This is a genomic window from Streptosporangium saharense, assembly GCF_014203715.1.
Classification (GTDB): domain Bacteria; phylum Actinomycetota; class Actinomycetes; order Streptosporangiales; family Streptosporangiaceae; genus Streptosporangium; species Streptosporangium saharense.
The window spans coordinates 624,060-854,745 of record NZ_JACHJP010000002.1; the positions used below are offsets into that span (position 1 = coordinate 624,060).

A 230,686-nucleotide genomic window follows, 5' to 3' on the forward strand; every position below is an offset into this window, starting at 1 on the left:
CGCCGCGCGACGCCGAAGCCCCGCCCGCCCGCCGCCTTCCCTCCGCCGAGCGGCGGCCCGATCCGGCCGTCGTCGCCGACCCGGTCCCGGTACTGCTGCCACTCCCGCCAGGTGAACACGTCGTAGGTCGCCCCCGCCCGCGCCAGGTCGAGGACCGCCGAGCCACCGGGGACGACCTGTGTGCCGTCGGTCGCCAGGCGTTCCGGGTCGGCCAGCAGCACCAGCGACCTGACCGTGTGGGAGGTCTCCTCCTCGACCATCCGGAACAGCGCGGTCAGCGACCCCGTGTCCCGCACCCCGGCCTGGACGCCGCCGAGGCCGGGACGCAGCATCCGGTCGAGCGCGCGCAGCGCCGTCAGCAGGTCGGTGGCGACCGGCACGACCGCCTCGTGCTTGAGGAACACGCCGTAGGTCCGCACGTGCCGGTCCAGCATGTCCCGCAGCCCCCCGACACCCCCGTCCCGCCCGAACCCGCCGAGCGCCGCGGTGTAGGGGTGGCCCGGATCGGTCAGGACCAGGTCCGCGGCGATCCGCTTCCACCGCTCCGCCTGCGCCCCGGCCGCGCCCAGCGACGCGGTGATCTTCTCCCCCTCCTCACCCCCGGTCTCGTACGGCAGGCCCCGGGTGGTGATCGCGACGAGCGAGGAGGTGAAGGCCACCCGGTCCTCCCTGCGCCCGTTGAGCGTGGTGGCCATCCTGTGCAGGGAGGACAGGTCGCGGGAGGAGGCCACCAGGTCGGCCACACCCGCGAACGGGACGTCCGGCGGCTGCAGCAGGTCGAAGCAGTTGGCCGCGACGAGGATCGACTCGCTGAGCGCGCCCTTGCCTCTGCGGTTGCGTTCGAGCAGCGAGTAGAACTGCCGGGCGTCGTCACGCTCGGCCCGGTGCGAGGGCAGCACGATCACGATGGCGTCGATCTCGTCGAGTTCCCTGACGCTGAGGTACTCGTCGCGGACCGCGGTCGCGCCGAGCCCGGGAAGGTCGCACAGCTCCGCCGCGGTGCCGTCGCCGGGCAGCGGCCCCGCCCAGTCGCCCTGGGCCACCCAGACCTGGCAGACGACCCTGCGGATCAGGGTGAAGGTGACCCGCAGCGTCTGGGCGGTCAGCGGGTCGCGGGGCGAGACGGGAAAGCCCTGCGCGGTCCTGGGGAAGACGCGCGGCAGGTCCCTGATGTCCTCGATGTCGAGCGCCTGCCGGAGCATGTCCGGCTCGACCGGCAGGGACAGCCCCGTGTGGCCGTCGAGCACGAACTCCCCGGCGAGCTTGAGCGCGTCGCGGATCCTGGTCAGTTCGAGGGTGATCCCCAGCAGCCTGGAGTTCTCCATCGCCGCCCAGTCCAGCGTGGTCTCCGCCCACCGGTTCAGGACGTCCCAGCCGTCCCTGACGGGGTTGTAGTCCTCAAGCGCGGAGACGTCCCTGCCGCCCCCGGCGCGCCGTACGGTCCTGACCAGCTCGTCCATGATGTAGCCGACCGTCTCGGCCAGCTCCGCACGGGTGAGGTACTCGATCCTGGCCGCGCGCACCCGGGTCGGCTCCCCCGGCGGGGCGGGCTCGACGCGCAGCACCGTCACGTTCCCCGTGGTGGGCGAGCCGGAGACCGGCAGCAGCCCGGGGGCGCCGAGCAACGTGCCGAGCAGCATGGACTTGCCCGCGCTGTACTCTCCGACGATCCCCACCGAGACGGGTTTCGCGCAGCGTTCCCTCAGTTTCACGGCCAGGCCGACGGCCCGGTCATACGCCTGCCGTACGGCCGCGGCCTCCGGCACGTCCTCCTGCCCGAGAGCGGTCATCGCCCGGTCGGCCAGCTCGCGGTAGCGGGCGATCGCCGTGCGGTGGCCGGTGGCGGATGAGGAGGCCGATCCGCCCTGCCCGGCGTGGAAATCGGTCAACGAGACTCCTCGGGTCCTCAGGGAGATGGATTGCGATCGATACGGGTCCCCCGGACGCTCCGGCCCGGACCGCGGATGTCCTCGCGGCCCCGGTCGTAGCTGTCCCGTGTGTTCAGCCGGTCGAGGTCGTACCTCATGTCGATCTTGGCGATGTGCGACTCGCGCAGGCGCTGCGTCTCGTAGGCCTGGCTGTAGGCCAGCTCGCGCAGCCGCCGTTCGTAGACGGTCGGGCCACCGAAGAGCTTGACGCTGAGCGGCAGCAGGTCGAGCAGCAGGATCGTGATCCGCAGCACCCACGGCAGGGCGACGACGACGGCGCTGCCACTGTTGTCGATGAAGTCGTGCAGGGCCTGCTCCTGGGCGACCCAGCCGACGTTCCTGCGCACGTCGGCGAGCTTTTCTGCCCTGGCCGCGCTCTCCTGGCCCTCGAAGACCTTGAACTCCCTGCTGACCGACTCACGGGCCAGGTCACACCTGCCCTGGGCCGTGACGTACTCCCGCTGGGCCTTGTTGTAGTCGGCCTCAAGCTTGGTGGCGATCGGGCCGAACCCGACGGTGCCGCTGAGCCCCTGGCCCTGCCTGCCCAGCGACTCGTCCTGCTTCTTCTTCAGCGCGGCGTTGCGCACCCGCTCCTTGGCCTTGGCGGTCGCGCACAGCTCGACCCGGTCGTACTTGGCGTCGAGCTGCTTGCGCCTGTCCGCGTCGGCCGTCTTGAACGTGGCCTCAAGCTGGGTGGCGCGGGCGTTCTGGTTGAAGGCCAGCTGGTCGCGGACCTCCGAGTGGAAGATCAGCAGCGTCACGGCCTCGGCGATGACGAAGGAGACACCGAGGGCGAGGATCCCGCGCATCGCGTAGGTCAGCCAGCCGGGCTTCCTGACCTTGACGACCGGGTCGAGCAGGCCGGTCGAGTCGGTGCCCGACAGCACGGTGCCGTAGCTCGGCTCGGCGACGATCGACCGGTCGACCCAGAAGATGAGGATGCCCCAGATGGCCGCGAACGGCAGGATCGCCGGGGAGAAGCCGCCGCTGATGACCGAGGCGAAGACCGCGAACATCGTGGCGGCGACGGCGGAGACCAGGCAGACGAAGACGCCGATCGTCGAGTAGCGGTACAGCTCGCTGCGGTTCGGGATGAGGGCGGGGTCCGCGCCCGCGCACCACAGGAAGGGGCGAGACAGGCGCGGGACCCGGTAGGCGGTGATGCCGGTGAAGTCGGTGTCGAGCCGGGGCGGGGCGTGCACCGGCGCCGGGCGCGGCGGCGCGGGAGACGGCGGCGGCGTCCCCCCGCGCCGACGCCATCTCGGGAGCACCCAGGAGAACGCCTCCGACAGGCGTTCGTAGGCGCCCCGGGAGCGCGCGTCGTTCTCGTCGTCGTGGTCATCGTGGTCGTCGTAGGCGGGGGGCTGGGGTTCGCGCTCACGGCGGCCTGGCTGGTCGCGGACCGTCGAGAACACGTCCGTCGGGTCGTTGGCGGTCCACTCGCTGTAGTAGGAGCCGGGACTCGCCGACGCCGTACCGCCCGGCTCGTCAACCGTGGGAGACCCCGCGGAAGGCACGGTCGGCGGCGGCGTCGCGGGGGGCCGGTTGTCCGTGAAGCTCCGGTAGGAGCGTGTCCCGTTGGGGCCGCCGGGCAGGTCCGAGCCGTTCCCGTTCGGGTGCCCGTTGGTGTGTTCGTCGGTGTGTTCGTCGTCCTGGGAAGCTTGGGAGCTCTGGGAGCCCTGGCCGTTGCGTGAGGGCGGCGACCAGGTGAAGTCGCCTCCCGGCGCGGCGTAGTCGCGGAACCGGTTGTCTTCCGTCATCGGCTCAGCAGCACCTCGGGTCCGTCATCGGATTCAGCGTCTCGGGTACGGCGGGCTCGGTGTCACCGCGCGTCTCGTCCAGGCTCGTGCTTTCCGGCATCCAGTCCCCCGACCCTCTCCACCGGACCCCGTTCCCTCGTATACCCTCGTCCCGCCTGGGAGCCCCCGCCCTCATGCCGGAACAATGCAATATGCCCGCCGATCCAATGCATATATATGAGGGTTTGTCGTACGGCCCACATTTACCCCAAACGAGGGATCCCCGCGAAGAGTTCCGGGACACGATCCAGAAACCTTTTCGCCAAAAGCCGCAAACCATCACTTCCACGGACTCTACCCGCCGGTGGTCCGGGACGCGCGCAGGCGTCCCACGAGGCCGTCCACCCCCACGGCGTACCCGCGTGACCGTCTCCCACGCCCCTCCGCCCGCCGTACGCCCCATGTCCTATCTGTCATTCAAAAAGACATAATTTCCGAAAGGGGCCTTACAGGATACCCGGCCCTCGTGTCGTGGGCGTGGGCTCGACGGCCTTTCCCTAATTGACAACAGCCCCTCTCCTTTACAATGTAGATTCTGTGAAACGCCCCGTGGCCTCGGTCATCCCGGTTAGGGATGGCAGCCGGGGGGAGGCAGGCAGAGAGACACCCTCACCTGCCATTGGAGACTGTGATGACCGAACGTGCGGCGGCACCCGGCGACCTGGGCCGACGGGTGACCGGCAGACGCGAGGAGCTCGGCATGACCCGCGAGCGGCTGGCCACCCTCGCCGGGATCGACACCGGATACCTCGGATACCTGGAGGAGACGCCCGCCTCCCCGACCACGGAGACCGTCAGGCGGCTGGCCGCCGCCCTGGACACGGCCCCGGAGGAGCTTCTCGGCGGCTCCGTCGATCTGCCGCCCGGCCGTGGCGCGCCCGCGCCCCACCCGCGCCTCGAACCGCTGGGGACCGAGGAGTGCCTGCGGCTCATCTCCCCCGGCGGCGTCGGCAGGGTGGCCTTCGCGGAGGCCGGGGGCCCGGCGATCCTGCCGGTCAACTACGTGCTGCGCGAGGGCGCGGTGATCTTCCGTACCTCCCTGGGCGGCACCCTGGACGAGAACCTCCGCACCGGGGTCGAGGGCGTCGACTTCAAGATCGCGTTCGAGGTCGACCGGATCGACGACGTCAACCGCGAGGGCTGGAGCGTGCTCGCGCGTGGCGGCGCCCACCGCGTCAGCGGCGAGGAACGGGAGGCGGCGGCCAGGTCCGGGGTCACCCCGTGGGCGGGCGGCGACCGCGACCTGTACATCAAGATCGTCCCGGTGGAGATCACGGGACGGCGGATCAGGAGCGCCCCGTGACGATGGACGCCTGGGTCGTCGCCCGCCCCGGGCCGATGGCCTCGCACCCGCTTGAGCGGGTCAGGCTGCCCGTCCCCGAACCCGGTCCCGGCGAGGTGCTGGTCGAGGTGGAGGCGTGCGCCGTCTGCCGTACGGACCTGCACCTGGCGGAGGGCGACCTGCCGCCGAGGAAGCCGAGGACCGTGCCCGGTCACGAGGTCGTCGGCCGGGTGGCCGGGCACGGCCCCGGGACCTCGCTGCCCCTCGGCACCCGGGTCGGGGTGGCCTGGCTCCGCTCGACCTGCGGTCGCTGCCGGTACTGCCTCGGGGGCGCGGAGAACCTCTGCCCGCTGTCCACCTACACCGGCTGGGACGCCGACGGCGGCTACGCCGGATATCTCACGGCCCCCGAGGACTACGTCCACCCGCTGCCGCAGGGGCCGTCCGCGGAGAAGCTCGCCCCGCTGCTGTGCGCGGGAATCATCGGATACCGGGCCCTGCTCCGCAGTGACCTGCCGCCCGGTGGCAGGCTCGGCGTCTACGGCTTCGGCGCCTCGGCGCACCTGACCGCGCAACTGGCCGTCGCCCAGGGCGCGACCGTGCACGTCATGACCCGCTCGGCGCGGGCGCGCGAGCTGGCGCTGCGCCTGGGGGCCACCTCCGCGACCGGGGCGGCCGAGCCCCCGCCCGAGCCGCTGGACGCGGCGATCCTGTTCGCGCCCGTCGGGGAGCTGGTGCCGGTCGCGCTTGAGGCCCTCGACCGGGGCGGCACCCTCGCCGTCGCGGGCATCCACCTCAGTGACATCCCGGCGCTGAACTACCGGCGCCACCTGTTCCAGGAGCGGACGCTGCGCAGCGTCACCGCCAACACCCGCGCCGACGCCCGGGCCTATCTGGAGCTCGCCGCCGAGCATCCGCCCGAGGTGACGACCGTCGCCTATCCCTTCGAGGCGGCTGACGTGGCGCTCGCCGACCTGACCGCCGACCGCGTCGAGGGCGCCGCCGTCCTGCTGCCCTGACCCGCACGCGCGGGGCCGGGCCGTACAGAAACGAAAAACCGGCCGTGCGGCCGGTCTGTGAAAAAGGTACGGCGGGCGGCCATGCCCGCCCGCCGTACCCGGTCTTCAGTTGTCGTGCCGCTGATCAGTCAGTGATCAGATCCGCTGCCACAGCGCCGGGACGTTGGGCGGGTCCCAGCCGGGCAGGGAGGTGTGGCTCTGGAGGCAGCGGTAGCTGACACCGTTGTAGGTGACGACGTCACCGGCGGTGTACTGCTTCCACTCCTGCCAGGTGGTGCCACCCTGGCCGCCGCCGACGGTCAGCGTGAAGCTGGTGCCGTGGGTGGCGGAGGCACCGGTACCCGTGAGGGTGATGGTGTAGGTGCCCGCGGGGGTGCTGGCGGAGGTCGCGATGTTGACCGTGGACGACTGACCGGCGGTGACGCTGGACGGGCTGAAGCTGACGGTGGTCCCGGAGGGGGCACCGCTGGCGCTCAGCGCGACGTTCTGCGCGCTACCGGAGGTGACCGCGGTGGCCAGGGTGGCGCTCGTCGACCCACCGGCGGAGACCGTCGCGGAGGACGGGTTCACCGAGACGGAGAAGTCGTTCTGGCCGGGCTGACCGGTGACGGACAGGGAGAAGGTGGTGGAGCGGGTGACGCTGCCCGCACCGTTGATGGTGATGGTGTAGTTGCCCGACGGGGTGCTCGCCGAGGTGGCGATGTTGACCGTGGACGACTGACCGGCGGTGACGCTGGACGGGCTGAAGCTCACGGTGGTCCCGGAGGGAGCACCGGTCGCGCTCAGCGCGACGTTCTGGGCGCTACCGGCGGTGACCGCGGTGTTGACGGTCGCCGAGGTGGACGCACCGGCCTGGACGCTCGCCGAAGACGGGTTCACCGCGATCGAGAAGTCGTCCTGGTTCTGGATGGTGCAGGTGGGCTCGTTGGAGACGGCCGGAACGCTGACGGCGGTCCAGGCGGCCTTGACCGCGTTGAACTCGGTGCAGCTGTTCGGGTAGAGCTGCTTGGCGGCGGTCAGCGTCTGGGAGCGGGCCTGGGCGTGGGTGCGGTTGCCCGCGCCACGCAGCTGCAGCGAGGCCAGGTAGATCTTGCCGGCCTTCTGGATGCCGATGCCGGTCAGGCTGGACGGGCCGGCGCAGACCGGGCTGGCCGGCTTGCCGCCACCGGGGTTGGTGCCCTCGGCGACCAGGTAGAACCAGTGGTTCTGCGGGCCGGCCGCGGCGTGGACCTCGGTGCTGGGAATCCGCGAGCTGTAGCAGTCCGGGTCACCGTTGGTGCTCGGCTTGTACATGTAGCGGATCGGGCCGCTGCCAACCAGGTTGACCTCTTCACCGACGGTGTAGTCCGGCGGGTCGTTCGGGTTGTTGGCGTAGCTCTCCAGCAGCGCGCCGAAGATGTCACCGGTGGACTCGTTGAGGCCGCCGTCCTCGTTGCTGCTGCCGCCGCCACCGGCACCGGCGAACTGGTAGATGGCGTGGCCGTACTCGTGGCCCACGACGTCCATCGGGGTCGCCTGCTGGGTGTTGGCCTGGTTGTGGCCGAAGTTGGTGTAGGAGCCGTTCCAGAAGGCGTTGACCTGGTTCAGGCCGACACGCGCCGGGTAGCCGGTACCACGGCCGTTGAAGCCGTTGTAGCCGAACCAGTCCTTGAGCATGTCCCATTCCTTCTGCGCGGCCCAGTAGGCGTCCACGCAGGCGGTCTCAAGGTTGGTTCCCTGGCCGTTGCCCCAGGAGTCGGTGCTCTTGGTGTAGGCCGAACCGTTCTGGCCACCACAGGCCAGGCCGCTGCGGGTGTTGTCCCGCATCGTGTACCCGGAGGTGGTGGTGATGGTGACCTGGCCGTTGTAGAAACCGTTGCCGGTTCCCATCCTGACCGCGTCCCACTTGCTGATGATCGAGCCGGTGACGGCGTCGACGTAGGTGTGCAGAACGCTCGGCGCGGTCTTGGAGCTGCCGGTGACGACGACTTCCCACGCCAGGCGCGGCGCGCCCGTCTCGGCCAGGGCATGCACGACCAGCTTGGGCGTGCTGACGCTCTCGACCTTGGCCAGCTGGGCGCGGGCCGTGTTGGCGGCCTTGCTCGCCGAGACCCTGGCCTTGGTGTCCACGTTCAGCTCGGTCTTCTGGGCCGTCTCCAGGGAGGCGACCTTCAGACCCGCGGCGTCGGTGGAGACGATGACCTCGCCGCCGTAGACCGGCAGGCCCTTGTAGGTGCGGTCGTAGGTGAGGAACTGCACGTCGCCGACCGAGGTCGCCTTCTCCAGGGCGAAGGAGTCGTCCTCGCTCTTGGCGATGGTCTTCTCCTGGGCGGCGATGGCCTTCCCAGCGAGGGCGATGGCGCGCTTCTGCCCCTCGGGCGTCGGCTTGCTGAAGCCGACCGCGTCCGTGGTTATAGTACGGACCCCGGTATTCGCCGGTGCCGCGGTGGCGCTCGTGGCGCTCACGATCGACGTAGTGGTCATGGCTGCGGCCGCCAGCATGGCCACCGCGCCCAGTTTGACCTTGGGATTCACGCGGGGTGACTCCTCTCGGTGTCCCTTGGGGGGTTAGAGGGATGCAAGGAGCCCTGACAGTTGGGCTGGACCAAAGCTGACACCGAGGGGGCACAACCGAGTACCCCACGAATTTCCATAACTTCGCGATATAGAACGACAGGTCGCTGAAACGTGGCTGATGGGGTTGGACGCCCTCTGAGATTCCGGTCGTCACCCGCGGGCCATCCCATTACGCCATACCTTCTTGAGCGTCATGCCGTGCCGTACGCCCTCACACGCCTCTCCCTGGGGGAACACGACGGAGGGGGTGCCTGCGCACCCACGTTTCACCACTAAAGTAGCAGGAAATACAATTTATCCCACTTCATGGGATCAAATCACGTCAAACCGGTCAATAAGGCCAGTTCCTAACCCGGCGACATGCTGAGATTTCCTATATTGTGGGAATATGGAGAAGAGCGGCAGCCCGTCCGGTACGCAGGCCGTACAGCGGGCCATGAGCGTGCTGGCCTGCTTCAGGGACGGAGGGCCCACGCTGAGCGCCTCCGACCTCGCCCGCAGGACGAGACTGTCCACCTCGACCGCGCACCGGCTGGCCCGCGCGCTGGTGTCCACCGGCTTCCTGGAGCAGGACGCGCGGACCGCGAGATACCGGCTCGGCCCCTCGATGACGGAGCTGGGCCAGCTCTCCTTCCACCAGCGCGGCCTGCACCGGGTAGCCCCCGAGCTCGGCCAGCTCGCCCGCGCCACCTCGGCGACCGTCGACCTGGCGATCCGCAACGGCCCGCACGCCGTGATCCTGATCGGCGGCTCGGTCGATCCGGAGAGCGGGACGGGCCTGCGCAGACCGCTGCACTCGACCGCGCTCGGGAAGGTCCTGCTCGCCTGGGCCCCGCCCGGTGAGGACGACGTCGCCGCGCTCGGCCCGCTGCGGCCGCAGACGGAACGCACGATCGTCGATCCCGAGGACCTGCGCGCGGAGATAGAACGGGTGCGCAAGGCGGGATACGCCCTCAACGACGGCGAGTCCTCCCACGGGGTCAGGACCCTCGCGGTCCCGGTCCTGGACCGGGCGGAGCAGGTCAGGTACGCGCTGGCCGTGCGTTCGACGCCCGAGGTCATCACCGACACGCGGATCGGCTGGTTCGCCATGCACGCGCGGGCCTGCGCCAGAGCGCTGGAGGTGCTCCTGCTCTCGCCGGAGGAACGCAGGATCACCGACTTCTAACCCTTCCCCGGGACGGGGCCGGGAGCGCCCTCGCCGACGAGCGTGACCTCGCCCGCCGCCTCCCCCGCGGTGATCCGCAGGGCCGCGTCGGCCTCCCGCCCGCCCGCGGGGGTGAAACGCACCGATATCAGGCACGTCTGCCCGGGGAGCAGCGGACGCCCGGCGCACGTGTCCGCGACGACGGCGAACCGGGGGTCGGAGGAAGCCGCGGTGACGACCGTTCTACAGGTGCCGGTGACCCGCAGCCCCTTCACGGTCCCGCTCCCCCGCCGAGGGAAGGCGAGCCTGCCGGGCGCGACGGTCACACACCCGAAGGTCCTCGGGCGCTCCTCGACCAGCCGGACGAGAGAGGGCACGACGTGGACGGCGCCCGCGACCGCCACCGCGGTTCCCAGCACCACCAGGCCCGTCCTGACCGCGGTCACCCTCGTCAGGGTTCCTCTGGGGGCTCCCGGTGCCGGGTCCTCCGTCATGGCGCCCTGGCCGTCCCCGGCGAGCGCGCGCACCTTCCTCTCACGGGTGAAGTACGTGACGGCCTCCCCGTCGCCCGCCCGCTCCGCCGCGGCGAGCCCGGCGTCGAGCAGGGCACGCCAGGCTCCCCAGCGCAGCGACCCGGCCAGTCCCGGCGACGCGGCGCGGGCGAGCCGCACGGCAAGGCCGGGGTCGTCATCCGTCATGGCCGTGACCAGACCGGTGACCAGCGCGGCGTGCGCGGCCAGTTCCTCGGCGCCGGTGTCCGAGGCCCACCCGGCCGTCCGTACGGCGAGTTCCGCCACGCCCTCCTCACAGGGCGCCGGGCTCCCGGTGCCGGGTGCGAGGCGGTAGTAGACGCCTCCCGGGGAGGCCTCCTCGGTGAGCAGCCCGAGCCGTGCCAGCCGTACCGCCGTCCGGGCCGCGTCCGCGACGCCGGTGATCCGGGCGAGCACGTCCCCCGCGACCAGCGCGGACGGCAGGGCCGCGAAGGGGGCGAGCGCCGCGCGCTCCCCCGGCCCGAGCTCGCCGTACGGCACGCGGGCGGCGGCGCGGATGAGTTCGAGGGGGTTTCCTCCCGTCGTCTCCCACAGCGCGGTCGCGGCGGGGACCTCCTCCTGGCGCAGCGGCCTGCCCAGAGTCCTGGACACCAGGGCCAGAGCCGCGGGTTCGCCGAGGCCGCCCAGCTCGAACGTCCTGTCGGGCGCGCACCGCCTGACCCGGGAGGTGAAGACCAGGGCGATGCCGGGCCCGGTCCGCAGGAAGGCGTGCAGCCCGCCCGGCGGGAACTCCAGGTCGTCGATCATCAGCACCGCGGCGATCCCGCCGAGCAGAGCGCGGAGGCGGGCCCGGCCCGGGGCGTACCCGGCCTCGTCGTACCACGCGGTGAACAGGTCCTGGAGCACGTCGTCCAGCTCCCTGCCCGCCCCGTGCACGTGGACCACGGGCCTGCGCCCGGCGACGTCGTGGGCGAGGCGGCGCAGCAGGACGCTCTTGCCGATCCCCTCCGGCCCGTGGATCTGCACGGGCTCGCCGGGACGGATCATCGCCGCGAGCGCGGCCCGTTCCGCCTCGCGGCCGAGCGGCTCCTCCCCCTGAGGGGGAAGCGTGGGCGGGACGAGCCGCCGCACGGGCACCGGGGACTCACCCCCGGGAAGAACGGTCGAGCCCCGCGCGGTGACGACGACGCGGTGGTCCCCGACGACGAGCCGGGCCTCGGGAGGTGACGCGGGATGTGACATGGATCCTCGCCTCTCGTCGGGCCCCCGAGATCAGCGAACAGCCGTCCGGCGCGCGGGCCCCGGCCCGTACGCGCCACCATGGCAGACGTTACCCAACCATTCGTCCCGGTCACAGGGAGTTGGCCCGATCGGGCCAACTCCTCCGTTTCTCCGTGGAGTACGGCTCACCGCCCGGCGGGCTCCAGCGGGGCGGTGGCCAGCACGGCGTTGACCGCGGAGAGCACGGCCAGCACGGACGCGGTGAGCACCGAGGCGTCGAGCCCGACCCCCCAGCGCGTCACCCCGCCGACCCGGCACTCGGCGTAGGCGGCGGCGTGACTGTCACGCCCCTGTCCCAGCGCGTGCTCGGCGAAGTCGAGGACGTCCACCTCCATCCCCGCCTCCGCCAGCGCCCTCGTGAAGGCCGACAGCGGTCCCTGGCCCGTCCCCGTGTGCTCGCTCCGCCGCCCGCCGACGTGGAACTCCCCGGTGAAGCTGTGCGTGCCCGGCTCGGGCTCGTCCACCCGCCAGGCGCCCAGGGTCACCGGGCCGCGCCGGTCGAGGTACTCGGCCCCGAAGAGCTTCCACAGTTCCTCGGCGCCGATCTCCCCGCCGTCGTGCTCGGCCGCGCGCTGCACCGCCCCGGAGAACTCGATCCGCAGGCGGCGCGGCAGGTCGAGGCCGTGGGCCGTCTGGAGCACGTAGGCGACGCCGCCCTTGCCCGACTGGCTGTTGACCCGGATGACCGCCTCGTAGTCGCGGCCCACGTCCGCGGGGTCGATCGGCAGGTACGGCACGTCCCAGGGCGCGCGCTCCACGGGGACGCCCAGTTCGGCGGCCCGCCGGACGTGGTGGGCCATGCCCTTGCCGATGGCGTCCTGGTGGGTGCCGGAGAAGGCCGTGTAGACGAGGTCGCCGCCGTAGGGGTGGCGCTCGTGGACCCGGATGCGGTTGCAGTGCTCGACCGTACGGCGGACACCGTCGATGTCGGACAGGTCGATCATCGGGTCGATCCCCTGGGCGTGGAGGTTGAGCGCCAGGGTGACCAGGTCCACGTTGCCGGTGCGCTCGCCGTTGCCGAACAGGCATCCCTCGACGCGCTGCGCCCCGGCGAGCAAGGCCAGCTCCGCGCACGCGACGCCGGTGCCCCGGTCGTTGTGGGGGTGGACCGACAGGATGACGCCGTCCCGGCGCTCCAGGTTGCGGTCCATGTACTCGATCTGGTCGGCGTAGACGTTGGGGGTCGCGATCTCGACGGTCGCCGGGAGGTTGTGGATCACCGGCCGGTCGGGGCAGGCGTCCCACAGCTCCGACACGGCGTTGCAGACCTCAAGGGCGTAGTCGGGCTCGGTGAGGTTGAAGACCTCCGGGGAGAACTCGAAGCGGACCGCCCCGTCCGGCATCGTGTCCGCGCCCCTGGCGACGTCCCGGCCCGCGGCCAGGATCAGTTCGCGCAGCTCGTCGCGTTCCCTGCCGAGGACGACCCGGCGCCAGGTCGGCGCGGTCGCGGTGTACATGTGCACGACCACCCGGCGCAGGCCCGCTACGGACTCGTAGGTCCGCCTGATCAGGTCGGCGCGGGCTGCCGTGAAGACGACGACGGTGACGTCGTCGGGCACCAGGTCCTCCTCGACCAGGTGGCGGACGAAGTCGAAGTCGGTCTGGCTCGCCGAGGGGTAGCCGACCTCGATCTCCTTGAACCCCATGGAGAGGAAGAGGTCGAACATGCGGCGCTTGCGGGCGGGGTCCATCGGCTCGGCGAGGGCCTGGTTGCCGTCGCGCAGGTCCACCGGCACCCACAGCGGGGCGTGTTCGATCCGGCGCCGGGGCCAGGTGCGCTCGGTGAGCGGCAGATCGACGCGCTCGTGCGCGGGGCGGTAGCGGAAGGAGGGCATCGCGCTCGGGCGTTGCGGGTTCCAGATCATGGGCTGTCTGTCCTTTGGGGCCGTCGTGGTGACCGGCGGCACAGCGGCACTCCGCGACGGGGTGCCGGTCAGGTCAGGCCCCGCCGCGGCGGCCGAGAAGAAGACCACGCGGTGTCATGCCGGGTAGACTAACCCCGAAACAACTCCTCAGACAACCTGAGAGGTTTGACAGGTGACGTTGAACCCGCTGACCCGCAGCCCGCTGGCCGACCAGGCCGCACGGACGCTGCGTGAGCAGGTCGCCTCGGGGCACTGGCCGGTCGGCACCAGGCTCCCCGGCGAGAACGAGCTGGCCAGACAGCTCGGCGTCGGCCGTTCGACCGTGCGCGAGGCCATCCGCGCGCTGGCCGGGGCCGGGATGCTCCAGACCAGGCAGGGGTCGGGGGTGTTCGTCGTCGCCACCCGGCCGGTCGAGGACCTGCGCACCACGCTGCGCCGCGCCTCGGCCGTCCACCTCTTCGAGGTCCGCGCGCTCCTTGAGGTCGAGGCGGCGGGGCTGGCGGCGCTGCGCAGGGACGACGAGGACCTCGCCGCCCTCGACCGCGCGCTGGCCGCCCGGCACGCCGCGGCCCACGGCGACGACGAGGAGTTCGTCGCCGCCGACGTCGCGCTGCACACCGCGGTCGTGGCCGCCGCGCACAACCCGGTGCTGACCGAGCTGTTCTCCGCCTTCGAGCCCGCGCTGCGCGACGGCCTGCTCGACCTGGTCAGGCTGCTCCCCCTGCGCCACGACCGCCCCGACCCCGGTGCCGACAGCCACACCGCCCTGGTCGACGCCGTACGGCGAGGCGACGCGGAGCGGGCGAGCGGCATCATGCGCGAGGAGGTCAAGCACAACCTGACCCTGCTGAGAGGCGCGGAGAACTGAACGACGTTCGAGCACTCCAGGAGAGAGCGGCCCGCGCCCTGCCCGTGGAGCACGTGACGCCCCTCGGGGAGTGGTCGCTGCGGCACACGCGCGGCCCCTCCTGGTGGGCGGGATCGGTGCTGGCCCACGGTGATCCCGGCCCCGGTGGCCTGGTCCGTGGGATCGCCGAGGCTGAGGCGTTCTACGCCGGTCACCGCGCCAGGGCGCGCTTCCAGATCAGTCCGGCGTGCCCCGAAGGTCTCGACCCCCTGTTGGCCGGGCGCGGTTACCTCCGGGTCAGCCCGGTCTCGCTGCGGACCGCGCCGGTCGCGCGGGTGCTTGAGCGCCTCGGGGAGACTCCTCTCCGGGTACGGCTGGACGGACGGCCGACGGCGGAGTGGTTCAGGGCCTGGCAGGCCGTGAACGGCAGGGGCGGCTCCCGCGCCGAGTGGGACATGCTCGCCCGGCTGGACCCGCCGTGCGCCTACGCCCTGGTGACGGTCGGCGGGAGGGTCGTCGCGGTCGGCAGGGCGGTCGCCGACACCGGCTGGACGGGGGTGTTCGGAATGGCCACCCTCCCCGGAGCCCGGGGAAGAGGTACGGCCCGTGGGGTGCTCGCCGCGCTGGCCCGCTGGGCCGGGGAGCGCGGGACGGCCCACATGTATCTCCAGGTCGAGTCGGGCAACGTTCCCGCCCTCCGGCTGTACGAAAGGGCGGGCTTCGGGGAGGTGTGCGCTTACCACTACCGTGTCGCGACGGGCGGGACAGTAGCGGAAAAGCCTTAACGGCGGCATCTGTGGCACAGGTTTTCTGGCTTCTCGAATCAACGCGGATCATGCAGTCTTTGGCCTTGGTGCCTCCTTCGGCCTTTGGCGAGGGAATTCGCACCGGCCCGGCCAAAACACCGTGGCAATCCGCCCCAAAAAGAGAAGAGACCGCCGTGAAACATGGAAAAGAACCGGGAAAACAACGCCTCGCGAAAACGGCCGCCGCTTTCGCCCTCTCCCTGGCGGCCGCGCTGGCGATTCCCTTACCCGCCTCGGCGACCGACGACGAGGTCGGCTGCGGTGCCGTACTGACCTCGAACGTGACGTTGACCCAGGACCTGAGCTGCGCCGGTGACGGGTTGACGATCGGCGCGGACAACGTGACCGTCGATCTCGCGGGCCACACCGTCAGCGGTGACGGCACCGGCAGGGGCGTCGCCGTCGGCGACAGGAAAGGCGTCGCCGTACGCGACGGCGTGATCAGCGGGTTCGGACTGGGGGCGGAGACCGTCGGAGGCGGGGTCACCTTCTCCCGGGTGAGGTTCGTCGGCAACGCGCTGAGCGCGGACCACGCCGCCTCCCTGACCCTCGTCGGCCCCCGTTCGGCCTGCCTGGCCGAGGGGATCGACGTGACCGGCTCCTCCGTCCTGACGATCGACAGGTGCACCGTGCACGGCCGACTGTACGGATCGGGCGGGCACGGCTGGACGGTCAGGGGCAGCGTGCTGAGCAACGGTCATCTGGAACTCGCCGAGAGCGGTTCCAACGTCTTCGGCGGCAATCTCTTCGACGGCTTTCCGGTGAACCTGACCGAGGGGAGCAACGACAACCTCTACACCGACAACGTCTTCACCAACGCCCAGGTCGGCTTCCGCGCCGAGCACTCGACCGGCGCCCCGAACAGGGTCGAGGGCAACGTCTTCAAGGACAACCGCTACGGCATGACCTTCTGGGTCAGCTTCTCCAACGTGTCGGTGAAGGGCAACAGGTTCGAGGGCAACCGGATCGCCGGAATCCTCATCGACCCCATCCGCTTCACCGGGGTCACCCCCTACCCGGTCAGCGGGAACACCTTCGTGCACAACGGCCTGGCGGCGGGCGGCGCCGTCGACAGGGACGGCGACCTCATCCGGGACGGCGTCCACGTCTCTGGCACCGAGCGGGCGCCGGTCGAGCTGGCGCGCAACGGCGGCACCGGCAACGGCGGGTTCGTCATCTGGGGACCGGCCGGACAGGTGATCGACGGCGGGGGCAACCACGGCCCGTGCGGCCCCGTGGCCAACCCCGGCCTGAACTGCTCCTGACCGGTTCTCAGACCCGTTTCCAGGAGTTGCGCATCCACCGCACCTGGTCGTCCGTACGGTCGAGGAACGTCTGGAGGAATCCGCAGGAAACACAGGCGTAGAGATCCACCTTCTCGGTGTGCAGCATCCCGAACAAAGCGGTAGGAGTCTCCATGCGGGTTGACGCGGTGTAGATTTCCCCGCCTCCGCAGACCGCACAGGCGCCGTTTCTCATGTCCACCATTGCCGCATGATAATCCGCGCGTGTGAGAGAGAGGGCGCGTTCTCCCACTTCGAAAGGGAGCGCGACCATAACCTTTGGGTATTCGATGGGGAAGTGCCTTCCGTGAAACGGCCTCCGTGGAATTCCACGGAGGCCGCCACACGGGGACCCGGCCATGTGCGTGGCGGCCGCCGTACAGGAAGCCGGTTGTGCGGGCCGGACAAGTGGGGGCGCGCAGATGGTGGGGCCCGCACGATGACCCGTGGGCGGGGCGTGGCGGAGCATCTCAGCAACCCCCACGCAAGAAGAACGAGGAGGCGCAGTGTCGCCACCGGACAACCAGAGCAACCTGAAGCGGACGATCACCCTTCCCCAGGCCCTCGGCATCGCCTTCCACCAGATCGTCGGCGGCGGCGTGATCGCCCTCACCGGGGTCGCGATCGGCAAGACCGGGGGCGGCACGCCGGTCGCCTTCCTCATCGCGGCCGGGATCGTGCTGCTCAGCGGGTTCTCCTTCGCCGTGCTCGGCGCCGCGGCGCCGGTGACGGGCGGCACCTACGCCTACGTGACGCGGCTGGTCCATCCGATCGCCGGGTTCGCCAACATGTGGCTGTTCACGCTGTCGGTGATCTCGCTGAGCGTCTACGCGCTGAGCGCGGGCACCTACCTGCACGCGATGAACCCCTCCATCCCGGCGCAGGCGGTCTCGGTGGGCATGGTGACGTTCTTCTTCGTCTGCAACCTGTTCGGCGCCTCGCTGTCGGCCAGGGTTGGCGTCGCGCTGGCCGTCGTCATGGTCGCCGCCTACGTGAGCTACGGCGTGATCAGCATGCCGCAGGTGGACTGGGCGGTCTTCTCCGACCTGACGCCGAACGGCCTCAACGAGCTGGTCGCGGCCTCCTCGATCCTGGTGTTCGCCACCGGCGGCGGCCACGTCATCGCCGAACTCGGCGGGGAGATGCGCAACCCCGGGCGGAACATCCCCATCGCGTTCTTCGGCGCGACCCTCGCCGCGACCGCCCTCTACGTGCTGATGGCCATCCCCTCGACCGGGGTCCTGCCGCTCGACCAGGTCGCGTTCAAACCGCTCTCCGTGGTGGCCGAGCACACGCTGTCGAGAGGGATGTTCGTCTTCTTCATCCTCGGCGGCGCCGTGGCGGCGGTCATCGGCACGATCAACGGTCAGTTGCTGTGGGGCAGCAAGAGTTTCCTGGCCGCGATCGACGACGGCTGGTTCCCCAGGGCGCTGGGCAGGGTGAGCCGCCGCTTCGGCACCCCGCACTGGCTGCTGACGATCCTGTTCGTCGTGGGCGTCACCCCCGCGGTGACCGGCCTCTCCGTCAGTGAGATCGCCCACGTGGCGTCCTCGGTCTTCGGCCTGACGACCATGCTGGTGATCGTCGCCTCCTACCGGATGCGTCAGCTCCATCCCGAGCTGCTGGCGGCCTCGCCGTTCAGGCTGGGCGCCCGCACCCACCTGGTGATCACCGTGGCCGCGATGGCGCTCAACGCCTACCAGAACGTCCTGCTGCTGGTCGAGATCGTGCACACCCCCGTCATGGGGATCTCCTACGCCGTCTGGGTCGTCGTCGGCGGCGTGATCGTGGCCACCCGCTGGAGCACGGTCAGGCGGCTGATCGCGGCGGGCGAGGTGCCGAGCGGCAGGCCGATGACCCGCAAGGACGGCCGCGACCTGGTCGAGCAGTCCGGCTGATCCCCTCTCAAAACCTCAAGGAAGGACGGCACCGCCGTGACCATCACCCGCGCCGACGCCGTACGGCTCGACGCCGCCGACCCGCTGGCCGGTCTGCGCGACCGGTTCGACATCCCGGAGGGGGTCGTCTACCTGGACGGCAACTCCCTGGGCGCGCCCCCACGGGCGGTCGCGGGCGCGCTGGCCGCGTTCGCCGACGACTGGCGGCGTGACCTCATCGGCGCCTGGGGCAGCGCGGGCTGGGGCGGCCTCGCGGCCAGGCTGGGCACGCGGGTCGCCCGCCTGGTCGGCGCGGCCGAGGACGAGGTGATCGTCACCGACACCACCTCGGGCAACCTGTTCAAGCTGCTCGTGGCCGCCTGCCGGATGCGTCCTGGACGGTCCAGGGTGCTGATCGAGGCCGCGAACTTCCCCAGCGACCTCTACGTCGCCCAGGGCGTGTGCGAGCTGCTCGGCCTGGAGCTCGGCTATCTCGACGAGGGCGCGCCGCTCGACGAGACGGTGGCCGTGGTGGTCCACAGCCACGTGGACTTCAGGACCGGTGAGATCGCCGACATGGCGGGGCTGACCGCGAGGGCGCACGACGTGGGCGCGCTCATGCTGTGGGACCTGTGCCACTCGGCGGGCGCGATCCCGGTCGATCTGACCGGGGCGGGCGCCGACCTCGCGGTGGGATGCACCTACAAGTACCTCAACGGCGGCCCCGGCTCACCCGCCTACGCCTACGTGGCCGGGCGGCTGCAGGACCGGGTCAGGCAGCCGATCACCGGCTGGGGCGGGCACGCCAGGCGGTTCGCGATGGCACGCGAGTTCGAGCCCGCGCCCGGTACGGCCAGGCTCCAGGTGAGCCAGGCGCCGGTGATCGGCATGGTGGCCCTGGACGCGGCGCTGGACGCCTTCGAGGGCGTCACGGTCGAGGCGCTGCGTGACAAGGCGGCCAGCCTGGGCGAGCTGTTCGTCGCCCTGGCCGCCGAGCGGCTGCCCGCGCTGCGCCTGGTCTCCCCCCGCGACCCGGCGGCCAGGGGCAGCCAGGTCAGCTTCGCCCATCCGGCCGCCGAGCGGATCCTGGCCGAGGCGGCCGAGCGCGGCGTGGTCGGCGACTTCAGGCCGCCGGAGACGATGCGCTTCGGGTTCGCCCCGCTGTACGTGCGGCACGTGGACGTCTACGAGGCGGTCGAGCGGATCGCCGCCGTCGTGCCCGCGTGACCTGGCCCGCATAGTCTGGAGGGCATGCGCGTGATCACGGTGTCGGGCCTGGTGGAGACGCTGGGCCCGGCACTGCTGCGTCCCGTGCTCGACGGCGCGGACCTCGACGTGCGTGACGTGGTGATCGCCGAACCCGGCGTCGCCCCCTCCCCCGGCGACCTGCTGCTCGGGGTCGGGGTCACGGCTCAGGACCAGCAGGAGCTGCTCGACCGTACGGCCGCGCCGGTGGCGGGGGTGGTGTTCAGGGGGCCGCTCGCGGCCTCGCTCACCGCGCCGCCCGGGGTCGCGGTCGCCGAGGTTCCGGCCGGGGTCTCCTGGACCCGGCTGCTGTGGCTGCTGCGCGACCTGGCCGGGCCGGGCGAGGGCCACGGTGACACGCTGGCCTCCCTCGCCGACGACGTGGCCGAGCTGCTCGACGGCCCGGTGACCGTGGAGGACGCGGCCGGGCAGGTGCTCGCCTACTCGGCCAGGCAGGAGCCCTCCGACGCGGGCCGCATCTCCAGCATCGTCGGCAGGCGCATCCCGAGTGACGCGCTGGCCAGGCTGCGCACCAAGGGCGTCTACCGCCGCCTGACCCGTGGGCGGGAGCCGATCTACGTCCCGTCGGGTCCCGACGGCAGGCTGCCGCGCCTGGTCGTCCCGGTCAGGCACGGCACGGAGCTGCTCGGCGCGATCTGGGCCATCGTCCCCGGCCCCGTCCCGCCGTCCAGGATCTCGGCGCTGGGTCCCACGCTCACCGCGGTCGCCCTGCACCTGCTCAGGCTGCGCACCCAGGGCGACGCCGCCCGCAGGCTGCTGGCCGACCGGCTGCGGGCGCTGCTGAGCGGGGACACCTGCGACCTGGTGCCACCGAGCCCGTTCCGGGTGGTTGCGGTACGGCCCGGCGACGGGCTGGGTGAGCTGCTGCGGCGGCACGGCTGGCGCGCGCCGTACCTCACCTCGATCGACGGGGTCTCCTACGTGCTGGTCGCGGAGCAGGGCGACGCGCTGGTGCCGGGGTCGTGGGCGTGGCTGCGGCTGACGGCGGGCGAGACGGGGCTGACCGTCGCGGCGGGGGCCGTGACCGGGGACGCGCCCATGGTCAGCCGTACCCAGGCCCGTGAGCTGCTCGACCTGCTCTCTGACCGACAAATCACGACATATGAGGATGCGTGGCCTCGGCTTGTCGTCAGGAGGGCCGGGGCGGTCCCCACAGACCTGCTGCTAGGCGGTCCCCTTCCGGCCCTCATCGCCCACGACGCCGCGCACGGCACCGCCTACGTGGAGACGCTGCGCGCCTGGCTGTGGGAGCAGGGCAACCCCACGGCGGCCAGCGCCAGGCTGCACGTGCATCCCAACACCTTCCGCTACCGGATGCGCCGCCTGCTGGAGACGGCCCCGTGCGACCTGGCCTCCGCCGAGGTACGGCTGGCGCTGACCCTGCAGCTGGTCACCCTCTGAGAAACGAGGTCGGCCAGCGGCTTCCCGGCACCGGTTGACGGTGTCCGGCTGAAGCTGATCTTCTTCGGCTACCGCAGCATGACCGGTATCAACGGCTCTCGCCTGGAAGGTGCGTCATCACCATCATCACGCACGACAGTCCGATCGGTCGTGACCGCAGCGACTACATGATTCACGCGGATCTCTCCGAACGCGTGGACGGCTGGCGCGAACAACTGTGGACGCGTCGGCTGACCCCGGACAGGTTCGAGATCACGTGTCTGCCGTTCTTCACCTACGGCATCTGCCATCGCGACATCGTGACCATCGACGACCGGCACCTGGTGTCGGCCGTGGTCGAGAAGTCGGCCCACCGCACCTTGCGGGCCGCCCTGGTCCGGGAGCACCCTCACCGTGACCGGTTCCACGAGCTGCTCCATGGCGAAGTGGCGACCTCCGGCCTGGCCCATGAGTGGTTGCGGGGCACCTACCTCTCCGTCGATCTCCCTCCAGGTGCCGACCCGGATCCCCTGGTGAAGGTCCTCACCGGCCTGGAGGAGACAGGCGCGCTCTTCTGGGAGATCGACTCCTGAGATCGCGAACCATCCTGTCAGGAGTTCCAGAGGTCAGAGTCTCGCGGCGAGCCAGCCCGTGGGGGCCATGAGGGCGGCCGCGACGAGGAGGAAGGTCAGTGACGCCGTCCATGTGCCGGTCGCGTCCCGCAGCAGTCCCGCGGCCAGTGGGCCCGCCGCCGCCAGGAGGTAGCCGCAGCTCTGCACCACGCTCGACAGCCGGTCGGCGTGTGAGGGGCCACCGGCCCTCGCCGTGACCATGGCCAGGGCCAGCGGGAACGCCGCGACGCCGAGTCCCAGCAGGAACGCCCACGCGTACGGCGCCACCCCCGGCGCGGCCAGCAGCCCCGCGAACCCCGCGGCGCCCGCGGCCCCGCAGGCCGTGGCATACCACGCCTGGCTGCGGGAGGTCCGCGCCAGGATCGGCACCATCAGGCCCGTGGGCAGGCTGACGAGCTGGACGAGCGACAGCGGCAGCCCGGCGTGGGCGGGGTCGGTCCCCGCCTCGGTGAGGATCCGGGGCAGCCAGGCCAGCGTGACGTAGAAGACGATCGACTGCAGCCCGAAGAAGGCGGCGAGGGCCGCCGCCGTCAGCCGCCCGGCGGGCCGCCCCGTGGCCTGGTCGCCGGTGACCCGCGCCGGTACGGCGTCGCGCGGAGTGGCGCGGGCCAGGAGCACCAGGGGCAGCGTCGCGGCCAGGGCGGGCAGCGCCCACACCGCCAGGGCCGGGCGCCAGCCGTGCGTCAGCCCGTCCAGCGGTTTGGCCAGGGCGGCGGCGAGCATCGCGCCACCGCCGATCGCGGAGGCGTACAGGCCGGTCATCGCCCCCGCCTTCGCGGGGAAGCGCCGTTTGATCACGCCGGGGAGCAGCACGTTGCCGATGGCGATGGCGATCCCGACCAGGACGGTCCCGCAGAGCAGGGCCGTGGTCGCGCCCGCGCCGCGCAGCAGGATGCCCACGGCGAGCAGCGGCATCGTCGCCACCAGGGCCCGCTCGGCGCCGAACCTGCGGCTGAGGGCGGGGGCGAACAGGGCGAAGATTCCGAAGCACACCAGCGGCAGCGTGGTCACCAGGGAGATCGCGCCCGCGCCGAGTCCCAGCTCGGTCCCGGCCTCCCCGGCGAGCGGGGAGAACCCGGCCAGGGCGGGGCGCAGGTTCAGGGACAGCGCGACGACGGCGGTCACCGCGACCGCCGTCGTCACGGCCTGTGCCGAGCCTGTCTCCCCTGCCGCCCTCCGCGCCACCTCGGCACCGCCCGTCATGGTCCCCCTCCCGCCGGTTCGCCCGGATCGTCCGGTGCCACGATGCCAGATCCACCGTGCCTCACCTCCCGGCGCCCCTGGTGGCGCGGTACAGCTCGGCAGCCTCGTCCCTGAGTACCCCGGTGATCCACGGGATCGGCGGGAAGGGAGAGGCCCTCAGGGGGAAGGCACATCCCCTTCCAGCCGAGTTCGGCCAGCAGGGCGGCGTCGCAGGCGGCCACGACCCCCCGCACCCTGGCCCAGATCGCCGCCCCCGCGCACATGACGCAGGGCGCTGCCGTACTGACCAGGATGGTCCTGGTCAGGTCGATCCCGAGCGGGGCGGCGGCGCGGATGGCGTTGACCTCGGCGTGCGCGGTCGGGTCGCCGTCCGCGGCGGTGTTGCGCGCGCGGACCAGGACGTGTCCCTCCTCGGCGTCCATGAGGACGGCGCCGAACGGCCTGGCCGCCCTGCGGGCCTCGTCGATCGCCACGGCCATCGCCTCGTCGAGCCGCGCGGTGACGGCGGGTGTGAACGTCATCGCTCTCCTCACGGTCGTCAGCCGGTCTTGATCCGCATGTCGGTGCGGGGCGGTCTGACGAACGGCTCGCCGAGATAGGTGTCGAGCAGCCAGTCGAAGGCGTCGGTCGGCAGGAAGGTCTCCAGCGGGGTCAGGCCGGGCAGCGGTTCGACGCCGGTCAGCATGTCGGCCAGGCCGAGTCCCTCGGGGACGACCTCCTCGCCCCGGTTGTTGCGGATGGGTCCGCGCCACAGGTCGAGCGCGCCACGGCGGATGAGCTCGGCCGCCTCGGCGGCGGGCCGCGCGACGTGCTCGGGGACGAAGGCCGCGGCCTCGGTGTTGAACACCACGCCGTCGCCCGCGTGGTAGTAGCGCCAGCCCGGCTCCCAGGTTCCGTCGGCGACGGCGCGCACGCTCCGCACCAGGTGCGGGGTCCAGTCCACGAGGTTGCCGACGAGCACGTGGTCGGGGGCCAGGTGGCGGCGGTCGCTGTTGCGCACGGTGGTGTGGCAGCCGCGCTCGGCCGCGGTCAGCACGACCGGGTCGTTCTCGGTGAGCGCGCCGCCGATGACGTCGCACCCCAGGTCCGCGAGCTCGTGCACGGCCGCCATCTCGCGCTCTGGCGCCATCCAGCTTCCGACGGTCCTGGTGTGGATCCTGGCCTCCGGGTTGACCGCGCGGATGCCCAGGGCGAAGGCGTTGAGGTAGACCACCTCGTGTCCGGTGGCGATCGGCACCCCGACGAGCCCGGTCCTCGTCATGCCCCCGGCCAGCATGCCGGAGACGTAGGCGACCTCCTCGACGGCCTCGCGGAAGCTGCTCACGTTGGGCGCGAGCCGCATGCCCTGGCAGATGTCGAACCGGGTGCCCGGATAACTGTCGGCGATCTCCAGCACGAACGGCTGGTAGCCCTTGCTGCCCAGAAACACCAGGTCGGCGCCGTCCTCGGCGAGCCCGGCGATGAGCCGTTGCCCCTCGGCGTCCTCGCCGACGTTCTCGTGCGCGGAGGTCTCCACGGCGTCGCCGAGCGTCGCGGCCAGCCGGAGACGGCCCTCCTCCAGGGTCTCGGCCCAGCAGTGCGGGCTGTGGATGTCGGTGCGGTAGACGAACGCGGCGCGCACGGTCACGCGGCGGCCCCCTTCACGAGTATTCCGGCCAGTTCGTGGCCCGGTTCGGTGCCCAGTCCAGGGATGATCAACTGGTCGAGCCGTACGGCCGCCGCCAGTTCGGTGAGCCGTTCCGCGCACTCCCCGGGGGTGCCGACGAGGGAGAAGGCGGCGACCAGGTCGGCCGGGACGAGGTCGGCGGCCGCCTCGGGACCCGCCTGTCTGAGCCGTTCCGCGTAGCCGGGGCCGAGGCCGAGGCGGTCGAGCAGCGCGGGTGGGGAGTCGGGCAGCGCGTAGGCCAGCTCGACCCGCTGGCGCCGGTAGGACCGCTCGTCCATGGCCAGCTGCGGCCGGTAGCCGATCCGCACATCTGGCCGTACGGCCCTGAGCCCGGCGGCGACGTCCGCGAGGTCGGCGGTGGGGAACCCGGCGAGCATCACCCCGTCGGCCTCCCTCGCGGCCAGGTCCAGCATGCGCGGTCCCTTGGCCGCCATCCAGATCTCCGTGCCGGGGGCCACGGCGCGGATCGCCGTGATCGTCTCGTGGATTCTGGCGAGCGGCCGGTCGGCGGTGATGCCGAGCGGTCCGAGGGCGAGCGTGCCACCGGCCGCCAGGCAGATCCTGGCCCGGCCCCCGGTGTGCTCGGCCGCCCCGCGCAGCGCGTTCGCGGTGATCAGGGGGTGGCGGGAGTAGGGGTTGGTCGGTCCGAGGCCGAGCGCGATGCCCCCGGTGGCGGCGGCGACGGCCCCGAACAGTACCCAGGGGTCGTGGGCGTGCGTGCCCTCGTCGGGGATCCACACGCAGCCGAGCCCGAGCCGGTCGGCGCGCGTCGCGATCTCCACGACCTGCGCGAACGGTGCCCCGGGGACGAAAACAGAGGTGGCGAGTTCCACGCCCCTCCCTCCAGCGAGCCGAAAAGTTGCTTAATTTTCAGCAACTCGGCGAGGGGAGGTCAATGTCCGGTTCCACCACGAGGAACAGAACCCTCAGAGGCGGCACTCCGGCAGGTCACGCAGGTGCAGCAGGGCGGCGTCCATGCCGGGGCCGAGCGCGGCGACCGTCTCGGGAGGCAGGAAGGCGAACAGGTGCTCGTGGAGGATCCCGCTGACCTCGGCCCTGGCCAGCGCGACGACCCGCTCCCCCTCCGGGGTGAGCAGGGCGTAGGTGGTCTTGCCCCGGACGGGGTCCTCCTCGCGGGCGACGAGGCCGAGCCGTACCAGACGGTCGATCTGGTGGGCCAGGCGGCTGCGGGAGAACCAGACCCGCTGGGCCAGCTCCGTCATGCGCACCCGCCCCGAGTCGGCGATCTGACGCAGCACGCCGTACTCGGCGTGGGTGAGCCCGAAGCCGTCCTTCAGGCGCCGGTCGAGCAGCGCGCCGACCAGCCGCCCGCCCTCGACGAAGTTGCGCCATCCGTGAAGCTCGCCGGGACCGAGCCGCGAACCGTCGTCCACCATCCCGGAAGGGTAACCCGCGGGTCACCCTCCCCAGAGGGTTCGGACCTCCTCGAAGACGCGTTGGTTGTGGGAGATCTCCACGACGTTGCCGTCCGGGTCGAGCAGCGCGCAGACGTAGCCGACCGGCGGGGGCAGGTCCATGGGCTCCCAGTGCAGGCAGCCCCGCTCTCTCGCCTCCGCGGCGACGCGGTCCACGTCCTCGCGCTCCGGCATCTCCATGCCGAGGTGCGCGAACGGGAACAGCTGCGGCTGCCGTCTCCCACTGTCCGCGGCGAACTCGACCAGCACGAGCACGAACGGCGTCTCGACCTGCCCCTCGTTGGACAGCCAGGCGTTGCGTCCCTGGTCGTCCTCGTGCCGGGAGACGACGACCAGCGGGGTCATCGTGGTGTAGAACTCGATCGCCGCGTCCAGGTCACCGCTGGGCAGCGCGACGTGCGTCCAGCGTGCCCCGGTGAGTCTCTTCTCCAGCACCTGCCGCCTCCTCGGGCCCGCCCGCGTGCCGTACGGCTGACGCAGATGGTTCTCCCCCCGCACGGGCGGAGCGAACACGGGGCCGGAGGGAGGGCGGCCGGGGGCCGTCCTCCCGTGCGGACCGGGTGAGCCGGGCGGGCCCCGTCTCACGCCGCCTGCAGGCTGGGGTCTCCCTCGGTCCCCGCGGGGTCGATCACGATGCCGCTGACGCCGAGGTCCTCAAGCATGCCCCGCAGCGCGCGCTCGGTGAGCCACATCCAGGCGTGGCCGTCGCCGAGAGCCCGGACGAGCCGGTCCCGCGAGGTGAAGGCGACCGCCGTCCTCTCACCGGTCGCCGTCCGGAACAGGCGCAGGGCCAGGCTCCCCCTGCCAGGGCGTACGGGCACCAGCAGTGGGGGGTCGTTCCGGCGTGAGTTCTCCATGGACTCCTTCTCCTTCAGGTAGCGAGGCGCGGTGGCCGCGCGGAAAGCACGCTATGGCGGCCGTCGATCGGAAAAAGTGATCCAAACGGGATTCTTACGCACACAGGGCCCTCTCTGACAGCCCTTTGACAGTGGAGTGCCCGAGATGGCCACGGACACCTGGCGCCGCCGTGCCGTACGGCCCGCACCCCAGGAGGCGGCGGGAGCCCTCCCACCTGTGAGTTTCCTGCCAAGTTCCCCTTCTCCCTTAACGACCCCTTAACCGGCGCTCAACGAGCGTTCAACACCCCTTGCATATGCGCTGGAAAGTCGGAGGCTTCTCCCAGGTGGGACTCCGTCCTCGTGACACTCCCCCGGCCCGGGGCGAGCACCCCCCACGTGACACCCCCCGTCACGGCCTCGTCCCGGGCCTTCACACGAGGATTTACTGTTAGGAAACTTTCCTTTATATTCGGAGACACCCCCCAGCAAAGGAGCACTACATGCGGAGAACGACAACACTTGTGTCGGCGTCGATACTCGCCATGGTGACCACCGTCTTCATGGCGACGCCTGCCGAGGCGCATGGGTACATCTCCTCGCCTCCGAGCCGTCAGGCGTTCTGCGCCCAGGGCAAGATCTCCTGTGGGCAGGTCAAGTACGAGCCTCAGAGCGTCGAGGCTCCCAAGGGCTCCAAGCAGTGCAGCGGCGGATCCCGCTTCACCGAGCTCGACGACGACAGCAGGCCGTGGCCGACCACCAGCGTCGGGAACACGGTGAACTTCACCTGGACGCTGACCGCGCGTCACGCGACCAGCACGTGGGAGTACTACATCGGCGGCTCCAAGATCGCCTCGTTCAACGACGGCGGCAGGCAGCCGGGCGCGACCGTCTCCCACAGCGTGAGCATGGGTGGCAGGACCGGACGTCAGAAGGTTCTGGCCATCTGGAACATCGCCGACACGGGCAACGCCTTCTACGCGTGCGTTGACCTCCAGGTGGGTGGCGGCGGCCCCGAGCCCACCCCCACGGCCACGCCGACCGTGACGCCTACGGTGACCCCGACCGTCACGCCGACCGTGACCCCCACCTCCAACCCCGGCGGCACCTGGTCCGCGGGCACCGCCTACACGGCGGGCTCGACCGTGACCTACGGTGGCTCGACCTACCGGTGCGTGCAGTCGCACACCGCGCTGCCCGGCTGGGAGCCGCCGAACGTGCCGAGCCTCTGGCAGAGGGTGTGACCTCCTTCTGACGGATCCCTCCGGTTTTCGGGACCCCTCCCGGCGGACCCGCGTCCCACGAGGACGCGGGTCCGTTGTTTTCCCCCAAACCCCCTAAAAACCGAAATATCAATATAAAAGGGCTCTTTCTCACCCAGCGGGGGCCGGGGAGAACGGCGAGGTGGGGCCACCCGCAACGACCCGGTCACGAATTCCCATCCGCCCACGGGAACACGTTTCCCCGGCATATTTTGCTGCTGTGCATCCCGAGCGGGTCCGGGCCAGGCTGGACCGGTCTGCGACCACGGCCCAGCGTCTCGGCCACGAGATCTCCGACTGGATGCGGCGCGGCCACGCCGACCGGTGTCTCCACCGTTTCACCGTCCACCTCAATGTGCTCGACGCCGTCCTGTCGCGGATGCTCGGCGCCGTCACCGCCGAGATCGAGGCGATCGACCCACGCTCCCCCTCCGGTGAGGCCTACCGGCGCTGCGGCGAGCTCGACAGGGCCGTGTTCACGATCCGGCGCCTGTTCGACTGGTACGCCACCAAGTACGACCAGCGTCGCGACCCCGCCCTGGCCGGGATCCTGGCCTGCGCCGACGAGGTCGTGCTCAGCTGCTGGCGGCAGCCGTTCGAGAACCTCGGACGTACGGCGCCGACCGGGCCACTCGCCTACGTCGAGCCACGTTTCGACGCCTTCGCCACCCCGCGTGTCTCCGTCCCGCCCGACCTGCGCCTGCCCGCCGACTCCCTGGTGGCCGAGTTCGTGGGGCGGCTGCCCGTCCCGGTGGTGTGCCTGCCCGAGTGGACGGCCACGCAGGCGTGGTGGCTGACGCTGGCCGCCCACGAGGTCGGCCACCACGTGCACAAGGACCTGGACCCCGCCCTTGAGGACGCGACCAGGGACGCCCTCGCCGAGGCGACCGGCGACGAGACGTGGCGCCGCTGGGCGCTTGAGTCCTTCGCCGACGCCTACTCGGTCCTGATGCTCGGTCCCGCCGCCGCGTGGATCGTCGAGGAGCTGGGCCACGGCCCTCCCGGCTCCCTGACGCGGGCCCGTGGCGGCTACCCGCCCCTTCCCGTACGGCTGGCGCTGATGGCCGAGGTCGCCAGGCAGGCCGGTCTCGGTGGTGAGGGAGCCCCGGAGCTGGCCGGGGTCGCCGGGGCGCTTCTCGGCCTGCGGGCCGGTGGCCGTACGATCGCCGAACTCGGCGGCCCGTCCCCCGGGTGGTTCGCCGAGCGGGGGCCGGTGCGGGCGCAGGCGCTCGCCCTGGCCGAGCCGGACCCGTTCCTGCCCCGCCTCGCGGAGCCGTACTCCGCGCGGCTGCTCCTCGCGGCGGCGGCGACCACCGTGGACGCAGGCCCGGCCGCTCCCCCGGCGCTCCACGCCAACCTGCTCGAACACCTGCCCCGGTGCGGCCCACCGGGCAAGCTCGGCGACACCCCCTCCGGGCCGCCGGTCGAGCCGCTGGCCGAGGAACTGACGGGACGACTGCTCGGGAGCGTGCGATGAGCACGCGGCTGCTCGTCAGCGTGACCGGACCGGAGAACACGGTGACGGTCCTGCACGAGGGCAGGCCGCTGCCGTGCGAGGGGGGAGGCGCCTCCTACCCGCTGGAGCGCGAGGCCGGTCCGCCGCTGGCCGCCAGGGTCGCCGCCTGCCCCGACGCCCGCTCGTACGGCACCGCGCTGTTCGAGGCCCTGCTGCGGCCCGTCTGGAAGACCGTCACCGGCCTGGTCCCCGCAGGAGGGGGGATCGAGCTGGCGCTGCGGCTGCCGAAGGAACTGCAGCCCCTGATCTGGGAGGCGATGTACACCGAGGAGGGGCCGCTGGCCGCCCATCCCCGCCTGCTCGTGGCCGTCACCCGGCTCATCCCCTCCCCCGGCCACGACGGGCACCGCACGGTGCGCGGGACGCCCAGGATCCTGTTCGCCTCAGGCGCGAAGCTGACCGACCCGGTGATCCGGCCGGGGGCGATGTTCCTCGGCCTGGTCAGGGAGTGCGAGTCGCAGGGGCTCGCGATGACCAGGATCTCCGAGGAGACGACCGCGGAGCGGCTGCGGCGGCGCCGCGCGACCTTCCGGCCCGACCTGGTGCACCTGGTCGCCCACGGCAGGCCGGACCCGGCCGACGGGGAGACCTGGGTCGAACTGGCGGGCGAGTGGACCAGGGGCGCCAACCTGGCCTCGACGCTGGTCGCCGGGGACGCTCCCCCTCCGCTGGCCGTCGTCCTCAGCGTCTGCCACAGCGGCATGCACGGCGGCCTCGAACGCACCTCCGGGCTCGTGGAGACCCTGGTCCGTGGCGGGGTGCCCATCGTGGTCGCCGTCGCCGGGGAGGTCACCGAGTACGCGTGCCGGCTGTTCTCCCGGCGTTTCGTGCGGGCGCTGCTGCGCGGGGACGCGGTCGCCGAGGCCGCCGCGCACGGGCGCAGGGCCGCCCTCCTCGGTGAGCCGGACCCCGACGACCGGTTCGACTGGGCGATGCCGACGCTGTTCCTCGCCGACACGCTGCCCGCGGACTTCAGGGCCGTCGATCCCGGGGAGGTCAACCGGACCAGGAGCATGGCGGGCAGGCTCGAACTCCTCGAAGGACCCGCCTACGTCGGCAGGGGACCCATCTTCGACACCCTCGACGGCCTGATCGCGCCGGGGAGCGAGCGGACCTTCCTCGGCATCACCAGCGGCGGCGCCTTCGGCGGCATGGGCGGCACCCGGCTGCTCAGGGAGATCGGCTTCCGGCTGCTGCAGGCCGGTCACCTCCCCCTGCTGCTGGCGCCGTTCAACGACGTCCAGTCCGCGCCGCACACCCTGCGCCAGGTCGTCGGGGAGGTTCTCGCGCAGGTGGTCAGGACGGGCGAGCGCCTCTCGCTCCCCGTGCCACGGCTGCGCTCCCTGGGGGCCAGACCACCGGGGAGACGGAAGGGCCGGGTGGACGAGGCGGTGGCGCGGCAGGAGGTGAAGGCGGCGGTCGCCCGGTTCGTCTCGGCGGCGGCACCGCTCGAACCCAGCGCGGTCGACACGCTGCTCGCCGCCGACCTGGCCGACCTGGCCGGGGCCGCGCAGACTCTCGGACCGCCGTTCGGCGCCCACACCCGCGTGGTCGTCCTGGCGGAGGCGCTGCACCTGTGGATCGGCGCGCTGGGCTGGACGGAGCCCGTGAGAGGGCTGCTCGACCTGCTGACCCCCGACGGGCTCGGCACCGCGGCCAGTCCCGTCCCGGTGGTCGTGACGGCGGCCCTCGGCGAGTGCTCGCCGCTGCGCAGCTTCCGCGAGGAGAAGGCCGGGATGCCCTGGTGCGTCTTCCACGACCTCGAACCGCTGTCCGACGAGGAGGCCTCACTCGGCTTCCAGTGGGTGCTGCTGCAGCCGTGGCACCCGAGGGAACGGTTCCGGCTGACCTACTACGCGGCGCCGGGCAGCGATCCCGCGGTGCTCAGGGAGAGCTTCAGGATCCACCTTGAGGGGCGTCCCGGCCTGATCAAGACCGAGCTGTACCGGATGGCACAGCTCCTGGCCCTGCACAAGGTGTTCCTCACCCACGACGACACCGAGGGCTGGAGCGTCTACGCCCGCACCCACGGCCTGGGACACGAACCGTGAACCCGGCCGAGCTGGGCGCCGAGCTGGAACGGCACGCCGCCGCCTGGCGGGCCGAGCAGTTCGGCCGCTTCGACCCGGCCGGGCTCGCCAAGCTCGCGCTGCTGCCCGAGTGGACCACCGAGCTGGCCGTACGGCTCTCGCTGGCCCCCGAGGAGGAGCTGACCGGTTTCCTCGACGCCCTCGACGACCTGGGGCTGGTCGAGTCACGGACCCTGCCGACCGGACAGGAGGCGTTCTGGGTGCGCGCGAGCAGGCGGGCGGAGCTCGGCGCCCACCTGCGCCAGACGCACGGGCGGCTGCTCGACGAGGTCGCCGGGGAGCTGCTCTCGTTGACGTGGGGAGTCGCCGAGCTGCGCGACTGGTGGCGCGCCGCGACCGTCCACCGCGAGGGCCACTCCGGCGCCACGCTCATGGCGGACGTCTCGGCCCTCGTCGAGGAGGGAAAGGTGAGCGAGGCCGCCCAACTGGTCGCGACCACCCGGATGCTCGGCGAGGTCCTCGGTGAGCCGCTCGTCGGCGCCGCGCGACGGGCCAGGCGCCGGGTGGACCGCGCGGCCCGCGAGGCGGAGGACGCCCGTTTCCTGCGCCACTACCTGCCCCGCGCGGACATCGAGGCAGCCCTCGCCGAGCTGCTCGGCGCCGACCCTCCGAGGTGGGCGCTGCACCTGCTGGGCGCGGGCGGGGCGGGCAAGACGATGGTCGTACGGCACCTGGCCTCCGGCCGTTACGCCAGGGACCGGGGGCTGAATCCCGTCCCGGTGGCCAGGGTCGACTTCGACCACCTCGACCCCCGCTACCCGCAGGACCGCCCCGGGGAGATCCTGCTCGCCCTCGGCGAGGAGCTGCTGGGCTTCGGCACCGGCAGGGACGCCGAGCACGCGCACCGCAGGTTCGCCGACTCCGTCGTCGGCCTGCACGAGGAGCTGTCACGCGGCCGGCTCCTGTCCGGCAGGGCGACTCCGCTGCTCGACCACGTGGTGGAGAGCTTCGCCAGGTTCGTCAGGCTGCTCCCCGGCCCGGTGGTGCTGGTGCTGGACACCTGCGAGGAACTGGCCAAGCTGTATCCACCGGGGGCACCCGCCCCGGCCATCGACATGACCTTCGGCCTGCTGGAACGGCTGCGCGAGCGGGCACCCTCGATCCGGGTCCTGCTGGCCGGAAGACGCTGGCTGGCCAGGCCGTACGGCACGGCGGAGGAGTCCGAGGTGTCGGCGGGGCCGTTGCTGCTGCCCAGGCCGTACCTTCGGGTGCTCAGGACGCACGGGTTCACCGCCGCCGAGGCGGACGGCTATCTGGCGGCCCGCGCGGTGCCGCGGCGCCTCAGGGCCGCCGTGCTCACCCGGTCGGCGAACGGGGACGTCTTCAACCCCTTCGACCTGGCCGCCTACGCCGAGTGGGCGCTGAGCGAACCCGGTCTCGATCCGGTACGGCTGCTGCGCGCCGAGGGCGATCCCTACGTCGAGCACCGCATCATCGGCCGCCTCGCCGACCAGGGCGTGACCCGCGCGCTCGCGGTCGCCGCCGAGCTGGGACGGTTCGACCGGGCGCAGATCAGCCCCGCCCTGCTGCGGCTCGGGCTCGACCCCGACGCGGTCTTCGACGGCCTGGCCGCCCAGGAGTGGACACGCGTCACCGAGACGGGACAGGACGGCCGTCCATGGGTGGTCGAACTTGAGGAACAGGTCAGGGTCCGCCTGCGCCGGGTGACGGCGGCCGACCCCGGCAGGTTCCCGCTCAGGGCGGACCTGCTCGGCAGGGACGCCGCCGCCGTCGCCGACGCGACCCCCGTGCTGTCCGAGGTCTCGGCGGCGACCGTGGTGGCCGCGGTCCGCCTGCTGCCCGTCGAGGAGGCCGCGGAGTTCTGGCGCGGGATCGAGAGCAGGGCCGCGGCGCAGGACGCCTGGCCGTGGGCGGAGCAGGTCGCGGTGCGCGCCGCCGCCGAGGAGGCACTGCGGGCCGGGGAGTCGGGGCCGTCGATCCTGGCCGCGATCCTCGCCACCCAGGCCGCGGCCAGGACGCACACCGGGACCGGGGGCGTCGAGGAGCTGTGGCGGCGGGTCGCCGTACACGCGCCCAGGCACCCCGGCCCCGCCCAGGCCGTCGCGCTCGCCGACCGCGCCCTCCTGGGACAGGCCGCGGCCGGAAGCGTCCCACTCGATGATCTCCTGCCGGGCGTGGTGGCCAGGGGCGCCGCGCCCGAGGGCTCCGTCGTCGCCGCGATCGACGGGTGGATGCGGCACGGCGACTGGTCCCGGCTACGCGACGAGGACCTGCGCCGGGTCGGCGGGGACCTCGATCTCACCGGGGAGGAGCATCCGACGATCAAGGAAAGCCTCGTCCTCCCGTCGATCACGGGACAGGGCCCTGTTCCCGCCGACGTCGCCCCCTCCCCCGACGGGTCCTGGCTCGCGGTCCTGTACGGCGACGGCGCCGTCCGGCTGACGCACGACGGCACCACGACCACCCTCGACGGACACGGCGCGACCGGGGTCACGGTCTCCCCGGACGGCGCCTGGGTCGTCACCACGGCACGGGACGGCATGCTCAGGGCCTTCCGCCCGGACGGGACGCTGTGCGCCATCGCCCCCTCCGGCACCTCCGCTCCCCGGGGTGTCACCTACGCCGGGGACGGCCGCAGCCTGGCCTGCGTCGGGTGGGAAGGAAAGGCCGTGGTCTGGGAGACGGACGGGGAGCGGCCGTTCGTCCGGCTGCGCGCGGTCGTGTGGGTGTCCACCCCCGTGGCCGGGGTGGCGCTGAGCGAGGACGGTTCCCGCCTCTTCACCCGTGGCTCGGACGGCTCCACCCGGATGTGGAACACCGACCGCCGGATCGCCACCGCAGTCACCGCCCAGCGCGCCCTGCTGGCCCTGCACCGCAGGGAACACGGCGACCACGGCGCCTACGAGATCGCCGAGCGGCTGGCGGCCGACGCGTTCGTCTCCGCCCTGCCGGTCTCCGCACGGCCCGCCGTACGGGACACCGAATGGGAGGACGCCACCGGCCTGCACCTGGAGCTGGTGGCGACCGTCTCTCCCGACGACGTGCCCGCGACCGCCTGGGCCGACTGGCGTGCCCCTCGGCGCCTGGACGCGCGCTGCCTGCTCGTGTGGCAGCTTGTCACGACGGGATGGCGGGAGCGGGACGACTTCCAGACACCGTGGCAGTCCTTCTCAGCCCCGTTCGACGACATCGACGTGGAACGGCTGCTCGCCTGGCGGGTGCGCGTCCACAACGGGAGACGACCGCTCGAACCACACGTCCTTGAGCTGCTGGCCGACCGGGACACCTACTCCCCGGCCAGACGGGCCTCGGTGTGGCAGCACCACCGGATACGGCCGCTGGTGGTCGAGGTGGCCGAGGCGTGGCTGACGCGCGGCGAGGTCATGAGGGCCGTGGAGCTGCTGCGTGGACGCATCGAGGCGGCGGTCGCCTCGGGGGACGACCCCGACACCGTCGAGCAGTGCCAGCTCGCCCTGATCCGGATCTGCCGACGCGTCAGGTCGCTCGTCCCCTATCCCGAGCTGACCTCGCTCACGACCTCGGGGACGCCCCTGGTGCGCGCGGAGGCCTGGATCACCCTGACCCTGGTGACCGGGGCCCGGCCCTCCTCCCCCGAGGAGGCGGGAAGCTGGTACGGCTGGTGGCAGTGCCAGGACCGGCGTTCCCTCGCTGGCGGACAACCTGGCTGGGAGCCGCCGTCCGCTCCGGAGCCCGGCATCCCCCGGGGGCTGACGCTGGCCGCCCGGGGTGAGCACACCGGGCATCCCGAGGACTCGATCGCTCTCCCCCGTTTCCCGATGCTGTTCCCGGGCCCGGGAGGCGAGGGTAGGCAACTGCTGGAAAGGGCCGAGACGATCGCCCTGCGCTCACCGGCCTTCGCCTGGGCGGTATTCGACGTGGCGGCGGGACTGCTGGAGGAGGCACACGACCCGCGCGACGCGCTCCAGGCCCGGATCCTGGCCCTGCTGGCCCGGGTCCGCGTCGGTCCCCCACCGAGGCGTCCTTCGATCAAGAAGTTCGACGCGCTCCCTCTCGACCAGGTGGACTTCCCACCCGGCTCCGGCTGGCCCGAGCGGATCGCCTATCTGCGCGGCCTGCTTGAGGACGCCGAAGCGACTGGCTCCGACCTGCCGGAACTGGCCCTGGACTCCGCCGTCCCGTCTCCCCCTCCCCCCGAGGCGTCCCCGCCCACCTTCGCCTTCGGAAGGTTCGGCGGCGCCGTACGCGGGGTGACCGTCGCGGCGCTGCTCGCGCTGGCCCTCATGGTGGGGCTGCTTCCCGTCGCGGACCAGTTGCCCTCCCTCCTGCGGGTCGTGTTCGGCTTGGTCCCGTTCGCCACCGTGCTCGTCCTGGTGCTGCCCTCCGGCTGGGAACGGTCGGTGCCCGCGGACATGCTCGGTTTCCTGGACCGGTTGATCCCCCGGATGCTCGTCACCGCGGTCATATCCGCCGAATCCGACAGGGCCAGGATCGCCACCGTCGGCCGCCGCTCCCCACGGAACTGGAGGCTGAACTGGACCGACATATCCCGAACCACCCAAAGGGGACAACTCATCACGTGGGAGTTCCCCCGCCTCCCCGCCGACCGCCTCCGGCCTCTCGTCCGGCTCGAACTTCCCGGTCCCCTCGACGGCGAGCCCTGGGAGTCGCGTCTTCCGCTCCATGCCCGGGTCTTCCGTGGCGCCGTCGCCCCCCCGATCAGGCCGCCCGTCCAGGAACGGAATGAGCACGGCCAGGTGATCCGCCGGACGTCCTTCTCCATGCTGCACGTCACCGGCACAGCCGTGACGACGGCGGCGGGGACACGGATCCGCCTCAGCGGGGACTTCGGCGGCAGCCGGTCCGGGCTGCTCGATCCGGCGTCGATGGAGGCGGCGACCCGGACCCTGGTCATCCTGCAGGCCAACCCGGTCGACGGCCCCCCGGTGCCGCTCGCCGAGCAGCGCGGTCTCTTCGCCGCCCTGGCGAGGGAACTCGTCGCCATGGGCACCCGCGCCGTGCTCGTCATCCCGCCGTTGCCCGACACCGTCGCGGAACAGGCCTCGTCCCTGGCACGGTCGAAGGCCTCCAAACACGGCGCCTCGCTCCTTCCCCGGCACCTGCTGCGGCTCCAGCGCGACCTGCGGAGCCTCGTCAGGAAAGCGGGCGGCGAGCGGGAGGCCGTCTGTGACGTGCTGCTCTTCCTGCCGACCACCTTCAGAGAGGACACCTCGGGATGACCGTATGGCAGCGGATCGAGTCCTGGTTCCACGCCGCCTCCGAGCATGTCACCGTCGGGTTCGTCCCCGAGGAGAGCGCGACGGCGTTGGCACCGTACGAGGGATATATCCGGTTGTTTGTCGCCGAGGGGTTCCTCGCCGACCGGCGTAGCTGGGCCGCCGACCAGTATCCGGCGCTGCACGGCGGGGTCTCGCTGTCCTTCCTCGGCGGGCAGCCGCTGGCGTTCACCACGATGGCCGGGCAGTCGGCCTGGCTGGCGCCCGGCGTCACGCTCAGCGAGCCGATCACGCCGCTGCTGCCGTACGGCGGAGGCACGGTGAGCGTGCAGGCGGGTCTGTACCGCGTGTCGGAGAAGGGGCCGCTCGGCACCGCCGTACAGATCGCCGGGGGGCTGGCCGGACTGGTCGCGCCGCCGCTGGCCGCGGCAGCGACCATCGCGACGAAGCTGTCCGAGGGCATCGACAGGATCCTGGGCGACCTGGGTGAGCAGCCGGTTCTCGGCGTGCACTGGACCATGGTCGCGCCCGTGCCCGGCACCCCCGGCTCCGGTGTCAGGACCGTGCGCGCCGGGCACCTGGTGGTGATCAACTCTCCCGAGCCTCCCGGGGCGCTGTCGATCGAGGACGGCAGGCTGCGCGTGGACGGCAGGCCTCCCACCGGCGCCGACTTCCTGGTGCTGCGGATCGAGTGCAGGGCGGAGCGGGACGACTGGCGTTTCCCCGAGCTCGCCCAGCTGATCGACCGCGCCGGGGAGGAGTATCTCCGGCGCGGGGAGACCCAGACGTTCAGGGACCTGCGTTCGGACGCCGTGGTGCGGGCCTGGTGCTCGCCCGACCTGACGCCGCTGGACAGGAAGCGGGTGGCCGTGCTGGTCGCCGGGGAGATCGACGAGGTCAGGCGGCTCGGGGTGGTTTCCGACGAGGATCAGGCACTGGACGAGGATCGGACGCTGGAGGAGGCCGTGGCGCTGCGGCTGCCCTCACGGGACGCCCCCGAGCTGGACGGCCTGCGCCTGGCCGACCTGCTCGCCTGAACCTGGGCTTCTCGGGTCCGGCTGCCAGGACGCCCTGACCAGCGCCCGTTCCGTGGCGGCGAGATGGGCCGAGGCGGCCAGCCACGCCCAGGCGTAACGGTCGCCCCCGGTGTCCGTCAGGCGGCCGAACACGTCGCGGGCACGGCGGTCGGCCTCGGCGCCGAGCGCGCCGACCAGCTCCGCCGCGGTGCCGAAGCCCGCCCTGCGGAGCGCGGCCCGCTGGGTGAGACAGTCACCGCCCCTGGCGGACTCGGCCAGGGCCCGCCTGCCGCCGGTGACGGCCAGCTCGACCAGGCGGCGCACCCGCCACAGCGGCGAGCCGGTCACCGGATCGGGCCCCGGCGCCTCGACCGGCTCGTCCGGCGCGCAGCTCTCGCGGGAGGGCAGGTGGGAGCCGCTCAGGCGGTCGTAGCCGAGGTCGGCGTGACCCTGCCACTCGGGGGGCAGGCGCAGCGTCGGCCCCTCCCCGGGGACCGGCCCGACCGCGAGCGGGCGCAGGGTCGCCGCCCTGTCGGGGTCGAGCCGTCCGAGCACGCGGATCCGCAGTCCCGGCCTGGAGGCCAGTTGCCGCAGGTTGGCGACGTGGGCGAGGCCGGGGTCCGCGTTCGCGGCCATCAGGCGGATCAGCGGCCCGTCCAGCACCCGCCCCTCCGGGGACAACTCGCGGGCGAGCAGCAGCTCTCCCCGCGACCCGACGACCACCAGGTCGCAGCCGACCGGCCGGTTCGTCTCCTCCGTCTCGCGTGGCTCCCGCCAGGCCTCCTCGGCGAGCCTCAGGTCGGCCGCCTGGGCGAGGGGGCGGGAGAACAGCTCCGCCAGCGGTCCTCGCGTCCAGGACAGCCCCGGGACGGAGGTTGCCCTGACGCCCTTCCCCGAGCCGAGCCGCCCCTCCGGGGAGACCGTCGCCCCGGAGATCAGCAGGCCGCCACGGGCGAGCTGCGCGTGGTTGAGGGCCGCGGAGCCGAGCGCGACGGCTGCCGTGCCCGCCCCCTTCGCGCGGGAGGACCCTCCCGGCCTGACGTCGGCGACGGAGAACCAGCGTCCGTCCTCGGTGAGGAGGTGTGTGACCACCCCGCCGTAGCCGGTCGCGCTGATCACCGGCTCCCGGCAGACCCCGTAGACGCGCAGTCCCTCGCCCTGGCGGTACGCGCGGCGGGCGCTGCCCACCAGGGCCGGATCCGGGTCGGCGGCGGCGAGCCTGCCCGAGGTCAGCAGCAGGTCGCCGAGCGCGGAGACCAGGTCGGCGAGGCGGTGACCCTCGTGGCGCCCACGGGCGGCCCGCATGCCACGGACGACACGCAGGGCCGCGGCCTCCGCCCTGGGCAGCCCGGCGAGCCTGGCGGTGTGCGCCGCCCTGAGCAGCTCGGCCTGGAGCAGCGCCCCCGCCCCCGGCACCCCCGCCGCCAGCATGGCCGTGCCCGCGGCCCACAGCTCGGCCGCCGCCGCGACCTGTCCGGAGGTGAGTTTCCTGACCTGCGGCGTCTCGGCCTGGGGTGCCTCGACGGCCGGAGGGTCCTGGGGGGCGGGCTCGGTCACCTCCTCGACCGGGATGTCGGCCGAGGTGGTCTCCGCTACCGGGCAGGCGCTCAGGACGGCCGCCAGGTGCAGGCAGCGCGGCGCGAGCAGGCAGCTACACACCGCCGCCGAGGGGTCGGCGACGACGCCCGTCTTCCCCGGGCTGAGGGTGACCACCGTGTCCTCCCCCCAGCCGACCGAGACGCGGCCCTCCTCCTCGGTCGTGGGCAGCGCGGCGCAGCGGCCAACCGCCTCCTCCAGCTTCTTACGCAGCCGGGGGGTGAGGTTCTCGACCGCGGTGGCGGCCACGTGTGGCTCGACCTGCGGCAGCCGTACGGCAGGCGGGGTCAACGGTTCTCTCCTCTGAGGCGGTCGCCGACCCAGCGGGCGAGGGCGAGCGGGCTGAGCGCGGCGACGGGCATGCCCGCGGCGACCAGTTGCTGGGCGACGGGCACCGAGTAGCGGGGTGCCCCCGTGTCGTCGAGCGCGGCGCACCCCAGCAGGTGCACGCCCGAGGAGACGAGGGAGCGGACCTCGCCGAGCAGCCCCCCGATCGGGTAGCCCTCCTCGAAGTCGCTGACCACGACGACGAGCGTCCGGCTGGGCACGGTGACCAGGGAACGCGCGTGGGCGAGTCCCGCGGCGATGTGGGTGCCCCCGCCGACCTGGACCTCCAGCAGCAGGGACAGCGGGTCGGCCACCTGGCCGGTCAGGTCGATCACCTGGGTGGAGAAGGCGAGGAAGTGCGTCGAGAGCGTCGGCACACCACCGAGGACGGCCGCGGTCAGCGCGGACCAGACGACCGAGGCCTCCATCGAACCGGACACGTCGACCACGAAGACCAACCGCCAGTCGGCCTCCTTGCGGACCGAGGTGTCGAAGATCGGCCGTTCCGGGACGACGAGGAAGCCGCCGTCGGGGTTCCTGCGGGTGTGCGCCAGGTTGGCCCGCAGGGTGGCGGGCAGGTTGAGCCTGCCGCCGTGCCGACGCGTCGGGCGGGGCGTCGAGAGGCCGGTCAGCGCGGGACGCAGGCGGGTGGCGAGCTCACGGGCGAGTTCGGCGACCAGGCGCCGCACCAGCGGTCTCAGCTTGGCCAGTTGCTGCTCCGGCAGGCCGCCCGCCAGGGACAGGACCGAGGTCAGCAGTTCGACCGACGGGCGCACCGCGTCCGGGTCGAGCACGGCCAGCACGTCGGTGCGTCCCTCGTCCGCGGCCCTGGCCAGCACCTCCTCGCGCACCTCGGGGCCGAACAGGGCGTCGAGTTCGGCGGCCCACTCGCGGGCCCCGGGGAAGGAGGCCCCCTGTCCGCCGCCCTGCCCGCCCTGTCCGGCCGCGAGGTCGTCGGCCCCTTCGCCCCGGCCTCCGCCGTACAGCTCGTCGAGCGCGTGGGCGTAGCGGCGGGCCTCCTCGGGGAGCCGTCCGGTCTCCCTGCCGAGCAGCAGGCGCCATCGGTCGGCGGGGGCGAGCCGCTGGGCCGTCCGGGCCGGGGTGCCGGGGTCACGGGTGACTGGGGGTTCCCCACCATCGAGATTCCGGTCGGGGGTCGGCAGGGGGATTCCCAGGGCGCCGAGGGCGGCCAGGCCTTCGGCGTCCGCCGCCGTCCACAGCGCGAGCAGCTCGGGCGGCGCGCCGAGCGACAGGTCGAGCCGGTCGCCGAGCCGGTCGGTCACGGCCAGCAGCAGCCGGTCGCGGGCCGCGGGGGTGAGGGTGTCGAAGCCGCCGCGCAGGGCGGGCAGCCGGTCGAGGAAGTCGCGGTCGGTGAGGCCGTCGACGCGGTCGAGCAGCGGCTCGAAGACCGGCGTCGCCGACTGCAGGAGCGGCCCCGCCGCGGTGAGCAGGCCGGTGACCAGGCGGGACAGGCGGTGACGCCCCTCGGGACCGGTCGCGGCGTCGATCCATCCCGCGGCGCGGGTGCCGAGGGTGTCCGGCTCGTCCAGGTCAAGCAGGACCCGGGCGGCCAGCGCCGCCCCCTGCATGAGCGGGGACCCCTCGCGCGCCAGGGCGGCGAGCACGTCGTCCATGCGCATGCTGAGGCGGTGCTCACCCGCCCGGGTCACGAGCGCGACCAGGGCGGCGGCGTCCTCGTGCCGGTCGCTGCCGACCAGGCCGGGCAGCGCGCGGACGGCGGCGTCCAGCAGGGTCGCGGCCAGCTCGGCCGCCCGCTCCCTACTGCTCGGGGTGGTGCCGGGCAGGTGCCGTCTGCGCAGCGCCTCCAGCAGGTCGAGCGCCCGCAGCAGGTCGGGGAGCCCGGCGGTCGCGGGAAGCACGTCGGCGGCGTCCGCGAGCCGGTCGGTGACGAGTCCGGGCAGGTCGCAGACGGCCGCGGCGCGCAGGCCCGTCAGGATCAGCTCGCAGGTCGGCCCGCCCTCGGCGGACTCGCGGCGGAAGGTCTCGCGCAGGGTGCCCGCGGCCGCCAGCTCCGCGGTGACGCCCCGGATGCCCGCCAGGTCGAGCAGGGCCGCGACGGAGGGGGTCCACGCGAGCCGCCAGCGGGTGGTGAGCGCGGACGCGTCCCCGGTCCCGGTGACCTCGATCTGCTTGCCGTACCCGACGCCGCACACCAGGAGGCGCTGCAGCAGGATCTCGCGGCGGCCGTCCAGGTCGGAGCGGAGCGGGTCGAGGCGGACCTCCCTGGCCTCGGGGTTGTCCGGGCAGGGCAGCCGCAGCGCCGCCAGCTCGGTCTCGACGGCGGGGCCGAGCCCGGAACGGGGGGTGCCGGGGGCGGTCCTGCCGCGTTCGGTGCCGACGAGGACCGCCTCAAGGGCACGGGCGAGGGCCCTACCCCTGCCCAGGGGTTCGCCCTGGCCGAGCACCATGGTCACCGCCTCGACGATCTCGCCCCGGCCCGGGGCGGGCAGGCCGCGCAGGCGGGCCAGGTCGCAGGCGACCCGCAGGGTCTCGACGGCCTCCCCGGTGCCCGCGGTGTGCCCGGCCTCGCGCAGCCTCCTGCACACGCCGGTGATCGCGCGGGCCGCGGCGTCCCTGACCCGGTCCGGGTCGCCACCGGCCGTGAAGACCTCCTGCTGCCAGCGGGGGTCCCGGATGCCCGCCGGGTAGCCGGAGCGGGAGTCGAGCAGGTCGAAGGCGTACGGCACCAGCGAGGTCGCCTCGGGGACGCCGCCTGCTTTCCCTGAGGACTCCACGGACTCCACGGGCTCCACGGGTTCCCTTGGTTCCTCGGGTTCCTCGGCCAGGAGCAGGGCGGGGGCGTGGAAGGCGCCGACCACCGCGGCGACCCGCGCCCCACGGGCCAGGGCCCCGGAGATCACCTCGCGCATGTGCGCCTCACGCGCCAGGTCGGCGGGGGGCACGCCTCCGCCGGACTCGGCGTCGTGGCGCAGCGCCCAGCCGACGCCGAGCGCGGCCCTGCGCACCGCCTCGGGGGGGCAACCGGGGGCGAGCACCTCGACGGCGCGGTCCCACATGTCGTCGCCCTGCCTGCCGGTGCAGGAGGCGGCGAGCCCCTCCGCGAACGCGTTCCCCGCCGGGAACGCCACGGCCGGTTCCTCCGCGTCCTTCCTCGCCATGACACCGGCCCGGCCCGCCTGGGCGCGGGGGGACAGGGTCATCGCCGGGGTGGAGAGCGGCAGGTCACAGCAGAGAACCTCGGCCCCGCGCTCCCTGGCCCAGCGGATGGCGGCCAGCTCAGGGGAGAAGTCGGCGAAGGGGTAGAACCCGATCCTGCCGCCCTCCCCGGTCCCGGCGAGGGCCACCGGCGCGACGGTCGCCGGGTCCGCCAGGTGGACCAGCCACGGCTGGAAGTCGGCGGGCAGCTCCACGCAGACCACCTCCGCCCCGGCCTCGTCGAGCAGTGCCGGGACGACCGCCGCCAGCGCGGGACTGTGGTGACGCACCCCCAGGAGGTACGGCCTGGCACAGGCGGCCAGCGTGTCCACGGCCCTCCTGGGGCCGTCCACCGCCATCTCGTCTTCGGGGGTCAACGCAGGTTCTCCCGCAGGTCCCACAGGCGGCGCCACATCGCGGAGCCGTCCTCGGCGCGGCGCCGTACCGGACCGTCCCAGTAGCCGAGCAGCCGCGAATGGTCGGCGGGATCATCCTTGCGGACCACGCCGAGCAGGTGACCGGGCACCAGGTCGAGGACGTCCCCCGCGGGCAGGTAGGCCGCCGCGACCCCGAGCGAGGCGGCGACCTGCACCGCCTCCGCGGTCGACATCACCGTCCCCGGGCGTTCGACGTCCCAGCCCTCGGTCGAACGGCCGGAGCGCAGGTCGCGGAAGACGGTGACCAGGGCGTCCAGCACCGCGTCGTCCACGCTGAAGGCGGCGCCCGCCCTACGCACCACGGCCGTCGCCTGGCTGCGCACCAGGGCGGTCTCGGCCTCGGGGTCGGCGATGGGGTTGACGGTCTCGAAGTTGAACCGGCGCTTGAGCGCCGCCGACATCTCCGAGACGCCCCGGTCACGCAGGTTGGCCGTGGCGATCACGGTGAAGCCGGGGGCCGCGGCGACCTGGGCGTCCGGGGTGCCCGCCAGCTCGGGCACACTGACGCGGCGGTCGGACAGGATCGACACCAGGGCGTCCTGCACCTCGGGCAGGCAGCGGGTGATCTCCTCGACCCTGGCGACGCGTCCCGAACGCATGGCGGTCAGCACCGGGGAGGCGACCAGCGCCTGGGGGCTCGGCCCCTGGGCGAGCAGCAGGGCGTAGTTCCAGCCGTAGCGGAAGGCGTCCTCCGTCGTGCCCGCCGTACCCTGCACCGTGAGCGCGCTCGTGCCGCAGACGGCGGCGGCGAGCAGCTCGGACAGCATCGACTTGGCGGTGCCTGGCTCACCGACGAGCAGCAGCCCGCGCTCGCCCGCGAGGGTGACCACGCAGCGCTCGACCAGGGCGCGTTCGCCGACGAACTTGGCCTCGACCACGAGCCGGGACGGCAGCGCCTGGCCGTCGCTCTCGGCGGCGCGGCGGTTCTTGGGCAGTTCCAGGGTCTCGCCACCGCTGCCGCAGACGAACGTGACCACCGCCCTCGGGGTCAGCGCCCAGCCCGGCGGGCGGGGGCCGTCGTCGTGGGCCGCGAGGAAGGCGAGCTCGGTGGCGTGGCGCTCCTCGGCGGGCTGCGCCTGCCTGGCCGAGGTCGCGGCGGGCGCCACCTGTCGCGTCGTGGTCATGGAGGGAGGTTCCTTCGTGTCTCGGTCCGCCCCCTCGGGAGGGGCGTGTCGTGTGAATGGTGCTACGGCCGGGGCCCGGGGGCGACCCCGCGGCCGGAGTCATCCCGGGCTCGTCCCGGGGCCTGCCGTGGGTCTCTCGGTCATGAGTTCCGGGGGATCTCGGCCGAGCCCCTGGCCGGAGGTCCGTTCAGGGTCTCGACCAGGGTCCCGTTCGGTGGTTCGGTCGAAGGTCTCGGTCGGGGTCCTGCTTGCCGGTCTGGTCAGGGGCCTTGGCCGAGGTCTCGGTCGGTGGCCCGATCGAAGTTCTCGGTCGAGGTCCTGGAGGTCGGGTCAGGGGTCCCGGGTGGGAGTCCGGAAGCCTCGGCCCAGATCTCCACCGGGATCCCAGCCGGAACCCGGCCAAGGATCCCAACCAAGGTCCCGGCCAGGCCCTCAGCCGAATCCCGATCGGACCCCTGGTCAGGAACCCCGGTCCAGGTCCGACCAAGTTCCCAGTCGAGCTTCCGGCCCGGATCCCGACCAAGATCCTGGTCGGAGGTCCGAACCGAGGTCCCATCCAGGCTCCCAGCCGGAATCCGTGACCAGGGATCCCGGCCGAGACCCAACCAAGGTTCCGGCCAGGCCCCGATCGGGAACCCCGGTCTGGGTCCTGGCCAAGGTCCCGGTCGAAAGACTTGACCAAGGTCCCGGCCAGACCCCGATCAGGCCTCCGGTCGGGAACCCCAGCCGGGGTCCCGATCAAGGTCTCGATCGAAGTCCCGGCCAGGAGTCCCAGTCAGATCTCGACCGCGATCCTGGTCGGGGCTCCTGACTGAGGTCTCGTCCAGGTTCTCGGTGGGGTCCGTGACCAGGAATCCCGGCCAAGGGCCTGAACCAAGGCCCCGGCCAGACCCCGATCGGGCTCCCCGGTCGAGAACCTCGGCCAGAGTTCCGGCCAAGCTCCCGGCCGAAGTTCCGGTCGGGAACCCCGGCCCGAATGTCGGCCGGGATCCTAGTCGGAGGCCCCAAGATCGGACTCCCTGATCAGGAGCCTGACCCAGGTCCCCGCCAAGGTCCCAGTTGGAACCCCGGCCCGGATCTCGACCGACGATCCTGGTCAAAGGCCCCAACCGAGGTCCCGTCCAGACTCTCAGCCGGAATCCGTAGCCGGAGATCCCAGCCCGGGTCCCAACCAAGGTCCCGGCCAGGCTTCCAGCCGGATCCCGGTCGGATTCCGGTCGGATTCCCTGGTCAGGAACCCCGGTCCAGCTCCCAACCGAGTTCCCCGTCGAACTTCCGGCCCGGAACTCAACCAAGGTCCTGGCCGGGAATCCCGGCCCGGGCCCCAGCAGGTGCAGGTCTCTGAGGAAAGGTTCAGCGGCGCCTGCCGCGGCGGATGCGGAGTTCGTCGAAGCGGGGGACGTCCCCGTCGCGGACCCGGCGCCACGCCCTCGCGTAGAGGGTGGCGGCGGGTTCGATGGGCACGACCACCCCGAGCTGGGCGCTCTCCCCGCTGATCAGGTCGTACAGCGGAGCTTTCCACTGCTCGAACGGCAGGCGTGGCGTCCTGAGGTCGGTCCAGGCGCCCGGCAGGAACAGCGAGCGTCCCGCCCTGACGCGGCTGGCCTCGACCACCAGGTCCGTCGCGGCCAGTTCGGCGCGGGCCGTCTTGAGCCGGGCCGGTTTCCAGCCGGTCCACCGGGCGACGTTCCTGTCGGCCGGGTCGGGCATCGCCAGCAGGATCAGGTAGAGCGTGGCGGCGTCCGCGCCGATGCCGTGCTCGGCCGTGACCTCGGAGACCAGCTCGGGCACGGAGCGGCCGGGGTCCTGCGGCCACCAGGTGCCGTCGGCCGCCCGCTCCCCCGCCGCCGGGTCGCCGGGGTCGGCCAGGAGCGCCTCGAAGCGGGGGTCCCTGGCGGCGCGCAGCGCCAGTTCGACCGGGAACGGCGCCCCTGCCTCCCCGGCGAGGGCCCGCAGGGCGGGCAGGTAGGGATCCTCCCCGGAGGCGTCGAGCAGGGCCATCCTGATGCCCGGCGCGGGCTGGTTGTCGTGGGTGGCCATGATCACGGCGCCGTAGCGCTCCCACCCGTCCGCGACCTCGCTGGGGGTTCCCGCGACCTTCCTGAAGCCGGGCAGGTTGACGTAGCGGCCCAGGCTGAGCATCAGGTCGGGGTTGGCCAGCCGGTCCCTGACCGCGGTCAGCGCCGTGGGCAGGACGGCCCGCACCGGGTCTCCCGCGGGCAGCCGGTGGGCGAGCCAGGCCATCACGGCGACCACGCTGACGAGCGTGGACTCGGTGAAGCCCACGGTCCCCTCCTCGATCGGGGAGACCCGGTCGCGGTGGACCCGCCAGCGCAGGTCCCCGCTCAGCTCGGGCGCGGAGGCCGGGTCGAGCAGCGCGGGAAGCGCGCGGCTCGGCTCCCAGGGGCTCCGCACCGCGCGGGAGGCCTCGGAGACGATCCACTCGGGTACGGCGGCCCGCCTGCCGACCCTGGTGTTCCACACCCGCGCCGCCGCCGCGACGTCGGGGCCGTCGGTCCACAGCGTCGCGGGGTCGGCGGGCAGCAGCGCCGCGACGACCTGCCTGCGGACGGTGGCGTCCAGTTCGCGTAGTTCGTCCCTGGCGACGACGGCGTCGGCCGCCTTCATCCCGAGCGCGTTCCGCACGGCGGTCGGCAGGAAGCCGCGGTCGTGGCTGTCGACGTACGGCAGGCCCGCGACGACGAGCCTGGCCGTCGTGAGGGTGACGCCGGTGAGCCGCGCGAACTCCTCGGCCGCCTCCGGGCGCCAGGGGACGGGGCCGTGCTCGGCCCGCAGGGCGAGCAGCCCGCCGATCCAGCCGTCCTCGCGGTCCTCGCCGACCGGCGCGGAGGAGCGCGTGGTGTAGGGCGAGGGGACCTCGAAGCGGCCGGACGGGTCGTGGAAGAGCGCGGTGAAGGCGCAGCCGCCGCTGTCGAGGGAGTTGTCCTGGAAGGCGATGAAGGCCCCGTCCTGCAGGGGCAGCACCCCGCACCAGGTGCCCTCGCGCCGGTTGCCGCCCGGCTCGACGAGCCAGGTGTCGTCGAGGTGCAGCGACAGGCGGCGCCAGGTCGCGGGGTCGGTGGCCGAGCCGAGGCCAAGCGCGCCGATCTCGCGGAGCAGGTCGTGCATCGCCTCGGTGTGCCCAGGCTCGAAGGCGTCGCTGACGGCGCGGTAGGCGACCGCGGCGCAGTGGTCGAGCAGGGGCTCCCACCTGAGGGAGGTGTCGGGCAGCTGCGGCCCGTCGAAGTGGAGACGAACACCCTGTTCGGCGGTCGTGGGGCGCTCCTGGGGGACCGCGTCGGCCGAGGCGGCGCGCAGCGCCGTGCCGACCGTCCTGAGCTGCCGGAAGGCGTCGTGGCAGGCGTTGCCGTACCACCAGGGGCCGGGGACGCCCAGGCCGTTGAGGGCGCGGACGAGCACCTGGTCGGAGGGGCCGTAGGGCCGCTGGTCCTCGTCACCGCCCGCGAGGTCGCGGTTGAGCCTGGTCGCCACGGTGTCCAGGGTGATCTGCTGGGTGGCGGCGAACCTCGCGACCCCGGCGATGCCCGCGACCAGCGCCTCGTCCCTGACCTGGGGCAGCAGGGTGCGGATCTGCGCGTGCAGTTCCTCCTGGACGGCCTGGGCGGGCTGTCCCTGGCGCTCGCACTCGGCGCAGACGGCGGCCTTCAGCAGGGCGACCGCGGTCTCGTCGTCGATCCGGCGCAGCGCGAGGGAACCCTCGGGGTCGCGGGGGCGCAGGCACCGCCAGTAGCGCGGCGGCGGCAGCATCGCGGTGCCCGCGGCGAACATGCCGGGGCTCCTGCCGGTGGTCACGTCCGCGACGACGACGCCCTCGGGGTCCACGATCTTGATCTTGGGGTAGCTCTCGACGAGCGCGCGTGGCCGGTCGTCGCCGGGGAAAGTCACGGCGCCGGACAGGGTCTCCCGGCTGCCGGGCAGGGTGACGACGCGTCCCGCGAGGTCCTCACCGCGCAGGCCCCCACCGGGCAGGCGGACCACCCGCCAGCCGAGCAGCCCGCCGACGGGGACGGCGGCCGGGGTCGCCTCCGGCGAGGCGATGGGCAGCAGCCAGCCGCTCTCGAACACGCTGCCCTGCGGGGCCGAGCGCACGGCGTCGGCGAGGAAGCCGGGCAGTCCCGGCCTGCCGTACGCCCCGCTGACCGGGTCGTACTCGCGCCAGCCCTCGCCCTGTTGCTCCGGCACCCAGTAGGAGGTCCCGTCGCCGATCAGGTGGCCCCTGGCGGGCACGACGGTGTCTCCCTGGTGGATGACGCCCGTGCCCGTCGTCCTGCCGCCGCCGGGCAGCGGCAGGGTCACCAGGTCGTTGCGCAGCGCCCACACGCCGGCCCGCCCCTGGAGACCGCGCACCGACCCCGCCGAGGAGTGCCAGTAGCCGCGCAACTGGTCGCCGCTGCCGTGGGCGTTCCAGTAGACCAGCAGCTCGCCGTCCACGTAGTGGAAGCCGGGGTCGCCGTAGACGTCGGTCGGCGGCCTGCGCAGGTCGTGGACGAGCACGGTGCCCTCGGTGCCGATGACCCTGGCCTGGGCGGGGCCGGAGACGATCAGGTGGGGCCAGGCGTCGGCGACCTCGATCTCGTCGAGGTCCTTCGGGCTGACGAGCGCGGCGATCGCCTCCTCCCACGCGGGCCAGCCGAGCTCGTCCACGAGGCCGCCGCGCAGGGTCCTGGCCAGCTCGGCGGCGAGGTCGGCCCCCGCGACGGCGGCGACCTCCTCGGCGGCCAGGACGAGGCCCTCCGCGGGCAGCCAGGTGAGCCGTCTCAGGGCGTCGGGGAGCTGCGGCAGGCCCGCGGTGAACGAGCGTCCGGCGACGCCCCGCATCCACCGGGTCAGCATCGGCCTGCCGCCGGGGGAGGCCGCGAGCATGCGCACGGCCCGCCTGCCGTCCTCGTCGTCGCAGAACCGGTCGGCGGCCTCGTCGAAGGCCGCGGTGAAGCGGGGGTCGGCGGCCAGGGCCAGCAGGTCACGCTGTCCCTCTCCTCGCGCCCACGGTTCGAGCAGCAGCCAGGCGTCGTCCGCGGGGTCGGTGACCGGCACCTTCTCGGTCAGCAGCAGGTCGAGAAGGTCGACGTCGAGCTTGATCGTCAGGGTCTCGTCCGTCTCGGCCAGCTCGGTGCGCAGCCGTTCCGCGGCCCGTTCGACCAGGGTGTGGAGGCCGGTCAGGCGGGGCTCCGCCTGCCAGCCCGGGCTCCAGAGCCGCTGGAAGCGTCCGAGCCAGCCCGCGACGCCGTCGCGGGGCCGCTCCTCGGCCGGAACCTCCCCGTCGCAGAGGCCCGCGTCGGCCCCCGACTCCTCCAGGATCTCCAGCCAGAGGAAGGGCATCTGCCGTTCGTCGCTGCGGGGCATGAGGTTGAGCAGCGCCCCGCGCACGGACCCCTCACGCCTGCCGAGGGCGACCAGGGCCGCGCGGTGCGCCTTCCACCAGCCGAGCGGGGCCCCCGCGGTCGCGGGCATGTCGAGCAGTTCTGCGAGGTAGTCCTGCTCCTCGGCGTCGGCGTCCATGCCCGCCGCTCTGGCCAGGCGGCGCAGGTCGCCCGCCATCTGCGTCGAGGGTGCCAGGCCGCCCGCCGTACGGCGCACGCACAGGGCGCGGAACCTGCGCAGCGCCTCCTGGGCGGGCACCCTGGCGGTCAGCTCCTTGGCGTATCCGGACAGCGCCTTGACCGGCAGCGCCCCGGCGAGCGCGAACTCAAGGAAGACCGCGTCGAGACGCTCCTCGTCGACCGGCAGGCCGTGCTCGGCCTCGGCCTTGCGTGCCTGGCCGAACATCTGCGCCGCGTAGGTGGTGTTGTCGGCGGCGAGGAAGGCCCGGCCCGCCTGCTCGAAGAACGTGGGCAGGAAGTGCGGCAGGGACCCGGCGAGCTGCGCGGCCAGACGCAGGTAGGCGTCGAGGGCGGCCTTCGGTTTCGTCCTGGTCTGCCTGGCGGTGCGTTCGAGCTCGGGCACGACGGCGAGCGCGTGGTGGCCGTCGCGGGGGTGGTGCACCAGCACCCATTCGGGGAAGCCGAGCGAGCGCCGCAGGCCGACCCCGACCACGGCCGGTTCGCCCGCGGCCTCAAGCCCGAGAAAACCCGCGGCGGCGTCCTCCGCGGCCCCCAGGTCCTCGGTGACCAGGCGGACGACCACGCGGTCGTCGAGCCCGGGGTGCCGGTAGGCGCGCGCGGTGAGCGCGACGGCCCGCTCTCCCCCGCCCTCGGTCCCCGGAGGCAGGACGGCCCCGGCACCGAGTAGTTCGCACAGTTCGCGCGCCCCGTCCTCCTTCGCCGCCCCCGTCGCGGCTCCCGCAGTCGGCATGTCCCCGTTCACGCGTCCCTTCCTTCCTCGACCGTCCGCCCCGCGTAGAGGGCGGCGGCCATCCGCATCCCCTCCGACCAGGCGACCGGGCCTATCTCCCGCTCGGAGAGCCGTCTGCCCTCCCTGCCCTGCCAGGTCAGCCCGCCCGTCTCGGTCTCCCCGTCCCAGTAGGGCTCGCCGATCCACACCGACGCCTCGGTGACGCCGCCGCCGTCGCGCACGGCGCAGGTGACGTAACCCCCGGAGACCCGGTAGCCGAGCGTGGTCGCCCTGGCCGCGAGGCCGAACCGGGAGGCGAAGCCGCCACCGGAGAACTCCGTCACCTCGGCGACCCTGTCGGCCGGTTCGGCGGGCCTGGCCCAGGTCGCCCGGTGGATCTGCTCGACGCGCTGGACGATCCCCAGCTCGGCGGCGAACTCTCTCAGCTCGTCGAGGTCGGGCAGCAGGACGGGGTGCGGCAGGGTGACCGTGCGTGGCGAGAGCCGTACGGTCTCGCCGTCGAGGTTGACCACCCGCAGCTCGCCGGAGGCGGTGACGTCGCGCAGGAAGCCCGCCTCCTCCGGGTCGTCGCCGACGACAACGAGGTCGCGCAGCACCGACTGCCACGCCTCGTCGGGCCAGACGGCGGCGACCAGGCCGGTGGGGACGGGCAGGGACGAGACCATCCAGGTGTCGGCCTGTGCCAGGCAGGCGGCGGCGTGCCGGTCGAGCCACTCGGCGAGGCGGCGCAGCCGTTCCGCCTCGGGGTGCTCGCGCACCTGTTTCGGCAGCGACTTCAACTGCCGTCCGGCAGCCCGGCCCGAGGTGGATCTCGCCACCACCCGGCCTTCCAAGAGGGCGACCTCGTATCCGTCACCCGCCGACAGCCAGCCCAACGCTCCCCACCTCTCGGACACAACACGGATCCGCCCCCAGGGATCGGTACCTGTGACGGTGATGCGCGGAACGCTAACGCCCCGCACCGACAATCCCGTACTCGGCGGCCGTCCCGGTGCCAGGTGGGACGCGCCGGGGCCTGACGGCCCGCGCGGGATCGGCATCCGTCCCCTGTCAGGGGTGCCGGATGTCCCGTCTCATGTCGCGAAGTCCGGGGCGCCGGGACGGCGGCTCAGGAGGTCACCGCCGCGCGGAAGGCGACGTCCTGAAGAACCGCCCGTTTCCTCCGTCGCCGTCCCCCGGAGACATCGTCCTGGTCACCGGACTCCCCCATGCGCCCCGTCTCCCTGTTTCCGTCCGCTACAAACCGGCCCAACACCCAAAATAACCATTTATCGTGACTTAGTAAATAAAAAGATATTTCTGTCATACATAGTTTGTTTCGCACGCTTACCCGAAGTGACGCATACCCCTACCCACGGGTACCGTCACGGCCGGTATCCATCCGACCCCGGATGACCATGGCCGGAACCCACCGGCGAAACGCATTCATGGACGGCCTCCACCAGCCGAAAGCGCGTCCAATTACCTTTGACCGGAAATCGCCGGCTCTCGATGAACATCGTGCCGACTTTCCGGTATGGCGGACGGTGAGGATCCTGTCAAAACCCGTGACCGACACCGATGGTGACAACGGGGAAACTCCACATGCCGCGCGAAGGGCGGGACAACCGGCGCCGACGGACACCGACGGCGCCGGGCACGTCCGGTCCAGGAGCTCAGGCGGGCTGCCGTACCTGCTCGGCGAGTTTGGCCAGGCTCTCCTCAAGGGCGCGGTCCACGTGCGCCTCGGAGGGCGGCCCCTCCTCGAAGAACGACAGGTGCACCGTCACCTCGCTCTCGTCCGGGGAGATGCCCGCCACCTGGAGCCAGCCCGCGTAGCTGGCGTCGTCGCGGGTGCCCCACTCCATCCTGAGCTGGTCACGCTCCGCCTGGAACAGGGCTCGGGCGTCCCGCCCCGTCTCGTCCTCGTGGACCGTGACGGCGGGCAGGTCGTCGGGCCGTACGTGCAGGTCAGTGGGGAGCCAGCGGTCGATCCTGTCCAGGTCGCTCGCCCGGTCGAAGACCAGTTCCGCCGAGGCGGGGATCCTGCGGGAGCGCTCGTACTCACTCATCGTGTTCGCCTTCCTCTCGGCCTCTCGGTTGACACCCCATCCGTGTCCTGAATGCCGGGTTCTAACCACCCGGCCATCCCTCAAAAGGAAGGTAGGTTAGCCTTACCTAATTACGAGACGCGCAGAGGGGAAGGCCCAGCCGATGATCGACCCGTTCCGCTTCTTCCACGTTCGGGTGAACGGGCTGAGGCGGCTCAGCCCCTCCTTCCTGCGGGTCACCTTCACCGGCGACGACCTCGACCTGTTCGCGGACAACGGGTTCGACCAGCGCATCAAGCTCGTCCTCGGGCACGACGAGCACGGCTTCGCCCACCTGCCGACCGGCTCCGACTGGTACGCCCGCTGGCGCGCCCTGCCCGCCGACCTGCGCAACCCCTTCCGCACCTACACCGTCAGGGCCGTACGGCACGGCTCGCGCGAGGTGGACGTGGACGTCGTCATGCACGAGGAGCACCCCGGGGGCGGCACCCTCGGCCCCGCAGCCCGCTGGTCCCGTGCCGTACGGCCCGGCGACGAGGCCGTGCTGCTGGGACCGGACGCCCGGCACGAGGGCGAGCCGACGGGGATCGAGTTCCATCTGCCGGAGGGGGACGGCCCCGTGCTGCTCGCGGGCGACGAGACGGCAGTCCCCGCCATCGCCTCGATCCTCGAACGCGTGCCCCGCGACCGTCGCGGCGAGGCCCTCCTTGAAGTGCCAAGCACGGCGGACATCCTGGATCTTGACGCCCCGGATGGCCTTGCCGTCACGTGGCTGCCGCGCGAGGGCGCCGAGCACGGCGGTCTGCTGGTGCCCGCCGTACGAGACGCCGCCGAGCGGTTGCTGCCCGCACTGGCCGTCCCGCAGAGCCTTCCCGAGGTGGACGTGGACGCCGAGATCCTGTGGGAGGTCCCGGGGCGGGAGGGCCACCGGGCGTACGCGTGGCTGGCCGGGGAGGCGGCCGTGATCAGGACGCTCCGCCGCCACCTGGTCGGTGAGCGCGGGCTCGACCGTCGCGCGGTCGCCTTCATGGGCTACTGGCGGATGGGCCGCGCCGAGTCCGACTGAGCCGGAGAACCGGTCAGACCCGGCCGGCCAGGCGGCACGCGAGACAGCCGCCGTGGCCGGTCATGGGGTCCTTGATCCGCCAGTCCCACTGCTCGGCGGGCCGGGGACCGCTCGGCTTGCCCCAGCCCGCCAGGTGCAGCGCCCAGGTGACCAGGCCACCGACGAGGACCACGGCGGCTCCGAGCCAGAGACCGGGCCGCCATCCGGCGCACATCGCCACGCCGATCACGGCGGACCCGGTCAGGCCGATGACGCATCCGGTCCACCCCGCCACGGTGTGTCCCAGATCGACGTCGTCGTGCACACCGCTCATTGCCTCTCCTCGGCGAACGTAGAATACTTATCTCACGTAGTAATTATCTTAGATGCTAAGGAGATTGCCTGTGGAGGGCAAGCCGCGTCCCGAGGCGTCGGCGGAGCGGGCCCTGGCGGAGATGGACGGTCTCATCGCGCTCAGCCTCGTCGGGCAGCAGCACATCGCCCAGCGTCTCGGGCTGAACACCACGGACCTGACCTGCCTGGGCCACATCCTGGGGGCCGCCAGGAACCCGATCAGCGCGGGTGAGCTGGCCGAGCGGGCCGACCTCACCACCGGCGCCGTCACCGGTGTGCTGAACCGCCTCGAACAGGCTGGATACGCCCGCAGGCAGGCCGACCCCGCCGACCGGCGCCGGGTGCTGGTCGTCGCCGACACCTCGGCCGCCGCCCGCGTCGCCGCCGTCTACGAGCCCTTCTACCGAAGGCTCGGAGCCCTGTTCGCCGACTACACCTCCGACGAGATCGGCGTGCTCGCCGACTGGTTCACCCGGGCGACGGCCCTGATGCGCACCTCTCTTGAGGAGATCAGGCGGGAGACACCCTCGTGACACGGGGACCAACGCCCCTACCAAGTACGGTCACAAGCGACTAGCTTCGGAGCATGATTCGCGTGTTTCTCGTGGACGACCACGAGGTGGTACGGCGAGGCGTCGCGGCCCTGCTGGAGTCCGAGGACGACATCGAGGTCATCGGCGAGGCGGGAACCGCGGAGTCGGCCATCGCCCGCATCCCGGCGCTGCGGCCCGACGTCGCGGTGCTGGACGTGCGGCTGCCCGACGGCAGCGGCATCGACGTGTGCCGGGAGGTCCGCTCGACGACGCCGGGGCTGGCCTGCCTGATGCTGACCTCCTTCGCCGACGACGACGCCCTGTTCACCGCGGTGATGGCGGGGGCGTCCGGATACGTCCTGAAGCAGATCCACGGCTCCGACCTGATCGGCGCGGTGCGGACGGTGGCCTCCGGCCAGTCGCTGCTCGACCCGCAGACCACCGCGAGCATGCTGGCGCGGCTGCGCGACCAGGCGACCCGCAAGGACCCGGTCGAGGCGCTCTCCGAGCAGGAGCGCCACATCCTGGAGCTGATCGGCGAGGGCCTGACGAACCGGCAGATCGGCGAGCGCATGTTCCTGGCCGAGAAGACGGTGAAGAACTACGTGTCGAACCTGCTGTCCAAGCTCAACATGCAGCGCCGTACGCAGGTGGCGGCGCTGGCCGCGCGGATGAAGACCGACCGCGACCGCTGAGCCCGGCGGAAGGGGCGCGGCCAGTCCGGCCGCGCCCCTTCTTCACGCCTCCACGCGGGCGCCGGTGACGCGGCGGCGGAAGACCCAGTAGGTCCAGCCCTGGTAGAGCAGCACGACCGGGGTGAAGATCGCCGCCACCCAGGTCATCACCGTGAGCGTGTACGGCGTCGAGGACGCGTTGTACACGTTCAGGCTGTTGGCCGGGTCGAGCGCGGGCATCACGTTGGGCCACAGGCTGCCGAACAGCGTGACGACGGCCGCGATGATCGCCACCGCGCTTGCCGTGAACGCCCAGCCGTCCCTGCCGCGCAGCGTCGCCAGGAGCGAGACCGCGATCCCCGCGGCGGCCACCGCGACTGCGGCCCAGGTCGCGGCCCTGCCCACGGTGAGCTGGGTGATCAGCAGGAACACGCCGCCCACGACGAGCGCCCCGACGGCCAGCCTCCTGGCCAGGGCCGAGGCGCGGGTCCGCAGGTCGCCGTCGGTGCGCAGGACCAGGAACACGGCGCCGTGCAGGGTGAACAGGGCAAGTGTCGCCAGGCCGCCCAGCAGGGCGTACGGGTTGAGCAGGGTGAACAGCGTGCCGGTGTACTCGTGGTCGGCGTCCAGCGGGACGCCCCTGACGATGTTGGCGAACGCCACGCCCCACAGGAAGGCGGGCAGCAGGGACCCGAAGAACATGGCCCGGTCCCAGGCGCGGGGGTTGTCGCTCTTGCCGCGGTACTCGATGGCCACGCCACGCAGGATCAGCGCGACCAGGATGAGGAAGAGGGGCAGGTAGAAGCCGGAGAACAGGGTGGCGTACCACTCGGGGAAGGCGGCGAAGGTCGCGCCTCCCGCGACGATCAGCCAGACCTCGTTGCCGTCCCAGACCGGCCCGATCGTGGCCAGGATGCGCCTGCGGTCCTCGTCGCTCCTGCCGAGGACCGGCAGCAGGACGCCGACGCCGAAGTCGAACCCCTCAAGGACGAAGTAGCCGATCCACAGCAGGGCGATGAGCAGGAACCAGACGGTCGTGAGTTCCATGAACGATCCTCGGGGTCAGTAGGACAGGGCGGGCAGGTCGCCGGTGTTCTCCGGCTCTGGCTCCTCCTCGGGGCCGCGCCTGACGAACTTCATCAGCAGCGCGACCTCGATCACCGCCAGCGCCCCGTAGAGCAGGGTGAAGCCGCCAAGGCTGAGCGCGGCCTCGGTGACGCTGACGCCGGGCGAGACCGAGTCCGCGGTGCGCATCTGCCCGAAGACGGTCCACGGCTGGCGGCCCATCTCCGTGAAGATCCACCCCAGCGAGTTGGCGAGCAGCGGCAGGCCGATGCCCCAGACCGCGATCCAGTACGGCCAGCGCCCCCTGGGCAGCCGCTTTCCCCGGATGAGCCACAGCCCGGCCAGCGCGACCAGGGCGGCCAGCACGCCGAACCCGATCATCAGGCGGAAGGACCAGTAGGTCAGGCCGATGATGGGCCGGTAGTCGCCGGGGCCGTACTTGAGCTCGTAGCGGGCCTGGATGTCGTTGATGCCCTCGACCCGGCCGTGCAGGGTGTCGGTCGCCAGCAGGCTGAGGCCGTACGGGATCTGGATGTTGATGTGGTTGCGGCCGTTGCGGACGTCGCCGACGGCGAAGATCGAGAAGCCCGCGGAGGTCTCGTCGTCCCACAGCGCCTCTGCGGCGGCCATCTTCATGGGCTGCTGCCTGGTCATGATCTGCGCCTGGATGTGACCGCTGATCACGACGCCGACCGCGGCGACCAGGGTGACGATCATCCCGACGCGGGCGGAGGCGCGGAACAAGTCCACGTGCCTCTTCCTGAGGAGCTGCCAGGCGCTCACCCCGAGGACGAACATCCCGGCCGAGACGAACGCGCCGAAGATGACGTGCGGGAAGGTGACCAGGTTCGTGGAGTTGGTGAGCACCGCCCAGATGTCGATGAGTTCGGCGCGGCCGCTCTCCGGGTTGAGCCGGAAGCCGACGGGGTGCTGCATCCACGAATTCGCCGCAAGGATGAAATATCCGGATATGGCGGTGCCGATCGCCGCCGCCCAGATCGTCATCAGGTGCAGCCCCGGGGACAGCCTGTCCCACCCGAAGATCCACAGCCCCAGGAAGGTCGACTCCAGGAAGAAGGCGATCAGGCCTTCCATCGCCAGCGGGGCACCGAACACGTCGCCGACGAAACGTGAGTACTCACTCCAGTTCATGCCGAACTGGAACTCCTGCACGATGCCGGTCACCACGCCCATCGCGAAGTTGATCAGGAACAGCTTCCCGAAGAACTTCGTCAGCCGCAGGTAGGCGGGCTTCCTCGTGCGGTACCACGCCGTCTGCAGACCGGCGACGACGGCGGACAGGCCGATCGTCAGCGGGACGAAGAAGAAGTGGTAGACCGTCGTTATCCCGAACTGCCAGCGTGACAGGTCCAAGACGTCCATGGATGGGGCTCCGTCTCACAGATGGTGTCCCAGACAGCGTCTCGAAACGAAGGAGGCCCGCCGTAGGGCCTGCGGGCCTCCTGTAATGGGACTTTCGTCCCGACCGTTACCCCTCTGCCTTGGCGCGGACCACCGCGACGGGGCAGGCCGCGTGGTGCAGCACCCCGTGACTCACCGAGCCCAGTACGGCGGAGCCGAACCCGCCGAGTCCCCGCGAGCCCACGACCACCAGGTCGGCGGTGGCGGAGGCCTCGTTCAGGGCGAGCACGGGGTGCTCGAACAGCACCGCCTGCCGGACCTCGACCCTCGGGTACCGCTCCCGCCACGGCGTCAGGATCTCGGTGGCGAGCCGCTCCTCGGTGCCGGAGATGTCCTCGATCAGCGGCGTGTAGGCGATGGAGCCGACCGCCATGACGGGTAGCTGCCAGCCGTGCAGGGCACGCAGCCTGGCGCCCCTGCGGGCGGCCTCCTCGAAGGCGTACTCCAGCGCGGCCTCGGACTCGGGCGAGCCGTCGAACCCGACAAGGACCTCGCCGTGCTCCTCGTGCTTCTCTCCCCTGACGACCACGACGGGAACGTCCACGTGCCCGGCCAGCGAGAGCGAGACGGAGCCGAGCAGCAGCCCGGCGAAGCCTCCCCTGCCCCGGCTGCCGATCACGAGCTGCTCGGCGTCCTCCGCCTCCCGCCGCAGGACCTCGACCGGTCTGCCCGTCTCAAGGGAGGTGGTGACGGTGAGACCGGGGGCGCGCCCGCGCGCGAGGTCGGCGGCGGCCTCAAGCACGCCCCTCGCCTCCCCCTCCAGCGTCTCCTCAAGCTCCTGCGGGGTCCCGCGCCGCCAGTCCTCACGCACATGGACGATCCGCAGGGCACTGCCGCGCCGTGCCGCGTCCTCCGCCGCCCAACCGACCGCGGCCTCCGCCGAGGGGGAGCCGTCCGTCCCGACCACCACGTGTGCCGTCATCTCGACCTCCTGTCGCGTCTGCCTTCATTCGATCACCGCGCCGCCCCGGACTCACCGGCCGAAGGGCCTTTTCCGCGGGGACCTGTGTCCCGACCGTTCCCCGGTCCGGCCGGACTATCCGGCGCCGGGACAGGGGTGGCGGGTATGGTTTGTCCCCTTTGGGCATATTCATGGGACGCACGGATTCGGGGGACGCTCATGAATCTCACAGCAGGGGCAGCCGCCGCCGCGGCGGGCATCACCGCCCTGGACACCGTCAGCTACCTGGACATGGTCGTGCGCGGCCGCCCCGCGAGCGAGGTGCCCGCCGAGGCCGCCGACGAGCTGGCGGAAAGGGCCGGGATCGACCTCGGCCACGGCGAGAAGGCCGACAGCAGGCGCACCGGCCTGGGCGCGCTGCTCGGCTACACCGCGGGTCTCGGGGTCGGCGTGCTGTACGGCCTGCTGCCCGGCGACCGGCGCCCCGCGCTGCCGCTGGCCGCGTTCGGGCTGACCGTGGCCGCGATGGCCGCCGGTGACATCCCGCTGGCCGCGGCCGGGGCGACCGACCCCCGGCGCTGGGACGCTACCTCCTGGATCTCCGACATCCTTCCGCACCTCGCCTACGGGCTGACGACAGCCGTCGTCTACGACCGGCTCACCCGCCCGCGAGGCCGCCCGGGACGCCGCTGGAGAAGGCGCTGACGAGGACGGGAATAGGCGGGGACCGCGACCTGTTCCCGTAGTTGAAACTTCAACCAAAGGGAGGACGGGCGAGGATGATGCAGTTCGGGATCTTCACCGTCGGCGACGTCACCACCGACCCGACGACGGGCAGGACGCCCACCGAGCACGAGCGGATCAAGGCCACGGTCGAGATCGCGCTCAAGGCCGAGGAGGTCGGGCTGGACGTCTTCGCGACCGGCGAGCACCACAACCCGCCCTTCGTGCCGTCGTCTCCGACGACCCTGCTCGGCTACGTCGCCGCCAGGACCGAGAGGCTCATCCTCTCCACGGCCACGACGCTGATCACCACGAACGACCCGGTCAAGATCGCCGAGGACTTCGCGACGCTGCAGCACCTGGCCGACGGGCGCGTGGACCTGATGCTCGGGCGGGGCAACACCGGCCCCGTCTACCCGTGGTTCGGCAAGGACATCAGGCAGGGCATCCCGCTGGCCATCGAGAACTACGCGCTGCTGCACCAACTGTGGCGCGAGGACGTCGTGGACTGGCAGGGCCGCTTCCGCACCCCGCTGCAGTCCTTCACCGCCACGCCCAGGCCGCTGGACGGCGTGCCGCCGTTCGTCTGGCACGGCTCGATCCGCAGCCCGGAGATCGCCGAGCAGGCCGCCTACTACGGTGACGGCTTCTTCGCCAACAACATCTTCTGGCCCGCCGACCACTTCCAGCGCCTGATCGAGCTGTACCGGGAGCGCTTCGCCCACTACGGGCACGGCACCCCGGAGCAGGCGATCGTCGGGCTCGGCGGCCAGGTGTTCATGCGCCGCAACTCCCAGGACGCGGTGCGCGAGTTCCGGCCCTACTTCGACAACGCGCCCGTGTACGGCCACGGCCCCTCCCTTGAGGAGTTCACCGAGCAGACCCCGCTCACGGTCGGCAGCCCGCAGGAGGTCATCGACAGGACGCTGACCTTCAGGGAGACCTTCGGCGACTACCAGCGCCAGCTTTTCCTGATGGACCACGCGGGCCTGCCGCTGAAGACCGTGCTGGAGCAGCTCGACATCCTCGGCGAGGAGGTCGTACCGGTGCTGCGCAGGGAGTTCGCCGCCGGTCGGCCCCCGGAGGTGCCCGACGGACCGACCCACGCCGCTCTCGTCGCCGCCGCCCAGGAACCCGCCCCCACCCGGTAGACCGCACGCGAACCAGTGAAGAGGAGAAACGTTGACCGCCATGAAGCTCGTCGCCGTCTCCGCCGGTCTCGGCAAGCCGTCGTCGACGCGCCTGCTGGCCGACCGGCTGTCCGAGGCGACCAGGAAGCAGCTTGAGCCGGACCAGCCGGTCGAGACGCGAGTGATCGAGCTGCGCGACCTGGCCAGGGACATCGCCAACAACATGGTCACCGGCTTCCCCTCCCCCGCGCTGAGCGAGGCGATCGAGGCGGTGACCGGGGCCGACGGCGTCATCGCCGTGACGCCGATCTTCACGGCCTCCTACAGCGGGCTCTTCAAGTCGTTCTTCGACGTGATCGACCACACGGCGCTCGCGGGCAAGCCCGTGCTCGTCGGGGCGACGGGCGGTACGGCACGGCACTCCCTGGCGCTTGAGCACGCCCTGCGCCCGATGTTCGCCTACCTGCGCGCGGTCGTCGCGCCGACCGCCGTCTACGCGGCCTCCGAGGACTGGGGCACGGGCACCGGTTCGCAGGGGGACGACCTGGCCACCCGCGTCACGAGGGCCGGTGGGGAACTGGCCGGTCTGATGCGGCACGGGCGGACGACGGGCGGCGTCGCGGAGGCGGTGCCGTTCGAGGAGAGGCTGGCGGCCCTTCGCCTGTGATCACAGCGAGCCGTCGATCATGGCCACGGTGTGCCCCCCGGGTGACGCCGTGGCCATCGTCATGAACCCTTCTCTTTTAACCGGTGATGCTTAATTGGCACGTTAGGCGCGACGCCGGGGAACGTCCAATCACGATTCTTAATGAATCACGCCAAAGGAAGTCTTATGGCAGGTCAGAGAGGGTGCACAACCCCCAATCCCGCTTGACTTTGTAGGGAAATACGTGCGACCGTCTTAACGTGAACAGGAAATCAGCCGCGACCGACCATCCGCGCCAGGACGTACGGCGGGCCGACCGGGCCTGTCACTGAGTTCCACCGAGTTCCGCCCACGTGACGCCACCGCCCGCCGGAGCGACTCCGGCCGGTGAAAGGCCGTTTCTCCCACGGCCGCGCGATCTCGTCACATTCTTGCCGACCCGCCATTTGATTACGGCGTCCGCTGGGCGGCCCGCATTCGCACCACAACTCCCGGAGTCAGGTCTCCGCCATGCCGAGCCGATATTCGGGGCGCACACGGAACGAACAAGGCACGACAAGAGGCGGATTCTCACAATGGCAGGAAACGAGCCCGAGAAGAGCACGCGGTTGGGGAAGCGCACCGGGGAGGCGATCGCGGTCATCGGGCTCGCCTGCAGGCTGCCCGGCGCGTCGAACCCCACGGACCTGTGGGAGCTGCTGAGGTCGGGACGCGACGCGACCGGTGAGCCGTCGCCGGACCGGCTGCGCGCCGACCCCAGGGTCGCGGGGCACCGGGGCGGCTTCCTCGACCACGTCGATCTGTTCGACGCCGGTTTCTTCGGCGTCTCCCCCCGCGAGGCCTCGGCCATGGACCCCCAGCAGCGGCTCGTCCTCGAACTGGCCTGGGAGGCGCTTGAGGACGCCGGGCTGCCGCCCGCCACGCTGGCGGGGACGGCCTCGGGGGTGTTCCTCGGCGCGATGGCCTCCGACTACGCGACCCTGGTGTACCGGAACGGCGCCGACGCGGTGACCCGGCACACCCTCGCCGGGCTGACCAGGGGCATCCTCGCCAACCGCGTCTCCTACGTCCTCGGGCTGCGCGGCCCGAGCCTGACTGTCGACACCGCCCAGTCGTCCGCGCTGGTCGCGGTGCACCTGGCCTGCGAGAGCCTGCGGTCGGGAGAGTCGACCGTCGCGCTCGCGGGCGGGGTCAACCTCAACCTGGTGCTGGAGAGCACGGTGACCGCCGACCGGTTCGGCGGCCTGTCGCCCGACGGGCGCTGCTTCACCTTCGACGCCCGCGCCAACGGCTACGCGCGGGGCGAGGGCGGCGGCGTGGTCGTGCTCAAGCCGCTCGACCGGGCGCTCGCCGACGGGGACGAGGTGCACGCCGTCATCCTGGGCAGCGCGGTCAACAACGACGGCGCGACCAGCGCCCTGACCGTGCCCGACGCCACGGCCCAGGAGGAGGTCGTGCGCCTGGCCGTGGGCAGGGCCGGGGTCGAGGGCTCCGCCGTACAGGTGGTCGAGCTGCACGGCACCGGCACCAGGGTCGGCGACCCCGTCGAGGCCGCCGCGCTCGGGGCGGCCCTCGGTGGCGGCCGTCCCGAGGGGCAGCCGCTGCTGGTCGGCTCGGTCAAGACGAACGTCGGCCACCTTGAGGGGGCCGCGGGCATCGCCGGGCTGCTGAAGACCGTGCTGAGCATCCGCAACCGCGAGGTGCCGCCCAGCCTCAACTTCGAGACCCCCAACCCGCTGATCGACTTCGAGGGGCTGAACCTGCGGGTCGCGGCCGGTGCGGCACGGCCCTGGCCGCGTCCTGAGGCCCCGCTCCTGGCGGGGGTCAGCTCCTTCGGGGTCGGCGGCGTGAACTGCCACGTCGTGCTGGGCGAGGCGCCCTCCGGCGCGCGGGAGAAGGCCGCGGTGGAACCGGCCAGGGCGGGCTCCGCCGTACCGCTGGCGCTGTCCGGCAGGACCCCCGCGGCGCTGCGCGCGCAGGCGGCGCGGCTTGCCGACTCCCCCGCGCTCGACGGGGACCCCTCCGACGTCGCGTTCTCGCTGGCCACCACCAGGACCGCGTTCGACCACCGGGCGGTCCTCCTGGGGGCCGACGCCCGGGAGCTGCGGGAGCGGCTCAGGGCGTTCGGCGCGGGCGAGCAGGTCAGGGGTTCCGTCCAGGGCGTGACCCGCGAACCCGGCGGGACCGTGTTCGTCTTCCCCGGCCAGGGCGGGCAGTGGGCGGGCATGGGCAGGCAACTGGCCGAGTCCTCCCCGGTCTTCGCCGAGCACCTGCGGACCGTCGCCGAGGCCCTCGAACGGCACGTGGACTGGTCCCTGACCGACGTGCTGTGGGAGGTGCCCGGAGCGCCCTCCTTCGACCGGGTCGACGTCGTCCAGCCCGCGCTGTTCGCGGTCATGGTCGCGCTCGCCCGGCTGTGGGAGTCGTTCGGCGTCCGCCCCGACGCCGTGATCGGCCACTCCCAGGGCGAACTCGCCGCCGCGGCCGTGACCGGGGCGCTGTCCCTCGACGACGCCGCCGCGATCGTGGTGCTGCGCAGCCAGGCGCTGGCCGCCATCTCAGGACGTGGCGGGATGGCCTCGCTGCCGCTGCCCGTCGAGCGGGTCCGCGCCGAACTCACCCGCTGGGAGGGGCGGCTGAACATCGGCGCCGTCAACGGCCCCGACGTGACCGTGGTGTCCGGCGACGCCGACGCGCTCGACGAACTCATCGCCCACTACGAGGCCGAGGGTGTTCCGGTACGGCGGGTGCGGATCGACTACGCCTCGCACTCGGCGCACGCGGAGGCGGTGCGGGACCGGCTGCTGGAGTTCCTCCCCCGGTACGGCGCGCACCCCACCGACGTCGCGTTCTACTCCAGCGTCACCGGTGGCCTGCTCGACACGGAGACGCTCGACGCGGACTACTGGTACCGCAACCTCAGGCAGACCGTCGAGTTCGACCGGGCGGTGCGGGGCGCGCTTGCCGACGGTCACACGGTGTTCGTCGAGGTCAGCCCGCACCCGATCCTGTCCGTCGGACTCGGGCGGATCCTGGAGACCGCCACGCCCGCCGCCGTCGGCACGGTGACGGGGACACTGCGGCGGGACGACGGCGACGTGGACCGGTTCCTGCGCTCGCTCGCCCATCTGCACACGAACGGCGTCCCCGTCGACTGGACGGCCGCGCTGCGTCCCGGCGCCCGGCGCGTCCCCCTGCCGCTGTACGCCTTCCAGCGCGACCGCCACTGGATCGGGGTCACAGAAAAAGCCGTGGAGACGGCAAGGCCGCCGGGACAGGCCCGGGAGTTGCTCGACCTGGTCGTCGCCGCGACGGCGGAGGTCCTCGGCCACGACGACCCGGGAGGCGTCGAGGCGGGCCGTACGTTCAAGGACCTGGGGCTTGACTCACTGGGCGCGGTGGAGCTGCGGGACAGCCTGTCCTCGGCGACCGGCCTGACGATCCCCACGACCGTCACCTTCGACCACCCCACCCCGCTCGCCCTGGCCAGGCACCTGGAGGCGACGGCGGAAGGCCGTACCGAGGACGTCCCCGAGGACCGCGAGCAGGTGTGGGAGAACGAGCCGATCGCGCTGGTCTCGATGGCGGGGCGGTGGCCGGGCGGTGCCGACACCCCGGAGGCCCTCTGGGACCTGGTCCGCGAGGGCACCGACGCGATCAGCGCCTTCCCCGCCAACCGGGGCTGGGACGTGGACGCGCTCCACGACCCCGACGGCGTACGGCCCGGCACCTCGACCACCCGGCAGGGCGGATTCCTGCACGACGCCGACCGGTTCGACGCGGAGTTCTTCGGCATCGGCCCCCGCGAGGCAGCCGCGATGGACCCGCAGCACCGGCTGCTCCTTGAGGCCGCGTGGGAGGCCCTCGAACGGGCCGGGATCGTCCCCGCGTCGCTGAAGGGCAGCCGCACCGGCGTGTTCGTCGGGCTGACACCGCAGGACTACGGCCCCCGCCTGCACGAGACCGGGGAGGGGGCCGAGGGATACGCGCTGACCGGCACCACGGCGAGCGTGGCCTCCGGCCGGATCTCCTACGTCCTGGGCCTTGAGGGTCCCGCGGTGACCGTGGACACTGCCTGCTCGTCCTCGCTGGTCGCGCTGCACCTGGCGGTCCGCTCGCTGCGGTCCGGGGAGTCGGACCTGGCGCTCGCGGGCGGGGTGACCGTCATGTCCGCTCCCGGGATGTTCACCGAGTTCTCCCGGCAGGGCGGGCTCGCCCCCGACGGCCGCTGCAAGGCATTCTCCGGGGCGGCGGACGGCACCGGCTGGGCGGAGGGTGTCGGCCTCCTGCTGGTCGAGCGCCTTTCCGACGCCCGGCGCAACGGGCACCGCGTGCTGGCCGTCATCCGGGGCACCGCCATCAACCAGGACGGCGCCTCCAACGGCCTCACCGCGCCCAACGGGCTCGCGCAGCAGCGCGTCATCCGCCAGGCGCTCAGGGACGCCGCCCTCACCGCCACCGACGTGGACGCCGTCGAGGCCCACGGCACCGGAACCACCCTGGGCGATCCGATCGAGGCGCAGGCGCTCATCGCGGTCTACGGCAAGGACCGGCCCGCCGACCAGCCGCTGTGGCTGGGGTCGCTGAAGTCCAACATCGGCCACACCCAGGCCGCCGCCGGGGTCTCCGGGGTCGTCAAGGTCGTGCAGGCCCTGCGGGAGGAGGTCCTGCCCAGGACGCTGCACGCGGAGCGGCCCTCCGAGCACGTCGACTGGGCCGGGGGCGGTGTCCGGCTGCTGACCGAGAGCCTTCCGTGGCCCCGGACGGGACGGCCCCGCCGCGTGGGCGTCTCCTCGTTCGGCATCAGCGGCACCAACGCCCACGTCATCATCGAGGAGGCCCCCGAGACGTCCCCGGCCCCGCGCGGCGGGACGCGGAACTCGCCGGTCGCGCTTCCCCTGTCGGCCCGCTCCTCGACCGCGCTGACGGCCCAGGCCGCCCGGCTCGCCGACCACCTGGAGAGCCACCCCGACCTGCGGCCCGAGGACGTGGGGTTTTCCCTGGCCACCACCCGGACCGTCTTCGAGCACCGGGCTGTCGTGCTCGGCGACACGTCAACCGACCTGGCCAGGCGGCTGCGCTCCCTCGCCGTCACCGGTGCCTCGACGGGCAGTCCCAGGGTGACGTTCCTGTTCACCGGCCAGGGCAGCCAGCGCACCGGCATGGGCCGCTCCCTCTACGAGACCTACCCGGCCTTCGCCGAAGCCTTCGACAGGGTGGCCGCCCTGTTCGACGCCTATCTGGACGTCCCGCTGCGCGAGGTCGTCTTCGACGCGGCCCACGAGGCGTTGCTCAACCACACCCTCTACACCCAACCGGCGCTGTTCACCCTGCACACCGCCCTGCACGCTCTGCTGGCCTCCTGGAACATCCACCCCACGGCGGTCGCGGGCCACTCCATCGGCGGCATCACCGCCGCCCACCTCGCCGGGGTCCTCAACCTGGAGGACGCCGTACGGCTGGTCGCCACGCGTGCCCGGCTGATGGACGCCCTGCCCGCCGGGGCCATGGCCGCCATCAACGCCCCTGAGGCCGAGGTCACGCCTCTGCTCGGGCCCGGCGTCACCATCGCCGCCCTCAACACGCCGACCTCGACCGTCATCTCCGGCGACATCGAGACCGTCCAGCGGGTCACCAACCACTTCAGCGGCCTGGGCCGCAAGACCAAGCACCTGACCGTCAGCCACGCCTTCCACTCCCACCACCTCGACCCGATCCTCGACGAGTTCCGGGAAGCGATCGGCGGCCTGACCTTCAACGCCCCGACCCTGCCGGTCATCTCCGACCACACCGGAACCACGCTCGGACAGACCGACCCCGCCTACTGGGCCGACCACCTGCGGCACGCCGTCCGCTTCCACGAGGTCATCACCACCGCCGCCCAGGACACCGACCTCTTCCTCGAACTCGGCCCGGACCCGGTCCTGACCGCCTTCGCCACCGAGACGGCCCCCGACACCCCGGCCTTCACCACCCTGCGCCGCGGCAGGCCGGAGACCACAACCGCCCTCACCGCCACCGCCCACCTGTACGTCAACGGCACCGACGTCACCTGGGCGGCCACCCTCACCGGGCGGCCGCAGGCCGTCGACCTGCCCACCTACGCCTTCCAGCGTCGTAGGCACTGGCTGGAGCTGCCTGTCTCCTCCGGAGGTGACGGCTCGCGGCAGGCCCGTTTCTGGGACACGGTCACCAGGGGCGACCTCGACTCCCTGGTCACCACCCTGGGCGCCGAGGGGGAACGGGTACGGGAGGCGCTGGGCACGGTCCTGCCCGCCCTGGCGTCGTGGCACGCCGCCGACGGTGTCCGGTCGGCCATCGACGCCTGGCGCTACCGGACCGTGTGGCGTCCCCTCGACACGGCGGCCTCGTCGCGCAGCCGTACCGAGGGAAGCTGGTTGCTCGTCCGACCGGCCGGGGTGGCGGCGGCGGCCTGGGCCGACGTCCTCGCCCGTGCCCTCACCGAGCGGGGAGCGCGGGTGGCGCCCGTGGTCGTCCAGACGGGAACTGCCGACGCCGAGGTCGCCGAGGTCATCGCCACGGCGCTGACCAACGCCCTGGAGCACCTGCCCTCCGGCGAAAGGGCGGTCACCGGGGTGCTGTCCCTGCTCTCCCTCGACGACTCCCCGCACCCCGAACACCCCGCGGTGCCGGGTGGGGCCGCCGCCGAGGTCGCGCTGCTCCGGGCCCTCGACCGGGCCGGGATCGGCGGACGGCTGTGGTCGGTGACCGGTGGCGCGGTCTCCACGGGTCCCGCCGACCCGGTCAGCCGTCCGGCCGGGGCGCTCGGCTGGGGTCTCGGCCCGGTCCTGGCCGCGGAGAAGCCCGAGCGGTGGGGCGGCCTGGTCGACCTGCCCGTGACGCCGGACCCGCGTGCCGCCGCGCACGCCGTCACCGCCCTGACCGGTCAGCGCGCCGAGTCGGAACTGGCGGCCCGCGCGAACGGCCTTCACGTGCGGCGGCTGGTGCCCGCGCCGCTCGCCGGAGGTGGCGTCCCCGTGCCGTGGAAGGCGGAGGGAACCGTACTGATCACCGGCGGCACCGGAGCCCTGGGCGGCCATGTGGCGCGTCGGCTGGCCGCCAACGGCACCCGGCACCTGCTGCTGGTCGGCCGCAGGGGGCTAGACGCGCCCGGCGCAGCCGAACTGGTGGCCGAGTTGACGGCCCTCGGCGCCCAGGTCACCGTCGCCGCCTGCGACGTCGCGGAGCGGGAGGCGCTGGCCGCCGTACTCGCCGCGATTCCCGCCGAGCACCCGCTGACCGCGGTCGTGCACACCGCCGCCGTGCTGGACGACGCGCTCGTCGACTCCCTGACGGTCGAGCGGATGGACCGGGTGCTGCGGGTGAAGGCCGGAGGCGCGCTGAACCTGCACGAACTGACCCGGGACCTGGACCTGTCGGCGTTCGTGCTGTTCTCCTCGGTCACCGGCACGCTCGGTTCCGCGGGGCAGGGCAACTACGCGCCGGGCAACGCCTTCCTGGACGCCTTCGCCGAGTACCGCCGCGCGGCGGGGCTGCCCGCCACGGCGGTCGCGTGGGGGCACTGGGACGGCGAGGGCATCGCCGACCCCGCCGCGAGGAAGCAGCTCACGCGCGACGGCTTCCCGCCGATGGCCCCCGGCCTGGCCGTCACCGCCCTTGAGGAGGCGGTCGGGCACGGCGAGACCAGGCTCCTCGTCAGCCGTGCCGACTGGACCTCGGTGCTCGCGGCCAGGCCGTACCCGCTGCTGGGTGAGCTTCCCGAGGCGGCGCGGAAGGCGGACGACGGCGCGGACCCCGAGCCGGAGCGGAACCTGTCGGACCGGCTGGCCACGCTGCCCGAGGCGGAGCAGCGGCAGACGGTCCGCAGGCTCGTCCGCGCCGAGGTGGCCGCCGTGCTGGGGTACGAGTCGGCGGCCGAGGTGGACGACCGTCGCGGCTTCCGCGACCAGGGGTTCAGCTCGCTGTCGGCGGTCGAGCTGCGCAACCGTCTCAGTCGGCTGACCGGTACGGCGCTGCCGAGCAGTCTGGTGTTCGACTACCCGACCCCCGAGGCGCTCGTCGAGCACCTGCACGGTGTCCTGGTCCCCGAGCCCGAGCCGCCGCTGACCGTGGCGCTGGCCAGGATCGACGAGCTGGAGGGCCTGCTGGCCGGGGTTTCCGAGGCGGACCGGCAGGACGTCGTCTCCAGACTGCTGCGGCTCCTTGAGGGGCCGCGTCCCGAAGAACCGGCGGCCGGATCCGGCGACCTCTCCGCCGTCTCCGACGACGAGCTCATCAGCTTCATCAGCAACGAACTCGGCATCTCCTGAAGCTCCCCTGTTCAGCCCGTGCGGAAGGCAAGACCTGTGAGTGACGACCAGATCCGGCATCTCCTCCGGCGTGTGACCGAGGAACTGCACAAGACACGTGAAGAGCTGCGCGACGTACGGGACGGGCAGCGGGAGCCGATCGCGATCGTGGGCATGGCCTGCCGCCTGCCCGGTGGCGCCGACACTCCCGAGCGGCTGTGGGACCTCGTCGCGAGCGGCGGGGACGCCGTCACCGAGTTCCCCACGGACCGGGGCTGGGACGTCGACGACCTCTTCGACCCCGACCCGGAGCGGACCGGTACCTCCTACACCCGGCACGGCGGCTTCCTGGACAGTCCCGGCGACTTCGACGCCGACTTCTTCGGCATCTCCCGGCGTGAGGCCCTGGCCAGCGACCCCCAGCAGCGTCTCCTGCTGGAACTCGCCTGGGAGACCCTGGAGCGCGCGGGCATCGATCCGCGTGCGCTGAAGGGGAGCCGCACCGGGGTCTTCGCCGGGACCAACGGGCAGGACTACGCGAGCACGCTCAGCCAGGTGCCCGAGGAGGTCGAGGGATATCTGATCACCGGCACCGCGGCGAGCGTGCTGTCCGGGCGGATCTCCTACACCTTCGGCTTCGAGGGTCCCGCGGTGACCGTGGACACCGCCTGCTCCTCGTCGCTGGTCTCGCTGCACCTGGCGGTCCGTTCGCTGCGGTCCGGGGAGTCGGACCTGGCGCTGACGGGCGGGGTGACCGTCATGGCGTCGCCGAGCACCTTCGTGGAGTTCTCCCGGCAGCGGGGGCTGTCGCCCGACGGCCGCTGCCGGGCCTTCGCGGCGTCGGCCGACGGCACCGGCTGGGCCGAGGGCGCGGGACTTCTCCTCCTGGAGCGGTTGTCGGACGCCCAGCGCAACGGACACCGCGTGCTGGCCGTCATTCGTGGCACCGCCATCAATCAGGACGGCGCCTCAAACGGTCTCACCGCACCGAACGGTCCGGCCCAGCAGCGGGTGATCCGCCAGGCCCTTGAGGACGCCGCGCTCGTTCCCGCCGAGGTCGATGCCGTCGAAGCCCACGGCACCGGCACCACCCTGGGCGACCCCATCGAGGCCCAGGCGCTCATCTCGGTCTACGGCAAGGACCGTCCCGTTGAGCAACCCCTGTGGCTGGGGTCGTTGAAGTCCAACATCGGCCACGCCCAGGCCGCCGCGGGCGTCGCCGGAATCATCAAGACCGTCCAGGCCCTGCGCGAAAAAGTCCTGCCCAAGACCCTGCACGTGGACGAGCCCACCCCGCACGTGGACTGGAGTGCCGGAACCGTACGGCTGCTCACCGAAAACGTCGCCTGGCCCGAGACCGGACACCCGCGCAGGGCCGCCGTTTCTGCCTTCGGGGTGAGCGGCACCAACGCCCACGTCATCATCGAGCAGGCCCCCGAGACCTCTCCGGCCACCCCGGAGCCGGGAACCGTCGGGGTGGTTCCGCTGGTCGTCTCGGCACGTTCGGCGGAGGCGCTGACGGCCCAGGCCGCCCAACTGGCCGACCACCTGGACGGTCTGAGGCCCGAGGACGTCGCCTACTCCCTGGCCACCACCCGCACCGCTTTCGAGCACCGGGCGGTCATTCTGGGGCGGTCGCGGCAGGAGCTCACGGACGGGGTGCGGGCGCTCGCCGCGAACGGCCACCACGGCGGGGTGACGACGGGCGTGGCGACGGGCTCCCGTGGGGTGGCGTTCCTGTTCAGCGGCCAGGGCAGCCAGCGCACCGGCATGGGCCGCACCCTCCATGAGACCTATCCGGCCTTCGCCGAAGCCTTCGACAGGGTCACCGCCCTGTTCGACGCCTATCTGGACGTTCCGCTGCGGGACGTCATCTTCGACCCGGCCCACGAGGAACTGCTCAACCACACCCTCTACACCCAACCCGCCCTCTTCACCCTGCACACCGCCCTGCACGGTCTGCTCACCTCCTGGGGCATCCACCCCGCAGCGGTGGCGGGCCACTCCATCGGCGGCATCAGCGCCGCCCACCTCGCCGGGGTGCTCAACCTGGAGGACGCCGTACGGCTGGTCGCGGTCCGTGCCCGGCTGATGGACGCGCTGCCCTCAGGGGCCATGGCCGCCATCAACGCCTCCGAGGCCGACGTCCTCCCGCTGCTCGGTCCCGGCGTCACCATCGCGGCGCTCAACACGCCCACCTCGACCGTCGTCTCCGGCGACATCGAGGCCGTGCGGAGGGTCACCGACCACTTCAGCGGCCTGGGCCGCAAGACCAAGCACCTGACCGTCAGTCACGCCTTCCACTCCCACCACCTCGACCCGATCCTCGACGAGTTCCAGGAGGCGATCGGCGGCCTGACCTTCAACCCGCCGACCCTGCCGGTCATCTCCGACCACACCGGAAAACCCCTCGTCCACACCGACCCCGCCTACTGGGCCGACCACCTGCGCCACCCCGTCCGCTTCCACGACGTCGTACGGCGGCTGCGCGAGGGGACGGAGCCGCCGGACACGTTCCTGGAGATCGGCCCTGACGGGACGCTCAGCGGGATGGTCCAGGAGACCCTGGGCGCCGAGGGCGTGAACGCGATCCCGGCGCTGCGCCGTAACCGGCCAGAGGACGTCGCCGTGCTCACCGCCGCCGCCCGGCTGCACGTGGGCGGTACCGACGTCACCTGGACCGCGACCCTCGCAGGCGCGCACCCCCAGACCGTGGAGCTGCCCACCTACCCCTTCCAGCGGGAACGACTGTGGATCGACGCGCCCCGCAGGAGCGCGGACCCCGCCGACCTCGGCCTCACCTCGGCCGGTCACCCGCTGCTGGGCGCGGAGGTACGGCTGGCCGACGGCGAGGGCACGGTGCACACCGGCACCCTGTCCACGGCAACCCACCCCTGGCTGGCCGACCACGCGGTGCTCGGCACGGTCGTCGTCCCGGGTACGGCCTTCGTCGAGCTGGCCCTGCACGCCGCCGACCACGCCGGGCACGACGGCGTCGAGGAACTCGTGCTGCACGCCCCCCTCGTCCTCGCGACCGGCGTGGCCGTCGATCTCCAGGTGATCACGACCACCTCTCAGGAGGCTCCCGGGCGGCGGTCCGTCGAGATCTACTCCCGGCCGACCGGGGGAACCGGCGACTGGACCAGGCACGCCAGCGGGGTACTCGCGGCCGGGGGAAGCACGGTCGTGGACCTCACGACGTGGCCGCCCCGGGACGCGCGGCCTCTCGACGTGGCGGACGCCTACGAGCGGCTGGCCGACGCGGGCCTGGGGTACGGACCGGCGTTCCAGGGGCTGCGGGCGGCCTGGCGCCGGGGTGAGGAGCTGTTCGCCGAGGTCACGCTGCCCGAGCCGTACGCGCAGGACGCGGCAGGTTTCGGGGCGCATCCGGCGTTGCTCGACGCGGCCCTGCACGTCGCCGCCCTGGAGTGGCTCGGTGACGATCCCCGGCTGCCGTTCGCCTGGAACGGGGTACGGCTGCACGCCTCCGGCGCGACCACGCTGCGGGTGCGCACGGTGGTCTCCGGTTCCGAGTCGCTGACCCTGCACGCGGCCGACCCGGCGGGGGCTCCCGTCGCCTCGGTCGAGGCGCTGCGGGTCCGCCCGGTCGGACGTGACCAGCTCCGGGGCGCGGCCCACGGTGACGCGCTGTTCCGGGTCCGCTGGGACGCGCTCACCGCCGAGGCCGCGGTGGACGGGGACCAGCGGTGGGCGGTGCTGGGTGACCCGTTCGCCGCGCCGAAGGGGGTCACGGTCTCGGCGTACGCCGACCTCGCCGCGCTCGCCGAGGCCCTCGACACCGGGACGCGGCCCTTCTCGCTCGTCGTCCTGCCGGTTGACGGCGGGGACGACCCGGTGGCCGGGGCGCATGACAACGCCGAACGGACGCTGGCCGTACTGCGTGAGTGGGTCGGTCAGGAGCGGTGGGCGGACGGGCGGCTGCTCGTGCTGACCCGGGGCGCCGTCGCCGCGGGTGCGGGCGACGTCGTGGACCTGACGGCGGCCCCGGTGTGGGGGCTGGCGCGTTCGGCGCAGACCGAGCATCCGGGGCGGGTGCTGCTCGCCGACCTGGACGGGAGCGACGCCTCATGGGCTGCCCTGCCGTACGGCGTGGCGACGGCGGTGGCCGTGGACGAACCGCAGGTGGCGCTGCGCGCGGGGTCCTTCCTCGTGCCCCGGCTCGGCCGGGTCTCCTCTGACGCCGGGGCCGAAAGGTGGGATCCCGAGGGGACGGTGCTGATCACCGGTGGCCTCGGCACCCTCGGCGCCACCCTCGCCCGCCACCTCGTCACCACCCACGGCACCCGGCACCTCGTCCTGACCGGCAGACGCGGACTGAACACCCCGGGAGCCGAACAGCTCAGGGCCGACCTCACCGAACTGGGCGCCCACGTCACCATCGCCGCGACCGACACCACCGACAGGCACGCCCTCACCGAGCTGATCCGGACCATCCCCGTAGAGCACCCCCTCACCGCCGTCGTCCACACCGCGGGCGTCACCGACGACACCCCGCTCTCGGCGCTCACCTCCGAACGGCTCCACCCCGTCCTCACCCCCAAGATCGACGGCGCGTGGCTGCTGCACGAACTCACCCGCGACCACTCCCCCGCCATCGTGCTCTTCTCCTCCGTCTCCGGACTGCTCGGCGGAGCCGCCCAGGCCCCCTACGCCGCCGCGAACACCTACCTCGACGCCCTGGCCGCCAACCACCCGGGGACGACCTCTCTGGCCTGGGGGCTCTGGGAGCAGGAGAGCGGCATCTCGGCGAGCCTCACCGCCGTGGACCGCGCCCGGCTCGCCAGGTCCGGGCTGCGTCCGCTGCCGACGGAGCAGGCGCTCGCGCTGTTCGACGCCGCCGTCTTCGGTGGCCACGGGGAGCGGCTGCTCGTGCCCTCCCCGATCACCACGCCCACGGAACCGGCCTCGCCGCTGCTGCGGGGGTTCGCGCAGAAGCGGCGTCCCGCAGCCCGGGCCGTGCGGGAGAGCGAGCAGGGGCTTGGCGCCAGGCTCGCCGAACTCGACGCCGCCCGACGTGGCGCGTTCCTGCTGGACCTCGTCCGTACGGAGACCGCCGTCGTCCTCGGCTTCCCCAGGCCCGGCGCCGTCCCCGCGGAACGGCCCCTCGTCGAGCTGGGCATCGACTCGCTGACCTCCGTCGAGCTGCGCAACCGCCTCAGCACCGCCAGCGGACTGCGCCTGCCCGCCACCCTCACCTTCGACCACCCCACCCCCCAGGCCATCGCCGACCTGCTGGAGCGGGAACTGGCCGGGCAGGTGACGCGGGCCGTGACCGTCGGCGCCGAGCGGACGGGGACCGGGTCCCTGGCCGACGACCCCGTGGTGATCGTCGGGATGGCGTGCAGGCTCCCCGGCGGGATCGAGTCGCCCGAGGCGCTGTGGCGGCTGGTCGAGAGCGGGAGCGACGCCGTCTCCGAGTTCCCCTCGGACCGGGGGTGGGACGTGGAGGAGCTGTACGACCCCGACCCGGACAGGGTGGGCAAGTCCTACACGCGTCACGGCGGGTTCCTGCGGGACGTCGCCGACTTCGACGCGGCGTTCTTCAACATCTCCCCCCGCGAGGCGCTCGCCACCGACCCCCAGCAGCGGCTGCTGCTCGAAGTGACCTGGGAGGCGTTCGAGCGGGCGGGCATCGACCCGCTCTCGCTGCGCGGCAGCCGTACGGGGGTGTTCGCCGGGATGATGTACCACGACTACGCGCCCCGGCTGCAGGAGATCCCGGGTGACCTGGAGGGATACCTGGTCAACGGCAGCGCGGGAAGCATCGCCTCGGGGCGGATCTCCTACACCTTCGGGTTCGAGGGCCCCGCGGTGACCGTGGACACGGCCTGCTCGTCGTCGCTGGTCGCGCTGCACCTTGCCGCCCAGTCGCTGCGTTCCGGGGAGTCGGACCTGGCGCTGGCGGGCGGGGTCGCGGTGATGTCGACGCCGACCACGTTCGTCGAGTTCTCCCGGCAGCGGGGTCTGTCCACGGACGGGCGGTGCAAGGCGTTCTCCTCGACGGCGGACGGCACCGGCTGGGGCGAGGGCGTCAGCCTGCTGCTCCTCGAACGGCTGTCCGACGCCCGCAGGAACGGTCACCCGGTGCTCGCGGTGGTGCGCGGCTCGGCGGTGAACCAGGACGGCGCCTCCAACGGGCTGACCGCGCCAAGCGGCCCCTCACAGCAGCGGGTCATCCGGCAGGCTCTGGCCAACGCCGGACTCGGCCCGTCCGAGGTGGACGCCGTCGAGGCCCACGGCACCGGCACGACCCTGGGCGACCCGATCGAGGCGCAGGCGCTCATCGCCACCTACGGCCAGGACAGGCCCCGGGAGAAGCCGCTGTGGCTCGGCTCGCTGAAGTCGAACATCGCCCACACCCAGGCGGCCGCGGGAGGCGCTGGCGTCATCAAGATGATCATGGCGATGCGGAACGGCCTGCTGCCGAAGACCCTGCACGTGGAGGAGCCAACCCCGCACGTCGACTGGTCCCTCGGGGCGGTCGAACTGCTCACCGAGGCCAGGCCGTGGCCGCGGGACGACCGGCCACGGCGTGCCGCGGTCTCCTCCTTCGGGGTCAGCGGCACCAACGCCCACGTGATCCTGGAGCAGCCGCCCGCCATCGAGGAACCCGTCGAGGAACCCGTCAAGGAGCCGGCCGCGCTGCCGTGGGTGCTCTCCGGGCACGTGCCCGAGGGGCTTCGCGGCCAGGCCGTCAGCCTCGCCACGTTCGTCGAGGGACGCGCCGAACTCGAACCCGCCGACGTGGCGCGCTCGCTCGTCACGACCCGCAGGACGCTCGCCGAACGCGCCGTCGTGGTCGGTTCGGGCCGGGAGGCGCTCGTCTCCGGGCTGCGCTCCCTCACCGGGGACGGCGCCCTGCCCGACCACGTGGTGCGCGGCACCGCCGACGTCGAGGGCAAGGTCGTGTTCGTCTTCCCCGGTCAGGGCGGGCAGTGGCAGGGCATGGCCGCCGGGCTGCTGGAGACGGCGCCGGTGTTCGCCGAACGGCTCACCGAGTGCGCCGCCGCGCTCTCCGAGTTCACCGACTGGTCGCTGCTCGACGTGGTGCGCGGCGCGCCGGGCGCCCCCGGTCTCGACCGGGTGGACGTGGTGCAGCCGGTGCTGTGGGCGGTCATGGTCTCGCTCGCCGAGCTGTGGCGCTCGTACGGCGTCAGCCCCGACGCGGTGGTCGGTCACTCCCAGGGGGAGATCGCCGCGGCCGTCGTGGCCGGGGGGCTCTCGCTGCGGGACGCCGCCAGGGTTGTCGCGCTGCGCAGCCAGGCCATCACGGCGCTGTCCGGCGACGGCGGCATGGCGTCGGTCTCGCTGCCCGCCGCCGAGGCGGAGAGCAGGCTCGCGGCGTGGGGCGGGCGGCTGTCCGTCGGCGTCGTCAACGGCCCGTCGAGCGTGGTGGTCTCCGGCGAGGTCGAGCCCCTGGTGGAGCTACTGGCCCAGCTCGACGCGGAGGGGGTGCGCAACCGCCGCGTCCCGGTCGACTACGCCTCGCACTCGGCCCAGGTCGAGTCCATCCACGACGACCTGGTCAAGGCGCTGTCGCCGATCGTCCCGCGCACCGGGACCGTGCCGATGCTGTCCACGGCCACCGGGGGCTGGATCGACACCTCCGGTCTCGACGCGGAGTACTGGTACACCAACCTGCGGCACACGGTGCGGTTCGAGGAGGCGACCAGGGCGCTGGCCGGGGAGGGGCACACGGTCTTCATCGAGGTCAGCCCGCATCCGGTGCTCACCGCGAGCGTCCACGAGACGCTGGACGCCGACGACGGGCCGCCCACGCTGGTCACCGGGACACTCCGCCGCGACCAGGGCGGGTTCGACAGGTTCCTGACGTCGCTGGCCGAGGCGTTCGTCCGCGGCGTCCCCGTCGACTGGACGGTCGCGCTCTCGGGAGCCGGTTCGCGCCGGATCGAGCTGCCGACCTACGCCTTCCAGCGGTCGCGCTACTGGCTCGACGCGACGCGCTCCTCCGGAACCTCCTCCGAGGTGGCCGTGAGCGTCTCCGCCACGACCGTCTCCCAGGCCGACAGGCTCACCGGGCTCGACCCGCAGGAGCGGCGCGAAGCCGTACTGGATCTGGTGCGGACCGAGGTCGCGGCGGTGCTGCGGCACTCCGACCCGGAGGCGGTCAACACGACAGCGGCCTTCCGTGAGCTGGGTCTCGACTCGCTGACCGCGGTCGATCTGCGCAACCGGCTCAGGACGGCCACCGGGCTGCCGCTTCCCACCACGTTGATCTTCGATCATCCGACTCCGGCCGCGGTGACCGGCCACATCCTCACCCTGCTGCCCGACACCGAGGAGGCCGCCGCGGCCGTCTCACCGCTCGCCGCGCTGCGGCGCCTTGAGGAGGCGCTGTCCGGCGAGTACGGCGAGCGGGCCGAGATCGTGGCCCGGCTGCGTGCCCTCGTGACGCGTCTCGACGTGGTGGCGGCCGTGAGCGACACGGATGACGAGGAGATCGACCTCGACTCCGCGACCGACGACGAACTCTTCGACCTCCTGGACAGGGGCTGATCCACCATGGCCAACGACGACAAGCTGCGCGAGTATCTCAAGCGCTCGATCGCCGAGACCAAGCAGGCCGAGAGAAGGCTGCGGCACATCGAGGCCAAGGCCAGGGAGCCGATCGCGATCGTGGGCATGGCCTGCCGCCTGCCCGGTGGCACCGACACCCCGGAGCGGCTGTGGGACCTGGTCGCGACCGGCGGGGACGCCGTCGCCGAGTTCCCCGCGGACCGGGGCTGGAACCTGGAGGAGCTGTACGACCCCGACCCGGACCAGCCGGGCACCTCCTACACCCGGCACGGTGGCTTCCTGGACAACCCGGGTGATTTCGACGCCGAGTTCTTCGGCATCTCCCGGCGTGAGGCCCTGGCCAGCGACCCGCAGCAGCGTCTCCTGCTGGAACTGGCCTGGGAGACGCTGGAGCGCGCGGGCATCGACCCGGCCTCGTTGCGGGGCAGCAGGACCGCGGTCTACACGGGGGTCGCCGACAACACCTACGGTTCACGGTTCACCGAGGTGCCCGACGACCTGGAGGGGTATCTCGCCATCGGCAACCTCGCCAGCGTCGTCTCGGGCCGCATCTCCTACACCTTCGGCTTCGAGGGACCGGCGGTGACCGTGGACACGGCCTGCTCGTCCTCGCTGGTCGCGCTGCATCTGGCGGTCCGCGCGCTGCGGTCCGGGGAGTCGGACCTGGCGCTGGCCGGGGGTGCGACGGTGATGGCCACCCCGATCGGGTTCACCGAGTTCTCCCGGCAGCGGGGGCTCGCCCCTGATGGCCGGTGCAAGGCCTTCGCCGCGGCGGCCGACGGCACCGGCTGGGCCGAGGGCGCCGGGCTTCTCCTCCTGGAACGGCTGTCGGACGCCCAGCGCAACGGACACCGCATCTTGGCCGTCGTCCGAGGCACCGCCATCAACCAGGACGGCGCCTCCAACGGCCTCACGGCGCCGAACGGCCCCGCCCAGCAGCGGGTGATCCGCCAGGCCCTCGAAGACGCCGCGCTCGTTCCCGCCGAGGTCGATGCCGTCGAGGCACACGGCACCGGGACCACCCTCGGCGACCCCATCGAGGCGCAGGCGTTGATCGCGGTCTACGGCGAGGACCGGCCCGCCGAGCAGCCGTTGTGGCTCGGTTCGTTGAAGTCCAACATCGGCCACGCCCAGGCCGCAGCGGGCGTCGCCGGAATCATCAAAACCGTCCAGGCCCTGCGCGAGAAAGTCCTGCCCAAGACCCTGCACGTGGACGAGCCGACCCCGCACGTGGACTGGAGTGCCGGAACCGTACGGCTGCTCACCGAGAACACCCCCTGGCCCGAGACCGAGCACCCGCGCAGGGCCGCCGTCTCGGCCTTCGGGGTGAGCGGCACCAACGCCCACGTCATCATCGAACAGGCCCCCGATCCCGCACCGGCCACCCCGGAGCCGGGAACCGTCGGGGTGGTTCCGCTGGTCGTCTCGGCACGTTCGGCGGAGGCGCTGACCGCCCAGGCCGCCCAACTGGCCGACCACCTGGACGGCCTGCGGCCCGAGGACGTCGCCTACTCCCTGGCCACCACCCGCACCACTTTCGAGCACCGCGCGGTCGTCCTCGGCGACACCCCCGCCGACCTCGCCAAGCGCCTGCGCGCCCTCGCCATCACCGGCACGCCCACCGGTACCCCCCGGGTGACGTTCCTGTTCACCGGCCAGGGCAGCCAGCGCACCGGCATGGGCCGCACCCTCTACGAGACCTACCCGGCCTTCGCCGAAGCCTTCGACACGGTAGCCACCCTGTTCGACGCCCATCTCGACGTCCCCCTCCGGGAGGTCATCTTCGACCCCGCCCACGAGGCGTTGCTCAACCACACCCTCTACACCCAACCCGCCCTCTTCACCCTGCACACCGCCCTGCACGCTCTGCTGGCCTCCTGGAACATCCACCCCACGGCGGTCGCGGGCCACTCCATCGGCGGCATCACCGCCGCCCACCTCGCCGGGGTCCTCAACCTGGAAGACGCCGTACGGCTGGTCGCCACACGTGCCCGCCTCATGGACGGACTCCCCCCGGGCGCCATGGCCGCCATCAACGCCCCCGAAGCAGACGTCCTCCCGCTGCTCGGACCCGGCGTCACCATCGCCGCCCTCAACACCCCCACCTCTACTGTCATCTCCGGTGACGCCGACGCCGTTCAGAAGGTCACCGACCACTTCGCCGAACAGGGCCGCAAGACCCGGAAGCTCACGGTCAGCCACGCCTTCCACTCCCACCACCTCGACCCGATCCTCGACGAGTTCCGCGACGCCATCGGCGACCTGACCTTCAACCAGCCGGTTCTGCCGGTCATCTCCGACCACACCGGAACCGCCCTTGAACACACGGACCCCGCCTACTGGGCCGACCACCTGCGCCATGCCGTCCGCTTCCACGAGGTCCTCAGCACTGCCGCCCAGGACACCGACCTCTTCCTCGAACTCGGCCCGGACCCGGTTCTGACCGCCTTCGCCACCGAGACCACCCTCGGCACCCCGGCCTTCACCACCCTGCGCCGTAACCGGCCGGAGCCCGTCACCGCCCTCACCGCCGCCGCCCACCTGTACGTCAACGGCACCGACGTCACCTGGGCGGCCACCCTCACCGGGCGGCCGCAGGCCGTCGAGTTGCCCACCTATCCCTTCCAGCGGGAACGGCTGTGGGCGCAGCCCCCGGCCGACCTGCCGCGTGACGTGGCGGGGCTCGGGCTCGGCGCCGCGGAGCATCCGCTGCTCGGTGCGGCGGTTCCGCTCGCCGACGGTGAGGGAACCGTCCTGACCGGCCGTCTCTCCCTGGCGACCCACCCCTGGCTGGCCGACCACGCGGTCTTCGGGACGGTCATCGTCCCCGGTACGGCCTTCATCGAGCTGGCCGTGCACGCGGCCGACGTGACCGGTCTCGACACGATCGAGGAACTCGTCCTGCACACGCCGCTGGTCCTCACCGCCCGCGACGCCGTACAGCTCCAGGTCATCGTCACCGGCGCGCAGGGGTCGCCCGGAGGCCGGGCCGTGGAGATCTACTCCCGGCCCGGTGACGGCTCAGCGGACTGGACCCACCACGCCAGCGCGACCCTGACCGAGGGCGGCCCGCACGAGGAGACCGCCGACCTGGCGGTGTGGCCGCCCGCCGGTGCGGAGCCGGTCGAGGTGGAGACGGTCTATCCGGCCCTCGACGAGGCGGGGCTGGAGTACGGCCCGGCGTTCCGTGGGCTGCGTGCCGCCTGGCAGCGGGGTGAGGAGCTGTTCGCCGAGGTCGCGCTGCCCGAGCCGTACGCGCAGGACGCCGCGGGTTTCGGGGTGCATCCCGCGCTGCTGGACGCCGCGGTGCACCTGCCCGCGCTGCGGGGGCTCGCCGACGTGCCCGAGGGCAGCAACCGGCTGCCGTTCGCCTGGAACGGCGTACGGCTGCACGCCTCCGGCGCGTCCACGCTGCGGGTCAGGGTGGTGATGTCCGACACGGCGTCGCTGACCCTGCACGCGACCGACACCACGGGTGCCCCCGTCGTCTCGATCGACGCGCTCGTCGCCCGCCTTGTCTCGGTGGGGCAGTTGAAGGAGGCGGGACCGGCAACCGAGAACGGCCTGTTCCAGGTTGAGTGGTCCCCGCTGGCCCCGGGACAGGCCGGGCGCCAGGGCTGGGCCGTGCTTGACGACCGGGAGCTGTACGACGGGCTCCGTGAGGCCGGGGTGACCACCTCGCTCTTCGCGGACCTGGACTCGCTGGCCGACGCCGTCGAGGCCGGGGAGCCCGTCCCCGCCTTCGTGGTGCTCGCGGTCTCTCCCCAGGACGATCCGGTGGCCGGGGCGCACGACAACGCCGAGCGGACGCTGGCCGTACTGCGCCGGTGGTTCGAGGAGGACCGCTGGCACGAGACCCGGCTGCTGGTGCTGACGCGTGACGCCGTCACGACGGGTGAGGAGCCCTCGGACCTGACCACCGCCCCCGTCTGGGGTCTGACGCGTTCGGCGCAGGCGGAGAATCCGGGGCGGGTGCTGCTGGCCGACCTGGACGGCGCGGCGCGGTCGCTGGAGGGGCTGCCGTCGGCGGTCGCCGCGGCCGTGGCCGCCGAGGAGCCGCAGTTCGCGGTGCGCGCGGGAGAGGCCCTGATCCCCCGGCTGGCTCCGCTGGCCGCTCCGGAGGTCGCGGAGGGGCTCGGCTGGGACCCCGAAGGGACGGTGCTGGTCACCGGTGGCCTCGGCACCCTCGGCGCCACCCTCGCCCGCCACCTCGTCACAACCCACGGCGTCCGCCACCTCGTCCTGACCGGACGACGCGGACTGGACACCCCGGGAGCCAAAGAACTCAAGGCCGAACTCACCGCTCTGGGCGCCCAGGTCACCGTCACCGCGACCGACATCGCCGACTGGCGAGCCCTCACCGAGCTGATCCGGGCCATCCCCGCGGAGCACCCCCTCACCGCCGTCGTCCACACCGCGGGCGTCACCGACGACACCCCGCTGACCGGCCTCACCCCGGAACGCCTCCACCCCGTCCTGACCCCCAAGATCGACGGTGCGCACCTGCTGCACGAGCTCACCCGCGAGCACTCCCCCGCCCTCGTGCTGTTCTCCTCCGTCGCGGGACTCCTCGGGGGAGCCGCCCAGGCCGCCTACACCGCCGCGAACACCTATCTCGACGCCCTGGCGACCAACCACCCGGGGACGACCTCCCTGGCCTGGGGCATCTGGGAGCAGGAGAGCGGCATCACCACCCGGCTCGGCGCGGCGGACCAGGCGCGTATCGCGCGCAGCGGGCTGCGGTCACTGCCGACGGAGCGGGCGCTCGCACTGTTCGACGCCGCCGTCTCCGGGCAGACGCGGGGCGTCGTGGTGCCCGCGCTGCTGGCGTCAACCGTCGAGGGGACGCCCGCGCCGTTGCTGCGCGGTCTCGTCAGGGCCGCCCGGCCCGCCGCGCGCTCCCGCGCGGGAGCGGGGGGCGGGGCGTCGCTCGTGGGCAGGCTGGCCGGGCTCGACGGTGAGGCGCGGGCCGAGGTCCTGCTGGGGCTGGTCCGCGCCGAGGTCGGCACGGTGCTCGACCACCCGGCGCCGGACACCATTCCCGCCGACCGGGCGCTCATCGAGCTGGGACTCGACTCGCTGACCTCCGTCGAGCTGCGCAACCGCCTCAGCACCGCCAGCGGACTGCGCCTGCCCGCCACCCTCACCTTCGACCACCCCACCCCCCAGGCCATCGCCGACCTGCTCGGCCGTGAGCTGGGAGACACGCCTCGGGAGGTACGGCCTGGCCGTACCGGAACGGGGCAGGGGGGCGGCGGGCTGGCCGCGCTGCACCGGCGGATGCACGACACGGGCAAGCACGTGCAGGCGGCCGAGCTGCTGCTCGCGGTCTCGCACGCGCGTGGGCAGTTCGGCGCCGCCGAGCGTGACCGGCACGTGCTGCCCCCGATCAAGCTGGCCACCGGCCCCGGGAGGGTGTCCCTGGTGTGCTTCCCCGCGCTCAGCGCGATCTCGGGGCCGCACGAGTACTCCCGGTTCGGCCAGACCTTCAGGGGTGAGCGGAACGTCCACGTCGTGCCCTCCCCCGGGTTCACCGACGGGGAGGACGAGGCGCTGCCCGACTCGCTGGAGACGCTGGTCCAGATGAACGTGGAGGGTCTGCGCTCCGTCGTCGGGGAGGACGAGCCCTTCGTGATCGTCGGCCGTTCGATGGGCGGCTGTGTCGCGCACGCGGTGGCCGTCGCCCTTGAGGACCAGGGGCTGACGCCCGCCGGGCTCGCGCTGATCGACAGCTACCCGATCGACGCGGCGGGCCAGGAGGGCATGGAGTGGTGGCTCGGCGGCATGATCGGCGGGATGCTGGAGCGCATCGACCGGTTCGACATGACGTTGCACGACAGCAGGCTGACCACGATGGGGCTGTACAACCGGCTCTTCGTCGGCTGGCAGCCGAAGCCGGTGCAGACGCCGATCCTGCTGCTGCGGGCGACGGAGCCGTTGCGCGGCACGACCGTCGATCCCGAGGGGCGCCTTGACTGGCGGGCGTACTGGCCGGTGGCGCACGAGTCCGTGGACATCCCCGGTGACCACTTCACCACCCTTGAGGAGCGTTCGGACACCACGGCCCAGGCGATCAGGACGTGGATCGACGGGCTGGCGGTCTGAGCGTGCGCTCCGTGGTCGTGACCGGCGCCGGGGCCGGGATCGGGCGGGCGTGCGTCGAGCTGTTCGCCGGTCGTGGATACGGCGTGGTCGCCGTCGACGTCTCCGAGGCCGGGCTCTGCGGCCTCGGGACGTCGGCGGGGGTCGTTCCCCTGCTGGGGGACGTGTCCACGGAGGCCGACAACCGCAGGGCGGTCGCGCTGGCCGTGGAGAGGTTCGGCGGGCTCGACGCCGTGGTGCTCAACGCCGGGATCGGGGCGACCCCTCCCCTGGAGTCGCCGGGGGCGGTCGAGCGTTTCGACAGGATCGTCGCGGTCAACCTCCGCGGCCCGGTGCTGGGCATCCGGGCCGCGGTGCCGGTCATGCGCGGCCTGGGCGGCGGGGCGATCGTGGTGACCGCGTCGGTCTCGGGCCTGGCGGGCGATCCCGGGGTGTGGGCCTACAACGCGGCCAAGGCGGGGGTGGTGAACCTGGTGCGGGCGACCTCGATCGACTACGCGGCCCAGGGGATCAGGATCAACGCGGTCGCGCCCGGCCTCACCGACACGCCGCGTACGGCGGTGCACCGGGAGGATCCCGCCTTCGCGGCCGAGCTGACCCGGCGGATTCCGATGGGCCGCTGGGCGCGTCCCGAGGAGCAGGCGGAGGTCATCTGGTTCCTGGCCTCGCCCGCGGCCTCCTACGTCACCGGGGTGACGCTGCCCGTGGACGGCGGGCTGAGCGCGAGCACCGGCCTGCTGGCGCCGCCCGCCCCCTGACCACGGGGGCGGGCGGCGGAGGCTCAGACGAGCTGCTGCACGATGCCCAGACGGTCGGGCAGGACCTCGTACTCGATGATCTGGCCGTCACGGAACCTGATGGTGCTGATGCTCTGGCCGACGAAGCGGCGGCCACTCGGCGGGGCGCCGAACACCTCGCCGCGCTGCACCCCCTCGATGGTCCAGTAGACGACGACCCTGTCGTCCTCGGCGACGGTGTCGGTCACCGTGGCCGTCACGCCCTCGACCGCCTGGCGCAGCCAGGTGATGTGCTGGACGAACCCGGCGCGGCCGCCACCGCCGAGGGCGGGGCCCGCGGCGTCGGTGCCGTCCTCGGCGACGATCTCGTCGAGGACCTCAAGGCGGCCCTGGGAGACGACCTCCTCGTAGAAGCGCCTGGCCACCGCCCGGTTGACCTCGGTGGCCTCTCTGCTGGTCTCCGTGGTGCTCATCGTGAACTCTCCTTGTCAGACGGGTTGCGGAGGAACGGGGATCACTGGAAGGGCAGGGGGAGGACACCCAGGCTGGCGTCGAGGCCGCCGTCGGCGACCAGCGTCGTCCCGGTGACGTAGGAGGCGGCCGGGGAGGTCAGGAACCAGATGACCTCGGCCTGTTCGCGGGGTTCGCCGAAGCGCTGCAGCGGGATGCGCCGCTCGATCTCCGCCGCGAAGGCCGGGTTCTGCCGTACTCCCTCGTTGATCCGGGTCCAGGTGAGGCCGGGGGCCAGGGCGTTGACCCGGATGTTCTGGACGGCGTAGTCGATGGCGGCGGCCCGTGCGAGGTTGATCAGGGCGCCCTTGGAGGCGTTGTAGGCCCAGTTGCCCGGGTCGGCGCGCAGCCCGGCGACCGAGGCGGTCACCACGATGGATCCGCCGCCGCCCTCGCGCAGCACGGGCGCCGCGGCCCGGATGCCCAGGATGGGGCCGCGCAGGTTGACGGAGAGGATGCGTTCTGCGGCCTCGACCGCGCCGGGAGCCTCGAAGGGGCGGGTGCCGCCGATTCCGGCGTTGAGCACGACGGCGTCGAGCCTGCCGAACTCCTGGACGGCCAGCGCGACAGCCTTCTGGTTGGCGGCCTCCGTGGAGACGTCGCCCGCGAGGGGGACGACCTTCTCCAGGCGGGCGACCTCCTTCAGTGCCCATTCGTCGTGGTCGACGGCGACGACGCCGACTCCCCGTTCCGCGAACAGTTCGACGGTCGCCCTGCCGATGCCCGAGGCGGCTCCCGTCACGACGACGGATCGTGGCGCCGGGGTCCAGCCGGGGTGCAGGCCCTCGGGGGACGGTTCAGGAGTGGTTGAGGTCATGTGGGCCCTTTCAGGTCCGTGACGGGGACGGGTTCCGGGACGCGCGGACGCGCCGGGACACGGGGGCCGGGGCCGATCCGTGGCACGGCGGCGAGCAACGCCCGGGTGTAGGTGGCCTGTGGGGCGCGGAAGACGGTCTCGACCTGTCCGGTCTCGACCACCTTGCCGTCCTTCATGACGGCCACCCGGTCGCACACCTGGCGGATGACGCCCAGGTCGTGCGAGATGAACAGCAGTGAGACCCCGGCGTCGCGTCGCAGGCGGGTGAGCAGCGTCAGGATCTGGGCCTGGACGGTGACGTCGAGCGCGGAGACCGGCTCGTCGCAGACGAGCACGTCGGGGCCGGGGGCGAGCGCCCGCGCTATGGCCACGCGTTGCCGCTGGCCGCCGGAGAGCTGGCCCGGCCGTCTGCGGAGGATCGCGGGGTCGAGCCCGACCTGCCCGAGCAGCTCGGCGACACGTTCGCCACGGTCCCGAGTACGGGGCAGCGCCTCCGCGACGACCTCCTCGACGGTGTAGCGGGGGTCGAAGGAACTCAGCGGGTCCTGGTCCACGAGCTGGATGCGGGAGCGCCGGGCGCGGCGGTCCCTCTCCCGCAGGCCGCTCCAGGGTTCGCCGTGCAGCAGCACCGATCCGGCGTCCGGCTCGAACTCCGCCAGGACGATCCTCGCGGTCGTGCTCTTGCCCGACCCGGACTCGCCGACGATCCCCAGCGCCTCCCCCGCCGCCAGGTCGAACGACACGTCGTCGACCGCGGTGCGGTGGGAGCCGTCGGGCGAACGGAAGCGCTTGGTGAGGCCCCGCACGGTGAGGACCGGCTCGGCCCGCGCCGGCACGACGGGAACGGCGGAGCGCTCCCCGGGCACGCTCGCGGGCGCGCCCCCCGGATACCAGCAGCGGACAAGGCGCCCGGTGTCGTACGGCAGCGCCTCGGGCAGCCGTTCGCGGCAGCGGTCGTCGGCCAGCGGGCACCGGGGCGCGTACGGGCAGCCCTCCTGGGCGGCGGGCGCCGAGCGGAGCCCGGACAGGTCGGGCACCGGCCCTTCGACGGAGGGCACCGCGGCGAGCAGGTCGGCCGTGTAGGGGTGGGCGGGGGCCGCGAGCAGCTCGGCGGCGGGTCCCTGTTCGACGACGGTTCCCGCGTAGAGGATGGCGACGTGGTCGGCGAGCCTGGCCACGACCGCCAGGTCGTGGCTGATCAGCAGCAGCGCCGTACCCGCGTCGCGCCTGGCGGCCAGCACGTCGAGGACCTGGGCCTGAACCGTGACGTCGAGGGCGGTGGTCGGCTCGTCGGCGATGAGCAGCCGGGGCCGCGCCGCGATGGCCGAGGCGATCAGGGCCCGCTGCCGCAGACCGCCGGACAGCTCGTGGGGATACTGCAGGAGCCGGACCTCGGGGTCGGGGATCCCCACCTCGGCCAGCAGCCCGACGACCTGGTCGTCGAGGTCGTCGCGGGTCGCCAGGCCGTGCACCTCAAGGGGTTCTGCGACCTCGTAGCCGATCCTGCGCAGCGGGTCCAGGGAGGTCAGCGCGTCCTGCAGGACGTAGCCGACCTGCCGCCCGCGCAGCCGCCGCCACTGCCGCGCGCCCAGGCGGCGCAGGTCGTGTCCCGCGAACGACAGGGTGCGGGCGCGCACGTCGGCGCCCTGCCCGGCCAGGCCGAGCAGGGTGCGGGCGGTCACGCTCTTGCCGGAACCCGACTCGCCGACCACAGCCAGGCACTCGCCCGCGCGCAGCGTCAGGCTGACATCCCGTACGGCGCGCACCGGGCCGTGCCGGGTGGTGAAGTCGACGGAGAGGCCGTCCACGACGACCAGCGGTTCCGTCACGGTTCCCGCCTCTCGTAGCGGGCCTGCAGGGCGCGCCCCGCGGCCGTGGCGGACATGACGGTCAACGTGATGGCGGCGCCGGGGAAGAGGGCGAGGGTCCAGGAGACGTCGAGGTAGTTGCGGGCCTGGGCGAGCATGGAGCCCCACTCGGGGGCGGGGGGCCGTGGGCCGAGGCCGAGGAAGCTGAGGGAGGCCCCGGCGATGATGGCGGTGCCGACGTTCAGCGTCGCCAGGATGAGCAGCGGCGCGAGCACGTTCGGCACGATGTGCCGCCGCAGGATCCGCCAGGGCCGCAGCCCCAGGTTGATCGCGGCCCTGACGTAGGCGGAGTCGCGCACGACGAGGGCCTGGACCCTGACAATCCGGGCGAAGCCGGGGGCCAAGGCGATGGTGATGGCCAGGGTGGCGTTGCGGGTGCCGGGGCCGAGGACGGCGACCACGAGCAGCGCCGTCAGGATGCCGGGGAAGGCGAGCAGGATGTCGGCCAGGCGCATGGCGGCCTCGCCGACGGCCCTGCCGCCGAGCGCGGCCAGCAGGCCCCACGCCGAGCCGACGGCGCCCGCGAGCAGCGTCGAGCCGAGGCCGACGAACAGTGAGGCGCGCGCGCCGTACACCACGCGGGCGAGGATGTCGCGGCCGAGCTGGTCGGTGCCGAACGGGTGCCCGGCGCCGGGACCGCGCAGCACGGCGGTCGCGTCCACCTGGTCGGGCGCCCCGGCGAACAGCGCGGGGAACAGCGCCGCGCAGCAGACGAGCGCGAGGAACGCCCAGGCGGCCCACAGCCCAGGGCGCACTTTCCGGTACGGCCGCGCGAGCGCGGGGGCGGTCACAGGGCGGCCTGCCGTACGCGGGGATCGACCACCCGGTAGAGCAGGTCGAGACCGGTGTTGATCACCGAGAAGGTGAGGGCCGCGAGCACGACCACGCCGGTCACCACCGGGAAGTCCCTGCCGTTGACCGCCGAGACGACGACCTGGCCGAGTCCCTGGCGGGCGAAGACGGTCTCGACGACCACGACCCCGGCGAGGAGTTCGCCGAGCGCCCAGCCGGACAGGGTGAGGACGGGCAGCGCGGCGTGCCGCAGGGCGTGCCGCAGCCGGATGCGGTTCTCCGTGGCGCCCCGCGATCTGGCGGTCAGCGTGAAGGGCTGGCCTAGGGCGCGTTCGAGGCCCTCCCTGGTGATCTGCGCGAGCACGCCCGCGATGGGCAGCGCGAGGGTGATCCACGGCAGCACGAGCGCGCGGGGGCCGTCCTCGCCGAGGACGGGGAACCAGTTGAGGCTGAAGGAGAAGGCGCCGAGCAGCAGGATGCCGATCCAGAAGTTGGGGGTCGAGATGGCGCAGAACTCCAGGGCGCGGGTCAGGGCCCCGGCCCTGGGGCGCCCCGCGGTGAGCAGGGCGAGGACCAGGGCCAGGGTGAAGCCGAGCACGGCGGCACCGGCGGCGAGGGAGACGGTGGCGCCGAGCTGTTCCAGGACGACCGTGCTCACCGGCTGGTTGAGCTGGTAGGACTCGCCGAGGTCGGCGCGGACCAGCCTGCCGATGAAGATCGCGTACTGGACGGGCAGGGGGTCGTGCAGGCCGTACTGGGCGCGGATCGTCTCCAGCACCTCGGGGGTGGCGTTCGCCTGGACCCCGCCCGCGATGACGTGGGCGGGGTCTCCGGGCACCAGCCGCATGCCGGCGAAGGCCAGCGTCGCCGTCCCCCACAGCACGAACAGGGTCAGCGCGAGCCTGCGTGCCAGCCAGCGTGCCAGCGGCGGCATCGGGATCAGGCCCCCAGCCAGGCGCCGTGGAAGACGGGGTAGGTCTGGGCGTCGAAGGTGACGCCGCGCACCTTGCCCGACAGGCCGACGAGCTGAACGGGGGTGTAGAGGGGCAGCACGTAGGCCTGCTTGAGGACCTCCTTCTGCACGGCGGCGTAGTCACGCCTGGCCGTCTCCGGGTCGGAGGTCTCGGCCGCCTCCTCGACCCACTTGTCAATCTCGGGCGAGTCGACGAGCGCGACGTTGCCGCCCGCCTTGGCGTAGGTGTTGCCCGAGGCGAAGGCGAACCGCAGCACGTCGGGGGTCGGCCTGGCGAAGCTCACGTCGATCAGGTCGTAGCCGCCGCCGATGAGGTGCTTGCTCACGAAGGCGCCGGTGTCGACGGTCGGCCTGTCGATCTGGATGCCGACGAGTTTGGCCTGCGCCTGGATGCCCTCGGCCAGGACGTCGCGCTGGTCCTTGTTGCCCTCGGCCCAGAAGGGCCACACGAGGGTGAGCCGCTTGCCGTCCTTGACGCGGTAGCCGTCCTTGTCCTTCTCCTTCCAGCCCGCCTCGTCCAGGAGCCTCGCGGCCTCCGTGGGGTTGTAGGAGGCGAGTTCGCTCTCGGCGCCCACGTCGTAGGCGGCGGTGGTGGCGCTGAGCGGGTTGCGCGCCGCCTTGTAGTGACCGAAGTAGATGCTCCTGATCAGCTCTTCGACGTTCACCGAGGCGGACAGGGCGCGGCGGACCCGGACGTCGCGCAGCGGCCCGCGGGTCTGGTTGAGGTAGAGGTTGTAGTTGAGCCCGGGGGTCTCCTGGGTGTCCAGCGTGAACCCGGACAGGGCCTTCAGCTTGTCGGCGTTGACGGGCGGCACGCCCGCTATCGCCTGCACCTGGCCGCTGGTCAGCGCGCCGTACCGGGTGGCGTCCTCGGAGACGAACTCGAAGACCAGGCCGTCGAGGTAGGCGGCCCCCTGGTGGGAGGCGCCCGCGGGGGTCGCGGCGTAGCCGGGGTTGCGCTTGAGGGTGACGCGCTTGTCCTTCTCCCAGGAGACGTAGGAGAAGGGGCCGGTGCCGACCGGCCGGTACTCGGCGACCGGCTTGGCGAGCGCGGCCGGGCTCTGGATGCCCAGGTAGGGGACGGAGAGCGCCTGCAGGAAGGGGGTGAAGGGCCGCGAGAGCGTCACCTCGACGACCAGGTCACTCACCGCCCGCGCCTCCTTGTAGGGGGCGATCAGCGAGGCCGCGTATGCCGACTTGGTCGCGGGATCGACCACGTGGTCGAGGGAGGCCTTGACCGCCTGGGCGGTGAGCGGGGTGCCGTCGTGGAAGGTGACGCCCTCGCGGAGGGTGAAGGTGTAGACCTTGCCGTCGTCGGAGACCTTCCACTCCTTGGCCAGCCAGGGGCCGAAGCTGTCCGGCCCTGTCTGCGCGACCAGGGAGTCGAAGATGTTGCGGTCGATGAGACCGGTCACCGCGGTGGCCGCGACTGCCGGATCGAGCGAGACCTGGGTGCCCGCCACGGCGTAGGTGAGGGTGCCGCCCGTCACAGGCGCGCCCGCGGCGTTCGCGGCCGCCTGTGTCGCCGGGCGGTCACCGCCCCGGGTCGCCACGGTGACGATCACGGCGCCGACGACGGCCGCCGCGGCCAGACCGGCGATCAGGACGACGGGACGCCGGGAGCGTAGCCCGCCCCGTTTCCGGACGGGTCTCTCGGTGGTACGGGTGGCCGAGTCATCGCTCAGTGTCATCGGCGTGGCCTTCTTCTGTTGCATGGGACGCGTGAACAAAAAGGGGGACGCTCACCGGGACGCGGGCATGCCGAATGGCGGGAAAGCGCGTCCCGAATGGAGCAGAATCGTTTTCTCCGGCCCCGATCCCCATTCAGGGCCGCAATGGGATCACACCATGCCGGACAGTTTTAGTCAATGACATACGAGCATTTCAGGCCACCTTTCCCGGATATTCGGGAAACAATTTGCCCTGTTAATCGGTGTCAATTTGATTGGCTTATCGGATGCCCGGTCTTGTATTGGTCGCGACGCTGCGACTCGCCACCGGGAAGGCCCGTGAGAAATGGCCGGGAGGGCGGCACCGCGGCGAAGAAGCTGCGCAGGGTGTCGCCCGCGTGCGCCTCGATCGCCGGGTCGAGCCCCTGTCTGCTGAGCAGGCGCAGCCCGAGAGTGCCCTGCGGGGGCAGTTGCCGGACCTCCTCAAGGCCCGGCGGGACGCCGCACGCGGTCGGCATCAGGGCGACGCCGAGCCGCGCCTTGACGGCGGTGAGGATGCCCTCCAGGTTGGCCGCCTCGGTGGTGATCCGCACGATCCAGCCGAGTCTCTCCAGCGCGCCGACGGCCTGCTGGCGCAGTCCGCAGGGTTCCTGGAAGGCGACGAGCGGCAGCGGCGCGCCGGGCGCGGGCGGGATCCAGTCGGGGGAGGCCAGCCAGCGCAGCGGCAGCGAGCCGACCTCCGTCCCTCCCACGTTGGCGACCGCGCCGAGGATCAGCGCCATGTCCAGCGTCCCGCGCAGCGTCGCCTCCGCCAGGATCGTGCTGCGGTCGAGCCGGAAGACCACGTCGTGTCCCGGCAGGGCGGACATCAGGACGGTGAGCAGGTCGGGCAGGACCGGGGAGGCCGCGTGCTCGATGGCCCCGACGGTCAGCGTCGGGACCTGTTCGGCCCCGAGCCTGCACATCGCCTCGTCATGCGCGGCGAGGAGTCGCCGCGCCTCGGCCAGCAGCACCTCACCGGCCGCGGTGAACCTGGTCAGCCTGCCGGCCCGCTCGACCAGGGGTCGCCCGACGACGCGTTCCAGGGATCGCACGTGCTGGCTCACCGTGGGCTGGCTCGTCCGCAGCGCGGACGCCGCCCGGCCGAAGCCGCCACACTCCGCGATGGCAACAAAGGTACGTAGTTGCACAAGATCGAGCAATGCTCCCATGTTCCCATGATAGCCGAAAACCCACTTTATCTACCTAGAATGTTGGTTGTTAGCTGAGCACCCTTCCTGAACAGCGAGAACACCGAAATCCGGGCCCCCCGAGCACGGCCTTGAAAGGCCCGAAATCCGTCAGTTAGGCTGACGATCAGACAAGCTGATGGATTGGAGCCTGCCCCATGTCGCCGAAACCACCCGGTGAGATCACGGCCCGCGCCGCCCTCACGGTGACGGGCCTGATCACCACACTCCCGGTGCTCGCCCTGCTCAACCCGTCCATGGTGGGGTCGACCTACGGCGTCACCGACCCCGACCCCATGGTGCTGGCGCTGCTGCAGCACCGCGGCGTGCTCCAGCTCCTGCTGGGCGCCGCCCTGCTGTGGGCGGTCCTCTCCCCGCCCGTACGGCTGGCCGCCACCCTGGCCGCCGTCCTCGCCAAGACCGCCTTCCTCGGCCTCACCTTCCTCAACCCGGCGGCCAGGCCCGGCCTCTCGACGGTGAGCATCGTCTTCGACCTGGGCAGCATCGCCCTGCTGGCCTTCGTCGCCGTGCGGGAGGTGGCCGCCCGCCGCGCGCAGCCCGCGGGGACGGCCGCCTGAGGACTCACCCGGCCAGCTCGCGCACGCCCTTCAGCAGCCGGTCCACGTCCTGCTCGTCGGTGTAGGGGGCGATCCCGGCGCGCACCGCGCCCGCGTCGCCGAGGCCGAGCCTGCGGGAGCACTCCAGCGCGTAGAAGGAGCTGGCGGGCGCGTTGACCCCGCGCTCGCCCAGCAGCCGGTAGGTGTCGGCGGGCGTGACGCCGCCGACGGTGAACAGTGTCGTCGGGGTACGGCTGCGCCCCGGCGCGCCGTACGTCCGCACCCCGCCGATCTCGGCCAGGCCCGCCTCAAGGCGGTCGAGCATGGCCCGCTCGTGTCCTTCGAGCGCGGCCATCGAGCGGGCGAGCCGCGCCCGCCTGTCCCCCTCACCCGGCACGAGGTCCGCCAGGAAGTCGACAGCCGCCGTCGTGCCCGCCAGCAGCTCGTACGGCAGCGTGCCCAGCTCGAACCGCTCGGGCACCGCGTCGCTCGCCGGCAGCAGCTTGTCGGGGTGGATCCGTTCGAGCAGGGCGGGGTCCGCGGCGAGCACGCCCAGGTGCGGCCCGAGGAACTTGTACGGCGAGCAGGCGTAGAAGTCGGCGCCGAGCGCCCCCATGTCGATCAGGCCGTGCGGCGTCAGGTGCACCCCGTCCACGTAGACCAGCGCCCCGGCCTCGTGCGCCCGCTCCGCGATCGCGGCGACGTCGGGACGGGTGCCGAGCAGGTTCGAGGCTGCCGTGACGGCGACGACCCTGGTGCGCTCGGTGAGCAGGCCGGCGACCGCGGCGACGGGCAGTTCCCCGCTCTCGGGGTCGAAGTCGGCGCGGCGCACCGTGACGCCGTGCGCCCGGGCGACCTGCTCCCAGGGCCGGATGTTGGCGTCGTGGTCGAGCGTGGTGACCACGACCTCGTCGCCGGAGCTCCACTCCTTGGCCAGCGCGCGAGCCATGTCGTAGGTCAACTGCGTCATGCTGCGGCCGAAGACGACGCCCCGCGGCGTGGCCGCGAGCAGGTCGGCCATCGCGTGGCGGGCACCGGTCACGATCGCGTCGGCGCGGCGCTCGGCCGCGGTCATCACGCCCCGGTTGGCGACGGCCGAGCGCAGCGTCCCGGCCACCGCCTCGGCGACCACGCCGGGGGTCTGCGAGCCACCGGGTCCGTCGAAGTGCGCCGCCCCCTCCGCCAGCGCGGGGAAGTGCGCCCGTACCGCCGTCACGTCGTATGTCACAGGGTCTCCGTTCCTGGGGCGACCGGCCGCCGCGTTGACCGGCTCCTGGGACAGACTTCCCCGGTGACGACTCCCCCAGAAACCGAAAAATCCAGAAAAATCGGGAAAACGAAAGGCGGTCAGGGGTGCTCGCGCCGTACGGGAAGGTCCTCCTGCCGGTCGCGCCGCAGGCGGTCGTGGAAGCGGCGGATCAGCCGGGCGGCCCCCGCGGGGTCGCCCGTCGTGTGGTAGCGCCACCTGTCGCGCTCCCCGACCCACCGGAACCACTCGGGCCCGGCCCACACGATCAGCCCGGGGCCGAGGCTGAGCATCGGGTCGCCGGAGCGCGTCGGGAACACGTCGTGCTCCTCGGTCTCGACCCCGGCCGCGCACAGCTCCCGCCGCAGCTCGGCCAGCGCCAGCCCGGCCCTCACAGCACCGTCCTCGTCGGGCCCGTCCTCACCGGTAAGGCTGGTGGCCGGTCCCAGGGGTCCCCATGGAAAGGGTCGTGCTCCGCGTGGCGCCCGCCGTACGGCGTCGTGGGCTCGGGGGAGGCGGCCCGCGCGGCGAGATACTCCATGTGCCTGACCGTGCTCTCCAGTTCCTGCGCGGTCGGGGCCTCGACGTGGGGGGTGGCGGCCAGGTGCCCCGCCGTGGGCAGCGCCCAGAAGCTGTGGGTGTGCAGGCCGTACCAGATCGTCCAGTTGGGTAGTCGCAGGGCCAGCTCCCGCGCCGCCGCCACGCTGCCCGCCGTTCTCTCGTCCGCCGTTCGTCCGTTCACCGCGCGCTTCCACCTCCGCCGCGAAACCACCGACATCACCAGAGAGGTCGCGCGACCGGCCACGCCGGGTGGCAGCGGGCACACGGGGCGAACGACACCGCCCACCCCGTGTGCCCCGGACCAGGAGCTATCCGTGAACGGGTGACATGTTTGTCCACTTCCGGTCACCATCGCGGTCACCGGAGGGGGTGAACGGGCCTCAGGAGCGCAGTTCGGGGAACTGCTCGTCGCGCCACTCGCCGGGGGAGGCCTCCTCGGCGCGGCCCCGCAGCTCCACCCGGCGGATCTTGCCGGAGACCGTCTTCGGCAGGCCGGAGAACTCCAGACGACGCACCCTCTGGTACGGCGCCAGCCGCTCGCGGGCGTGCCGCAGGATGGCCAGCGCGGTCTCCCTGTCCGGTTCCCACCCGGCCGCCAGCGTGACGTAGGCCTTCGGCACGGCGAGGCGAAGCTCGTCGGGCGCGGGCACGACGGCGGCCTCGGCGACGGCCGGGTGCTCGATGAGCACGCTCTCCAGCTCGAAGGGGGAGATCTTGTAGTCGGAGGCCTTGAACACGTCGTCGGTGCGGCCGACGTAGAAGATGTAGCCGTCGGCGTCCCGGGAGGCGACGTCGCCCGTGTGGTAGTAGCCGCCCGCCATGGCGTCGGCGTTGCGCGTCTCGTCGCCCCGGTAACCGGCCATCAGTGAGAGCGGCCGCTCGCCCAGGTCGATGCAGATCTCGCCCTCCTGGGCGCGCTCGCCGGTGACGGGATCGACCAGCACCACCGGGACCCCGGGCATGGGCAGGCCCATCGAGCCCGGTTTGACCGGCATGCCGGGCACGTTGCCCACCGAGAGCGTGGTCTCGGTCTGGCCGAAGCCGTCGCGGATCGTCAGCCCCCAGTGGCCGCGGACCTGCTCGATCACCTCGGGGTTGAGCGGCTCTCCCGCGGAGACCACCTCCCGCAGCTCCCCCGGCCCACCCGACAAATCAGCTTTTATCAGCATCCGCCACACAGTGGGCGGGGCGCAGAACGTCGTCACCCCCGCCCTGCGGATCTGGGTGAGCAGCGCGCCCGCGTCGAACCTGCCGTAGTTGAACACGAAGATCGTCGCCTCGGCGATCCAGGGCGCGAAGAAACAGCTCCAGGCGTGCTTGGCCCACCCCGGGGAGCTGATGTTCAGATGCACGTCGCCGGGCCGCACGCCGATCCAGTAGACCGTCGTCAGGTGGCCGACCGGATAGGAGACCTGGGTGTGCTCGACCAGCTTCGGCCTGCTCGTGGTGCCCGAGGTGAAGTACAGCAGCAGCGGATCGTCCGGCAGGGTGCCCGGATGCGCGGCCGGGGGCACGTCGAGGGCGTAGGCGTCGCGGTAGGGAGTCCAGCCCGCCGGGGCGCCGTCGGCGCAGATCCGGACGTAGTCCCCCTCGACCCTGTCGAACTTGGCGGTGTCGGCGGCGTTGGCGATCACATACCGGGCGCCGCCCCTGCCGACGCGGTCGGGCAGGTCGGCCGGGCCGAGCGCGGTGGTCGCGGGCAGGATCACCGCGCCCAGTTTCGTCACCGCGAGCATCGACTCCCACAGCTCGACCTGGTTGTCGAGCATGAGCATGACGCGATCCCCCTTGCGGACCCCCTGGGCCGCGAGGAACGCCGCGACCCGGTCGGAGCGCCGGGCCATCTCGTCGAAGGTGTAGCGGGCCTCGGAACCGTCCTCCTCGACGATCCACAACGCCGTACGGCCGTTGCCCCGCGCGATCGTGTCGAACCAGTCGACCGCCCAGTTGAAAGGGCCCTCGAACCGGGGCCAGGCGAAGCGCCGTACCGCCTCCTCATGCTCCCCGCCGAGTCCCAGCAGCAGGTCACGCGCCTGACGGTAGATCTCCGTGTTGTCGCTCGTCCCCATGGCACGACTCCTCTCTGCGGCACCCTACTCCCGGGTGACGCCGGTCACTCCACACCGTTTCCGGGATTTCGTGAACTTTCGTGAACCGCCCTGGAAGCACCGGCGTCATTGTGCGGGAGGCCACAGCGGGCTCCCGAACGAGTGAGGAGTCATGATGCGTGGGTCGAAGGCCGCCGCCGTACTGGCCGCGACGTTGACCGCCACGGGAGCGCTGACGCTCTCCGTGCCGACGCCGGTCCAGGCTGAGGCCACGGCGACGGCGACGGCGGGGAACGCCGCCGTGGCGAGGCCGTCCGAGGTGGCGGGCAGGCTGTTCCGGGCCTGGCTGAGGAAGGACCGCCGCGCCGCCTCCGCCGTGGCGACCCCCGCCGCGGTGAACACGATCTTCGGGTACCCGTACCGGGCGCCGGACCGCTTCGCCGGGTGCACCGGTAACGTGTGCCGGTTCGTCCACACGAGTGTCCGGGTGCCCGGTGGCCTCAACGGGATCCTGATGGTCGTGTCCGGTTCCAGGGTGGCCAGGGCCTACACCTCGCGCCACATCACCAGTGGGAGCGGGGCCGCCACGCGCCTGTTCGCCGCCTGGCGGGCGGGAGACAGGAACCGCGGCCTTGAGGTCGCCTCGAACGGCGCGGTGAAGACGCTGTTCAGGACGAGATTCGGCGGCGTCGGCTACATCTTCCAGGGGTGCGAGAAGGAGCGCGGCGGCCAGCGGTGCGCCTACTCCTACGAGGGCGGCGCCATGTTCATGCACGCGCGCAGGCTGTCGGCGGGCTCTGGCTACTGGATCGACTCGATCGGCTACATCGCGGACTGACCCCGCGCGGGGCCGTGCGTCTGGAACATACGGATGTACGGCCCCGCGGAGCACGCATTCCGTGTCGCGGAAAGAAACGCCCCACGTCAATGTGACGTGCACCACATCACCCTATTGCCCTTATTGTTCGGTACTTATCCGTGATATTCCTTTGGGCCAACGGGGATCTTGCTTCACAAAGAACGGGGAACCATGCTCGCGCTCACGACAGGACGCCCTCACCAAGGGTGACCACGCCGGTTCGCCGAGCGAACCGGCCGTTTCCTCCCTCTCCCATGCCGACGTCACGGGGTGACGACGACGTCGGCGAATCCTCTGACGGAGGACCAAAACAGCATTCGCCGTTTCCTGGGAAACGGCGCGTGTCCGTAATCCATCTGACCTGTCACGGTCGGCATGAGCGTGTTTTTCGTGCGAAAAAACATTCCCGTCGAATGTTCGCCCACGACCTAGGAATCACATGCGTATTTCATTTGGGGGCTCCCTCGGCCGACTGGCCCTGGGTGTGACGACGGTCGCCGCTCTCACCGGCGGAACGGCGGCCCAGGCACTGGCGGCACCGGGCGGCTGGCAGCCGCCGCGCGCCGTGACCGACGACGACGGCGCGCGGGACGCGGCGGAGCAGGCGGCCGCCGAGCAGGCCGCCAAACTGGGCCGGGCCGTACCGGTGCCGGGCCTGACCGACGAGACCAGCACCACCGTGGCCAACCCCGACGGCAGCTTCACCTCGACGGTCACCTCGGGTCCCTCGCAGGTCAGGCGGGACAGCCAGTGGGTGCCCGTGGACACCGACCTGGTCGAGGACGGCGGGGCGCTCAGGCCGCGCGCGGCGCGGGCGGACGTCAGGATCTCCGGCGGCGGTGACGGGCCGCTGGCGACGCTGACGGACGACCAGGGGCACGTGTTCTCCCTGAAGTGGCCGACGCCGCTGCCCAAGCCCGTCGTCACGGAGAACGTCGCGACGTTCACCGACGCCGCGGGACCCGCCGCCGACCTCGTGGTGACGGCGCTGCCCACCGGTTTCCGGCACGACGTGGTGCTGCGGCGCAAGCCCTCCGGCCCGCTCGAACTGCGCATCCCCGTCCAGACCACCGGGGTCGCGCTGTCGGAGTCCCCCGCCGGGCGGCTGCTGCTGACCGACACCGAGGGGGCCGACAGCGGCAGGGTCGTCGCCTCGGCGGCGCAGCCGCTGATGTGGGACTCGCGCGGGCACGGCAAGCCCCGGGGCAAGGCTGTCTCGGTGATCGACACGAGGGTCGAGACGGAGAACGGCACGACGACGCTGGTCCTCAGGCCGGACCAGGCGTTCCTGTCCGACCCCGCGACCGTCTACCCGGTGACCGTCGACCCGACGACCACCCTGCCCATCGAGGCGGACACCGATGTCGCGACGGCCTGGGACTCGCACCCCGGTGACGTCATGATCATCGCGGGCACGATGCTGAAGGAGGACCAGAGCGGCAGCGACGTCATGCGCTCCCTCCTGAAGTTCGACACCCGCTTCCTGAACAGGAGGAAGGTCGTCTCCGCCGGTCTCGGGCTGTGGAACGTCGAGACCAACGCCTGCGGCAGGCGGGTCGGCTCCGGCCTGACCGTCGAGCGTCTCACCGGCCCCTGGAACGAGCACAACCTGACCTGGTCGAACAAGCCCCCGGCGACCTCGGCGGGCGCGACGACCAACCGCGAGGGGCGCGGCCGTACCTGGACCGCCCCCTGCCGTCGCGGGGCGGGCTACCTGCGCTGGGAGGTGACCTCCATCGCCCGCGCCTGGGCGTCGGGAGCTCCCAACCACGGTGTCCAACTGCGCGGCGCCAACGAGGCCGAGGCGAACAACTGGCGCGCCTTCGCCTCCTCGGAGAACAGGGACAAGGGCGTCCGTCAGCCGACGCTCACCGTCACCTACAGAAGGCACTGACCTGCTGATCTCCTGACGGCTCTCAGGGACCGGCCCCGGCGGGCGCTCACCCCGCCGGGGCCGGTCCGCGTTCCCGGTCGTGCGGGCGGCCCCGGCTCAGTACGGTCTAGTCAGGGACGCCGCCACGGGGGCGGCGAGCCGTACACCGGAAGGGCATGTATGACCACCGAAGCGATCCACGGCGGCGGCGACGAGCTTCCCTCCGGCGGGGAGAGCGACTCGGCCTGGGTGGTGGAGGAGGCGTCGCTGGTCCTGGTCGAGGTGACGCTCAACGCGGTGGCCGAGATGGGCGATCTGTCGCTCACCCAGCTCCGGGTGCTGCTGACGGTCGACCGGCACGGCCCGCTCAACCTCAGCACGCTCGCCGCCCACCTCACCATGTCGATCTCGGCGGCGGGCCGGATGGTCGACCGGCTGGAAGGGGCGGGGCTGCTGACCCGGCTCCCCGCCGAGCACAGCCGCCGGGAGATCCGCATCGAGACGACCGAGGGGGGCCGGGAGACGCTGGGGCGCCTTCGCGCTGCCCGGCGCAGGCGTATCGGCGCGGCGCTGGAACGGCTGACGCCCGGGACGCGGCAGGCCCTGGCCAGGGGGCTTCAGGAGTTCACCGCGGTCGCGCAGGACGAGGACGACTTTCTCTCCTGAGTCCTGATTTTTCCTGATTTTTCGGGGTTTTCCCGTAACAGCGCGGCAGAGCCTGGCACAAAGGGCGGTTCACGGCGGCCCGCATCATCATCCCTTTTCCGCCCTGACGTACGAAAATCCCCGCGAAATTCCCTGTGCGATGACCTTTTCCGCCATTCCGGAGGGCCGTCTCGCCTGTTTCGGGCTCGGAAGAATCGACAGGCCGGGCCGATGGATTCCCCCGTTAACCGTTGCATGATAGAAACACTTTCCTTGACGAAAGTGTTGCCCGGCTTCTGACTCCGGTTGTTTGCACGCGGCGAGACCGCGCCACCGACAGCGGGCAGCTCCACACAGCGAAACATCGGAGCGGCGCGGGCGTGATGACGCATGCCCGCCGAGGGGGTCCCATGGTTCCTCGGACAGCGCGTGACAGAACAGACCGGGCGGCGGCGACCGCCACGGAGATGCTCCTCCAGGCGGGCAGGCTGCTGCACCGCTCGGAGACGACCCCCGACCTGCGGGCTGTCTTCCGCGGCGACCAGGCCGTCAACGACGCCCCCTACCGGGAGCGCTGGGCGCACGACAGGGTGGTGCGCTCGACCCACGGGGTGAACTGCACCGGATCGTGCTCCTGGAAGGTGTACGTGAAGGACGGCCTGATCACCTGGGAGACCCAGCAGACCGACTACCCCTCCGTCGGCCCCGACCGGCCGGAGTACGAGCCGAGGGGATGCCCGCGCGGCGCCTCCTTCTCGTGGTACACCTACTCGCCGACCAGGGTCCGCTACCCGCACGCCCGTGGCGTCCTGGTGCGGATGTACCGGGAGGCCAGGGCCAGGCTCGGCGACCCGGTCGCGGCCTGGGCGGAGATCACCTCCGACCCGGAGAAACGGCGGCGCTACCAGTCGGCGCGCGGCCAGGGCGGGCTGGTGCGGATCGGCTGGGACGAGGCACTGGAGATCGCCGCCGCCGCGCACGTCCACACCATCGCGGAGTACGGTCCCGACCGGGTCGCGGGCTTCTCCCCCATCCCCGCCATGTCGATGGCCTCGCACGCGGTCGGCGCGCGGTTCATGTCGCTGATCGGCGCCCCCATGCTGTCCTTCTACGACTGGTACGCCGACCTGCCGATCGCCTCGCCCCAGGTCTTCGGCGACCAGACCGACGTGCCCGAGTCGGCCGACTGGTGGGACGCGGCCTACCTGATGCTGTGGGGGTCGAACGTCCCGGTCACCCGCACCCCGGACGCGCACTGGATGGCCGAGGCCCGCTACCGGGGTCAGAAGGTCGTCGTGGTCTCCCCCGACTACTCGGACGCGACGAAGTTCGCCGACGAGTGGCTGCACCCGCACCCGGGCACGGACGGCGCGGTCGCCATGGCGATGGGACACGTGATCCTGACCGAGTTCTTCGTCAGCCGCGCTGTGCCGTACTTCACCGACTATGTCCGGAAATTTACTGATCTGCCGTTTCTGGTCGCCCTGGACGAGCACGAGGCGGGCGGGCACGTGCCGGGCAAGTTCGTCACCGCCGCCGACCTGGCACCCGAAGGGGCGTCCAACGAGACCGACCGGTGGCGGCCGGTGCTGGTCGACGCGGTCACCGGCGAGCCCGTCGCGCCGAACGGCACCCTGGGCGAGCGCTGGACCGAGGAGGGCACGGGCCGCTGGAACCTGGACCTGGGCGCGGTCGAGCCGCTGCTCAGCCTCCACCAAGAAGGCGAGACCGCCGAGGTCCTGCTGCCCCGCTTCGACGACGCCTCAGGAGGGGAGAGCGTGGTGCGGCGCGGGGTGCCGGTGCGGTGGATCGGCGGCCGCCCGGTGACCACCGTCTTCGACCTGCTCCTCGCCCAGTACGGCGTGCGCCGCCCGGGGCTGCCCGGACAGTGGCCGGAGGGCTACGACGACGCCTCGGCCCCCTGCACCCCCGCCTGGCAGGAGCGCATCACCTCGGTGCCCGCCGAGCGGGTGACGCGGATCGCCAGGGAGTTCGCCACGACCGCGGAGAAGACCCGGGGCCGGGCGATGATCGTGATGGGCGCGGGCACCAACCACTGGTTCCACTCCGACACGATCTACCGCTCGTTCCTGTCGCTGCTGCTGCTGACCGGCTGCCAGGGCGTCAACGGCGGCGGGTGGGCGCACTACGTGGGCCAGGAGAAGGTACGGCCGCTGGCCGGATGGCAGCAGTTGTCCACGGCCGCCGACTGGACGCGTCCGTCACGGCAGATGGCGGGCACGCCGTACTGGTATCTGCACACCGGGCAGTGGCGTTACGAGCGCTTCTCCGCGGACGCGCTGTCCAGCGCGACGGGGCGGCGGCTGTTCGCGGGACGGCACACCGCCGACCTCGTCGCGCAGTCGGCCAGGCTCGGCTGGATGCCCTCCTACCCGACCTTCGCCGCCAACCCCCTGGAGCTCGGGGCCAGGGCGCTGGCCAGCGGGAAGGACCCGGCGCTGTGGGCGGCCGAGGAGATCGAGGCGGGCAGGGTCGGCTTCGCCTGCGAGGACCCGGACGCGCCGGAGAACTGGCCAAGGGTGCTGACGGTGTGGCGGGCCAACCTCATCGGCTCCTCCGCCAAGGGCAACGAGTACTTCCTGCGGCACCTGCTCGGCGCGCCGGACAACGCCACCGCCGAGGAGGCGCCTCCCGGGGACAGGCCACGCGAGGTGCGCTGGCGGCAGGAGGCGCCGCGCGGCAAGCTCGACCTGCTGCTCGCGCTGGACTTCAGGATGACCTCGACCACGCTCTTCGCGGACCTGGTGCTGCCCGCCGCCACCTGGTACGAGAAGCACGACCTGTCCAGCACCGACATGCATCCCTACGTGCACGCCTTCTCCCCGGCCATCAACCCGCCCTGGCAGGCCCGCACCGACTTCGAGATCTTCCACGGCCTGGCGCGCAGGTTCTCCGAACTGGCCGAAGGGCGGCTCGGCGTGGCCCACGACCTGGTCGCCACCGCGTTGCAGCACGACACCCCCGGCGAGACGGCCCAGCCCGGCGGCGGCGTCCCCGACTGGCGTGACGGCGCCCATCCGGTACGGCCCGGCCACAACCTGCCGTCACTGTCCCTGGTCGAACGCGACTACACAGCCGTCGCCGCCAAGCTCGCCTCCCTCGGACCGCTGCCGGAACGGGTGGGCATGACGGTCAAGGGCGTCACCGTCGGCACGGCTCCCGAGGCGCGCTGGCTGACCGCGCGCTGCGGACAGGCCGGGGAGGGGCCAACGGCGGGCAGGCCGCTGCTGGACACCGACGTCAAGCTGTGCGAGGCGATCCTCGCCCTGTCAGGCACCACGAACGGACGCGTCGCCGCGGAGGGCTTCGCCCGGCTCGACGAACGCTGCGGCCCCGGCTCCGGCCTTGACGAGCTGGCCGCCTCCGTCGCCGAGCGCAGGGTCGTCTTCTCCGACACCCAGGACCGTCCCGTGCAGGTCGGGACGAGCTTCGAGTGGTCGGGCAAGGAGGCCCCCGACCGCCGCTACGCGCCGTTCACCGTCAACGTCGAGCACGCCAAGCCGTGGCACACCCTCACCGGGCGCCAGCACTTCTACCTCGACCACGACTGGATGGCCGAGCTCGGCGAGCAGCTCCCGGTCTACCGGCCACCGCTGGACGTCGCGGCCCTCGGCGAGTACGGCGGGGCCCACGAGGGAGACCGGTCGGTGACCGTCCGGTACGTCACCCCGCACTCCAAGTGGTCCATCCACTCCGAGTACCAGGAGAACCTGCTGATGCAGACCCTGGCCAGGGGCGGCCCCGTGATCTGGGTCAGCGTCGAGGACGCCGAGGCGGCCGGGATCGCGGACAACGACTGGATCGAGGCGGTCAACGCCAACGGCGTCGTCGTCGCCCGCGCCGTGGTCTCCCACCGGATGCCGCGCGGCACGGTCTTCATGTACCACGTGCAGGAACGCCTGGTGAACGTGCCGAAGTCGCAGGCCACCGGGCGCCGGGGCGGCGTGCACAACGCCCTCACCAAGCTGCTGATCAAGCCGACCCACCTCATCGGCGGGTACGGCCAGCTCTCCTTCGCGCCCAACTACTACGGGCCGACCGGCAACCAGCGTGACGCGGTGACCGTCATCCGCCGCCGCTCCCAGGAGGTGCAGTACTGATGCGCGTGATGGCCCAGATCGCCATGGTGATGAACCTGGACAAGTGCATCGGCTGCCACACCTGCTCCGTCACCTGCAAGCAGACGTGGACCAACCGCTCCGGCACCGAGTACGTCTGGTTCAACAACGTCGAGACCCGCCCCGGGCAGGGCTACCCCAGAGGCTACGAGGACCAGGACAGGTGGAAGGGCGGCTGGCGGCTGCGCGGCGGCAGGCTGGTGCCGCGCTCCGGCGGCCGGGTCAGACGCCTGGCCAGGCTGTTCGCCAACCCCGAGCTGCCGATGCTCGACGACTACTACCAGCCGTGGACCTACGACTACGAGAACCTCACCAACGCCCCGCTCGGCGACGACGTGCCGACGGCCGCGCCCCGCTCGCTCATCGACGGCTCCCCGGCCTCCATCACCTGGGGGCCCAACTGGGACGACGACCTGGGCGGCGGCCCCGAGCACCTGGCGGGCGACCCGGTGCTGCGCAGGGTGAGCCAGGAGGTGCGCCTGGAGTACGAGCGCTCCTTCATGTTCTACCTGCCGCGCATCTGCGAGCACTGCCTCAACCCCTCCTGCGTGGCCGTCTGCCCCTCCGGCGCGATGTACAAGCGGCTTGAGGACGGCATCGTCCTGGTGGACCAGGACAGGTGCCGGGGCTGGCGGATGTGCGTCAGCGGCTGCCCGTACAAGAAGGTGTACTTCAACCACCACAGCGGCAAGGCGGAGAAGTGCACGCTGTGCTACCCGAGGATCGAGGCCGGGGAGCCGACCGTCTGCTCGGAGACGTGCGTCGGCAGGCTGCGCTACCTCGGGGTGATGCTCTACGACGCCGACCGGGTCGGCGAGGCCGCGGCGACGGCCAGGGAGGAGGACCTCTACCCGGCCCAGCTCGACTGCTTCCTGTCGCCCGACGATCCGGAGGTGGTCGCCGCGGCCGAGGCGGCCGGCATCCCGCACGACTGGATCTCGGCAGCCAGGAGCTCCCCGGTCAACGCGCTCATCACCCGCTACCGGGTCGCCCTGCCGTTGCACCCGGAGTACCGGACCATGCCGATGGTCTGGTACGTGCCGCCGCTGTCCCCCGTGGTCGACGCGCTGGCCGGGACGGGCCACGACGGGGAGGACGCGGACAACCTCTTCGGCGCGATCGACGCCCTGCGCATCCCGCTGGAGTACCTCGCGGGGCTGTTCACTGCGGGTGACACCGTCCCGGTCGAGAGGGCGCTGTGCAGGCTCGCGGCGATGCGCTCGCACATGCGGGCGCTCAACCTCGGCGAGGAGCCGGACCCGGCCATCGCGGCGGACGTCGGGATGCGGCCCACGGACATCGAGGAGATGTACCGCCTGCTCGCGCTGGCCAAGTACGACGAGCGGTACGTGATCCCCACTGCCTACGCCTCGGGTGCCGGGCACGCCGACGCGACGGGCGGGTGCAGCCTGGACGTTCCCGGCGGCCCCGGCATGTCTGAGGAGGTCTTCGCGGGCCTGGGCACGTCTATGGGCGCGGCCGCCGAGGCGTTCCACGCGTCCCCCCTCCCTGCGGGTGGCGACGACCGGCGGCGCGGACGGTTCAACCTGTTCGGCTGGGACGGCAGGGGACGGCCCGACGGCCTGTTCCCACCCAGACGAGGAGAGGCCGGGTGAACGCCGTCCTGCTCCACCAGGCCGCCTCGCTGCTGCTCACCTACCCGGGCCCCGCCTGGCCCGGCCACCTCGACCTGGTACGGCGGGCCCTGCCGGCGGACCGGTCCCCAGCCGCCCGTCTCCTGCTGCGCTTCTGCGACCACGCGGCGGAGCAGGACCCGTTCGACCTCGCGAGCCGGTACGTCACGACCTTCGACCGCAGCGACCGCCGTACCCTGCACCTGACCTACTACACCGACGGCGACACCAGGCGGCGGGGCGCCTCCCTCGCCAGGATCAAGGCGCTCTACCGCGAGGGCGGCTGGTGGCCGGACGAGGCGGAGCTGCCCGACTTCCTGCCGCTGATGCTGGAGTTCGCCGCCCGCTGCCCGGAGCCGGGCGTGCCGCTGCTGCGCGAGCACCGGGCGGCGCTCGACCTGCTGGCCGCCGCGCTGCACAAGCACCGCAGCCCCTACGCCGACGTGCTCGACGCCGTACGAGCGACCCTGCCCCCGGCGACGGCGCGGGAGCGGCGGACGGCGGGCGAGATCGCGCAGGCGGGGCCGCCCTCGGAGAGCGTCGGCCTCGACCTCACCCCCTATCCAACGGTCACTCAGCACTCCAGCCAGGGAGCCCGCCGGTGAGACATCTGCAGATCGCGTTGTGGGGCGTGCTGCCCTACCTCGTCCTCGTCCTGTTCGTCGCGGGCAGCGTCTGGCGCTACCGCTACGACCGCTTCGGGATGACCACCCGATCGAGCCAGTTGCACGAGAGCCGCCTGCTGCGCGTCGCGGGGCCGCTCTTCCACTACGGCCTGCTGTTCGTCATCGCGGGCCACGTCGTCGGGCTGCTCGTGCCCGAGCGGCTGACCGAGGACATGCACATCACCGAGTCCCTCTACCGCGCCAACGCGCTGGTCGTCGGCGGGCTCGCCGGGGTCGCCGCCGTCCTCGGGCTCGCCCTCCTGCTGTGGCGCAGGCTGCGGGTCAGGGCGATCAGGCAGGCGGGCGTCCGTGGCGACCGTCTGGTCTACCCGGTGCTGGCCACCGTCCTGCTCGCCGGGGTCGCGGCCACCCTGCTCGGGTCGAGGGCGGGCTCCTACGACTACCGGCTCGGGGTCTCGGTGTGGTTCAGGAGCCTGTTCGAGCTCGAACCCGACGTGCCCGCCATGGCGGGTGCCCCGCTGCTGTTCCAGGCGCACACCCTGCTCGGCATCGTCCTGTTCGCGCTGTGGCCGTTCAGCAGGCTGGTGCACGCCTTCGGTGTCCCGCTGGGCTACCTGGTGCGTCCCTACGTCGTCTACCGGTCGCGCGCCACGCTCGCCGACCGGAACGGGACGCGCTGAGCCATGACCATCTCACCCCCCGCCCCCGTCGTGCTGGTCTCGGCCAGGATGCCGCTGACCGCCACCCCCCACCTGCTGACCCGGACCCCCCACCCACCGGGTGGGCTCGTCGTCACGCTGGCTCTGCTGCGCGCCCACTGGCAGCTTCTCGCCCTCATGCTCGCGGTGGCCCTCGCCACGGCGGTGCTCGTCACCGTCAACCGCCAGACCAGGCGTCCCTGCCTCCCGGTCCCCGTCCCTCCCGTGCCGCCCGCTCCCCTGCCCTCGATGCCCGTACGGAAGCGGCCCGCCGCCCCGCCCCCGGTCAGGGAGACCGCGGCGCGGCGGGCCGCCGAGACGCTGGTGGCGACGATGCCGACCCCGCTGTGGCCGATGGCGCTGGCCCGTGCCGTACGGCTGCTCGCCCGGGGGGACGCCGCCCGCGAGGCGGAGGTCCGTCGCCGTCTGCGCCTGTCGCGGACCCTCCTGACGGGTGCCGCCCCCGCCGAGACGGAGGCCGTCCGCCGCGCCGCCGTCGACCAGTGGAGCCTGGCCTTCACCGCCCTCCGTGGGCGGGACGCCCACACCCCCGCCCTGCTGAACGCCTTCAGCGACACCTTCACCCACCTGCTCGCCACCGCCGTTTCCCCACGGGACCGCGATTCCCACTGAGGACGCCTTCCCCGGAACCCGCCGCGGGTACCGGGGAAGGGTGTGCGGCAGCCGTACACGACGGGAGAAGGCGCGTCACGTGGAAAACGCGGAGCGTGAACGGGAAAGCGGTCAGCCGATCTTTCCAATTGATTATGGAAGATCACTGGAATTCCGTCGTTCCAGGCCAGGAAAGGTGACCGCGCATTCAACGGGTTAAGGACCGATTCGGCGCGGTCGATTCGGGCTCTATAACGAAACGTCATCGGCGAAACAAAAGAGTTGCAGCGCACAATGCCGAATGGTTCCCTCGTGGGCGTACCTGGATAGCTGGTTCTTCCGCTGCCGGTCCCTCCACGGGGGAGGTTTCTAGTAATGCTCGCCATCAGTCGGTCCCGTCGTGCCCGAATTCTGATTCCATTCATCGTCTCGACGCTCTTCGCGTCGTTTCTCACGGTGCCGGACGCGGATCCCGCGGCCGCCGCGCCACCGCCGGTTCCGCAGGCCAGACCCGGTCCCGGCCCCGTCGAACGCCCCTTGCCCAGGGGCATCCGCCCCGACAGGGCGCTCAAGGCCGGTGAACGGCCCCCGGTCGTGCCGCTGGGTGTGAAAGCCGCAGGCAAGCCGACGAAGGTGAGCGCGGAGAACTGGACGTCCCTCACCGGAAAGGCCGCGAGGAAAGCCGTTGACGACGGGTTCAGTGGCCTGTCGCTGCGGCCCGGTTACGTGCTGGGCGACACCTCGCTGGTGACCTACTTCAACGTCGGCCAGGCCGATCCCTCATGGACGGCCGCGCGGGTGCGGCTCTACGACGCCGAGTCGCAGACCGAGCAGACCTCCACCCTGGTGGAGCGTCCCGACTTGCAACGTTCCTACTGCGGCGGCGCGGGCGACCTCTGCCGTTCCTTCGGTTCCGCCGACGGCTGGACGCTGGAGACCGGCAGGGAGTACTTCGTCACCGTCGCGGCGGTCTACGGCGACGGCCGCGAGGTCGTCTCCCCGCCCTCTGACCGGTCGGTCCCGCGCGAGACCATCGACCCGCCGCCGGTCCCGAACGAGCAGGCCTCCGGCTGCGGGTGCGGCAACGCGCTGGCGCTGACCGCGGCGGGCCAGGCCTCCAGGGCGCTGGGCGTCAACACCGGCACCGGCGCCTTCGTGCGGACCGAGCGCGACCTGGCGATGGCCTCGTACGGCCCGCGGTTCGTCTCGGCGCGCACCTACTCCTCGATGAACCGGGGCGCCAGCCCGCTCGGCCCCGGTTGGGCCTGGTCCTACGACATGCGGGTGAGCGCGGGCGAGGACGGCGTGGCCGTGGTGCGCGCCGAGGACGGCGCCCAGGCCCGCTACACCCCGGCCGGGGACGGCAAGTACAGGCGTCCGCCCGGCGTGCGCTCGACCCTGCGTAAGACAGCGGACGGCTGGGAGCTGACCACGCCCCGCCAGGTGCGCTACGGCTTCGACGGCCAGGGCCGTCTCGTCTCGATCCGCAACGCGCGCGGCGTCGGGGTACGGCTCGCCTACGAGGGCCTGGGAGTCAACATCACCGACGCCTCGGGGCGGACGGCGCAGGTGCGGATCGAGGGCGGCCTGATCAGGGAGATCAAGCTGCCCGACGGCCGCAACGTGAACTACTTCTACACCTCGGGGCTGCTCACGTCGGTGCTCGACGCCCGCGGGTTCACCTGGAGGTACCGCTACCACGCCAACACCCTGCTGTCGCAGGTGGTCGACCCGCACAACGTGGCGATCATCTCCAACGACTACGGCGACGACGGACGGGTGACCGCCCAGCGCGACGGCCTGGGCAAGCAGACCACCTTCGCCTGGGACGCCGCCAGGCAGGAGGCCACGACCACCGACCCCGACGGGGTGGTGATCTGGGACGGCTACCGGGGCAACACGCTGGTCTACTCCCAGCGCGGCACCGGTGACTCCGACAACCACCGCTACGACCGGGACCTCAACCGCGACCTGGTGGTCAACGGCAACCAGCACCAGCACGAGGCGACCTTCGACGCCAACGGCAACCGGATCTCCGCCACCGCTCCCAAACCGCTCGGCTTCTCCGAGAAGACGAAGTTCGATGAGCGCAACAACCCGACCGAGCACACCGACGCCAACGGCCAGGTGTGGAAGGACACCTACAACGAGTTCGACGAGCTGGTGCGCAGCGTCGATCCCGAGGGTCACGACATCACGCACACCTACGACTCACGCGGCCTGCGGACCTCGACGACCGACCAGCGGGGCAAGGTGACGCGCTTCGAGTATCTCCCGCAGGGCGACCAGAACGCGGGCCTGCCCAAGGCGGTGGTCTCGCCCACGGGACGGCGCAGCGAGGTCGTCTACGACGCCACCGGACGCAGGGTCGCCTCGATCGACCCGCGTGGCACCGTACAGGGCGGAAACCGGGCGGCCCACACCACCCGCTACGCCTACGACGCGCAGGACCGGGTGACCAGCACGCTGGAGCCGGGCAAGAACGGGGCCTGGCGCAGCGGGTTCGACGAGACAGGCCGACTGGTGCGGCGGCAGACGCCGACCGAGGCCACGACCGACTACGAGTACTTCGCCAACGGACTGCTCAAGACGGTCGACGACTCGCGGCGCACCACGACCTACACCTACACCGACGCGGGACGGCGGGCGTCGTCCCAGGCGCACCTGCGCACCCGGACCCCGATCACGACGACCTACGGCTACGACGGCAAGGGCCTGCTCAAGACGGTCACCTCGCCACGCGGCAACGAGCCGGGAGCCAACCCCGCCGACTTCACGACCACCTACTTCTACGACGCCGACGACAACCCGATCAGGGTGCGGCACCCCTACCCCGGGGGCGGGTTCACCGACCGGGACATCAAGGTCGACGCGCTGGACCGCACCACGAACAAGACCGACGAACTGGGCGAGGAGTCGGCGTTCGGACGGGACAACAACGGCAACATCACCGCAACCACCGACGCGCTTGGCCGTACCACCCGCATGGACTACGACCGCAGCGGGCGGCAGACCGAGATCAGGGACCCGGCGGGCAAGACGACCCGCACCGAGTACGACGCGGCGGGAAACCGGATCAGGGAGACCAACGCCGAGGGCGGCGTCACCACCTGGAAGTACGACGACGACGGCCTGCTGACCGGCGTGACCGAACCGCGCGGCAACGTCGAGGGTGCCGACCCGGCCCGTTTCACCACCCGCTACGAGTACGACCAGGCGGGCAACCAGGTCAAGTCCATCGACCCGCTCGGCAACACCACGGTCGCGGCCTACGACGCGAACAACAGGGTCGTCTCGGTCACCGACGCCAAGGGACGCACCACCCACCGGACCTACCGGGAGGACGACCTTCCGGCCACGGTGCACACGCCGGAGACGCCCTACAACCCCAACGACCCGACCGCCCGCTCGACCGTCTACACCTACAGCACCGACGGCCTGGTCGAGTCGGTGCGCGACCCGCTCGGCCACTACACGCGGATGGCCTACGACGACGCCGGACGCCTGATCACCAAGGCCGACCCGCTGGCGCGCCGGGTCGAGGTCACCTACGACGCCGAGAGCAACCCGCTGACCGCGATCACCATCAACGGTCCCGAATGGGTCAGCCCCGAGGAGCGGCTGAAGCGGACGATCGTCAACACCTACGACATCCTGGGCCGCCGCACCAGGACCGCGCTCGGCTCGCAGGGGCCCGCCTACACCTTCGGCTACGACGCCAAGGACCGCACCACCTCCTACGGCGACCCGACCGGGGTGCGGGACGTCTCCTACGACTCCGAGGACCAGATCCTCGGAGTCACCCGCAGGACCGCGGGCCAGGCGGACGAGACGTTCTCCTACGGCTACGACGAGCGCGGCAACATCGTCTCGCGCACCTACCCCGACGGGACGAAGGTGAGCGCCGCCTACGACGGCGACGGCAGGCAGACCGAACAGCGGGTGACCGGCGGCATCGTCGGCGAGGGCGGCGCCGAGTGGCGCTTCGGCTACGACGTGGCGGGCCGCCGTACGAGCACCACCCTGCCCGGCGGCACCGGGCTGACCGAGAGGCGCGCCTACGACGACGCGGGACGGCTGACCCGTATAGCCACCGCAGGTGGCGACGACGCCCCGGTCTCGGCGTTCGACCTCACCCTCGACCAGGTCGGCAACCCGACCAGGGTCCTCACCACACGCGGTACGGCGAGCGAGTCGGTGGCCTACTCCTACGACACGGTCGACCGGGTCACCTCCGCCTGCTACTCGGCGACGAGCTGCGCGACCGGTTCACAGATGGCCGGGCGGATCGACTACACCTACGACCTGGTGGGCAACCGCCTCAGCCAGAAGCGCACCGGTACGGCCGGCAACGACACCACCACCTACTCCTACGACGCCGCCGACCAGCTGACCCGCGAGACCGTCGCCAAACCCGGCTCAAGCGTCGCCCGCGACTTCGCCTACGACGTCAACGGCAACCAGGTCCGCGCGGGCTCCGACCGGTTCGAGTACAACCTGGACAGCAGCCTGGCCAAGGCCACCGTCGGCGGCAACGTCACCACCTTCACCTACGACGCCACCGGGCTGCGCCTCTCGGCCACCAGCGCGAGGGCGGGCGGCACCGTCGCGGCGGTGCAGCGCTGGAGCTGGGACGTCAACGGCACCCTGCCGCAGATCGCCCTGGACACCACGACCAACGCCGGGGGCGCGGTCGTCGAGAAGCAGGGTTTCACCCACGGCCCCGACGACGAGCCGCTGGCCCTGCTCGCCCAGGGCAGCGCGCACTCCTACACGCACGACTGGCTCGGCGGCGTCGCCAACATGGTCTCCGCGACCGGCCAGGTGGAGGCGGGCTACGACTACGACCCCTTCGGCAACCCCCGCACCGGCCCCACCCTGACCACCGCGAACTCCGGAACCGGCGGCGGCGCGGGAGCCGCCGGACGTAGCGGATCCGGTGCTTTCTCCGCGGCCCCCAACAACCCGCTGAGGTTCACCGGCGCCTACCAGGACCAGACCACCGGCGACGGCAACTACTACCTGCGGGCCCGCAACTACAACCCCGGCACGGGCCGCTTCACCGGCGTCGATCCCATGCCCACCGGGGCGAGCGCCACCTCCGCCTACACCTACGCCGCCAACAACCCCCTCGTCTACACCGACCCCACCGGCGAGGTGAAGGCGGCGGCGGACGGCGGCGGCAGCGGAACCGCCCCCGGCCAGGAGGCCGACCCCGGCCCCAGCCCCGAGGACGTCGCCAAGGCCCAGCAGCTACAGAACAAGAGCGTGCTGGACGTCATCCTTGAGGCCGGTGGCCAGATCCTCATGGAGATCCTGGGGATCAACGACGTCCTCAACTGCCTCAAGGGCGACATCGGCGCCTGCGTGATGGCCGTGATCGGGTCGCTGCCCTGGGGCAAGATCTTCAAGGCCAAGAAGATCGCCGAGGCGATCTGGCGCGCGGGCAAGGCCGTCTTCGCCTTCTTCGAGGAACTCAAGTGGGCCAAGGCCATCCTGCGCGGAGCCGAACGCGCCGCCGAGGCGGCCAAGGCAGCCGCCGCGAAGGCGGCCAGGGCGGCGGCGGAGAAAGCCGCGGCGGCCAAGGCGGCGTCCGAGGCCTACGCCAAGAAGGTCGCCGCGGAAGCAGCCGAAAGAGCCAAGGCCATAGCCGCCAAGGCCAAGGCCAAAACCCGGCCCCAGCCCCCGGCCGCGAAGGCGAGCTGCAACAGCTTCGCCGTCGGCAGCCTCGTCCTCATGGCGGACGGCACCGCCAAACCCGTCGAGAAGATCGACCTCGGCGAACAGGTCGTCGCCACCGACCCCGAGTCCGGCGAGACCACGGCCAAACCCGTCGTGGGCCTGATCACCGGCGAGGGCGAAAAACACCTGGTCCGCATCACCCTCGGCGACCAGGGCTCGACCACCGGCCAGATCGTGACGACAGACGGCCATCCCTTCTGGGTCGAGAGCGAACGCCGGTGGCTCAAGGCCGACGCCCTCCAGCCAGGCATGTGGCTACGCACCAGCGCCGGCACCCACATCCAGATAACCGCCCTCAAGAAGTGGACCGCTCACGAACGCGTCCACAACCTCACGGTCGCCGACGTCCACACGTATTACGTGGTGGCCGGAGCAGCTCCGGTCCTTGTTCACAACTGTGGAACCGGCCCGAAGGATGGTTCGGGCCTGTCGCACGACGAACTCATGTCGAAGGCACAAGGCCTTCGAGACGAGTACGCGAGCGAGATGGCAAAACTGTCGAACAGCAAGCGCCCAGCAACAGTGACGGCGGGATACAACGTCGAGACAGGACAGTACGCTGCCGGAGCGTCCGTCAAGGGGGTGTGCGCCGAGGTATGCGTCGTAAATCAACTGGGTGGCGACCCCTCGAAAATCATGTTCACAACCGCGATCCGTCCTCGTACCGGTAAGCAGATCCCAATCTGTGTTGCCTGCGAGGGTCAGTTCGGCCGTGGCGGTTTCCAGGAACCGGATACTGTGTTCGACACGGACTTACTACGGCTCTTCGATGACTAGATGAGAGTCAGCTGTGGAATTCGAGCTGGGACGGCACACCTGGGCGTCGCTTCAAGGCGCCCATGGCGAGGCGAGGCTTCTCGAAACCGCTCTCCGCGAACTGGCGGAGGCTGGGAGCCGGGAGGCGGCTGAGACCGCCGCCGGTCGCGTCCAGCGGGTCGTCTTCGCCCAAGGACTGCTCTGTGAAGCGTCAGTGGCGTTGGCGTCCGGGCTCGTCCACTGCCTGTGGCACCGTTCGGAGCAGTCCGAGGATCTCATCCTCGGACTGCTCTCGGACATCTCCGCCGGAACCGTGGACGAGAACGATCCGGAAGTCTTCGGGCCAGTGTCCGGGGAACTGTGCATGGCTGAGATCTGCCTGGGGTTTCCCGCCTATGTCGAAATCCTCGAAACCGGAAGCAACATCGACTCCCGTACCGCCTGCATCGACCTCATCCTGATGTGCGGCCTCTCGAACCCGGCTCTCAGGGAACGGTCGATCTTCTTCCTGGAGAACGCACTGCGACTCGACGCACTCACCGGGCATCGGGACGTACTCACCGCGTCGATCGACGAACTGCGGCAGGAGGCCGACAGTTGTCAATGAATATCCTGCCCTCCATACGTGATCCGGCCGTGTTTGAGAGGGAAATCGGTGAAATAATGATCTCACCAAGATGCACAGAGAATCTCATTGCAGGGCTCACGCTGGTCACAGGATCGGACGTCGAAGTGAGCTCGCTTGACGAGGCGATACAGATCGCCGATTCGCCTTTCAGAGTGTAGACATGGAAACGCCTGCAGCCTTGGGCTACACCTCTCTCGTGGAAGAGCGACCCCGCTGACCCGGCAGAAAGCAAGCGATGCCCCTGATCGGCTCGCACGCTTCATGGAACACCTCAATTCAATCCTCGGCGCGGAACCCGACATCCACGAGGTTCCACCCCGCGAGCCCCGTGACGGTCGTGTTCTCGCCCTCGTCTACCTGGACACTCCAGAGCCCGGCCTCATCTCCGGGCTCACTTACGGACTGTCACTGTGGCAGTGGGAAGATCCGGGACCACCCGCCCGCGAGCTCTGTATAACGATGCGTTCGAGTGACCCGGAATGGGCGAAGGTCCCCGCCGTCACGGTGGCCGCCCTCCGCGGCATGTGCCCGTTCGACCCGGGCATGGTGATCGGCTACATGAAGCCGTACGTGACCGGCTCGCGACTGAGCAGCCTGTTCTTGGCCACACCACCAACCGAACTCGGACTCGCCGAACGCATCGATCTCAGCACGAATCCTGAGGACTCGGTGGAGATCGTCGGCGCCTATCCGATCCACGCCTCGGAGAGAAGGTTCATCCACGCTCGGGGAGCCGAAGCGCTACAGGACTCCCGATGGGATCCGTTCGATCCCGCCCGTCCACCTGCGCTCTGACGCGGAAGACGGCCGACGCCCACACGGATGACCCGGTCAGGGCAACGGCTCTGCGGCCGCCGCGGTCCAGTACTGGCCGATGCTCTCCTCCATCAAACGGGCGGCGAACACGGCGTCATCGGCGCTCTCGCCGCGTCGCAGGCCGTACTCGGCCACCGCCAGTGCCTGCCGTTCGAGTTCGTCGGACTGTCCGCCGCCGTAGTAGACGACGAACTCCTCGGGGACGTCCAGGCCAGTCTTGGGCAGGCGGGCGAGCATCTCGTCGCTGTCGGGGAAGTAGCGGACCATGTCCCAGTACAGGGCGAGCGCGGCGTCGGCCTGGGTGCCGAGGAGGCCGAGCCAGCCCCACGTCCCGGCCACCTGGTAGGCGGCGGGGTCGGCCGGCCAGCGGTGCAGGCGTTCCTCGTCGAGGTCCAGGGCGGCCATCACCCCGCGCAGCTTGGGCCGGGCGCGGTGGATCAGGCCGAGCATGTTGTCGAAGAACTCGACAGCGAGCGGGTGCGGGTCGCGGACGATCAGCGTGGCGAACGCCGTGATCTCGGCGGGATGGCACTTGTGGGTCACGCCCACGAGCCGCCTGACGTGGTCCATCGTGAGCGTCCCGGCGTCCATGCGTTCGAGGAACCTGTTGCGCACGGGCCTGTCGTCCCGCATCCGGCGCAGCCGCCGTACGGCCTCGCCCGCCAGGGGGGTGGGCTCGAAGTCGGTGTACATGGTGCTCCCCTCGTTGGTGAGTCCTTTCCTGCCAACCCGGTCTGACGGGGGGCTGATCGTGCCATGACAGGGCTCTGACGTGCGCGGCGGTCACCGTGTACCCCCGCGGAGGCCCGGGTAGGGGCGGCGCCCGGCCCGCGAGCGGGCGAGCACCTGAACAGTCGGACGGGAGCATCCAGTGACACGACGACCGCAGGAAGGGATCGAGGCGTTTCTGGCCGAGGTGGGCGGCGACGCCGCTCCGGAACCGGGTGAGACGACCATGGAACGACCCGTCCCCGTTCCATCGGACACGGACCAGGAGCCGACGGTCCTCCTCGTGGCGGGTTTCGCCGCCCTGCTGTCCCTGTACGGCGCGCACGACGGCGTGCGGCTCGTCCTGAACCGCCCCGGCGACGGCCCGGCCCAGACGGTCGAGGTGCGGGCCGGGGTGGACGTCCCGTTCTCCCGGTTGTGCCGGAAGGTGTCGGAGTGCCCCACCCTCTCGCCGCCGCCTGACGCTCTCACAGTAAGTCTGGAGGAACCAAGCACGGTCCACCTGCGCACGGCCCTGGAGGACGGCCGACTGCGGGCATGGCTGGGCGTGTCCGGCCCGCGTCCGGTCGTGGAACGGGTCGAACAGCTGACCGGTTACCTGGGCGCGCTGCTGGACACGGTGGTGGCGGCGCCGGACCGGTGGCTGGGTGACCTCGACCTCGTGGCACCCCCGCCCCCGGCGAAACAGGCGGCGCCCGGCGCGACCGTCCACGATCTCGTCCGGGCGCGGGTGGAGGCGCATCCGGACGCGGTGGCGGTCGTCGGGGACGGCGAGCATGTCACGTACGGGGAGCTGTGGCGCTCGGCCGTCCGGGTCGCCCACGGCCTGGCCAGGATGGGGGTGCGGCCGGGAGACCCTGTCGCGCTCAGGTTGCCGCCCGCCCCCGGCACCGTGGAGACCATCCTCGGCACGCTCCTGGCGGGTGCCTGGTACGTCCCGATCGATCCCCGCCATCCCGGCTCGCGGGCCTCGTTCATCCTCCGGGACAGCCGCAGCAGGCTCCTGATCGAGGAGATCCCGTCCGCCGTCACACCCGACGGCCCGCTTCCTGAGGTCCCGGCGTCGTCGCCCGCCTACTGCCTGTACACCTCGGGCACGACCGGGCAGCCGAAGGGCGTCCTCATCTCCCACGCCAACGTGGTGGCCAGGATCTCGGGCCCCCGTTTCCCCTTCGCCTTCTCGCGGCACGACGTGTGGACGCAGACCCACTCCTGCGCCTTCGACATGTCCGTCTGGGAGATCTTCTGCTGCCTGGCCACCGGTGGGCGGCTGGTCGTCGTGCCGGAGCGGGACGTCCAGAACCCCTGGGCCCTGCGCGAGACGCTCCTGCGTGAGCGCGTCACGGTCCTCACCCAGACGCCGTCGGCCTTCGCCCGGCTCGTCGCCGTGGAAGACGCCGACCCGGTGCCGCTGCCGGACCTGAGATACGTGCTGTTCGGCGGCGAGCGGCTGGACCCGCCCCGGCTGCGTGACTGGCGCCGACGCCATCGGGACGTCCGGCTGGTCAACCTGTACGGGATCACCGAGGCCACCGTCCACGCCACGGTCCACGAGGTGACCGCCGAGGACTGCGAACGGGACGTCAGCCCGATCGGCCGTCCCCTTCCGGACACCAGCGTGCATCTGGTGGACCCCCGTACGGGACGGCGGCTGGTCCCGGAGGGCGCGACCGGCGAGATGTGGCTCGGCGGAGCGGGCGTCGCCACGGGCTACCTGCGTCGGCCCGAGCTCGACCGGGAACGGTTCGTGCGGGGAGCGTTCGGCGAGGACGTGCTCCTGCGGACCGGTGACCTGGCCCGTCTCGGTGCCGACGGCGGCCTGCTCTACCTGCGCCGCGTGGACGACCAGTTCCAGTGGCACGGCTACCGGATCGAACCCGGCGAGATCGCCGCCCGGCTCCGTGAGCACCCCGGGGTCGGCGACGCGGCCGTGCTGCTGGAGGGCGGCTCCGAGGGCAGGATCGCGGCCTACCTGGTGCTCTCCGGCGCGCCGCCGACGCCTGACGAGCTGAACACCCACCTGGCCGTACGGCTGCCGCCGTACATGATCCCGCACGTCTACGCCGCCGTGCCCGGCCTGCCCCTGACCGTCAACGGCAAGCTCGACGTCCAGGCGCTCGCCGAGACCGCCACCGGCCTGCGTGAGGTGGGCGCGGACGAGGCGCCGGTCTCGGCCACCCAGCGGCAGATCCACCTGGCCGACCGTCTGCTGCCCGGTTCCTACCACGAGACCGTCGCCTGGCGCGTGGCCGGGCGGCTGGACGAGGGCGCGCTGCGCCGGGCCGCGGCCGAGCTGACCGGACGGCACGAGATCCTGCGCACCCGTTTCCGCTCCGGCGAGCACGGGCCGCGCCAGGTCGTCGGCGAGCCCTGGCGGCCGGACGTGGACGTATGGGACGTCCGGGCGCGGGAGGTGTCCGAGGGCGACGTCGCGCGGTGGGTGGCCGGGGCTCCCCCTCTGGACCCGGCCACGGGACGGCTGCTGCACCTGGCCGTCCTGCGCCCGGCCGCCGGGGACGACGTGCTGGTGCTGCGCCAGCACCACCTGGTCACTGACGGGGGCTCGGTGCGTATCCTCATGCGCGACCTCGGCCGCTGCTACACGGCAGCGCTGGCGGACGTCACGCCGTCGCCGTGGGAGGGACCGCAGTTCCGCGACGTGGTGGCGGCCGAACTCGCCGGGGACGACGAGGCCGCCCTCGCCCGTGCCGAACGGCGTCTCACCGGCGCGCCGAGCACGATCCTCCGGCCGTCCGCACACCCCTGTGAGGAGCCCGTCACCGTCCCGCTGCCCCCGGTGCGGGGTGAGGACCTGCGCGCCGTGGGACGGCGGTTGCGGGCCACGCCGTTCGCCGTGGTGGCCGGGGCCGTGGCCGCCGCCCTGCACCGCTGGACCGGGCGCGACGACGTCACCTTCGGTGTGCCCGCCGAGAACCGGGCCGATCCCGCGCTCGCCCAGGCCGTCGGGCCGTGCGTCAACCTGCTGGTCCTGCGTTCCCGGACCGGGCCCGCCGACACGCCTGACGACCTGGTCACCGTACTGCGAGACCAGCTCGCCGAGGCCGTCGACGACCAGCACGTGCCCTACGAGAGGGTCGTGGCCCGGCTGCGTCCGGCCCAGCGGCTGGACGCGGCGCCGTTCTGCGAGGTCCTGCTCACCTTCGAAGCCGACGAGGCCGACGACACCAACGACACCGACGGCCCGGCCGAGCTTGGCGGGTGCCCGTTGACGAGGATGCGTTTCCCGGAGGTCCGGCCGCACGCCGCCCACCCCGTCATGATCACGGTCAGCGCGACGGCGGGGACGATCACCTGCCGGGGCGGGCTGCTGGACGAAGGTGACGTCGCCCGCCTCGCGCGGCTCGTCGCCGAGGCCCTGGACGACCTCGCCCACGGCCGGAACGCGTCTCCGGCGCCCGAGGCCCCTCCGGAGAAGCTGGAGGAGTACGTGCTGGGCGTGTGGCGGGAGGTGTTGCGCGAGCCGAGGATCGGCGTGGACGACAACTTCTTCGAGGTCGGCGGTGACTCCGGCCTGCTCACCCGCGTCCAGGTGCGGCTGGAGGACGAGTTGGGCACCGAGGTGCCCGTGACGGTGTTCTTCGCCTGCCCGACCGTGCGTTCCCTCGCCGCCCGCCTGGCCGCGGAAGGAGACGGACATGCCTGACCTGATCGCCGTCGTGGGCATGGCGTGCCGCTTCCCCGGCGCGTCGGACGTACGGGAGTTCTGGCACAACCTGCGCGCCGGAGCCGACATGATCGAGCGCCGCCACACCAACCGCGAGGGGTTCGTCGCGGCGTACGGCGTCATGCCGGGGGCCGGTCTCTTCGACTGGCGTGCCTTCGGCTACAGCCGGGCGGAGGCCGGGCTCGTGGATCCGCAGCAGCGGGTCTTCCTGGAGACGGCCGCGCTCGCGCTCGACGACGCCGCCCTCGACCCGGCCCGCTTCGACGGCGCCATCGGCGTCTTCGGCGGCTGCGACCCTCCCCTGGTCCGGGAGGGCGCTCCGGAGACCGCCTGGGACAAGGACATGTTGGCCACCCGGGTCGCCTACAAGCTCGGCCTGTGCGGGCCCGCGATCACGGTGCAGTCGGCGTGCTCGACCTCGCTGCTGGCCGTACACCTCGCGTGCCGGAGTCTGCGTGACGGTGAGTGCGATGTGGCACTGGCCGGGGGTGTGCGCATCGGCGTCCACCCCGAGGGCGGGTACCGGCACGTCGAGGGCGACGTGCTCTCCCCCGACGGCTACTGCCGGCCCTTCGACGCCGGAGCCTGCGGCACCGTACCCGCCGACGGGGTGGGTGTCGTGGTGCTGCGGCGGCTTGAGGACGCCCTGCGCGAGCGGCACGAGATCGTCGCGGTCGTCCGCGGGTCGGCGGTCAACAACGACGGCGCCCGCAAGGTGGGCTTCACCGCCCCGTCCGTGCGGGGGCAACGGGACGTGACGCTACGCGCCCTCGACGCGGCGGGTGTCGATCCGGCCGAGGTGACCTACGTCGAGGCCCACGGCACCGGCACCCGGCTCGGTGACCCCGTCGAGGTGGCGGCCCTGACCGAGGCGTTCCGCGCGCGTACCGGGCGGGCGGGGTTCTGCGGTCTCGGCTCGGTCAAGGGCAACATCGGGCACACGGGCGCGGCCAGCGGGGTCGCGAGCCTCATCAAGACCGCGCTGATGCTCCGGCACGAGGAGATCGTCCCGAGCGCGCACTTCGAACGGCCAAACCCCGACCTCGGCCTGGACGGCGGCCCCTTCCACATCGCGACGGAGCGGCGGCCGTGGCCGGGCCCGGCGCTGGCCGGGGTGAGCTCGCTCGGCATGGGCGGGACCAACGTCCACCTCGTGCTCGCCTCGCCACCGGCCAGAACGGCCGGTACACCCCGTCCCGGGCCACGGGTCCTGTGCCTGTCGGCCCACAGCGAGCGTTCCCTGTCCGCCTACCGCGACGACCTCGCCGACCGGCTCGGCGCCGCGGACGCCCCCTCCCTGCTGGACACCGCCCACACGCTGAGCCTCGGACGCCGCGAGCTGGCCCTGCGGCGAGCGGTGGTGGCGAAGACGCCGGAGGAGGCCGTCCGCGAGCTGGCCAGGGAGACCACTCCCCTGCGTGCGCGGGACGGCCGGCGGGTCGCGCTGCTGTTCCCCGGCCAGGGCGGTCTGCGGACCGGCGGCGCCGCGGAGGCGCTGCGCGTCTGCCTGCCGGCCGTACGGGAGGCAGACTCGCGTGCCCGGACCGTGCTCGCGAAGCGGCTCGGGCTCGACCCGGACGTCCTGGACCGGGACAGTGACGACACGCTCGCCCAGCAGGTGAACCTGTTCACGCTCGGCTACGGCGTCGCGCGCCAGCTCATGGACTGGGGCCTGCGGCCGGTCGCCGCACTGGGCTCCAGCCTGGGCGAGTACACCGCGGTGGCCGCCGCCGGGCTGTGGACGTTCGAGGACGCCCTCGTCCTCGTGGCGGAACGCGCGACCGCGATGCGCGCCTGCCCGCCCGGCCGGATGCTGGCCGTGGACCTGCCGCTCGACCGGGTGGCGGAGGCGGCGCCCAGGCACAGCGGCCTGTCGGTGGCGGTCGAGGACGTCGGCCGGACGATCCTGAGCGGCCCGCGCGAGCGCGTCGAGCGCCTGCGCGCGGAACTCACCGCGGCCGGGGTGGCGCACACGCCCCTGCGTACGGGCCACGCCTTCCACTCCCCGGCCATGCGTGGGGCCGCCGACGCGCTGTCGAGGGCCGTCGCCGGGACCCCCGTGCGGGGCGACCTCGCCTTCCCCGTGCTGTCCAACCTGACCGGCGAGCCCCTGGACGCCAAGACCGTGGCCGATCCCGGTTACTGGGTGGAGCAGCTATGCGGCACCGTCCGGATGCGCGCCTGCGTGAGTAGCCTCCTGTCCGGCCCCGCCGAGCTGTTCGCCGAGCTGGGCGTGGGGACCGCCACGCTGGCCTCCCTGCGGCGCCATCCGTTGTGGAACGCGGAGCTCGCGGCCGTCGCGCTGCCCGGCCGCCACGGTACGGACAGGACCGGCGTGCTCGACGCACTGGATGCCCTGTGGGCCTACGGCGCCCCCGTGAACTGGGAGGACGTGGACGACGCCGGGGCCTGGCGGCGCCGCTCGCTCCCCGCCCCGCCGTTCGACCCGGTCACGCCGGACGAAACCGCCGTCCACCGGCCGAACACGACCTCCCGCACGCCCTTGGAGGACCTGTGGCGGGACGCGCTCGGCGTGGACGCGGTCTCTCCCGAGGACGACTTCTTCCGGCTCGGCGGTGAGTCCCTGGGTCTGGTACGGCTGGCCGCCGCCGTGCGGGAGCGGCTGGGGGTCGAGATCCCGGTCGGCGTCCTCGTGGAACGCCCCACCTTCGGCCACCTGCTCGACCTCGCCGGTCGGTCCCCCGGCGACGGGCCCACGCTTTCGTCCGACCCGATCTTCCTGGTTCCACCCGCGTCGGGCAGCTCACTCGCCTACCGGCCCCTGGCCGGGGCCCTGACCGGCCGGACGTGTCACGCCTTCGACACCCCGGGGCTCGTCCCCGGCACCCACCACCCCGGCACGGTCGAGGCGCTGGCCGCCGACCACGTACGACAGCTCCGGCGGGTACGGCCGGACGGGCGGCCCGTCGTCCTGCTCGGCTGGTCGATGGGCGCCGTCGTGGCCCACGAGATGGCCAGGCAGCTGACCGGGGACGGCGACCCGGTCGCCCTCCTGGTCTGCGTGGACGGGCATCCGCCGCCCGGGCCCGGCCTCCCCGTGGGCGCCCATCCCCGCCATCTGGCCGACGCGCTGAGCCACCTGCGTCACCTGCGCCGCTCCCTCCGGCGTCCCGACCGATCCGCCACCGGGGCCGGGCGGCACCTCGCCGGGCTCGTCGAGGCGTCCGGCGACGGGTTCGACCTCGCGGGGGTCTACCGCCGCAACCTGCGCGCCCTCCTGCGCCACCGCCCCCGGCCGGTTCCCTGCCCGGCGGTCGTCCTGCGGGCCGGTGCCTCGCCGCGCCGCCTCCGGTGGCTCGAACTGTGGCTCTCGTCCCTGTACCCGGCCGGTGTGCGGGTGCGGCCGATCCCCGGGGACCACTGGAGCGTGCTGACCGACGAGGGGGCCGCCGCGATCGCCCGGGAGATCCAGGACGTCCTGCCCCCGGCCACCCGAGACGAGAGGTGAGGTGCCCATGAACGTGCCTGTGCCTGTGCCCGTGCCCGGCATGGTGTCGCGGACCGCCGCCGCCCATCCCGGCCGCGTCGCGGTCGAGGACGACCGCGGTGCTCTCACATACGGCGATCTGGTACGGCGCGCCGTCAGCGGCGCCGCGGTCCTGGACCGGGCGGGGCCTCCGGGGGCGCCGGTCTGCGTGTGCCTGCCGAGAGGGCGCGACTTCGTGGTCGCCGCGCTGGCGGCCATGCTGTCCGGCCGGCCGTACGCGCCCGTGGATCTGGCGCATCCCCGGCGTCGGCGGCGGGCCGTCCTCGACCGGCTGGGACCGGGCACGATCCTGGTGTCCACGCGCTCCGGTCTCACGCCCCGCGACCTCGATCGAGGCGGGAAGGAGTTCAGGCCCGCCCGTGCCCGGGCCGCCTACATCGTGCACACCTCGGGGACCACCGGGACGCCCAAGGGGGTCCTGGTCGGCCACGACAGCCTGGCCAACCTCGTCTCCTGGCACCGTCGCACCTACCGGACGAGCCCGCGCACCCGCCAGCTACACACCGCCGGTCTGGGGTTCGACGCGGCCGTCTGGGAGATCTGGCCCTGCCTGTGCGCCGGTGGCACGCTCGTGGTGGCTCCCGACGAGGTACGCGTCTCGCCCGTGGAGCTGGTCGAGTTCGGCCGCGAGCGGGCGATCGACATCCTGTTCGCCCCCACCCCGCTCGCCGAGATGATCGTCGAGCTGGACGCCGACGACGACATCCCCTGGCGGACGATGCTCACCGGCGGTGACGCGCTGCGCCTGCGGCGGCTGCCTCGGGGCTGGGATCTGGTCAACCACTACGGCCCTGCCGAGGCGACCGTCTGCGCCACCTGGCATCCGGTCGGACGGGTGCCGGACTCGGGCCTGCCTCCCATCGGACGGCCGATCGACGGCGCCCGCGTCGTCCTGGTGGACCCCCGGGGGCGGCCCACACCCGCGGGCGGCACCGGGGAGATCCACCTCGGCGGCGAGGTGCTCGCGCTCGGTTACCACCGCGACCCCGAGGAGACCGCCCGCCGCTTCGTCACCCTGCCCGGCCTCCCTGGCCGCTGGTACCGGACGGGCGACCTGGCCGCCGAGAACGCCCGCGGCGAGCTGGAGTTCCGGGGGCGGATGGACGACGGCCAGCTCCAGGTCCACGGCGTACGGGTCGAGGCCGCCGAGATCGAGGCCGCGCTGCTGCGCCATCCGCGCGTCCGCCAGGCGGCCGTCGCCACCGTCGGCGACGCGCGGGTGCTCGGCGCGCTCGTCGTCGTGTCCGGGCCGTGCCCCACCGCCGGGGAGCTGCGGCGCTTCATGTCGGCGGAACTGCCGGGCAGCGCCATCCCCACCCTGGTCGTGCCCGGCCAGAAGATCCCGTTGACCCCCAACGGCAAGATCGACCGGCCCGGCGTACGGCGTCGGCTGGCACAGGAGCGGAGGAGGAGCGGACGATGACCATCTCCCTGAACGACATGGTGGAGATCTGGCGTGAGGTCCTCATGGTGGACGACGTCGGCCCCCGGTCCGACTTCTTCGACCTCGGTGGCCACTCGCTCACGGCCACCCGGATCGTCCAGCGCGTCGAACAGGCGTGCGGCGTCCGCCTCCCGGTGTCCGCCGTCCACGACCATCCGACGCCCGAGGCCCTGACCGCCCTTCTCGGCACCCCTCGGTTCACAGGGCGGTGAGCGGGCGTCAGCCCGGCGACACCACCCGCCAGAAGTACCCCATGACGTCGCGCATCACGTCACCGAGGCGCAGCGCCTCGTCCGGGTCGTCACCGGCGTCGAGCCCGGCCTGGATGAAGGCGACGGCCGACGTGCTCAGCCCCTCGGGCTCGCCGCCGTAGAAGGCCACCGCCTCCTCGGGCGCGCCGATGCGGGAGTTCCGCAACCAGGCGCCCAGCTCCTCGGAGGTGGAGAAGTACGAGCGGACGTCCACCAGCGAGGCGGCGCCCAGCCCGGCCCGGCTCGCGTTGAGCACGAGCCAGCTCAGGTAGGAGCCGTAGGCGTAGGCGGTGAAGCCCTCCGTCTGGCCGTCCGCTCCGGTCCGAGGCTCGATGGGCAGGACGCGCGCGCAGTCCAGCAGTTTCACCCGGGCGCGCGACGCCATTTCCTGAAGCTTCAGGCAGTAGACGTCCTCCTGTTTTTCGGTGAATCTGGACGCGGCCAGCGCGTAGGCGGCGAGTTCGGTGCGGTTGAGCCGTACCTCGAATTCCAGCAGCCGCCGCAGGTCCTCCAGCGTGAACCGGTCCTCGCGCAGTTTCGCGACGACCGCGTTGCGGATCGGATTTTCCGCGGTCCGCCGGTCAATCTCCTTCACGAGCGTCACCGCGTCAATCTCGCGATCGGTCTTCATATCGGTTCTCCTTGTCTTCTCCGACTATATTGTTGAGCGATTCAGAATGGCCAGCATCTGCCTTTCCAGGGCGGGCGACGGGGACAGTCCGATCTCTTTCGCGAACGACACGCGGGCGAGCTGGTAGATCCCGAGCGCGTCGGCGGGACGGCCCGCGCGATACAGCGCGACCATCAGCTGGGAATAGAGACGTTCTTCGAGGGGGTTCTGCAGCACCAGCGCCTCAAGCCGGGGAATGATCTCGGCGTGCCGGCCCAGGTCGAGGTTGATCTCTATGAGGCTGGTGGTCGTCAGCATCCGCCGGCTCTCCAGGAGCCGTGCGGCCTGGTCTCTGATCGGTCCCCGGGGCACGTCCTGCAACGCCGGGCCACGCCACAGCGCCAGCGCCTCGCGGAGGAGGGCGACGGCCCGGTCCGGTTCCGCCGACTTCAGCGCGTTCGCCTCCGCGTCGAGCCTTTCGAACCGCACGGCGTCGATCTCGTCGGCCGGAACCCGGAGAGAATATCCGGGATAACGGGTCTGCAGGGATATTTGCAGTCCGTGGCGTTCCCGCCATCGCACGATGGACGTCCGCAACCGTGACGCGTGCGCGTGGAGCGCGTTCGCCGCCTGCCTGGGCGGGTCGTCCCGCCACAACTCGGTGACCAGATCCTCGACGGGGACAATGTCGCCGTGCCGGAGCAGCAGCGCGGCGAACAACGAGCGGGTTTTCGGGCCGGTGATCTGGATCCGGTCTTCCCCGACCCTGACTTCCAAGGGACCCAGAATATCGAAAGAGATCATTTTCGCCCGCATCGATTCTGTCGCGTCGGCCGCACAGGCACGCCGATTAATATTATATTAACTTATCCGCCCTGATCACGGGGAGAATGTGTTTCCCGGGATGATGCTGTGCTGTAATTCAGGTAACCGGTTTCGCGCAGCCATCCGATATAGAGGTCGAGCAGTCCGGCGTCCACGGGCGGGCAGGCGTCCTGCACGTGTGGAGCCGCCTCGGCCAGGTTCGTGAGATCCGGCTCCGGGAAGGTTCCGGTGAGCTGCCTGCCGTACACCGCCTCCTCCTCGCCGAGCAGCGCGAGGTATCCCGCCAGCGGCGCGGCCGGGTCGGCGGCGCAGTGACGCTCCATCTCCTTCATCCAGTCGTCCCTGGAGATGACCCGGACGGGGTAACCGTGCCGGCGCAGCCGCTCGACCAGCAGGGGCAGGGCGGCGGCGCGCGGGTTCGCCAGGTGGTAGACGCGGTGGGCACAGTGGGCACGGTGGGCGCTGTCGTGCGCGGGTGGCGCGGTCAGCAGCGCCACGACGGCCTCGGCCACGTAGTCCACGGGGACGAGGTCCAGCCGGAGCGGCACGTCCGGCGCGAGCCCGGTCTCGGTGACCGCCCTGATCACGGCGGCCATCATGGTGCCGGTGTTCCACACGCCCCGGTCCCGGCTGCCGGTGATCTCGTACGGCCGGTGGACGGTGACCGGCAGCCCGCGTCCCGCGGCCTCGCGCAGGACGGCCTCGGCCACCCACTTGGTCTCCGCGTATCCCTGCCGCAGCCGTTCCGGACGCGGCAGGGGATCGTCCTCGCGCACGCGCCCACCGCCGGGCGGCCCGTCCGCGGCGGCGAGCACGTCCACCGTGGACACGTGGTGGAAGGGACGCGTGCGCCCGCCGTGGGCGGCCAGGCGGATGAGCGAGCGCACGCCGCCGACGTTGACGTCCCTGAGCCGGGCATAGGGGTAGACGAAGTTCACCCGGGCTGCGGCGTGCAGGATGACGTCCGTACGGCTGGCCAGCCTGTCCAGTTCCGCCGGGCTGAGCTCCAGGCCGGGCAGGGCGAGATCGCCCGGCACCGCGGTCACCCTCGTGCCAAGGTCCGCCGTCGCGAGGCCGTACCCGCGCAGGGCCGCGCCGATCCGGTGGAGCCCGTCGTCACCGTCCGCCGCCCGCACCAGGCACGACAAGCGCAGATCGGTGACGTCGAGCAGCCGCCGGACCAGGAAGGCGCCCAGGAAGCCGGTCGCGCCGGTGACCAGGATCTCCCGAGGGGGCGACGGGTCCACCGGGCCGAACCGGAGGCCGGGGTCGAGCCTGGACTCCCGGGCGAAATCCACCGCCTGTTCATCATCCACGCCCCCGCGTAGGGCCGTGACGCGCGTAGCGAACGCCTCAAGCGACGTGGAGTCCAGCAGCGCGCGCACCAGCGCCGATCCGGGAAGGCCGGACATACCCGGCCGGGCGCGCAGCGCGGTGACGATCTGGACGGCCTGCAACGACGTGCCGCCAAGCTCGAAGAAGTCGTCGGCGCGGGACTCGACCGGTGTCCCGAGGACGGCCGCCCACACCTCGGCCACGCGTCGCTCGTCCTCGCCCCGCGGCGGATCGAACGGCTGGTCACCTGTCCCGGCCAGGGCCCGCGTGTCCACCTTGCCGCTGCTGTTCAGCGGCAGCTCGTCGGTGACCGTCACCCTGCCGGGAACCATGAAGCCGGGCAGCCGGTCCCGCAGGAATGCCCGCACCCGCCGCGCGAAGGATCGACGGTCCTCCCGCCGCCGAGGCACCGCCCACGCGACCAGCGCCCGGTCGCCCCGCCCGGACTCCCGTACGGCCACGGCGGCCTCGCGCACCCCTGGATGGGCCGCCAGCTCCGCCTCGACCTCGCCGATCTCCACCCGGTGGCCGCTGACCTTGACCTGCCGGTCCAGGCGCCCCAGGAACTCCAGCACGCCGTCCGGCCGCCAGGACGCCCGGTCACCGGTCCGGTACATGCGCGCCCGCCCGCCGAGGAACGGGTCGGGCAGAAAACGTTCCGCGGTACGTTCCTCGTCGCCCACGTAGCCGAGCGCCACGCCGTCGCCGCCGACGTACAGCTCGCCCTCCTCCTCCGGCTCGCACGGGCTGCCGTCCTCGCGCAGCACGTAGCAGGTGGAGTTGGCGACGGGCCGTCCGATGGGCACGCTCCGGGACGGCGGCTCGGTCACCTCGTGGGCGGTGGAGAACGTCCCGTTCTCCGTGGGGCCGTAGGCGTTGACCAGGTGGCCGGGAGGGCCCGCGGCCAGGATCCCGCGAACGCACCCGGGGTTCAGCACGTCCCCGCCCGCCACCAGGTAGCGCAGCGAGGCGAACATGCCGGGGTCGGCGAAGCCGAGCTGGTGGAACAGGCCCGCGCTGAGCCACAGCACGGTCGCGCCGCGTTCACGCAGCTCGCGGGCCAGGTCGGGCGGCGACAACAGCGACTCGGGCTCGGGAACGACCAGGTGGGAGCCGTTCAGGTGCGCTCCGAAGATCTCGAAGCAGGACACGTCGAACGTCGGGTTCGCGGTGGCCAGGACGACGTCGTCCTGGCCGAACGCGGCGCAGTCGGTCCCCGTCGCCAGCCGTACGGGCCCGCGATGCGGCTCGGCGACCGCCTTCGGGACACCGGTGGATCCGGAGGTGAAGATGACGTAGGCCGGGTCGGTCGCCGAGGCGACCTTCGGCGGCAGCGGCCCGCCCTCGGGCACCGGCCCGTCCAGGAGCAGTACGTGCCGCGCGTCCAGCGGAGAACGCCGGTCGGCGCGCGTCACGACGTGCTCGACGCCCAGGCGCCCGGCCAGCTCACGCAGCCGGGCCGCCGGGTCTTCGGGGTTGAGCGGGACGTACGCGCCGCCCGCCTTGAGCACGGCCCAGATCCCCACCACGGCCTCGGCCGACCGCCCAACGGGGAGGGCCACCGGCGTTCCCGCCCGCACGCCCTGCCGTCGCAGTGCCCTGGCCAGCGCGTCCGCGCGTTCGGCCAGTTCCCGGTAGGTCAGCGTCCGGCCGCCGCCGGTCAGCGCGGGCGCGTCCGGGGTGCGGGCGGCCTGGGCGTCGAACAGCTCGGGCAGCGCCGCGTCGCGCGGGTAGGGCCGCGCGGTGTCGTTCCACTCCTTCAGGCCCATGCGGGGTCCTCTCCGGCCTGGCCGGTACGCGCGGCCGCCTTCCAGAAACTGCCGATGCTCTCCTCCAGCCGTCTGGCGCGGTTGATCGCGGTGGCCCTGTCCTCGCCATGCCGCAGGCCGTACTCGACGACCTCAAGGGCCCGCAGTTCCAGCTCGTCGGACTGGCCGCCCTCGTAGTAGGAGACGAACTCCGCGGGCACCTCAAGCCCCTGCGCGCGCACCGCGTCGAGCAGGACCTGGCAGCCGGGGAAGTAGACCGTCATGTCGGTGTGGAGGGCCAGCGCGTTGTCGGCCTGGCCGCCGTGCAGGGCCAGCCACGAGACGCAGCCGCCGAACGCCTGCGCGTCGAGCCCGTACGGCCACCGCCCCACCGCGTCCGGGTCCATGCCCAGTGGGCGCACGCAGGCCAGCAGCTTGGGGTGCGCGTCGTACACCAGGCGGGCCACGTCCAGGTAGAGGCCGACGACGGGACTGTCGGGGAAGCGGGCGATGACGGTGCCGTAGGCGGCCAGCTCGGCGACGTGGCACTGCAGCTCGATCCCGACCAGCCGACGCAGATGCTCCAGGGTGAGCCCGCCGACCTCGGCCAGGTCCAGCAGGCGGTTGCCGACCGGAGACCGGTCACGCAGGCGTTGGAGCTCGGTGACGGCGGAGGTCGCCAGGGTGAGCTCTGCGGTGGCGGTCATGGTGAAGCCTTTCTCGTGTACGAATATGTCTGCGTTCCCCGGATCGATGACGGGGGCCTGACGCGGTGCTGACATCCGGCTGCCGTACGGCGCGGCCCTAGCCGAGCAGCGTCCTGACGATCAGCTCGGCGGCGAGGTCCCGCGCGCCCGCCTGGCGCAGGCGCGCCATCGTCCCCCGAAGGTCGTCGCAGGCCACCCGTACGGTGAGGTCGAAGTCACCGACGACCACGAGTGCGCCGACCACGCCGGGCATCCCGCGCAGCCTTCGCCCGTAGTCGCACGTCGTGATCCCGGGGGCCAGGCGAACGTGCACGTCGGCCCGTACCGGGGCGGTCACGCCACGCTCCTGCCGTGGTGCCGCCGGATCGGCATCGCCACGGGATCGACCACCACCCTGTCCACCTCCAGCTCCCGAATCAGGGCGCGGAGGGCGGGATAGGCCAGGCGGACCCAGGGGTGGCCCACGCCGAGCACGAACCGCAACCGCGCCGAGGAGGTGAAGGCCGCCACGATCCGCTCGCCGCCGGGCGTCGTGAACAGCCGGAGCGAGTTCGCGATCCGGCCCCGCCGTACGGGGACGAACAGCGCCGAGGTCATGGCTCTCTCTTCACGTGCGGGCCGCCGCCGTCCAGAGCAGGGCCATGTACCTGTCGCACAGGCGGGCCGCGCGCAGGGCCTCTCCGGGGTTGTCTCCCCTGGCCAGGCCGTCGTCCACGACCGCCGCGGCGGTCTCGGTCAGCAGGGGGGCTGGGCCGTTGCCGTAGTAGGCCGTGAACTCCTCGGGTACCGTCACGCCGTACTCGTCCAGCAGCCGCACCAGCTCGACGGCGCCGCCGTAGTAGACGCCGTCCGGGTCCGAGTACAGCGACAGGGCCATGCCCGCCTGGCTGCCGTGCAGGGCCAGCCAGGAGACGTACCCGCAGAAGGCGTGCGCGGCCAGGTCGTCGCCGAGGTCCGGCGGCTCCCCCAGACGCTCGGCCACGACGGCCAGCGCGGTACGCGCCTCGTCCACCACCCCGGCCACCTCGACCAGGAACCCGGCGGCCGGAGGATGCGGGAACCGGGTGAGCAGCTCGCCGTAGGCCACGAGTTCGGCGTGGTGGTAGGTGCGCTCGACCGTGACGAGGCGGCGCAGGTGGTCGACGGTCACCCGGCCTTCGGCCGCCAGCGCGAGCAGCGGATTGGAGGGCGGGGACTCCGCCCGTCCCCGCGCCAGCTCCTTGGTCAGCGCCTCGGCGTTCACCCCACACCGCCCTTTTCGAGGAACGCGTAGGCCTGGGCCATCGTGGCGTCGCCGCTGTGGAAGAGGGTGTTGACCAGGGCGTGCCGGGCGCCGCCCGTCGTGAGCCCCTCGTACAGGTGCTCGACGGCACCGGCGCCACCCGAGGCGATGACGGAGACGCCCACCGCCGAGGCGAGGACCGGCGTCATCTCCAGGTCGTAGCCGTCGCCGGTGCCCTCCTGGTCGAGGCTGTTGACCAGCAGGCGGCCCGCGCCCAGGTCGGCCAGCATCTTCGCCCAGACGACGGCGTCCAGGTCGGTCTTCTGCTCGCCCCCGCGGATGGCGACGTTCCAGCGGCCGTCACCGGCGCGGGCGACGTTCATGACGCCGACCACGCGGTCGGAGCCGTGCCGCTGCACGAGCGTGTGCAGGACCGAGGGGTGCTCCACCGAGGTGGTGCTCAGGCCGACCGCCGCCGCGCCCGCCGCCAGCAGGGCCTCGGCCGCCTCGATGGAGGGCATGTAGCCGTTGTCCACGGTCACCCAGAACGTGCCGCCCGTTCCGCTCAGCGCCTCGATCAGGGGCAGGAACGTCTCGTGTTCCGTCCACGGCTCCTGCACGTCCACGAAGATCGGCCCGGCGCCGTCGCGCAGGTAGACCGAGGCGATCTCGACGGCGTCGACGGGGTCGGTCAGGCCGGGGATGCCCGAGGGCGGCGTCGCCCTGCCTCCTGCCACGTCGATGCACGGGATGATGAGGTCGTTCATGGTGTCTCCTTCATTCGGGGTGGGAGTCGTCGGTGAGCAGCACCTTTCCCGCGCCGCCCGTCCTGGTGCTGTGCCGTACCGCCGCCTCGATCTCGGGCAGCGCGTACCGGGCGGCCACGTCCATGCCGGGCTGGCCGCCCGCGACGTCCGCGACCACCTCCTCGGTCAGGCGGGCGCGGTCGTGCCGCTCCAGCGCGGCGAGCCGTTCAGGTAGCCAGAAGCCGCGCACGGTGAGGGAGGAGAAGATGACCCGGCGGGACGGCAGCGGGATCGGCTCGCCGGACAGGGCCCCGAACGCGATCAGCAGACCGCCGGGACGCAGGCAGTTCAGCAGACCTGTGCCCATCCGGCCGCCGACCGAGTCGATCGCGGCGGCCGCCCCGCCCGAGGTTACGGCCAGCACCCGATCCACCCACGGGCCCGCGGAGACGTCGATCACCTCGTCCGCTCCCAGCAGGCGCAGCGGGGTCACCTGTTCCTGCCGTCTAACGAGGTGCAGGCACCGGATCCGGCGTTTCGCCGCGTACGCCAGGACCATCCGGCAGACGGCCGACGCGCCCGCGGAAAGCAGCAGCCAGTCGCCGGGCGGCACGTCGAGCTGGTCCACCAGCAGCCGCGCCGCGAACGGGTTCACGGTGAGCTGGCAGGCGACCTCGTCGGGCATGGCGTCCGGGACCGGGATCAGTTCGCCGGGCGCGGCGCTGACGTAGTCCTGCCAGGTGCCGGTCGTGGCCACGGCGACCCGCGCGCCCTCGCGGTAGGTGCCCGCCCGGTCCGCCCGCTCCACCACCCCCACGCCCTCGAACCCCGCCGGTGAGGGGAACGTCGCCTCGCGTCCGTACTCCCCCCGCACGTACATGAGGTCGGAGGGGTTGATCGGCCGGGTGGTCATCCGTACGAGCAGGTCGTCCGGCCCCGTGGCGGGGACCGGCACGTCGTCCACGGACAGGACGGCGACGGGGTCACCGTGACGATGGAACCGTACGGCGCGCATGACGTATCTCCTTGCGTCGGTCAGGTGGACAGGAGCGCGGCCAGGCGCGCTGAGCGTGGTGCGAGCCTGCGGGCGACGGCGACCGCCGACCGCACTGCCGACTCCTGGCTGGAGACCCACGTGGTGTACTGGCCGGCGAGGTGCAGCCCGCCGCGTCCCTGCAGGGCGTCGAGGCGGCGCTGGGCCCGGACGGCCGCGGGTGTGATGAGCAGATGGCGGTAGTCCTCCCGCAGGACCACCTGGTCCGGCAGGCGGTCGCGGTGGGTGAGCTGGCTCTTGAACACCTCGACGCCCCTGGACGGGCCGAACCAGTCGGTGCTCTCGCTCCAGTCGTCGTGCACGTGGAAGGTGCTGGTCGACCAGTGCGCGCGGTTCTCCGGCAGGTAGGCGGGGTCCAGGTGCAGCGCGTAGGTCGTGTCGACCGGCTCGAAGCGGGCCAGGACGTCGCGCGCCTCCCGGGTGCCCGCCAGCGGCCCGAGGAGCCGCGCCGCCTCCCACGGCGGCACCGCGAGGACGAGTTCGTCCACGACGTGCCGCTCGCCCGCGGTGTCGAGGAGTTCGTAGCGCCCGTCCACGCGGCGGACCTGCCGCACACCGGCGGCGGTCCTGATCCTGGCGTTGGGGGCGTTCGCCGCCAGCGCCCAGGCCGTGCTCTCCAGCCCCGGGAGGAGTTGCTGCCATCTCGGTTCGCCCGAGGCGCTGACGTAGAAGGCGACGGCGGCGCGGGCCGAGAGGGTCATGGCCTGTTCGAGGCCGCAGCAGAACAGGAAGGCCGGGCGGGCGTACAGCACGTCCCGTTTGATCTCCTGGCTCACCGGCAGGGGCTCGACCAGGTCGGCCAGCGGACGTTCCCAGCCGACGTCCTGCCTGTCCCACTCGGTGGCCCGCTCAAGGAAGGTCTCGATCGCCCGCCACGCCGGTCCGAGCCGCTCGTCCCGGGGCCAGGACGGTTCGGGTGTGTGCGGGCTGACCAGCAGCGGCTCCCGCTGTCCCGCCTTCAGGACGGTGAGCGAGGCAGGCAGGTCCACGAACTGCTCGTCGCCGTACCCGAGCAGTTCCAGCAGCCTGCGGTGCGTGGGGAACAGGTCCGGAGAGATGTCCTGGGCGCCGAGGTCGAGTGTCGCCTCGCCGCCGTCGGCCCGGACGCGGACCGACCGCATCGTGCCGCCCACGCGGTCGCGGGATTCGAGCACCACGGTCTCGCAACTGCCATCCAGGAGCCAGGCCAGGGTGAGTCCCGACAGACCGGCTCCGACGATTCCGACGCGCATGTCACCTCACCTTGAGAAAGCTCGGAGGGAGCGTTTTCCGGTAGCGCACCATTACCCTTCGCCCTGGAGATCGCACGGCGGCCCTCGGAGGAGTCGAAAGGCGTACGGACGATGTCAGCGCGAATTCAGGGTCATGTCAGGAACGCGCGGCAGCGGATTGTCCGAAAGAGCGGTACGGAGAAGGAGGAAAAACCATGAAAGAGGCTCCGGTTGTCGTCGGCACCGATTTGTCGGAGCCTTCTTCCGCCGCTCTCGAATGGGCCGTCGAGGACTCGATCCGCAGGAAGAGGCCGTTGCGGATCGTGCATGCCGTGGATCTGGCCGGATATCTCACGGGGCCACCGGCTGCCAAGTCCTTCGCCGCTCCGGTGATCGTCGAATCGGCGTACGAGGTCGCCGTGGGGGGCCTCGCCGACGCGCTGTCGTGGGTCCGCGGCCGGTGGCCGCATCCGGCGGTGACGGCGCACGTCGTCTCCGGCACGCCGGTGGCCGTCCTGCGCGACGAGGGGCGGGACGCCGTCGAGATCGTAGTCGGCCATCATCGCCGCAACGGGGTGGCCGACCTCCTGTTCGGCTCGGTCGCCCTGGCACTGGCCGCCGAGACCAGAACGCCGGTGGTCGTCGCCAAACGCGCGACGGCGTGTCCGCACGACGACGTCGTCGTGTTCCTGGAACCCCGGCCCGCGTCCGACGCCCTCCTCGACTACGCCTTCCGGGCCGCGTCCGCGCACGGTGTACGGCTGCGCGTCCTGCGCGACGGCTCGGCGGCCGGGCCCCGGCTCGACGGGTGGAGGCTCCGGTATCCGGAGGTCCGGGTGCACGAGCAGCGCTGCGACGGGGACGCCCTCCTGGCCGCCTCGGTCGCGGCGCGCCTGCTCGTGGTGGAGTCCCGGCGGCCGCGGAGGCTGGCCCGCCTGATCCGGCGCTCGGCGTGCCCGGTGGCGATCGTCCCCGCGCCCTGAGCCCCCGTCTGAGCCGCCGTTCGGATCGCTGTCATGCCCAGGGCCAGGCGGTCGAGCGCGTCGTCGAGGATCGGCCTGGGGTGGCCCAGGAACAGCCGCACATGGGCGTCACCGGAGACGACCATGCTGCCCGTGCCCGGCAGGACGCCCGCCCGGTCCAGGCAGAGACGGCGGTAGCCCTCCTCGCCGCCCGTCTCGTCCACGTACCGGGGAGGGACGCGCAGCCGCAGGTAGGACGTGCACTCTCCGACGTGGAAGGCGTGCCGGGGGAAGCCGAGATCGGCGGTCAGGCGCGCGGCCGCGTGCCTGCGGGCCTCTGCGTAGTGGCACCGCATGGTCCGCAGGTAGTCCTCGCAGGCGGGGTCGCGCAGCCAGCGGGCCATGGCGGCCTGGAGGGGCAGCCCGCTGCCGTAGGAGTGGTGGTGCCACTGCGCCGCCAGCGCCTCCAGCGTGCCGGGATGGGCGGTGAGGGCGCCGACGCCCCAGCCGTTGCAATGGAACTGCTTGCCGAGCGTGCGGACGGCGAGCCACGGCGTCGCGCCGCGCGGATGCCGCCGGATCTCCTCCAGGAGGATCCCCAGCGTGTTGGTTGGCCGTATGTCCGGGTCGTGGACGGCGTAGTAGGCGTCGTCCACGAGGACGGCGGCACGGTGGTCCAGGGCCGTGGTGATCAGCGTCCGGACGGTTGGCGCGTCCCAGTTCGCGGCGGTGGGGTTGTGCTGGGCGTTGAGCACCAACAGCGCCCGGCCGGTCGCCGCCGCCCGTTCCAGCGCGGTCGCCACCTGGTCAGGGTCAGGCCGGTAGCCCCGCGCGGCGTCGAGCGTGTAGTACCGGATGCGGCATCCGAGAGGCGCGAAGATCCCGGGGTAGTCCCATCCGGGCGCCGGGACGAGCACGGTGGGCGGCGCCGCGCCGTCGCGGACGAGCAGCCGTCCGAAGTCGAACATGGCCGCCCGGGTGCCGTCCTGGCTGACCGCCACGTCATAGTCGGCCTGATCCGACGGGCGCGGCAACCCGTGCGTGGTGGCGATGTACTCCGCGAGCGCGCGCCGCAGGTCGGGCAGCCCGTACGGCGAGAGCGTGTATCCGTGGCTGAGATCGGGCAGCCCGTGCGACAGGGCGGCCACGAGGCCGGGGGCCGCCTGTGTCCAGGTCTCCCCCAGGCTGAGATAGATGAGCCTGGCCGGATCGCCGCCCGCGTCCCGGTGGCGCTCGATGAGGCAGGCGTCGCCCAGCGGGTTGGCCAGTCGGCCGCTGTCGAGAACGTCCCATAACGAGTGCATCGTGCCGTACACCTCACATGTCCGTCGTGACCCGCCGCAGCGCCGCCAGTTCCTCCTCGCGCAGGCCGATGCCGAAAGCCTTCAGCACCTCCGGCAGGGCGTCAGAACCCACCGAGCTCTCCTCGGCGTGATCCCCGGCCACCCGCGTCAGCGTGTGACCGCGCAGCTTCAGCCGGGTGGCGCCGGACAGCCGCTGGAGGTACAGCCTCCGCTTCAGCATCGAGCGGGGATGCGTGCTGACGTAGTGGTGGGCGACGGCGAAGTCGACGGGCGGGCGTGCCTCCAGGCTCAGCAGGTAGAGGCACTCCCACGCGCCGTCCCGGTTCACCTCCACGCGGCACTGGTGGTCCCGGTGGGCTCGGACGCGGAACGCCCGCGATCCCTGCCCGGTCACCTCGCCCTCCCGCAGCGGCAGCGGGGCGAGGAAGCCCTCCTCACCGAAACCCACGTCGCACAGCCAGGCGTCGCCGTCCGCCACGACCCGCAGGGCCATGTGCGTGCGAGGTCGCGGGCCCCGGCCGCCAAGGATGACCCGGGCGGCCAGGCGGTCCACGCGGAAGCCGAGGCGTTCCAGGACGCAGCCGAAGAGCAGGTTGTGCTCGTGACAGCAGCCGCCACGCGGCCGCCTGCACATCTTGTCCACGATGTCGGGGACGCACAGGCTCGGCGTGCGGTCAAGGAGCAGATCGATGTTCTCGTACGGCAGCGCGGTTGCATGGGCCACGTGCAGCAGGTTCAGCAGGGACGGCCCGGCGCCGGGGAGCGTGCCGGGGGTCACGCGGGCCAGGTAGGCGGGCAGGTCGAGCGTGTCGGCGCCCCAGGGGTCGGACACGGCTCCTCCTCAGAGGTTCAGGTGGTGGGTTCGGCGGCGGAGGACCAGATATGGGCGCATCGGGCGGCCAGGTCGAGAAGGAATCTGTCGGTGCGGGGCGGGGTGTCGAGGAGCAGCCCGACCGGCAGTCCTTCGGGCGTCGTCCCGGCGGGCAGGCTGATCGACGGCCACCCCGCGACGGCGGCGAAGGCGGTGTTGCGGATGTAGGAGGGGAAGACCGGTCCGGCATCGACGTCGGCGGGCGCGGCGGGCAGGATGGTCGTGGGCGACAGGAAGGCGTCGGCCCGGTGCCCACGCAGCAGGCCGAAGGCCGCGTCGGCGAGGTCGTCCTGGACGCGCAGCGCGTGCCGGTAGCGCTCGTCGGAGACCGCTGGGCCGTACAGCAGTGGAGTGAGCACGTCGGCCACATCCGGGCTGGCGATCCGGCGGACCAGTTCGCCGGGGTCGCGGCAGGTTTCGCACCGGGCCAGGTAGAAGGCCAGCTCGTGCCAGGTCTCGTGCAGCGGGACCGCCATGGCGGCCTCCTCCAGCAGGCTCGCGGGCTCGGGCGGATCCACCTCGACGAGGTCGGCTCCGGCGCGTCGCAGGTCCCGCAGACGGGCGGCGGCCACGGTGGCCACCCGGGGGTCCAGGCCCGCCCAGGCCGACCGTGGCAGCAGGAGCCGGATCCGCCCGTCAGGCCGGGGCGCGGGTTCACGCGGGCACGGGTACGGCCCGGCCGGGTCCGCGGCCAGGAGGGCGTCGAGGAAGGCGACGTCCGCCAGGTGCGTGGCGATGACGCCGACGGTGTCCCGGGTCCGGGAGACGCGCAGGACTCCCGCGGCCGGATAGCGGCCGGTGGTCGGGCGCATGCCGACCAGGCCGCAGAGCGCCGCCGGGATGCGGACGGAGCCGCCGGTGTCCGTGCCGAGTCCCGCGGGAGCGAGCCCGGCGGCGACGGCCGCGGCCGTTCCCGAGCTGCTGCCGCCGCAGACGAAGCCGGGGGCGACCGGGTTGCCCACGGTTCCGAAGGCCGCGTTCTGGCCGGTGACGCCGTAGGCGAGCTCGTGCATCCCGGTCTTGCCCAGGACCAGGGCACCGGCCCCGGCCAGGCGCCGCCACACCTCCGCCGACCGGCCGGGCCGGTGGTGGCGCAGGGCCGGGGTACCGGCGGTGGTGGGCAGGAGGGCGACGTCGATGTTGTCCTTGACTACGAGGGGAACGCCGTGCAGGGGACGGCGGGCGGCGGTGCCCTCGCGGTCGGCGGCCCGCGCCTCGGTCAGCAGACGGTCGGCGTCCAAGGTGACGAAGGCGTTGGACGAGGCGTGCTCGGCGCACCGGTCCAGAACGTCGCGTGCGTGCTCCTCGCAGCTCAGCCGGCCCTCGCGCAGCGGTCGCGCGGTCGCGGCGAGCGAGCGGGCCGGGCGGCTCACGGCGTCGCCGGAGCGGACGCGAGGAGATCCGGGTGACGCTCGGCCAGGTAGGGGCGCAACGTGTCGAGGGCGTGGCCGAAGGCGGCGGCGAAGGCGGCCACGTCGGCGTCGTCCATCGGCAGGCTGAGGCACAGCAGGCCGTGCCGGGCGGTGAGGAACCCCTGGTTGAGCAGGTGCAGGTGGAGCAGGGCGCGCAGGTCCTCCCGCCCGCGCCGCAGGGCGGCGGTCCCGGCGGCGTCGCGGGGCCGCTCGGCGCCGAAGTGGAAGTAGCCCAGCGAGCCCGCTCCCACGGCGTGACCCGTGACGCCGCGCTCTCGGGCGGCCTCGTCCAGCAGGGCGCGCAGCCGTCCGCCCATGGCGTTGAGCCGGTCGATGTCGCCGGGGCCGAAATGGTCGAGCGCGGCTATACCGGCGGCCAGTGAGAGGTTGTTGGCGCCGAACGCGCTCGCGTGGTAGACGGGATCGCGCCCGGACGGGTCGAAGATGGCCATGACGTCGGCCCTGCCACCGAACACGCCGATGGGCAGCCCACCACCGATGATCTTGCTGAAGGTGGACAGGTCGGGCCGCAGGTCGTGGCGGACCTGCCAGGGGCCGACGCGGAAGGTGGCGCACTCGTCCAGGATGAGCAGCGCGCCCTCCCGCTCGGTGGCCGTACGCAGGCCCTCCAGGTATCCAGGCTCGGCGGGCACCCCGCCGCCCACGCCGAGCATCGGTTCGACCAGGAAGCCCGCCACCTCGCCGCGGTAGGCGCGCAACACCCTGCGGGCGGCGTCGAGATCGTTGAACGGCACGGTCACCACGCACTCCAGCACCGCGCGTGGCACACCCTGGGCCAGGCGGGCGTCGGGCAGGCCGGGAAGCCGCTGCGGGAAGCTCGGCCCCGAGGTGACGAAGGCGCTGACATGGCCCCAGTCATGGGTGCCGTGGTAGCCACCGTCGATCTTGACGATGACGTCGCGGCCGGTGAAGGCGCGTGCCGTACGGATGGCCCACATCGTCGCCTCCGTGCCGGAGTTGCAGTAACGCACGCGCTCCAGCGCGGGGACCCGGGCGCACAGCCGCTCGGCGTGCCGGATCTGCAGCGGGCCGGGACCGCCCAGGGCGGTGCCCAGCCCGGCCTGTTCCCGTACGGCGGCCACCAGGGCGGGATGGTTGTGCCCGTGGACCAGCGCGCCGTAGTTGGACAGCACGTCGAGATACCGGTTGCCATCTACGTCCCTGACCTGGGCGCCCTCGCCCGTGTCGAAGTAGAGCGGGTACGGCGTGTAGGTGGTCATCGTGCGCGTGTCCCCACCGGGCAGCACCTCCGCCGCCGCCAGGAAGGCGGCCCGTGAGGAGGGGCTGCGGGCGGCGTAGTCGTGGAGGATGGCCTGGGACACGTGGTCGGCGTCGGACATGGTCGCTTCTCCGTTCGGTCCCTCCCGGAGAGGAACGCCCCCTTCCGGCGGGGACCGCCTGCTACCCGTCGCCCTGTGCCGCGAACGCCGGTCGAACCCGGCGTGGGCCGGATGTCAGGGGCGGGTAAGCCGCAGGTCAGGATGCCCGCTTCAGCCCTGGCCCGACCGCTCCTCCACGATGGCCTTGAGCTGTTCCATGGCGTTGATGACCCGGGGGAAGCCCGCGTAGGGGAGGCACTGGATGAACGTCTCGGCGATGTCGGAGGCCGCGAGGCCGACGTTCAGCGCGGAGTTGATGTTCGCTCTCATCGGCGCGTCGCCGATACCCATCGCGGCGAGGGCGGAGAGCCGGACGAACTGCCGTTCTCGCAGTGAAAGCACGGATCTGCTGTAGATGTCGGCGAAGACGAACTCGATCAGGAACCGTCCCAGGTCGGGTGCGATGCCGGCGAAGTCATCAAGCTTCCGCTGTCCGTCTGCGGGGTCGATCTCGTTCATCAGCTCCAGGCCACGCCGGTGGCGCGGGTCCTGCGGTCGGTCGCTCATGGCAGGGCTTTCGGGAGTGTCGGTCAGGGGTCGAGGACGGTGCGGGCGGCGTAGATCTCGGGGAAGAGCGGCCGGTTGACCAGGGAGGCCAGGTACGGCACGCCACGGGAGCCGCCGGTCCCGTGTTTGTCGCCGATGACGCGGCGCACGGTGCGCATATGGCGGAACCGCCACAGCTGATGCCGTTCCTCCAGCTCCACCAGACGTTCGGCCATCTCGTACTCGGCCGCGTGGGCGTGCCGGTCCTCGTAGACGCGGCGAAGCACGGCGACGATCACCTGGTCGGGTTCCTCGTGACAGGTGTGGACGCGGTCGAGGTAGCCGACGGGGACCGGATGTCCTGCTCTGTGCAGGAACCGGATGAACTCGTCGTACACCGTCGGCCGCGCGATCGCCTCACGCAGCGCGTCCCGCTGGAAGGACCCGTCGTACTCCTCGACGAGTTCGGCGCGCTTGTCGCCCAGCCGGTACTCCAGCATTCGGAGCTGGACGGACTGGAAGCCGGTGGCACCCCCGAGCACAGGCCGGAACTCGGCGAACCGGTCGGGTTTCAGGGTGGCGATGACCGACCACTGCTCGACGAGCTGCCGCTGGATCACGAAGATCCGGTCGAGGGACCGGAACGCCGCCCTGAGCCGGTCGTGCCGGAGTTCGTGGACCACGTCGTCGAGCTCGTGCAGGATCAGCTTCACCCACAGCTCGGTCGTCTGGTGCTGCACGATGAACAGCAGTTCGTCATGGTGCGGCGGTTCCGAGATCGGACGCTGGGCGTCGAGCAGCCGGTCGAGGCAGAGGTAGTTCTCGTAGGTCAGATCGCGGGGCGCGTCGGCACGCCGGCGACGTCTCAGCATGGCCGCCCCCGGTCCCGACCGCGCGGCCGGAAAACTTCGGCCACCTCGTCAAGAATGGTTTCCATGTCGAATCCGTACAGCCGCCGACTCCAATGGTCCGGCACCCCTACCCACCTTCACCGAACCCTAACGACGGACTTCTCACCCGCCTTCCGCGAGGCTCCCCAGCCCCATCACGGAGGACCCGGTCCGGCAAAAGTATGAACCGGAAACATTTTCCTTGGAAAGCATGATCGCTACGCTGGTCGTTCATGACTCTCACGCATTCCGCGCGATGGCTGGTGGCGGCGACACTCGTCGCCGGGCTGTCCGTGGCCGCTCCGGTGCACGCCCAGGAAACCCAGGCACGCGCCCAGAGGAACACCGTCCTGCGCGGTCTGGACCTGGACCGCGCGACCGTTCTGGACATGCAGCGCGCCATGAACCAGGGGCGCTTCGACTCGGTGGGGCTCACCCGGTTCTACCTCGACCGGATCCGCACGGTCGACCCGCTGCTGCACGCGGTCATCGCGACCAACCCCGCGGCGCTGCGGGAGGCGAAGGAGAGCGACCTGCGGCGGCGCCAGGGAGCGCGCGGCCCTCTTGAGGGCATCCCGGTCCTGCTCAAGGACAACATCGCCGCCTCAGGACGCGCGACCGCCGGTTCGCTGGCGCTGGTCGGCGCCCGACCGGCCAGGGACGCCTTCCTGGTCCAGCGGCTGCGCGCCGCGGGCGCGGTGATCCTCGGCAAGACGAACCTGTCGGAGTGGGCCAACTTCCGCTCCAGCCCCTCCTCAAGCGGGTGGAGCGCGGTCGGCGGCCAGACCAACAACCCCTACGTCCTGGACCGCAACCCCTGCGGGTCGAGCAGCGGCTCCGGGGTCGCCGCCGCCGCGAGCCTGGCCGCGGTCACCGTCGGCACCGAGACCGACGGCTCGATCGTCTGCCCCGCGGGCATCAACGGCGTCGTCGGGATCAAGCCGACGCTCGGCCTGGTCAGCCGCGCCGGGGTGGTCCCGCTCTCCCTGGCCCAGGACACCGCTGGCCCGCTCACCAGGAACGTCACCGACGCGGCGGCCGTGCTGTCCGTCATCCAGGGGGTGGACCCGCGCGATCCGGCCACCGTGGCGGGTGGAGACCGTGACTATCTCAGGGCGTTGCGGCCGGACGCGCTCAAGGGCAGGCGGATCGGCGTCTGGCGTTCCGCGGCGGGGAACAACCGGGAGGTGCTCGCCACCCTGGACGCCGCCGTCGCCACGCTCAGGGCGCGGGGCGCGACCGTGGTCGACAACCTCGAACTGACGGATACGGCCGAGGCCGCCGAGCTGGAGTTCCCGGCTCTGACGACCGAGTTCAAGCACGACATCAACGCCTACCTGGCCGACACTCCCGGACAGCACCCCAAGGACCTGGCCGGACTGATCGAGTTCAACAAGAAGCACGCCTCGACCGAACTCCGTTACTTCGGGCAGGAGCTGTTCGAGCAGTCGCAGGCGACCAGCGGTGACCTGAACGACTTCGAGTACCGCGCGGCCAGGGAGAAGGCGACCTCGCTCTCCCGCGAGTCGATCGACTCCCTGATCGCCGCCAAGCGGCTCGACGCGGTGCTCGCGCCGACCAACAACGGAGCCTGGCTGACCAGCCTGACCAAGGGCGACGACTTCACCGACTTCGTCGCCACCTCCACGCCCTCGGCCATCGCCGGATACCCCGCGATCACGGTTCCCGGTGGATACGCGAAGAACGTGCTGCCGCTCGGCGTGACCTTCTTCGGCGGCCGGTTCTCCGAGCGGACCCTGATCGCCATCGGCTACGCGTTCGAGCAGGCGGGCCGGGTGCGCAAGCCGCCGACCTACCTGCGGACGCTGCCCTGACGAACCCCTACCGGCTCTCCCGCTCCGCCGGAACCGGCGGGGCGGGCTGGGGCGGGACGGTGAAGATGCGCAGGCGCTGGTCGGAGGCGGGGGTGAGCAGGGTCTCGACGTCGAACTCGAGCGTCCCGGTCGTGGGGTGACGCACCCGGAGCCGGTAACTGCGGTAGACGCCGACCTCGTGCAGGTCCCACAACTCGGCGAACTCGTCGCTGTGCGCCCGCAGCCGCCGTACCAGACGGGCCGCCACCGCGTCACCGCCGCGTCTGGCGACCGAGGCGCGCAGGTCGGCGACCTGGTGGCGGCTGCATTTGTTCCACTCCTGCGGCGTGTACGGCTCCCGCACCTTCGGGTTGGTGAACCAGGCCCACACGACGTTGGCCCCCTCCCCCTCGGCACCGCACACCGGGTCGAACAGGGCCTCGGCGATGGCGTTCTGCGCCAGCAGGTAACCCAGGTCGCTGACCACCTGGACCGGGGTGTCACGCACCTGTTCCAGCAGGTGGCGCACGCCGGGGGCGATCAGTTCCCCCGCGGGGCGGGCGATGGGCGCGTGGTGCCCGGCCAGGAGGTGGAGGTGGTCGCGCTCATCGTCGCTGAGCCGCAGCGCCCGCGCGAGGGCGGCGAGCATCTGCGCCGAGGGCTGCGGGCTCCTGGCCTGTTCCAGCCGCATGTAGTAGTCGGAGGACATGCCGGAGAGCTGTGCGACCTCCTCCCGGCGCAGTCCCGGTGTACGGCGGCGCGGCCCCTCGGGCAGCCCCACGTCCGAGGGGCGCAGCCGCGCGCGGGAGCGGCGCAGGAAGTCGGCGAGATCGCTCCGGTTCATACCGTTCATCACTTCGCGGAACACCCCCTCTCCCACCGGGATTCCCGATTCGGAGACTAGGATTTTCGATCCTAGGGAAAACGCTCCGCTTCTCGTCCGTCACGGGGAATGAGACCGTTCGGCCATGTTCCGGTGCGTGGCGCACCGCCCCGCACGAACACCCCGAACGAGTTCTAAGGAGCGTCATGTCCTCTTCGTCCCTCCCCGCGACCGGCAGGGCCGTCACCGTCCCCTCCTACGGCGGAGCCGAGGAACTGCGGCTCACCGAGGTGCCCGTCCCCTCCCCCGGTCCCGGCCAGGTGCTGCTGCGGGTGCACGCGGCCGGGGTCAACCCGGTCGACTGGAAGATCCGCGCCGGACTGCTCAAGGAGTTCATTCCGGTCGCCCTGCCGTACACGCCGGGGGGCGAGGCGGCCGGTGAGGTGGTGGCCGTCGGCGAGGGCGTGAGCGCCTGGGCGGCCGGGGACGAGGTCTTCGGCCCGGTCGCGGGCGGCTACGCCGACCACACCCTCGCCGAGGCCGACCGGCTCGCCACCAAGCCCGCCGACCTGTCCTGGGAGGCCGCCGCCGGGCTGTACTCGTCGGCGGAGACCGCCAACCGGGTGCTGGACCTCCTCAAGGTCACCGAGGGGGAGACCCTGCTGGTCCACGGGGCCGCGGGCAGCGTCGGCGGCCTGGTGGTCCAGTTCGCGGTCGCGTCGGGCATCCGTGTCGTCGGTACGGCGAGCGAGGCGAACCACGAGTACCTGCGCGCTCTCGGCGCGGTTCCCGTCGCCTACGGCGAGGGGGTGTTCGAGCGGGTCCGTCAGGCGGCGCCCGAGGGGGTGGACGCCGTGCTGGACGCGGCCGGGGGCTCGCTGGCCGGTTCTGTCGAGCTGCTCGGCGGTCCCGAGCGTGTCATCGGCATCGTGAGCGTGCCCGAGACCATCGAGACCGGGACGCGCTTCACCGGGGGCGGCGAGGGCGAGAACCACGGCGCCCAGGCGGTGGCACGGGCCCTGGCCCTGCACTCCGCGGGCACCCTCGACCTGCCGATCCGCGCCGTCTTCCCGCTGACCGATGCCGCCGGGGCGCACCGGCTCAGCGAGGAGGGCCACGGCCGCGGCAAGATCGTCCTGGTTCCCTGATCCGCCGGGTCCCGCGAGAAGTCACCCGGACGGCTCTTGATCAACACGTGGGGGATTCGGTTGACTTGACCCCGGAAGAGCAAGGTCAAGAAAACAGGGTGTCAAACGACAGAGGGGACCTGTCAGACAATGCACGTGCTTTTCGTACCTGCTCCGGGAATCGGGCACGTATTTCCCATGGTGCCGCTCGCGTGGGCGTTCCGCCTCGCCGGGCACGAGGTCACCTTCGTCGCCGCGGGGGACGCCCTCGCGGTCCGTGAGGCCGGGTTCCTCGCCCTGGACGCCGTACCCGGCCTCACCACGGCCCGGATGGTCGCCGACTTCAAGGAGGGTCCCGCGGCCGAGCGTCTCCAGCAGCCCCTGGAGAGCGTGAGCCAGGAGGAGCTTGAGCGGATCAAGCCGCTCGTCGTCGCGATGTGGGACGGCTACGTGGACGGGCACGTCAGGCTCGCCGAGCGCCTGCGCCCGGACCTGGTGGTCTACGACCCGATCTTCACCGCGGGCCCGGTCGCCGCCGCCAAGCTGGGCGTGCCGTGTGTCGCGCACGGCATCGGGGTCGGTGGGTTCGAGCCCTCGGTGTTCGACGAGGCGCCCGCGAACGGGGCGTTCCTGCGGCACGGCGTCTCGGTGCCCAAGGGCATCGAGACGATCGGCGTCGTCCCGCCCAACCTGGAGATCGGGCCCCGGCCCCGGTGGTCCATGCGGTACGTGCCCTACAACGCCGGTGGGCTGCTGCCCGAGTGGCTGCTCGACGAGAGTGACCGGCCCCGGGTCGCGGTCACGCTGGGCACGGTGGTGCCGGAGACCCACGGGCTCGGCGAGTTCACCCCGATCATCGAGGCTGCCGAGTCGGTCGACGCGGAGTTCGTGATCGCCACGGGCTCCGACGAGACCGCGTGGTCCACGCCGCTGCCGCCGAACGTGCGGGTGACCGGCTGGGTGCCGCTGGGGGCGCTGCTGCGCGGCAGCTCGGCGGCCATCCACCACGGCGGGGCGGGCACCACGCTGACCTGCTCCGCGCTGGGGGTTCCCCAGCTCATCCTGCCCAACGGCGCCGACCGGCACATCAACGCCCAGACGCTGTCCGCCAGGGGCAGCGCGCTGACCACGCTGATCGGTGACCTGGAGGTGCCGCTGATCGAGCGCCTGCTGACCGACGAGGCGCTGCGCGCGACGGCGCTGGAGGTCAGGGCCGAGATCGAGGCGCTGCCCACCCCGGCCGAGATCGCCACGGAACTGACCGCGCTGTACACCCCGGACGCGCTCAGGCCCGCGGTGTGACACCCCGTCCGGCTCCGCCGTACCGGACACGTTCTGGTACGGCGGAGCCGGTCAGGCCAGTTGCCACAGGTGGGTGCGCTGCCCCTCGTGGTCGAGGACGCACAGGATCTCCGCCGGGCCGTCGTCGGCCCCGAAGGCGTGCGGGATCATGGTGGAGAACTCGGCGGCCTGCCCGGCCTCGACCCTGATGGTCCGCTCCCCCAGCAGCAGCGTGAGGGTTCCCGACAGGACGGTGAACCAGTCCCTGCCGGGGTGGACCTTCAGTTCGTCGACGCCGCGCCGTACGGGCCGGGTGACGCGCATCTTCGCCACCGTCACGCCGTGCGGCGCGTCGCGCCCGCCCAGCATCCAGGTGGTCACCCCCCGCGTCTCGTCGTGCCTCGGCCTGATCACCACGTCCTCGTCGCCCACGGGCTCGACGAGTTGGTCGATGGTGGTGCCCAGGGCGCGGGCTATGGCGCTGAGCTGGTCGAGGCTGATGCGCCGGTGGCCGGTCTCGATGCGGCTCAGGGTCGAGGGGCTCAGATAGCAGCGGCCCGCCAGGTCGTCGAGCGACCAGCCCCTGGCCACGCGCAGCCCCCTGATCCGGCCGCGCACCACGCTGTCGAGATCACCGTCTTGCTTCATACGCAAGATGGTATGTCATTGACGCAAACAGCTCATAAGGTTCCCTCCATGGGAAACCACCACCATCACCACCACGCCACCGCCGGACACGACGACCCAGGCATGGCCGAACTCCTCGACCTGGACGCGGAGGTCCTGCGCGACCACCTGACCGAGGTGACGGACCTGGTCGGCGAGCTGACCGCGGACGCGCCGCCCCGCGTGATCCTCGACCTGGGCAGCGGCACGGGAACCGGCATTCTGACGCTGCTGCGCCGCTTCGGGGACGCCGAGGGGATCGCCCTCGACATGGACGAGCGCATGCTGCGCCACCTCGCGGACAGGGCCGACGCCCTCGGTCTCGGCAGGCGGGTCCGTACCGTCCAGGCCGACCTGGACACCACCTGGCCGTCCTTCGGCGCCGTGGACCTGGTCTGGGCCTCGGCCTCCATGCACCACGTGGCCGACCCCGGCCGGGTGCTGGCCGACGTCCACGCCACACTCAGGCCGGGAGGACTGCTGGCCGTACTGGAGATGGACGCCCTGCCGATGCCGCGTTTCCTGCCCGACGACGTGGGGGTAGGCCGTCCCGGGCTCGAAGCGCGCTGCCACGCCCTGCTGGCGGAGCAGCGCGCCGAGCACATGCCGCTCCTGGGCTCCGACTGGGGGGTTCCGCTGTCCGAGGCCGGGTTCACCGTCGAGGCCAAGCGGACGTTCGCCATCGACCTGAGGCCACCGCTGCCCGCCGAGACAGGCCGCTACGCCCAGGCGACCCTGCGCCGCATCCGCTCCGGCGTCGAGGACCACCTGGACCCCGACGACCTGTCCACACTCGACACCCTGCTCAACGGCGACGGCCCGGAGTCCGTACTGCGGCGAACGGACCTCACCGTCCGCACCACAAGAACAGCCTGGATGGCCAGGCGCCCCTGATGTCGCTGAAAGGTGTCGTTGAAAGGTATGGAATGCGGCCTTCGGAGCGTATGTGGCACTTCCTGTGGAAGTACGCGCTCACCACGGAGTTCAGCGCGGTGTGGGTCGACCGGCTGGGCCTGGACGAGGTGGGGCGTCGGGTGGGCGCCGACGTTCGCGACGCTCGCCGCCTCAACCGCGACGAACTCGCGGACGAGCTTTTCCACATGAACGGCGGAGCGACGGTGGTCTGGGCCGACCGATTGAACGACGACTGGCTTCAGATGATCGAGTTCCGAGGGTTCGCGTGCAGCAACGCCCTGACCGGCCTGTCTGCTCACGGAGGGCGAGCTGTCAGCGTGGGCTGGGGGCTGAACGGCCTTCGTGATCTCACCTACGTGACGGACGGCTTTCACACCACTGGTTTCAGCCTCACCGTTCCCGGCGGACGGTACGGCAGCGCCCCCGACGCGCTGGACTCCCTGGCCGAGGGCCTGCTGTTCGACATCGACGACACGAGCTGGATGACGGATCCGGAACTTCCCCCAGGCTGGCTGGACTTCGAGGAATGGTCAGCCGACCTTGAGGAGAGCGGGCGCGCGGTGGGAGACATGGAGGGAGAGGAACCGCTGCCGGAGGCCTTCGGCGACTTCTACGCCTGGTCGCTGAACGGCTACCACCCGCCCCTGGCGACCTGTGTCACCTCCGCCTTGACGCTCGTCGGAAGGCTCACCGGCAGAGAGATCGACGACGCGTGGCTGAGCGGAACCCACGTGCGGCTCACGATCCCCAACAGGCTCTGAGCGGCGTGGGGCCTGGTCCGTCGGGACGCGGGTGCCGAAGCGCTCCCGACCGTGCCATGAGGACCGCGTGGACGGCCAGGCGCCCCTGACCCCTCCGGCTGCCGGATACGGCGTCACGGGATCGGACAACGGAAATGACAGAACACGTTTTCCCGGTCTTCTCCGGCGAACAGGAAAACGTCTTCCCATGCACGGAAAAATCCCTGCGGCATATCAGGGGAAACCTGCCAGGCAACGTGTCCCACCTCATCGGACCATCCGGAACCACGGTGAATAACCCTCCGAAAGGCCGCATAATAAAATTTCACCGTTGGTGAAACAGAAGGAACATAACACCGCACTCTCCGAACATGGGACTTGACGAAGATCTCTTTTCGATCAAAACTTCTCCCGATTGCGTGCTCATTCCGTGACACCCCCCATTCGGCCGAGCACGCCAACTGGAGGAATCTCGATGAGGAGTTCTCTCACCGGCGTGGGACGGGCCCGTGCGGTGGCCGCGTTCGTCCTGCCCGTCGTGCTGGCGCTCGGCGCGTCCCCGGTGCTCGCCGGTTCCGCCGCCCCCGCCCTGTCCGGCGAGGAGGTGGTCCCCGACCGGCAGCCGAGCACCGCGCAGGACGGGGTCGCCCTGCTGCGGGTCGTCGTCCCCGACCAGGCGGCCGTCGACCGCCTCAACGCCCTGGGCGTCGACCTCGCGGAGTACCGCAGGGCCGTGGACGACGGCATCGAGGTGCACGCCGTGCTCAGCCCCGGTGAGGCACGGGAGCTGCGCGGGAAGGGCTTCGACGTCCGCGACGCCGTACCGAACCAGGCCGGTTTCGCGGCGAACCAGGCGGAGCGGCGGATCGCGATGTCGGCGGCGGCCACCGCGGCGCAGCGGAACGACACCCTGACCCCGCTGCGCGCGGAGTGGTTCACCAGCACCGACGACCGGCGCTTCCTGTCGGTCGAGGTCAAGTCGAGCGCGACCGACGCCGAGACCGTGCTCACCGCGACCTGGGACTCAGGTCCCGGCACTCCCCCGGGCTCCGGCGGCACCGCGACGCTGTCACGCTTCACCGACGCCGGGCAGTACATGTACCACCGCTTCGACTACCCGCTGCCGGTGACGCAGGCCCCCGCCAGGGTGACGGTCAGGAGCAGCCGTGGCGGCTCGGTCACCGTCCCGGTCACCAAATGGCTCGGCGAACGGCGCACGCCACCCGGCAGGCACTACGTCTCCGACTTCGTCGACCACTACATGGACCCCACCGAGGTCACCCGACGGATCACCGGCCTGGCCGCCGAGTTCCCCAGGATCACGCAGGTCGTCGACCTGCCCTACCGGACGAACGGCTACCGCAGGGCCGCGCAGGCCCAGTTCGGCACGGTCCCGGCGAGCACGTTCTACGTGACCTCAGCCGCGTACGGCTCGCAGGGCGGCAACGACGTCAGCCTCGCGCTGATCCGCCCCGAGACCGCCTCCGCCGCCCTGAAGGTCTCGGTCACCGGAAAGGACGTCGTGGTCAGCCTGGCCACCGACGCCTCGGGTGCGATCACCAGCACCGCCCGCCAGGTGGTCGAGGCGCTCAACGCCGACCCCGCAGCCTCGGCGCTGCTGAGGGCCTCGACCTACCGGGGCGACCAGGGCGACGGTCTGGTCGCCGCCGCTCCGGCGACCCGGCTGACCGACGGCCTGAAGGCGCCGCAGAGCGTCTCGCGGGAGCCGTTCCAGATGAAGGCGCTGCGCATCGGCGCCAAACGGGACGGCTCCAGGGTCGGCGTCTTCCTCTACTGCCAGGAGCACGCCCGCGAGTGGGTGACCCCGCTGGTCTGCGTGGAGACCGCCGAGCGGCTGCTGCGCAACTACGCCCACGACCCGCGGACCAGGAAGATCATCGACGACCTCGACATCTTCGTCCTGCCGACGGCCAACCCCGACGGCGCGCACTACAGCTTCTACGACTACAACATGCAGCGTAAGAACATGACCAACCACTGCCCGGCCAGGTCGGCGGACCCGGCCTCGCGCAACTCGTGGGGCGTCGACCTGAACCGCAACTTCTCCGTCGGCTCCCTGTTCGACGGCTACAGCGGCGCCTCGTCCGACTGCACCAGCGCCGTGTTCGCGGGTCCCGCCGAGCTGTCGGAGCCCGAGGACCGCAACCAGGTCTGGCTGACCAGGAAATATCCCAACATCAGGTTCGCGATGAACACCCACTCCTACGGCGGCTACTTCATGTGGCCCCCCGGCTCCTACAAGGAGGCCGGGCGCGAGACGCTGCCGCGCGTCGACCTGGGCACGGAGAACTACTTCTGGGAGGCCTCCCGGCACATCCTGTCCGCGGTGCAGGAGAGGCGCGGCACCGCGATCTGGCCTGGCCGTACCGGACCGGTGCCCGACGTGCTGTACTCGGCGGCGGGCAACAGCGCCGACGAGCACTGGTACAACCGCGGAATCATCGGCTGGGACTTCGAGGTCGGCGCCGACCTCTACGACGCGGCGACGGGCCGCTTCCAGCCGGTCGGCTTCCAGCCGCCGTTCACCGAGGGGCACGAGGAGGCGATGGAGTTCTCCGGCGGCCAGATCGCCATCCTGGAGGTCGCCAGGGCGTACGCGAACGACCGGCGACGCCCGGACTCCGAGCTGAAGGTGACCGGCAGGGACGACTCCTCGGCCACGTTCACCTTCACCACCGACGAGCCCGCGAACGTCTACTACACGCTGGACGGCAGCAGGCCCACGCTGAACTCCCGCAAGCTCGTCTCCTCCGGGGTCCGTGAGGGGGCGCAGCGGATCACGGTGAACCGCACGACCGAGGTGCACTGGTTCTCCGTGGACATCGCGGGCAACGTGGAACGCGGCTACCGCCCCGGCGGCACGGACAGGAACTACCGCAGGGAACGCGTCGAGGTCCGCGGCAACCGCTGACCCCCGGACCGGCCGCCGATCCCCGATCGGCGGCCGGTTCCGTTACCGCCCCTTTGCGATGTGATGACGTACGGTTACCATTGATGACTGTGTGTGTCATCTGTCATGGTCGCAGGCACGTCATCCCCGATGCCCCTCGTTAGCCCGGTGGCCCTCAGGGTCGTGTGCGGGGCGGCGGTGCTCGGGATGGTGACCGTCGTCACGACCGGCCGGGGCGACGAGCGAACCGTCCCCGCCGGGTGCCCGGCGCCCGTCGTTGTCTCCCATCGCGGGTACGGCCCGCCGGGCACGGAGAACACCGTCGGGGCCTTCCGCGCCGCCCTCGCGGCCGGGTCCCGGCAGGTCGAGCTGGACGTCCACTTCACCAGGGACCACCGGCCGGTGCTGATGCACGACGCCACTGTCGATCGGACGACCACGGGCACGGGACGGGTCTCTGGCATGACCCTGTCCCGCTTCCGCGCGCTGCGCACCCCGGGCGGGGAGCGACCCGCGACGCTCGGGGAGGCGTTCCGGCTCCTGCGCGCGAGCGGCGGGCGGACGCTGCTCGACCTCAAGGAGGTGCCGGACGCGGCGGACCTGCGTTCCCTCGCGGGTGAGTACCACCGGACGAACGCCTACCGGTGGGCAAGCCTGATGTCGTTCTCCCTCGACGCGCTGCGGGCGGTGCGGTCCATCCCCGCCCGCAGGGGCCTGCTGGCCAGGACCGCCCCCTCCGTCGCGCTGGCCAGGAGGTTCGCCTTCGTCGGGATCCGCCACGACAGGCTCACGGAGAAGCTGGTCCGCGCCTACGAGCGGGCCGGGGTCACGGTCTACGCCTGGACCCCCAACGACCCGGCCGCGTGGCGACGCCTGGCGGGCTACGGCGTCGAGCGGGTCGTCACCGACGAGACCCCCGCCTACCTGGCGTGGGCCACGCGACTGTGCGGGCGTCAGCGTTTGGCGGCGCGCAGGACGACGAACTTCGGGTCGCTCGCGACGACCTCACAGTTGCCGAAGAGCCTGCGCAGCTTCACGTGGTAGCCGAGGTGCCGGTTGCCGACGACCCACAGCTCGCCGCCACGGCGCAGCGCGGCGCGGGCCCCGGTGAACATGCGCCAGGCGGTCGCGTCGGTCGTCGCCCGGTGGCTGTGGAAGGGCGGGTTGTTCAGCACCAGGTCGACCGAGCCCGCGGGCGTCCCGGACAGGCAGTCGCCGACGAGGAACTCCGCCCTGTCCGGGGAGGGGACGCCACCGGCCAGGAAGGTGGCCTTCGCCGAGGCGATCGCCTGGTGCGACTCGTCCACGAACGTCACCCGCGCCTCCTCGTTGGCCAGTGCCGCCGCGAGGCCGACCACCCCGTTGCCGCAGCCCAGGTCCACCACGTGCTCAGGCCCCTTGCGTTCCGGCAGGTTCCTCAGGAAGAACCTGGTGCCGATGTCGAGGCGGTCGGCGCAGAAGACGCCAGCGTGGTTGACGACGGTCAGTCCGGAGACCACCCCGACGTCACCGGGCAGCGGGTAGCTCAGCGGCCAGGGGTTGACGACCGGGGCGGGGCGCGGCTCCGGCGTGCAGAAGATCAGCCGCGCCTTCCTGACGGCCAGCGACGTCCTGGTCGGTCCGAGGACGCGTTCGAACAGCCGGAGCGTCGAGGTGTGGATCTCGGTGACCATCCCGGTGCCGACGACGACGGTGCCCGGGTGCACGGCCGGGGCCAGGCGGCACAGCTCGTCCTCAAGGAGCGCCAGGCTCTTCGGCACCCTGACCAGCAGCACGTCGATCCGCCCGGGAGGCGTGTCCCTGGTCGACAGGAGCTGAACGGCGTCCTGGCCGATCCCGTTGCGGGTGAGGTTGGCCCGGGTCGCCTCCTGGGTGAGGAAGGAGTCGGTGATCTGCACGGGCCGGTGGGCGGCCAGCGTGGTGACCAGGGCTCCCCACCGGTCACCGACCACGACCACCGTGCCGGACAGATCGAGCGGCTCACCGTCGGTCCCGTCCAGGTGGCGCAGGAGATACTCGTCGGCGGCGTCCCAGGCGCGCAGCTCCTGCCGGGAGTGCTCGGGGAAGCGGGCGAGGTCGAACTCGCCCCGTGAGGTCGTCAAACGGTTCATCGCGCCTCAGGCTAGCCCAGCGCCGTAGCCCCCGGTCTTCTCGGCGGCTGACCCGGCTGACAGGATGGCGGTCATGGCCCCAGTGGCGTCAGCGCTCCGCCTGCCACGGGCACTCGTCTTCGCGACGCTGTGCCTCGTGGTCTCCGGCGGTGGCCACGCCCTGGCCGGGGGTGGGGCGGTGCCGCCGTACGTGGCCGTCCTCGGCGGGATGGTCGCCCTCTGCCTCGGCTACGCCCTCAACGGGCGTGAGCGCGGCCCCGAGGTCGTGCTCCCCGCGAGCGTGGGCGCCCAGATCTTGCTGCACGAGCTGTTCAGCCGTGCCGCGCCCGTGCCGTACCCGGTGATCCCCCTGACCCACGGGCACGCCAGGCCCGGCATGACGGCCGTCCACCTCGCGGCCGCGCTGCTGACGGGCTGGTGGCTGTGGCGCGGCGAGAGCGCGCTGTGGCTCATGATCCGTCTGTACGGCGCGCGGCTCCCGGCCCTTCCGCTGCTCGTCACACCCGGAACGCCACTGGCCGTTCCCGTTGTCGTGCCGTCCGTGCGGGCCGTACCCCACGAGAGCGGACGGGCCTGCCCGGTTCCGCGCAGGCGCGGGCCGCCCGTGTCCCCGCGCGTCGGCTGAGGAGACCCCACGGCGGGGTCCCGGTGGCCCGCGCGCCCCCGTGACCAGGCGCTCCCCCGCCGGGGGTGCCCCTCCGCCCTGCACGGCCGCGCCGACAGCGCGTCCGGAAGTCTCCATGGAGTCCGTTATGGCATTCCTGCCGAAGTTCGTCCGAAGAATGGTCCTGGCGGTCGTGAGCTGCGGGATCCTCCTCGTCCTGGCCGCGCCCGCGGCGCTCGCCCATGACCAGTTGCGCAGCAGTTCCCCCGCGAAGGGCTCCTCGGTCCCCTCCCCCGAGCGGATCGAGCTGGTCTTCAGCGCCCGCGTCCACTTCCCCGCCGTCGTCCTGCGGCGGGCGGACAACACGCAGGCGCCCCTGAGCGCGCCGCGCACCGAGGGGCCGAAGGTGACCACCGACGTGACGGAGCCGCTGACCGCGGGTGGTTACGTGATCGCCTGGCGGGTCGTCTCCTCCGACGGCCACCCCATCGAGGGCGAGATCCCCTTCACGGTAGCCGGATCCGCGGGGCCCGCAGAAACGGCAGGTTCCACGGCCCAGGTCTCCGCCTCGCCGCTGCCCGCCGCGTCAGACCAGGACACCCAGGGCGGCATCCCGTGGTGGATGTGGGCCGGTCTGGCGGCGCTCGTGGTGATCGGCGTGTTCGTCTGGTCCAGGACGCCCCGGCAGAACCGGACCACGCCGGAGGAGTGAGCCGAACCACCGGAGGCCGGGATACGTGATGAGGGCATGATGAACAGGGTCGTCACCGTCCTCCTCCTCGTGGCCGCCGCCATCGTGGCCATCCCCGGCACCGCGTGTGCCTGTAGCTGTGCCCCGCTCAAGCCCACGGAACAGGTCGGGAACGCGAGCGTCGTCTTCACCGGGACGGTGCTCGCCTCCCGTCCGGCCAAGGGTGACTTCTCGGTGCCGACGCCACCGGTCGTCTACACCTTCAGGATCGACCAGGTCTACAAGGGGCAGGCGCAGGCCGAGTACCACGTGACGACCAACGTCGACAGCGCGGCCTGCGGCTACAACTTCGAGCCGGGGGCCCGGTACCTCGTGTTCGCCTCCTCGCGGGAGAGCGGCATGATCCCCACCGAGCCGGGGCTGCCGCTGCACACGGCCCTGTGTGACGGCGACGCCCGGGTGCGCCCGGGGACGGGGCCGTTGGTCGCACAGGACGGGTTCGACGGGCAGCCGCTGCCCGCCGCCCTGCTGACCGCGCTCGGAAAGCCCACCGCTCCCGCCCCCACTCCCACGGCCACCACCGCCCCCGCCGGGGGAGCCGGGGGAGGTGGTTCCTCCCCGTCCCCCTGGGCCTACCTGGGCGGGGCCGTGGTTCTGGGCTTCCTGGCGCTGGCCGGGTGGCGTCTGACCACCAGGCGCCAGACCACGACAAGCTAGGACGAACCGCCAGGCCGTCCCTCGACGGTGGCCATCGGGGGCCGCTCGGCGACGGCCACGTCGCGCACGGTCACCTGGTGACCGTGCGCGCCCCTGCGGAACTGGGCGAGGCGGGGTGAGGGAGTGTGCAGCGAGACCATCTTGCTGTGCCGTTCCAGGCGTGACCAGGAGGTCTGCAGGATCTGGGCGGCCATCCCGCCGAGCGCCTCGGTCGACTGGTGGGAGTGGACGCGCCTGCCCAGGTCCACCTGGGCGAGGGCGTCGAGGCCGACCAGCTCCAGCAGATCGACCAGCAGCGCCAGCTCGACCCCGTAGCCGGTGACGAAGGGGATGCGTTCGAGCACCGAGCGCCGTCCCGCGTACTCACCCGCGAGCGGCTGCACGAACCCGGCCAGCAGCGGCCAGTGCAGGTTGAGCAGCGGCCGCGCGACCAGCTCGGTGACCCGCCCTCCCCCGCTCTGCACGTTCTGCAGCGGCCGGTCGTAGCAGCCCTTGACGTAGACCACGCCGGGGTCGTCGAGCAGCGGGCCGAGCAGCCCGGTCACGAACGACGTGCGGAACTCGCGCAGGTCGGCGTCGATGAAGACCAGCAGGTCACCCGAGGTCACCGCGAGGGACTTCCACAGCGCCTCCCCCTTGCCGTCGAGCGGCTTCAGGTCCGGCAGGATCTCGTCCTGGGCGACCACCCTGGCTCCGGCCTGCGCGGCGCGCGCCGCGGTCTCGTCAACGGAGCGGGAGTCGATGACCACGATCTCGTCGACGAGCGGGGTCTCCTCGACCAGGTCACGCCGGATCGCCGTGACGATCTCGCCGACCGTCTCGGCCTCGTCGCGCGCGGGCAGCACGACGCTGATCGTGGTGTTTCCCTTGGCCCGCAGCAGCCAGGGCAGGGACCAGTCATCCGACGACGAGGTGCGCCTGCCCAGCCATGCCTCCACCTCAGGCAGCACAGCCCGTCCTTCCCCGCACCTCGAAATCCACGGGTATCACCCTATGCGGCTCCTATTCTCGGCGGGTACGGGCTCTCGTACCCGCCAGGCAATGGGAAGATCGGCTCAGTCCGGAGCGAGGAGGGACGGGTATGGACCCGGTGGCCGTGATGAGGGCGGCGCGCACCGTCCGTGACGAGCTCGGCGGCATGCCGGGTGAGCCCCCGGCAGAGCTCCGCGCCCGGCTCGATCCGCTGCTCGCCGGGGAGGGCACGCAGCCGCCGGAACCGCTGGCCGAGGCCGTGATCGCGCTCGTCTCCCAGTACGGCCCGGCGTGGGAACGCCTCTGCCAGTTGCTCGGCCAGGACGCGCCCCCGCTGGAGGAGCCGCCCGCCGCGAGCACGGGGCCGCTCGGCCGCGTCCCGTCGGGCCCCGGTGCCGCCGAGCGGGCCGCCTCCGTGATCGGCAGGCTGACCGGCGCCTTCCGCAGGCGCCGCAGGCAGGGCGAGGGATCCGGCGCCAGGCAGGCGTCCCCGCTGCCCCTCATCGAGGCGCCCGCCGAGGTCGTCGCGGGCTGGGGGGCCGAGGTCGAGGTCGGCCTCACCACGGAGACCGCGGGGGCCGCGCCGTACGGCGGGCGGGAGCCTGTCGAGCTTGACATCCAGATCGTCGCGGAGGGGTTCGAGGCGCCCGGCGGCTGGCGGGTACGGCTGCGCGCCGACGCGGCCTCGCCGTACCCCAGGGCGAAGGTCGGGCTGGTCGCGACGGCGCAGGAGCAGCCGGTGACCGCCCGGCAGATCCAGGTGGTCCACGCGGTGCGCGGCCAGGTGGTCGGCTTCGGCGTGCGGGCGCTGGCGGTGCTCGACTCCCCCGGCCTGCTCGGCAGGGACAACGCGCCGCATCCGGTGGCCGGGACCCGGGTCAGGATCGCCGAGGCCGGGCAGGCGCCCGACGTCACGGCGGTCGTGGTCCACGGCGACCGGCCCGGGCGGCTGTGGTGGACCTACCAGTCGCCGCACTTCGTCACCCCCGACCAGGCGGAGGTCTGCGAGCTCGGCGTGCGGGCCTCGGAGTTCGGACGCGGCCTGGCCGAGCAGTCCCTGCCCCTTGAGGAGGTGGGGTCGCGGGTCGCGGCGCGGATCCCCCCGGGCTTCTGGGAGCTGCTGAACGCGGTGGCCGGGCGGATCGCCCCCCGGCGTCCCAGTGTGCTGTTCCTGTCCCAGGAGCCGCACGTTCCGTGGGACCTGGCCGTGCTCCAGCATCCGTTCGACCGGTCCCTGCCCGGTTTCCTGAACTGCCAGGCGGTGACGGGACGCTGGCCGCTCGGCGGCAACCGCCCCGAGCTGCCGCCTCCCGCACGCGCGGGCGGGCGCGGCATGGCGGTGGTGTACGGCGGGCCGCACCCGCATCCGCTGGTCTCCGCCTTCGGCGCCAGGCAGGTGAGCCCGGCGCTGGGTGAGGTGCTGGCGCTGCTCGGCGACCCGCCAGACGTTGTGCACTTCGCCACGGGCGGCCCGGCGCCGGAGTCGCTCGGCCGGGGCATGGGCGGGGGCGCGTTCGTCTTCCTCGACGAGCCCGGCGACTGCCAGCCGTTCCTGCTGGCCGGGGCGTGCGCCGCCGTCGCGCCGTTCAGGCCGGTCGGGGACGGTCTGGTCGAGGAGTTCCACCGGCGCGCCCTGGCCGGGGAGCCGCCGGCGGAGGTGCTGCGCTCCCTGCGCTGCGTGGCCCCGGCGACGGCGCCCGCCTACCAGTTCTTCGGCAACCCGTGGCTCACGCTGGAGCGCGATCAGCCCGTGGCGTGACGTTCGAGGAAGGCGTAGACGTCGGCCTCGTCCACCCCGGGGAAGGATCCCGGGGGCAGCGCGGCCAGGACGTGGGAGTTGCCGCGCGCCGAGGGCCAGGCGTAGCCGTCCCAGCGCTGGGCCAGCTCGGCGGGCGGGCGGCGGCAGCAGTCACCGCTCGGGCAGTTGGACCGGGTGCGGTTGGTCGTCTCCCTGCCCCGGAACCAGCGCGACTCCCGGTACGGCACGCCCAGGGTGATGGCGAAGTCCCGCTCCCGCGAGGGATCGACGTGGGCGACGCAGAAGTAGGTGCCGGTCGGCGAGTCGGAGTACTGGTAGAAGACCGAGAACCTGTCCGGGGAGCGGAAGACCTGCCGTCCCGACCACTGCAGGCACATCCGCTGGCCCTCGATCGCCCCCTGCTCGTCGGCGGGGAAGACGATGCCGTCGTTCTCGTAGGCCTTGAAGATGATCCCGCCCGCGTCGTTGCGGACGAAGTGGCAGGTCAGGTCGAGGAAGTGGGTGGCGAGGTTGGTGAAGCGGTGCGCGGCCATCTCGTAGGAGACGGCGAAGACGTCCCTGAGGTCCTCGACGCTGAGCGCCCTGTCCTCCTTCGCCTCCCGCAGGAAGGGCACGGCGGTCGCCTCGGGGACCAGCACCGCGGCGGCGAAGTAGTTGGCCTCGGTCCGCTGGCGCAGGAAGTCGGCGAAGTCGCGGGGCTTGTGGTGGCCCAACGCCAGGTGGCCGAGCGTCTGCAGCAGGATCGTGCGCGGGGTGTGCATGCCGAGCTGCTCGTGCTTGACGTAGATGCGCCGGTTGCGCATGTCGGTGATGGAACGCACCGTGCGGGGCAGGTCCTGGACCGTCTGCACGGTGTAGCCGAAGTGGGTGACCAGGGCCTGGACGGTGCTCTGAGACAGCGCCCCGGTGCGGTAGCCGACTGCGGACAGCGCCTCGGCCGCCGCCTTCTCGATCTCCTCGAAGTGGTTTCCCCGCTCGCGCTGCATGCGCCGCAGCTCGGCGTTGGCGGCCCTGGCCTCCTCGGGGGTCGCGGTGCCCCTGGCCTGGCGTGAGCGCAGCTCGCCGTACAGGCCGAGGATGTGTTCGAGCACGTCGTTGGGGACGCGTGAGGAGACCTTCAGCCTGGCCAGGCCGAGTCCGGCGTACAGCGGGTCGCGCTGGGCCTCCTCAAGCTCCATCTCCAGCTGGGCCCTGCGGTTGGGCGCCTGGCGGCGCAGCAGTTCCTCGACGGGCACGCCGAGCGCGACGGCCAGGCCCTTCAGCAGCGACAGCTTCGGCTCGCGCTTGCCGTTCTCCAGCAGGGAGAGCTGGCTCGGTGCGCGGCCAACGCGTTCGCCCAGGTCGGAGAGGGTGAGACCGCGCTGCTTGCGCAGGTGTCTCAACCGCTGGCCGAACGCGATGAGGTCGAGCTCCTGCGTCAAGGACAGCGGTTCTTCTCCGACGAGCGATGCCATGACCCGATGCTAAACGAAATTTCGAGGGATATTTCAAGCACCGCGGAGCCTCCTGGGCGTCCCCGCCGCGGATTGGTCTAGTCCATAGCGAAAACTATGAATTTTTTCTGCCCCGAAGACAGCGGTTCCTTGCTGTCACAGCAAGAAAGGTAATTCTTTCGTGAATGATGACCTTGTTTGTCCCTTTCGACGGGGAACACACTCTGTGCAAGGCACCCAGGGGACGACATAGGAGTGACGATGAACGATCGCCTCAAGGGAGCCGCAGACGAGCTGCGGCGAGAGTGGGAGACCAACCCCCGCTGGGCGGGCACCGAGCGGACCTTCACGGCTGAGGACGTGGTTCGACTCAGGGGTTCCGTCCAGGAGGAGCACACTCTCGCCCGGCTCGGTTCCGAGCGGCTGTGGAATCTACTCAACACCGAGGACTACGTGCACGCCCTCGGCGCGCTGACCGGCAACCAGGCCGTGCAGCAGGTCAAGGCAGGACTGAAGGCGATATACCTGTCCGGCTGGCAGGTCGCCGCCGACGCCAACCTGGGCGGGCAGACCTACCCCGACCAGAGCCTCTACCCCGCCAACTCGGTTCCGGCCGTGGTGCGCCGCATCAACAACGCGCTGCTGCGCGCCGACCAGATCACCTGGTCGGAGGACGAGCGGAACGCCCCCCACTGGCTGGCCCCGATCGTGGCCGACGCGGAGGCGGGCTTCGGCGGCGTGCTCAACGCCTTCGAACTCATGAAGGGCATGATCGCCGCGGGCGCGGCGGGCGTGCACTGGGAGGACCAGCTCGCCTCGGAGAAGAAGTGCGGCCACCTTGGCGGGAAGGTGCTCATCCCGACCAGCCAGCACGTCAAGACGCTCAACGCGGCCCGCCTCGCGGCCGATGTCGCGGGCGTCCCCTCGGTGATCATCGCGCGGACCGACGCCCAGGCCGCGACCCTGCTGACCACCGACGTCGATCCCCGTGACCAGGCGTTCACCACCGGCGAGCGCACCGCGGAGGGCTTCTACCGCGTCCGCAACGGCGTCGCCGCCTGCATCGCGCGGGGCCTGGCCTACTCCCCCTACGCCGACCTGCTGTGGATGGAGACCTCGACCCCGGACCTGGACGTCGCCCGCCAGTTCGCCGAGGCCGTCAAGACCGTCTACCCCGACCAGATGCTCGCCTACAACTGCTCGCCCTCGTTCAACTGGAAGAAGCACCTCGACGACTCCACGATCGCCAAGTTCCAGCGCGAGCTGGGGCACATGGGATACAAGTTCCAGTTCATCACGCTGGCGGGCTTCCACTCGCTCAACTACTCGATGTTCGACCTCGCCAGGGGATACGCCGAGGAGGGCATGACCGCCTACGTCGGCCTCCAGGAGGCGGAGTTCACCGCGGAACGGCGCGGCTACACCGCCACCCGCCACCAGCGCGAGGTCGGCACCGGATACTTCGACCTGGTCAGCACGGCCGTCGCGCCGGACTCCTCGACCACGGCCCTGCGGGGCTCCACCGAGGAGGAGCAGTTCGAGACGGCTCACTGACCCTTCGGACCAGGGCTCGCCCGGAAACCTCCAGGGCATGGGACCGCTTCCCGGGCGGGCCCGACCGTCGCGGGGCCGTCTGCCAGGTCGTCGCGTGAGGCCCCGCCGTACAGGATCCCCCCGATCCGTACGGCGGGGCCTTCGCGTGCCCGGCTCCCGCCCCGCGGGTCAGCTCGCCACGGCCTGGATGAGCCTGCGCCGTTGCTGCGCTCCCAGGCCGCCGAGGCGGCGGGTCTCGTCCACCTCGGCCCGCTGCATGAGCTGGGCCGCCTTGACGTTGCCGATCCCCGGCAGGGCTCGCAGCGCCTGCGAGACCTTGATGCGCCGGGCGATCTCGTCGTTCCTGGAGAGGAGCTGCTCAAGGCTGATCGATCCGGCCTTGACCTCGGCCAGAAGCCTGGCCCTGGCGACCCGGGTCTCCGCGGCCTTGGCGAGGGCGGCCTGACGCTGTTCGGGGGTTAGCTTGGGCAGAGCCATGTTGATTTCTCCCTGATTACTTGGATTAAGACGGTCTGTTACCCAGAGCAGACCGGCTAATCATCGGCAGGAGCAGGCAAATCACATGGCTTACGGGACCTATCACGATATGCCCGGTTGGTTACCCCGGCCTTACCCGACTGTTCGTAGCCTCGACTGCATGGGGATCTGGCGAGGGCCGGATGGCATCGAGGTCGAGGCGATCGTGCTCAACGATCGTCCGTGCCTGCGTGTGACCCGGCGCATCGGAGAGCGGCGGATTCTGCTGGCGTACTGCCTGGACGTGCGCGAGGTCGGCGAACACGTCGACCTCGCCGAGCTCGTCGCGACCTGACAGCGCAGTCACGTCCGATCCGGTACCGGTGTGAACTTTCACGGCCCGTGGGACGTCCGAGTAGTGGGAGGCCCGAATGGAAGTTCTGGACGGCCTCGTCGACGAAGATCTCCGCCTGGAGCTCATCCTCGTCGAGGCCTTGTACGGGGAAGCGGAACGGCTGGCCGCCCAGTCGGACCGCTGAAGGCCCCAGATGCCTGCCGTCCCGCCGTGGGGCGGCAGGCACCTCCCTCCGCGAGGGGGAAATGGCGTTAACTGTCCCCATGAACAAGCGCGAGCTGATCGAGAAGGCCGCGGCCGAGGCGGGACTCACCAGGAGGCAGACCGCAGCGGCCCTTGAGGCGATCCTGGGAACCATCCAGACGGCCGTCGCGGCCGAGGAGAAGGTCGCGATCCCCGGCTTCGGCTCCTTCGAGATCGTCCACAAACCCGCACGGACCGGCCGCAACCCGCAGACCGGCGAACCCCTGGAGATCGCCGAGACCTGGACGGCCAGGTTCAAGCCGAGCCCGGGGTTCATGGGCCTCATCCGTCAGCGCAAGAAGGACTGAACCCCCGCCGAGTCAGGCCCGTACGGCCCTGGCCGACCAGCGTCCCTCGTGGTGGCCGACCCGCAGCGGCCTGCCGAAGCAGTCGGACAGGTTCTCCTCCGTCAGCACCCGCTCGACCGGCCCCGCCGCGCTGACCCGCGACTCTCGCATCAGCAACGCGTGGGTCGTGGTCGCGGGCACCTCCTCCAGGTGGTGGGTGACCGTGACCGTGGTCAGCGCGGGCCGGGTCATGGCGAGGTTCTCGACCGCCGTGATCAGGTCCTCCCGCGCGGGAAGGTCGAGCCCGGCGAACGGCTCGTCGAGCAGCAGCAGGACCGGATCGGCCATCAGCGCCCTGGCGACCCGGATCCTGGCCCGCTCCCCCTGCGAGCAGACCCGGAAGAGCCGCTCCGCCAGCTCCTTGCAGCCCATCTCGCCGAGCATCCGGTGGGCGCGCTCGTGCTCCTCCGGCCGGTAACGGTCCCACAGCGGGGCACTCGTACCGGTGTGACCGGTCAGGACGACCGTGTGCGCGGTCGCGCCCTCCTCCTCAAGCAGCTCCTCGTCGATGAGCCGCTGACTGGCCGCGACCAGTCCGATGTGACGGCGCAGCTCCCGCAGGTCGACCCGGCCGAGCCGCTGACCGAGCACGGTCACCGCGCCCTCCGTCGGATGCCGTACGGCCGCCGCCAACGACAGCAGGGTGGTCTTACCTGCCCCGTTCGGCCCGAGCACCACCCAGTGCTCGCCGTACCCGACCCGCCAGTCGACCCCGTCCAGCAGCGTCCCGCCGACCACCCGGACACCGACACCGCTCACCTCGACCGCACCGGGCGCGAGCCCGCCCATAACCGTCCCCCTCCGACACGACACGCGCCGATCACCCTAACGGACGCCGCGTCGGGGTCACTCGCCGGACTTCACCCCAGGTCCCGCGCTCGGTGAGGGGACGGAGGGCGGCACCACCGACGAGCCGCCCGTCCCCGAGGCGCTGCTCTCGCTCTCTCCCGTCTGCGGGACCGGGGGCTTCGAGTCACCGGGCGTCACCGGGCACTCCCCGCCCTTGACCGACGCCCCCGCGCACCCGGTGGGCTCCTCCAGACCGGAGGTGTCCCGCGTCCACCGGGGAAGCGGCGGATGACGCGGCGGCCGCGCCGGTCCCCGCTTCTCGGGGGTGGCCGGGACGGTGGGGGTAGCCGTGACGCTGACCGTGGCCGAGGCGACCGGAGAGGCCGGGACCACCGGGACGACCGGCGGCGTCACCGCCCTCGGCACGACCGGCTGCGCCGTGTCCCTCGGGGCGCGGCCCGTCGGGCTCGCGTGGATCGGGGCGACCACCGCGGGAAGCTCCCGCACCTCGGGATCGGCGTACGGCCTGGCCCCGCCCTTCGCCGCCGCGACGACCGTGACGGCCGCCATGACGACGGTCGCCAGAGCCGCGAACCCCGCCTGCCCCCGGTGCGCCCGCCCCGGCACCGCCCTGGCCGCCCTGTGGGACGCGGGACGCGCCACGGCATCGGGACGTGGGGACGGGCTCTCCGCCGAGACCGCGGACAGCTCGGCCCCCACCCCGCCCAGCGGGTCCTTCGGCCACGGCACCGGGATCCAGATCCGCCCGAGCATCTCGGCGACCGCGGCGCGGAGATTGCCCGGGACGCCGACGCCACCGGCGACGAGCAGCGCGCCGAGCAGGTCGGCCGCGCCGGGCCGCAGGGCGGGATCCTTGGCGAGCGCGGCCTCGACCACCGGGCGCAGCGTCTCCGGCAGCCCGGTCAGCCGCGGCGGATCGCCCAGCACCCGGCGGGCCAGCGCCTCGGCGTCACCCGCGCCGAAGGGATGACGGCCCGTGGCCGCGTAGGCGACCAGGCACCCCCAGGCGAAGATGTCGGAGGCGGGCAGCGCGGGCCCCCCGGTGAGCCGTTCCGGCGCGACCCAGCCGGGGCTGCCCATCACCTGGCCCGCCTCGGTGTGCGCGACGAGGGTGTCGACGTCCCTGGCGATGCCGAAGTCGATCAGCCTCGGCCCCTGCTCGGACAGCAGCACGTTGCCCGGCTTGAGATCGCGGTGGACCAGGCCCGCCTCGTGCACCGCGACCAGCGCGGCCGCCACCCCCAGGGCGACGCCGTAGGCGAGGTCACCGGCGAGCGGCCCCGTCCTGGCCATCACCTCCGACAGCGCGGGACCGGGGATGTACTCGCAGACGAGATACTGGCGGTCGCCGTCCACGCCGTCCTCGAAGACCCTGGCGGTGCAGAAGGGCACCACCCGACGGGAGTGGACGATCTCCTCGGTGAACCGCGCGCGCAGGGTGGCGTCGCCGAGATGGGCCGGATGCGGGGTCTTGAGCGCGACCACACCCCCCTGTGGCCGCTCGGCCAGGTAGACCACGCCCATCCCCCCGGCTCCCAGCCGTCCGAGCAGCCGGTGGCCGCCGACGGCGACCGGGTCCCCCGGTTCCAGGGGCCGCACGCCGGTCGGCATGCCGTACATGGGACCAGATCCGCCACGTGCCATCCTGGTTGAGCCTCTCGTGTACGCGATGCGGCACACACACTGTGGCGAAACCGGGAGCCCTTCGCCCATGCCCCGGCACGAAGGGCGCCGAAAGGTAAGGGGAATCATCCCTCGCGGTAATCAACCTGTGACGCCATGTCGCCGGAGGTGCGGGAAAACCCGTTGCCATGATCACGACCCGTGGCGACGATAGGGGGTCGTTCCGACGCCGCTTTCGGGGAGGTCTCATCCTTCTCTACCTCCGCATCGCCTGGTACGGCTTCCGCCGCCACTCCGCCTACCGGTCCGCGGCCTTCGCCGGGGCCTTCACCAACGCCGTCTTCGGCATCCTGCGCGCCTACGTGCTGATCGCCCTGTGGAACGCCCGGCCGGGGCTGGCGGGATACGACCTCGCCGACGCCGTGACCTTCTGCTTCCTCAGCCAGGCCTTCATCGGGCCCATGCAGCTCTTCGGCGGCGGGCTGGAGCTGTCGGGACGCGTGCGCAGCGGGGACGTGGCCGTCGATCTCGTCCGTCCCGCCTCGCTCCAGTTGTGGAGCCTGGCCGACGACGTGGGCAGGGCCGCCTACCTGTTCCTGCTGCGCAGCCTGCCCCCGACGGCGGTCGGCGCGGCACTGTTCGGGCTGGTCCTGCCCTCGGGGCCCGCCGCCTGGCTCTCCTTCACCGCGGGCCTCGCGCTCGGGGTCGTCGTCAGCTTCGGCTGGCGCTACCTGGTCGCGCTCTCGGCCTGCTGGTTCATGGACGACAGGGGCATGCAGTCGCTCTCGCTGATCCTGACGCTCTTCTTCAGCGGCATGGTGCTGCCGCTGAACCTGTTCCCCGGCTGGCTCGGCGACCTCGCCCGCGCGCTCCCCTGGTCGGCGATGGTCCAGGTCCCCGCCGACCTCTATCTCGGCAAACGCGACATCCTCGACGCCCTGGGCTTCCAGGCAGCCTGGGCTGTCGCGCTGCTGGCGCTGGGCGCCCTGGCGACCTCCGCCGCCCGCCGCAAGGTCGTGATCCAGGGTGGCTGACACGGTCAGGACCTATCTCCTGCTCGCCTGGACCTGGCTGCGGGCCTCCGCCCAGTACCCCGGGCCGCTGATCACGATGGCGGTCGGCGCGTTCGCCATCAACATGCTCGACGTCGTGGCCATCTGGGTGATCTTCGAGCACACCCCCTCACTCGCCGGGTTCGGCCTGGCCGAGGTGATGTTCCTGTACGGCACGTCGAGCCTGTCGTTCGCGGTGAGCGACATGCTCTTCGGCAACCTGGACCGGCTCAGCCAGCACATCAGGACGGGCAGCTTCGACGCCATGCTCATCCGCCCGGCCAGCGCGTTCGTCCAGATGGCCGTGGACCGCTTCAGCGTGCACCGCTTCGGCAGGATCACCCAGGCCGTGATCGTGCTCGCCATCGCCCTGCCCCGGCTCGACCTGCCCTGGAGCAGGGCCTGGGCGGTGCCGCCGATGATCCTGTGCGGGATCGTCATCTTCTCCTCCCTCTTCGCCCTCGCGGGCGCGGCGCAGTTCCTGCTGACCGACGCGCCCGAGGTGGCCAACGCCTTCACCTACGGAGGCAGCACGCTCACCCAGTACCCGCTGAGCGTCTACGGCCGCGACCTCGTCAGGGGGGTCACGTTCGTCGTGCCGCTGGCCTTCGTGAACTGGCAACCGGCGCTGTTCGTGCTGGACCGGCCCGACCCGCTCGGCCTGCCGTACTGGCTGCGCTTCGTCTCCCCGCTCGCCGCGCTGACGCTGGCCGCCGTCGCCGCACTCGCCTGGCGGGCGGGCGTCCGCCGCTACCGCTCGACAGGGAGCTGACAACATGATCGAGGTTCAGGAGGTCGGCCGGTCCTTCACCGTCGGCCGTCGCCGCGACCGCAGAACGGTGCACGCCGTACGAGATCTGTCGTTCACGGTCGGGGCCGGGGAGTTCGTCGGCTACCTCGGGCCGAACGGCGCGGGAAAGTCGACGACCATCAAGATGCTCACCGGCATCCTCGCGCCGACCACGGGCCGCATCGAGGTGGCCGGGCTCGACCCGTCGCGACGCCGTACGGCTCTCGCGCGCAGGATCGGCGTGGTCTTCGGGCAGCGGACGACCCTGTGGTGGGACCTGCCGCTGCGGGACAGTTTTGAGCTGATCCGGCACCTTTACAAAGTAGATCGCGTTGTCTTCCGGGAGCGGCTGGAGGAGCTGTCGAGCCTGCTCGGCCTCGGCGACTTCATGGCCACCCCGGTCCGCCAGCTCAGCCTGGGCCAGCGCATGCGCGGCGACGTCACCGCGGCCCTGTTGCACGACCCCGCCGTGCTCGTGCTGGACGAGCCGACCATCGGGCTGGACGTGGTCAGCAAGGCCGCCATGCGCGAGTTCCTGAGCCGCCGCAACGCCGAGCACGGAACCACGGTCCTGCTCACCACCCACGACCTGGGCGACATCGAACGGCTCTGCCGCCGGGTGATGCTCATCGACCACGGCCACCTGGCCTTCGACGGCACCCTCGACGACCTGCGCGCAACCGTGCCCGAGGAGAAGTCCATCGAGGACGTGGTCGCCCGGCTCTACACCGGCCAGGCCACGACGGGCGCCTGACCACCACGTCTTCGGAAGGTGTGGTGACCGGCCCGGTCCAGGACCGGGCCGGTCACCGGCCCGCGGGCGGGACGCCCCCGGAGGGCGGGACACCGGGTCGCAGACACCGGTGCCGATCCGGGGACGCCCGCCGTCACGGGCGACGCCCGGCACGCGCGCTCCAGCGGTCAGGGGGGATGGGAGCGGACGCGCCGGACCGGAGGGGTGAGCTGAGTCAGGCGACGAGGTTGACGTAGTAGGTGGAGTAGCCGTTCAGGTCGACCAGCCGGGCACCGACCCGCCGTGCGGCGGTGCTGCCGATGTTCAGACAGGACTCGAAGGCGTTCTGGTAGACGTAGAACGGGCCGTAGGTGCCGGTCCAGATCCGGCCGTCGGCGGCCTCTGCGTAGAACGCGGCGTAACGGTTGTTCGTGCTGAGGACGTAGGCCTCACCGCCGGGGTCGATGGCCCACCAGCCCCGGGTGCCCCACTGGCCGTGGTCGCGGCAGCCGTCCGGGTTGTAGAACATGATCGCGACCCACGTCTTGGCGGTGTAACGGTTACGGAAGTGCAGTTGCATGACCTATCCCTCCGGTTCCGCGAAGCGCTGGGCCAGCGGCCTGGCGTCCGGCCGCTCGTCGGCCCGCGGGGGCAGGTGGCCACCGGCGTCCGCGGCGACGGTGACCGTCTCGGCGACTCCCGGATGGGCGTCGGTCTCACCGACACCCGCTCCCGTCGCGCCGGCGAACGCCACCCTGGGGTCGGGATGGCGCTCTGTACCGTTGTCGGGCATGTCTCACCTCTATCTCGTGAATGCGTAGGGTGATCAGTCAACAACGTACAGTTACGTAACGGGTGTGTAAAGAGGAGTTCCGGCATGTCCGATGCCCACGGCGCCACATTCCGGGCATCGTCGGGAAAGATCTCCCTGCGGCCCTGCGCGCCCCCGCTTTCGCGTCCGCGCCCGGCCGTGAGCCCGGAAAGGCGAGGGGGGCCGGAGCGTGAGAGCATATGGGCGTCATGCGTGCCCGTCTCCCGTTACGCCTCACGCGCACGGCCGCCTTCTCGGCCGTCTGCGTGACGCTCGCCGCGCTCGGCCACCTGGCCGCGGGCGGCTCGGGGCCGGAGCCGTGGGCGGTCGCGGCCGGTGGCGCCACGGTGATGGCGGTGGTGGCGGCGCTGGCGGGTCGTGAACGGTCGGCGACGACGATCGGTGTGACCCTGTCCGGCCTGCAGCTGTTCCTGCACGAGCTGTTCGCCTTCGACGACCCCTCGGGGATCTCCCTCGCCATCCACGCCCACGGCGGCAGGCTGGGCGAGAACCTCGGCATGATCATCGCGCACCTCACCGCGACGCTGATCACCGGCTGGTGGCTGTCACGCGGCGAGGCCGCCCTGTGGGCGCTGCTGCGCGCCACGGGACAACGGCTCGGCGCGGCCCTGCGCCTGCTCCCGCTGCCGTCGATCCCCACTCCCCCGCGTACGGCGCCGCCCGCCGTCGCGCCCGCCCCCGCCGTCGGGCGGTTGCTCCGTCACACCGTCAGCAGACGCGGTCCTCCACTTCCCGCCGTCTGAGTCACCTGTCACCTGTCACCTGTCACCTGTTCAGCGCGAGACCAGAACGCGAAGTATCGAAGTGGAGTCCCCAAGCATGTCCCTTTCCTCAGTGTGCCGTCGTGCCGCCGCCGTGACCGCCGGTGCCCTCGCACTCACCGTCGGCCTGGCCCTGCCCGCCCTCGCGCACGTGAGCATCAACCCGGGAACCGCCGAGCAGGGCGGATTCACCAAGGTCGCCTTCCGGGTGCCGAACGAGCGCGACAACGCCTCCACCGAGAAGGTCGAGGTCGCCTTCCCCACCGACCACCCGCTGCCGTTCGTCTCGGTCAAGCCGGTGCCCGGCTGGGACGTCAAGGTGGTCACCGGCAAGCTGCCCAAGCCGGTCACGACCGAGTACGGCGAGATCACCGAGGCCGTCACGAAGGTCACCTGGTCGGGCGGGAAGATCGGCCCCGGCCAGTTCCAGGAGTTCGAGGTCTCCATGGGGATGCTCCCCAAGGACACCGACGAGCTGGCCTTCCCCACCACCCAGAGCTACACGGGCGGTGAGGTCGTCAAGTGGGCCGACGAGCCCAAGGCCGACGGCTCCGAGGCCGACCACCCGGTCCCGACCCTGAAGCTCACCCCCTCGACCGGTGGCGACGAGCACGGCGCCGCGGCGGCCAGCCCGTCCGCCCCGGCCACCGTGACCGCCCACGAGTCCGAGGCCGCCAAGCCCGCCGCGCAGGCGTCCTCCTCCGACGGCACCGCCCGCCTGCTGGGCGGGGCGGGCCTGCTGGCCGGAATCGTCGGCGTCGTGGTCGGCGTGCTCGGCCTGCGCCGCGGACGCGCCTCCTGACAGGCGCAACAACGAAGACGGCGGGGGCCGCGGGCCCCCGCCGTCTTGTTTTGACCTTGTTTTGACACGGCGGGATCAGCCGCTGATGTCCTTGCCGTTGAACCTGGCCCAGGCGATCGAACCGAAGATCACGGTATAGGCGGCGAACACCAGCAGCCCCTGCCCCATCACCTCGGTGGCCACCGGATCACGCAGCACCCCGTCGAAGTCGTTCCACCAGCTCGACAGCAGGTACGGCCTCAGCCCGGCAAGCTGCGGGACGGCCCCGAGCACCTGGGCGACGATGACCAGCACCACGGTCGTGGCGATGGCCCCGATGGCGACCTCCGTCAGCGTCGAGAGGGCCAGCGAGATCGCCGCCAGCGCCGCCATGCCCGCCGTGACGTACAGCACGACGAGCCCGATCCTCAGCAGCCCCTCCGCCATCGGGATCGTCCCACCCGACAGCAGTGTGATCGGCCCCGCGGGGAACAGCAGCAGCCCGGTGAGCAACGACGACAGCGCGACCGCCGTCACGGCCACCAGGCAGAAGACCACCGCGTTGGCGTACTTGACCAGCAGCAGCCTCGTCCGGCCGACCGGGACCGACAGCAGGTAGCGCAGCGTGCCGATACCCGCCTCCCCCGCGATCGAGTCCCCGGCCACCACCGCGACCGAGACCGGCAGCAGCAGTTGCACGAGGATCGAGAGGGCGGCGAAGGTGAGGAACAGCCCGTTACCGGTGATCTGGGTGAAGATACCCGGGGCTCCGTCGCTGGCCTCGGGCCCGCCGAACGTCCTGAGCGCGACGCCGAGCAACACCGGGACCAGGACGAGCACCCCCAACATGGCGAGGTTCCTCGGCCTACGAAAGGTCAGACTGACCTCGGAGAAAAGAAAATTATGTCTCTTGGTAAAACCCACGGCGTTGACGGCACCCGAACCGGAACTTCTCACCTCGGTCGTTGATGTATCCAGGCTGGATGTGTCGTTTTCGACGGCATCAACCTGATCTGTGACAGAGGGTCGGGTGGCAGTGATGGTGTGGTTGGGGGAGATCTTCTCAGCCGGCGACATCGAAACCCTCTCCGGTCAGGCCGACGAACACGTCCTCAAGACTTGGGCGCCGTACGGCCAGGCCGCGGACCGCGATTCCGGCGGTGACCAGTTCGGCACAGATCCGCTCGGCGGGCTCCTCGCCCAGTTCGGCGCTCACCTCGTTGTCGGCGTCCTGGCCGGTCCGCACCCCGGAAAGGCCCAGGCCCTTCAGGACGGCCTCGGCCCGCGTGACGTCCGGGGTCTCGACGCTGATCCTGACCGCCTCCCCGGCCCTGAGGGCGGCGAGGGGGCCCTGGGCGGCCAGCCGTCCGGCCCGCATCACCGCCACGTGGGAGCACATCTGCTCGATCTCGGCCAGCAGGTGGGAGGAGACGAACACGGTCGTGCCCTCCGCCGCGATCTCCTTGACCAGGCCGCGCACCTCCCGGGTGCCCTGCGGGTCGAGACCGTTGGTCGGCTCGTCGAGGATCAGCAGTTCCCTGGGCCGCAGCAGCGCGGCGGCGATCGCCAGCCGCTGGCGCATGCCCAGGGAGTAGGCGCGGTAGCGCTTGCGGGCCGCGGCCGTGAGCCCCACCCTGTCGAGGGCGTCGCCGATCCTGGCCGAGGCTGTACGGCGATCGACCGTGGGGTCGGCGGCGTCGTAGCGGCGCAGGTTGGCCTCGCCGGACAGGTAGGGGTAGAAGGACGGCCCCTCGACCAGCGCGCCGACCCTCGGCAGCGCCGTCCGCAGACCGCCCGGCATGGGGCTGCCGAGCAGTTCCCAGCCGCCCTCGGACGGGGCGACCAGGCCGAGGAGCATGCGGATCGTCGTTGTCTTCCCCGAGCCGTTCGGCCCGAGGAACCCGAAGACGCTGCCCTTCGGCACGGCCAGGTCCAGGTGGTCGACGGCCACCTGGCCGCCCCTGAACCGTTTGGTCAGCCCGCGCGTGACGATCGAGTAGTCCTCCGCGCGGGCCCCCGGAGGCGCGGAGGAGGTTATGTCCTCCTGGACGGTCAGCATGGCTCTCCCATCGTCACCTGTGTCGTCTTCAGCCGAGGGCGTGACAGCCCACGGCGCGCGTCGCCGCCCCTGTCCCCGGTCCCGGGGAGGACGTGGACGCCTCCCCGGGACCGGCCGCCGGGAGTCGTGGGTCTCCCGGCGTCACGCTCATCCGCGCGCCGCCGCCTCCTGCAGCTTCTCCGGGGTGACCGCGCCGACCAGCAGGCGGCCGTCGTCGGTCAGCAGCGCTGACAGCAGCTTGGTCTGGATGACCCTGCCGCTGCCCCACGGCCCGCTGACCTGCTTGGCCGACCCCAGCAGGGCGGTCGCGACGGCGGTGGCGTCCTCGCCCTCACCGTCCGCCTTCTGGGCGGCGTTCGCGCCGAGGTCCTTGACGGAGAAGGGAAGCACGGCGACCGAGGTCCAGCCCTGCCCGACGACCTTGAGGTCGCCCTCCAGCTTCCGCTGCCGTTCCTGCCTCGCCTGGTCCTGCTCGCCGGGCTCGTCGGCGTTCCGCTCGGTGACCTTCGCGCCCGCGGGCGGGGTGAAGGTGAAGTTCTCCGCGGCGGGCGGGGTGAAGGTGATCGAGGTGAAGCCGACCTCGAAGGCGGGCTCGGCGGCGCTCTTGGCGTAGACCTGCACCCGCAGCGGGACGAAGGTCTCCCCGTCGAGGGCCAGCCTGACCTCCTTGACCAGGGACGCGCTGTCCTTGGGGGCCAGGACGAGCTGGTAGGCGGGGCGGTCGGCGACCCGCTCGGTGTTGCTCACGCTCACCACGGTGTCCGTGGCGGCCCGGCTCAGCACCTCCTGCGCGGCCTGCTGCGGGGTGGTCGCCGAGGGGAGGGCACTGGCGTGCTTGCTCTCCGTGCCCCGGTCCACGCCCTTGATCCGGGTGGCCTCGTTGGTCTCGCTCTGCCAGAGCCAGACCTGGTCCCCGTTGACGATCAGGTCGGTCTCGCTCATCCGGCCGGGCAGAGCCAGCCTGAGGCGGTCGGCGCCGCCGTACCAGACCTTGAGTTCGTGTGAGCCCGCGAGCAGCGCGGCGGGTGAGGAGCCGCCCGCGCCCGAGATGTCGGGCAGGCCGGGCAGTCCCAGGGAGGCCGTCTGGATGACGGTGCCCGACATGGGCTTCACCCCGCCTGACTGACCGGCCCTGGCGGCGTCGGCGAGCAGCTGCTGCGCCGTGCGCGTGGGGAGCGTGGGCTCGCCCTGGACGGCGGCGATGACCGGGCCCGCTCCGACGGCGGCGGCGACCACCGCGACCGCGGCGATCGGCACACCCCATCTCGTCACGCGGCTACGCCCCGTTCGTTCAGACATGTCACTCCTTCACGGTAATGCGTCGATCGTTACTGTTGGCAGCTTGCGTGACCGCTCCTGTGCCGACGCTGAGACAGACTGAGAGGGCTCACAGGGTTCTCAGCGGTCTCTCAGGGCCGCTGGTCGAAGATGGGGGCGGATGGGGGCGAAGGTGAAGGTGGTGGGAGATGCGGGTTCTCGTCGTTGAGGACGAGCGGCGGATGGCCGCGGCGCTCCAGCGCGGGCTGCAGGCCGAGGGGTTCGCGGTCGACCTGGCGCACGACGGCGAGGAGGGGCTGCACCTGGCCAGGCACGGCGACTACGACGTGGTCGTGCTGGACATCATGCTGCCGAGGATCTCCGGCTACAACGTCTGCAAGCAGCTGCGGGCCGAGGAGAACTGGGTGCCGATCCTGATGCTGTCGGCCAAGGACGGCGAGTACGACATGGCCGACGGTCTCGACCTGGGGGCCGACGACTACCTGACCAAGCCGTTCTCCTACGTCGTGCTGGTCGCCAGGCTCAGGGCGCTGCTGCGCCGGGGCGCCAACCGGCGTCCCGCCGTGCTGAAGGCCGGGGACCTGACCCTCGACCCCGCGCGGCGCCGGGTCTCCAGGGGGCAGCAGCCGGTCGAGCTGACGCCCAGGGAGTTCGCCCTCCTGGAGTACCTCATGCGCCACCACGACGAGGTGGTCTCCAAGTCCGAGATCCTGGAACACGTGTGGGACACCTTCGACACCGACCCCAACGTGGTCGAGGTCTACGTGGGCTACCTGCGCCGCAAGATCGACGCGCCGTTCTCCAGGAACGCGCTGCAGACCGTTCGGGGGGCCGGATACCGGCTCGCGGGCGATGGCGGCTGACCCGCTCACCAAGGGCAGGCGCCGTACGGCCGGATGGTGGCGGCGCAGGAGCCTGCGCTTCCGGCTGACCGCGGCCGCCTCGGCCGTGCTCGCGCTCGCGCTGGTCGTCTCGGCGTACGTGATGGTCGGCGTGCTGGGCCAGGCGCTGACCACCACCATCGACGACGCGATCTACCAGCGGGCCCGTGACACGGTCTCGCTGGCCGACGCGAGGCGGCTGCCGAACGAGCTGACCACGCCGGACGGCACGCTGCTGCAGGTGATCGACGCCCAGGGGCGCATCACCCACGCGACCACGGGCACCGACCGGCTGGTGCCGCTGCTGAACACGGCCGAGCGGGCCGCCGCGCTCGCCAGGGGCAGGGCGGGATTCGTCAACGGCGAGCCGTACGGGATCCCGCATCTGCTCCGGGTGCGGGTGCTCAGCGCGGACCGGGGGCAGAGCGTGATCTCGGCCCGCTCCTTCCGCGAGGTGCAGACCAGCCTCAGCACGGCCGGTCACGTGCTGGTCGTCGGTACGCCGCTGCTGCTCGTGCTGCTCGCGGGGGTCAGCTGGATGATCATCGGCAGGACGCTGCGGCCCATCGCCGCGCTGCGCAGGGGCGCCGACGAGATCACCGACACCGCGCGCTCGCGGCGCCTGCCGGTGCCCGAGGCGCGGGACGAGGTGCACAGCCTCGCCACCACGCTCAACGACATGCTGGCCAGGCTCGAACAGGCCGACGCGCGGCAGCGGGCCCTGGTCTCCGACGCGGCGCACGAACTGCGCAGCCCGCTGGCGAGCATCCGGCTCCAGTTGGAGGTCGCGCTCGGCCACCCCGAGGGGCAGGACTGGCGGGAGACGGCGGAGGGCGTGTTCGAGGACGCCATGCGGCTGTCCAGGCTGGCCGAGGACCTGCTCGCCCTGGCCAGGCTCGACGAACGCGGTGGTCCCGCCCGCAGGGAGCCCGTCGAGCTCGACCAGCTCGTCCAGCAGGCCGTCGAGCGCTACGGCGACGCCGTCGTGGTACGGCTGCCCGCCCCGGGTGAGACGGCCGTGGTGACGGGTGACGCGCTCGACCTGGGACGGGTGCTCGTCAACCTCGTGGACAACGCGCTGCGCCACACCTCCTCCCCGGTGGTGGTCGAGCTGCGCGCCGAGGGCGCGGACGCGGTGCTGACCGTCACCGACGACGGCCCCGGCATCCCCGAACCGGACAGGGAGCGGGTCTTCGACCGTTTCACCCGGCTGGACAGCGCGCGCAGCCGCGACGAGGGCGGCGCGGGGCTCGGCCTGGCGATCGTCAGGGAGACCGTCAACGCCCACGGCGGCGCGGTGCACCTGGAGGACGCCTCGCCCGGTCTGCGGGCAGTTGTACGGCTTCCGCTATCTTGACCGACGCTTGTCCATCATGTGCTTGGCCGGGGCGGGCCGGAGACCTAGCGTCGCTTCCATGACTTCCGCTGACGGCGGCGAGCGGGAGCTGATCCTGCGGGTCGCGACGCGGCTCTTCGCCGCCCTTGGCTACGACGGGACCTCGACCAGTCAGATCACCGAGGCCGCCGGTGTTGACGTCGCCACGCTCAACGAGAACTTCGGCGGCAGGCGGGAACTGTATCTCGCGGTCATGGAGCGCGCCCACCTCGCCGAGCTCGCCCACCTTGAGGGGACGATCGCCAAGATCTCCGCCGCGCCTCCCGGCGACCCCATCCGCGAGCCCGCGGGGGCCGTGCACCTCCTGCTCGACAGCTACATCGACTTCTGCGTCAGCAACCCGGACCTCGACGCGCTGTGGATGCACCGCTGGCTGTCCGACGCCAGCGACGTCACCGAGCCGGAACGGCAGTACGTCCAGCCGGTGATCAGGCGCATCAGCGAGGTCCTGCAGTCCATGGCGCCGGGCTCGGCGGACGTGATGTTCACGGTCTGGACGGTGACGTGGTCGGCGCACGCCTTCTCCCGTGCCGGGGTACTCGACGAGGAGGGCAACCACTGGAGCCCCGACGACCCGGAGATCCTACGCAGGTTCCGCGCCTACATGCACGAGCTGGTGCACCACGCCCTCGGCCTGCCGGGCAGCCCGCCCGCGCCGTGAAAGCGTCGTGACCTTCGGTTTCCTCAGAAGGACGGTGCGCGACGACCCAGATAACAAATCGATTTACCCCGGTAAAGATATTGCGGTAAACCTGCCGCGGGTTCACGATGGGGACGCTCACTCGTGCCCCTGGGCTTTCGCCCCCGGCCGGGCGAGACCGCCCGCTGAGCAGGACCTCTCGAAAGGCGAGGTGCGCCCCCGCCTCGCGATCGGGCCACCCGTTCCCCCCACGGGTGGCCCGATCACATCCCGGCCTCAGTGGCTCGGGCCACGCAGTCCGGAGACGACGGCGAGGGCGTCGCGGGCGGAGGCGGCGTCGTGGACCCGGAAGACCCTGGCGCCCTGCCAGGCGGAGACCGCGAGGGTGGCGATGGTCCCGGCGTGCCGCTCGTCGACCGGCAGCCCACCGAGGGTCTCGCCGACGAAGTCCTTGTTGGAGACCGCGACGAGCACCGGCCAGCCGGTGCCGACCATCTCGCCGAGCCTGCGGCTGATCTCCAGGGAGTGCCGGGTGTTCTTGCCGAAGTCGTGCGCCGGGTCGATGAGGACCGACTCTCTGGCGACGCCCGCGGCGACCGCGCGCTCGGCGAGGCCGACGGTGTGTCCTATGACGTCGGCGACCACGTCGTCGTAGGCGATGCGGTGCGGCCGGGTGCGCGGGACGACGCCTCCCGCGTGCGCGCACACCAGCCCGATGCCGTGTCTCGCCGCGACGGCGGCCAGGCCGGGATCGACCCCGCCCCAGGTGTCGTTGAGCAGGTCCGCGCCCGCCTCGGCGACGACCTCGCCGACCTCGGCGCGCCAGGTGTCGACGCTGATGATCAGACCGGGATGACGGTCCCTGACCGCCGCGACCAGACCCGCCACCCTGCGGATCTCCTCCGCGGGGTCCACCTCGTCGCCGGGACCCGCCTTGACGCCGCCGATGTCCACGATGTCCGCGCCGTCCTCGACGGCCCTGTCGACGGCCTTGAGGGCGGCCTCGAAACCGTAGGTCCTGCCCCTGTCGTAGAAGGAGTCGGGGGTGCGGTTGACCACCGCCATGATCGCGAATTCGCCGGGCCGGAACTCACGGCCACGCAGGCGCAAGATAGTCATCGGTACCGAGCCTATCGGGCCGGTGCCGGAGAGGCGGGCGCTCCCACCTGCGCCGCCTCCGGGGGTTGGGGGAACCGTGCGTCACGCGGACGCTACGCGGCGGACCCACCCTCGGCCACCGTGACGAAGTCCTGGGCGACGGAAGGAAGGCGGCGTCGCGCGTGGACGAGGGCGATCACCCTGCGGACAGAGGGATCGAGGGAGCGGACCACCAGTCCCGCCCTGACCGCCTGCTCGGCCATGCCCCGGTACCACAGCAGGGAGGCCGCTCCAGAGCGGACCGTGTTGAGCCAGTTGCCACGCTCGTCGAGCTGTACGGCGGGCACGGGGGCGATGCCGTACTTGGTGAACAGGGCGTCGAACTCCCTGCGCCGGGCGCTGCCGGGCACCGGCATGACGAGCCGCATGCCGTTGAGCCTGTTCATCGGGACCGGATCGGGCAGGTCGAGACCGGGCGGGGAGATCAGCACGATCTCCTGACGTTCCAGCGGATGGCTGACCAGGTCGGCCGGGACGGGCAGGTCCGTCAGGCCGAGATCGGCCCGTTGGTCCCTGATGGCGTTCACCACGCCGTCCCGGCCGTCGCAACGGACGATGTGCACACGCACCCCTGGATGCTCGGCGGCGTAGGCGGGAAGGAGTCGTCCGGCCAGCCCCGGTTCGAGGCTGGGGGTCGAGGCGATGCGCAGTTCCGCGTCGGCCTGGTGGCCGTGCGCGGACAACGCCTCGATCTCCCTGACGGCGTCGAGCGCCTCCCGGGCCAGCTTGACCACCCGGCGCCCCTGCGCCGTGACGACCACGCCGCGCCCGGAACGGGCGAACAACGTCATTCCCAACTCTCGCTCCAGGTCCCTGATCGCGCGGGAAAGCGCGGGCTGCGCGATGTACAGCGACCTGGCCGCATCTGTCATGGTGCGGTGCTCCGCCGTCGCGACCACGTAGCGGAGCTGCTGCAGATTCATGGCTTCGACGCTAGGACACGGGCCGGGGGTCGGTCCCGGACATTGCAGAGATCACCTTTGCCGATTTCAGAATGTAACCGGATATAGCGACATCCGTGACGGATGATAAATCAGTATGCTTACGCCCCAAATTCGATAAAAGTCCGGCCATTCCTGGGTCATCGGACACTCGGGTTAACGGGGAGACAGCGTGACAGGCAACGGGCACAACCCTCCACAACCGCCGTGGCCACAGGGCCCCCAGGGTCCTCAGGGGTATCCACGTCACGCGCAACCACCCCCCGCCTGGCCCGCCGCCCCACCCCAGGGACCTCCCCAAGGACCGCCCCAGGGTCCTCCGCAGAGCCCTCCTCAGGGACCTCCGCGGGGGCCGTATCCGGGACAGCCGCCCAGGGGGATGCCCGCGCAGCCGTACCCGCCCGCGCCGCAGGCTCCCCCGGGGCAGGGGATGCCACCGGGGTACGGCTACCCGCCACCCGGCCGGGGACCGAATCAGGGATACGGTCACCCCGCCCCCGGCCAGGGCCACCCGCCCATGCCGCAGGGCTATCCGCCCCCTCCGGGGCAGGGGCACCAGGGCTACCCGCCACCCGGGCCGGGGTATCCGGGAGCGCCCCAGGGGCGGGGGCCGTACGGCGGGCCGATCCCACCACCGCCGCCGATCCCGCCCGTGCCGTGGCAGCCGCCACGACGGCGCTCGGGGGGCGCCGCCGTGATCGTGGGAAGCGTCTTCGGGGTCATCGCGCTGCTCTTCGTGGGCCTCGTGGTGGTCGGGGCGATCATCAAGAACAACCGCTCGACCTCGTCCCCGCAGCTCGCTCTGCCCAGCTACTCGCCCTACCGGCCCTACGACAGACCGACGGACACGCCGACGGAGGCGCCCACACCCACGCCCTCGCCCACCTCGACGGGGACGGTGAACCCCCCGAGGCAGGTCGTCCTCAACACCACCCTGGAGCGCAACACCCTCTACCGGGCCGGAGGGCTGCCCACGGTGAGCTGCCCCGTCGGCTCGCCGAGCATCTACAGCCACAGCCAGCTCAAGTCGCTGATCATGAAGACCTCCCGGTGCCTGAACAAGGGCTGGTCGCGGATCCTCGGTGAGCAGGGCATCGACTGGCGCCCACCCGGCTACGCCATCGTCGCGACCAAGGGACGCGGCGCGTGCGGGGACTTCCCCCAGGTCGGCAGCATCGTGCCGTACTACTGCCCGCGCAACGGCACCATCTACGCCTCGACCGGCGCCATGGCCAAGGGGTCGGGCAACAGCCTCGGATACGGCCAGATCGTCGGCTGGCACGGCGCGATCATCAGCATGATGGCCCACGAGTACGGCCACCACGTGCAGCAGCTGACCGGCCTGTCCAACACCTGGTGGCAGCGGACCCAGCGCTCGTCGAGCAGCAGCGGCAGACTCGCGCTGAGCCGCAAGTTCGAGCTCCAGGCGACCTGCTTCGGTGGGATGTTCATGCGTTCGGTCGCGGGCACCTACCCGGTCACCCCGGCCAGGCGCAACACGCTCTACTACTTCTACTCGCGGGTCGGGGACTGGCCCGGATACCCCCGTGACCACGGGAGTCCCGCGAACAACAACCGCTGGTTCCGGCAGGGCTACGAGAAGAACAAGGCCTTCCAGTGCAACACCTGGCTGGCCCCCTCCTCCTCGACGTCATAGCTATGCCATAGCTTAAATACTCATTAACCCGCGTTTGGTTGTCTGTCTGCCATGTCCATGTATGGGGCTAGAATCCTGCCAATTCCGTGTAATCGGGGGACCTCGGCTGTTTTGCCAGGTGGACCGGGGTAGGACGCAGTAGGAAGCGGTGTGATCATGCGCCATGGGCAGGGCCAGGGGGATCCCTCCGGCGAGGACGGGAAACGGCACGCCCCTGAGCAGGACCCGGTGGGCGGGGCCGCCCCTGGCGCCTCCGCCGTCCCCGACACCCGGGGAACCGCTGGTCCCGGCGTCCCAGGGGCCGCCGTTCCCGGACCTTCAGGGCCTCCCGTCCCGGGCACCCCGGGGCCCGCCGGTCCCGGCGTTCCAGGGCCCGGCGTTCCAGGGCCCGGCGTTCCAGGGCCCGGCGTTCCAGGGCCCGGCGTCCCGGGAGCCGCCGTTCCCGGCGCCCCGGTGGCTCCCGGTGGCCCGCCCGGAGGCGAGCCCCCGCGCGGGGCAGGGGGCACCGGGGAGAGCCCCCAGCGGCCCTCTGGGAAGCGGCCCAGGTTCGCCAAGCCGCTGACGACCGCCTCGCTCATCGGCTGGACCGGGCTCTCGGTGATCCTGCCCGGCGCGGCCCACCTGCGCGCGGGGCACCGCCGTACCGGATATGCGCTGCTTGGCGTCTTCGCCGCGCTGCTGGTCGCCGCGGCGGTCGTCGGGCTCGTCGTCCTGCCGGGCAACGTGGGTTTCCTGACCAGGGACAGCACGCTGACGAGCGCGGTGGTCCTGGCCGGGGCCGGGGCGCTCGTCTGGTTCCTGCTCGTGCTGTCCTCCTACGTCTCGCTGCGCCCGAGGAGGCTCAGCGGCCAGGGGCAGATCGTCTCCGGCGTCGCGATCGGCCTGCTGTGCGTCGCGGTGATGTCGCCGTTCGCGCTGGCGGCCAGCACCGTGCTGACCGCGAAGAACACGGCAAACGCCATCTTCCAGAGCTCCAGCGACAACCCGACCGTGGCCCCCGTCAAGCACGACGACCCGTGGAACGGACGCGACCGGGTGAACTTCCTGCTCGTCGGCGGCGACGGCGCGGGCAACAGGGAGGGCATCAGGACCGACAGCATGACCGTGGCCAGCGTGCACATCCCGACCGGCAACACGGTCATGTTCAGCCTGCCCCGCAACCTGCAGCACGTCCGTTTCTCCCCCGAGAGCACGCTCGGCAGGCAGTTCCCCAACGGCTTCATGCGCGAGCTGCCCAACGGCGGCCTGCTCAACGAGGTGTGGCAGTACGGCGAGGAGCACCCCGAGGTCGTCGAGGGCAAGGACGGCCAGCGCGGCCCCAGGGCGCTCATGGACGCCATCGGCTACACGCTCAACCTGAAGATCGACTACTACGCGCTGGTCAACATGTTTGGCTTCGCCCACCTTGTCGACGCCATCGGCGGGCTGAAGATCCGGGTGGACAAGGACGTCCCGTGGGGCGGCCTCTACGGCACCGCGGGCACGATCAGGGCGGGCTACCGGACGCTGTCGGGCGAGGAGGCCCTCTGGTACGGCCGCTCCCGCGTCGGCAGCGACGACTTCTCCCGGATGAGCCGCCAGCGCTGCGTCATCGGCGCCTTCGCCCAGCAGGCGACCCCCTCGGTCGTGCTCACCAACTTCGTCAAGATCGCGAACGTCGCCAAGAAGATGGCCAAGACCGACATCCCGCGTGAGCTGCTCGACCCGCTGACCGAGCTGGCCCTCAAGGTCAAGAACGCCAGGATCACCAGCCTGCAGTTCGTACCGCCGGAGTTCTACTCGGGCTCCCCCGACTGGCGGAAGATCCGCACCGCGACCGTCAGGGCGCTGCGTCAGTCGGAGCGGCCCGCCCGCCGCGCCCAGGCCGCCGGTGTGACGGCCTCTCCAGGCGTGAGCGGGGCCACGCCGTCCGCGACGACCAGCGGTGGCGGTACGGCGACGCCCTCGGGAACCTCCTCCGCCGAGCAGCCCACCCCGCACCGTACGGCGCCGCAGACGCCACACGAGACGCCGACCCAGAACGGCGCGACCGCCAAGTCGCTCAGCGAGATCTGCGGCTTCTGACGGCTTCCGACCCACGCGGCCGGGCCCCCGACACGGGGTCCGGCCGTGTCCATGAACGCCAGGGATCGGCGACCTTCCGGAGAAGGAAATCAATCCCGGCGTTTTGATGGGTTTGGCGGCTATAAAGCCTGGTCAGAGGCATTTTTCACGGCTGGACGGGGCCATCGGAAATACAGGAACGTGGGGAGAGATTCGATCCCCTCGAATACCGGTGGTGCGCCATGCGAGTCCTGATCCAGCTCCGCCCAACCCCCGACGTCGTCGCGGCCGTGGCCGACCCGGGTGTGACCACGACCACGGCCGACGTGTCCGACGGCCTGCCCGGCGTCGTCCTCGACAACTCCTTCGTCCCGGTCGCGGTGCCCCGCCCGGTGCCCGCGACCGGCGGCGACCCCCTGTCCCTGAACCAGGCGCTGACCTTCTCCCTGGCGGCCGAGCACGCCTCGGTCCTGGTCCGCGGCGAGATCTCCGACGACGAGCTGTCCACCAGGCTCACCCTGCTGCCCAACACCCGCTCCGACGTCATCGGGGTGCACGCCGACCCGGTGATCGAGTCGAGCATCGTCTGCGGCGGCGACGCCCCCGTCGGCGACTGGCACGACGTGGAGCGGCTGCTGCGCGTCGCCGACCTCAGATCGGAGGGACTGGACGGCTCCGGCGTCCCGCTGGCCATCGTGGACACCGGCATCAACGCCGCCCACGTCGCCCAGCGCATCGGCCACACCCCGATCATCGACGCCAGGAACAGCTGGAACCCCTCCGGCGTCTCCGGGAGCGCGGGCGACTTCGACGTCGACCACGGCACGATGTGCGCCTTCGACGCGCTGATCAGCGCCCCCAAGGCGTCGCTGATCGACATCCCCGTGCTGCTCTCCCGGCGTCCCGGCGGCTCGGCCATGGACGGCCTGCTCTCCGACGCGGTCGCCGCCTTCGCCCACCTGCGCACCGTGCTGGACGCCCTGCCCGCCGCGACCAGGTCGCTGGTCGTCAGCAACAGCTGGGGCTCCTTCTCCCCCCGCTGGGACTTCCCTGTCGGTCACCCCGGCAACTACTCCGACAACGCGGCCCACCCGTTCAACCTGGTCGTCGCCAGCCTTGAGCAGGCGGGGGCCGACGTGCTGTTCGCCGCGGGCAACTGCGGGCGCGAGTGCAGGGACAGCCGGTGCGCCTACCCCGACCGCCCGATCGGCGGCGCCAACTCGCACCCGCGCGTGCTGTCGGTCGCCGGGGTCGACACCGAGGGCGAGCGGGTCGGCTACTCCTCCCAGGGACCCGGCCGTCTCACCCAGCGCAAGCCCGACATCTGCGCCTACACCCACTTCTCCGGCTCCGGGGCCTTCGGCGACGACGAGCCCGACTCGGGCACCTCGGCGGCGTGCCCGGTCGCCGCCGGGCTGGTCTCGGCCATCCGCACCCGCTGGCCCGCCTCGGCGCTCTCGCCCTCCCAGCTGCGCGCGCTGCTGCGCCGTACCGCGGACGACCGGGGTGGCGTCGGGTTCGACTACGACTACGGCTACGGCGTGCTGGACGTGGCGGGGATCCTCGCCTCGCTGCGGCGCAGAGACCTGCGGGTGGCCTAGCCATGGTCCTCATCACCGTACGGCTGCCGCCCCAGGCCACGCTCGAACAGGCCACGCGCCGCCTCGGCCTCAGGGACGAGGAGGTCGACACGGGCTACGACCTGGTGCTCATCGACCCCCGCAGGGGTCTGTACGGCCTGCGCGTGACCGAGGCGGCGGCCCACCGGATCTCCCCGGCCTCCTGCGGGGGCACCGGCCCCCACTCCGACCCCCGCATCGAGCCGTACGGCCCGCCCCGGTAGACGGCTCCCGGAGAGCACGAAAAGGCACACCCGAAAAAGAAAAGGCCGACCGGAAGAACACCCGCTGTTTTTCGTTCGCATAACCCTACAGCGGCATTTCCGGAACAGACAGTGGTCGTTTTCCTGTCTTTTCCGCTCGCTGATCTTCATGCACCCTTGGTCCGTGGAACCCGGCGTCGCCGCCCTTACCGCCGACGCCGGGAGAATCGTTCACCACGACCATGGAGGAGAAATGTCCAACAGGAAGAACGGCCTCGGTGCGGCCCGATTATCCGGAACGTTCCGCGCGGGCTTCGCCGTACTGTCCGGTGCCCTGACCGTCGCCCTGACGGCGGCCGGGCTCGGCGCGGCCTCGCCCGCCTCCGCCGCGACCGCCAGGGCCGCCACGGTGGCCGCGCAGTGCGGGGACGTGGTGACGGCGAACCTCGTCCTGACCGCCGACCTGGTGTGCACGGGCACCGGGCTGACCATCGGGGCGGACAACGTCACCGTCAACCTCGCCGGTCACACCGTCAGCGGGGCGCCCGCCGTCAGCGTCCCCGACCGCAGGGACACGAAGGTCGTCAACGGCACGCTCACCGGCTCGCAGGCGGTGGTGTCCGCCGGTTCCCAGCTCACCTCGCCGATCCCGCTGACGATCTCCCGGGTCCGGCTGCGGGCGGAGACGCGGCTGACCAACACCACGGCCGTCATCGGCCAGGCCTCCGGCGGCTGCGTGGTCAACGGGCTCAGGGCCCAGGACTCCTGGGTGACAATCGACCGCTGCGAGGTGCGTGAGTCGCTGTACCTGCGTCAGTCGACGGGCACCGTGCGCGCGAGCAAACTGACCTCCGGCGCCCTGCGGCTTGAGCAGTCCAGCAGGGGACGCTACGAGAACAACGTCTTCGACGACTTCACCGTGCTCCTCTACGACATGTCCCGCGAGAACGTGTTCATCGGCAACGTCCTGAAGAACGCGGAAAGCGCCTTCTACACGGCCATGCCGCAGTCGCCGAACGTCACCAACACGATCCAGGACAACGACATCAGGAACAACGACATCGGTTTCGAGGCCAAGGACGTCACCGGTTTCACCATCAAGGGCAACCGGTTCACCGGCAACCGCACGGTGGGGATCCTCGTCGACAACGACCTCAAACGTACGGTCGGAGAGTGGATCTCCGACAACCTGTTCACCGGCAACGGCAAGCAGCCGAGCGGGATCAACGACCGCGACGGCAACCCGGTCAGGGGCGGCGTCCACGTCCGCACCATCTCCGACACCCGGATCAACCTGGCCCGCAACACGGGCAGGCTCAACGGCGGACACCTCATCTGGGCCCCCGCCGGTCAGGTCGTGGACGGCGGCGGCAACAGGGGGCCCTGTGGCCCGGTTCCCAACCCCGACCTGACCTGTTCCTGACCGTCCCCTCCCGCCCCGTGGCATTTCGGTCTTCTCGGCCCGCCGATCTTCGTGCACGCTGAGTCCATGATCCCAACGCTGGTGGATTTATCACGAAATTTCGGGAAAAGCGGTGCGGGCTGGTTCGGCGGGACCCGATTACCGAAGGCAGCGTCACCGAAGACCGTACGCATGACCGTCGCCGTGGCACTGGCGGCGGCCGGGCTCGGGGCGGCCACCACCGCCCCGGCCTCGGCGTCCCCGGCTGCATCCCCGGTGGCGTCCCCGGAGACGGAGGTGACGTGCGGCACGGTGGTGACCTCGGACCTCGTCCTGACCGCCGACCTCGTCTGCTCAGGAACCGCGCTCGTCGTCGGCGCCGACGGCCTGCGCGTCGACCTGGCGGGCCACACCCTCAGGGGGCTCGACGGGGTGGGAAGCGGCATCGAGGTCGGCGACCGCGACAAGACGACCGTGGAAAACGGCACGATCTCCGGCTTCGCCAGCGGCATCTCCGCCACGGGCGGCGACGCCAAGTACTCCTGGACGAGGCTGACGGTCTCGCGGACCCGCTTCACCGGCAACGCGAAGGTCCGGCTCACCTCCGCCACGGCGACGATCGCCGGAACCCCGCAGGACTGCGTCCTGGACGGTCTTTCGGCCGTGCGGTCCACGGTCACCGTCGACGGCTGCACCGTGCACAACGGGGTCCTGCTCGACCGCAGCCGGGGAACGATCAGGTCGAGCGCGCTGAGCGGCGGCGCCCTGCGGCTCGACGGGGCGACGGACGGCTTCTTCGGCGACAACGTCTTCGACGGCTTCGGCGTCCTGGTGCAGGGGAAGTCGACCCGCAACCTCTTCGCGGGCAACACCCTGCGGAACACCGCGACCGCCGTCTCCGTCACCACCTCGCAGATTCCCGGCGTCACCAACACGTTCAAGGACAACGTCGTCAGGGACACCAACATCGGTTTCCTGGCCCGTGACACGACCGGCTACGCCCTGTGGGGCAACCGCTTCTCCACCAACCGCAGCGCGGGCGTCCTCATCGACAACACCGGTGACCGCCCCACCTCCGAGTGGATCGCCGACAACGTGTTCACCGGCAACGGCACGCGGCCCAACGGCACCAGGGACCGCGACGGCAACCCGGTCAGGGGCGGCATCCACGTCCGCACGGTCCCCGGGGCCAGGATCAACCTGGCCCGCAACACCGGGGCGGCCAACACCGGCCCGCTGATCTGGGCACCGCCGGGCCAGGTGGTGGACGGCGGCGGGAACCAGGGTCCCTGCCTGCCCGTCCCCTCCGACCTGACCTGCGGCTGAGCCTCGTTCAGGCGTTCTCCCTGTTGAAGACGCGGGTGCCCACGGTCACGCAGACGATGGACATGACCAGGGTGACGGCGACCCCGGCGACCACCGTCCCCGTGGCGTACTCGCCGAGGAACAGGGACCGGACCGCTTCGAGCACGTGACGGAACGGCGTGAGCCTGGACAGCGCGTCGAGCCAGGCCGGAGCCATGGACATCGGCAGGAACGCGCCCGACAGCAGGACCAGCGGGACCACCGCGGTGCTCATGACGGGCGCGAACAGCTCGGGAGCGAGGTTCAGGGCGATCGCGTTCGACAGGGCGGCCAGGCTCACGCCGAGCAGCGTCAGCAGGACCAGCGCGGTCAGCACCCCGAGGGGGTTGGCGCGCATGCCGAGGGCGTAGCCCGCGGCGACCAGCATGACCGACTGGACCAGCAGTGTCGTTGAGCTGCTCAGCACCCGGCCGAGCAGCAGGCTGACGCGGCGCGCCGGGGTGACCCTGAGCCGTTCGAGCACCCCGGACCTGGCGTCGAAGACGATGCCGAACCCGGCCAGGCCCGCGCTCAGCAGCGCCACCTGGACCAGCAGGCCGGGGACCAGGGTCTCCCAGGTGCCGATCGTGGCGAAGATCGGCCCGAACAGCAGCAGATAGAGCATGGGCTGCACGACCCCGAAGACGATCCCGGCCCGCTGCCGCAGCGCGATCCGGGTGTTGTGCAGGAAGACGATCCAGGTCTCGCGCAGGGCGCTCACCGCTCCTCCGCCGTGGTCAGCGCGAGGAAGGCGTCGTCGAGCGTCCCCGCGCCGCCCTTGATCTCGGCCGGGGTGCCCTCGGCCACGACCACGCCGTGGTCCATGACGAACAGGCGGTCGGCGAGCGCGTCCGCCTCGTCGAGATAGTGCGTGGTCAGGAAGACGGTGAGGCCCTCCCGCTCGCGCAGGCTCCGGATGTGCTCCCACAGGACGGCCCTGCTCTGCGGGTCGAGCCCGGTGGTCGGCTCGTCGAGGAAGAGCAGCGAGGGACCGTGGACCAGCCCGAAGGCCAGGTCGAAGCGGCGGCGCAGGCCCCCGGACAGCGCCGCCCCCTTCGCACCCGCCAGGACCGACAGGCCGAGCCGCTCCATGATCTCCGCCGCCCGCTCCCGGGCCCGGCCCTGGCGCATGCCGTACAGCATGGCGTGCAGGACGAGTTCCTCCCCCACCGGTGTCGCCGGGCCGATCCCGCCGCCCTGGGAGACGTAGCCGATGCGGCGCCGTACACCACGGGGGTTGGTCAGCAGGTCGTGCCCGGCGACCGTGGCGGCTCCCCCGCTCGGGCGCAGCAGGGTGGTCAGCATGCGCATGGTGGTTGTCTTTCCTGCGCCATTTGGGCCGAGGAAGCCCACGATCTCCCCGGCCTCGACGGTGAGGTCGATCCCCCTGACGGCGTCCACGCCACCGGGGAAGGTCTTGGTCAGACCTGATGTCCTGATCACTTCAGCACCTCCAAACTTAGAGTAGCGCTAAATTTAGAGTGACATCAAAATTTGTTCGACACCATAGGATGTCCGCATGACCGAGGGGCTGCGCGAGCGCAAGAAACGGGAGACGCGGGCACGCATCTCCGACGTGGCGACGGGGCTGTTCATGGCGAGGGGCTTCGACAACGTGACCGTGGCCGAGATCGCCAGGCTGGCGGACGTCTCGGTGAACACGGTCTTCAACTACTTCCCGGCCAAGGAGGACCTGTTCTTCGACCGGCAGGAGGAGGTCGTCGGCAGGCTCGGGCGGGTGGTCAGGGAGCGCGAGCTCGGCGAGAGCGCGCTGCGGGCGATCCGCCGCGACTTCCTCGACGCGCTGGACACCGGCGACTGGCGCTACGGCTTCCACGAGGGGGGCCACGTGTTCGCCCGCGTGGTGGACGCGAGCCCGGCCCTCGTCGCCAGGCAGCGGGAGATGGGCGAACTGCTGGTCGAGGAGCTGGCGCGCGTCCTGGCCGAGGAGGCGGAGGCCGACCCCGACGACCTCACCCCCGCCCTGGTCGCCGCCCAGATCTGCGTGACACTGCGCACACTGACGGCCCATGCCGTACGGCGCCAGCTCGCGGGCGAGAGCGTGGCCGACATCCTGCCGGGGCTGCGTGAGCAGGCGGACCGGGCCTTCCGGCTGCTGGAGTCGGGCATCGGCGGCTACTGCTCACGGCTCCCGCGACGGGGCGCCTCCCCGGCCTGAGGAGGCCATCTTTCGGGCGGGCCGGATCTTCCCCAAACGATATGATCTTGCCTCAGTTCACTCGGCCACGACCCACGGGGAGTCATTGGTGCCGCTGCGCGAGCGTGCCCGCGCCGTCCTGGAGGCTCCGCGCTTCCAGCAGGCCGTCATCGCGGTCATCCTGGTCAACGCCGCGACCCTGGGGCTGGAGACCTCCCCGGTGGCCGTCGAGCGCTACGGCACGGCCCTGACGGTCATCGACCACGCCGCGCTCTACGTCTTCGTCGCCGAGCTGCTGGCCAAGATCTACGTCTACCGGGCCCGGTTCTTCGCCGATCCGTGGAACCTGTTCGACGCCTCGATCGTGACGATCTCCCTGCTGCCCGTGGCCAGTGGCCTGTCGGTGCTGCGGGCGTTGCGCATCCTGCGGGCGCTGCGCCTGATCTCGGTCGTGCCGAGCCTGCGCAAGGTGGTGACGGCGCTGCTCAACGCGGTGCCGGGGATGACGTCGATCGTGCTGCTGCTCGGCCTCGTGCTCTACGTGGCGGCGGTGATGGGCGCCAAGCTCTATCACGACACCGCGCCGGACTACTTCGGGGACCTGCCGACCTCGCTGTTCACCCTGTTCCAGATGATGACCGGGGACGGCTGGTCGGACATCACCAGGGACGTCATGGACGAGCACCCGGCGGCCTGGATCTTCTTCGTGGCCTTCATGCTGGTGTGCACCTTCGTGGTGCTGAACCTCTTCATCGCCGTCGTGGTCAGGGCGATGGAGGACGAGCACGCCGAGCAGTCGGCCGAGGTCGCGGCCCAGGAGGCCCAGGCGGTCAGGGCGACCAACGACGCGGTGCTCGCGGAGCTCGCCGCGCTCAGGGCGGAGATCCGCGAGCTGCGGGACCGGGTCCCGGTGGCGCCCGGCGGATGACCGGCGGGCGGGCACGGGGACCCAGGGACGGGCCCCGGTTGGGGCCCGTCGTGGTCAGCGGGAGTAGAACTCCACGACGAGCTGCTCGTCGACCGGGATCGCGACCTGCTCGCGCAGGGGACGGGCGACCAGGGTGAACCTCAGGTCGGCGTGGTTGACGTCGAGATAGGCGGCGACGCGGTCGTCGGCGTAGATGCCCTCCGAGGCGGCGACGAACGGCTGCATCGTCCTGGACTTCGGCCGCACGGCGATGACCTGCCCCGGCTTGACCAGGTAGCTGGGGATGTCGACCTTGCGGCCGTCCACGGTGATGTGGCCGTGGGCGATGTACTGGCGGGCCGCGTAGATCGACGGGGCGATACCGGCACGCAGGACCAGGGAGGCCAGACGGCTCTCCAGCAGCACGACCAGCTCGGCTCCCGAGCGGCCGGTGCTGCGCAGCGCCATGTCCCAGTAGCGGCGCATCTGCCGCTCGGAGACGTCGTAGTACCAGCGCAGCTTCTGCTTCTCCATCAGCCGCAGGCCGTAGTCGCCGGTCTGACGCCTGTTCGTCTTGCGCCCGTGCTCACCCGGAGGGTACGGCCGCTCCTCGAAGTAGCGCACGGCCTTGCGGGTCAGCGGGACGCCCGCCCTGCGGGACAGCCGCACCTTGGGCCCGGTGTAGCGCACGGTCACTCCTCTGTGGTTAGGTTTAGCTTAGTGAGGTAAGCCTTACCTTAGGTCAAAGGGTCCCCCGATCTCAAGGAGAGCCTGTTCATGCAGCCTGTCACCGCTCCCCCGATCCCCGAGCGGGTCCGCACCCTGGCCGCCACGGCCGCGCCCACCCACGTGTCCCTGACCGGCACCTGCCTGCCCGCCTCACCGGCGCGGGGAGGCGTCGACGACCAGGGCCGCCCGGTGCTGCTGGTCATGCCGGGGGACCCGCTCCACAACGCGCTCGACGAGCCCGTGGTGACCGTCGACCTGACGGCCAACCGCCTTCTCGGGAGTGTGCAGGCCTCGCGTGGCCTGCTCAAGGTGCAGGGCTGGGCGCAGGCCGTACCCGAGGCCGAGGCGCGGCAGACCGCGATCGCGATCGCCGAGCGCTGCCCCGACGAGGCCCTGTTCGAGGCGCTTGAGGGCAAGGGTCCCCGGCTGCTGCGCGTCGACGTCGGCCAGGTGATCTATCTCACCGGCCCCGAGTCGGGGGTGCTCGACGGTGAGGAGTATCTCGGCGCCCGTCCCGACCCCCTGATGGACGCCGCCGAGCGCATGCTCGACCATGTCAACGGCACGCACCGGGACCAGCTTGAGACGGCGCTCGTCTCGCTGCTCGACGGCCCCGTGCCCGACGTCTGGCTCTGGGAGCTCGACAGGTTCGGCGCGACCGTCCGCTCGGGCATCGACGAGCCGACGCTGATCCGCCTGCCCTGGCCCTCCCCTATCTCCGACGCCGGTTCCCTGGAGCGCGCCCTGCGCTGCCTGCTCTGCCACCGCTGACGTCACGGGGGCCTATCGCGCGACCGGTGCCGCCCCCCGGACGCGCTCATTCTCTCGTCTCCCCGATCGCGTCCCAGGCTGCCACGGGACGCGCGGGGAGAGGTGCCTCAGCCCTCGGGGACGACCTCCCTGGTGGTGCGGATGACCTCGTCCACGAGCCCGTAGTCCTTGGCCTCCGTCGCGGTGAACCAGCGGTCGCGGTCCCAGTCGTCCTCGATCTGCTCCAGCGTCTGACCGGTGTGGAAGGCGATCCGCTCCCGCATCATCGCCTTGGTGTACAGCATCTGCTCGGCCTGGATGGCGATGTCGGTCGCGGTGCCGCCCAGCCCTCCCGAGGGCTGGTGCATGATGATCCTGGCGTGCGGCAGCACGTAGCGCTTGCCCGGCGCCCCCGCGCACAGCAGGAACTGCCCCATGGACCCCGCGATGCCCATGGCGACCGTGGCGACGTCGTTGGGGATGTACTGCATGACGTCGTAGATGGCCATGCCCGCGGACACCGAGCCGCCCGGCGAGTTGATGTAGAGCCAGATGTCACGCCGCTCGTCGTCGGCGGACAGCAGGAGCAGCTCCGCGCAGATCCGGTTGGCCACCTCGTCGTTCACCTCGCTGCCGAGAACGACGATCCGTTTGCGCAGCAGCCGCTGGTAGAGCTGGTCCTCGGGCACCGGGCGCGAACTGGACATCTCTTTCACCCACTCCGGAGTCGAATTTACGAATGACGATTCACCGCGACCATAACGCTCCCCTCGTCACCGCCCCGGTGCCGTTCGCTGTGAGCGCTTTCCGCTCACAGCGCACCCCCGCCCTCGCGCGGCACACCCAAGGTCATCTCGTACGGCGGGCCGCGAACCCCACCCCTGCCTCATCGGACGATCAAGGCATCGTCCAAGATATGGGGATGCGACCGATCTCACCTGAACGCCGGGACGGGCGCCTCCGCCCGGGGCACGACCGCCGGAGCCTGTCATGACCTCCCCCATCCGCGTCCTGGACGCCCGCGCCGCGGACCGCTGGGCGGACGCCGGAGCGTTGATCTTCGAGTACATGGGAGCCACCCAGGAGGAGCTCGGCCTCCCGGTCCCGGCGTCCGTCGACGAGCTGCCCGCCCGCATGCGGGACGAGTGCCTCGACCCCGCCTCCGTCTACCGCGTCCCCGGCGTGTTCCTCCTCGCCCTCCACGACGACAGGCCGGTCGGCGGGGTGGGCCTCAAGCCCGTGCCCGGTACGGACGCCCTCAAGGTCAGCCGCCTGTACGCGCGCCCCGGCCACCGTGGCGGGACGGGCAAGCTGCTGATGGAGCACGCGCACGCGTACGCCGCACGCCAGGGTTTCGCCCGGCTCGTCCTTGAGGTCATGCCCCAGCGCCACCAGGTCATCGGTCTCTACCGCCGCCTCGGCTACACCGAGGTCAAGCGTGAGGAGCAGCACCGCGCCTTCCGCATGCTCTCCATGGAACGGCTCATCACCCCCGTCTGAGCCCCCCATGTTTACCGGCCCCGTCCTCGGACACTGGATATCACTGTGCGGGGAAACCTCACACGGAGGATGCAAGGGGAGGAATCACTCATGGGTGCGGATGACAAGGTCTCCAACAAGGCCGAGGAACTCAAGGGCAAGGCCAAGGAGGGCGCGGGGCGCCTCACCGACGACGAGCGCCTTGAGGCCGAGGGTCGTGCCGACCAGAGCAAGAGCCACCTCAAGCAGGCGGGCGAGAAGCTGAAGGACGGCGCGGAGAAGGTCAAGGACGCCTTCAAGGACTGATCTCGTACGGCGGGCCGGAGCATCCGGCCCGCCGCGCCGTACGGTCCCGGTGAGGAGGGAGAACCGGCATGACGGTGACGCGATTCCACGACCTGCCGCTGGCCAACTCCGAACGGCCCTGGAACAAGGAGGCCGCGGAGCGGCGGGTGCGCACCTGGGCGGGGGCGCAGCACAAGCCGAACGCCAAGTACCGCGAGGCCCATCTCTGGTACGACGGCGAGGAGCCCGACGAGTTCGGGAGCTACAAGCTGCCCTTCGCCGACGTGGTCGACGGCGAGCTCAAGGCCGTCCCGCACGCGCTGCACGCCGCCGCGGGCGTCATGGACGGGGCCAGGGGCGGGATCGACGTCCCCGGTGGCGACGTCGGGCCGATCAAGTCACATCTGGCGAAGTACTACGACAAGATGCACGAGACTCCGCCCTGGGAGGACTGAGCGCGGATGCCGCGCTTCGGGTTCGCCGTCGATCCGGCTTGGAGGCCCCTCCTCCGGCTGGCCGGGGTGACCCGCGACAGGGCCTTCGTCCTGGTGGGGGAGGACGAGCTGAGGGTGCGCTTCGGCCCGTGGCTGTTGCGCACCCCCCTGTCCAACGTCGCCGGGGCCACCGTGACCGGCCCCTACACCACGTGGCGGGTCATCGGCGCGCGGCTGTCCCTGGCCGACCGGGGGGTGACCTTCGGCACCAACTCCAGGAGCGGTCTCTGCGTCCGCTTCCACGTCCCGGTGCCCGCGCTCCTGCCGGGCACCCTGCTGACCCATCCCGGCGCAACCGTCACCGTCTCCGATCCCGAAGGACTGGCGGAGGCACTCGCCCGGTGGCGGAACGTATGACAGGCCGCCGTCCGATCGAAGGAGAGAAAGATGACACCCGAGGAACAGCCGGAGTACAGGTCGGCGGACGGCAAGCCCATGGTCGCCACGACCCCCCGCGACGTGGTCCACATCAGACTCGGATCGTTCGCGCTGGTCGCGACCATCGGCATCGGCGTGCTCGGGTTCGTGGCGGGCCTGACCTGGCTGACCGTGCTGATGGCGCTGCTGACCGTCGCCGCGATCGTGGACATCGCCCTGGCGGTCCGCCGCCAGTCGCACGCCAGGAAGGGCACGACGACCGAGGCGGGCTGAGCCCGGCCTCTCAGGACGCGTCCACGGCCTCCGGCGACAGGATGTGGTCGAGGACCATGTGCGCGCAGCCGACGATGCCCGCGCCCGGACCGAGCCTGCTGCGCTCGATCCGCAGGTTACGCGTCGACAGGGCCGTGGAGCGGCGGTGGACGACCTCGCGCACCCCGGCGAGCAGCGGCTGGAAGGTCTCGGCCACGTCCCCGCCCAGGACGACCACGGCGGGGTTGAGCAGGTTGACGGCCGTGGCCACGACCTCGCCGAGCATCCGGGCGGCGTTGCGGACGACCGTCATGGTCTCGGCGTCCCCGGCCCGCACCAGGCTCACCACGTCGGCCAGGGTCCGCACCTGGTGACCCCTGGCCCGCAGGTCGCGCAGGATCGCGGTGCCGCTGGCGACGGAGTCGACGCAGTCGACGTTGCCGCACCGGCAGAGCACCCCGCCGCCGTCGCGGACCGGGATGTGCCCGATCTCCCCGGCCGCGCCGAGCGCGCCGCGCAGGATCTCGCCGCCCGCGATGATGCCGGAGCCGATCCTGGTCGAGACCTTGATGAACAGCAGGTCGTCGGCCTGGCCCGCGTAGACCGTCCTGTGCTCGCCGATCGCGATGACGTTGACGTCGTTGTCGAGGAAGACCGGGGCGGGGAAGCGGCTCATGATGATCGGTGGGATCGCGACGCCCGTCCAGTTCGCCATGATGCGCGCGCTCTCCGTACGGCCCGCGGCGAACTCGACGGTCGCGGGCACCCCTAGGCCGACCCCGCGTATCTGGGAGACGGGCCGGTCGCCGAGCAGCTCGCCCCAGGTCCGCATGACCAGGGGGAGGACGACGTCCGGCCCCTCCTCGACGTCGATGGCGAGGTCGGCGCGGGCCAGCTCCCCGCCCCCGAGGTCGCACACGGCGATCTGCGCCTTGCTCGCGCCGAGGGAACCGACCAGCACGACGCCGCCGGAGGCGTTGAAGACCAGCCGGGTCGGCGGGCGGCCCCCCGTCGAGGGTCCGTCGCTGTCCTCGACGACGAGGCGGCGGTCCAGCAACTCGGTGACCCGCAGCGAGACGGCGGGCCGGGACAGGCCGGTGACACGGCCGATGTCCGCGCGCGTGACCGCTTCGCCGGTGCGTATGAGGCGCAGAACCTCACCGCTGGTGGCGAGCGCGGCAGCGGGACGACGAGGCATCCGCTAAGTGAACCACAACCACTTAGGAAGTGAAAAGTTCAAACTTTCTCATCTGAGATGACAAAACTCCGCTTGTGCAGAGCGCAAGATCTGGATAGTGTCCGATCTATCCCTAATCCGGTAGATCACCATGGAGTACTCCCCATGTCCGAGCCCCCGCAGTCCGCCGACCTGATCGTCTTCGGCGGTACAGGCGACCTCTCCATGCGGAAGCTCCTCCCCGCGCTGTACCACTGCGACCGTGACGGCAGGCTCTCCCCCGAGACCCGCATCATCGCCATGTCCCGGGGCGGACTCGACGACGCCGACTTCCGCGGCAAGGTGGACGCCCAGGTGCGCGGCGCGGTGCCGGTCGACGACCTGAACGTCTGGGAGCGTTTCCTCGGCAGGCTGCACCACGTCTCCGTGGACATCGGCGGCGAGGACACGGTCGGCTGGGAGCGGCTCGCGGCCATGCTGGCCGGGCACGAGCAGCGGACCCGGGTGTTCTACCTGGCCAGCCCGCCCATGACGTTCGGCCCCTTCTGCAGGCAGCTCGAACGCGCGGGGCTGGTCACCCCCGCCTCGCGGGTGGTGCTGGAGAAGCCGCTGGGCCGCGACCTGGCCAGCGCGCGGCGCATCAACGACGAGGTCGGCGCCATCTTCGACGAGCGGCAGATCTACCGCATCGACCACTACCTGGGCAAGGAGACCGTGCAGAACCTGCTCGTGCTCCGTTTCGCCAACGTCTTCCTCGAACCGGTCTGGAACTCCCTGTGGATCGACCACGTCCAGATCACCGCCGCGGAGACCGTCGGCACCCCCGGCAGGCGCGGCTACTACGACCACGCGGGCGCACTGCGTGACATGGTGCAGAACCACCTGCTCCAGTTGCTGTGCCTGGTCGCGATGGAGCCCCCCTCGCGCAACGACCGCGAGGCCATCCGCGACGAGAAGGTCAAGGTCCTGCAGGCGCTGCGGCCCATCGTCGGCGGCGAGGTCGACCGCTTCACCGTCCGCGGCCAGTACACCGCGGGCGAGGCCGGTGGCGAGCGCGTCCCCGGGTACCTCGACGAGCCGGACGGCACCGCGCCGACCGAGGCCTCGCACCGGGTCGAGACCTTCGCCGCGATCCGCGCCGAGGTGAAGAACTGGCGCTGGGCGGGCGTCCCCTTCTACCTGCGCACCGGCAAGCGCATGCCCTATCGGTGCTCGGAGATCGTGGTGCAGTTCAAGGACGTGCCCCACTCGATCTTCCCCGGCAGCGCGCCCAACCGGCTGGTGCTGCGGCTACAGCCCAGCGAGGGCATCCAGCTGCACATCATGGCCAAGGAGCCGGGCGCGGGCGAGGTCGCGCTCAAGCCGGTGCCGCTCGGCCTGAGCTTCGCCGAGACCTTCACCACCCGGGTGCCGGAGGCCTACGAGCGGCTGCTCATGGACGTGCTGACCGGCAACCCCACCCTGTTCATGCGGCGTGACGAGGTCGAGGCCGCCTGGCGGTGGATCGACCCGATCCTCGGGGAGTGGGAGGCGCACGGCACCCCGCCAGAGCCGTATCCGGCGGGCAGCTCCGGCCCCGCGGGCGCCCACGAGCTCCTCGGCCGCAGCGGCCGTACCTGGCACGAGGAGAGCCCGCGGTGAACGGGCCCGCAGACAGCAACGACGACCGAGGAGGCCGGATGCACCCCGCCATCCAGGAGATCACCGACCGCCTGGCCGAGCGCAGCCGTGCCAGCCGCGCGGCCTACCTGGCCCGGCTCGACGCCGAGGCCGAGGCGGCCCGGGAGCGCGGACCGGCACGCGGCCATCTCGGCTGCGCCAACCTGGCCCACGGCTTCGCCGCGGCGGGCAGGGACAAGCCGGACCTGATGGCGAACGTCAAGCCCGGCGTCGCGATCGTGTCGAGCTACAACGACATGTTGTCGGCGCACCAGCCGTACGAGACCTATCCGCCGATCCTCAAGGCGGCCGTGCGCGCGGCGGGCGGCGTCGCGCAGTTCGCGGGCGGCGTGCCCGCCATGTGCGACGGCATCACCCAGGGCCGCGCGGGGATGGAGCTGTCGCTCTACAGCCGCGAGGTCATCGCCATGGCCACCGCGATCGCGCTCTCGCACGACATGTTCGACTCCGGTCTCATGCTGGGCGTCTGCGACAAGATCGTGCCGGGCCTGCTGATCGGCGCGCTGCACTTCGGCCACCTGCCCGCGGTCTTCGTGCCCGCGGGGCCGATGACCTCCGGCCTGCCCAACAAGGTCAAGGCCCGCACCCGGCAGCTCTTCGCCGAGGGCAAGGTCGGCAGGGAGGAGCTGCTTGACGCCGAGTCGCGCTCCTACCACTCGCCCGGCACCTGCACCTTCTACGGCACCGCCAACTCCAACCAGGTCATGATCGAGGTCATGGGCCTGCACCTGCCGGGCACGACGTTCGTCAACCCGCGCACCGAGCTGCGCGAGGCCCTGACGAAGGCCGCGGGCAGGCGGGCCGTCGAGATCACCGTGCACGGCGGCGAGTACACCCCCGTCGGGCGGGTCGTGGACGAGAAGGCCATCGTCAACGCCTGCGTGGCGCTGCTGGCCACCGGCGGCTCGACCAACCACACCATGCACCTGGTGGCCATCGCCGCCGCCGCGGGCATAGAGCTGCTCTGGGACGACCTCGCGGCGCTGTCGAAGGTCGTGCCGCTGCTGACCCGCATGTATCCCAACGGCCAGGCCGACGTGAACCACTTCCAGGCCGCGGGCGGCATGCAGGTGCTCATCGGCGACCTACTCGACGCCGGGCTGCTCCACGCCGACGTGCTGACCGTCGCCGGACACGGCCTCGACCACTACCGCAGCGCCCCGGTCCTGAAGGACGGCGAGCTGCTGTGGGAGGAGCGCACCGAGGGCAGCACCGACCCCGACGTGCTGCGGCCGGTCTCCGAGGCCTTCTCCCCCGACGGCGGCATCCACATGCTCGACGGCAACCTGGGCCGCGCGGTCAGCAAGGTCTCGGCGGTCAAGCCGGAGCACCTGGTCGTCGAAGCCCCGGCGAAGGTCTTCGACGACCAGCTCGAACTGCTGCGCGCCTTCGAGGCGGGCGAGCTGGACGGCCAGGACTTCGTCGCCGTCATCCGCTACCAGGGGCCGAGCGCCAACGGCATGCCCGAGCTGCACAAGCTCACCCCGCCACTGGCGGTGCTGCTCGACCGTGGGCAGCGGGTGGCGATCGTCACCGACGGCCGCATGTCGGGGGCCTCGGGCAAGGTCCCCGCCGCCATCCACCTGTCGCCCGAGGCCGCGCAGGGCGGACCGATCGCCCTGGTCAGAGACGGTGACCCGATCCGTCTCGACTCCACGGCCGGCACCCTTGAGCTGCTGGTCCCCGCAGAGGAGCTGGCGGCCCGCACCCCGCAGGGCGCCCCGCTCACCGACGCCCAGTGGGTGGGCACGGGCCGCGAGCTGTTCGCCGCCTTCCGCCGTACGGCAGGGCCCGCCGAACGCGGCGCGGGCATCTTCGCGCTGAACGGCCACGCGGAGAGCCTGAGGGCCGGGGCATGAGCCTGCCCTGGCTCGTCGCCGACGTCGGGGGAACCAACGCCCGGTTCGGCCTGGTCACCGAGCCGGGGGCCGCCCCCGAGGCGGTGGCCGTACTGGCGGGCGCCGATCACGAAGGGCTTCCCGAAGCCGTAGCCGCATATCTCGCGGAACACGCGGGCGGAGTGCAGCCGGGAGCAGCCTGTATCGCGATCGCGGGTCCCGTCGAGGGAGACCGTTACCGGCTCACGAACGCGGGCTGGTCGGGCTCCGTGCACGCCCTCGGCATCCCCAACGCCGTGCTGCTCAACGACTTCGAGGCCCTGGCCGCCTCCCTGCCCCATCTGGGCGGGGACGACCTGGTCTCGCTCGGCGGCCCGCCGCCCTCGCACGGGATCAAGGCCGTGCTCGGGCCGGGGACGGGGCTCGGCGTCGGGGGTCTGGTGCCCGCCGCCGAGGGCTGGGTGCCGATCCCCGGCGAGGGCGGCCACGCGACCGTGCCGGTCCTCGACGAGCGCGACCACGAAATCGTCCGCGCGCTGCGCTCGGAGGGGCTCGACCACGTGGTCGCCGAGCACCTGCTGTCCGGGCCCGGCCTGACCCGGCTGCACCGCGCCCTGGCGCTGGTGCACGGGACCGACGCGCCGCGGCTTCCCGCCGCCGACATCGTGGCCAGGATGGACGACTCGCTGTGCGCGGAGACCGTCGAGGTGTTCTGCTGCATGCTCGGCACCTTCGCCGGGAACGTGGCGCTCACCCTGGGCGCCAGGGGCGGCGTCTACCTCGGCGGCGGTGTGCTGCCCCGTATGGTGGGGCGCGTCCTCTCCAGCGACTTCCGCCGCCGGTTCGAGAGCGCCCCCATGCTGAACGACTACCTTTCCGGCATCGCCACGAACCTGATCGTGGCGCCCCAGCCCGCGCTCGTCGGCGCGGCGGCGTGGCTGAGCCAGCGCCTGTCCAACATGGAGTACCAATGAGCCTGCTCGACATCGCCCCGGTCATCCCGGTCGTCGTGATCGACGACCCGGAGACCGCGGTCCCCATGGCCCGCGCCCTGGTGCGTGGCGGCCTTCCCGTGATCGAGGTGACCCTGCGCACCGAGGGCGCGCTGGAGGCCGTCGAGCGGATCGCCGCCGAGGTGCCCGAGGCGGTGATCGGCGCCGGGACCATCCGCACCGGCGCCGACGTGGACGCCGCCGTCAAGGCCGGGGCCCGCTTCCTGGTCAGCCCCGGCACCACGCCCTCGCTGCTGGACGCCATGCGGGACAGCGGCGTGCCGTACCTGCCCGGTGCCGCGACCGCCTCCGAGGTGCTGGCGCTGGCCGAGCGCGGCCTGACCGAGCTGAAGTTCTTCCCCGCGGAGGCGGCGGGCGGGCTGCCGTACCTCAAGGCTCTCGCCGGGCCGCTTGCGGACGTCCGGTTCTGCCCGACGGGCGGCATCAAGCCCTCGACGGCGGCGGCCTACCTGGCGTTGTCCAACGTCGGCTGTGTCGGCGGCAGTTGGCTCACCCCGGCGGACGCGCTGGCCTCGGGCGACTACTCCCGCATCGAGAGCCTCGCCGCGGAGGCCGCCGCGCTCCGCTGAAGCGGTTCCCCAGTGTTCACAGGGGTTCCCGAACGTTCGCGAGGCGTTCGCGGGGTGGAGCCGGGGGCGCTCGTCCCCTACCCTGTAGGGGCGAGGGGAGTACTTCCCAAGAGCCGCCCCGGTCAGTACGGACGTCCCGCGACGTCCCCGGACGGCCGCCCACCCCGTGTGGGTGAAGGAGACCTCGGATGACCACGTCATTCGAGGAGTCGCCATGTCCCCCCTCCCCTCCCCCACCGAGGAAACCGGGGCGACGGTCCTGACCTACCCGCCCGGCTCCCTGGTCCTGCTCGCCGGGCTGCCGGGGGCGGGCAAGAGCACCCTGCTCGACCGGCTGTACGGCCTCAGCGGCGACGAGCGGGAACCCGTCGCCGCGGACGGCGCCCGGGTGATCGACTCACGGCAGTCACGCAACTGGTGGGCCCGCTATCTCGGCCCCGTCCCGCCCAGGGCCCGCACCCCGCTCGTGCACGCCACCCACGTGTGGCGAATCGCGCGGGCCGTGCTCGCCGGGCACGACGTGGTCGCGCACACCCGGGGCACCTGGCCGCACATCCTGTACGGCTTCGCCTGGCTGGCCCGCAGGACCGGCGGCGAGGTCCACCTCGTCCTGCTCGACGTCGATCCCGAGACGGCGCGGGCCGGGCAGCTCGCCCGGGGACGGACGGTCACCGCCGCGACCTTCGCCAGGCACCGCCGCCGCTGGCGGACCCTCGTCGGCCGCGCCCGCCGTGGCTCACTGCCGCCCGCGGCGGGGGTGACCCTGCTGGACAGGCCCGCCGCCGACCGGGTCGGCGCCATCCGCTTCACCGGTCCTCCTCGTCCTTCCGCGAGGAGGCGAAACGCAGGTCGGCCAGGATCGCCCGGTGGTCGCTGACTGACCTCGGCAGGACCCTGCTGTCGAGCACCTCGAACCCCCTGGTGAGCACGTGGTCCAGGCGCACCAGCGGCAGCGCGGCGGGCCAGGTGAACTGCATCCCCGACCCCGCCCGCTCGGCCGCCGACGAGAGCGTCTCGGTGAGCAGGCCCATCTCCCGGTCGGTCGAGGCGGTGTTGAGGTCGCCGACGACGATGATCCTGGGGCTCGGATCGGCCCTGATCGCCGCGGCCAGCGCCTCGACCTGCGCGTTGCGCTCGGCGATGACCCAGCGCTCCCCGGGCCGGAACGACGCCAGGTGCACGGCGTAGAGGTTGACGGGGCCGTGCGGCGTGCGGATGGTCGCCCACCGGGAGCGCGGCACCCCGGGCACCGACCTGGGCCTGCCCACGAACGGATACCTGCTCCACACCGCGATGCCGGGGTTGTCGGGGAACCGGTAGCGCAGGCCGGGATCGAGCCGCACGGCGAAGGCGGGATCGACGGTCCCGTTCATCAGGACCGGGTCGTCGTCGAGCTCCGCGGCCACCAGGATGTCCGGACGCGCCGCGCGCAGCGCCTTGGCGGTCGCGGGGAGGTCGGGGTTGGCCAGGTTGACGTTCTGGTGGACCACCCGCAGGTCGGGGGGCCCGGCCCGTACGGCGGGCACGAACGCGGGGCCGAACATCACCCCCCACGTCACGGCCGGGACCAGCACCCCCGCCGTGGCGAGCGGTGAGCGTCTGGCGAGCGCGGCCACGGCCAGCAGGGGGACGGCGAGCCCGAGCCACGGCAGGGCGCTGTCGAGGGTGTTGCCCCATCCCCGCCAGTTCGGCAGCAGCCGGTGCCCGGCGAGGAGGAGGGCGGTCAGCGTGCCGGTGGCCGCGACGACCCCGCCCCGAAACCGCTGCGCCATGTCGCTCCAGAGATCCCTTCGACGGCCGGGTGCGGTCGTACGGCCCCGACGTGGGACCCGGGGCGCGCGGAACGGTCCACGGCCCCGGGTTCCATCGTGCTCGGTGGCCGGGCGGACGACTCTATCGTTGTCCGCCGCCCCCTTCCGCCCCGCCCGGCGGGAATGACGGGACGGTAGGGGGTGGCGACCCTTCGCCGGGTTCTATCGGACCGGCACCGGGCGGGGGCGACTCCCGTCCGCCCCTCCCGGCACGGTCCTGGTGGCGGTCAGGGGCAGGCCCGGAGGCCGGAACAGCATGGACGGCCCCCGGACCGCCTTCCCCGGCGGCGGCACCGTCCTGTCGGGCGGGGGCGCGAAGGAGCGGCGGCGCTCCCCCGGCCCTTCCGGGGCTCCCCGCCCGTCCAGCTCGGCGTAGCGCAGCATCACCCCCCGCGCGACGGTGGCGGGGTTGCCCACGCCGTAGACGGCGTAGAGCCGTCGTCCCGTCCGCACGGACAGATGCCCGGCCCACCAGCGGTAGACCGTGCCGTCCGTCCAGACCACGAGATCCCCGTGCACGGAGACCAGCGCCAGGCCGTATCCCCCGTGGACGTCACCCTCGACCCCCCGCCTGGCCAGCTCGTCCCTGAGCAGACCTGCGGCGTGCACGGCGGGCGTCCAGGGGGGTGTGTCGTGGACGATCGTCACAACCGTCCACCTCCTCTCAGCATTCGATGGAAGCGATTCTTCGTTTCCTCTTCCCAGAGTGAACAGGAGTGATTACTTTCTGTAGATGTTCGACTACGAAGAGGTACATGCACCTCGGTTCGGGTCGGCTGTAGGTTCCACCCCGACCCCTGTAGGACCCAGAAAGACGGGAGCCCCCCATGCCCGCCCCGAAAGAGCTGGACCCCAGCACGAGCGTCAGCGCTTACTGGGGTTCCGAGCTGCGCAGGCTGCGCGAGGCGATGGGCTGGAGCCAGCAGGAGCTGGCCAGACGGACCTCGTACTCCACCTCACTGGTCGGTTTGATCGAGACCGCCGCACGTGCCCCTACCAGGAAGTTCGCACAGCGCTGCGACGAGGTCCTGGAGACCGGCGGCACTCTCGTCAAGCTCTGGCCACTGATCGGCAGGGAGTCCTCCCCCGCGTGGGTGCGCTCGCTGTTCGAGCTGGAGTGGGAAGCGCGCACGTTGCGTAACTACCAGTTGTCGGTGGTTCCTGGGCTGCTGCAGACCGAGGACTACGCACGGGCGCTGACCCGGGCGGGAAGGCCGTTCGACACCGAGAAGGAGGTTGAGGAGATGATTACTGTGCGTATGCAACGCCAGCGACTGCTCGACCGGCCGGACCCGCCGATCCTCTTCGTCCTGCTGGACGAGGCCGTGCTGACCCGCCCCATCGGCGGCGGCGCGGTCATGCGCGCGCAGTTGCAACACCTTCTGGACTCAACGATGCGACCGCGGATCACCATCCAGGTGATCCCCTTCGACGTGGGCGCCTATGCCGGGCTAGCAGGGCCCATCTTGGTCCTGTCCTTCAAAGGCGCTCCCGACATCGTGTACATGGAGAACGCGGAAGCCGCGCAGCTTCTGATCGATCCAGCGCGGGTCGACCCTCTATCGGCCCAGTTCGACGCCCTGCGCTCATATGCCCTACCCCAGGCCGCATCGACGGCCTTCATCGAGAAAAGGATGAAATCATGGACCTGACCGGCGCACAGTGGCGCAAGAGCAGCCGTAGCAACGGAAACGGCGGCGAGTGCGTGGAGGTGGCCGACAACCTTCCTGGCGTCGTCGCGGTTCGCGACAGCAAGAACCCCGGAGGCCCCGCCCTGCTGTTCACCCCGCAGGTGTGGGCCGACTTCCTGACGCGCGTCAAGACCGGCGTGGTCTGACGCAGGTCCGAAAGGCCCCCGCTCCGGCGGGGGCCTTTCGCTTTCTCTCCCGGTTTTGGGGTTTCTTGACCGGGTGCTCCAGGAATCTCTCATGCCCGCGGTGCTAGCTTTCTCATGATCGGGAACATCAACGGGAGCTTTCCGGAAAGGGCGCAAAATGCGGGTTAAATCACCACTCAACCCGTTTTCGCGACTTTCGCAGGGTTTCCAGGGGATTTACCGGATATTTCCGGGAAAATCCGGGCGATGCGCCGCGGCGGCTCGCCGTACCCCCCGCTGTCTGATCGTCCGGGGCGACGGGCCGGTACGGCCCGGCCACCTCTGAGAGCGCGGAGGCGAGGCACGTGCGCAGACTCCTGCCGTTCCTGGGATGCCTGGCCGCGGGCGGCGTCCTGCTGGCCGTGTTCGGCCCCGGCGACCCACCCGGCCCCGGCACGGCCCCCGGGGCGTCTCCCGGACCGGCCACGTCCCCCGCCGCGCGGGCGCGGGCCGACCTCGTCGCGGGCGCGCGGGCCTATCTGCGTGAGCATCCCACCGACGCGCGGGCCTGGACGGCGCTTGGCGGCGCCCACCTCGACGAGGCAGGGCGCACCGGCGACCCTGCCCACTACACCATGGCGCGCTCGGCCTTCAGGCACTCGCTGAGCCTGTCCCCGGAGGCCGACGCGATGATCGGGATGGGGGTGGTCGCCAACGTCAGGCACGAACACGGCGCCGCCCGCGTCTGGGGGACCCGGGCGTTCCGGGCAGCACCGCACCGCTGGCCGCTGTACGGGGTGCTGGCCGGCGCCTACACCGGGCTCGGCCGGTACGGCAGGGCGGACCTGGCCCTGAGGCGGATGCTCGGCGGCACCCCGGACGTGGCCTCGCTCACCCGGGCCGCCGACCTGCTGCGGGTGCGTGGCGAGAGCGGGCGGGCCAGGGCCGTGCTCAGGCGGGCCGGGCTCGCGGCCGCTTCCTCTGCCTCCTCCGCCGACGTGGCACGTTACGCCTACGGGCTGGGCGAGCTCGAATGGAGCCTGGGACGGCCCCGGCAGGCCGTGCGCGCCTACGGGCGGGCACTGGCCGCCGATCCCGGGCACGCCCCCGCCTACGCGGGACGGGCCAGGGCGGAGGCCGCGCTCGGCCTGACCGGTGCGGCGGTCCGTGACTACGGCGCGGCGGCGGCGCGCGACCCCGGCTACACGGCCGATCTGGGCGAGCTGTACGAGTATCTCGGGCAGCCGGAGCGGGCCGCGCGGCAGTACGCCCTGTTCACCTCCTACGGCCTGGCGAGGGTCGACGTGCTGAGGGCCGGGCGGTTCGAGGCCGACCACGGCGACCCTGCCTCCGCCGTACGGCGCCTGCGGGCCGAGTGGAACGGCCACCGCGCCCCCGAGGTCGCCGACGCGCTGGCGTGGGCGCTGCACCGGGCGGGCCACAACGCAGAGGCCGCGATGTACGCCGCCCGCGCCGAGCCTCCCGGCACCCGGGACGCGCTGGCCGCCTACCACCGGGGCGAGATCGCCCGTGCCCTCGGCGACACGGTCTCCGCCCGCGCCCATCTGGCCAGGGCGCTGCGGATCAACCCCTACTTCTCTCTCGACGGCGCGCCCAGGGCCAGGCAGGCGCTGATCGAGCTGCCCAAGGCGCCGCCCCCTCCCCCGCCGCCACCGCCGTCCCCGAAGCCGACAGCGCCCGCCAAGGCAACGCCCTCGGCGACGCCCACTCCGAAGCCATCCCCGACCACCGTGAAAGCCACGAAGGCCGCGAAACCCCAGCCCAAACACAGCGCTACAGCGGCAGGACGCCGCCCGGCTTGAGGGCCTTCATCGCGATCTGGGAGGTCAGCTTGTCGAGGCCGGGCAGTTTGCCCAGCCGTTCGAGGCAGAGCTGGCTGTAGGCCTCCATGTCGGGCACCGCGACCCTCAACACGTAGTCGGGGCGGCCGAACATGCGCAGGCACTCGACCACGTCCTCGATCTCCAGAACCGCGGCCTCGAAGGCGGTGACGGTCTCGGCGTCCTGCCCCTCAAGTTCCACATAGGCCAGAACCTGGAAGCCGCGTCCCACAGCCGCCGGGTCGATGACGGCCCGGTAGCCACTGATCACCCCCGACTCCTCAAGGTTGCGGACCCTGCGCAGACAGGGCGAGGGCGTGAGCCGTACCCGCTCGGCGAGTTCGAGGTTGCTGAGCCTGCCCTCCGTCTGGAGGAGGCCGATGATTGCGCGATCCGTGGCGTCCATGGCATCACATGCTAACCAAACGAGCACGAACAATAAATATTGACATCATATTTCGGACAGCCTGACATAACCTTGCGGCAATCAGAATGCACCACGGCAAGACGGGACCACCGATCATGACGATCTCCGCCGAAACCCGCGCAAAGGCTCCCGACGACCGATACGCCCTCGAAGAGGGCCAGGTGTTCATGACCGGCACGCAGGCCCTGGTCCGCGTGATCCTCGACCAGATGCGCGCCGACCGCGCGGCCGGTCTCGAAACCGGCGCCATGGTCTCCGGCTACCCCGGTTCCCCCCTCGGCGGCTTCGACCTGGAGCTGTCCCGCTCGCGGCGGCACGCCGAGCCGCTCGACGTCGTGCACCGCCCCGGCCAGAACGAGGAGCTCGGCGCGACGGCCGTCTGGGGCAGCCAGCTCGTCCCCCTTCTTCCCCGGCCACGCAAGGCGGGCGTCCTCGGCGTCTGGTACGGCAAGGCCCCCGGCGTCGACCGTGCCGCCGACGCGCTGCGGCACGGCAACTTCGTCGGTGCCCACCCCGAGGGCGGCCTGATCGCCCTGTGCGGCGACGACCCGATCTGCAAGTCCTCCACCCTTCCCTCGGCGACGGAGAGCACGCTCGCCTCCTTCGGCATGCCGATCATCCACCCGGGAAGCGTCCAGGAGCTGCTCGACCTGGGCCGCCACGCCATCGCCGCCTCCCGGGCCAGCGGCCTGTGGGTCGCGGTCAAGACGGTTACCGACGTCGTGGACGCCAGCGGCACGGTCGAGGTGGGTCCCGGCCGTGTCGTTCCGGTCATGCCGGTCGTGGAGTATCAAGGCGGGCCGTACCGGCACGTGCCCGACGCGACCCTGCTCACGCCGTGGTCACTGGAGATGGAGAAGACGCTCACCGGGCCCCGGCTCGACCTGGCCCGCGCCTACGCCAGGGAGAACGGTCTCAACCGCGTCACCGTGGACCCCGGCGACGCCTGGCTCGGGATCGTCGCCTCGGGCACCGCCTACTACGACGTGCGCGAGGCCTTCCGCAGGCTGGGCCTCGACCCCGCGCGGCTCGGCGTCCGCATCCTGAAGATCGGCATGATCTGGCCGCTGGAGCCGGAGATCGTCAGGACCTTCGCCAGGGGGCTCAAGGAGATCCTCGTCGTCGAGGAGAAGGGCCCGCTGCTTGAGGGTCTGGTCAAGGACGTCCTGTACGGCACCGCCGACGCCCCCCGCGTGCTGGGCAAGCTCGACGAGAACGGCGCCCAGCTCATCCCGAGAACCGGGGGCGTGGACGCCGACCTGGCGGCCAAGGCGGTGGCCTTCCGGCTGCGCAGGGCCGGGATCGACCCCGCCGCCGACGACCGGGTGGACAGGGGGCTGGCGGTGATCACCCGCCCGGAGCCGCTGAAGCTGCTCGGCCCGCAGCGCACCCCCTTCTTCTGTTCCGGCTGCCCGCACAACCGCTCGACCGCCGTGCCCGACGGCTCCCTCGTCAGCGCCGGGATCGGCTGCCACACGATGATCGTGATCAACCGCGAGGGCAAGGGCACGCTGACCGGCCTGACCCAGATGGGCGGCGAGGGGGCGCAGTGGATCGGGCAGGCGCCCTTCACCGAGACCCCGCACATCTTCCAGAACCTGGGCGACGGCACCTTCCACCACTCGGGCTCGCTGGCCGTACGGGCCGCGGTCGGGGCGGGGGTCAACATCACCTACAAGCTGCTCTACAACAGCGCCGTCGCGATGACGGGCGGGCAGACGATCACCCCGTCGCTGGCCGTGGCCGACCTGACCCGCTGGCTTGAGGCCGAGGGCGTGCGCAGGGTGATCGTCACGACCGACGAGCCGGAGCGCTACCGGGGGGTCAAACTCGCCGGGATCGCCGAGGTCCGCGACCGGAGCGCGCTCGACGAGGCGCAGCGGGAGCTGGCCGCGCTTCCCGGCGTGACCGTGCTGGTCCACGACCAGCAGTGCGCGGCGGAGAAGCGGCGGCTGCGCAAGAAGGGTGAGCTGCCCGACCCGGTCAGGCGGGTGGCGATCAACCAGCGGGTGTGCGAGGGCTGCGGCGACTGCGGGCAGAAGTCGGAGTGTTTGTCCGTGCTGCCGGTCGAGACGGAGTTCGGCCGCAAGACCGAGATCCACCAGTCCTCGTGCAACAAGGACTACTCGTGCGTCGAGGGCGACTGCCCCTCCTTCCTGACCGTCGTGCCGGGCAAGGCCACCGGGCGGCGCCGAGCCGTACCGAAACCGCCCGAGCTGCCCGAGCCCGAGCGGCGCGCGGGAGAGACGACGGTGCGGCTGGTCGGCATCGGCGGGACCGGGGTGGTGTCCGTGGCGCAGATGCTCGGCACCGCGGCGATGCTGGACGGCAAGCGCTCGCGCGGGCTCGACCAGACCGGCCTGGCCCAGAAGGGCGGCACCGTCGTCTCCGACATCCGGATCTTCGAGGACGGCGACGACCGCTCCGCGCGGGCGGGCACCGGCGCGGTCGACGCCTATCTCGCTCTCGACCTGCTGGGGGCGACCGATCCCAAGCACCTGCGCTCCGCCGACCCTGAGCGGACCGTCGCGGTGGTCTCGACGAGCCTGGTCCCCACCGGCTCCATGGTCGTGGACCCGTCCAGGCACGTCACCGAGCTGGGCTCGCCGATCGCCGCGCTTGAGTCGCGCACCAGGAGCGAGCTGAACGTCTACCTCGACGCCGAGGAGCTGGCCCAGGCGCTGTTCGGCGACCACATGCCCGCCAACACGATCGTGCTGGGCGCCGCCTGGCAGCGCGGGCTCATCCCGCTCAGCCTGGAGGCGATCGAGCGGGCCGTACGGCAGGGCGGGGGAAAGACCGCGGACCTGACGATCGCCGCCTTCCACTGGGGCAGGGCCGTCGTCGCCGCCCCCGAGGCCGTGGCCGAGGCCACCCAGCCGTCCGCGGCTCCCGCCGTACGGACCGATCCCGAGCTGACCCGGCTCGTCGATTCGGCCGCGGAGCCGGGCACCGAGCTGCACCGTCTCCTGACGGTCAGGGTGCCCGACCTGGCCGCCTACCAGAACCGGCGCTACGCGGCCCGCTACGTGGAGGCGGTGCGCGCGGTCAGGGACGAGGAGGCGAGGTTCTCCAAGGGTTCGCTGCCGATCACCGAGGCCTACGCCCGCCATCTGCACCGGCTCATGGCCTACAAGGACGAGTACGAGGTCGCCAGGCTGCACCTGGACCCGGCGGAACGGGCCAGGATCGCCGCCGAGTTCGGGCCCGGCGCGAAGATCTCCTACAACCTGCACCCGCCCGTGCTGCGCGCCATGGGCATGAACCGCAAGATCCGCCTCGGCGCCTGGTTCGACCCCGCCTTCCGCCTGCTGTACGGCATGCGGGGGCTGCGCGGCACCCGCCTCGACCCGTTCGGCATGGCCGGGGTGCGCAGGACCGAGCGGGCGCTGGTCGGCGAGTACACCCGTGACGTGCTGCGTGCCCTGTCCCACCTGAACGGGGAGACGGCGGCGACGGTCCTGGAGCTGGCCGAGCTGCCGGACGTCGTGCGCGGCTACGAGCACGTCAAGATGCGCAACGTCGCCGCCTACCGGGCCTCTGCGGGCGCCGTCCTGGACCGCCTGTCAGGCGGCTCCCCCGAGCGGGGATGAGCCGGGACCACCAAGCCCTCCGCACCGGTCAACGGCGCCCGGTGCGGAGAGACGGCGCCCTTCTCGCGGGAACAGCGGGAACAGCGGGGTCAGCGGTTGACCAGCGGGCCGGAGCCCGTCGAGCGGCGCACGACCAGCTCGGGCTGGAAGACCAGCTCGACGTTCCTGCCCCGGCTACCGTTGATCTCCTCGATCAGGGCCGCGACGGCGGCCGCGGCCATCGCGCCGACGGGCTTGCGGACCGTGGTCAGCGGCGGGTCGGTGAACGCGATCAGCGGCGAGTCGTCGAACCCGACGACCGAGACGTCCTCGGGCACGGACAGCCCCCGCTCCCGGCAGGCCCTGATCGCGCCGAGCGCCATCAGGTCGGAGGCGCAGACGATCCCGGTGCACCCGCGTTCGAGCAGGCGCGCGGCGGCGGCCTGGCCGCCCTCGACGGAGAACAGCGAGTGCGAGACCAGTTCGTCGGTGTCGACCGCGCCGAGCAGGTGCGCCATCGCCTGGCGGTAGCCCTCGATCTTGCGGATCACCGGCACGTACCTGCGCGGCCCCAGGGCCATCCCGATCCGCTCGTGCCCGAGATCGACCAGGTGCTGTACGGCCAGCCACGCCGCGGCCCTGTCGTCGGGAGAGATGAACGGGGCCTCGATCCTGTCGCTGTAGCCGTCGAGCAGCACGATCGGCAGGCCCCTGCCGATCAGGCGGATGTAACGCTCCACGTCGGCCGTGGTGTCGGCGTGCAGGCCGGAGACGAAGACGATGCCGCTGGCCCCGCGGTCGGCGAGCATCTCGGTGAACTCGTCCTCGGGGGCGCCGCCGGGGAGCTGGGTGCACAGCACCGGGGTGTAGCCGTGCTGGGTCAGCTCCCTGCCGATCGCCTGGGCGAACGCGGGGAAGATCGGGTTGTCCAGCTCGGGGATCACCAGGCCGACCAGCCCGTTGCTGTGCCCGCGCGGACGCTGCGGACGCTCGTAGCCCAGCAGGTCGAGCGCCGCCAGCACCGCCTGCCTGGTCGTGCCCGACACCCCTGGCCTGCCGTTGAGCACCCGGCTGACGGTCGCCTCGCTCACTCCCGCCCGCGTCGCGATGTCGGCCAGCCTGACGCCCACGCCGTCGAGACGGGGCCGGGGGACCCGCGAAAGTTCGCCGTCCATCACAAGCACCCCACCATGCGGCCGAGTGGGGCGCAAGCCAGACGGCATTCAGCCCCCGTGTCAGGAGTTCGCACAACTTTTCGCAAACTGTAACATTCGCCACCCGTCATCACGATCAGCTCCTGAACCCCCTGTCATCGCGTCGTGGCCGCTCGGGGACGGGCACCGGAAGTGACCTGGAGACAAGCGATTTCTAACGACATCTATGGACATAAAGGCGAGTGTCGCGATGTACTACCTCATCAATCACACGGCTGGATCCGGGCAGCGGAGCCCGGGAGGAACGAGCGCGCATGAGTACCGTCGTCCTCGACAATGTGACCAAGGTCTACCCCGGCGGGTACCTCGCGGTTGACCGCATCAACCTGCGCGCCGAGAACGGGGAGTTCCTTGTCCTGCTGGGGCCTTCGGGATGCGGTAAGTCGACGTTACTCCGGATGATCGCCGGGCTTGAGGAGATCACCTCGGGCGACCTGTGGCTCGGCGGGACCCTCGCCAACGACCTGCCGCCGCGTGACCGCGACGTCGCCATGGTCTTCCAGAACGGCGCGCTCTACCCGCACCGCACCGTGCGGGGCAACATGGCCTTCCCCCTGGAGATCGCCAAGGCAGACCCCGCCCTGGTACGGGAGCGGGTGATCGAGCTTTCCAAGGCGCTGCACATCGACGAGACCCTCGACCGCCGCCCTGGAACGCTCTCCGGTGGCCAGCGCCAGCGTGTCGCGATGGGCAGGGCCATCGTCCGCCAGCCCTCGCTGTTCCTGATGGACGAGCCGCTGTCCAACCTCGACGCGGGCATGCGCACCGAGATGCGCATGGAGATCTCCGCGCTGGTCCGCTCCCTCGGCGTGACGACCGTCTACGTCACCCACGACCAGGTCGAGGCCCTGACGCTGGCCGACCGCATCGCCATCATGAACCGCGGCGTGCTCCAGGACCTGGGCACGCCCGGTCAGGTCTACAACGACCCGGCGACCGCCTTCACCGCGGCTTTCCTCAGCTCCCAGCAGCTCAACCTGCTGTCGGCCGTGGTCAAGACCCCGCAGAACCAGTTCATCATGCTGGACTTCGGGCCCCACCAGATCACCATTCCTTGGACCGATCCCAGGGCGTACGTGATCTCCCAGCACGTCGGCCGTCAGATCATCGTCGGCCTGCGTCCCGACTGTCTGGCCCCGGTGCCGGAGACGTTCGAGGGGCCGGTCTTCTTCGGCCGGGTCAGGGCACTCGAATACCACGGCCACGAGTGGCTCGCCTACGTCGAGAGCGGCATCCAGTCGGTCGCCGTCCCCGAGCCGCCCGACCCGCGTGAGAACGCCCGCGCGATGGCCGCCGCCTCCGGTGGCCGGGCGATGGCCGCCATCCGCAAGCTGCTGCCCGGCCGGCCCGCCGAGCCGGAGATCGAGCACGGGCAGGAGCAGGCGAGCGGGACCCACCGCAGGGCCGACCTCATCGTCAGGCTCGGCGCGCGCCCCGTCTGGCGGGCGGGAGAGCCCGCCAGGGTCGGCGTCGACGCCAGCCGCCTGATGCTCTTCACCGTGGACGGCGCACGCATCGACCCGCCCCGCCGCTGAGCGGGCCGGCACGGGCCGGGGCGGCCCCCCTCCGGGCAAAGGGGCCGTACGAGGGTCTCAGACGCCCTGAGGGGTCCGTGGCGCGGGCCTGTGGCCGATGATGGAGACGAGCTCCACGACGCGGACCGCGCGGTCGAGCTCGGCGCGGTGGAACGACGGTCCCTCCGTGCGCGCGAGGACCAGGTGGAGACCGGCATCGGGGACGGGCACGCTCATGAACCGATGGCGTCCCGCGGTGAGCGCGCAGGGGCGCAGGGCGGTGAGGTCGGCCGCCTTGACGCCGGACAGGCCGCCCTGCTCGTCGAGGGACTCCGGCGCCTGCCAGCTCCGGTGGACGAGGTCGCCGCTCTCCGAGGAGACGGCGACCGCCCACTCGGCGCTCACCAGGTCGGGGATGGCGTCGACCAGGGTGGCGAAGGCACGTCCCGGCTCCGTGGCGACGTGCCTGAGCAGGTCGTAGTCGGGAGAGGTCCCGGGGATCTCCCTGGTCCGCCAGACGGCCTCGACCCGGATGCCGGGCGCCGCGGAGAGCCGGTCCCTGATGCCCTCGGGGTCGAACGCGCCGGGCCAGGAGACCGTGAAGTCGTCGACGACCCGGCCCGCCTCCCGTTCCAGCACCGTCACCTGGAGGATGTCGGCCCCCAGCGTGCCGAGCACCCGGGCCACCTGGCCCAGAGCGCCCGGTCTGTCGGGAAAGGACACCCGTAGTCGCAGCATCATCGTCGCTCCCCCTCTCCGAACACAGGCTGCCCTAGGCAGGTTTCACAGATGTTCCGGGGAGATGTCCAGAATAATGCCTGAAATCCGAAGATCTCAGGAATGTCAGTGCTGGTAGGCGCCCGCGTCGGGGATGGCCGTGGGGGCCTTGCCCCCGAGGTCGCGGGCCTGGGCGGCGCCGCCGTACCACGCGGGGTCGAGTTTGAGGCCGCGCCCGACGGCCGGGGAGCCGGGGCGCAGGCGCAGGTCGTCACCGCCGCGGAAGCGCGGATCGGCCAGGATGGACCTCGGGCCGAGCTTGAACTTGCGGGACCTGCCCTTGTAGACGCTGCCGCCCTCGTCGGCGCCCGCGCCGTCCTCGTAGCCGATCTGGCCGCCGACCACGATGACGTTGTTGCGCAACCTGAGGATGGACGGTGAGCAGCCGTCGTGACACGACCAGCCGATGGTGTCGCGGGCGGGCAGGTAGACCGAGTTCTGCACCGCGACGGTGCCGCGCACCGGGCCGACCACGTGCCCGGCGCCCCGAGTGATCAGGAAGGAGCCGCGTTTGCGGGAGGAGGTCACCACGTTGAAGGCGAACACGTTCCCGGTGGCGGTCTTCCCCTTGCGCGCGCCCAGCTCCGCGAAGGTCTCGTTGTCGCGGGCGACGTTCCTGAGCACCCGGTTGCGGTCGCCGTTGAAGACCTCCACGGCGGCGCCGTCGGTGCCGTAGTCCTGGCTGGTGGCGTAGCTGCCGGTGATGACGTTGTCGGTGATCAGGTTGTCGTCGCCGTTGAGCAGCACGCCGAAGGCCCCGGAGTCGTTGTCTCCGCCGTTGTCGTTGACGCTCATGCGGTCGTTGCGGGTCAGCACGCTGTTCTTCAGCACGTTGCGCGAGCCGACGAAGTTGACCCCGGCGGCGTTGCGGTCGGCCAGGACACCGTCGAGCTCGTTGTTGTCGCCGGTCACCGCGAAGCCCGCCCACCGGCAGCCGCTCGCGCGCACCCCGGTCACCCGCACGTGGGAGCCGCCGACCACCACGCAGCTCTCCGCGCCCTCGCCGCCGATCCTCGGCGCGGAGCCCTTGCCGTACGGCTCGACCACGACGGGCCGCTCCGCGGTGCCCTTGGCGCCGAGTCTCAGCGGCCCCCGCCAGTCGCCGCCACGCTTGAGCCGTACGACGTCGCCGGGGCGCAGCGTGGCGTCGTTGACGTTGTGCAGGGAGCGCCACGCCTTCTCCGGTGAGGTGCCCGTGGCGGCGTCGTCGCCCTTCGCCGAGTCGACGTAGTAGACGGCGCCCGCCCGTGCCCACGCGGGATCGGGGACCGCGACGAGGAGACCACCCGCCGCGAACGCCACGAGGACAGGAACGGTCCACCGTGGACTGCTCGACTCCATGTAGGCACGTCCCATCGCTGCGTGACGGTCAGCCGGTCAGCGGAGATCCTGACACAGGTGCCCACCACCCGACCATCGGGACGGCGGGCACCCAGCGAACCGTTACAACTCTTTCACCGGCGTTGAGGGTGACGTTGCCCGCATCTCACGCGTCCCGGCGCTCCCACCAGACCGCGGAGTCGGGGGCCAGGCGCGCCGTACCGGCCGTGACGAGCGGCTCCTCGCTGGCCAGCAGCACGCGGCCCGGCGCGGGCAGCTCGACCGGCTCACCGGTCAGGTTGACCGTGCAGACGAACCCCTCGCCACGGGTGAAGGCCAGCGTGCCCTCCGGGGAGGTCAGCCACTCCAGGGGAGCCTCGCCGAGCGGGCGCAGGGAGCGCCTGACCTCGATCGCCCTGCGGTACAGGCTGAGCGTGGAGGCGGGGTCGGCGAGCTGCGTCTCGACGCTGAGCGGCCCCCACGAGGCGGGCATCGGCAGCCAGGGGTCCTCGCCGCCGGGCAGGCCGAAGCCGAAGTGCGGCTCTGTCTCGTCCCACGGGATGGGCACCCGGCAGCCGTCCCTGCCCGCGTCGGGGTCGCGCAGCCGCTGGGGGTCGTGCAGGAACTCCTCCGGCAGGTCGAGGACCTCGGGCAGGCCGAGCTCCTCCCCCTGGTAGACGTAGGCGGAGCCGGGCAGGCCGAGCGTCAGCAGCGCCGCGGCGCGAGCCCTGCGCAGGCCGGTCCCACCGTCGCCGTAGCGGGTGACGTGCCGTTTGACGTCGTGGTTGGACAGCACCCAGGTGGTGGGAGCGCCGACCAGCCCGGCGGTGTCCAGCGACTCCTGGATCACCGCGCGGAACCCGGCCGCCTCCCACGGGGTGGTCAGGAAGTGGAAGTTGAAGGCCTGGTGCAGCTCGTCGGGGCGGACGTAGTGGGCCAGCCGCCGGGGGGAGGGCGCCCACGCCTCGGCGACACCGATCCGCTCGCCGGGATAGGAGTCGAGCAGCCTGCGCCAGGCCCGGTGGATGTCGTGGACACCGTCCTGGTCGAAGAACGGCACCACGTCGGTGCCGATCATCCTGACCTGGTCGGGGTGGCCGACGTCGGGCAGCCCCGCCGCCTTGACCATGCCGTGCGCCACGTCGATCCGGAAGCCGTCCACGCCCAGGTCGAGCCAGAAGCGCAGGACCGCCTCGAACTCCTCGTGGATCTCGGGGTTGTCCCAGTTCAGGTCGGGCTGCTCGGGGGCGAACAGGTGGAGGTACCACTCGCCGTCCGGCAGCCGGGTCCACGCGCGCCCCCCGAAGATCGACTCCCAGTCGTTCGGCGGCAGCTCCCCGTTCTCGCCCTTGCCCTGGCGGAAGACGTAGCGCTCCCGCTCGGGGCTGCCCGGCCCCGCGGCCACCGCCTGCCTGAACCAGGCGTGCTGGTCGGAGGTGTGGTTGGGCACGACGTCGACGATCACCCGCAGCCCGTGCCGGTGCGCCTCCTCGACGAGCGCGGCGGCGTCGGCGAGCGTCCCGAAGATCGGGTCGACGTCCCGGTAGTCGGCCACGTCGTAGCCGAAGTCGGCCATCGGCGAGGTGTAGAACGGGGTCAGCCAGACCGCGTCGACCCCCAGGTCCGCGAGGTACGGCAGGCGGCTGCGCACCCCGAGCAGGTCACCGATCCCGTCCCCGTTGCCGTCGGCGAAGCTTCGCACGTAGACCTGGTAGATCACCGCGTCACGCCACCAGCGGGTGGCCGTCCCGGCTGCCCCGCCGGGACAGGAGGTTTCGACGAGCTCGGTCATGCGGTCCCCCGATCAGACGACTGTCAGCCGCGACGCCCGGACGGGCCCGCGGCGTGGCGGTCCCCGCCGCGGACCGCGACTGATCATCGGGCCGGGCAGGATACGCCGGACGTTACGCGGCTGTAAGACGAAGCGAAAGAATTTTCCGCAAGTTTCTGCAAACTTGTTACAAGGAAATGTCAAGGCGCCCGCCGTACTCCCGGAAAACCCCTCTCACCTGCGCTTCTCCTCGCGAAAGGGGCGGCATCACCCTTCCCGCGCGGGGAACGAGGAGATCAGGGAAGCGTGCCCGCGAGGCGAGGAGAGCGCGAACGTGAGCCAGACCATCGACGAGGACCCGCACGTCGCCGCGGGCGACATCGACCTGGGCCGGGCGTGGGCGCACTGGATCGACAGGGAGACCGTCGTCTGGGCCGCGGAGGGGGACCCCGCCGGGTTCGACCACAGCCTGCTGCTGTCCGGTGAGGGCGACATCTCCTCCGCGAACGGGGAGCTGACCGGTGGCGACGGGGTGATCCGCCTGTCCCCCGCCGCGCTCACCGCCGAGCGGCTCGCCGTACGGCCCCATCTGGCGGGGAGGGCGGCCTTCAGGGTGGATCCTCGGGACGCGGGCCTGGTTCCCTCGGCGCTGCGCGGTCAGGTGGTGGCGGTACGGCGTGACTCGTCGGGGGCGCCGCTGGCCGCGACCGGGGTGCAGGTCGCCGGGGTGCTCGACGACCTCTACCGGGCGGCGGCCGACGCCGAACTCGGCCCCGTCTGGGAGGACGGCGTTCCCCGGGTGTCGGTCTGGGCCCCGACCGCCCAGGACGTACGGCTGGCGCTGTACGACGGGCCCTCGGGCGGGCGCCGTACGGTGCGGCGGATGAGGCGGGACGACGTGACGGGGGTCTGGTCGGTCACCGGCGAGCCGTCGTGGCGGGGGCGTTACTACACCTTCCTGGTCAGGGTGTACGCCCCTGCCGCGGGCGGGGTGGTCGTCAACGAGGTCACCGACCCCTACGGCCTGTCGCTTTCCGCTGGTTCGGCCCGCGGCCAGTTCGCCGACCTGGCCGACCCGGCTCTGGCCCCGAAGGGCTGGGCGGGGCTGCGCAAACCCCCGGTCGCCCGGCACCGGCCCACGATCCACGAGCTGCACGTGCGTGACTTCTCCGCCTGTGACCCGACGGTGCCCGAGGAGGTGCGGGGGACCTACGCCGCCTTCGCCCGTGACTCGGCGGGAATGGCCGAGCTGCGTTCCCTGGCCAGGGACGGCCTGACCCACGTGCACCTGCTGCCGGTCTTCGACTTCGCGACCGTCCCCGACCGCAGGTCGGAGCGCGCGGAGCCGGAGGGCGACCTGGCCTCGATGCCGCCGGACTCCGAGCGGCAGCAGGAGCGCGTCGCCCTGACCGCCGCGCGGGACTCCTTCAACTGGGGCTACGACCCGCTGCACCACACGGTGCCCGAGGGCTCCTATGCCTCAGACCCCGACGGGACCGCCCGGATCGTGGAGTTCAGGGAGATGGTCGCCGGGCTGAACCGGGCGGGGCTGCGGGTGGTCATGGACGTGGTCTACAACCACGCCTACGCCTGCGGCCAGCATCCCTCGGCCGTGCTCGACCGTCTCGTGCCCGGCTACTACCACCGGCTGCTCGACGACGGCTCGGTGGCCACCTCGACCTGCTGTGCGAACACCGCGCCCGAGCACCTCATGATGGGCAGGCTCGTCGTGGACTCCATCGTCACCTGGGCGCGCGAGTACAGGGTGGACGGCTTCAGGTTCGACCTGATGGGTCACCACCCGAAGGCGAACATCCTGGCGGTGCGCGAGGCCCTGGACCGGCTCACCCCCGGCGTGGACGGCGTGGACGGCTCCTCGGTCCTGCTGTACGGCGAGGGCTGGGACTTCGGCGAGGTCGCGGGCGGCGCCCGGTTCGAGCAGGCGACCCAGACGGCCATGGCGGGCACCGGGATCGCCACCTTCAGCGACCGGCTGCGGGACGCGGTGCGCGGCGGCGGTCCCTTCGACGCCGACCCGAGGGTGCAGGGCTTCGGCTCAGGCCTGGCGGGCGCGCCCAACGACTCCCCCGCGAACGGCACACCGGAGCAGCGGCGGGAACGGCTGCTGTACTACCAGGACCTGATCAAGGCGGAGCTGGCGGGCAACCTGCGCGACTACGCCTTCACCGCCTCCGACGGCAGGTGGGCGCGGGCTTCGGAGATCGGCTACAACGGCACCTCCGCGGGGTACGCCGCCGCGCCGGGCGAGGTCGTGACCTACGTGGACGCCCACGACAACGAGACGCTCTTCGACGCGCTCGCCTACAAGCTGCCCAGGTCCACGACGATGGCGGACCGGGTGCGGATGCAGACGCTCTCGCTGGCGACCGTGCTTCTCGGGCAGGGCATCGCGTTCGTGCACGCGGGCAGCGAGCGGCTGCGCTCGAAGTCCTTCGACCGCAACTCCTACGACTCCGGCGACTGGTTCAACCGGCTGCTGTGGGACTGCGAACAGGGCAACGGCTTCGGCGGCGGCCTTCCCCCCAGGGCGGGCAACGAGGCCAGGTGGCAGTACGCCGGACCGCTGCTGGCCGACCCGGCCCTCAGGCCTGACTGCGCGGCGATCCGCGCCGCCAGGGCGGGGTACGGCGAGCTGCTGCGGATCCGCGCCTCCAGTCCCGTCTTCGCACTCGGCTCCCTTGAGGAGGTGCAGGCACGCCTGTCCTTCCCGGTCGCCGGTCCTGACGAGATCCCGGGCGTGGTGACCATGCACCTGGACGCCTCCGGCCTCGACCCGGACCTGACGTCGCTGACGGTCGTCCTCAACGCGACCCCGGAGACCGTGACACAGACCGTCGCGGCGCTCAGGGACGCCCGGGTGGAGCTGCATCCCGTCCAGGCGGGCGGACATGACCCGGTGGTGCGGGAGTCGGGCTTCGACCCCGCGACGGGGACGTTGAGCGTCCCCGCCCGCACGGCCTCCGTCTTCGTGCGGCCCTCCGTGGGACCTACGAGAGCGTAGGCCCCACGGAGGGCCGGGACTGCGGTTCCCCGACCACCATCCTGGCCAGGCCCGGGTAGTCGACGACGACGCCGTCGTCGAGGGCGAGATCCGTCCTGAACCCCCCGCTCTCGTAGCGCACCCGGCCCGGTCCCAGGTGGGCGTAGCGCTGCGGCTGGCGGATCACCCGCAGGTGGGGAACCTCGACCCAGGCCGTGACGAGGTCGACGCGCCCCTCCTGGACGGCCAGGCCGTGGCGCAGGATCGGCATGGAGTTGGTCAGCGGCGACATCCCGAGGTCGCAGTCGAGCGCGTCGCCCAGGTCGTTCATGTCCCCGCCGGGAGGCGGCCCTTCCAGGTGCCCCTCCTCCCTGGTCTCGCAGGACCAGGTGCCGTGCACGGAACGGCGCAGGTCGATCGCCCTGTGCCAGCCGACGCCGTGCACCCGCACCGAGAGCAGTTCGGTGACGTATCCGGTCAGGGTGCGCAGGGTGTACTCAAGGCGGTAGGGAATGGGATCTGTGCCGATCGCCACCCCGACCGCCGTCAGCTCCGCCCCCAGGTCCACCTCGGCGTACTCGGCGCCCCCGTCCTTCATCCACACAAGTCCGCGCATCCGCCGTCCCCTCTCCGCCGGCTGCATCCAACCCCTGCGGAACGGCCGTACCCCGACAGAACGTGACGAACCATCACGCCACGACGCGCCGCCGTATGCCCGGCACTTCCGGTGATCGCGAAGTTTCGCCAGGATTGGTCCCGTGAACCGCACAGCCGTACGCCTCGGAGTCCTCCTGCTCGCCGGAGCAGCCGTGGCGGTCGTGCTCCTGGCCCTGCTGACCCCCTTCTCCTCGGGAGGGACCCCGCGCGGCCCGGAGCTGTCCCCCTTCACCCCCGGGCGGGGCAGCGTCCACGTCAACCGGCTGAGCGAACGCGACCACGAACTCACGATCCGCTCGGCCGCGCTGGGGCGCGAGGGCATGGTCAGGGTGCTGCTGCCCAGCGGGTGGCGTCCCGGCTCCGGGCCGTGGCCGGTGCTGTACCTGCTCAACGGGTGCTGCCAGTCCGAGTACGACGCGTGGACGACCCAGGGGGAGGCGGCCAGGATCACCTCGGCCTACCCGGTGATCGTGGTCATCCCCGAGGGAGGCCAGGTCGGCTTCTACTCCGACTGGCGGGACGGGCCAGGCTGGGAGAGCTTCCACCTCACCGAGGTCCGTCACGTCCTGGAGCGCGACTACGGCGCCGGGGACCGCAGGGCGGTCGCGGGGCTGTCCATGGGCGGGCTCGGCGCGATGAACTACGCGGCCCGTCATCCGGGGATGTTCCAGGCGGCGGCCTCCTTCTCCGGCGTGCTGAACACCCGCGACGGCAACAACGGCGTCGACTGGCTGCTCGACCAGTACGGCGAGGACTCCACCGACCTGTGGGGCGGCCACGGCGACCCCGCCTGGGCCTCGCACAACCCGGCCGACCTGACCGGCGGGCTGCGCGGGGTGCGGCTCTTCGTCTCCTGCGGGGACGGCACCCCGGGGCCGCTCGACACGCTGGGCACCGCCCCCGACCAGGGGGAGGCGTCCCTGCTGCGCCAGGCGCTGACCTTCGCCCACCGGGCCGAGGCGAGCGGCGCGCGGGTCGTGACCGACTTCTACGGCCCCGGCACCCACAGCTGGCCGTACTGGCGGCGGAGCCTGGAGCGGGCGCTGCCCATGCTCATGGACTCCATCGGCGCCAGCGCCTGACCCGGGCCGCTCTCGCCGGGACCCCCGGCTGCCCGGAAAGTTAAGCCGACCGACTCTGGACGTTCAACTCAGACACCCCTGTCCGGTCACCCCCGTGACTAGCGTTCCTAAAACGCCCCAGCTCAGGGGCATTTGCCGCATGTCACGAGGAGCAACCTTGCGAGTCCTGGCCGTTGTCCCCGCCCGTGGAGGATCGGCGGGCGTCCCGCTGAAGAACCTGGCCGCGGTCGGCGGCGTCCCCCTGGTCGCCCGTGCGGTCAAAGCCTGCCTGCGGGCCGAGCTGATCGACGAGGTCGTGGTCAGCACCGACCACGGGGGGATCGCCGAGGCGGCCCGCGAGGTGGGGGCGGTCGTGATCGAACGCCCCGAGGAGCTGAGCGGCGCCACCGCCTCCAGCGAGTCGGCCGTCCTGCACGTCCTCGACCACCTGTCCGACGTGCCGGACGTGGTCGTCCTGGTGCAGTGCACCAGCGCCTTCATCGACCCGGGCGACCTGGACAGCGCGATCGTCAAGGTCCTCGACGGCACCGCGGACGTGGTGTTCTCCGGCCTTGAGACGCACGAGTTCCTGTGGAACGCGGCGGGCGCGGGCATCAACCACGACCCCGCCCACCGGCCGCGCCGCCAGGACCGCGCCCCCGACTACCGCGAGACCGGCGCCTTCTACGTGATGCGCACCGAGGGCCTGCGCGAGCACGGCCACCGCTTCTTCGGCGCCGTCGCCGTACAGCCCGTCCCCGTCCGGCACGCCGTCGAGATCGACTCCCCCGAGGACCTGGAGATCGTCAGGGCCCTCGCGCCGTTCGTCGACGAGCCCGAGCCGATCGACGTGGACGCCGTGATCACCGACTTCGACGGCGTGCACACCGACGACCGCGCCTACGTCGACCAGGACGGCCACGAGAGCGTCGTGGTCAGCCGCTCCGACGGCATGGGCATCTCCCTGCTGCGCGCGGCCGGCGTCAAGCTGATGATCATGTCGACCGAGCAGAACCCGGTCGTCACCGCCCGCGCCCGCAAGCTCGGCGTGCCCGTCCTGCAGGGCCTGACCGACAAGCGGACCGTGCTGCGCGACTGGCTGGCCATCGAGGGCATCGACCCCTCCCGCGTCGCCTACGTCGGCAACGACGTCAACGACCTCGGCCCGATGGGCGACGTCGGCTGGCCCGTCACCGTCCCCGACGCCCACCCCAGGGTCCGCGCCGCCGCCAGGACCGTGCTGACCAGGCCCGGCGGGGCGGGAGCCGTACGGGAACTGTGTGAGCGTGTCCTGGCCGCGCGCCCGGTCGAGGAGACGGCGTCCGCGCCCGCCCCCAGGACCGAGCTGCGGCTCACCCCGGTCGCCAAGCCCGTCCAGGTCGGTGACGCGCTGATCGGCACGGGCCACCCGGTCTACGTGATCGGCGAGATCGGCATCAACCACAACGGCGACCTCGACATCGCGCGAAAGCTCATCGACGTGGCCGCCGACGCGGGCTGCCAGGCCGTCAAGTTCCAGAAGCGCACCCCGGAGATCTGCGTCCCGCTCGAACAGCGCGACCAGATCCGGCAGACGCCGTGGGGCGAGATGACCTACATGGAGTACAAGGTCAGGACCGAGTTCGGTCTCGACGAGTACACCGAGATCGCCAAGTACTGCCAGGAACGCGGCCTGCACTGGTTCGCCTCGCCGTGGGACGTGCCCTCGGTCGAGTTCCTTGAGGCCATGGACGTCGTCACGCACAAGGTCGCCTCGGCCAGCGTCACCGACCTGGAACTGCTGCGCGCGCTGGCCGCCACCGGCAAGCCGATCATCCTCTCGACCGGCATGTCCACCCTTGAGGAGATCGACAGGGCCGTGGAGATCCTCGGCACCTCCAAGCTGGTGCTGATGCACGCGACCTCCACCTACCCGCTGCCTCCCGAGGAGGCCAACCTCCGCACGATCGTCACCCTCCAGGAGCGGTACGGCGTGCCCGTCGGCTACTCCGGCCACGAGCGCGGCCTGCAGATCTCCCTGGCCGCGGTGACGCTGGGCGCGGTGACCGTCGAACGGCACATCACGCTGGACCGCACGATGTGGGGCTCCGACCACGCCGCCTCGCTTGAGCCCTCGGGCCTTGAGCACCTGGTCCGCGACATCCGCATCATCGAGACCGCCCTCGGTGACGGCGTCAAGCGCGTCTTCCCGGGCGAGGAGGCACCGAAGGCTCGCCTGCGCCGCGTGCGTGTTTGATTGCGCTGCCTCCGGCAGCGCGGGCTTGGGCGCCTGAAGTCGGTGACTTCCCTCGTCACTCCTCCGCTGCGCTGCTGCACCTCTTTGCGGCGCCTGGCGGCACCGCGGGCTTGGGCGCCCCAAGTCGGTGACTTCCCTCGTCGCTCCTCCGCTTCGCTCCCCCACTCCTCAGTCCAGACACCGACGCGCCCAAGCCGCTCCTCAGTCCAATCGCCGACGTGCCCAAGCCGGACACTCCTCACGCACGGCACCGGTAACCCAGACCCTTCACTCCCGGCGCCGGGGGTGAAGGGTCTGGGCGGGTTCAAATAGAAAAGGGGAAACTTGATCACGTTGTCCGTTGTCGTCCCGGTGAAGGACGCCGAGCTCTACATCTCCGACGCGTTGACCTCGCTGGGCAGGAACGCGCGCAGGGACTTCGAGTTCATCGTGGTCGACGACGGATCGACGGACGCGACCGGGCAGATCATCGATGATTTCCGCGACGAGCTGCCCGGTCTGGTCGTGCTGCGCAACGAGGCGCCGGTCGGGCTGGCCGACGCCCGTAACCTTGGGACCTCGCTGGCCTCGGGGCGCTACCTGACCTTCATGGACGGCGACGACTGGCTGGCGCCCGGCTATCTCGCCGAGCTGGTCGGGGCCATCGAACGGCTCGGCTGCGACTTCGTCCGGGTGGACCACGTCCAGGCGGAGGGGCGCAAGCGTGTGATCCACCGGGCGCCGCTGGCCGTACGGGAAACAGTGGTCAAGCCCCGCGACCACATCCTGCCCGCGGGGGTGAAGACGATGGTCGACTACCCCTACGCGTGGGCCGGGATCTACCGTCGTGACCTGGGTGAGCTGCTGACCTTCCCCGGGCACCTGCACACCGCGGAGGACCGGCCGTGGATCTGGCGCCTGCACCGGCAGGCGGGGTCGTTCGCGGTGGTCTCGCTGGCGGGCCTGTTCTACCGGAGGATGGTCGCGGGGTCGCTGACCCAGGTGGGCGACGCCAGGCAGCTGCACTTCTTCGACGCCTTCGACCTGGTCTTCGCCGACCTGGAGGAGGAGTTCGCCCCGAAGGCGGTGCGCACCTTCTGCGCCCTGCTGGCCCACCACCTCGAACTGGCCGACCGCTTCTCCCCCGACCTGCGCGTCCGCTTCGAGGAGCGCGGCGCCGAGGCCCTCAGGCGGCTACCCTCCGACCTGCTCGCCGCGAATCGGCTGGACCCGGAACGTGACCAGATCCTGCAGAGGCTGTTGGAGACCCGATGACACAGTTGTTCTACGCCTCGACACTGTTCGGCGCGATGACGCTCGGGGCGGCGATCGACGAGGGCCTCTTCGGCCCGAACCCGGGCCGAAGGATCCTGCTGGTCTCGAACAACGCGGCCATCCCGGAGATCACCCCCTCCCTCGACCAGGCCCCCGGCTTCGCCGCGCTGCGCCCGCGCTTCGACGAGGTGTGGTCGTGGAACGACATCGTGGCGCCGCTGCACCCCTCCGACTGGAAGGCCCGCGTCATCGAGGTCCCGATGCTGGGCCGTCTCCTGCGCTCCCACCTCTCCCTGGAGGAGGGGCCTCAGGAGCTGGTCCTGGAGTCCATCGCGGTGCCGCCCGCCAGGACGATCGCCGGTCTGGTCAAGGACTGCCCGATCACGGTCTACTCCGACGGCCTGATGAGCTACGGCCCGACCCGCGACCCCCTGCCGCAGGAGATCTCCGGGCGGATCACCCGCCTGCTCCACCTGGACCTCGTGCCGGGCCTGTCGCCGCTGCTGCTGTCCGAGTACGGCGTGCCCGCGCGCGCCCTGCCCGACCGGGCCTTCCTTGAGGTCGTCGCCCAGACGGAACGGCTCACGCACGGTACCCGGGACCTCCCCCGGGGCCAGGCGATGATCCTCGGCCAGTACCTGTCGGCGCTCGACATCGTCACCCAGGACGAGGAGGCCGGGCTGCACGCGGACATGCTGCGCGGCCTGGCCGCCAGGGGGTTCCGCTCGGTGCTGTTCAAGCCGCACCCCGCGGGCGGGCGGCGGCACGCCCAGCGGCTCCGCGAGACGGCCACGGAGCTGGGGGTGACGTTGACGGTCGTCGGGGAGAGCGTCCCCGCCGAGTCGTGCTTCGCCACGCTGGCGCCGGAGCTGGTCGTCGGCTGCTTCTCCACGGCCCTGGTCACCGCGAGCAGGCAGTTCGGCCTTCCTGTGGCGACGCTCGGGGGTGACCTGGTGCTCGAACGGCTGGCGCCGTACGAGAACAGCAACCGTGTCCCGGTCACGATCACCGACGCCCTGCTGCCACGCCTTTCCCCGGACGGCTCGCTGGAGGAGCCGCCCCCGGTGGACCTTCCCGCGCTGGTCGGCGCCGTCGGCTACTGCATGCAGAGCGACACCCATCCGGAGCTGCGGGAGCGGGCCGTCGCCTATCTGGAGGCCAACGGCCCCGCCCGCTACTTCAAGCGCCAGCGCCTGACGGCCCTCGACCTGCTCCCCCGCTCCCCGGCCAAACCCACCCCCGGCCCCCTGGACAAACTCCGCCGCCGCCTCTCCAGAGCCCTCTCCTGACCCGACGCTCCCGACGCCGCGCGTGAAGAGTTGGGGTTACCGGTGCCGTGCGTGAGGAGTTTCGGCTTGGGCGCGTCGGTGAACTGGACTGAGGAGCGACGGAGCGCAGCGGAGGAGCGACGAGGGAAGTCACCGACTTCAGGCGCCCAAGCCCTCGCGGCGCCGAAGGCGCCGCAAAAGCAAGCACAGCCAAGCCCGCGCCGCCGCCAGGCGGCGCAAAGCAAGCACAACTCCGCCTATAAGCGCAAATACCTGCGCATCCGGCGTTTGGCCCGGTAACCCACGCGCAGGACGTTGGGGGGGACCTCGACGCGTAGGCGGGCGCGGCGGCGGGCGGCGGCGTACTGGGGGCCGTCCAGGAGGGAGGTGGCCGGGATGAGGCGTCCCGAGCGGGCCTGGCCGACGAGGCTGACCATCTGCGAGACCCAGTCGCTCTCGCCGTTCGGGTGGAAGTAGTTCGCCCCGCACCAGGCCGCGTCCGGGCTGTGGAAGCGACCCTGGGCCAGGTCGTCCAGGGTGCCGAGCAGGCCGCTGCCCTCGAAGACCAGGTTGATCATCTCGGCGCTGACGCCGAAGTCGGACAGCACCAGCAGCGGCACGTCCTGGGCGATGGCCTCAAGGGCGGCGGTCGAGCTGACGGTGACGAACCCGGCGGCGTGCGCCAGGTGCTCGTGCATGGCTCCGGCGGCGAAGCGCACCGCGCCGGGGCTGACCCGTCCCTCGGTCTCCAGGCTCTGCCACAGGCGCTGGTAGCCGTGGCGTTCGTTGTGGGTCTGGCGTTCGTTGTCCAGGGCGCGCAGTTTGACGACGACATCCAGGTCGGGGCGGTGTCCGGCCAGGTCGGCCAGCGCGAGCAGGATCCGTTCCCGGTCCTCCCTGCGTTTCGGCACCTTGGCCTGGGTGGCGAACACGACGCGGTCACGGGGGCCGGTCGCGGGGACCTGCCCGCCGTCGCGCAGGAACGGCAGCCGGGTGAGGCCGATCTGGCCTCCGCCGCCGAGTTCCTTGCCGATGGCGGAGAACTCCTCGACCTCCCGGCCGCTGTGCAGGACGAACAGGTCGCAGCCGCTGCGGAAGATCCACGCCTTCTCCGTCGCCGGGATGGAGATGCCCGGCAGGCCGGAGACGAAGACGGGCCGTGGGGCGAGGCCGGAGAGGACCTCGCTGACCAGCACGTCCACCACGGGTCCCGTGCAGGCGACCAGCACCACGTCGGGCCTGAACCGCTCGGCGGCCCGGCGCAGGGCCCTGGCGGACAGCACGGGCGGATCCCCGGCCGCCCCGGCCACGGCCGCGTGGATCTGGGCCGGTGAGGGCGTGATGGGAGTACGGACCACCGTCAGCTCCGCCGTACAGCCCGAGGGCAGGCCCTCAAGCAGGTAGGCGGCCCACTTCAGGTAGGAATCCGAGTCGGCCACGGCCAGGACCTTCAACCTGTGACTCCAGTGTCGTGATGGGCGAACATTGACAGATGGGTTCTGAGGGAGGGTGCCGCCTGGGCGGTCCACCACTCGTCGGGGACGTCCACGGTCTCCACGACGACGCCGCGGGCCGACAGCAGGACGCGCAGGGAGGTGACCGCGGTCGAGGGCAGGCTCAGGACCCGCTGCTCGGCGCCCAGTCCCCGCAGGGTCATCTCGGCGGGGGCGCCGCCGTCGTAGACGGTGATCCCGGGCTGCTCCCCGACCCTGGCGAGGTCGCCGGGGTCCTCCCTGCGGTGCGGGAAGTAGGCGACGGGCCCGGTCGAGCCGAGTCCGGCCAGCCACCCGAAGTAGTGGTCGCGGTGGATGAGGCCGTTGCGGACCAGGGAGGTGCCCAGGACGACCGTGCGCTCCCTCGGCCCCGGCCTGCGCATGGGCTGGGACCTGAGCCAGGCGAAGTCGTGCGTGACCAGCTCGGCTCCCCGTTCGCGTACGGCACGCGCCAGGTCGTCGGGGACGGGCAGCGCCGTGAAGATCGACAGGCCGCCCGCGTGGGCGGCGGCCCGCAACCTCATGCCCGCGGCGGAGCCCAGGGCCTTCCTGAGCGGGCCCGAGGTGGCCCTGGCCCGCAGCAGGGGCGTCCAGAACCGTCCGGTGAGCAGTTCCAGGAGCCTGATCGTGGCCAGGCCGTCGTCGACGATCACGATCCGTCCCGGCAGGGCGGTGAGCCAGGCCGCCTGGACCTTGCCGGAGAAGGCGTCGCCGACCGCCCAGGTCGTGCCCCTGCGGGGCCGGGGCATCTCGGGTGAGGGCTCGGCGAGTTCCAGTCCGGCGGGCGGGCCGAGTTTGGTGATCTCACGGCGGGTGACGACCAGCGGGCGCAGCCCTGCCCTGGGTATCACCCGTGCGTGGGTGCCGAGCAGCCCCGCGTGGTGGGCCTCCACGGCGCAGAGCATCTGCAGCGGGGACTCCACCCAGGCGACGGCCGAACCCTGCTCCCGCGCGTGGTCTCGACCGTCCTCCACGCCGGGCGATGACCCGTTCACGACCGCCTCACCGTAACCCGGATGTCTTACACGCCCGGGAACTACGGGTGAACACACGAATATGCCCTCTTGCGAGCCGTACTCTTAACGATCTACCGTCGTGTACGAAACCGTTTCGTACAGCGGGCCCCCGGAGATGCGAATCATGTGGACCACTGATGACATTCCCGACCTGTCTGGTAAGACGGCGCTGGTCACGGGTGCCAACAGCGGGATAGGGCTGGCGACCGCCCTGCACCTGGCCCGGCGTGGCGCCAGGGTGATCATGACCGCGCGTGACCGGGTCAGGGGCCAGGTGGCGGTGGAGAGGGTCAAAGCCGCGGTTCCCGAGGGCCCCGGGAGAAAGGTCGAGCTGAGAATCCTGGATCTCGCCGATCTCGCCTCGGTGCGGGCACTCGCCGACGGCTTCGACGAACCGCTCGACCTTCTTGTTAACAATGCCGGTGTTGCCCTGATTCCTCGTCAGACGACGGCCGACGGCTTCGAGTCGCAGTTCGGCGTCAACCACCTCGGGCACTTCGCCCTGACGGGGCTGCTGTTACCCCTGTTACTGGAGAGGCGGCCCGCCAGGGTCGTCACGGTCAGCAGTGACGCGCACGCGATGGGCAGGATCGACTTCGACGACCTGGGGCTGGAGAACGGCTACGGACGCCTGGGCGGCTACTCCCGGTCGAAGCTGGCCAACATGCTGTTCGCCCTGGAACTGCAGCGCCTGGCCGGGGACAGGCTGCTCAGCCTGGTCGTGCACCCCGGGCCGACGGCCACCTCCATCATCAGGCCGGGCGCGTTCACCCGGCCGCTCGCCGCCTTCATGCGTCTGACCCTCAAGTCTCCGGAGAAGGGGGCGCTCCCCTCTCTTTACGCCGCGACCGCCCCCGGCGTGAGCGGCGGTCTGTACGTCGG

At 71.9% G+C, this 230,686-nt stretch carries 172 protein-coding genes and 2 pseudogenes (2 of these 174 only partly in view); 94 read left to right on the forward strand and 80 right to left on the reverse strand.

The genetic code is table 11. The features are described from left to right. Together FHS44_RS11915 and FHS44_RS11920 are read right to left on the reverse strand one after the other, a co-directional pair. A protein-coding gene (locus FHS44_RS11915) for a hypothetical protein (RefSeq protein WP_184714026.1) crosses the window boundary here: on the reverse strand, positions 1-1,889 show its 5' portion. Its footprint begins 712 nt before the window's first position; 1,889 of the gene's 2,601 nt are visible here — the first part of the coding sequence; its start codon is at positions 1,887-1,889; its stop codon lies off the left edge, out of view. A 17-nt stretch (positions 1,890-1,906) separates the two neighbouring features. Beyond that, positions 1,907-3,688, reverse strand: coding sequence for a DUF4407 domain-containing protein (locus FHS44_RS11920; protein WP_184714027.1), 1,782 nt, complete (start codon positions 3,686-3,688; stop codon positions 1,907-1,909). A 670-nt stretch (positions 3,689-4,358) separates the two neighbouring features. On the opposite strand from FHS44_RS11920, the gene FHS44_RS11925 reads away from it, so the two are divergent. Next, a complete protein-coding gene (locus FHS44_RS11925; RefSeq protein ID WP_184714028.1) occupies positions 4,359-5,030 on the forward strand; it encodes a helix-turn-helix domain-containing protein in 672 nt (223 codons plus the stop codon). 2 nt (positions 5,031-5,032) lie between these two features. After that, the gene (locus tag FHS44_RS11930) at positions 5,033-6,028 is read left to right on the forward strand and encodes a zinc-dependent alcohol dehydrogenase family protein (RefSeq protein WP_184715255.1); all 996 of its coding nucleotides are present in this window, start codon (positions 5,033-5,035) and stop codon (positions 6,026-6,028) included. A 135-nt stretch (positions 6,029-6,163) separates the two neighbouring features. On the opposite strand, the gene FHS44_RS11935 is transcribed toward FHS44_RS11930, so the two are convergent. Beyond that, entirely contained in the window at positions 6,164-8,542 is a 2,379-nt protein-coding gene (locus FHS44_RS11935; RefSeq protein WP_312863623.1) for a M4 family metallopeptidase, read from the reverse strand. A gap of 430 nt (positions 8,543-8,972) precedes the next feature. Here FHS44_RS11935 and FHS44_RS11940 point away from each other — a divergent pair, with 430 nt between their 5' ends. Next, positions 8,973-9,752, forward strand: coding sequence for an IclR family transcriptional regulator (locus tag FHS44_RS11940; protein WP_184714029.1), 780 nt, complete (start codon positions 8,973-8,975; stop codon positions 9,750-9,752). Here the strand turns inward: FHS44_RS11940 and FHS44_RS11945 are convergent. Both FHS44_RS11945 and leuA read right to left on the reverse strand, forming a co-directional pair. Continuing rightward, positions 9,749-11,464 (reverse strand): ATP-binding protein, encoded by a 1,716-nt coding sequence (locus tag FHS44_RS11945; RefSeq protein WP_184714030.1) that lies wholly within the window; start codon positions 11,462-11,464, stop codon positions 9,749-9,751. The genes FHS44_RS11940 and FHS44_RS11945 overlap by 4 nt on opposite strands. A gap of 164 nt (positions 11,465-11,628) precedes the next feature. After that, positions 11,629-13,368: a 2-isopropylmalate synthase gene (leuA, locus tag FHS44_RS11950; protein WP_246435402.1), complete on the reverse strand. Its 1,740-nt coding sequence runs from the start codon at positions 13,366-13,368 to the stop codon at positions 11,629-11,631. Between the two features lie 172 nt (positions 13,369-13,540). On the opposite strand from leuA, the gene FHS44_RS11955 reads away from it, so the two are divergent. The 7 genes from FHS44_RS11955 to FHS44_RS11985 all read left to right on the forward strand — a co-directional run bounded on the left by FHS44_RS11955 (position 13,541) and on the right by FHS44_RS11985 (position 21,420). Beyond that, complete coding sequence (locus FHS44_RS11955; protein WP_184714031.1) at positions 13,541-14,236, forward strand: FadR/GntR family transcriptional regulator; 696 nt, start codon at positions 13,541-13,543, stop codon at positions 14,234-14,236. After that, positions 14,233-15,000, forward strand: coding sequence for a GNAT family N-acetyltransferase (locus tag FHS44_RS11960; protein ID WP_184715261.1), 768 nt, complete (start codon positions 14,233-14,235; stop codon positions 14,998-15,000). The genes FHS44_RS11955 and FHS44_RS11960 overlap by 4 nt, the downstream gene beginning before the upstream one ends. Before the next feature lie 155 nt (positions 15,001-15,155). Then, the gene (locus FHS44_RS11965) at positions 15,156-16,286 is read left to right on the forward strand and encodes a right-handed parallel beta-helix repeat-containing protein (RefSeq protein ID WP_184714032.1); all 1,131 of its coding nucleotides are present in this window, start codon (positions 15,156-15,158) and stop codon (positions 16,284-16,286) included. 524 nt (positions 16,287-16,810) lie between these two features. Beyond that, positions 16,811-18,202: an APC family permease gene (locus tag FHS44_RS11970; RefSeq protein WP_184714033.1), complete on the forward strand. Its 1,392-nt coding sequence runs from the start codon at positions 16,811-16,813 to the stop codon at positions 18,200-18,202. Positions 18,203-18,238: 36 nt separating this feature from the next. Beyond that, positions 18,239-19,408, forward strand: a complete 1,170-nt coding sequence (gene kynU, locus FHS44_RS11975; protein ID WP_184714034.1) for a kynureninase — start codon at positions 18,239-18,241, stop codon at positions 19,406-19,408. Between the two features lie 24 nt (positions 19,409-19,432). After that, entirely contained in the window at positions 19,433-20,848 is a 1,416-nt protein-coding gene (locus FHS44_RS11980) for a PucR family transcriptional regulator (RefSeq protein WP_184714035.1), read from the forward strand. A 167-nt stretch (positions 20,849-21,015) separates the two neighbouring features. After that, the gene (locus FHS44_RS11985) at positions 21,016-21,420 is read left to right on the forward strand and encodes a DUF4265 domain-containing protein (RefSeq protein WP_184714036.1); all 405 of its coding nucleotides are present in this window, start codon (positions 21,016-21,018) and stop codon (positions 21,418-21,420) included. A gap of 33 nt (positions 21,421-21,453) precedes the next feature. Here FHS44_RS11985 and FHS44_RS11990 read toward each other — a convergent pair whose 3' ends face one another. The 7 genes from FHS44_RS11990 to FHS44_RS12020 form a co-directional block, all read right to left on the reverse strand. Then, a complete protein-coding gene (locus tag FHS44_RS11990) occupies positions 21,454-22,662 on the reverse strand; it encodes an MFS transporter (RefSeq protein ID WP_184714037.1) in 1,209 nt (402 codons plus the stop codon). Continuing rightward, positions 22,659-23,183, reverse strand: a complete 525-nt coding sequence (locus FHS44_RS11995; protein ID WP_184714038.1) for a nucleoside deaminase — start codon at positions 23,181-23,183, stop codon at positions 22,659-22,661. The genes FHS44_RS11990 and FHS44_RS11995 overlap by 4 nt, the downstream gene beginning before the upstream one ends. Before the next feature lie 17 nt (positions 23,184-23,200). Continuing rightward, positions 23,201-24,289: a BMP family ABC transporter substrate-binding protein gene (locus tag FHS44_RS12000; RefSeq protein ID WP_184714039.1), complete on the reverse strand. Its 1,089-nt coding sequence runs from the start codon at positions 24,287-24,289 to the stop codon at positions 23,201-23,203. Next, positions 24,286-25,161 (reverse strand): LLM class flavin-dependent oxidoreductase, encoded by an 876-nt coding sequence (locus FHS44_RS12005; RefSeq protein ID WP_184714040.1) that lies wholly within the window; start codon positions 25,159-25,161, stop codon positions 24,286-24,288. Before FHS44_RS12005 ends, FHS44_RS12000 begins: the two co-directional genes overlap by 4 nt. Positions 25,162-25,254: 93 nt before the next feature. After that, entirely contained in the window at positions 25,255-25,725 is a 471-nt protein-coding gene (locus FHS44_RS12010) for a MarR family winged helix-turn-helix transcriptional regulator (RefSeq protein ID WP_184714041.1), read from the reverse strand. Positions 25,726-25,746: 21 nt separating this feature from the next. Further along, positions 25,747-26,262: a VOC family protein gene (locus FHS44_RS12015; protein WP_312863625.1), complete on the reverse strand. Its 516-nt coding sequence runs from the start codon at positions 26,260-26,262 to the stop codon at positions 25,747-25,749. A gap of 83 nt (positions 26,263-26,345) precedes the next feature. Then, positions 26,346-26,621, reverse strand: coding sequence for an SAV_915 family protein (locus FHS44_RS12020; RefSeq protein WP_184714042.1), 276 nt, complete (start codon positions 26,619-26,621; stop codon positions 26,346-26,348). Positions 26,622-27,103: 482 nt separating this feature from the next. Here FHS44_RS12020 and FHS44_RS12025 point away from each other — a divergent pair, with 482 nt between their 5' ends. The 5 genes from FHS44_RS12025 (at position 27,104) to FHS44_RS12045 (ending at position 37,682) form a co-directional block, all read left to right on the forward strand. Continuing rightward, a complete protein-coding gene (locus FHS44_RS12025) occupies positions 27,104-27,844 on the forward strand; it encodes a lytic polysaccharide monooxygenase (RefSeq protein WP_184714043.1) in 741 nt (246 codons plus the stop codon). Positions 27,845-28,082: 238 nt separating this feature from the next. Beyond that, the gene (locus FHS44_RS12030; RefSeq protein WP_184714044.1) at positions 28,083-29,339 is read left to right on the forward strand and encodes a hypothetical protein; all 1,257 of its coding nucleotides are present in this window, start codon (positions 28,083-28,085) and stop codon (positions 29,337-29,339) included. Beyond that, positions 29,336-31,429 (forward strand): CHAT domain-containing protein, encoded by a 2,094-nt coding sequence (locus FHS44_RS12035; protein WP_184714045.1) that lies wholly within the window; start codon positions 29,336-29,338, stop codon positions 31,427-31,429. Before FHS44_RS12030 ends, FHS44_RS12035 begins: the two co-directional genes overlap by 4 nt. Further along, positions 31,426-36,648, forward strand: coding sequence for a WD40 repeat domain-containing protein (locus FHS44_RS42305; RefSeq protein ID WP_184714046.1), 5,223 nt, complete (start codon positions 31,426-31,428; stop codon positions 36,646-36,648). Before FHS44_RS12035 ends, FHS44_RS42305 begins: the two co-directional genes overlap by 4 nt. After that, a complete protein-coding gene (locus FHS44_RS12045) occupies positions 36,645-37,682 on the forward strand; it encodes a hypothetical protein (RefSeq protein WP_184714047.1) in 1,038 nt (345 codons plus the stop codon). The genes FHS44_RS42305 and FHS44_RS12045 overlap by 4 nt, the downstream gene beginning before the upstream one ends. Here FHS44_RS12045 and FHS44_RS12050 read toward each other — a convergent pair. From FHS44_RS12050 to FHS44_RS12075, 6 genes are all read right to left on the reverse strand, one after another. Beyond that, a complete protein-coding gene (locus FHS44_RS12050) occupies positions 37,629-39,548 on the reverse strand; it encodes an SWIM zinc finger family protein (protein ID WP_184714048.1) in 1,920 nt (639 codons plus the stop codon). The genes FHS44_RS12045 and FHS44_RS12050 overlap by 54 nt on opposite strands. Continuing rightward, positions 39,545-43,138, reverse strand: a complete 3,594-nt coding sequence (locus FHS44_RS12055) for a vWA domain-containing protein (protein ID WP_246435404.1) — start codon at positions 43,136-43,138, stop codon at positions 39,545-39,547. The genes FHS44_RS12050 and FHS44_RS12055 overlap by 4 nt, the downstream gene beginning before the upstream one ends. Beyond that, positions 43,135-44,322 (reverse strand): ATP-binding protein, encoded by a 1,188-nt coding sequence (locus FHS44_RS12060; RefSeq protein WP_184714049.1) that lies wholly within the window; start codon positions 44,320-44,322, stop codon positions 43,135-43,137. Before FHS44_RS12060 ends, FHS44_RS12055 begins: the two co-directional genes overlap by 4 nt. Positions 44,323-45,675: 1,353 nt before the next feature. After that, positions 45,676-50,646, reverse strand: coding sequence for a DNA-binding protein (locus FHS44_RS12065; RefSeq protein WP_312863626.1), 4,971 nt, complete (start codon positions 50,644-50,646; stop codon positions 45,676-45,678). After that, a complete protein-coding gene (locus tag FHS44_RS12070; RefSeq protein ID WP_312863627.1) occupies positions 50,643-51,530 on the reverse strand; it encodes a DUF4132 domain-containing protein in 888 nt (295 codons plus the stop codon). The genes FHS44_RS12065 and FHS44_RS12070 overlap by 4 nt, the downstream gene beginning before the upstream one ends. Positions 51,531-52,289: 759 nt before the next feature. Continuing rightward, positions 52,290-52,685 (reverse strand): SRPBCC family protein, encoded by a 396-nt coding sequence (locus FHS44_RS12075; RefSeq protein ID WP_184714051.1) that lies wholly within the window; start codon positions 52,683-52,685, stop codon positions 52,290-52,292. Positions 52,686-52,827: 142 nt separating this feature from the next. Between FHS44_RS12075 and FHS44_RS12080 the strand changes: the two genes are divergently transcribed. After that, positions 52,828-53,730 carry a siderophore-interacting protein gene (locus FHS44_RS12080; RefSeq protein WP_184714052.1) on the forward strand — a complete coding sequence of 301 codons (903 nt, stop codon included), beginning with the start codon at positions 52,828-52,830 and terminating at the stop codon, positions 53,728-53,730. Positions 53,731-53,743: 13 nt separating this feature from the next. On the opposite strand, the gene FHS44_RS12085 is transcribed toward FHS44_RS12080, so the two are convergent. Then, a complete protein-coding gene (locus FHS44_RS12085; RefSeq protein WP_184714053.1) occupies positions 53,744-54,043 on the reverse strand; it encodes an HGxxPAAW family protein in 300 nt (99 codons plus the stop codon). A gap of 70 nt (positions 54,044-54,113) precedes the next feature. Between FHS44_RS12085 and FHS44_RS12090 the strand changes: the two genes are divergently transcribed. Together FHS44_RS12090 and FHS44_RS12095 are read left to right on the forward strand one after the other, a co-directional pair. Beyond that, on the forward strand, positions 54,114-54,596 hold the full coding sequence (locus FHS44_RS12090) for a MarR family transcriptional regulator (protein ID WP_184714054.1): 483 nt from the start codon (positions 54,114-54,116) through the stop codon (positions 54,594-54,596). Positions 54,597-54,649: 53 nt separating this feature from the next. Then, a complete protein-coding gene (locus FHS44_RS12095; RefSeq protein WP_184714055.1) occupies positions 54,650-55,291 on the forward strand; it encodes a response regulator in 642 nt (213 codons plus the stop codon). A 42-nt stretch (positions 55,292-55,333) separates the two neighbouring features. Here the strand turns inward: FHS44_RS12095 and cydB are convergent, their stop codons facing one another. The 3 genes from cydB to FHS44_RS12110 form a co-directional block, all read right to left on the reverse strand. Next, complete coding sequence (gene cydB / locus FHS44_RS12100; RefSeq protein ID WP_184714056.1) at positions 55,334-56,317, reverse strand: cytochrome d ubiquinol oxidase subunit II; 984 nt, start codon at positions 56,315-56,317, stop codon at positions 55,334-55,336. Between the two features lie 15 nt (positions 56,318-56,332). Beyond that, the gene (locus FHS44_RS12105) at positions 56,333-57,718 is read right to left on the reverse strand and encodes a cytochrome ubiquinol oxidase subunit I (RefSeq protein WP_184714057.1); all 1,386 of its coding nucleotides are present in this window, start codon (positions 57,716-57,718) and stop codon (positions 56,333-56,335) included. 106 nt (positions 57,719-57,824) lie between these two features. Then, entirely contained in the window at positions 57,825-58,679 is an 855-nt protein-coding gene (locus FHS44_RS12110; protein ID WP_184714058.1) for a universal stress protein, read from the reverse strand. 198 nt (positions 58,680-58,877) lie between these two features. On the opposite strand from FHS44_RS12110, the gene FHS44_RS12115 reads away from it, so the two are divergent. The 7 genes and pseudogenes from FHS44_RS12115 to FHS44_RS12145 all read left to right on the forward strand — a co-directional run bounded on the left by FHS44_RS12115 (position 58,878) and on the right by FHS44_RS12145 (position 84,846). Further along, entirely contained in the window at positions 58,878-59,363 is a 486-nt protein-coding gene (locus FHS44_RS12115) for a hypothetical protein (protein ID WP_184714059.1), read from the forward strand. A gap of 77 nt (positions 59,364-59,440) precedes the next feature. After that, on the forward strand, positions 59,441-60,532 hold the full coding sequence (locus FHS44_RS12120) for an LLM class flavin-dependent oxidoreductase (protein ID WP_184715269.1): 1,092 nt from the start codon (positions 59,441-59,443) through the stop codon (positions 60,530-60,532). A gap of 31 nt (positions 60,533-60,563) precedes the next feature. Then, positions 60,564-61,178: an FMN reductase gene (locus tag FHS44_RS12125; RefSeq protein WP_246435405.1), complete on the forward strand. Its 615-nt coding sequence runs from the start codon at positions 60,564-60,566 to the stop codon at positions 61,176-61,178. Between the two features lie 554 nt (positions 61,179-61,732). Next, positions 61,733-69,448 (forward strand): type I polyketide synthase, encoded by a 7,716-nt coding sequence (locus FHS44_RS12130; protein WP_184714060.1) that lies wholly within the window; start codon positions 61,733-61,735, stop codon positions 69,446-69,448. Positions 69,449-69,574: 126 nt separating this feature from the next. Continuing rightward, positions 69,575-77,965: pseudogene (locus tag FHS44_RS12135) on the forward strand (type I polyketide synthase); the annotation flags it as partial. A 6-nt stretch (positions 77,966-77,971) separates the two neighbouring features. Beyond that, the gene (locus FHS44_RS41710) at positions 77,972-84,091 is read left to right on the forward strand and encodes a type I polyketide synthase (protein ID WP_184714062.1); all 6,120 of its coding nucleotides are present in this window, start codon (positions 77,972-77,974) and stop codon (positions 84,089-84,091) included. Then, the gene (locus FHS44_RS12145) at positions 84,067-84,846 is read left to right on the forward strand and encodes an SDR family NAD(P)-dependent oxidoreductase (protein WP_221460664.1); all 780 of its coding nucleotides are present in this window, start codon (positions 84,067-84,069) and stop codon (positions 84,844-84,846) included. Before FHS44_RS41710 ends, FHS44_RS12145 begins: the two co-directional genes overlap by 25 nt. A 23-nt stretch (positions 84,847-84,869) precedes the next feature. Here the strand turns inward: FHS44_RS12145 and FHS44_RS12150 are convergent, their stop codons facing one another. The 7 genes from FHS44_RS12150 to FHS44_RS12180 all read right to left on the reverse strand — a co-directional run bounded on the left by FHS44_RS12150 (position 84,870) and on the right by FHS44_RS12180 (position 92,666). Continuing rightward, complete coding sequence (locus FHS44_RS12150) at positions 84,870-85,298, reverse strand: ester cyclase (RefSeq protein ID WP_184714063.1); 429 nt, start codon at positions 85,296-85,298, stop codon at positions 84,870-84,872. Between the two features lie 41 nt (positions 85,299-85,339). Then, complete coding sequence (locus FHS44_RS12155) at positions 85,340-86,152, reverse strand: SDR family NAD(P)-dependent oxidoreductase (RefSeq protein WP_184714064.1); 813 nt, start codon at positions 86,150-86,152, stop codon at positions 85,340-85,342. Then, entirely contained in the window at positions 86,149-87,981 is a 1,833-nt protein-coding gene (locus tag FHS44_RS40885; RefSeq protein WP_184714065.1) for a dipeptide ABC transporter ATP-binding protein, read from the reverse strand. The genes FHS44_RS12155 and FHS44_RS40885 overlap by 4 nt, the downstream gene beginning before the upstream one ends. Continuing rightward, positions 87,978-88,811 carry an ABC transporter permease gene (locus FHS44_RS12165; RefSeq protein WP_184714066.1) on the reverse strand — a complete coding sequence of 278 codons (834 nt, stop codon included), beginning with the start codon at positions 88,809-88,811 and terminating at the stop codon, positions 87,978-87,980. The genes FHS44_RS40885 and FHS44_RS12165 overlap by 4 nt, the downstream gene beginning before the upstream one ends. Then, a complete protein-coding gene (locus tag FHS44_RS12170) occupies positions 88,808-89,746 on the reverse strand; it encodes an ABC transporter permease (protein WP_184714067.1) in 939 nt (312 codons plus the stop codon). The genes FHS44_RS12165 and FHS44_RS12170 overlap by 4 nt, the downstream gene beginning before the upstream one ends. Before the next feature lie 5 nt (positions 89,747-89,751). Beyond that, positions 89,752-91,476, reverse strand: coding sequence for an ABC transporter substrate-binding protein (locus FHS44_RS12175; protein ID WP_184714068.1), 1,725 nt, complete (start codon positions 91,474-91,476; stop codon positions 89,752-89,754). 245 nt (positions 91,477-91,721) lie between these two features. Then, positions 91,722-92,666, reverse strand: coding sequence for a LysR family transcriptional regulator (locus FHS44_RS12180; protein ID WP_184714069.1), 945 nt, complete (start codon positions 92,664-92,666; stop codon positions 91,722-91,724). Between the two features lie 176 nt (positions 92,667-92,842). On the opposite strand from FHS44_RS12180, the gene FHS44_RS12185 reads away from it, so the two are divergent. Then, positions 92,843-93,262: a hypothetical protein gene (locus tag FHS44_RS12185; protein WP_184714070.1), complete on the forward strand. Its 420-nt coding sequence runs from the start codon at positions 92,843-92,845 to the stop codon at positions 93,260-93,262. A 4-nt stretch (positions 93,263-93,266) separates the two neighbouring features. On the opposite strand, the gene FHS44_RS12190 is transcribed toward FHS44_RS12185, so the two are convergent. From FHS44_RS12190 to FHS44_RS12205, 4 genes are all read right to left on the reverse strand, one after another. Then, positions 93,267-94,469 (reverse strand): cysteine desulfurase-like protein, encoded by a 1,203-nt coding sequence (locus FHS44_RS12190; protein WP_184714071.1) that lies wholly within the window; start codon positions 94,467-94,469, stop codon positions 93,267-93,269. 119 nt (positions 94,470-94,588) lie between these two features. Beyond that, a complete protein-coding gene (locus FHS44_RS12195; protein WP_184714072.1) occupies positions 94,589-94,882 on the reverse strand; it encodes a hypothetical protein in 294 nt (97 codons plus the stop codon). Further along, entirely contained in the window at positions 94,879-95,229 is a 351-nt protein-coding gene (locus tag FHS44_RS12200; protein ID WP_184714073.1) for a hypothetical protein, read from the reverse strand. The genes FHS44_RS12195 and FHS44_RS12200 overlap by 4 nt, the downstream gene beginning before the upstream one ends. A gap of 199 nt (positions 95,230-95,428) precedes the next feature. Then, complete coding sequence (locus FHS44_RS12205) at positions 95,429-97,117, reverse strand: AMP-binding protein (protein ID WP_184714074.1); 1,689 nt, start codon at positions 97,115-97,117, stop codon at positions 95,429-95,431. Positions 97,118-97,268: 151 nt separating this feature from the next. On the opposite strand from FHS44_RS12205, the gene FHS44_RS12210 reads away from it, so the two are divergent. From FHS44_RS12210 to FHS44_RS12260, 11 genes are all read left to right on the forward strand, one after another. Then, complete coding sequence (locus FHS44_RS12210; protein WP_184714075.1) at positions 97,269-97,934, forward strand: hypothetical protein; 666 nt, start codon at positions 97,269-97,271, stop codon at positions 97,932-97,934. Between the two features lie 460 nt (positions 97,935-98,394). Continuing rightward, on the forward strand, positions 98,395-99,849 hold the full coding sequence (locus FHS44_RS12215) for a DNRLRE domain-containing protein (RefSeq protein WP_184714076.1): 1,455 nt from the start codon (positions 98,395-98,397) through the stop codon (positions 99,847-99,849). A gap of 159 nt (positions 99,850-100,008) precedes the next feature. Further along, on the forward strand, positions 100,009-100,494 hold the full coding sequence (locus FHS44_RS12220; RefSeq protein WP_184714077.1) for a MarR family winged helix-turn-helix transcriptional regulator: 486 nt from the start codon (positions 100,009-100,011) through the stop codon (positions 100,492-100,494). A gap of 389 nt (positions 100,495-100,883) precedes the next feature. Then, positions 100,884-104,594 carry a nitrate reductase subunit alpha gene (locus tag FHS44_RS12225; protein WP_184714078.1) on the forward strand — a complete coding sequence of 1,237 codons (3,711 nt, stop codon included), beginning with the start codon at positions 100,884-100,886 and terminating at the stop codon, positions 104,592-104,594. Beyond that, positions 104,594-106,228 (forward strand): nitrate reductase subunit beta, encoded by a 1,635-nt coding sequence (gene narH / locus FHS44_RS12230; protein WP_184714079.1) that lies wholly within the window; start codon positions 104,594-104,596, stop codon positions 106,226-106,228. Before FHS44_RS12225 ends, narH begins: the two co-directional genes overlap by 1 nt. Continuing rightward, the gene (gene narJ / locus FHS44_RS12235) at positions 106,225-106,851 is read left to right on the forward strand and encodes a nitrate reductase molybdenum cofactor assembly chaperone (protein ID WP_184714080.1); all 627 of its coding nucleotides are present in this window, start codon (positions 106,225-106,227) and stop codon (positions 106,849-106,851) included. Before narH ends, narJ begins: the two co-directional genes overlap by 4 nt. After that, positions 106,848-107,552, forward strand: a complete 705-nt coding sequence (gene narI, locus FHS44_RS12240; RefSeq protein ID WP_184714081.1) for a respiratory nitrate reductase subunit gamma — start codon at positions 106,848-106,850, stop codon at positions 107,550-107,552. The genes narJ and narI overlap by 4 nt, the downstream gene beginning before the upstream one ends. A gap of 3 nt (positions 107,553-107,555) precedes the next feature. Then, positions 107,556-108,203, forward strand: coding sequence for a hypothetical protein (locus FHS44_RS12245; RefSeq protein WP_184714082.1), 648 nt, complete (start codon positions 107,556-107,558; stop codon positions 108,201-108,203). A 435-nt stretch (positions 108,204-108,638) separates the two neighbouring features. Then, positions 108,639-114,701, forward strand: coding sequence for a polymorphic toxin-type HINT domain-containing protein (locus FHS44_RS41715; RefSeq protein WP_184714083.1), 6,063 nt, complete (start codon positions 108,639-108,641; stop codon positions 114,699-114,701). A 13-nt stretch (positions 114,702-114,714) separates the two neighbouring features. Then, on the forward strand, positions 114,715-115,287 hold the full coding sequence (locus FHS44_RS12255; protein WP_184714084.1) for a hypothetical protein: 573 nt from the start codon (positions 114,715-114,717) through the stop codon (positions 115,285-115,287). A gap of 282 nt (positions 115,288-115,569) precedes the next feature. Further along, on the forward strand, positions 115,570-116,103 hold the full coding sequence (locus tag FHS44_RS12260; protein WP_184714085.1) for a suppressor of fused domain protein: 534 nt from the start codon (positions 115,570-115,572) through the stop codon (positions 116,101-116,103). A 36-nt stretch (positions 116,104-116,139) separates the two neighbouring features. Here the strand turns inward: FHS44_RS12260 and FHS44_RS12265 are convergent, their stop codons facing one another. Further along, the gene (locus FHS44_RS12265) at positions 116,140-116,817 is read right to left on the reverse strand and encodes a hypothetical protein (RefSeq protein WP_184714086.1); all 678 of its coding nucleotides are present in this window, start codon (positions 116,815-116,817) and stop codon (positions 116,140-116,142) included. Positions 116,818-116,995: 178 nt separating this feature from the next. On the opposite strand from FHS44_RS12265, the gene FHS44_RS12270 reads away from it, so the two are divergent. The 4 genes from FHS44_RS12270 to FHS44_RS12285 are packed head-to-tail and all read left to right on the forward strand — an operon-like array spanning position 116,996 to position 125,702. Continuing rightward, on the forward strand, positions 116,996-120,517 hold the full coding sequence (locus tag FHS44_RS12270; protein ID WP_184714087.1) for a non-ribosomal peptide synthetase: 3,522 nt from the start codon (positions 116,996-116,998) through the stop codon (positions 120,515-120,517). Continuing rightward, positions 120,510-124,007, forward strand: coding sequence for a type I polyketide synthase (locus FHS44_RS12275; protein ID WP_184714088.1), 3,498 nt, complete (start codon positions 120,510-120,512; stop codon positions 124,005-124,007). The genes FHS44_RS12270 and FHS44_RS12275 overlap by 8 nt, the downstream gene beginning before the upstream one ends. 7 nt (positions 124,008-124,014) lie before the next feature. Then, positions 124,015-125,469: an amino acid adenylation domain-containing protein gene (locus FHS44_RS12280; protein WP_184714089.1), complete on the forward strand. Its 1,455-nt coding sequence runs from the start codon at positions 124,015-124,017 to the stop codon at positions 125,467-125,469. Next, positions 125,466-125,702 carry a phosphopantetheine-binding protein gene (locus FHS44_RS12285; RefSeq protein WP_184714090.1) on the forward strand — a complete coding sequence of 79 codons (237 nt, stop codon included), beginning with the start codon at positions 125,466-125,468 and terminating at the stop codon, positions 125,700-125,702. The genes FHS44_RS12280 and FHS44_RS12285 overlap by 4 nt, the downstream gene beginning before the upstream one ends. 7 nt (positions 125,703-125,709) lie before the next feature. Here FHS44_RS12285 and FHS44_RS12290 read toward each other — a convergent pair whose 3' ends face one another. The 10 genes from FHS44_RS12290 to FHS44_RS12335 all read right to left on the reverse strand — a co-directional run bounded on the left by FHS44_RS12290 (position 125,710) and on the right by FHS44_RS12335 (position 135,220). Then, positions 125,710-126,372, reverse strand: coding sequence for a hypothetical protein (locus FHS44_RS12290; RefSeq protein ID WP_184714091.1), 663 nt, complete (start codon positions 126,370-126,372; stop codon positions 125,710-125,712). 24 nt (positions 126,373-126,396) lie between these two features. Continuing rightward, positions 126,397-127,128, reverse strand: a complete 732-nt coding sequence (locus FHS44_RS12295; RefSeq protein WP_184714092.1) for an AfsR/SARP family transcriptional regulator — start codon at positions 127,126-127,128, stop codon at positions 126,397-126,399. Positions 127,129-127,217: 89 nt separating this feature from the next. Then, the gene (locus FHS44_RS12300) at positions 127,218-130,280 is read right to left on the reverse strand and encodes an amino acid adenylation domain-containing protein (protein WP_184714093.1); all 3,063 of its coding nucleotides are present in this window, start codon (positions 130,278-130,280) and stop codon (positions 127,218-127,220) included. Further along, complete coding sequence (locus FHS44_RS12305) at positions 130,271-130,966, reverse strand: hypothetical protein (protein ID WP_184714094.1); 696 nt, start codon at positions 130,964-130,966, stop codon at positions 130,271-130,273. The genes FHS44_RS12300 and FHS44_RS12305 overlap by 10 nt, the downstream gene beginning before the upstream one ends. A gap of 97 nt (positions 130,967-131,063) precedes the next feature. After that, positions 131,064-131,303, reverse strand: coding sequence for an Lrp/AsnC ligand binding domain-containing protein (locus FHS44_RS12310; protein ID WP_184714095.1), 240 nt, complete (start codon positions 131,301-131,303; stop codon positions 131,064-131,066). Further along, positions 131,300-131,563 (reverse strand): SAV_915 family protein, encoded by a 264-nt coding sequence (locus tag FHS44_RS12315; protein WP_184714096.1) that lies wholly within the window; start codon positions 131,561-131,563, stop codon positions 131,300-131,302. The genes FHS44_RS12310 and FHS44_RS12315 overlap by 4 nt, the downstream gene beginning before the upstream one ends. Before the next feature lie 10 nt (positions 131,564-131,573). Next, a complete protein-coding gene (locus FHS44_RS12320; RefSeq protein ID WP_184714097.1) occupies positions 131,574-132,209 on the reverse strand; it encodes a hypothetical protein in 636 nt (211 codons plus the stop codon). Continuing rightward, complete coding sequence (locus tag FHS44_RS12325) at positions 132,206-132,955, reverse strand: HisA/HisF-related TIM barrel protein (RefSeq protein WP_184714098.1); 750 nt, start codon at positions 132,953-132,955, stop codon at positions 132,206-132,208. Before FHS44_RS12325 ends, FHS44_RS12320 begins: the two co-directional genes overlap by 4 nt. A gap of 10 nt (positions 132,956-132,965) precedes the next feature. Beyond that, positions 132,966-133,949, reverse strand: coding sequence for a zinc-dependent alcohol dehydrogenase family protein (locus FHS44_RS12330; protein ID WP_184714099.1), 984 nt, complete (start codon positions 133,947-133,949; stop codon positions 132,966-132,968). 20 nt (positions 133,950-133,969) lie between these two features. Beyond that, entirely contained in the window at positions 133,970-135,220 is a 1,251-nt protein-coding gene (locus tag FHS44_RS12335) for an FAD-dependent oxidoreductase (protein ID WP_184714100.1), read from the reverse strand. 194 nt (positions 135,221-135,414) lie between these two features. On the opposite strand from FHS44_RS12335, the gene FHS44_RS40900 reads away from it, so the two are divergent. Beyond that, positions 135,415-136,182, forward strand: coding sequence for a universal stress protein (locus FHS44_RS40900; protein ID WP_184714101.1), 768 nt, complete (start codon positions 135,415-135,417; stop codon positions 136,180-136,182). A 278-nt stretch (positions 136,183-136,460) separates the two neighbouring features. Here the strand turns inward: FHS44_RS40900 and FHS44_RS40905 are convergent. From FHS44_RS40905 to FHS44_RS12370, 6 genes and pseudogenes are all read right to left on the reverse strand, one after another. Then, positions 136,461-137,465, reverse strand: a pseudogene (locus tag FHS44_RS40905) (pyridoxal phosphate-dependent aminotransferase); the annotation flags it as partial. Between the two features lie 13 nt (positions 137,466-137,478). Next, the gene (locus FHS44_RS12350; protein ID WP_184714102.1) at positions 137,479-138,297 is read right to left on the reverse strand and encodes an arylamine N-acetyltransferase family protein; all 819 of its coding nucleotides are present in this window, start codon (positions 138,295-138,297) and stop codon (positions 137,479-137,481) included. Positions 138,298-138,314: 17 nt separating this feature from the next. Continuing rightward, positions 138,315-139,709, reverse strand: coding sequence for an amidase family protein (locus FHS44_RS12355; protein WP_184714103.1), 1,395 nt, complete (start codon positions 139,707-139,709; stop codon positions 138,315-138,317). Continuing rightward, positions 139,706-141,109: an aspartate aminotransferase family protein gene (locus FHS44_RS12360; RefSeq protein WP_184714104.1), complete on the reverse strand. Its 1,404-nt coding sequence runs from the start codon at positions 141,107-141,109 to the stop codon at positions 139,706-139,708. The genes FHS44_RS12355 and FHS44_RS12360 overlap by 4 nt, the downstream gene beginning before the upstream one ends. Positions 141,110-141,259: 150 nt before the next feature. Next, positions 141,260-141,655, reverse strand: a complete 396-nt coding sequence (locus FHS44_RS12365; protein ID WP_184714105.1) for a carboxymuconolactone decarboxylase family protein — start codon at positions 141,653-141,655, stop codon at positions 141,260-141,262. Positions 141,656-141,678: 23 nt separating this feature from the next. Next, entirely contained in the window at positions 141,679-142,506 is an 828-nt protein-coding gene (locus tag FHS44_RS12370; protein ID WP_184714106.1) for a tryptophan 2,3-dioxygenase, read from the reverse strand. 251 nt (positions 142,507-142,757) lie between these two features. Between FHS44_RS12370 and FHS44_RS12375 the strand changes: the two genes are divergently transcribed. Then, the gene (locus FHS44_RS12375) at positions 142,758-144,359 is read left to right on the forward strand and encodes an amidase (RefSeq protein WP_184714107.1); all 1,602 of its coding nucleotides are present in this window, start codon (positions 142,758-142,760) and stop codon (positions 144,357-144,359) included. A 7-nt stretch (positions 144,360-144,366) separates the two neighbouring features. Here FHS44_RS12375 and FHS44_RS12380 read toward each other — a convergent pair whose 3' ends face one another. Continuing rightward, positions 144,367-145,182, reverse strand: coding sequence for a helix-turn-helix transcriptional regulator (locus FHS44_RS12380; RefSeq protein ID WP_221460666.1), 816 nt, complete (start codon positions 145,180-145,182; stop codon positions 144,367-144,369). A 185-nt stretch (positions 145,183-145,367) separates the two neighbouring features. Here FHS44_RS12380 and FHS44_RS12385 point away from each other — a divergent pair, with 185 nt between their 5' ends. Both FHS44_RS12385 and FHS44_RS12390 read left to right on the forward strand, forming a co-directional pair. Next, a complete protein-coding gene (locus tag FHS44_RS12385; RefSeq protein WP_184714108.1) occupies positions 145,368-146,309 on the forward strand; it encodes an NADP-dependent oxidoreductase in 942 nt (313 codons plus the stop codon). A 177-nt stretch (positions 146,310-146,486) separates the two neighbouring features. After that, positions 146,487-147,590: a nucleotide disphospho-sugar-binding domain-containing protein gene (locus tag FHS44_RS12390; protein ID WP_221460667.1), complete on the forward strand. Its 1,104-nt coding sequence runs from the start codon at positions 146,487-146,489 to the stop codon at positions 147,588-147,590. A gap of 51 nt (positions 147,591-147,641) precedes the next feature. Here FHS44_RS12390 and FHS44_RS12395 read toward each other — a convergent pair whose 3' ends face one another. Beyond that, the gene (locus FHS44_RS12395; protein WP_184714110.1) at positions 147,642-148,217 is read right to left on the reverse strand and encodes a helix-turn-helix domain-containing protein; all 576 of its coding nucleotides are present in this window, start codon (positions 148,215-148,217) and stop codon (positions 147,642-147,644) included. A gap of 48 nt (positions 148,218-148,265) precedes the next feature. Between FHS44_RS12395 and FHS44_RS12400 the strand changes: the two genes are divergently transcribed. From FHS44_RS12400 to FHS44_RS12415, 4 genes are all read left to right on the forward strand, one after another. Then, a complete protein-coding gene (locus FHS44_RS12400) occupies positions 148,266-149,129 on the forward strand; it encodes a class I SAM-dependent methyltransferase (RefSeq protein ID WP_184714111.1) in 864 nt (287 codons plus the stop codon). A 50-nt stretch (positions 149,130-149,179) separates the two neighbouring features. Then, complete coding sequence (locus tag FHS44_RS12405) at positions 149,180-149,911, forward strand: DUF6461 domain-containing protein (protein ID WP_184714112.1); 732 nt, start codon at positions 149,180-149,182, stop codon at positions 149,909-149,911. A gap of 454 nt (positions 149,912-150,365) precedes the next feature. Next, positions 150,366-152,822 (forward strand): M14 family metallopeptidase, encoded by a 2,457-nt coding sequence (locus tag FHS44_RS12410; RefSeq protein WP_184714113.1) that lies wholly within the window; start codon positions 150,366-150,368, stop codon positions 152,820-152,822. Between the two features lie 129 nt (positions 152,823-152,951). Beyond that, positions 152,952-153,845, forward strand: coding sequence for a glycerophosphodiester phosphodiesterase (locus FHS44_RS12415; RefSeq protein WP_184714114.1), 894 nt, complete (start codon positions 152,952-152,954; stop codon positions 153,843-153,845). On the opposite strand, the gene FHS44_RS12420 is transcribed toward FHS44_RS12415, so the two are convergent. Further along, a complete protein-coding gene (locus FHS44_RS12420) occupies positions 153,755-154,912 on the reverse strand; it encodes a methyltransferase (RefSeq protein ID WP_184714115.1) in 1,158 nt (385 codons plus the stop codon). The two genes, FHS44_RS12415 and FHS44_RS12420, sit on opposite strands and share 91 nt — an antisense overlap. A gap of 73 nt (positions 154,913-154,985) precedes the next feature. Here FHS44_RS12420 and FHS44_RS12425 point away from each other — a divergent pair, with 73 nt between their 5' ends. From FHS44_RS12425 to FHS44_RS12435, 3 genes are all read left to right on the forward strand, one after another. Then, on the forward strand, positions 154,986-155,537 hold the full coding sequence (locus FHS44_RS12425) for an MFS transporter (RefSeq protein ID WP_184714116.1): 552 nt from the start codon (positions 154,986-154,988) through the stop codon (positions 155,535-155,537). A gap of 127 nt (positions 155,538-155,664) precedes the next feature. Continuing rightward, positions 155,665-156,228, forward strand: coding sequence for a copper resistance CopC family protein (locus FHS44_RS12430; RefSeq protein WP_184714117.1), 564 nt, complete (start codon positions 155,665-155,667; stop codon positions 156,226-156,228). 36 nt (positions 156,229-156,264) lie between these two features. Beyond that, positions 156,265-156,924, forward strand: a complete 660-nt coding sequence (locus tag FHS44_RS12435; protein ID WP_184714118.1) for a netrin-like domain-containing protein — start codon at positions 156,265-156,267, stop codon at positions 156,922-156,924. Here FHS44_RS12435 and FHS44_RS12440 read toward each other — a convergent pair. Then, positions 156,921-157,874 (reverse strand): glucosyl-3-phosphoglycerate synthase, encoded by a 954-nt coding sequence (locus tag FHS44_RS12440; protein WP_184714119.1) that lies wholly within the window; start codon positions 157,872-157,874, stop codon positions 156,921-156,923. The genes FHS44_RS12435 and FHS44_RS12440 overlap by 4 nt on opposite strands. A 131-nt stretch (positions 157,875-158,005) precedes the next feature. On the opposite strand from FHS44_RS12440, the gene FHS44_RS12445 reads away from it, so the two are divergent. After that, positions 158,006-159,655, forward strand: a complete 1,650-nt coding sequence (locus tag FHS44_RS12445) for a hypothetical protein (RefSeq protein WP_184714120.1) — start codon at positions 158,006-158,008, stop codon at positions 159,653-159,655. On the opposite strand, the gene FHS44_RS12450 is transcribed toward FHS44_RS12445, so the two are convergent. Further along, positions 159,640-161,109 carry a helix-turn-helix domain-containing protein gene (locus tag FHS44_RS12450; protein WP_376771584.1) on the reverse strand — a complete coding sequence of 490 codons (1,470 nt, stop codon included), beginning with the start codon at positions 161,107-161,109 and terminating at the stop codon, positions 159,640-159,642. The two genes, FHS44_RS12445 and FHS44_RS12450, sit on opposite strands and share 16 nt — an antisense overlap. A gap of 240 nt (positions 161,110-161,349) precedes the next feature. Between FHS44_RS12450 and aceA the strand changes: the two genes are divergently transcribed. Beyond that, positions 161,350-162,642, forward strand: coding sequence for an isocitrate lyase (aceA, locus tag FHS44_RS12455; protein ID WP_184714121.1), 1,293 nt, complete (start codon positions 161,350-161,352; stop codon positions 162,640-162,642). 168 nt (positions 162,643-162,810) lie between these two features. On the opposite strand, the gene mihF is transcribed toward aceA, so the two are convergent. Further along, positions 162,811-163,119, reverse strand: a complete 309-nt coding sequence (gene mihF, locus FHS44_RS12460; protein ID WP_184714122.1) for an integration host factor, actinobacterial type — start codon at positions 163,117-163,119, stop codon at positions 162,811-162,813. A gap of 160 nt (positions 163,120-163,279) precedes the next feature. On the opposite strand from mihF, the gene FHS44_RS12465 reads away from it, so the two are divergent. Further along, a complete protein-coding gene (locus tag FHS44_RS12465; protein ID WP_184714123.1) occupies positions 163,280-163,453 on the forward strand; it encodes a hypothetical protein in 174 nt (57 codons plus the stop codon). Positions 163,454-163,716: 263 nt separating this feature from the next. Continuing rightward, positions 163,717-164,004 (forward strand): HU family DNA-binding protein, encoded by a 288-nt coding sequence (locus tag FHS44_RS12470; protein ID WP_184714124.1) that lies wholly within the window; start codon positions 163,717-163,719, stop codon positions 164,002-164,004. 12 nt (positions 164,005-164,016) lie between these two features. On the opposite strand, the gene FHS44_RS12475 is transcribed toward FHS44_RS12470, so the two are convergent. Both FHS44_RS12475 and FHS44_RS12480 read right to left on the reverse strand, forming a co-directional pair. Continuing rightward, complete coding sequence (locus FHS44_RS12475; RefSeq protein ID WP_184714125.1) at positions 164,017-164,832, reverse strand: ABC transporter ATP-binding protein; 816 nt, start codon at positions 164,830-164,832, stop codon at positions 164,017-164,019. A gap of 57 nt (positions 164,833-164,889) precedes the next feature. Beyond that, on the reverse strand, positions 164,890-166,464 hold the full coding sequence (locus FHS44_RS12480; protein WP_184714126.1) for a serine/threonine-protein kinase: 1,575 nt from the start codon (positions 166,462-166,464) through the stop codon (positions 164,890-164,892). Between the two features lie 200 nt (positions 166,465-166,664). Here FHS44_RS12480 and FHS44_RS12485 point away from each other — a divergent pair, with 200 nt between their 5' ends. The 3 genes from FHS44_RS12485 to FHS44_RS12495 are packed head-to-tail and all read left to right on the forward strand — an operon-like array spanning position 166,665 to position 169,072. Then, positions 166,665-167,510, forward strand: a complete 846-nt coding sequence (locus tag FHS44_RS12485) for an ABC transporter permease (RefSeq protein ID WP_221460668.1) — start codon at positions 166,665-166,667, stop codon at positions 167,508-167,510. Next, positions 167,503-168,300, forward strand: coding sequence for an ABC transporter permease (locus tag FHS44_RS12490; protein ID WP_184714127.1), 798 nt, complete (start codon positions 167,503-167,505; stop codon positions 168,298-168,300). Before FHS44_RS12485 ends, FHS44_RS12490 begins: the two co-directional genes overlap by 8 nt. 4 nt (positions 168,301-168,304) lie before the next feature. Further along, positions 168,305-169,072 carry an ABC transporter ATP-binding protein gene (locus FHS44_RS12495; RefSeq protein ID WP_184714128.1) on the forward strand — a complete coding sequence of 256 codons (768 nt, stop codon included), beginning with the start codon at positions 168,305-168,307 and terminating at the stop codon, positions 169,070-169,072. A 214-nt stretch (positions 169,073-169,286) separates the two neighbouring features. Here FHS44_RS12495 and FHS44_RS12500 read toward each other — a convergent pair whose 3' ends face one another. Then, entirely contained in the window at positions 169,287-169,631 is a 345-nt protein-coding gene (locus tag FHS44_RS12500) for a DUF1036 domain-containing protein (protein ID WP_184714129.1), read from the reverse strand. 3 nt (positions 169,632-169,634) lie between these two features. Further along, positions 169,635-169,844, reverse strand: a complete 210-nt coding sequence (locus FHS44_RS12505) for a hypothetical protein (RefSeq protein ID WP_184714130.1) — start codon at positions 169,842-169,844, stop codon at positions 169,635-169,637. A 227-nt stretch (positions 169,845-170,071) separates the two neighbouring features. Between FHS44_RS12505 and FHS44_RS12510 the strand changes: the two genes are divergently transcribed. Next, complete coding sequence (locus FHS44_RS12510; protein WP_246435406.1) at positions 170,072-170,626, forward strand: MFS transporter; 555 nt, start codon at positions 170,072-170,074, stop codon at positions 170,624-170,626. A 76-nt stretch (positions 170,627-170,702) separates the two neighbouring features. After that, complete coding sequence (locus FHS44_RS12515; protein ID WP_184714132.1) at positions 170,703-171,446, forward strand: YcnI family copper-binding membrane protein; 744 nt, start codon at positions 170,703-170,705, stop codon at positions 171,444-171,446. 75 nt (positions 171,447-171,521) lie between these two features. Here the strand turns inward: FHS44_RS12515 and FHS44_RS12520 are convergent, their stop codons facing one another. The 3 genes from FHS44_RS12520 to FHS44_RS12530 form a co-directional block, all read right to left on the reverse strand. Continuing rightward, the gene (locus FHS44_RS12520; protein ID WP_246435407.1) at positions 171,522-172,274 is read right to left on the reverse strand and encodes a DUF2705 family protein; all 753 of its coding nucleotides are present in this window, start codon (positions 172,272-172,274) and stop codon (positions 171,522-171,524) included. Positions 172,275-172,488: 214 nt separating this feature from the next. Beyond that, a complete protein-coding gene (locus FHS44_RS12525) occupies positions 172,489-173,484 on the reverse strand; it encodes an ABC transporter ATP-binding protein (RefSeq protein WP_184714134.1) in 996 nt (331 codons plus the stop codon). A gap of 147 nt (positions 173,485-173,631) precedes the next feature. Continuing rightward, complete coding sequence (locus FHS44_RS12530; RefSeq protein WP_184714135.1) at positions 173,632-174,783, reverse strand: LolA family protein; 1,152 nt, start codon at positions 174,781-174,783, stop codon at positions 173,632-173,634. Positions 174,784-174,950: 167 nt separating this feature from the next. Between FHS44_RS12530 and FHS44_RS12535 the strand changes: the two genes are divergently transcribed. The 3 genes from FHS44_RS12535 to FHS44_RS12545 are packed head-to-tail and all read left to right on the forward strand — an operon-like array spanning position 174,951 to position 177,700. Then, positions 174,951-175,625 (forward strand): response regulator transcription factor, encoded by a 675-nt coding sequence (locus tag FHS44_RS12535; RefSeq protein ID WP_184714136.1) that lies wholly within the window; start codon positions 174,951-174,953, stop codon positions 175,623-175,625. Beyond that, positions 175,615-177,000, forward strand: a complete 1,386-nt coding sequence (locus FHS44_RS12540; RefSeq protein ID WP_184714137.1) for a sensor histidine kinase — start codon at positions 175,615-175,617, stop codon at positions 176,998-177,000. Before FHS44_RS12535 ends, FHS44_RS12540 begins: the two co-directional genes overlap by 11 nt. 58 nt (positions 177,001-177,058) lie before the next feature. After that, the gene (locus FHS44_RS12545) at positions 177,059-177,700 is read left to right on the forward strand and encodes a TetR/AcrR family transcriptional regulator (protein WP_184714138.1); all 642 of its coding nucleotides are present in this window, start codon (positions 177,059-177,061) and stop codon (positions 177,698-177,700) included. 255 nt (positions 177,701-177,955) lie between these two features. Here the strand turns inward: FHS44_RS12545 and folP are convergent, their stop codons facing one another. Together folP and FHS44_RS12555 are read right to left on the reverse strand one after the other, a co-directional pair. Next, positions 177,956-178,798 (reverse strand): dihydropteroate synthase, encoded by an 843-nt coding sequence (gene folP, locus FHS44_RS12550; protein WP_221460669.1) that lies wholly within the window; start codon positions 178,796-178,798, stop codon positions 177,956-177,958. Between the two features lie 92 nt (positions 178,799-178,890). Beyond that, the gene (locus FHS44_RS12555; protein WP_184714139.1) at positions 178,891-179,760 is read right to left on the reverse strand and encodes a LysR family transcriptional regulator; all 870 of its coding nucleotides are present in this window, start codon (positions 179,758-179,760) and stop codon (positions 178,891-178,893) included. A gap of 397 nt (positions 179,761-180,157) precedes the next feature. Here FHS44_RS12555 and FHS44_RS12560 point away from each other — a divergent pair, with 397 nt between their 5' ends. From FHS44_RS12560 to FHS44_RS12585, 6 genes are all read left to right on the forward strand, one after another. Further along, a complete protein-coding gene (locus tag FHS44_RS12560) occupies positions 180,158-181,435 on the forward strand; it encodes a neutral zinc metallopeptidase (protein ID WP_246435408.1) in 1,278 nt (425 codons plus the stop codon). A gap of 453 nt (positions 181,436-181,888) precedes the next feature. After that, on the forward strand, positions 181,889-183,499 hold the full coding sequence (locus FHS44_RS42310; RefSeq protein WP_312863628.1) for an LCP family protein: 1,611 nt from the start codon (positions 181,889-181,891) through the stop codon (positions 183,497-183,499). Between the two features lie 221 nt (positions 183,500-183,720). Further along, positions 183,721-185,079: a S8 family peptidase gene (locus tag FHS44_RS12570; protein ID WP_184714140.1), complete on the forward strand. Its 1,359-nt coding sequence runs from the start codon at positions 183,721-183,723 to the stop codon at positions 185,077-185,079. A gap of 2 nt (positions 185,080-185,081) precedes the next feature. After that, a complete protein-coding gene (locus tag FHS44_RS12575; protein ID WP_184714141.1) occupies positions 185,082-185,321 on the forward strand; it encodes a hypothetical protein in 240 nt (79 codons plus the stop codon). Positions 185,322-185,553: 232 nt separating this feature from the next. Next, on the forward strand, positions 185,554-186,723 hold the full coding sequence (locus tag FHS44_RS12580; RefSeq protein WP_184714142.1) for a NosD domain-containing protein: 1,170 nt from the start codon (positions 185,554-185,556) through the stop codon (positions 186,721-186,723). Positions 186,724-186,894: 171 nt separating this feature from the next. Beyond that, on the forward strand, positions 186,895-188,028 hold the full coding sequence (locus FHS44_RS12585; RefSeq protein ID WP_184714143.1) for a right-handed parallel beta-helix repeat-containing protein: 1,134 nt from the start codon (positions 186,895-186,897) through the stop codon (positions 188,026-188,028). Between the two features lie 7 nt (positions 188,029-188,035). Here the strand turns inward: FHS44_RS12585 and FHS44_RS12590 are convergent, their stop codons facing one another. Both FHS44_RS12590 and FHS44_RS12595 read right to left on the reverse strand, forming a co-directional pair. Then, positions 188,036-188,767, reverse strand: a complete 732-nt coding sequence (locus tag FHS44_RS12590; protein ID WP_184714144.1) for an ABC transporter permease — start codon at positions 188,765-188,767, stop codon at positions 188,036-188,038. Next, the gene (locus FHS44_RS12595) at positions 188,764-189,489 is read right to left on the reverse strand and encodes an ABC transporter ATP-binding protein (RefSeq protein ID WP_184714145.1); all 726 of its coding nucleotides are present in this window, start codon (positions 189,487-189,489) and stop codon (positions 188,764-188,766) included. The genes FHS44_RS12590 and FHS44_RS12595 overlap by 4 nt, the downstream gene beginning before the upstream one ends. A 76-nt stretch (positions 189,490-189,565) precedes the next feature. Between FHS44_RS12595 and FHS44_RS12600 the strand changes: the two genes are divergently transcribed. Together FHS44_RS12600 and FHS44_RS12605 are read left to right on the forward strand one after the other, a co-directional pair. Continuing rightward, on the forward strand, positions 189,566-190,225 hold the full coding sequence (locus tag FHS44_RS12600) for a TetR/AcrR family transcriptional regulator (protein WP_184714146.1): 660 nt from the start codon (positions 189,566-189,568) through the stop codon (positions 190,223-190,225). Between the two features lie 88 nt (positions 190,226-190,313). Beyond that, entirely contained in the window at positions 190,314-191,132 is an 819-nt protein-coding gene (locus FHS44_RS12605) for an ion transporter (protein ID WP_184715402.1), read from the forward strand. A gap of 54 nt (positions 191,133-191,186) precedes the next feature. Here FHS44_RS12605 and rpsD read toward each other — a convergent pair whose 3' ends face one another. After that, positions 191,187-191,801 carry a 30S ribosomal protein S4 gene (rpsD, locus tag FHS44_RS12610; RefSeq protein ID WP_184714147.1) on the reverse strand — a complete coding sequence of 205 codons (615 nt, stop codon included), beginning with the start codon at positions 191,799-191,801 and terminating at the stop codon, positions 191,187-191,189. Positions 191,802-191,888: 87 nt separating this feature from the next. Between rpsD and FHS44_RS12615 the strand changes: the two genes are divergently transcribed. Continuing rightward, positions 191,889-192,611: a DUF2470 domain-containing protein gene (locus FHS44_RS12615; RefSeq protein ID WP_184714148.1), complete on the forward strand. Its 723-nt coding sequence runs from the start codon at positions 191,889-191,891 to the stop codon at positions 192,609-192,611. A gap of 107 nt (positions 192,612-192,718) precedes the next feature. Here FHS44_RS12615 and FHS44_RS12620 read toward each other — a convergent pair whose 3' ends face one another. Then, positions 192,719-193,297, reverse strand: coding sequence for a ClpP family protease (locus FHS44_RS12620; RefSeq protein WP_184714149.1), 579 nt, complete (start codon positions 193,295-193,297; stop codon positions 192,719-192,721). Positions 193,298-193,580: 283 nt separating this feature from the next. On the opposite strand from FHS44_RS12620, the gene FHS44_RS12625 reads away from it, so the two are divergent. From FHS44_RS12625 to FHS44_RS12645, 5 genes are all read left to right on the forward strand, one after another. Beyond that, entirely contained in the window at positions 193,581-194,090 is a 510-nt protein-coding gene (locus tag FHS44_RS12625) for a GNAT family N-acetyltransferase (RefSeq protein WP_184714150.1), read from the forward strand. Between the two features lie 90 nt (positions 194,091-194,180). Further along, positions 194,181-194,375, forward strand: a complete 195-nt coding sequence (locus tag FHS44_RS12630; RefSeq protein ID WP_184714151.1) for a CsbD family protein — start codon at positions 194,181-194,183, stop codon at positions 194,373-194,375. A gap of 68 nt (positions 194,376-194,443) precedes the next feature. After that, positions 194,444-194,809, forward strand: coding sequence for a hypothetical protein (locus tag FHS44_RS12635; protein ID WP_184714152.1), 366 nt, complete (start codon positions 194,444-194,446; stop codon positions 194,807-194,809). 6 nt (positions 194,810-194,815) lie between these two features. Next, complete coding sequence (locus FHS44_RS12640; RefSeq protein ID WP_184714153.1) at positions 194,816-195,205, forward strand: hypothetical protein; 390 nt, start codon at positions 194,816-194,818, stop codon at positions 195,203-195,205. Positions 195,206-195,235: 30 nt separating this feature from the next. Then, positions 195,236-195,499: a hypothetical protein gene (locus FHS44_RS12645; RefSeq protein WP_184714154.1), complete on the forward strand. Its 264-nt coding sequence runs from the start codon at positions 195,236-195,238 to the stop codon at positions 195,497-195,499. Positions 195,500-195,509: 10 nt separating this feature from the next. Here the strand turns inward: FHS44_RS12645 and FHS44_RS12650 are convergent, their stop codons facing one another. Next, a complete protein-coding gene (locus FHS44_RS12650) occupies positions 195,510-196,676 on the reverse strand; it encodes an ROK family transcriptional regulator (RefSeq protein WP_184714155.1) in 1,167 nt (388 codons plus the stop codon). Between the two features lie 144 nt (positions 196,677-196,820). On the opposite strand from FHS44_RS12650, the gene zwf reads away from it, so the two are divergent. From zwf to FHS44_RS12675, 5 genes are all read left to right on the forward strand, one after another. Continuing rightward, complete coding sequence (gene zwf / locus FHS44_RS12655; RefSeq protein WP_184714156.1) at positions 196,821-198,296, forward strand: glucose-6-phosphate dehydrogenase; 1,476 nt, start codon at positions 196,821-196,823, stop codon at positions 198,294-198,296. Positions 198,297-198,334: 38 nt separating this feature from the next. Next, positions 198,335-200,194 carry a phosphogluconate dehydratase gene (edd, locus tag FHS44_RS12660; RefSeq protein WP_184715287.1) on the forward strand — a complete coding sequence of 620 codons (1,860 nt, stop codon included), beginning with the start codon at positions 198,335-198,337 and terminating at the stop codon, positions 200,192-200,194. Beyond that, entirely contained in the window at positions 200,191-201,147 is a 957-nt protein-coding gene (locus tag FHS44_RS12665; protein WP_184714157.1) for a glucokinase, read from the forward strand. Before edd ends, FHS44_RS12665 begins: the two co-directional genes overlap by 4 nt. After that, the gene (gene eda, locus FHS44_RS12670; protein WP_184714158.1) at positions 201,144-201,755 is read left to right on the forward strand and encodes a bifunctional 4-hydroxy-2-oxoglutarate aldolase/2-dehydro-3-deoxy-phosphogluconate aldolase; all 612 of its coding nucleotides are present in this window, start codon (positions 201,144-201,146) and stop codon (positions 201,753-201,755) included. Before FHS44_RS12665 ends, eda begins: the two co-directional genes overlap by 4 nt. A 214-nt stretch (positions 201,756-201,969) precedes the next feature. After that, the gene (locus tag FHS44_RS12675; RefSeq protein ID WP_184714159.1) at positions 201,970-202,632 is read left to right on the forward strand and encodes an AAA family ATPase; all 663 of its coding nucleotides are present in this window, start codon (positions 201,970-201,972) and stop codon (positions 202,630-202,632) included. Here the strand turns inward: FHS44_RS12675 and FHS44_RS12680 are convergent. Both FHS44_RS12680 and FHS44_RS12685 read right to left on the reverse strand, forming a co-directional pair. Next, complete coding sequence (locus FHS44_RS12680) at positions 202,562-203,527, reverse strand: endonuclease/exonuclease/phosphatase family protein (RefSeq protein WP_184714160.1); 966 nt, start codon at positions 203,525-203,527, stop codon at positions 202,562-202,564. The genes FHS44_RS12675 and FHS44_RS12680 overlap by 71 nt on opposite strands. 201 nt (positions 203,528-203,728) lie before the next feature. After that, positions 203,729-204,214 carry a hypothetical protein gene (locus tag FHS44_RS12685; protein WP_184714161.1) on the reverse strand — a complete coding sequence of 162 codons (486 nt, stop codon included), beginning with the start codon at positions 204,212-204,214 and terminating at the stop codon, positions 203,729-203,731. 179 nt (positions 204,215-204,393) lie between these two features. On the opposite strand from FHS44_RS12685, the gene FHS44_RS12690 reads away from it, so the two are divergent. The 3 genes from FHS44_RS12690 (at position 204,394) to FHS44_RS12700 (ending at position 207,205) form a co-directional block, all read left to right on the forward strand. Continuing rightward, the gene (locus tag FHS44_RS12690) at positions 204,394-205,218 is read left to right on the forward strand and encodes a helix-turn-helix domain-containing protein (RefSeq protein WP_184714162.1); all 825 of its coding nucleotides are present in this window, start codon (positions 204,394-204,396) and stop codon (positions 205,216-205,218) included. Beyond that, on the forward strand, positions 205,209-205,403 hold the full coding sequence (locus FHS44_RS12695) for a DUF397 domain-containing protein (RefSeq protein WP_184714163.1): 195 nt from the start codon (positions 205,209-205,211) through the stop codon (positions 205,401-205,403). Before FHS44_RS12690 ends, FHS44_RS12695 begins: the two co-directional genes overlap by 10 nt. A 344-nt stretch (positions 205,404-205,747) precedes the next feature. Continuing rightward, positions 205,748-207,205 carry a tetratricopeptide repeat protein gene (locus FHS44_RS12700; RefSeq protein WP_184714164.1) on the forward strand — a complete coding sequence of 486 codons (1,458 nt, stop codon included), beginning with the start codon at positions 205,748-205,750 and terminating at the stop codon, positions 207,203-207,205. Here the strand turns inward: FHS44_RS12700 and FHS44_RS12705 are convergent. Further along, positions 207,177-207,629, reverse strand: coding sequence for an Lrp/AsnC family transcriptional regulator (locus FHS44_RS12705; protein WP_184714165.1), 453 nt, complete (start codon positions 207,627-207,629; stop codon positions 207,177-207,179). The genes FHS44_RS12700 and FHS44_RS12705 overlap by 29 nt on opposite strands. Positions 207,630-207,745: 116 nt before the next feature. Here FHS44_RS12705 and FHS44_RS12710 point away from each other — a divergent pair, with 116 nt between their 5' ends. Further along, positions 207,746-211,243: an indolepyruvate ferredoxin oxidoreductase family protein gene (locus tag FHS44_RS12710; RefSeq protein ID WP_184714166.1), complete on the forward strand. Its 3,498-nt coding sequence runs from the start codon at positions 207,746-207,748 to the stop codon at positions 211,241-211,243. 89 nt (positions 211,244-211,332) lie between these two features. Here FHS44_RS12710 and FHS44_RS12715 read toward each other — a convergent pair whose 3' ends face one another. Then, the gene (locus FHS44_RS12715) at positions 211,333-212,397 is read right to left on the reverse strand and encodes a LacI family DNA-binding transcriptional regulator (RefSeq protein WP_184714167.1); all 1,065 of its coding nucleotides are present in this window, start codon (positions 212,395-212,397) and stop codon (positions 211,333-211,335) included. Positions 212,398-212,690: 293 nt separating this feature from the next. Between FHS44_RS12715 and FHS44_RS12720 the strand changes: the two genes are divergently transcribed. Further along, entirely contained in the window at positions 212,691-213,971 is a 1,281-nt protein-coding gene (locus FHS44_RS12720; protein WP_184714168.1) for an ABC transporter ATP-binding protein, read from the forward strand. Positions 213,972-214,028: 57 nt separating this feature from the next. Here FHS44_RS12720 and FHS44_RS12725 read toward each other — a convergent pair whose 3' ends face one another. The 3 genes from FHS44_RS12725 to FHS44_RS12735 form a co-directional block, all read right to left on the reverse strand. Beyond that, positions 214,029-214,691, reverse strand: coding sequence for an ACT domain-containing protein (locus tag FHS44_RS12725; RefSeq protein WP_184714169.1), 663 nt, complete (start codon positions 214,689-214,691; stop codon positions 214,029-214,031). Between the two features lie 102 nt (positions 214,692-214,793). Next, positions 214,794-216,083 (reverse strand): right-handed parallel beta-helix repeat-containing protein, encoded by a 1,290-nt coding sequence (locus tag FHS44_RS12730; protein WP_246435409.1) that lies wholly within the window; start codon positions 216,081-216,083, stop codon positions 214,794-214,796. Between the two features lie 130 nt (positions 216,084-216,213). Next, positions 216,214-217,839, reverse strand: coding sequence for a glycoside hydrolase family 13 protein (locus FHS44_RS12735; protein WP_184714170.1), 1,626 nt, complete (start codon positions 217,837-217,839; stop codon positions 216,214-216,216). 313 nt (positions 217,840-218,152) lie between these two features. Between FHS44_RS12735 and pulA the strand changes: the two genes are divergently transcribed. Next, positions 218,153-220,840, forward strand: coding sequence for a pullulanase-type alpha-1,6-glucosidase (pulA, locus tag FHS44_RS12740; RefSeq protein ID WP_312863629.1), 2,688 nt, complete (start codon positions 218,153-218,155; stop codon positions 220,838-220,840). On the opposite strand, the gene FHS44_RS12745 is transcribed toward pulA, so the two are convergent. Then, positions 220,827-221,435 carry a putative glycolipid-binding domain-containing protein gene (locus FHS44_RS12745; protein WP_184714172.1) on the reverse strand — a complete coding sequence of 203 codons (609 nt, stop codon included), beginning with the start codon at positions 221,433-221,435 and terminating at the stop codon, positions 220,827-220,829. The genes pulA and FHS44_RS12745 overlap by 14 nt on opposite strands. A 142-nt stretch (positions 221,436-221,577) precedes the next feature. On the opposite strand from FHS44_RS12745, the gene FHS44_RS12750 reads away from it, so the two are divergent. The 4 genes from FHS44_RS12750 to FHS44_RS12765 all read left to right on the forward strand — a co-directional run bounded on the left by FHS44_RS12750 (position 221,578) and on the right by FHS44_RS12765 (position 227,316). Continuing rightward, positions 221,578-222,558, forward strand: a complete 981-nt coding sequence (locus tag FHS44_RS12750) for an alpha/beta hydrolase (RefSeq protein ID WP_184714173.1) — start codon at positions 221,578-221,580, stop codon at positions 222,556-222,558. A 157-nt stretch (positions 222,559-222,715) separates the two neighbouring features. Next, on the forward strand, positions 222,716-224,773 hold the full coding sequence (locus FHS44_RS12755; RefSeq protein ID WP_246435410.1) for an N-acetylneuraminate synthase family protein: 2,058 nt from the start codon (positions 222,716-222,718) through the stop codon (positions 224,771-224,773). A 324-nt stretch (positions 224,774-225,097) separates the two neighbouring features. Next, the gene (locus tag FHS44_RS12760; protein WP_184714175.1) at positions 225,098-226,027 is read left to right on the forward strand and encodes a glycosyltransferase family 2 protein; all 930 of its coding nucleotides are present in this window, start codon (positions 225,098-225,100) and stop codon (positions 226,025-226,027) included. After that, on the forward strand, positions 226,024-227,316 hold the full coding sequence (locus FHS44_RS12765) for a polysialyltransferase family glycosyltransferase (protein ID WP_184714176.1): 1,293 nt from the start codon (positions 226,024-226,026) through the stop codon (positions 227,314-227,316). Before FHS44_RS12760 ends, FHS44_RS12765 begins: the two co-directional genes overlap by 4 nt. Positions 227,317-227,552: 236 nt before the next feature. On the opposite strand, the gene FHS44_RS12770 is transcribed toward FHS44_RS12765, so the two are convergent. Continuing rightward, on the reverse strand, positions 227,553-228,734 hold the full coding sequence (locus tag FHS44_RS12770) for a DUF6716 putative glycosyltransferase (protein ID WP_312863630.1): 1,182 nt from the start codon (positions 228,732-228,734) through the stop codon (positions 227,553-227,555). A gap of 11 nt (positions 228,735-228,745) precedes the next feature. Further along, on the reverse strand, positions 228,746-229,783 hold the full coding sequence (locus FHS44_RS12775; RefSeq protein ID WP_184714178.1) for a hypothetical protein: 1,038 nt from the start codon (positions 229,781-229,783) through the stop codon (positions 228,746-228,748). A 145-nt stretch (positions 229,784-229,928) separates the two neighbouring features. Here FHS44_RS12775 and FHS44_RS12780 point away from each other — a divergent pair, with 145 nt between their 5' ends. Continuing rightward, positions 229,929-230,686, forward strand: the 5' portion of a protein-coding gene (locus FHS44_RS12780) for an oxidoreductase (RefSeq protein ID WP_184714179.1). It continues 124 nt past the right edge of the window; 758 of the gene's 882 nt are visible here — the first part of the coding sequence; the start codon lies at positions 229,929-229,931; its stop codon lies off the right edge, out of view.

Bases quoted from the DNA above. Each gene is read 5' to 3' on its own strand.
- FHS44_RS11920 (WP_184714027.1), bottom strand. From the start codon at position 3,688: ATGACGGAAGACAACCGGTTCCGCGACTACGCCGCGCCGGGAGGCGAC.
- FHS44_RS11925 (WP_184714028.1), top strand. From the start codon at position 4,359: ATGACCGAACGTGCGGCGGCACCCGGCGACCTGGGCCGACGGGTGACC.
- FHS44_RS11930 (WP_184715255.1), top strand. From the start codon at position 5,033: ATGGACGCCTGGGTCGTCGCCCGCCCCGGGCCGATGGCCTCGCACCCG.
- FHS44_RS11940 (WP_184714029.1), top strand. From the start codon at position 8,973: ATGGAGAAGAGCGGCAGCCCGTCCGGTACGCAGGCCGTACAGCGGGCC.
- FHS44_RS11945 (WP_184714030.1), bottom strand. From the start codon at position 11,464: ATGTCACATCCCGCGTCACCTCCCGAGGCCCGGCTCGTCGTCGGGGAC.
- leuA (WP_246435402.1), bottom strand. From the start codon at position 13,368: ATGATCTGGAACCCGCAACGCCCGAGCGCGATGCCCTCCTTCCGCTAC.
- FHS44_RS11980 (WP_184714035.1), top strand. From the start codon at position 19,433: ATGCGCGTGATCACGGTGTCGGGCCTGGTGGAGACGCTGGGCCCGGCA.
- FHS44_RS11985 (WP_184714036.1), top strand. From the start codon at position 21,016: ATGATTCACGCGGATCTCTCCGAACGCGTGGACGGCTGGCGCGAACAA.
- FHS44_RS11990 (WP_184714037.1), bottom strand. From the start codon at position 22,662: ATGACGGGCGGTGCCGAGGTGGCGCGGAGGGCGGCAGGGGAGACAGGC.
- FHS44_RS11995 (WP_184714038.1), bottom strand. From the start codon at position 23,183: ATGACGTTCACACCCGCCGTCACCGCGCGGCTCGACGAGGCGATGGCC.
- FHS44_RS12010 (WP_184714041.1), bottom strand. From the start codon at position 25,725: ATGGTGGACGACGGTTCGCGGCTCGGTCCCGGCGAGCTTCACGGATGG.
- FHS44_RS12020 (WP_184714042.1), bottom strand. From the start codon at position 26,621: ATGGAGAACTCACGCCGGAACGACCCCCCACTGCTGGTGCCCGTACGC.
- FHS44_RS12025 (WP_184714043.1), top strand. From the start codon at position 27,104: ATGCGGAGAACGACAACACTTGTGTCGGCGTCGATACTCGCCATGGTG.
- FHS44_RS12035 (WP_184714045.1), top strand. From the start codon at position 29,336: ATGAGCACGCGGCTGCTCGTCAGCGTGACCGGACCGGAGAACACGGTG.
- FHS44_RS12045 (WP_184714047.1), top strand. From the start codon at position 36,645: ATGACCGTATGGCAGCGGATCGAGTCCTGGTTCCACGCCGCCTCCGAG.
- FHS44_RS12060 (WP_184714049.1), bottom strand. From the start codon at position 44,322: ATGACCACGACGCGACAGGTGGCGCCCGCCGCGACCTCGGCCAGGCAG.
- FHS44_RS12075 (WP_184714051.1), bottom strand. From the start codon at position 52,685: ATGAGTGAGTACGAGCGCTCCCGCAGGATCCCCGCCTCGGCGGAACTG.
- FHS44_RS12080 (WP_184714052.1), top strand. From the start codon at position 52,828: ATGATCGACCCGTTCCGCTTCTTCCACGTTCGGGTGAACGGGCTGAGG.
- FHS44_RS12085 (WP_184714053.1), bottom strand. From the start codon at position 54,043: ATGAGCGGTGTGCACGACGACGTCGATCTGGGACACACCGTGGCGGGG.
- FHS44_RS12095 (WP_184714055.1), top strand. From the start codon at position 54,650: ATGATTCGCGTGTTTCTCGTGGACGACCACGAGGTGGTACGGCGAGGC.
- cydB (WP_184714056.1), bottom strand. From the start codon at position 56,317: ATGGAACTCACGACCGTCTGGTTCCTGCTCATCGCCCTGCTGTGGATC.
- FHS44_RS12105 (WP_184714057.1), bottom strand. From the start codon at position 57,718: ATGGACGTCTTGGACCTGTCACGCTGGCAGTTCGGGATAACGACGGTC.
- FHS44_RS12110 (WP_184714058.1), bottom strand. From the start codon at position 58,679: ATGACGGCACACGTGGTGGTCGGGACGGACGGCTCCCCCTCGGCGGAG.
- FHS44_RS12115 (WP_184714059.1), top strand. From the start codon at position 58,878: ATGAATCTCACAGCAGGGGCAGCCGCCGCCGCGGCGGGCATCACCGCC.
- FHS44_RS12120 (WP_184715269.1), top strand. From the start codon at position 59,441: ATGCAGTTCGGGATCTTCACCGTCGGCGACGTCACCACCGACCCGACG.
- FHS44_RS12130 (WP_184714060.1), top strand. From the start codon at position 61,733: ATGGCAGGAAACGAGCCCGAGAAGAGCACGCGGTTGGGGAAGCGCACC.
- FHS44_RS41710 (WP_184714062.1), top strand. From the start codon at position 77,972: ATGGCCAACGACGACAAGCTGCGCGAGTATCTCAAGCGCTCGATCGCC.
- FHS44_RS12150 (WP_184714063.1), bottom strand. From the start codon at position 85,298: ATGAGCACCACGGAGACCAGCAGAGAGGCCACCGAGGTCAACCGGGCG.
- FHS44_RS12155 (WP_184714064.1), bottom strand. From the start codon at position 86,152: ATGACCTCAACCACTCCTGAACCGTCCCCCGAGGGCCTGCACCCCGGC.
- FHS44_RS12170 (WP_184714067.1), bottom strand. From the start codon at position 89,746: ATGCCGCCGCTGGCACGCTGGCTGGCACGCAGGCTCGCGCTGACCCTG.
- FHS44_RS12175 (WP_184714068.1), bottom strand. From the start codon at position 91,476: ATGACACTGAGCGATGACTCGGCCACCCGTACCACCGAGAGACCCGTC.
- FHS44_RS12180 (WP_184714069.1), bottom strand. From the start codon at position 92,666: ATGGGAGCATTGCTCGATCTTGTGCAACTACGTACCTTTGTTGCCATC.
- FHS44_RS12185 (WP_184714070.1), top strand. From the start codon at position 92,843: ATGTCGCCGAAACCACCCGGTGAGATCACGGCCCGCGCCGCCCTCACG.
- FHS44_RS12205 (WP_184714074.1), bottom strand. From the start codon at position 97,117: ATGGGGACGAGCGACAACACGGAGATCTACCGTCAGGCGCGTGACCTG.
- FHS44_RS12210 (WP_184714075.1), top strand. From the start codon at position 97,269: ATGATGCGTGGGTCGAAGGCCGCCGCCGTACTGGCCGCGACGTTGACC.
- FHS44_RS12215 (WP_184714076.1), top strand. From the start codon at position 98,395: ATGCGTATTTCATTTGGGGGCTCCCTCGGCCGACTGGCCCTGGGTGTG.
- FHS44_RS12220 (WP_184714077.1), top strand. From the start codon at position 100,009: ATGACCACCGAAGCGATCCACGGCGGCGGCGACGAGCTTCCCTCCGGC.
- FHS44_RS12225 (WP_184714078.1), top strand. From the start codon at position 100,884: ATGGTTCCTCGGACAGCGCGTGACAGAACAGACCGGGCGGCGGCGACC.
- narH (WP_184714079.1), top strand. From the start codon at position 104,594: ATGCGCGTGATGGCCCAGATCGCCATGGTGATGAACCTGGACAAGTGC.
- FHS44_RS12245 (WP_184714082.1), top strand. From the start codon at position 107,556: ATGACCATCTCACCCCCCGCCCCCGTCGTGCTGGTCTCGGCCAGGATG.
- FHS44_RS12260 (WP_184714085.1), top strand. From the start codon at position 115,570: ATGGAACACCTCAATTCAATCCTCGGCGCGGAACCCGACATCCACGAG.
- FHS44_RS12265 (WP_184714086.1), bottom strand. From the start codon at position 116,817: ATGTACACCGACTTCGAGCCCACCCCCCTGGCGGGCGAGGCCGTACGG.
- FHS44_RS12275 (WP_184714088.1), top strand. From the start codon at position 120,510: ATGCCTGACCTGATCGCCGTCGTGGGCATGGCGTGCCGCTTCCCCGGC.
- FHS44_RS12280 (WP_184714089.1), top strand. From the start codon at position 124,015: ATGAACGTGCCTGTGCCTGTGCCCGTGCCCGGCATGGTGTCGCGGACC.
- FHS44_RS12285 (WP_184714090.1), top strand. From the start codon at position 125,466: ATGACCATCTCCCTGAACGACATGGTGGAGATCTGGCGTGAGGTCCTC.
- FHS44_RS12290 (WP_184714091.1), bottom strand. From the start codon at position 126,372: ATGAAGACCGATCGCGAGATTGACGCGGTGACGCTCGTGAAGGAGATT.
- FHS44_RS12300 (WP_184714093.1), bottom strand. From the start codon at position 130,280: ATGGGCCTGAAGGAGTGGAACGACACCGCGCGGCCCTACCCGCGCGAC.
- FHS44_RS12305 (WP_184714094.1), bottom strand. From the start codon at position 130,966: ATGACCGCCACCGCAGAGCTCACCCTGGCGACCTCCGCCGTCACCGAG.
- FHS44_RS12315 (WP_184714096.1), bottom strand. From the start codon at position 131,563: ATGACCTCGGCGCTGTTCGTCCCCGTACGGCGGGGCCGGATCGCGAAC.
- FHS44_RS12325 (WP_184714098.1), bottom strand. From the start codon at position 132,955: ATGAACGACCTCATCATCCCGTGCATCGACGTGGCAGGAGGCAGGGCG.
- FHS44_RS12330 (WP_184714099.1), bottom strand. From the start codon at position 133,949: ATGCGCGCCGTACGGTTCCATCGTCACGGTGACCCCGTCGCCGTCCTG.
- FHS44_RS12335 (WP_184714100.1), bottom strand. From the start codon at position 135,220: ATGCGCGTCGGAATCGTCGGAGCCGGTCTGTCGGGACTCACCCTGGCC.
- FHS44_RS40900 (WP_184714101.1), top strand. From the start codon at position 135,415: ATGAAAGAGGCTCCGGTTGTCGTCGGCACCGATTTGTCGGAGCCTTCT.
- FHS44_RS12360 (WP_184714104.1), bottom strand. From the start codon at position 141,109: ATGTCCGACGCCGACCACGTGTCCCAGGCCATCCTCCACGACTACGCC.
- FHS44_RS12365 (WP_184714105.1), bottom strand. From the start codon at position 141,655: ATGAGCGACCGACCGCAGGACCCGCGCCACCGGCGTGGCCTGGAGCTG.
- FHS44_RS12370 (WP_184714106.1), bottom strand. From the start codon at position 142,506: ATGCTGAGACGTCGCCGGCGTGCCGACGCGCCCCGCGATCTGACCTAC.
- FHS44_RS12375 (WP_184714107.1), top strand. From the start codon at position 142,758: ATGACTCTCACGCATTCCGCGCGATGGCTGGTGGCGGCGACACTCGTC.
- FHS44_RS12380 (WP_221460666.1), bottom strand. From the start codon at position 145,182: ATGAACCGGAGCGATCTCGCCGACTTCCTGCGCCGCTCCCGCGCGCGG.
- FHS44_RS12385 (WP_184714108.1), top strand. From the start codon at position 145,368: ATGTCCTCTTCGTCCCTCCCCGCGACCGGCAGGGCCGTCACCGTCCCC.
- FHS44_RS12390 (WP_221460667.1), top strand. From the start codon at position 146,487: ATGGTGCCGCTCGCGTGGGCGTTCCGCCTCGCCGGGCACGAGGTCACC.
- FHS44_RS12395 (WP_184714110.1), bottom strand. From the start codon at position 148,217: ATGAAGCAAGACGGTGATCTCGACAGCGTGGTGCGCGGCCGGATCAGG.
- FHS44_RS12400 (WP_184714111.1), top strand. From the start codon at position 148,266: ATGGGAAACCACCACCATCACCACCACGCCACCGCCGGACACGACGAC.
- FHS44_RS12405 (WP_184714112.1), top strand. From the start codon at position 149,180: ATGTGGCACTTCCTGTGGAAGTACGCGCTCACCACGGAGTTCAGCGCG.
- FHS44_RS12410 (WP_184714113.1), top strand. From the start codon at position 150,366: ATGAGGAGTTCTCTCACCGGCGTGGGACGGGCCCGTGCGGTGGCCGCG.
- FHS44_RS12415 (WP_184714114.1), top strand. From the start codon at position 152,952: ATGCCCCTCGTTAGCCCGGTGGCCCTCAGGGTCGTGTGCGGGGCGGCG.
- FHS44_RS12420 (WP_184714115.1), bottom strand. From the start codon at position 154,912: ATGAACCGTTTGACGACCTCACGGGGCGAGTTCGACCTCGCCCGCTTC.
- FHS44_RS12425 (WP_184714116.1), top strand. From the start codon at position 154,986: ATGGCCCCAGTGGCGTCAGCGCTCCGCCTGCCACGGGCACTCGTCTTC.
- FHS44_RS12430 (WP_184714117.1), top strand. From the start codon at position 155,665: ATGGCATTCCTGCCGAAGTTCGTCCGAAGAATGGTCCTGGCGGTCGTG.
- FHS44_RS12435 (WP_184714118.1), top strand. From the start codon at position 156,265: ATGATGAACAGGGTCGTCACCGTCCTCCTCCTCGTGGCCGCCGCCATC.
- FHS44_RS12445 (WP_184714120.1), top strand. From the start codon at position 158,006: ATGGACCCGGTGGCCGTGATGAGGGCGGCGCGCACCGTCCGTGACGAG.
- FHS44_RS12450 (WP_376771584.1), bottom strand. From the start codon at position 161,109: ATGGCATCGCTCGTCGGAGAAGAACCGCTGTCCTTGACGCAGGAGCTC.
- aceA (WP_184714121.1), top strand. From the start codon at position 161,350: ATGAACGATCGCCTCAAGGGAGCCGCAGACGAGCTGCGGCGAGAGTGG.
- mihF (WP_184714122.1), bottom strand. From the start codon at position 163,119: ATGGCTCTGCCCAAGCTAACCCCCGAACAGCGTCAGGCCGCCCTCGCC.
- FHS44_RS12465 (WP_184714123.1), top strand. From the start codon at position 163,280: ATGGGGATCTGGCGAGGGCCGGATGGCATCGAGGTCGAGGCGATCGTG.
- FHS44_RS12470 (WP_184714124.1), top strand. From the start codon at position 163,717: ATGAACAAGCGCGAGCTGATCGAGAAGGCCGCGGCCGAGGCGGGACTC.
- FHS44_RS12475 (WP_184714125.1), bottom strand. From the start codon at position 164,832: ATGGGCGGGCTCGCGCCCGGTGCGGTCGAGGTGAGCGGTGTCGGTGTC.
- FHS44_RS12480 (WP_184714126.1), bottom strand. From the start codon at position 166,464: ATGCCGACCGGCGTGCGGCCCCTGGAACCGGGGGACCCGGTCGCCGTC.
- FHS44_RS12485 (WP_221460668.1), top strand. From the start codon at position 166,665: ATGATCACGACCCGTGGCGACGATAGGGGGTCGTTCCGACGCCGCTTT.
- FHS44_RS12495 (WP_184714128.1), top strand. From the start codon at position 168,305: ATGATCGAGGTTCAGGAGGTCGGCCGGTCCTTCACCGTCGGCCGTCGC.
- FHS44_RS12500 (WP_184714129.1), bottom strand. From the start codon at position 169,631: ATGCAACTGCACTTCCGTAACCGTTACACCGCCAAGACGTGGGTCGCG.
- FHS44_RS12505 (WP_184714130.1), bottom strand. From the start codon at position 169,844: ATGCCCGACAACGGTACAGAGCGCCATCCCGACCCCAGGGTGGCGTTC.
- FHS44_RS12510 (WP_246435406.1), top strand. From the start codon at position 170,072: ATGCGTGCCCGTCTCCCGTTACGCCTCACGCGCACGGCCGCCTTCTCG.
- FHS44_RS12515 (WP_184714132.1), top strand. From the start codon at position 170,703: ATGTCCCTTTCCTCAGTGTGCCGTCGTGCCGCCGCCGTGACCGCCGGT.
- FHS44_RS12520 (WP_246435407.1), bottom strand. From the start codon at position 172,274: ATGTTGGGGGTGCTCGTCCTGGTCCCGGTGTTGCTCGGCGTCGCGCTC.
- FHS44_RS12525 (WP_184714134.1), bottom strand. From the start codon at position 173,484: ATGCTGACCGTCCAGGAGGACATAACCTCCTCCGCGCCTCCGGGGGCC.
- FHS44_RS12530 (WP_184714135.1), bottom strand. From the start codon at position 174,783: ATGTCTGAACGAACGGGGCGTAGCCGCGTGACGAGATGGGGTGTGCCG.
- FHS44_RS12535 (WP_184714136.1), top strand. From the start codon at position 174,951: ATGCGGGTTCTCGTCGTTGAGGACGAGCGGCGGATGGCCGCGGCGCTC.
- FHS44_RS12540 (WP_184714137.1), top strand. From the start codon at position 175,615: ATGGCGGCTGACCCGCTCACCAAGGGCAGGCGCCGTACGGCCGGATGG.
- FHS44_RS12545 (WP_184714138.1), top strand. From the start codon at position 177,059: ATGACTTCCGCTGACGGCGGCGAGCGGGAGCTGATCCTGCGGGTCGCG.
- folP (WP_221460669.1), bottom strand. From the start codon at position 178,798: ATGACTATCTTGCGCCTGCGTGGCCGTGAGTTCCGGCCCGGCGAATTC.
- FHS44_RS12555 (WP_184714139.1), bottom strand. From the start codon at position 179,760: ATGAATCTGCAGCAGCTCCGCTACGTGGTCGCGACGGCGGAGCACCGC.
- FHS44_RS12560 (WP_246435408.1), top strand. From the start codon at position 180,158: ATGCCCGCGCAGCCGTACCCGCCCGCGCCGCAGGCTCCCCCGGGGCAG.
- FHS44_RS12570 (WP_184714140.1), top strand. From the start codon at position 183,721: ATGCGAGTCCTGATCCAGCTCCGCCCAACCCCCGACGTCGTCGCGGCC.
- FHS44_RS12575 (WP_184714141.1), top strand. From the start codon at position 185,082: ATGGTCCTCATCACCGTACGGCTGCCGCCCCAGGCCACGCTCGAACAG.
- FHS44_RS12580 (WP_184714142.1), top strand. From the start codon at position 185,554: ATGTCCAACAGGAAGAACGGCCTCGGTGCGGCCCGATTATCCGGAACG.
- FHS44_RS12585 (WP_184714143.1), top strand. From the start codon at position 186,895: ATGACCGTCGCCGTGGCACTGGCGGCGGCCGGGCTCGGGGCGGCCACC.
- FHS44_RS12600 (WP_184714146.1), top strand. From the start codon at position 189,566: ATGACCGAGGGGCTGCGCGAGCGCAAGAAACGGGAGACGCGGGCACGC.
- FHS44_RS12615 (WP_184714148.1), top strand. From the start codon at position 191,889: ATGCAGCCTGTCACCGCTCCCCCGATCCCCGAGCGGGTCCGCACCCTG.
- FHS44_RS12620 (WP_184714149.1), bottom strand. From the start codon at position 193,297: ATGTCCAGTTCGCGCCCGGTGCCCGAGGACCAGCTCTACCAGCGGCTG.
- FHS44_RS12625 (WP_184714150.1), top strand. From the start codon at position 193,581: ATGACCTCCCCCATCCGCGTCCTGGACGCCCGCGCCGCGGACCGCTGG.
- FHS44_RS12630 (WP_184714151.1), top strand. From the start codon at position 194,181: ATGGGTGCGGATGACAAGGTCTCCAACAAGGCCGAGGAACTCAAGGGC.
- FHS44_RS12635 (WP_184714152.1), top strand. From the start codon at position 194,444: ATGACGGTGACGCGATTCCACGACCTGCCGCTGGCCAACTCCGAACGG.
- FHS44_RS12640 (WP_184714153.1), top strand. From the start codon at position 194,816: ATGCCGCGCTTCGGGTTCGCCGTCGATCCGGCTTGGAGGCCCCTCCTC.
- FHS44_RS12645 (WP_184714154.1), top strand. From the start codon at position 195,236: ATGACACCCGAGGAACAGCCGGAGTACAGGTCGGCGGACGGCAAGCCC.
- FHS44_RS12650 (WP_184714155.1), bottom strand. From the start codon at position 196,676: ATGCCTCGTCGTCCCGCTGCCGCGCTCGCCACCAGCGGTGAGGTTCTG.
- zwf (WP_184714156.1), top strand. From the start codon at position 196,821: ATGTCCGAGCCCCCGCAGTCCGCCGACCTGATCGTCTTCGGCGGTACA.
- edd (WP_184715287.1), top strand. From the start codon at position 198,335: ATGCACCCCGCCATCCAGGAGATCACCGACCGCCTGGCCGAGCGCAGC.
- FHS44_RS12665 (WP_184714157.1), top strand. From the start codon at position 200,191: ATGAGCCTGCCCTGGCTCGTCGCCGACGTCGGGGGAACCAACGCCCGG.
- eda (WP_184714158.1), top strand. From the start codon at position 201,144: ATGAGCCTGCTCGACATCGCCCCGGTCATCCCGGTCGTCGTGATCGAC.
- FHS44_RS12675 (WP_184714159.1), top strand. From the start codon at position 201,970: ATGTCCCCCCTCCCCTCCCCCACCGAGGAAACCGGGGCGACGGTCCTG.
- FHS44_RS12680 (WP_184714160.1), bottom strand. From the start codon at position 203,527: ATGGCGCAGCGGTTTCGGGGCGGGGTCGTCGCGGCCACCGGCACGCTG.
- FHS44_RS12690 (WP_184714162.1), top strand. From the start codon at position 204,394: ATGCCCGCCCCGAAAGAGCTGGACCCCAGCACGAGCGTCAGCGCTTAC.
- FHS44_RS12695 (WP_184714163.1), top strand. From the start codon at position 205,209: ATGGACCTGACCGGCGCACAGTGGCGCAAGAGCAGCCGTAGCAACGGA.
- FHS44_RS12705 (WP_184714165.1), bottom strand. From the start codon at position 207,629: ATGGACGCCACGGATCGCGCAATCATCGGCCTCCTCCAGACGGAGGGC.
- FHS44_RS12710 (WP_184714166.1), top strand. From the start codon at position 207,746: ATGACGATCTCCGCCGAAACCCGCGCAAAGGCTCCCGACGACCGATAC.
- FHS44_RS12715 (WP_184714167.1), bottom strand. From the start codon at position 212,397: ATGGACGGCGAACTTTCGCGGGTCCCCCGGCCCCGTCTCGACGGCGTG.
- FHS44_RS12720 (WP_184714168.1), top strand. From the start codon at position 212,691: ATGAGTACCGTCGTCCTCGACAATGTGACCAAGGTCTACCCCGGCGGG.
- FHS44_RS12725 (WP_184714169.1), bottom strand. From the start codon at position 214,691: ATGATGCTGCGACTACGGGTGTCCTTTCCCGACAGACCGGGCGCTCTG.
- FHS44_RS12730 (WP_246435409.1), bottom strand. From the start codon at position 216,083: ATGGGACGTGCCTACATGGAGTCGAGCAGTCCACGGTGGACCGTTCCT.
- FHS44_RS12735 (WP_184714170.1), bottom strand. From the start codon at position 217,839: ATGACCGAGCTCGTCGAAACCTCCTGTCCCGGCGGGGCAGCCGGGACG.
- FHS44_RS12745 (WP_184714172.1), bottom strand. From the start codon at position 221,435: ATGCGCGGACTTGTGTGGATGAAGGACGGGGGCGCCGAGTACGCCGAG.
- FHS44_RS12765 (WP_184714176.1), top strand. From the start codon at position 226,024: ATGACACAGTTGTTCTACGCCTCGACACTGTTCGGCGCGATGACGCTC.